The organism is Lactobacillus sp. ESL0681 (genome assembly GCF_029392835.1).
GTDB lineage: Bacteria > Bacillota > Bacilli > Lactobacillales > Lactobacillaceae > Lactobacillus.
Map to the genome: position 1 here is coordinate 344,570 of NZ_CP113943.1, position 230,686 is coordinate 575,255.

A 230,686-nucleotide genomic window follows, 5' to 3' on the forward strand; every position below is an offset into this window, starting at 1 on the left:
ATTGAGCAATTTGATAAAAGTGGTGCCTTTATTCTAAAAACACGCCAAAATAAACGGAAAATCTTTCCGTATTTACCCTATCATTTGGATTTAGTTAAAGAGAGTTATGATACTGATCTAAATCATGCACTTGATGAATTTTATCAATATCAAGCTAACCAGGATTGGGTCAGGCAGAAAGCACGCCAAATTGAGCGGATTATCAAAAATGAACAAAAAAAGTTAACTAAGAAAATTGCTAAACTGCAAAAGCAACTTGATCAAGCTGAAAATTCTGAGGGTTATCGCATTAGAGGCGAAATTTTAAATGCTAATTTATCGAAAGTGAAACCGGGAATGACCAAAATCGAATTGCCGAATTATTATGATAATAGTCATTTACTTGAAATCAAGTTAGATGCCGCTCTCTCCCCTGCTAGAAATGGTCAAAAGTATTTTAAGCGTTACAAAAAGTTACGTGATTCAATTAAGCATGTTAAAGAGCAGATTCAGATTGCGCAAACTAATTTAAATTACTTTGAGTCAATTCAAACAGCAATTGACAATGCAGAGCCACAAGATATCGATCAAATTACTGATGAGCTAACTAATCAAGGCTACATCCGCAAGCAGCCTAAGCAAAAGCGTGCCAAAAAAATGACCGAACGCAATCTTAATAAGTTTCAACTATCTTCTGGAAAAACTGTTTTAGTTGGTAAAAACAATTATCAAAATGATTGGCTTACTTTTAAAAAGGCTGATAAGCAAGATTGGTGGTTTCATGTCAAAAATATTCCTGGTTCACATGTAATTGTACAAGCAAATGAAATAAGTGATCAAGATGTTATTGAAGCAGCTGAGATTGCAGCTTATTTTTCTAAAGCAAAAGATTCAGCTCATGTAACGGTTGATTATGTTAAAGATAAACGAGTCAAAAAGCCTAACGGTGCTAAGCCCGGGTTTGTTATTTATACTGGACAGAATTCAATTGATGTAACTCCTGAACAAGAACAGGTTTTAAGTAGAAGAATTAACTAAAAAAACCGAGGACGAATATCCTCGGTTTTTGCTTAAGCAAAAAATTAAATTGGTTGTGTAGTTAAAGCTAGTGATTCTAAGACATTTAAAATTAATTCTGTAGTCTCAATACTAGAAAAAACTGGAATATGAGTGTTTAATGCCTCATCTCTAATCTTTATAGCGTCACCACTGGCAATATCCGAAAAGCTAGGAACGTTAATTACCATCTTTATTCTATGTTGCCGGATTTTTTCCAATAAATTATTAGAATCTGTGTGAACTTTAGAAACTACCATAGTTGTCATTCCAGCTTCCGCAAAAGCATTAGCCGTACCCTCAGTTGCAATGATTTTAAAACCTAACCGGTAAAAGCGTTGTGCTAATTCGGTCATTTGTTTTTTATCACTATCACGCACAGAGATAAAAATCGTTCCAAAGCTAGGAATGGTAAGCCCGCTAGCTTCATATCCCTTATATAATGCCTTAGCTAATTTAGTATCACGTCCCATCACAGACCCTGAGGATTTCATCTTAGAATCAAAGGTGTTGCCGCTATTGTAATTTACATATGAGAATACAGGCATCTTGACATGGATAAAATTGTTAGAATTCCACAAATCATTGGGATATCCTAGTGATGGCAAATTTTGTCCCGTCAAGACTTGAGTTGCACAGTCGGTAATATCCTGTCCCAACGCTTGCGATAAAAAGGCAATATTATGTCCTGCATAAGGTTTGATTTGTAACAAATAAATATCTTGCTTAACTATTAAAAAGTGTAAGGTAAAAATTCCACGCAAATTTATTTGCTGAACTAATTTAATGGTGTATTGAATTAGTTTGGCTTGATTACGTGCTGATAAATTTTGCGGTTTAAATACTGCAATTGAATCAGAGGCATGAGTCCCAGTTTGTTCTAAATGTTCAATAATTCCTGGTATTGTCACGTCAGTTCCGTCTGAAATTGCAGTTATTTCATATTTATGCCCTTCAATAAAAGTCGATAAACTAATTTTAGATAGATGATTCTCCTGCAAGTATTTTTGCAATGCAGGTGAATCGTAAACTACAGCTGATTTTTGTTTTACTCCTTGATTGTTGAAACCGCCAATTAAAATGGGAAATTCATGTTGCTGAATGAACAGGTCGACTTGACTACTATCAGTTGTAGTCAAAACTGATGTTTGCTTTAAAGGTCCATTTAATGATGATAAAACATAATCTATCTTATCTTTTGGATTTTCTCCCTTAGTACCAAGAATGGTTATGCCACTTTCGGTTAAGCGTTTATTTAAAGCATTGACTTTCTTTCCTGAAAACTGTAATAAAACTTCCTTAATATTCTCTTTATGACAAATATCAAGAATCCGTTCAACAGTAATTGGATCAAAATAAACTCGATCTGCTACTTGATAGCTAGTGGCAACAGATTCGTCGTTATTTGAAAGCAAAATAGTTACATAACCATTATTATGTAAAGTTACTAGTGCATGACTAATCATGTAATCGAATTCACTAGTGACAGAAACTTGCGACGGCAACATACCGATTACCAATACTTTTTTTTGCCCAGCGAGGCTGTCAACTTCGTCTTGGACACCAAAAGCATTGTAGTACGCTTGAACTTTGGGAGAATAAAAACCAGCTGAACCATCAATTTGTAAATAGGCAGAAGTTATTTGCGCATTTTGACAAGCTGCTTGAATTAGCGCTGGATTTAAACCACTTAACTTAGCGATTAATTCATTACTGAAGCCACTCCTTTTTGCTGCAACTAATAATGGGTCACTTAGTTTACCTTTAGTTAAAGCAGTCCAAATTCGACTAATTCGCTGAAATTTTTGAAAATAAACTGGGTGTAGATGCAACACTTGTTGCAACTCTTGGTACTCTATCCCACTTGCAATCGCGGCTAGTAGTTTTACTAGGTGTAATTCATCAGGTTCCACTAGATCGTTAATAATTTCCTGATTATCTTTAATTACTTCTGTTTCAAAAATTGTAACCACTAATTTCAAATTACTAGTGGATGCTAATGCCTTTAAAAATGCCGCTTCAAAATTCTGGCCAACCCCAAGTGCTTCACCACTAGCCTGCATTTTTTTGCCTAAATGATAGTGATTGATTCCTGCTTGCGTAAGTGACCAATACGGCAACCTGATTGCTACCTGATCTTGAATAGGTTCAACTGCTGCATTTAGTCCAGATACAGGATCAAGGATTTCGTTCAAGTGATAACCTAATGCAACCTTACACACAACATAGCCAACACTATATAAACTGGTTCTTTGAGCCCAAATAGCACTGCGCGTCAATCGTGGTTTGATAGTCAAAACTTTTGCTGTAAATTTTGTGCCGTCATGTTTAACGGCAAAGTGAATATTTAAAATACCAACTATGTCCAATTTAGCAGCAATCTTTTGCGCGATCTGCTTTAGTAATTGAATTTGGTCATTATTTAGAGTTAAAGCAGGCATGACTAATGCAGAATCACCTGAATTAATTGCAACAGTTTCAATTGAATCAGCAAAATTGGTAAAAAGAACATTACCGCTTTTATCACGAATTACATTAACGATAACTTCACCAAAATCAGATAAATCTTCTACCAAACGATAATTTTGATAGGAAAAATCACCTTTTTTGCGTTCACTATTTAGATAATCAACTAGAGTCTCCACAGTCTTGAATACAATTTTTTCACTAGCTAAATAAGGATCTTCTTTTACCAATAGCGCAGGAAACGTAACGTTATTAGACAATTCAATTGCTAAATTTTCGGTATCAAGACTAACTAAATCTTGATAGTGACTGACGGGGAGTTGCTGTTGTTCAAGAAAATCAGCCATTTTTTGATGAGAAGTCAGCCGCAAAGTCTGTTCATTTAATGATAAGAGTCTGATCTGCATTTGCGTCAAAATTCCATCATTAAGCAACTGTCTAGTCGCCGTGAGCGCGGTAGTTGACCCATAAGCTGAAAGAATCGCGTCTGGTTCTTCCATTCGAATAATTCTTTTTAAGAAAGCTAATGTCATTGGTTCTAAGTAAACAGTAACTCCAGCTCTTTTGTCTGTCGAAATAGTTGCTGGATTAGGATTTACTAATACGACCTGAATATCCTCTTCTAAAAGTGCATTTATCGCATCTAAAGTTAAAATATCAGTTTCAGCAACACTACCAATTAAAGTAGGACCTGATCCAATGATTAGGACTTTATCTAAATCCTTTTCTAAAGGCATAATTTACACCATCATCTTTATAAAATCATCAAAAATTTCAATAGCATCACGACTTCCAGGCGCACCTTCTGCATTGAACGCAGTAGCAATAACTTTATTCTGCTGATCACTAAATCCAGCTACCAAGTTGCTATGTAGTTCCAAATATTGTTGGTCAAGCACCTTACTACTATCAAGTGAGATAAGTTGTTTGATGTTTACTGCTACCTGCCAAATTTTTCGAGAATGCAGTTCTATCACAGGATAATTAGTACCATTATACTCTTCGGATAAATCGGCTAACTCAAAATTTAAAAAATCACTTAATACCAGAAAGCCTAACCCAACTCCCCAAATAGGCAGTTGACGATAAAAATAGGTTAGTATTGGTGTCAACTCAGTTTTGACCTCAGCCACTTTGCCAGGTCCATTGGAAATAATAATTCCATCGGGTCGCAGATTCTCAATATCGGTTACTGAGGCATTCCAAGGTAATACAGTAACATTAATTTGCCTTAGCGATAATTCGCGTAATAAGGAATGCTTAAGTCCCAAATCCAAAACCGCTACAGTTTTACCAACATTTGGTGCAGCATATGCATTCTTAGTTGAAACCGCAGCAGATTTATTTTTGGGAAGAACCAGCGCCTTAATTTGATCAAAAGCATGCTCATCATCTGTATCCATAATAGAAGCCTTAAGACTGTTTTTTGCAATCAAGCGATGTACTAAAGCCCGAGTGTCAACATGATAAATTGCAGGTATCTTTTTTTCTTGCAAAAAAGAATCTAAATCTTGAAAATTATCGCTATCAGAAATATTTAGAGCAACATCATTAGCAATGATTCCTTTAACACTTGGATTGATGCTCTCATAATCAATTGCATTGATGCCATTACCACCAATCATCGGTGTAGTAAAAACCAAGATTTTACCTGCATTAGTCGGATCTGTTAAAGCTTCTTGATAACCAAAATTTCCTGTTTGAATTGCTAACTCTCCGGTTGAAATAATTGATGCGCCAATTGCTTCACCAGCATATGAACTACCATCTTCAAGAATTAAATATCGTTTCATTTTGTCACTTTTTTTTTCTTAATTCAGACAATCTTTGCTTAAAAATTGCTGGCGGATCAGCCTTAAATTCTAACCATTTACCCGAACTTGGTTGGTAAAATCCTAAAACTTGCGCATGCAAAAATTGTCCGTGACCACTTAAGGTATGATGAGGACCATATAATGGATCACCAGCTACTGGATGCCCAATGTAAGCTAGGTGTACCCGAATTTGGTGAGTTCTGCCTGTTTCTAGCCTGCAAGCTATCAAGCTATAATTGGCAAATTGCTCTAATACAGTAAAATGGGTGCGTGCTGCCTTACCCTGATCAACAACCGCCATTTTTTTACGATTAAACTGATTACGACCAATTGGTGCATCGATCAGACCGGTCTTTTCAGTAAAATTACCATGCACGATTGCTAAATATTGACGCTTATTCGTTTTATGTGCCAACTGCTTTTCTAAACTTTGCCGTGAATGAGTGTTTTTGGCAACCATCAATAATCCTGAAGTGTCCTTATCAATCCGATGAACTATTCCAGGTCTAGAGCCTTCATTACTAGCCGCAAGTTCTTTAGTATGATATAAAAGTGCATTTACTAGAGTGTGATGATGATGACCAGCTGCAGGATGAACAACCATTCCTTGTGGCTTATTAACTACAATAACATCTTTATCCTCATAAATAATGTCTAGTGTAATTGCCTCAGGCTCTAGCTCAAGTGGCTTCAATGCAGGAATAGTAACATCAATCACATCTTGGTTTTGAATTTGGTAAGCAGCTTTAGCTACCTGATCATTGACCAAAACCAACTTTTCCTTAATTAATTCTTTAATCCTAGTTCGTGAAAGATCGGTTATTTGGGTTGCAATAAAGGAATCTAACCGGCCCTGTTCTTGTTTCACTACCAGCTTATATTTATTTGTCATTCACTTTGTCACTCTCGTCAAAAAACAATAGGTAAATAAATACTAAAATAATACCAATAGTAATTGCTGAATCGGCAATGTTAAAAATGTTAAAATTAATAAAATCAAGCTGAAGCATATCAATCACATATTGTAAATGAATTCGATCAATCAAGTTACCAATAATTCCACCTAAAACAAGTGCAAGTCCCCAGTCAAAAAGCTTGCTGCGATAGTTCTTATTGAATAAATAATATAAGCAGACCAAGATGGCTACAGCACTAATTAAGTAAAATAACCACATCTGTCCAGTCAAAATATTCCAAGCCGCACCGTTATTCCGAACATAATTAAATGACAAGATATTAGGAATAATTTGCTGAACTTCGCCTACAGCAAATTGACTAGTAATCAGGAATTTAAGTCCCTGATCAACGATAATAACGATTAGCGAAATAAATAAATATAAAAATTGCATAAGTAACTTTAAAATAACCCACTAATTTTGCCATCATTATCCACATCAATATCCAAAGCTGCAGGATGCTTGGGTAAACCTGGCATATCTAAAACATGTCCGGTAGTAATTACAATAAACCCCGCACCATTCTTCAGGCTTGCTCCTTTAACATGCAGAGTAAAATCTTTAGGAGCCCCTAACAACTTTTGATTATCTGTGAAAGAATATTGTGTCTTAGCAATAATGACAGGTAATTGGTCTTTACCCAGCTTCTCTAATTCGTTAATATCAGCTTCAGCTTGGTCACTATATTCAACAGCAGTTGCATGATAAATTTGTTTAGCAACTTTTTCAATTTTTGTCTTAACTGAATCATTAGCTTGATAGGTTGTTTGTAAGTCAGCGCTATTTGAGTTGGCCAATTCAATAACTGCTCGAGCTGCTTCAACGCCGCCTTTTGAACCTTGTTCATGATAATCAACTACTTTTGAATCAATTCCCTGTTCTTTAATTAAATCTTGTAACAGGTCAAGTTCTTCTTGTGTATCAGTCGTAAATCGGTTGATTAAAACAATTACCGGTACGCCGTAATTACGCATATTATTCATATGCCGATTTAAATTTTCAAACCCGCTACGTAAAGCAGTGAGATTTTCTTCATTTAAATGTTCTGTTGAGCTTTCAGCTTGGTATTTTAAAGCACGCACAGTTGCTACTACTACACTGGCATCTGGCTTCTTATCCAATTTTCCTGAAACAAAATCCATGAACTTTTGACCGCCCAGATCACTACCAAAACCAGCTTCAGTTAAAGTATAGTCACTCAAATGTAAAGCCAAATTAGTAGCCATAACTGAGTTAGCACCATGAGCAATATTAGCAAATGGCCCACCATGTACTAAAGTTGGCGTATGTTCAATAGTTTGTACTAAATTGGGCTTTAGTGCATTAGACAATAATGCAGCAATCGCACCTTCAAAGCCTAACTCTTTAACATAAACAGGTTGATTATTTCGAGTGTAGCCAACTAGCATATCACCAATTCGCCGTTTAAGATCATTAATATCCGTTGCCAAGCATAAAATAGCCATTAGTTCATTAGCAACAGTAATTGCAAAACTTGATTGATGCTCGACACCGTCAAACTTAGAACCTTGTCCAACAGTAATTTGGCGCAAGCTACGATCGTTAACATCTATACCACGTTTTAACATAATCCGTTCTGGATCAATATCCAATTCATTATCTTGGTAGATATAATTATCAACCAGCGAAGCTAAAGTATCAATGGCAGAAGTTAAGGCATGCATATCACCAGTAAAATGTAAATTAATATCTTCCATCGGAATAATCTGCGCCTGACCACCGCCAGTTGCACCACCTTTTAGCCCAAATACAGGACCCATCGAAGGCTCACGCAAGGCAATCATAGTTTTTTGGTGTAATTGGTTATTGATTGCATCACCTAACCCAATTGTCATAGTAGATTTCCCTTCACCAGCAGGAGTTGGTGAAATTGAAGTTACTAAAATCAATTTACCCAAGTGACCATTATTACGCACTCTTTTGATTGCTTGCCAATTAATTTTAGCTTTGTCATTGCCATACGGCTCAAGATCTTCTTTAGTTAAACCGACTTTTTCGGCTATTTCATTAATTGGTAAAGTATGTGCTTCTTGTGCAATTTGAATATCAGTTTTCATTGCGCATGCCTCTTTCTATAAATTCAAAAATTTTAAATTGTGCTTTTGGTCCAATTTCGCTTCATTTTAGAATTTAGGTCCCACCTTTGTCATAGATTAGTTCCATTATAACAAACTTTGCCAAAGAATTAACGCAATCAAAATAAAAAACGAATGGTTTCAACCATTCGTCTAATACACAGAGCCTACTCCGGCTTATTAAAACGCAATAAGTAATAATTTTCTAAATCAGATAATTTAATTTGATAAAATTCTAATACAAACCAGCTACGAATTAATTTTGGCTGACTTGTAATAGTAGATTTGCTTTTAAAAGGAAGCTTAAAATAAGAATTATCCCAATATGACGTAAAATAGGTGTATAGCAAAAGCAAAATAAAAATCAGACCTAAAATTGCAGCAATTATAAAAGTCATTCTAGTTGCTTCATAAACCAAAATCAGACTAATAAATAGCATAACGAGTAACCAGCTAAAGTAAATCAGGCCTACTCGTCCCAAAATAATAAAATGCTTTTTGTTCAATTTAGTATCCCTTTTAATAAGTAATCTTAGCAATTAAATTACTATGGTCACTAGTATCAAATAATGATTTCAAATATTTATTCAGCTGCGGCTTTTGTTGGATCAAAGTTTGATATTCGGTTGAAGTAGTCAACTTTTTGAGCTCAGCTGAACTAATATGGTTATGACCCGTAAAATAATTATAATTTATCTCCAAAAAAGTTTGTTTAATTTGTCTTTCTAGTGGAGATAATGGACCTTGTTCACTGGAATTACCAGCAAGATTTTTTAATTGAATATTTTTTAAATATTCATGAAAGTTTGCTACAGTTTGATTTTGCAATTCAGCTTCAGTCAAATATGGAGTCATATCAAAGATTTTTCGCTGATACAGTAAACCTTGATCATCGAGCTTTACGACACCATATGCTTGATCGTAAGAGCAAAAACTTGAGGTTACAACTTCAATAGTCGGCGTTTTTTCAACCGGGCCAATAATATTTTGGGCATGAATATGACCAGAAAATGCTATCTTAATTTGATACTTTTCGCATAGCTGCCTAAGTTGCGCTGCATTATTTAACACAAAACCTTGATTAACAGCAGGATTATGAACGTATAAATTGTGATGCATGAATAATAGTGGTCGCAAATCATGTTCTTGTGCATAATCTAACTGCTTTCTTAGCCAAATAATTTGCTCTTCGCTAATACTACCTTCTGTGATTGGTGCTTTAACACTATCTTTTTGACCATAAATATTAGAGTCAAGCATAAGTAACAAGTATTGCGGATTAAGCTGAACGCTGTATGCCAAGGAATTTTGATCCTGACTAAAAGCACATGCGTAAGATTGCTTAAAAATTTCTCGCCAATCATAAGGACTGATCTGCTTAGTAAAAAGTTGCTTTTCCCCTTTAAATCCGCGAGCCCAACCATCAAAAATATCATGATTACCAGGTAAAACTAAAACTTTAGTCTGCGTTAATTTACTAAAGATTTCCTGAAATTTTTGAGCCGAAATGAGTTCACCGTTAAATGTCAAATCACCAGTTACGATAATGGCTGCGGGCTTTTTTTCTTGTGCCATTTTACAAAAAGCAGTTAATGCAATTTCTTGATATACTAAGTCTTTTCCCTGACTAGTCTGCTGCATACGCTTAAATGCAGCACCATTATCATGGAGCTGATCCGCAATTAAATGAGTATCAGTCAGAATCCAAAATTCTGACTTTAAATTATTTGTAATCATTTTTTATTAGCCCAATATTGATAAAAGTCAACACGCAAATTACCATTAAATAATTTACGCTTTTTAGTAGCACGCTTGCCAAATTCTTTTTCAAAATCTGGATCTCCAACTAAATAATATTGACTAAAGTCAGGATACTTTTGAAAAACTGCTCCCATTTGGTGATAAAGCTCAGCTACACTTTCTTTATCCTTTAAGCGTTTACCATATGGAGGATTAGCAATAATTACACCGTTTTTCAAATCAGTCGTGAAGTCTTTAACAGCAACTTGTTTAAAATCAATATCCTGCAATACACCAGCATTATTAGCATTTAATTTGGCGATTTCCAAGATTGATTGATCAATATCACTAGCTAAAATTGGTGATTCAAGCGCCTTTTCTTTACTTTTGGCTTCTGCTAATGCTACGTCGTGTAATTTGGGATCAAACCAGTCAAACCCATCAAAGGCAAATTTACGCCAAGTACCAGGTGCAATATTTTTAGCAATTAGCGCGGCTTCGATTGCTAAAGTACCAGAACCTGTCATTGGGTCAATCAGAGGATGGCTACCATCATAAGGGGTTAATTTTAGCAAACTAGCCGCAAAATTTTCTTTGAGTGGCGCTCCACCGTGTTCAATTCGATAGCCACGCTTAAATAAACTTGCACCAGTGGTATCAAGGGAAATTCGAGCAGTATCCTTGTACAAGTGAATATCAAGCGGATATTCATTACCGCTTTCGGGCAAAAAACCCCGACGATGATATTGCTGTGCCATCTTATTAACAATCGCCTTTTTTACAATTGATTGAATCCCAGGTTCAGAGTGAAGCTTTGATCTAACGGAACGTCCTTGAACTGGAAACTTAGCATCTACTGGTAACAAGGCAGCCCAATCGAGTTCGTAGACTTCATTATATAGTGTATCAAAGTCTGTTGCTTTAAACTCTTTGAGTAAAATTTTAACTCGATCGGCGGTTCTAAGCCATAAGTTAGTTTTGACGATATCTGTTTGCCCGCCTTGAAAAAACACTCGTCCGTTTTCAGTTCGTGTTTCATAACCTAAAGTATTTAGTTCCTTGGCAACTACGCTTTCAAATCCAGCACCCATTGTGGTATAAAGTTGATATTGCTTCATAATTTAGCTCTTTTCATTTTTAAAAAAGCGTTGAGCCCTTTGAAAAGCTCAACGCTGCCTGTGTAAATTTTTATAAGCCACGTTCTGTTCCAGCAGCCTTGGCCAAGCCGCTTTCAGCAGCCATCTATCTTTACTTTTAATTAAAAAGTAATCCAACCTTTAGTTCAATTCCCTAGGTTGAGACGCCCCTACCAAATTTGGGTTGCACACTCGCAGGGTTTACCTCGTTCCACCAGTAATGTTTCCATCACTGCTCCGTCACTGTGGCACTTTTCAGGATAATCGTGCATATCGTTGAATAGACTTAGCACTTTTTCCGCCGTAATTTAACATTCTTTAGCTTGTTGGGCTAAATACGATCACTACAAGCATCGCAGCTTGTGTGTGCGTGGACTTTCCTCAGTTCAGCAAATTTGCCAAACAGCGACTACTCAAAATTAACACCGATACATATTATAGCAAAATTTACTGTTTTTGTAACCCTGAAACTAATTGTTCTAAATTATAGACTTTGCGCTCAAGAGTTGAAATTCGCTGAATAATAGCCATATTAGTTGACCTTTCAGTCTGTGGCTCTTGCTTACTATTAGCAGAGGCAAAGTTTAAAGAACTGTTCCTACTGGTTGGAATATACGTCCTTACATCTTCGGACTGGTTAAGTCGTTGTCTACTTGATTGATCCTGATTTTTTTGCTGCAAATCTTGAGTCTTTCTTTGGTCAGTCATCAATTCGCCTTGTAGTTTCCCAATTTGACCATAAAGATCTTCAATAATCTGTTCAAAAGTATCATAATCAGCAATTATTTGATCCAAAAAAGCATCAACTTCATCTGGATCGATGCCCTTTACTTTGGTTTTAAATTGCTTTTTGAGAATATCTTGTGTTGATAAACTAATATCATTTAAATCCGCCATTACGCTGCAACTCCTTTATTTTTCCTCTCTATTTTAACAAAAACTGCAATTGCTTAAAACCTAAAAGTTAACTTTAGACAAACTTTAAGTTATTCATTAAAATTGTTTTCTGATTGTTCAGCTTGATATTCTTCAGCAGCATCTTGTAAATCATAAAAATCAATTAATTCAAGCGGATATTGCTTGGTTTCCTGGTACTTTTTGATTAAACTATAATCAAATTTAGGCTTGCCTTCTTGTTCTGGGTCATAAATCATTAGGGCTCGATCAGTATGAAGCAACATAAAGTTTTGATAATTCCGCAATTGAACTGGATTTTGATAAGGCTGACTAGAAGTGCTAGCAAAAAAATCAACTTGCTGCTGCAGTTGTAAAAGCTTAGCCTGATTACTTTCATTCCAACGTTTAGCAAAGTCTTCGTACGGAGTAATAATTGAAACTCTCAATGGGTATTGCTTACGCAACTGCAAGGCAACCTCGCAACTCCATTGCTCGATACCTAAATTAGCACCGGTAATTACCCAATCAAGTTGTCCACATTCAAGTAAATTAACCATCTGCTTTTTTAATACAGCTTTAATTACTGCTATCTTGGGATCTTTGTCACCAAAAGTATTTAATTCGTAATTACGATAACCCGTGACCCACAGTCGTTGCATAATAAAACAGCTAGCTCCTTATTCAAAAACTTTTTCTTTATTGTTATAATGCTAGCAGGAGTGAAGATAATGGTCAAATATCCTAGCGGCTTTTCAGCAGCTTTTCATGATTCTAAGATAGCAAAAACTAACTTAAGAAGTCAGCACCGCAAAAATAGTAATTTTTCTGATCGCGGGATGACTTTGGAACAGATGATTAATGAGTCAAATCAATATTATCGGACAAAAGAAATCGCAATTGTTCATAAAAAACCGACTCCAATCCAAATAGTTAAAGTCGACTATCCTAAGCGTTCACGAGCAGTAATTAAAGAAGCATACTTTCGTCAAGAGTCTACAACAGATTATAATGGCGTTTATCAAGGTTATTATTTGGACTTTGAAGCCAAAGAAACTAAAAACAAAACTAATTTTCCGTTGAAAAATTTTCATGAACACCAAGTTGTTCATTTGGATCAATGTTTAAAACAACGTGGAATTTGCTTTACTATTATTGGTTTTACCTCCTTAAAGAGGTATTTTGTGACACCAGCCGATTTTATTATTAAGGCTTGGTGGACTAAAAATAAGAGTTCAGTAACTTTAGCAGAAGTTGTGCAACAATCAGTTGAAATTAAAACAGGATTTCAGCCTACGCTACCGTACCTAATTGCGGTCGATCATTTTATTGCAGATAGGAAATCAAACAATGATAAGTAATGATAATAATTCAAATAATCAACGGCAATCACGTAAAGAATACCGTCAAAAGCAGCCTAAACCACTATGGCGTAGAATTTTGAAATGGTTTTTTCTAGCCGTTTTATTATTAGTAATTTCTGGAGTAGGTCTTTTTGCCTATTATGCTAAAGATGCGCCTAATATTAGTCAGGCACAGCTAGAAAGCGGTGGTTCTTCCGGACTTTATACGACTGATGGCAAGTTTTTATTATCTTTAGGTTCTGAAAAAAGAATTTATGTTAAGGATGATCCGCAATTACGCTTATTAAAAGATGCGATTGTTTCTGTTGAAGATAAGCGATTTTATCAAGATAAGTTAGGTGTTGATCCTATTAGAATCGTCAGTTCGATGCTGACTAATGCTAAGAACAAGGATATTTCTGCCGGAGGATCAACTATTACTCAACAATTGGTCAAGTTAACCGTTTTTTCAACTAAAGACTCCCAACGTACTTTGCGGCGTAAAGCTCAAGAAGCATGGTTAGCCATGCGCGTTCAGCGAGAATATTCTCACGACCAAATATTAGAATTTTATATCAATAAGGTCTATATGAATTATGGCAATTACGGTATTGGCACTGCCGCAAACTACTATTATGGTAAGAAAATCGGTCAGCTTGACTTAGCTCAAACAGCACTCTTAGCAGGAATGCCGAATCGCCCCACTGCCTACAATCCATATACTTATCCTAAATACGCTAAATATCGGCGTAACATAGTTTTAAAAGCCATGCTTGATAATAAAAAAATCACTCAAAAGCAATATGACCAAGCCAGAAAGCAAAGTATTAAAAAAGGGCTAAAGTATCATAGCCAAAAGGCGCAATCTGATTTACGCAAAATTGATGATCCATACATTAAAGAAACGGTTGCCGAAGTTCAGGAAAAAGGCTTTGATCCATATCGTGACAATTTAAAAATTACGGTTAATATCAACCAAGCTGCTCAAAACAAACTGCATGATTTAGCCAATAATGGACAGGTTCCTTTTACCAGTGACAAAATGCAAATTGGGGCAACTGTTGTCGATCCAAGTAATGGCCATGTGATTGCAATTTTAGGTGGGCGCAAACTCCCCTCGTCTGTTCAGTTAGGGCTTAACCGTGCCGTACAAACTAGTCGTTCGACAGGATCTTCGATCAAGCCAGTGCTAGATTATGGTCCAGCAATTCAATATCTAAATTGGTCAACTGCCAAGACTTTAGATGATAGTAAGTACCACTATCCTGGTACTAATGTGCAACTCTATGACTGGGATAACAAGTATGACGGTCTAATGACCATGCGTCATGCATTAGAACAATCCCGTAACGTGCCAGCCGTCAAGACATTACAAGAAGTTGGTATTAAAAAAGCATCTAAATTTGCTCGTAACCTAGGAATTGATGTACCTAAACATTCTGGTCTATCTGTTGCAATTGGAGCCAATGCTTCTAGTACTCAAATGGCTGGTGCATTTAGTGCTTTTGCAGCAATGGGAGTTTATCATAAGCCACAATTTGTGTCTAAAATTGAAACACCTGATGGCTTAACCCGAAATTATGATTCAGCAGGTGTTCGAGTAATGAAAAAGTCGACTGCCTATATGATTACCGACATGCTTAAAGGAGTTATTAAGACTGGCTCTGGAACTAATGCTAAGATACCCGGTCTGCACCAAGCGGGCAAAACTGGCTCAGTTAAATATTCAGATCAAGATCTTGCTCGTTATCCAGGATATGCTTCAACACCCAAGGATTCTTGGTTTGTAGGTTACACGCGAAGCTACTCAATGGGAGTTTGGACTGGTTATGATAATCTCAAGGATGGAACCATCTCTGGTATTGGTCAGCAATCTGCGCAATTAATTTATAAAAGCATGATGACATATTTAATGCAAAACAAAGAAAATACTGATTGGGAGAAACCTGACTCAGTTATTAGGGCACGTATCGTTAAGAACTCTAATCCGCCTGAAGTTTCTAACACTGGGCAATGGCAATTATTTGTTCGTGGTCATGCACCGGCTGGTATAGTAGATGATACTGGCTATGACGAAGACGATGAGGAAGTTAATTCTAATAACACTACCTCGACGACTAACACGCAAGCCAATTATGCTAATAATCGTAATAATGCTGGGCAAGATGGTTCAAACTCACAAGCAAGTCATAATCAACGCCATTCTGACCAACATAATGATAATGATGATCATCGCGATCAAAACCAATCTTCTGATCAACAGCACTCTAATTCTGGTAACAATTCACGTCCTAATTCAAATTCAACTAATCAGAATAATAATCGACCCGAATCTAACAATACCAATAACGAAAATAATACTCATGATCATCATTAAACATAACAAAAAAACGGCAACATCAAAGTTGTCGTTTTTTGTTTTTCCATAAATTAATTTTCTCTTTTTAAATAAGTGTAAGGATCATTTTTATCTCGAGCAGTCATTGAATATCTCCCAAATAAAATCAGTGCGTGATGGGTATGAATCCACTCGTCCTCTGGTAGAATTTGTTCTAATCGATGTTCAATCTCAAGTGGTTTAGCATCCTGCGGTACAATCTTAAATCGTTTAGCAATTCGTGAGACATGTGTATCAACTGCAATAGCTGGTATACCAAAACCATCTGCTAAGACCACATTAGCAGTCTTAACTCCAACTCCAGGTAAAGTCACCAAAATTTGTTTATCTTTTGGAACCTGGCTATCATATTGATCGACTAATATTTGCGCCGCTGCTTTTAAATGCTTGGCTTTAGAACGATAAAGTCCGATCTGCGCAATGTGATTTTCAATTTCTGTTAGTGGAGCTTCAGCCAACTTTTGAGGGTTAGGATAATCCTTAATAAATTTCGGCATGACACGATTGACCATCTTATCGGTTGTCTGTGCACTCATCAGAACCGCACAGAGCAGATGAAAATTATTATCCCAAATTAACTCACTTTGTGCATCAGGATACATCTGATTAATGGTTCGCAACACTTTGCGTGCTGCAGTTGTGCTTAATAATTTTTCTTCAGTCATTAGCGATTCCTTTGTAAAAACTTCTCGACTTCTGCGCTAGTTTTTAAGTTATGCCTTTGCCAATTAAGCAAAACTCGATCAACATACTTTAGACTATATGCTTGAGCTAAAACTGCCTCTCTTAACGCTAGCTTGATAATTTCTGGTTGATAATGGTCTTCATTTAACCAAGAAGCAATCTCTTGGCGCTCTAACGGGCTAAGATAGCGACCAAACTCAATTTCAAATTGTCTTGCTAATTGAGTTTGTGGACTATTGTCAATCTCTGCAGCTTCATTTGCTGCTGCAGTAGGTTCAGAGCGGCGATTAACATTTTTAGCTAAATAATCGTCTAGTTTCAAGTACAACGGGTTCAGGTTATACCGATTTCCAATGCGGCCCTGGCTATCAGTAATTTGATCAATCGTTAAGTATTTTTGGTCAATTAATTTTTGTAACAAGCCGGTCACTTCTGCTGGTGATAAATTAGTATTGGCAGCTAACTTCTCATCAGCTGGGAAATTGTCTCCACGTTGACTAAATGCTTCTAATTGGATGATTAAAATTAATTCTGCATCACTAATATTTAGTTGTGAATAATACGCAATTAACCCATTTTGTAAGGTAGTAAAACCTAAAGTGCGAAAGTCGTTATAATGCAATCTAATTTTCTCCTTTAAAAAAGTTGAACTAATCTCTTAGTTCAACTTTTGTTTTATTCTTTGATTAAAATCTATGGCTCAATCCGATTAATTGTTCTTGGAAATGGAATAGCTTCTCTTACATGATCCAATTTACAGATCCAAGCAATGACACGTTCAAAGCCCATTCCAAAGCCTGAATGTGGTACGCTACCATACTTACGTAAATCTAAATACCAGCTATAATCTTTTTCATTTAAGCCAGCTTCTGCTAATTGAGCACATAAAGTGTCATAATCACTTTCGCGCTCAGAGCCACCCATAATTTCGCCATAACCTTCAGGTGCTAAAACATCTGCACATAAATATTCTTCTGGTTTATCAGGGTTCTTCTTCATGTAAAACGGCTTAATTGCAGTTGGATAATTAACAATGAAAAATGGTCGATCAAATTGTTCAGAAATATAAGCTTCATCAGGCGACCCAAAATCATCGCCCCATTTAAAGTCACGACCAGCATCTTGCAACATTTTAACAGCATCATCATAGGATAAACGGGTGTAATTTCCTTGTGCTGCTGGAGCTAACTTATCAATGTCACGACCCAAAATTCCTAGTTCATATTCACAATTTTCAATAACTTGCTTAACAACATATGAAAGAAATCTTTCTTGTAAGTCTAATGACTCATCTTGGTGCATCCAGGCCATTTCAGGCTCCATCATCCAAAATTCAGTCAAATGACGTCTAGTTTTGGACTCTTCTGCTCTAAAGGTTGGACCAAAAGTGAAAATTTTACCAAATGCTTCTGCACCAACTTCACCGTATAATTGACCAGATTGAGACAAATAAGCGTCACCACCAAAATACTCAGTATGGAATAATTCAGTGGTTCCTTCTGGTGCCGAATGCATGAAAATTGGAGCATCAAACTTAATAAAGCCTTCGTTTTCAAAGAAATCAACCGTAGCCTTATAAATAGCATTACGGATACGCATAATGGCAAATGGTCGCTTACCACGTAGCCACAAATGCCGATGATCTAATAAGAAATCAACTCCGTGTTCTTTATTACCAATCGGATAGTCTTCATTATTGGTAATAATCTTCAAGTCGGTGATTTGAATCTCATAACCAAAATGAGATCGCTCGTCTTGGTGAATTGTCCCCTTAATATAAAAACTAGCCTCTTGATGCAATGACTTAGCTGCTGCAAAAACCTCTTCACTAACATCATTTTTACGCATTACTCCTTGGAAAAAGGCCGTCCCATCACGTAATTGCAAAAAGACAATTTTTCCACTTGAGCGTTTATCTGTTAACCAAACATGCATTTCGACTTCTTGATCAACATATTTAGCACTATCTTTAATTGAAATTAATTCTGTCATAAACTTTTATTCCACTTTCCTTATTGTATCAAGTTAATGATACCAAAATTTTAGCGAGTTGGCGACTTAAGATATTAAACTACCATTTTTAAATTCATATAATTGATAACGATAGCTACCAGTTTTACTTTTGGCGGTAACTTCCCAAACTGCTCTGTTCTTGTACCATCCTAAGTTAATTTGAGTAATCTGATTAGCAGTCTTTTTTGCCTGATAAGCTCGTTTGATTTTGGTTTCACTTACCCCTTCAGTAGCTGCTAGCAGATAGCCTTTTTTAGAACCTGGTAAATAAACAAAATAATAAGTTTGATGCTTTTTCCCTATTCCCTTAACGGCATAGCTATTAACTCCCCTGTCTAAATGATAATAGTCATGGACTTCTTTTATAGGGGTTTTTTTAAGAGCAATTTGAGCAGTTGCGTGATTGTTATTTGCTTCAGGTTGCCCAGCTTTATAAAAAATTAGTACTGCTACCACATAGGCTAGCACCAAAAATACTATCAACCAAGCACAGAATTTAATTGTTTGTCTTGTATCATCTTTAATCATAATTGTCTAACTTACCTTTTAATTTTTGTAAACTAATTTTTTGAGTTTTAACTGGAATGGCATTTAAAAACTGCTTACCATAATCACGTTGCCAAATTCGTGAATCTAAAATCAAAAATTGGCCATGATCCTTTTCGCCGCGAATTAGCCGACCAATTCCTTGCTTAAATCTAATTAGTGCTCGTGGCATCGTATCTACTTTGAAGACGTTCAATCCACGATCTGCTAACTGTTTTTGCCGCAGTTTTACTTCAGGCTGATCAGGAGAAGAAAACGGTAATTTGGCAGCTATGACCAAATCAATACTACATTGATGAAAATCAATGCCTTCCCAAAAACTATCTGCTCCAATAATAATTGCCTTATTGGCAATTGCAAATCTTTTGGCAATTCGATTATTTGAACCTGAAATTCCCTGAGCTAAAATTTCAAAGTCACGCAATTCCGGACTATTCAAAATAGCGCTGAAAATATCCTTAATTTTCGATAAATTAGTCATTAGAACCAAAACATGACTCTTTTTACTTAAGTCATGCTCTAAAATTTGGACTAAAGCTTCATCATACTCACTGCTAGCAAAATCAGGCATATCACTAACTGCTAAAACCTCTAAATGCTGCTGCAAATTAAAGGTACTGTGACCCAGATACTTTTGTGGATGTAACTCGCTTAATGCTAACTGCTTGATTTCAAAATTAAAGTCATGATTGCTAGTTAAGGTTGCACTTACAAATAATAAATGGTCAAAGTGGTCATAAATATTAGTTAACTCTGTTGAAGCATCCAATGCAAGCCAATTTAAATTAACACTTAAAGCGTCTTGCGGATTAGTTAACGAAACAATAAAGCCCTCACTCTCAAGCTGAGAATCGTTATTTAATAAGTCCGCTAATTGATAACCTTTTTCCGCATAAAAATCTAGGCGATCAATTTGGTCAGTAATTTCACTTAGTAGCGCATCACGATCATTACTTGAATTATCACTTTCTCGATATAATTTAAATAAAATCTGATTAGTTTGTTGTCTAACTTGTTCTAACTTTCGTTGAAACTCACTAAGTTTAGCTATAAAATTTTGCTTTTGAGCAAATAAAACTGGACCTTGAAAACTTAACAGCAGATGACCATTAGCCAAAAGATTTTTGTTAATTGCCTGACCTCTTTTTGCATACAGCATCTTTTGTAAGGAATTAATTATCTCAATTAATGCTAAAATTTTAGGATCTAGTTGTTTTAATAAAAATTGTAGTTGTCGATCACTTGCATATTGATTGAGGACACTATCATCAGCGTAATATAGTAAATTGCGTAAATGACTCAGCACACCCCATAGCGATTCAAATTGAAATGAATCATTACGAGAAGTAATTACATTATCCAGCAAGCGATGAGCCTCATCAATTACCAGATAAGGATTTTGACCCCAAATCGAATCATGGTAGTTATTTGCCAAATAGGCATGATTCGTAACTAAAATGTCAGCTTGCTCTTGGCGCTCACGTGCTAAGTTCCAAAAATCAACCTTGGCAAAGTTACTACCTACACGTGCATCCCCTGGATGAGCAATTTGACTAAATAATGGAGCTCGATAATTAGTTAATTGTAACTCGTCTAAATCTCCCGTCTTAGTTTCAGTTAGCCAAACCAAAACCCTCATTTGTAAGATTAAAGTTAATTTGTTACTACTTCCTTGATACAAACTCTGATAAAAACCGTCTAAATCTAAATAGTGACTACTTGACTTAACGACTTCAGCTGTTAAATCAAGCCCCGTTACGGCTAATAGTTGGGGAATCTCTTGAGTAACAATTTGTGTTTGCAAAACTTCAGTTGGCGTTGCAATCACCAACTTACGACTAGAATACAAATTATAGGCATAAGCAAACAGGTAAGAAAAAGTCTTACCCGTACCATTAGGTGCCTCAACTAGTAGACCTCGTTGTGTCGGATCTGTTACAAAACGTCTTATGCGATTAATTAAATCCACTTGCGGTTGACGGTAGTTTAATTTATTGCCAAACAGTTTGCGTTTATCCTGATCGCTTTCCGGAAAAGTTCTATTTTCACTTGGTTTATCAGCTGCTAAAGATAACCGTTGCTTTTGTAAAACCAGATTACGTACCTGCATCTGTTGCTTAGCAAGTGGGCGCTTTTGCTTACGAGAATCTTCAGCAATGGTAGTAAAGATCCAAGAAGTATCACGAATCAGTTCATGTGACAGCGAACTAAGGGTATTTAAAGTCGCCTGAGGCAATTCTGATAAGCGATGGACAATCTTAATTAGCAAAATTGCAGTGCCATATGCGTCAGAGTCTGCTTTATGTGGATTCAGATGCTTAATCTGCAACTGCGCAGTTAGATCACTTAACTTGTATGATGGTAAAGTCGGAAAAGCGATTTTGGCCAGTTCAACCGTATCAATTGCCCGATTAGTTAATTCCGCTAAACCATGCTCAACTAATTCATAATTTAAAAAGGGTAAATCAAAATTAACATTATGAGCTACAAAAATGGTTCCCTGCAAAATTTTACGAATTTTAGGTCCATAATAGGAAAAGTCTTTTTGTATGGCAACATCTTCATTGTGAATATGAGTTAAATTTTGAATTGCTAGTGGAATTTCACGATGAGGGTTAATCATAAAAGAGTAAGTCTTTACTACCTTGAGATTTTTAACAATTGCACAGCCAAATTGAATAATATGATTATCAGCTTCTCGTTGTGTACCAGTAGTTTCTAAATCAACCACAGCAAAAGTTTCATTTGTAAATGAGGTCATCTTTCTGCCTCCCTTTATATTTTCTATTTAACTTCTACCACTTTCTTGGCGTCAAGTAAAATCAAGTATTTATGGGTGACTTTTGCTTGCGCAAAAGAATTAAGTGCACGTTCGTATAACCGTAATTGACCGGCATATTTTTGTTTGAGTTGTTCAATTACTTGTGGTAGGTTTTGTTGATTAATGTGATCGGTCTTGTAGTCAAATAGGGTAATACCATTATCCCCGATAAAATAACCATCAATTGTTCCGTGAACTAAAATCTTGGCACTTGGATCACTAAAGTTAGCAAATAAGCTATTAGCTGGCAGTAAACTGGCAAAGTCAACTTCTCGTTTTAGTTTATCAGGAAACTGCCAAAATCGCTTAGCAAAATCGCTATGCACAAACCAGCTAATCTGGTCTTGCTGCAAAGATGACACAATTTGCGGATTAAGTTTCTGCTCAGCCACTAAAGTTTGAATTTCATTGGCAAGTTGCTGCTCATCTCCAACGCCACGATAATCATAGTATTGCAAGATTAGATGAGTTGCCGTACCAATCTCAGCCCCCGTAAATTTAGTTGCATATAAAAAATTCGGTTTAGTTTCAATTGGCTGCAAATAACGATTATTAGATGGTACATAGTGCGCGTTGGCAAGATCCGTCTCAATTGGATCATTGAAAGCACGCTTAATTTCAGACACAGCCTGATAGGCAGTCGTTTGAGTCGCGTCTTTAAAAGGATATGAAAAATCATATAATGCTTTAGTCGTCTGATTCAGTAATTTAGTCTTAGGTATTGGCTGCGGAATTGTTGCTGAAGTTGGACTAGCTTGTTGTTTATTTTCATATCTGATAAATAGTAGCGACTCACTGCGATCTAAGCCGTTAGTTATCTCAGATAGTTGGGTATTATCTATAGTAGTTTTGTCCCACAAAATTGAACCAACTAGATCAAGTGGATTTTTGGCAGCCAACTTATCAGTCAAAGACAAACTTTCTTGATTTTGCCAAACAGAAACCTTTTTAGCATAGTCTTTAATATCAGCTACTAGAATTAATTTTTGTTTAGCCCTGGTAAAACCAACGTATAAAATTCGCGCTTCTTCTTCCAGCAACTGCTTTTGCTGCTCAAAATTAACAGCAACTTTAACTAGCGAATCAGCTCGATATTGCGGACACCGGATAGTAAGTCCAACTGCATCACGTCCAAGATTATAGTTTCCTTGTAAATCGTTTTTTTGAAAATTGTGTTGTAATCCTAGATAAAAGACAATCGGAAACTCGAGGCCTTTTGAGCCATGAACGGTCATTAATCTAACCGCATCTCCAGCTTCCTTGGTTAAAAGTGGCTGCGCTAAATCTTTCTGACTGCGACGCATCCGCTCAATAAAGTTGATAAATGAATATAGCCCTTTAAAACCAGCACTTTCGTAAGAAGTTGCTCGTTCATACAACGATTCAAGATTAACCCGGCGCTGCTCACCATTAGGCAAAGCAGTCATGATTTCTAATAGGTTAGTTTGCTCATAAATACTCCAAATTAATTCTGAAATTCGGTGATTAGTTGCAAATTGTCGCAGTTGCTCCAATTGATTTAAGAAGGACTTAACTCGCTGGCTCAGTTCATCGCTAACTACAACGTAAGCTGTCAAGGCATTATAAAAACTCGTATTTTTACTATGAATTCTAATCTTAGCAAAATCTGGTTCTTTAAAATTAAAGATCGGCGAACGCAAAACTGTTACCAATGGAATATCCTGATCTGGATTATCAATAATTTTCAGGTAATTCATGATTAATGTTAACTCAAACGTCTGAAAATAATTTTTGGCATCAGTCACAAAGATCGGAATATCATTTTCATTAAAAGCCTGCATAATCTTTAAATTATTACTACGGCTTCTAGTTAAAATGGCAATATCGCTATATTTAAATGGGCGAAGCTCAGGCTTTTCACCATTGGTATCATAAACTTGAAAGTGCTCACGCTTTAGTTGCTTAATTCGTTCAATTACCATCGTAATTTCAGTCGGATCAGTTTCTTCGCCGTCTTCGTCACTACGCTTGTCACTATTATCAGAATAAAGAATTTCACTGGCACTAGGCAAATTGTCAGGATAATATCGTGCACCAAAAATCAAATTGCCCTCTTTTGCATAATCGATTCCACCAAAATCACTACTTAATACCTGACTGAAAACTTGATTGACTAGTTTAATTACTGGTTTGGTAGACCGAAAATTATCTGCCAATAAAATCTGCTCCTGATCATGATTTTCTGTTTTTGCAGTCTCATGATATTTTTCCAAAAACAAACTTGGTTCAGCTTGACGAAACCCGTAAATTGATTGTTTAACATCCCCTACCATAAACAAATTATTCTGGCCAGTTTGTTTAATAAGCTGTAAAAGTTTTTCCTGCAAGGGATTAATATCTTGATATTCATCGACCAGAATTTCTTTAAATTTATGCTGATAAAATTCACGGGCCATTTGGGATGCTGATGTCTGCTTACTCAAAATTTGATATGCTAGTTGCTCCATATCGCTGTAGTCTAATAAATTTTCCGATCGCTTTAATTGATTGAAACGATCAATTAAAGCAAGTTCAGCTTGGACAATTGCGCTCATAATCTGCTCACCGTTGGCTAGCAAAGTTACTTGATCACTTTGATCTGTAGCATAAAATGATGAAAATAGCTTAAAAATCACATTTTTGGCTTCTTTTTTTAAAGCTTGACATTCTTGATAACTGGCTTGTAAATCTTCATCCCATTTTGCTGATTTTCTATAACTACCTGTGAATACACAACTACGCAATAGACTACGCTGTTTATCGTAATCATCATCTTGCTTTACAGCTTGATAGAAGTTTTTTAAATTAGTCGCAAATAAGTTGAAACTCTCATTGACCTTACTTAACTCCTTAGTTGTCAATTGACTAGTACCTAATATCTGTTCAATCTTAGTTGCTAGATTTTCAACCATGGTAATTATTTGTGTCTTGATATTATGCTGCCATAAATTAGACGGTATTATTTCACTTATCTGGTATTGTTTTGGTAACTGCTTTAACCATTGCTGATAATCCGGCTTAGTTAGCGCCACATTATATAAGTCTAACAATAAATCTTGAGCAGTTTGATCATCACGGTCACCGGCAAAATTATCATAAAAAGCAATAAAGTCTGGATCAGCTTCGTCTAAATATTCGCCTTCAATTTCATGCAGAGCACGTTCTCTGAGTAAAGCAGCCTGAGTTTCGTCAGTCAAAACGCTGAAACTAGGATCAAGATCAATCACGTAATAAAACCGGTGAATCACATCTAAGCAAAAAGCATCAATTGTTGAGATATTAGCCGTATCAACTTGATTTAATTGTTTATGCAAATATCGTTTTTGCTCAGGGCCAGTGGCAAAAGCTAGACTTTGCTCTAAGCCTTGTTTAATCCGACTCTTCATTTCTTGGGCAGCAGCCTTAGTAAAAGTAACAATTAATAGTTGTTCAATATCTGTGCCAGCCAGCACTTCTGTTAGTACTCTCTTAGTTAATACCGAAGTTTTACCACTACCAGCTGAAGCTGAAACTAGAATATCAAGATTACGGTCATCAATTGCCTGCTGTTGCTTTTTAGTATATTTAGGCATTTTAGTCACTCTCCCCTAATTCTTCGCGGATCTTAGCAAGTAACGTTTTCTTGTCTAGCCTATCAATTTGGTGATACTGATTACCAAGCATTTTATCAAAAAAGAAAATTTCCCGATAATCTGAATATGTTAATGCATTATTATTTTCACCTACTTGATAAGGGTTGAGTTTAATTTTTCCCGTTAAGATTTGGCTAGCTGCAGCCTTAATTAACTCCTCATCATATTTAAGCAGGAGTTCGATTTCTTCGCGCGAGAAAGCAGTATCTTTTGGTAGTCTAAAACTACCATTCTTGTTGGCGGCAATACCCTTATATAAATCTGAAGAATTACCCGTTTGAGATAATAATGGTTCAGCCTGCAGCAATAGTTCTGGATCATTGTTAATTATCCCAGTATATTTCAGATTTTCTTTGCCTGCTAGTTTGTCCTGCTTAAGTTCAAGACTAGGAGTAATCAGATTATCACTATTTAAGCGGTCAACTTTCCTAGTTACAGTTTGGTAAAAAGCTCCAAGTAAAGACAGTGGCTTATCTCCTACAAAAAAGTCTTGATTTTGTGCTAGAACATCGAGATAGGAAATCATCTGCAAGGAAATTCCTTGGTAAAATAATCCTAAATCAAACTTTTTCGCCGATGACTTATAATCAATTACCTGTGCTAAAAAAGCATTCTTATCAGCCAGTGGTGCTAAATCAACGCGATCCATCTTGCCTCGCAAATTAACTTGATGCTGACCGACAACATTGGGTACATTAAAGCTAAGTCCTGTAACCCTTTCTCCTAAACCAAAGCTAAGCTCAGAATAATTAGCTCTAAGCGGCGTTTTTTGAAGCGCCTTACGCCAGCCGGTTGCTACATTACTAGTCGTCTTGTCTAAACACTTAAATAAATACTGGTTAAACGGATCCTGGGCTAATTGTTGATACTTGGCTTCGTTTTTGATTTTTGTCCGCACTAATTCCAGTAACTGCTGCAACTCTAGCTCACCAATATCTGCCAAATCAAGTTTTTGCCGTTCCAATTCCTTAACTAAACGATCAAAAGTTTCATGAAAATAATTTCCAGCTTGAATTACATCAAATTCATTTTCAAAACGCTTATGTAGGTGTAAACCATAATTCAAAAAGTATTCATAAGAATTTTCATAAAAAGTTTCCAATTGTGATACTGAAGCATTCAAGTCTGTACCATATAACTTAGTAGCTAACTCTGGACCTATATTCGTAGGCTGATTGTCAAATTGACTCGCTGTTAGAACCATTTCAGTTCTTTGAGGTTGATACAGTGCAGTTAAGTCAATCAAGGCTGCTGCATCAGCATCTGTAGCATGTTCTTGCTTAAAATAGGTTAAATAACCTAGGCTAGCTTGCGGATTAGTAATAAACGCAGCTAGATCTTGTTTACTCTGTGGCAAGCTATGCTGCTTAAACTCTGCTGGCGCTATATTCTTCAACCGTTCATAATAAACCGATGGTGTAAGTTCTTCATTAGCGGCATTAATAACTGGATATGACAAATAAACACGATCTTGCGCTAATGCCAATGAAATACCAAATTGATAATCTTGATCTAAGTTGTTTAGCTGTTGCTGATCTTCTATATAAGCATCTTCACTAAATGCTCCACTTAACTTGGCGAGATTTTCCTTATTTAAAAAGCCAGGATTATTTTGAATTGCTGGTAAATTGTTGCTAGTAGCACCAATAATGAATACCTGCTTATACCCGCTAGTCTGGATCATCCCCATCTCAGAAAGATTAACAGCGTCTAAAGTCGACGGTATTTGTGAAAAAGTTGCTTCTTTAAAGCCATTGGTCAAGACATAGAAAAAACTTTCCGTAACAAAATTGTCTGGATTGATTAACAAATAATCTTGCAATAATTTAATTAGTAAGTCCCAAACTTGTTCAGGTTGCGCGGCTTGTTGCAAGTCACCCTGCTCTTGAGCATCAGTCCGCCATTTTTCTAGCCTCTTTGCGACACCGTTTTGGGTTAAAAAATTAAAGAAAATGGTAATGGCCTTTTGACTGTCAGTTTGCTTTTGCAAATCAGCCAACAAAGTCGAAATTTGCTTAACAAAATATTGTTTAAGTTGCTCAAGCTTAGCAACTTCACTAGGATTTTTATCAAGTGTAGTTACTTCTGCTTTAACGTATTCGGTAAAGTCACGTTTCCATAACCCATGATTAATTCCGTGAGCTAATACAAAATTTTCCAGTTCATCAACATCATGCACATATTCTTCTTCAGTTTGGTATGTCTCAGGGATTAGTAAGCGAGTTTTCATAATAGCTAGTAAATTTTGGGTCTGCAAAGGTTTGGTCAATAACTGCGCGATGTTTTCAATCAAAACTACTAGTGGATGATACTTCATCTCTTGTTGTAAGTCATTAAAAAACGGAATTTCATTTTGCCGTAATATTGGAGTTAAGTACGTTTCATATTCCTGTAGATTAGGTGCCAAGACCAAAAAATCACGATAACGATAATTACTCAAAGCCACCTGCTGATAAATCGTATGTGCTACAAAATAAGCCTCAGCATAACGTGAATCTGCTCTAACTAATTGCACCTGTTTCAAGGTTTCAGGCTTAGTGATACTTTGCGTCCAATAAGCATTTAAGAGTTCACGTTCACTCTGTTTAGGGGCAATCGGTGTTTTTTCAACTTGATAGTCAAGCTGGCGTTCCTGCATAAAGTGAGTCAATTGACTAATCGTTTTTTGGATAACATAGTCATAGTCACCAGGTTCGGCTTGAGAATTAAGCTCGCCAACCTTAGTTTTAAACGCTAAGGTGACACTACCAGCATGCATTAATAATAATTTAATCGTTAAGCATTCTTGCAAGGAAAAGTGGGAGAAATCAGTAAAATAAAAATCAGTTTGCGCAAGATCTTGTTTTTGAGCTAAGAATTCGTTTAACTGTAATTGCAATTCATTTTTTGTAGCAAATTTATCTGCAATTTCTAAGTTAAAGGCGTCATAAATAATTTTTAAATCCGCAATTTTATTTTTGGTTTCTAAGTCTAAGTCATCATTCTCAATCTCATCCAAGTCGAGATTACCAGATTGTACCTGCAAGATCGTATTATATAGTTGTTTCACTAATCCGGAATTGACACTAACGTTTTTAAATAAATGTAGCTGCGAGCGATTTTGTTCAATAATTTTTGCGATTAGCATCGCCGCCGCGGCATCATCAAGTTGAGTAGGAATTGCGTGATCCTTTAAAAAGTACCAAGCTAATCTGGAAAACGATAAAACCTGCAAATTTTTAACTGACTGCTCAGTTTGATTTTGACTTACTGCTAGCTTATTTATCGCGTTAACTTCTGTGGTAAACTTAATATGATTAGGAACAATAATAAAAGTTTCATGTTCTGGCTGGCGCTGATAGTTTTCAACTGCTAGTTGCAGAATTTTTTCTTGTAAGGCATCCGTTTGGCGGCCAACGAGCATCTTGATCATTTGTTTTTCTCCTTAGCTATTATTTTAGCATAGGAGTAGTAGTTTTTTTCTAACATTAAGGATCTTAAATAAAATGAAATGTAGTTATTCAGCACATGGCAAAGTCATTCTGATTGGTGAGCATTCCGTAGTCTATGGCTATAACGCCTTAGCGTTGCCAATCACCTCACTACAAATTACAGCCACCGTTGAACCTAGCAAACAAGTTTGGTTATCAACTGGGAAATATCAGGGGCCATTTTTTGCTGCACCAGATGAATATAATGGCCTAAAGTTTGTGGTTAAAACGCTGCTAGCAAAGGCTATCAAGGAACCACCAGTCAAGATTACTTATACCGGAGAGATCCCGATTGAACGGGGATTGGGTTCCAGTGCAACAGTTGCCTTAGCCACTACGAAAGCTCTAGGAGAATATTTGGCACTTAATTTAACTGAGTCAGACGTGATGGCTATCACCAACCAAGCAGAAATGATTAATCACGGCAAAGCCTCAGGTATTGACGCTGCTACCGTTAATTCTGATTTGCCAGTCTTTTTTAATCCGCAAACTGGAGCGCATTCCCTGCCAGCTAAACTTAAGGCTACATTGTTAATCATGGATACAGGTGAACTGGGGAATACTAAACAAGCAGTAAGTCAAGTACGTCAGCAGACTAACAAGTCCCAAACAGCTCAAGATAATATTAAGCAATTAGGACAATTAACAGATGTTGCCAAAGTCGCTTGGCTTAGACAGGACCAAACCAAGTTAGGGCAAATCTTTAATGAGGCTCAGGCTATTTTGCATTCTTTTAATTTATCAACCAAAAAAATCGACAATTTAAATACCATTGCGTTAGACTCCCAAGCTCTAGGCTTTAAACTATCTGGCAGTGGACTTGGAGGCATCGTGATTGCTCTCTGCCCAAATTCCGCAATTGCCCAAACAATCGCCTTAAAGAGTCAAGGCTTAATTACCAATTATTGGATCGAGGAAATTTAATGACTAAAACTATTCGTGCTCATACTAATATCGCGCTCATCAAGTATTGGGGTAAAGCTGATAGCCAATTACGATTACCATTAATGTCTAGCTTATCAATGACTTTAGATAAGTTTTATACTGATACGCAGATTACCAATAGTTCTACTACCAACGAGTTCTATCTTAACGGCAGCAAACAAACCGGTAACAGTGCTCAGCGTGTCTTTGCCTACATAAAAAAATTACAAGCAAAATTCGGCGTTAGCGGAAATTTAATAGTTAAATCCACCAATCACGTTCCTACTGCGGCTGGTTTAGCCTCTTCTAGTTCTGCATTTGCGGCATTAGCCGGAGCTTTTTGTGAGCATTACCACATCAAAGTCAATCAAACAGAACTATCACGGCTAGCTCGTCTTGGTTCTGGATCTGCTAGTCGCTCAATTTTTGGTGGTTTTGCCATTTGGCAAAAAGGTACAGACGATGCGTCATCCTACGCTTATGCCCTAGCTGAAAAGCCAAAAATGGATTTACAGTTGTTAGCAATTGAGCTCAACCAATTGCCTAAAGACTTGCCATCAACTGCCGGGATGCAGCAAGCTCAGACGTCACCTTTTTTTAAGCCGTGGCTTGCTCGTAATGAAGCAGAACTAAATACGATGATCAACGCGATTAAAGCCAACGATTTTTCTAGCTTAGGTCAACAAGCAGAATTGAATGCAATGGAAATGCACGCCATTAATCTAACTGCCAATCCTGGTTTTACCTATTTTGAACCCAATACTCTGCGTGCAATTAAGCTAGTTCAACAATTGCGTAATTCGGGCATTGAATGTTACTGCACAATTGATGCTGGACCTAACGTAAAGGTGCTCTGTCAATTAAGAAATGTAAAAGAAATTACATCCCGGTTTATGTCTGAATTCCAGAATGTTAAGATAATACATGCGAGTTTTGGCACTGGTATTTCGTGCCTCAACTAATCAATATCGTTAAATTGGATTAGGAGATTAAATTCTTTTGATAACAGAACAAGCACCCGGAAAATTATATATCGCTGGTGAATATGCCGTCTTAGAACAAGACTGTCCCGCTATTTTAGTTGCGGTTAATCAATTTATTCGGGTTTCAATTACTAAAAGCAAGTCAACTACTGGAACCATTCATTCTAAGCAATACTCTCAAGACTCCATACATTGGGTCAGACGTGGCGCTAAGATGGTCATCGATAATCGTGATAATCCATTTGAATATATTCTAGCTGCCATTTCATATACCGAAAGTTTCTGCTTGGAGCAGAACATTAACATGGAAGTCTATGATTTGCACATTAATTCTGACCTGGATTCACCTGACGGTAAAAAGTACGGTCTAGGATCGAGTGCAGCTGTCACAGTAGCAACTGTTAAAGCAATTTTACGTTTTTATGGCGTCTCCTTTAGCAACGAATTGGTTTATAAACTTTCAGCAATTGCTCACTATTCAGTTCAGCAAAATGGTTCAGCTGGAGATATCGCCGCTAGCGTCTATGGGGGTTGGTTAGCTTACCAAACTTTTGATAGAGATTGGTTGGCTGAAGAACTGGCACATAAATCGTTATCCGCAGTATTGAGCGAAGCTTGGCCTGGCCTAAAAATCCAATTATTGACCCCACCACAAGGACTAAATTTAAAGATCGGTTGGAGTCATCAACCTGCATCTACTTCTCGTCTAGTTGACGCAACTAACGCTAATAAAGCTGATGTAAGTACCCAATATCAGCATTTCTTAACTGCTTCACGTGAGTGTGTTTTACAAATGATTGCTGGTTTTGAGCATAATAATATCAATTTAATCAAGCAACAAATTCGGATTAATCGACAACTATTACAAAATTTTGCACAAATGACGCAAATTGCTATTGAGATTCCACGTTTATCGAAATTAATTAACATTGCTGAAGAATTTGGGGGGGCGGCCAAAACTTCTGGCGCTGGTAATGGTGATTGCGGAATTGTAATTGCCGATCCAGATACTGATGTGAATGCCCTAGAAGCTGCCTGGCGTCAAAATGGAATCTTGCCACTAAATTTTCATGTACATCAAGTAAAACTGGTACATTAAGGAATTAACTATGTCAATTAGATCTAACCGTAAAGAAGAGCACTTAGCTTTGGCTCAAGAGTTTTTTGATGCAAATAAAAAAAACAACTTTGATCAAATGCATCTTCTACGTCCTGCTTTACCAGAAAGCAAAGCTGCCTTAGCTACTATTAAGACATCAATGTTTGGAAAATCAGTTAATGCTCCCTTTTTTATCAACGCAATGACGGGTGGTTCTCCTAAGTCACTAGCAATCAATCGTACTCTAGGTCAAATCGCTGGTAAAACTAAAATCGCTTTGGCACTTGGGTCTGCGAGTATCTTGGTTAAAGAACCAGATCAATTGGCTAGTTTTTACGTAGCTCGTGAAGCCAATCCTGATGGCGTAATAATCGTTAACGTTAATGCATTAACCAAACCACAGGATGCTCAAAAAATAGTTACTGAATTGTCCGCTGATGCACTGCAAATTCATCTTAATACCGTTCAAGAAATTGCTATGCCTGAAGGTGACCGTGATTTTTACTGGTTAGACAATCTTAAACAAATTAGACAAACGGTAACTGTGCCAATTATTATTAAAGAAGTTGGCTTTGGCCTAGACGCGGCTAGCATTCGGCTACTTAAGGAATCAGGCTTTAATTTGTTTGATTTAGCTGGTAGTGGTGGTACTAATTTTGCACAAATTGAAAATGCTCGAAATAATCATGATGTGTCTTATTTAGCAGATATTGGCTTACCGACTGTTGTAGCCGCCAAGATGGCAGTCCGTGAAAAGACTGACTTTATCGTTTCCGGTGGCATCCGTAACCCATTAGATATTTTTAAAGGACTTTGCCTAGGTGGAAAATACGTGGGAATTGCTAATACATTCTTACAATCACTGCAGGAACATGGCAGTCAATATTTGTTAGAATTGATTGAAAGTTGGCAAGAAGAATTAGCTAATCTCTTGGCAATCTATGGCCAACATGATCTTAATCATCTAACCGAACTTAAGCAATACTATGACTTACCTTTAAAAAGTTTAATTGAGCAATTATTATGAAGACTAATCATCCAAAAAACGCAAGGGAAATTATTCCTTTGCGTTTTTATGTGTTAATTGAGAATCATCATCAATACAGATAAAGGATAATGCGGAATTGTTTTCTGCTTAAAATAACCTTGACAGTCCCGCATTATCTTTAAATGCAGTAAATGCAGTTCATCAAACTAGTATCAACTTTCCATTGCCATTTTTTCGGCTTGCTCTACAACAGTAGACACCGCTTGGGGAGCAATATCAGGTGGATATCCATATTTTTTAAGAAGTCTTTTAACCGCCAATCGCATCTTTGCTTGAACACTCTTACGATAATTCCAATCAATCCCAGACGTTTCTTTAACTGTTTTTACAAGCTCTTTTGCAATTAAATGTAATTTTTCTTCTCCTAATACCTTAACTGCTTTATCATAGTTTGCTAAAGCATCATAAAAAGCAACTTCTTCTTTTGATAATCCTAAATTCTTACCCTTTTCTTGCTCAGAATTAATATCTTTAGCCATTTGAATTAATTGTCGAATCACAATTTCACTAGTAATTCCTCGCTGATTATATTTTTCAATTGCTTCTTCTAGCATATCTTCAAATTTTCCAGACTTAACAATATTAGTACGCTGCATTGCTTTAACCTTGCCTTTTAAAATCTTTTCAAGCAATGCAATAGCAACATCTTGTTCTGGCATTTCTTCAACTTGTTTCAAAAATTTATCAGATATCAAATCAAGATTTGGTCTATCTATCCCCATAGCCTTATATAAATCAACTTCTGGTTCAGAAATAATTGATTGATCCAATAATTGATTCATTCGATAGTCAATCACAGCCTTATCATTCTTATTACTTCCCGGATCACCACCATTATTTGACCTTAACTTCATAATAAAAACTTTTACTGCTTTGAAAAAAGAGATTTCAGGACCAAATACTTGTGATTCTTTTTCCATGGAAACTAAAGCATATAATTTTTGAATTTGGGTTACTACATCTAAAAATTTTTGTTGAGTATCTTGATCTTCTCGCAATAACTCATTAGCGACTTTAGAAACTACCTTTAGTCTAACTGCACTATTTTCAGAGTCATAGCCAGTACAATCAATACCATAGAGAAAATCATTTTTTATAATTTGGTATTTTTCTTTTAGCATGTACATTGCCTTATCAATATTAATACCAACTTGATTTTTATCTGAACTTGAATATTGATTTAAAGCTGTTTTTAGTGCTTCTGCAATTCCAATATAATCGACTACCAAACCACTATCTTTATCCTTAAAGACACGATTAACTCGCGCAATAGCTTGAATTAAATTATGACCTTTCATTGGTTTATCAATATACATTGTATTGAGTGATGGAACATCAAATCCTGTTAACCACATATCGACAACAATAACAATTTGCAGTTCATCATTATTATCTTTCATTCTTTTTTGTAAAACCAATCTATCTGCTTTACTAGTGTGATGTTTTGCCATATCTGGACCATCCGAAGCATTAGAAGTCATTATAATTTTGATTTTGCCTTTATATAAATCATCACTGCCCCAATTTGGACGAAGCTTAATAATTTCGTTATAGAGCTTTACAGCATTTTTCCGAGATATCTCCACAACCATCGCTTTTCCAAATTGTTGCTTTTCTCTTGCTTCAAAATGATTAACAAAATGTGCTGCTATTTGCTTTAAGCGCGGTTTTGCTCCTGCTAAAGCTTCTAATCTAGTATATTCTCTATTTCTGCGCTCATCATCGGGCAATGAAGTATCATCATCTAATCCAGCTTCAGTAATAATTTGTTTATATTTTTCCATTGCTTCTTGCTTTAATTTCAATGGAAAAACATGACTTTCATAATAAATTTTTACAGTAGCATGATCATTAACCGCCTGAGTAATATCATATACATCAATATAATTACCAAACACAGCAGTTGTCGAATGATCAGCTTTATCAATCGGTGTGCCAGTAAAACCAATAAATGAAGCATTAGGCAAAGCTTCACGCAAATATTCAGCAAAACCATAGCGAATACCGTTTTTAGTATACTTAGCAGTTAAACCATATTGTGTACGATGGGCTTCATCTGCAATAACAATAAGATTACTGCGATCAGACAGAATTGGCATCTCAGTTTCACCTTGTTCAAAATTAGGGGAAAACTTTTGAATTGTACTGAATACAATCCCACCGGAATTATTGTTTCTAAGAAGATATTCTCGAATATCTTCACTTGATATAGCATGTGCAGGATCTTGCTGCAGAAATTCATGTGCAGCATCAAAAGTACCAAATAATTGATCATCTAAATCATTACGATCATTAATCACTAGAATAGTTGGATTACCTAACTTACGCGAAACAATCCCTGAAAAGAAAACCATTGATAAAGATTTTCCTGATCCAGTAGTATGCCAAACAACACCTATACGCTTATTTTCAGGATCTTTAAGAGTAACACCAGCTCGTTGTACCGCTTTATTTACCATGTAATATTGATGATATGCAGCAAGAATTTCAATGGTTTGATCCGCATTAGTTTCGTAGATAATGAAATTCTGAATAATATTTAGTAAATCCTCAGGATTAAGCATATATTTAAGAAGTATTTCTAACTCTAAAGTTCCTTCTTCTCTAATATCCTTAGGAGCTCGCCAGCGCATAAATCTATCTATTTCAGCTGTCAAAGAACCAACGCGAGCATTAACTCCATCTGAAATAATCAAAATTTGACTATATTGCATATAATTAGAAATTTGGTTTTTATATGTCTGTAATTGAGCATATGCTTGCTGAAGGCCAACATGCTCATTAGCTGAATCCTTAAATTCAAAAGTAATTAACGGAAGTCCATTAATAAAAATTGTAGTGTCTGGTCTTCTTTCATGATCGCCTTGCTTAAAAGTATATTGCTCTGTAGCAATAAATTCATTGTTATTTATATTTTTAAAATCGATTGGATAAAGGGTAATAGTTCTAGATTCGCCTTTTACGCTTGTCTTAACTTTAGCTCCACCAATAATTAATTGATGTAAATAATGATTATTAATCATCATATCTGGACTATTAGCCAGCCTCCTAAACTGATTAATGGCGTTACGATATATATCTTCCCCGTATCCAGGATTAATTGTACGCAAAGCATTATTCAGTTTTGTTATTAAGATGGACTCGTTATGATCACCATCACGCATAAAATCGATGTCAGAATTAGGCTTTGTGGAATCTGGGCTACGATATATCTTGTAACCCTCCTTTTCTAATATATCTAAAGCAAGATCTTCTATATCCTGTTCAGTAAGATAACTATTTTTAGACATAATGTCACTCCCTTCTTAGATAGTAGATAAATGATAATTTAACTAAATTAATACATTATCAATTTTTACAGCTAATCAAAACATCAGATTATAAAGCTGTAAGTATATCTGATGTTTTTAATATAAAATATGGCAAAGTTATGCCCAAATCTAATCTGAAAAAGTACGGAACTGATGTGTTTGGAGCAAATGGTAAAATTGGTTCTACGAATTTACCACCTTTAGTCAAAGAAAGAACTGTTGCAATAACAAGTAGGGGAACTGGATCAGGCAAAGTTCAAGTTATCAAAGAAAATTCTTTTTTAACAAATAATTTACTTTACATCATAGATAAATATTCTTTAGGGATCCCTTTTATTTATGAATCTATAAAAAATGCCAATCCATCAAAAGTTGTTACTGGCTCAGCTCAACCACAATTAACTATTAAAAATTTTAGTAGTATTAATATCTTAATTCCACAGCATTTATATATGGATGGCTATAAAGTAAAAATGAATGTAATTGAAAACAAGATATACGAAAATAAGAAAGAAAATGCTAATTTAAAAAGAATTAAAAATATTTTACTTAAAAATTATTTCGATTAAGCTGCTAAATTATCATTTATTCGGTTATTTAACTCAATTTTATTATCAAGAATTTTTAAAGGCTTTACAATTTTTCTTTGAATTTTAAGTTCAGGGAAGCATAGCATTATTTTACTAAATTGTTTTTTATTTAAAATTGGCATTGTACTGCCTTGCCCACTACCTAAATTTTTCAAATAATGTTTCTTAGTTAATAAATTATAATATAAATAGTAAGGGTCTACACCATTAACTATTTTTGATATGGAATTAATTTGTTGATTAGTTATAATATCAAGCCTGTTAAAAATAGTTTTTCCCATATCCGATCCTATACAGGATACCGAAATACTAGGACTACTAACTTTCTTCGTATATAATTGTTTACTACCGTTTTTTGAAAGCATTCTCTCAGTTGAATCAGAAAATCTATCACCATTCATATCTCTAGGTGTTAAAAAGTTAATGTAATCTCCAAATGCACCTTTTTGTGATTTTTTAGGAGTACCTCCCGTAGTTATAATTCCTATATCATTAATTGATAATTCTCTCATATTTTCATCCTATATACTTTCTATGAGCCAACTTAACATTTTGCTGTTTTACCATCGCATAATGCAAAGTGGTATCAATTCTTTTATGACCTAATAATTTTTGTAGTTGCTCAATTGGCATTCCTTTATCTATGGCAATTGTAGCTAATGTTCTTCTAAATTTATGCGGATATACATTACCTATTTCAGCTTTATAACCTAATCGCTTTAAACAGGATTCCACCCCGCCAATTGTTAGTCTCATCTTAGGTTTTCTTAATCCTACGAATAATGCAGCATTAGAATCTTGCCTTGTTAACAAATAATTCTTTAAATGTAATTTTGCTCTTGCATCAAAATAAGTTACTCTTTCTTTATCCCCTTTTCCTAAAACTACACATTCTCTTTCACTAAAATCAATATCATTGCGATTCAACCCGACTAATTCACCAACACGCATTCCAGTAGATGCCAATAAATCAATCATTGCTAAATCACGAATTTTAGTACAATTATCTCTCAATTTTTCCAATTCTTCATCTGTATACGTTTCTTTAACTAATGTCGTAGTTTTTATTTTATGAATACGTCTAACCGGACTTTTTACGATATAGTCTTCATCTTCCAACCAATTAAAGAAGCTAGACAAAATCCTTCTAATATTATCAATAGTAATCTTGCTAGAATTATGTTCCATTTGATAATTAGTTAAATAGCTTCTTAAATCATCAGTAGTAATTTTAGTAGCTATTAATTCTATGCTGGTAAGCATTTTAACAATTGTCTTTCGATAATAAGTCAACGACTTTTCCGAACAGCCTTCTGTTCTTTTAGCAGAAAAATATTTTTTTAAAAGAACTTCATTCGTCACTTCATCTGCTTTATTCTCATATTCTGTAGATAAATTTCTATATAAACATTTTCTTAATATAATAAGTTGTTGATTATCTAATACCTTAAGCATCTCTTGTAAAATTTGATTTATTATATTCTTGCTCATTGAAGACCCTTCTTAAAAGAAGAATCCAAGCAACAGCGATTCTACAAATTTAATATTTTCTGCTGTTGAAGAAAGTATTTGATCATATAAATGATAATTTAGCAGCCTAATCAAAATATTTTTTAAGTAACTGATTTTTAATGTTAATTAATTTTGTATTTTCTTTATTAATAAGACCTATTTTTGAAAATAAAGGTGAAATTTTTTGATTAAACGCATTAACTTTTATTTCGCTAATATTGCCTATTAATAAATCACCTATATGTTTAGGATATATATGAGGCTGAGCTGAACCAGTTTGAGAATCAAAGATATCTTGCTGACGTTTTTTTAATAGAATATACCAAAAGTAAATATTATTTGTAATGCTTGAATCTATAAAAGACGAATCGGAAGACCATACATTTTCAAACCAAATTTTCACATATCCCGCATTTGCACCAGAAGCAGAAATAGTTATAACTGGAGAAAGGGTATTCGATTTATTATGGTAGGCAGCAGGTTTTAACCCACCAGCAATAACAGGTACACTTCCTTCTATTACATTTCTTTTTAACAAATTTTTACCTCTTTTAGGTAAAAAATAATTTGAAATAGGTACATCTGCATTATTTATTTTAGGAAATTTGTCATCGAAAATCACATTAGCTATCTCAAATAAATTATCATTTATCTTATTATTTATTTCGATTTTTGTTTCAAGTTTCGACATTTTTTCAATAATTTTCTTTTGATACTCCAAAGAAGGAATATCAATATTAATATTATTCAAAACTTTCACTGTTAGGCTCGGAACTGCACTTCCAACGTTTAAGGAAGATAAATTTATTTTTTTCAAGCAATAATACAAATATTTTGGAACAACAATATTACTATTTACTTTTGTCCAAAATAAGGTATCTACTGTCCAAAATTTCCCAGTTACATAAAATACATTATTTAATGATCCTTTTCGTGGAATTAAAACAGATTTGCCATTATAAAGATAATCATTAACATACTTCATTATTCCTCCTGATCCATAAACAGGAATAGAACCTGACTTCAATTTTTTATAGTTTTTACCATATTTAATTTCAACCAAGTCAGATAGTTTATATTTCATACCCCAACTCCTTTAAAACATCTTTAATCTGTCCTTGTAACTTATCACTTTCAGCAAATTGTTCCTTTAATTCACTTGTCAAGCGAGTCATCTTTTCATCATAAGATTCATCTTCTTCTTCTGATTCAGCTAACCCCACGTATCTACCAGGAGTCAAAGTATAATCATTTTTAGCAATTTCATCTAGCTTAGCAATCTTACAAAATCCCGCTATATCTTTGTATTCTTGATCATTTGTTCCTTGATAAGCATGATAAGTATCAGCTATCTTGGCAATATCATCTTTAGAAAAATCTCTATGAGTTCTATCTACCATTTCACCCAAATTACGAGCATCAATAAACAAAACTTCTCCGTTCCGTTCACGTTCTCCTTTTGAAGCTTTATCCATATCAATAAACCATAGAGAAACAGGTATAGTTACTGAATAAAACATTTTTGCTGGTAATGAAACAATTGCATCAATTTTATCATCTTCCAATATACCTTTTCTTATTGCAAGTTCAGCTTTATTAGAAGTTGACAAAGCACCGTTTGCTAAAACGAAACCTGCTTTTCCATTTAGAGTTAATTTACTGATAATATGCTGAATCCAGGCATAGTTACCATTATTCAAAGGTGGCATACCATATTTCCACCGAGCATCATCTTGGAGCTTATCAGCCCCCCACTCTTTTAAATTAAACGGTGGATTAGCCAATATATAATCAAAACGTATTCCCTTATGAAGATCATTAGTAAATGTATCTGCTTGATGTGCTCCAAGGTCATTATCAATTCCTCGAATTGCCAAATTCATCTTTGCTAATTTCCAAGTAGTTGGATTAGACTCTTGACCAAAAATATGAATATCATTAATAAGACCTTGATGTTCTTCAACAAATTGTTCTGATTGAACAAACATTCCTCCAGAGCCACAACATGGATCATATATTCTACCTTTAAAAGGTTGGATCATTTCTACTAAAGTCTTAACTATTGAACGAGGAGTGTAAAATTCACCACCATGCTTACCTTCTTGACTAGCAAATTGCTGTAAGAAATATTCATAAACTCGCCCCAAAACATCCTTTTCTTGTGAATCCTTAGTTCCAACTTGAATATTAGAAATAAGATCAACTACTTCACCTAATCTTGATTTATCTAAATCTGGTGACGCATAATTCTTGCTAAGAACACCACGAATTGATTCATTGGATTTTTCAATCTTATCCATTGCATTATCAATTACTTCACCAATTTGTGGTGTTTTTGCAGCTTTCAGAATATTTTCCCAACGCGCCTCTTTTGGAATCCAAAAGATATTATCCGCTAGGTAAACATCCTTGTCTTCAACTTCATCAGAGAACTCTGAGTTTAACACCTCTTGTCGCTTTTCCTCAAAGGCATCAGATACATACTTAAGAAAAATCAATCCTAAAACGACATTACGATATTCAGAGGCATCCATACTACCTCGAAGCTTATTAGCTGTTTCCCATAATTGATCTTCAATGTTTAATTCTTTTGATTTACTTGCCATACTATTATCCTGCTACTTCTATAAACTTATCAAAATTAGCCTAAAATAATGCCTTTAACTTAAAAGATACTTCTTTTCTCTTGTTTTAAAAGCATTGAGGCCTCCCTCAAGAATATTTGTTATATCTTCCCTTATACCCTTTGAAGACGACTTTTTATTATCACTTTAAAATCCACATGAATCTTCCAATGATTCAGTTATATATTCAAACTGATATTTTTGGTTTTCACTTTTTTCATAATCTTGATTTGCCACAATTACTTCATCGGCATCTGATAGTACCATCAAATTAGCATTATGCGTATTGTACAGAATATTTATCAAATAATAGATATTTTTATATTGCTTCATTTACTCCTCCCAGTTTACTTACAGACTTGGGCAAAGATTGCAAAAAAAGAAGCTTTTCAACTAATTTACTCTATACAAAGTCAAGTGACTTCTTTACTTTACAATCTATCAATCCTTTAATAATTTCCAAATTTCTTTTTGCACAGCACTATCATTACTAGAACCGATAATTTGATCAGCTGCCTGCTTAGCACTAGGCAATGCCGTACTGGTGGCAAAACTCCTGCCAGCATATTTCAGCATCCCAACATCATTGCCACTATCACCAAAAGCAACCATCTCTTTAGGGTTAATACCCAGCTTTTTACTCAAATATTCCAACCCAACCGCTTTATTCATTCCTTTAGTCGACATATCAATTGACTCGGCAGAACCGGCCACAAACCCTAATTCAGGATGCTTTTGTTTTAGTTCCGCAAGCATATCTGGCAATTTGTTTGCTGCTACATCAAAAGTGACTTTAAAGATTTTATCTTCCAAATGATCAAAATCAGAAACAACTGTTAATTTTTCATAATATTTAGCCAATTCTTTAGCATATTCTGGACCATCTTTTGCTAATATATAAGCCCCTAATAAGCCAGAAACCGTTGCTTTTTCATCATATTCATGTGTTAAGCCTAGTAAAGTCTGCCAATCAGTAGTAGAAAGATTATCAACATGAATAACTTGCTTACCTTTGGCAACTAATGCGCCGTTTTCAGCTATAAAATATAGCTGATCGACTACTTGGGGAAACCGAGTAACTAAATTTTCATATTGGTTACCACTGGCAACGACAAACTTAATATCACGCTCTTGCATAATCTTGAACTCCCGCAAAAAGAGTTCTTCATCATAGGTTTTCTCATCAGTTAGCCACGTGCCATCCATATCTGTTGCAATTAGTTTAATCATGTTAATTTAAATATCCTTTCTTAATCGTTCGCAGTCCTTTGGGATAAAAATTCTTTAAGATACCATTACCAGTCATTTTGCCAAAACTAAAAATTAATCCATGATAACTAATCAAAACAAAGCCACGTAATTTACTCTTACTTGCTATCGTTTCTCCATGTAAATAGCTGGCATATTCATCTTGATTCAAGTCAATTACCCGCTCTTGAGGCACCCCATTTAACACTTGGGCTAATTGTTGGCCTGGTTCGAAGCGCTTTTTCTTGAGAACACCTAATTCTAAGCCATTCTTTAAAATCCTTAAACCTAAATTTTGGCCTTTGTATGCTGGCAGAAAAACGTGATCATTGCTGACCTGACATAAATTTTGCCAATTAGTCAAACATACTGGCAAGTTGAATTGCTCAAGTATCTCAGCTACTAACTTATTGTCACCTTTAGACAATTCAGTTGGTTTATGTTTGTGTTGGCGCTTTTTAGGTTTATTTTCAGTTGTTGGCGTAACGTCGACCAGAGGTGCCCTGAGTTTGGCCACATATTGTCCTTCCCCTAAATTATCTTGTGGCCAAAACCGTAACGTACCCGCTAAGTCTGGTAATTGCTGACCCCACTCAGGTCGACCTGCCCGAGAACCTGCAACTATTTCAAGGGGCATAATCTTAAAATCAAATTGCTCAACTAACCAAGATACAACCTGTTCGTCTTCTTCCGGCGAAAAAGTGCACGTAGAATATATTAGTTGACCACCTGGCCTAAGCATTTTTACTGCTGCAGTCAAAATCTCTTGTTGCCGTTTTTGACAAGTTAAGACATATTCCGGTGACCAATAGTCCATTGCTGCTGAATTCTTGCGAAACATGCCTTCCCCACTGCACGGGGCATCAACCACTATTTTATCAAAAAAGTGTGTAAATTTGCTAGCTAATTTTGCCGGACTTTCATTAGTAACTAATACATTTACTAAGCCCCAACGCTCGATATTTTCCCGCAAGGTTTTAGCTCTAGCTGTTGAAATTTCATTAGCAACTAACAATCCTTGATCTTGTAATTTTTCGCCTAAGAATAAGCTCTTACCACCTGGTGCAGCACACAGATCGAGCACGCGTTCTCCAGCTTTAACATCAGCAATTTGACCAGGAAACATAGCCGCTGGTTCTTGTGAATAAACTAGACCGCTAATCCATTCAGGATCCTGACCACTAACTTGTCCATAGTATGCTTCTGTAATCCCTGGTACCGGTACCACTTGCGAATCAGCATATTGTTTTGCAGTACTTTTTAAAGGATTAACCCGAAAAGCTTTTTTACTGGGACTTGCTATTGCAGTAAATAAAGCTGCTGCATCGTTTTTCCCCAGCAATGCTTGATATTTACTAACGAACTTACTTGGTAATTCCCGCACGATGTTGGTCCTTTCTTAAAAGATAAACTAAACTTACGGCATAAATGGCAATAATAAACACCCAGCTAATCATAAGTAGCCAAACTAAAGCATGCGGACGTGAATAAAAGGCTCGCCAATTAAGGAATAGGTTTGCTGCCAAGGTCACCAGTAATTCCAGTAACATATTTCTGATACCACGATTTAATAGCCAGTTACGTAAGAGTTTTCCTGATAGACTTGTCTTTTTAACTAATTGCCAATCAAGTAGTGCTAGTAATAAATTACAACAAGCAGCAGCCAAACTAAAGAGCATAATCACCACTAACTCTTTTAAAATTGAAAATTGGTGAATTTGATGTTTGCGTACAAAGACTGGTGTTTTAGCCTTAACTTGATAATGGTTAGCAATTTGCTTGATAACCTTAGGCGAACTGTCAATCATAATTTGATAGTTTTTTAATTTAAACTGTCCAGTTGGCTGATTTGAGCCTGTTGTTAAATAATAACCATCTTGCTTCATTTGCCGATAGTGCTTTAAAGTGCCTATTACTGAATAATATTGCTTGTGTAAGATAACGTATTGATTGCCCTGTGTTTTTAAAGTTGCAATTGGGCAATTTAACCCTAAAACAGCAAACGAAACCTGGCCTTTAAAATTATCGAGTGTAAAATAACGCCCTGATTCAGTTGGTAAACTAACCACATTATGATTAGCCCAAACTAGTGTTTGATTTGACTGCTTATCTTGTTCAACCAGATGAACCTGGATTGCACTTCGCGGATGTTTCTTTTGTAAATAATCGATTAAATCACTAACTCTTTGCGAATTATTGATTTTAATAGTTCTTGTATTATTGCTTAGACCATAAGCTTCAAGCAATTGATCAGCTTCACGCGATTGAATATTAGACAGCATGCTGCCAATGCCTAAAAAAGACAAAAAAATGATAATAATTAATCCTGTTTTTTTAAATTTCATGTTCTATCTCAAATATTTGTTCATTAATAAAATCGTAGCTTAGAAAGGTTTGATTGATCAGCTTTAATTCTTGCGTTGAATTAAAGTTTTGCTTCTGCCAAAATTGCTTTGAATTAGTGACGCCGTTTTTTTCGCCAATAAAAAGCAAATGAGCGGATGGATTATACCTTTCCCATGCACGAACAGCCGCCAAATCTGCTTGATTAAAATTAGGTGCCCAAGAGCACAGAATCAAATCGACTCGATTAAACTGCTTAATTGCGTCTGAAGCATCTAATTGTAGCACCTTACTAAATGGCTGACTGCCAGTCGACGATGTCTTAGACCATTCTAAAGAATCAGTCGCAACTGTCGCTATACCTACCCCAGTTAAAGCTTTGGTCCAACATGCATTGCCGGCCATAATTTCTAAAGCTGAATGCACATTCAATTGCTGTTTAATTGCTGTAGCTGTTATTTTATTGGGCAGTGACCACAGCCCATAATTGATTGATAAGAATTGGCGCAAACTGTTTAACAGTTGGTTAATTATCTTTAATTGATCTGCTGGTGCTCCCTGCTCGCTTAAAACAGCTAATTCATCTGGTAAAAAACCTAAGGGTCGCGGAGCTACTGGCAAAATTGCTCTTTGCTTAACTGTAGCAACTATCTTATTAAGTTCTTGAACTTGCGCATGTACCTCTTTTTGCTCAAGCACTGCATCTAGTTGGTTAATTTTGTTTAAAAAATTTGTCATACATATCTACCTGCATTAATTTTACCATTCAATTGGCAATATTTCAGTTATAATAGAGATAACATGATAAAGGAGATTTTTTTATGGCAAAAAAAGTAACAAATAAAAACAACGACGAAGAAGAAAGTCTAGGTAAATTTCTTCTAGATGTTGTTGTGATGATGGCTGTTATCTTAGGGATCTTTTACTTATTGTTTAATTTTGTGTTATCAAATGACAATGTTTCAGGACCATCAATGCAACCGACTTTTGAAAATAACGACCGTTTAATTTCTGTGCGACATTTTGAACCTAAACGTAACGATGTAGTCGTCTTACTCGCCCCCAAAGCTGCCCAAGACGTTCCTGGTGCATTGTATATTAAACGAATCATTGGTCTACCTGGTGATAAGATTGTCTCTAAAAATGACAAAATGTATGTTAATGGCAAGCGCTTCTCAGAACCTTATTTAAACAACAAATATCAAAAAGCGGCCAATGATGCAGGTCACACCTATACAACGAACTTCACCTATAAAGTTCCTAAAGGTTATTATTGGGTAATGGGTGATCATCGCGACATCTCAAAGGATTCACATATTTTTGGCCCAGTTAAGCGCAAGGAACTAGTTGCTAAAGTAGTAGTAAGATACTGGCCATTCAATAAGATTCAAACATTTTAATTAATTGTTTTACTTTGAATTTAAATAATTTTTCGCTAAAATAAAATTGTAAAGGAGAATTAACATGAAGCAGCAATTACAAGAATTATCCGATGCAATTATTGACTATCAGGTAAAGCATCATGCTAGTGATACTGATCTAGCTTTTGCTAGCCACCTTTCAGTCGAAAAAATTCACGCAATGAAAACCGGTGATGGAGAATTTACTCCTGAAGAGATTAATCAACTTTATGATTACTTTGCGGCCAACCATTAATTGAATTATTGCATAAAAAAGCCTTCAAGTTTGAGCTTGAAGGCTTTTAGTTTAGCTGAAACTAGTTGTTCGTTTTAGCTTCAACAAATCTGTTAAGCAAAAATAAATTAATACCAAAGGTAATCACATCAAAAATTGTTACCACAAACAAAACCTCTGTTAATTTGTTACCTTGGTTACCTGCCCAAGTATAAAATGGTATATAAAATAGTTGCAAGATTGTATTTATAAATTGGCTCGCTACTAAGCAAACAATTAATACTAATACGAACCTAATAAAATTCAATAAAAATTGACCAGAAATATTCGACAATTGGTTATAGATTGTTTGACTAACAAAATTTAAAAAACTAACTAATAAAGAAACAGCTACTCCAAGCGCAAGAATTGTTAAGCCAAGTTCAAAGACAGTCATGCCTCTAGTTTTAAGGATAGTAAAGATTCCTTGTAAGTCAGAATATTTCTTTTGAATGTTATTGGATATGATTACAAAGATAAAAGCTAGGGTTGCTTCACTAACTACCAGGCACACAAATGATGCGATGGAGCTCAATAAATTGCTAATATATGCTGAAAAATTATTAGTTGGTACTAGCCGCAAGGTTTGCGAGTTATTAAGTTTTTCAGTTTGCCAGCTGTTAATTATCAATAAGACTGGAACAAAGATAAAACTCAATAGTAAAAATGCTAGCCAAAAAGACATAAAGAAACTATTTATTCTAGCAGACTCATAGGCAAAATTAGTTTTAATTGCATCTGATAGCTCAATCAATAATGTCAATAAAAATTGCAATATTAGCAATATTTCAGCAACTTTACTTTTGCGTTTGAATAATTCCTTAAATAAATTGTTAAAAGATACCATAACATTCTCCTCCTTCGCTCTACTTATTTTGTTTGGCTTCAAAAAACTTACTAAAGATAAAGGTATTTACCATTAAAAAAACAATATCAATTATGAATAATAGCAAAATACCCAAAAATTCATCTAAACCAACGTTATTCATAAAGGTTAGTGGAGAAATTAAGTTCCAGGCTTTAGCCAAAGCCCAGATTAAAGCAACAATCAAAATTAGCCGAATTAAATTAATTGAAAACTTACTGGATATTCCTGGTAAAAAATCTAAGACAGCTTGGCTAACAAAATTCAAAAAGTTAGTTACTAAATAAACTAGCAAGCCTAGTAAAATAATCATAGCTAATATACATAAAAAACGATAAATTGATGGAACAAATTGATAAGCATTATTCTGAATTTCAGGAATTAGTTTCTTAAAAGCTGCTAAGAATTCAGGGTTAAATAATAAGGTGGCAAGGAAGAAAATACCTGTCCCAATGAGCTGCAAAATACCAAGATAAATGTAAGATACAAAAGAACTTAATGTATTATCTAGATAAAAGCTGATATCACTAACTGGTGCTAAACGCCAAGTTTGACTGCGATTAAGCCTTTCAGTTTCTGAACAAGAAATAATTAAATAAATTGGCAGAAAAAGAAAACTAATGGTGAAAAAGCACAGTGTTAATGTGAGCCAATCATCACCAAACTTACTTGGGTCAGTAGCATAAAACCAGCCAGAATCAATCACTAACATGAAGACAGTCAACGCAATTGCCGACACTAGTTGCAAGATAATTAATAAGTGTATTTTGCGACTTTTTTTCTTAAACAATTCCGCAAATAAACGATTGAATGCTGACATCATTCTTCTCCCTCATATAGTTTTTCATAATAATCTTCAATGCTTTCATGTTGCGAGCGAATTTCATCCGCCGACTTATGAGTGAAGACCGTTTTATCCTTGATAATAACTACTTCATCAAGAATTGAGGCGATCTCATTTACAAAATGATCAGAAATTAAAATCGTAGCTTGGTCAGCTTTCCAAAGAATAATTGAATTGATAATTTTCTTGCGAGCCATTGCATCAATTCCGGAAAACGGTTCGTCAAGTAAATATAAATCGGCTTTACGGGCAAAAGTTAAGGCGATAATTAGCTTTTCGCGCATACCGCGTGACAGCTGGCTCAAATGCATTTCTAAGTCCAATTTCATAAAAGTACGCAGCTGCTCAAACTGTTCTTTATCAAAGTCAGGATAAACTACTTCATAAAATTTGACTATTGCTTTAATCTTGGTTGTATCGCTAAAGCCAGTTAAGCCATCGGTAAAAGAGAGATGCGCCTTTTTTTCAGCATCATCTTCATACCCCATAATACTTACATCACCCCGATAGTTCTTAGCCATTGTGGCAATAATTCGCATTAACGTTGTTTTGCCAGCACCGTTTTCTCCTAATAAAGCAACAATTTTCCCCGGTTGCAAAGTCAAATTAACATCCTTGAGAATGGTTTTTTGATTCTTTTTATACGTTAAATTTTTAATTTCTAAAATATCTTCCATGTTTATTCTCCCTTTGCTAGATATTTAGCCAAAATTGAGCCAATCTGCTCATTAGCAACCCCTAACTCATTCATGTTTTGGACAAACTTTTTTAATTCTGCGTTAAGTAAGTTTTGCTTGGTTTGTGCCAGTAATTCAGTATCTTCAGTCACGAAGTTGCCTTCACCTCGCTTGGTATAGAGAATTCCCTCATCATTCATCTGTTGTAGGGCCCTTTGAACAGTATTAACGTTAACAGTCAGTTGCAATGCTAGATTGCGCACTGACGGAATCCGTGCGCCTGGTTTTAACTTACCGATAATAATTTGTCGGTATAGATATTGTTTGATTTGCAAATAAATTGGAATATTATCCTTAAATTTCACTAGATCGCCTTCCATTCTTGGTGTATTATTTTCCTAGTACAATATAATAATAACTTATTTGAATGCTGTATGCAAATTTTTTAAAAATATTCAAATGTTACACATTTTGCTACTAGAAACTTTTTCAAATTAAAAAAGCCCATACATCCTGTTAATATCAGGAATTTTATGAGCTTTTTGTTTAACCGGGCTAGGTGTGCATAACTTTTGTAAGTTGTAAATTTTATCACTATTATTGCTAGAACAGTAATCTGATTCAACATAAACTTTTAATTAAGCTAAGTTTTTACACCAATTTTGTTTCACTATGACTATTTAGCAGCATTGAGTTCAGCCATAGTCACCATCACATCAACCGCTTTGTACATTGATTCTAAAACTGTATATTCATATCGGCCGTGCATGTTTTCTTCTCCAGCAAATAAATTGGGACAAGGCAAACCCATATATGTTAATTGCGAACCATCAGTTCCGCCTCTGACTGGATCTTCATTAATTTCAAGTCCCTGTTTCTTATAGGCTTCACGGGCTAAATCAACAATTTCCATATGTTTGGCCAATTCATCCGCCATATTATAATATTGGTCGCTCATTTGTAATTTGATGCGATCACTACCAAATTGTTCGTTCATTTGTGCAACAATCGCTTTAACTAGGTTTTTACGCTCTTCTAACCCCTCACGTTCAAAATCCCGAATGATATAGTCTAAACGAGCATGATCTACTGTTCCTGTAAAGTTGGTTAAATGAAAGAATCCTGCTTTACCATCAGTTTTTTCTGGTACTTCAGCACCTGGTAATTGATTTTGAAAATCGATTCCGACTTGGATTGCATTAATCATCTGTCCCTTAGCAACGGCTGGATGCACGTTCACACCTTGGATTTCAAGACTAAATTGTGCAGCTGAAAATGTTCCCCAGTCAAGTTTGCCGGGAGCTTCACCATCAACAGTAAAGGCAAAGTCAGCTCCAAATTCAGCAACATCAAAGTGCTCTGCTCCAGTACCAATCTCTTCGTCCGGTGTAAATGCCAAACGAATTTTACCATGTTTAATTTCAGGATGAGCTAGTAAATATTCTGCTAGAGTAACTAGTTCGGCTACACCACATTTATCATCGCCACCTAGCAAAGTATCTCCTGAGGCCGTAATAATAGTTTGTCCTTGATAATTTTGTAAATTTGGAAAGACAGCTGGATTCAAGAAAAATTCTGAGTCACCTAGCTGAATTTTAGACTTACCATCATAATTTTCATGAACTTGTGGCCTAATATTTTCTGCATTAAAATCAGCAGTATCACAATGCGCTAAAAAGCCCATCACTGGGACATCATAATCAACAGTAGCCGGTATTTCCGCAATTACACAACCAGATTGTTGATTATAATGCACATCTCTTAGACCTAAATCCTCTAGATCCGGCATGATTACTTTTTTCTGGAAATTTTCAACTTTTTCAGTTGAGGGAAATCGGTCACTATATTCATCTGAACGAGAATTAACCTGTACATATTTTAAAAAACGTGGTAATAAATTTTGATATTCCATTTTAACTCCTTAATTAAAATAAATCTTGAAATGGGTTAGTTGAAACTTGTGAGACACATAATTCAACCTGCCAATTATTTTCTTGAATCCATCGTGCTAATAGTTCGGCTACTTTAACCTTAAACAATTGTTCCGTGTAATGCCCTGGGTCTACTACCGTCAATCCTGCTGAAATCATATCATGACCCGTATGATAATAAACATCACCAGTAATAAAGGCGTCAAGGTTATCTACTACAGCTTGCTGCCAATATTTTCCTCCATCACCGCAAATAAAACCAACAGTAGTAATTGGTTTTTGGTTATCGGCAGTAATTAAACGCACCATTTTTAAATCAAGTTTGTCTTTAACATAATAAGCGAATTCTTTTGCCGTCATCGTTTGCGGCAGCCTGCCTTTGCGACCGATAGCAATGCCATCGTCATCTAAGCAAAACGGTTCAACTTTAGTTAACCCTAATTCAGTAGCTTGCCAATCACTGGAGCCATTAGCAGCTTTATCAGAATTAGTATGAATTGAATAAACCGTAATCCCATGCGCGATAATTTCGCCGTACATTGCATTTTGCGGATCAGCAAAATTTAAGTTGCGTGCTGGATGGAACATTAAGGGATGGTGACTAATAATCAAATCAACTCCAGCCCTAATTGCTTCTTCTACAACCTGCGGACGCACATCCAGTGTAGTCATGATTTTATTAACTGGACTGTCGCTTGAGCCAATCTGAATTCCTACTGGATCGCCCGAACTGGCAATTTCTTCTGGGAAAACAGCTTGCAATTTTTGAATAATATCTTTAACCTTCGTCATTTAGTTCACCTTTAATTAATGCAATTTCTTGTTCAATCTGCTCGATATGTCCTAAATCTTTATTGCGTGCTTTGTTTAAATTAACTAGTAGCTTTTGTTGATAGTCTAGTTGTGAACGCCATTTTTGATAAAAGACTTCATTCTTAGCTTGCAAAATTAGGGGACCAAATAGCAACTGACGTGGAGTTAATTTAACCTGCTGCATAACTTTCTTAGCTTTAATCAGCTCATAAGTATGACCAGCTTCTGCCAATATTTCCTCAGCAACTATCTGATAACTGTGCTGAACCAGCCATTCACGCATACCCGGTTCCCCAATATTGGGTTCCAAAAGCAAAGTCGGAAATTGATAATGATGCCGCCAAGCCTCTGTTAGAATTTGCGTAATTAGTTTTCCACCCATTCCAGCAATTACTACAGTGTCTATTCTGTCTTGCAGCGTAATCGTAGATAGACCTGAACCCAATCTAGTAGTAATTTTAGTCTGTAAACCAGCTTGGGTAATATTATCCTGGGCATTTTTAAGTGGACCTTGAGCAATATCGCTGGCAATAGCATAATCTACTTTATCCTCTAGTACCAGTTTAATTGGTAAATATGCATGATCTGTTCCAATATCTGCTATTCTAGCACCGCGATCGACCATTTCTGCCAAAGTATTCAATCGTAAGTTCATTTTTCCTAACCTCTCTTGTATTAAAATTTTAGCATATTCTGACCTAAAATTATGGAATTGATAAATTATTGTTTTCTTGTCAAACCTTGCTTATAATTTAAATATCAGCAAAGAAGGAATTTCAATATGGATAGAACAGAACGAGTAACTTTAACTAATATGTGCATGATTACCAATAACGAGCAAATCTTGGTTATTAACCGCAAGGATCCCGGTTGGCCGGGGATGACCTTTCCCGGTGGTCATGTTGAAGCTCACGAGTCATTTTATGAATCTGTCATTCGTGAAGTCAAAGAGGAAACTAACCTAACCATCACTAACCCACAATTAACTGGTATAAAACAGTTTTATGATAAAAATGACCATCGTTATATAGTCTTCTTTTATACTGCTACCGAATTTTGTGGTGACCTCAAAGCATCAGATGAAGGCGAACTAACCTGGATGACCAAGCAGGAATTACAAAGTCAGCAATTAGCCTATAATTTTGATCGTGATCTAAACGTTTATTTCAATAATCAAATTAGCGAACATATTCTAGACGGTAAGCGTGACGAACTTTTTTAGACAAAAAATAAAGGGGCTTTTGGCCCCTATTATTTTTAATTAATCCAAAAAGTCACGTAATTGATTAGAACGACTAGGATGACGCAACTTGCGTAAAGCCTTCGCTTCAATTTGACGAATTCGCTCACGAGTCACTCCAAAGACCTTACCAACCTCTTCTAATGTTCTAGTTCGACCATCATCAAGGCCAAAACGCAACCGTAGAACATTCTCCTCCCGATCAGTTAAAGTATCTAAGACCTCTTCAAGCTGTTCTTTAAGCATTTCATACGAAGCATGTTGTTCAGGACTAGTTGCATCTTTATCCTTGATAAAATCACCTAAGTGAGAATCATCTTCTTCACCAATCGGCGTTTCCAGTGAAACTGGTTCTTGGGCAATCTTCAAAATATCCCGAACTTTAGTCGTAGACATATCCATTTCTGCGCCAATTTCTTCAGGTGTTGCTTCACGTCCTAAATCTTGTAATAATTGCCGCTGAATTCGGATTAACTTGTTAATTGTTTCAACCATATGCACTGGAATTCGAATCGTGCGCGCTTGATCAGCAATTGCACGCGTAATTGCTTGCCTAATCCACCAAGTTGCATAAGTCGAAAACTTAAATCCTAGGCTGTAATCAAACTTATCAACTGCCTTCATTAGTCCCATGTTGCCTTCTTGAATCAAATCTAAGAAGGACATTCCACGACCAACATATCTTTTTGCAATTGAAACTACTAAACGCAGGTTAGCTTCCGCTAGTTCTTGTTTAGCCTCTTCATCGCCCTTTTCGATTCGCTTAGCCAAAGAAATCTCTTGCTCTGCATTAAGTAACGGAACTCGCCCAATTTCTTTCAGATACATCCGTACTGGATCATTCATCTTCACATTTGAAGGTGCCGACATATCCTTTAACTCAGCTTTTTCAACGTCCTTTTGCTTTCTTAAGGCTAATTTTGATGGCTCGCCCTTTTCATCAACAATACTAATGCCATTATCTTCAAACTCTTGAATTAACTGATCTACAGCTTTATTTTCCAACTTATAAGGTTTAATCAAGCGTTTAGTAAACTCGTCTTCAGTAATTGCTTTATCTTTTTTTACTTCTTTAACAATTTGCTTGACTACCTTATCTAAAGATGGTTTTTCTGATTTATCAGCTTTTGTTTGTTTTGCCACTAAAAAGTCCCCCTTTGTCCCTGAATTCTTTTTAATTGTAAAATTTTTTGAGTAATTGCGATGATTTCATCAGTATCAGCTTTTCTCTTAGCTTCTTGTAAATCATTTTCTAAACTAGTTAGCTTCGAAGTTACTTTACGCATTTCGAGTGCATGCAACTGCTCATCAATCTCACGATCGGAAAAATCCTGAGGCATATCTGTCATTTCAGTACTTATTATTATACCCTGAAGTTCATCAGGAATAAAATCTAAGAAACTATTAATTGTTGGATTTTCACGTTCCTCCATAAATTTTAGCCATAAATCTTCTAATTTAGCATATTCTGCATCTGGAAATAGAAAATTTTTTCCTATTAAATAATCGCGAGCATGCTCAGAATGCATAAATAAATATAGCAAGCGGGTTTGCACAGGATCCATTTGCAATTGTTGATTAGACTCTGATACCGGTGTTGAATCATCCTCTAGCAATGGATCTGTTATTTCTGGCATGCCCTTATGCCGTTTAGCTGCATTATTTTTACGCCGCTGACGTGATAAGTTCGCATTAAGTGAATCTTTAGATACGTGTTGCTTTTGAGCAATTTTTTCTATATATAAATCTTGTTCAACGGGATTGGACAACTGCGCAATTTCATTAACTGCTTCATCTAAATAGGCGATTTTTTCACGATCATTATTAAGATTATACTTTTGCGATAACCGCCTTAGAAAAAAGTCAGTAGGCGTTAACGCGCCGTTTATTTCATCTTGGTACTTGCTGGTGCCATATTTTTTAACATATTCATCTGGATCCAATTTTTCAGGTAAAACCACTATTCCTAAGTTAAAGCCACCTGCCTGATCAAATAATTTAGCAGCACGCTCTGCCGCATGAATTCCGGGATCATCACCATCATAATTAATAATTACATTTTTGCTGACTCGCCTCAATAAATAAACTTGCTGGTCAGTCAAGCTAGTACCCATCGAAGCAATTCCTGACTTAATTCCTGATTTATAAGCAGCAATTACATCCATATAACCTTCATACAAAATCAAGTGATCCTCACTGCGTGCAGCCTTTTTAGCTTCCGCAAAATGAAATAAGACATTGGATTTAGTAAAAATCTTGGTTTCTGGACTATTAATATACTTAGCTTCAGTTTTATCCGCAGATAATCTTCGTCCAGAAAAACCAATAACACTGCCACTTTCGTTAGTTAATGGAAACATTAGCCGATCGCGAAATCGATCAAACATCTGACCCGCTTTAGTCTGAACAAATAAACCGCTAGCAAGTAAATCGTCTTCTTGATAATGGCGCTCACGCAAATAGGTCAATAACAAATTATCTTGTTTAGGAGCATAACCGATTTGAAAATGCTTCAGCGTATCATCATCAAGTTGGCGCTGATGAGCATACTCCAATCCACGTTTGCCAGCATTAGTTGATACTAAAACGCGATAATAAAAATCAGCAGCATCCTGATGCAGTTTAATCAATGGATTAGCAGGTTGAGCATTACCTCGGCCAACTTCGCCTATATCAATTTGAGCAATTTCAGCCACTTTTTGGACACTCTCAGGAAAAGTTAGATCATCTTTTTCCATTAAAAATTTAAAAACATTACCGCCCTTACCACAACCAAAACATTTAAAAAACTGTTTCTGTTCACTAACGGTAAAAGAAGGGGTCTTTTCCTGGTGAAAAGGACATAAACCAATATAATCTTTGCCCTTTTTTTCAAGCGAAACATACTGACTGATAACATTAACGATATTGACGTTATCGCGTACTTTGGCAATAGTTTGCTCAGGTATTAATCCAGCCATCGCATCACCTATTCTATAAAAATTACTTAATTACTAACTTAGTTAGATCACCCAAACGAGCTGCCAATCCCCGAATCGTTTGCAATTGCGTCAAGCGGTTATTTTTAACAGCATTATCCTTATCCAAAATCATATTAGTTTCAAAATAGCGATCAATTATTGGCTCAAGACTCACAAAACCGGCATATAATTCAGTTAAATCACTAGCTGTTTGCAATTGCGAAATGCCATCATACAGGTCTTGTTCACTATTATCAGTAAACAAAGCAGTATTTACTGAATCCTGTCCTGCAAATTTAGCTTTTTTCAGAATATTATTAATTCTGGTCAAACTTTCGACTACTAGCTTAAACTCTTCATCATCATGATGAGTCTGCAAAACCTTAGCAGCACTTAAAATTTGTAACGGATCCTGCTGATTAGAAGCAAGAGCTGCATCAATTACGTCATACTTGTAATTATTTTTTTGCAAATACTGCTTAATTCGATCACGAATAAAGTCAGCAATTTCTTTATCTTCATCAGCAGTCCTAGGTAGCTTGGCTGCAGTTTTATCAGTTAATAATTCAACAATTTCTGGTAAAACCTTATTAAAAGGCAATGACCATTTTTGATCAAGCAAAATTCGTACGATACCATATGCATACCGACGCAACGCATATGGATCGTTAGAAGATGTTGGGATCATACCTGCTGCAAAGAAGGTAATAATCGTGTCTAATTTATCAGCAACTGACAAGAGTGCACCCACAGTAGTTTGTGGCAAATCACCCTCGGCAGTATTGGGTAAGTAATGCTCTTTAATTGCTGCTGAAACTTGCTCATTTTCTCCAGCAAGCTCTGCATAATGCATTCCCATTACACCTTGCAATTCAGCAAACTCACCAACCATTTGGGTAACAAGATCAAATTTATATAGTTCACTTGCTCGATCAAAATCACTGACTGTCTGATCATCTAATTGCCATTTTTTAGCTAAAAAGTCACCAATAATTTTGACACGCTTAGTTTTTTCAGCCATCGAGCCAATCTTGTCATGAAAAGATACGTTCTCAAGACGCTTAACAAAGTGACTTAGTGGATATTTACGATCTTCATCATAGAAGAATTGGGCATCATCAAGTCGAGCAACTAATACTTTTTCGTTACCAGCAATTACGTTAGAAAGATAGTCTTTATTACCATTACGAACTGCGATAAAGTGATTGATTAATTTTCCTGCTTGATCGTAAACTTCAAAGTATCGTTGATTATCTTTCATGGAAGTAATCAAAACTTCTTGTGGCATTTCTAAGTACTTTTTAGCAAACGAACCAGCAAAAATAGTTGGATATTCAACTAAATTAGTTACTTCTTCTAATAATCCCTGGTCTAACTTAATCTGCCAGCCATTTTGCTCAACCAAGTCATTCATTTGGCGAACAATCATTTCTTTACGCTCTTCGGCATCAGCAATTACAAATTGATCTTTTAGAGCATCTTCATAGTCATCAGCATTAGCTAATACGACTGAATCACCTAAGAAACGATGACCTTGAGTTTTACGACCAGCTGTAATATTCAAAATTTCTACTGGTACAACTTCACTGCCAAATAATGAAACTAGCCAATGAATCGGACGAACAAATTCAAAGTCATGTGAATCCCAACGCATTTTAGTTGGGAAAGTCATTGCCTTGACCACGTCGCTCATCCCTAGCAGAATATCACTAGCCTTTTCCCCTACTTTTTGAACATGGACATAGGCATATTCAGTACCCTTTAATTCGTCAAAATAGATATCGTCTGTCGACATTCCTTGCCCGCGAACAAATCCTTGTGCAGCTTTAGACCAATTACCATCGCTATCTTTAGCAATTTTCTTAGCTGGCCCCTTTTTGATTTCATCAATATCAGCTTGCTTTTCTGCTAGCTCCTCTACCAAAATAGTTAACCTGCGAGGTGTTGAATAAGTTTTGATTTCCTTAAATTTTAAGCCGTTCTCAGTTAGAAATTTTTCGGTCCGATTAGCCAATTGTTGCACACTGCGCGTAACCACATGTGCTGGCATTTCTTCCGTACCAATTTCAAATAAATAATTTTTAGTCATTTTCAATCCCCGCCTTCTTTTCTTGAGCATTTTTTAGCAGTGGAAAGCCTCGTTTTTCTCGTTCATTGACAAAAGTAACCGCCACTTCATGAGCTAAATTTCTAATTCTGGACAAATATCCAGCACGCTCAGTAACCGAAACTGCACCACGAGCATCAAGCAAATTAAATGTATGTGAACACTTTAGAATATAATCATAAGCTGGTTGCACCAGATTTTGGCTAAGTAAGCGCTTAGCTGTTTTTTCATTTAAATCAAACGAATTTAATAGATTTTCTTGATTGGATTCTTCAAAAGCATATTTGGAATTTTCATATTCGGCTTCTTTAAAGATATCGCGATAAAGTACACCATTACCCCATTCCAAATCAAAAACGGAGTTAACATCTTGGATATACGAAGCCAGGCGCTCTACACCATAAGTAATTTCACTCATTGTAGGCTTGACATCTAATTCACCAACTACCTGGAAGTAAGTAAATTGGCTAACTTCCATGCCATCTAACCAAACTTCCCAACCAACACCGGCACAACCCATCGACGGATTCTCCCAATTGTCTTCAACAAATCGAATATCATGCTCTAAGGGATTAATTCCTAGGACTTGCAAACTATCCAAATAATATTGCTGAATATCTTCAGGAGCTGGTTTAATAACTACTTGAAATTGATGGTGTTGAAATAAGCGATTAGGATTATCCCCATAGCGGCCATCTGCTGGTCTTCTTGACGGTTCAACATAGCATGCTGCCCATGGTTCTGGTCCTACTGCCCGTAAAAAAGTATATGGACTCATTGTACCCGCACCTTTTTCTACGTCATATGAGGGCATTACCATACAACCCTTAGAGGACCAAAATTCTTCCAATTTAAAAATCATTTCTTGAATTGTCAATTTATCTTTTGTCATCATAATACCTCCCTGCATTAGGCCATAAAAAAAGCCTATGCAAAACTTGCATAGGGACGAAAAATATTCGCGGTTCCACCCTAATTCAGAGAATATCTTCTCTGCTCTTAATTAATTGACTAGAGGTGCCGTTTCCCAGATGACCTTACACTATCTGCCATTCGCTTAACTGGTACTTTTATAATTCCTCATGTTCATCAAATTCTCTTGTTATTTTAACATAATAAAGCAAACCAGACCAAAGGATTAGTCAAGCAAATTTATTTCATCTAAAAACTTTTTGCTTTTTAAATTTAAATCAATGGTCTCTTGATATATCCGATCAATTGCTCTACGGGTTACTTGTTTAATTGCGCGATTGACCTTAATCGTTCCTAAACGATTAAAGGGCACTAATCCGATTGTACGCAGTACAGCTGTTGCCTTAGCTGTTAAGTGTAAACGGCTGTTATCTCGATAAAAATGCTTACTACACAATATGCCACCCAACTTGATTGAGTAATCGAATTCTCCTTGCTGGCTACCACAGATCACACAATGCTTTAGTTCTGGTTCAACACCATAAGCAGCTAAAAGCTGCATTTGCACCACCTGAGAAATCATTTCAGGATCAATTCCTTGATCGATCTTTTTTAAGGCAAATAGGGTTAAATCATAATACTTTCCTAAATTTTGATATTCGACAAAAGCATGATCAACTAGATCTAAAATAAAAGATGCATAGGCATTCTTGGTCAAATCAGCAAATATACCAGAAAATTGTTTTACTTCCTTATACGTTCGCAAGTTACTCAATCCTTGACCGCTAGTATAAATTATATAATGCCCAATAGAGAAATTAACCGTAGCCGCACCAAGCTTAGATTTTGGCTTCAAAGCACCACGAGCAATTAACGTAACAATGCCAAGTTCTTTGGTCATAATCTTAGCTAGTAAATCAGCTTCTTTATATTTTTGTCGTTTAAAAATAATTCCTTGAACTTCTTTAAGTTCACGTGGCATTAAGAAAGTTCCTTTTTATCGTAGCCAACCTGCTTTAAAAAGCTAGGATCAGAACGCCAATTGCGTTGTACCTTTACCCACAAATGCAAATTGACTTTTTCACCTAACAAATTTTCAATTTGTTTACGGGCATTTATGCCAATTTGCTTGAGCATTTGGCCGCCTTTACCAATAATTATGCCTTTTTGACCACTTTTTTCAACATAAATAGTAGCTTCAATCTGCAATTTACCCTTTTGGTGTTCATTCATTCGCTCGACCCAAACGGCCGCAGCGTGCGGTACTTCCTCAGATGTCAACCGCAAAATTTGTTCACGAATCAATTCAGCTACTAAAAAGTATTCAGGCCGATCAGTAATTTCGTCAGAATTATAATATTCAGGTCCTTCCGGTAAATATTGTCGCAATGTTGCTACTAAATCACTAATCCCAATTCCTTTAGTAGCAGAAATTGGTAATAATTCTTTAAAGAGATCCAATTTTTGATAGCTATCAATAATTGGTAGTAACTCGTCAGGATTTACTTGATCAACCTTATTAATTACTAAAAAAACTGGTACATTAACTTGCTTGAGCAAGTTAACAATATAATTATCTCCACTACTGATTGCTTCCGGTTCAACTAAAAAAAGAACCAAATCAACATCGTTCAAACTCGAAAGACTAGCCTTATCCATATAATCATCTAATTTTAGATGTGGCTTAAAAATTCCTGGTGTATCAACGAAAACTACTTGTAAATGGTCAGTAGTATAAATACCAGAAATTTTATCACGTGTAGTTTGTGGCTTGCTGGAAGTAATTGCCACTTTTTGGCCAACCAGGTTATTCATTAGTGTTGACTTACCAACGTTTGGCCTTCCAACTAATGCAACAAAACCAGACTTATTTTTCTTATGTTCGGACATTATTTTCCTCTGCCTTTATCTAATTGTTCAAGATGCAATGGCAATCCATAATCTTCCAAAACCTTGCCTTGGATGCCAAACATTTCTTTAGCTTCAACTGGATCAATATGATCATACCCATTCAAATGTAAAAAGCCATGAACTAAGGTATAACCAAATTCGCGTTTCCAGCCAGTGCCATATTCCTGACTATGACGCTTAATTACGCTCGGACACATAAAAAGATCACCAATATCTTCTTGAAAATCTGGATCACTGACAAACGTGGACAAATCAAGACCATTTTCACCATCTTCAATCGCAAACGAAATTACATCAGTTGGATGATCTTGGTCGCGATATTTATAATTAAGTTCTTGACTATGCTCCTCATTAACAAAATTGATACTCATTTCCAGATTATTGGATTTCGCAATCTCTTGTTTAGCTAATAACAGTAACCGAGTAATCCAATCTTGCCAATTAAGTTCCTGATTATCTAAAAAGCCTACTTCATCATGATAAGTTATCTCAAGTGACTGCATTAATTTTGTGTTCCTTCTTTTTCATATGCATCGATAATTTTAGCAACAACGGGATGGCGCACCACATCATTAGCAGAAAATTGCACGAATTTGATTTGATCAATTTGCTTTAGAATATGACGTGCATCAAGCAAACCACTACGCTGACGTCCTGGTAAATCAACTTGAGTCATGTCGCCATTAACAATCATTTTGGAATTAAATCCTAAACGCGTCAAAAACATTTTCATTTGCGCATCAGTGGTATTCTGCGCTTCATCTAAAATTACAAACGCATCATCCAAAGTTCGACCTCGCATATAAGCTAGCGGTGCAACTTCAATTACACCACGTTCCATCAAACGATCAGTTGTATTAGTCCCTAAAATAGCATAAAGCGAATCATAAATTGGTCGTAAATATGGATCTACTTTTTCCTTCAAATCTCCTGGCAAAAATCCTAGTGATTCTCCGGCTTCGATTGCTGGCCTTGTCAAAACAATTCGAGAAACTTCGCCTTTTTTAAAAGCAGCAACTGCACAAACAACAGCCAAGAATGTCTTACCAGTACCAGCAGGTCCGATACCAAATACCACATCACTTTTTTGGATAGCTTCAACATACTTTTTCTGACCCATGTTCTTGACCCTAATCGGTTTGCCTTTAGCATCCCGAATTAAAATCTTCTTATATAAATCAGCAAAGTACTCAGTCGTTCCCTTATCAGCCATCTTCATTGCGCTAACTACATCTGGGGCACTGATAGTAACTCCAGTCTCTAGCACCTGATCTAGCGCCTTTAAAACATCAAGAACTTTCTTTACACTATTTGTTTCACCATCAATCACAATTTGATTGCCAATATCAACAACGTTAGTGTCATAGCCTTCTGCCAGCAGAGTCAGATTACGGTCATTGATACCAACTAATTTTTGGATGTTTTCCGGATTTTTAGGTATAAAATTTGTTTGAACCAAATGACTTCTCTTCGCTTTCTTAACTTGTTCTTAAATAAATTTCAGCTATCCAATAGGAAAGCCGCAATTAATCAATCAGCAAGCATTCACCACAGATACTTTAACTAAACCGGCTTTAAAATTAACTTCAACTAAAAAGCCTAACTAAATTATACCAAAAGAATAAAATTCTATCTCAGATATGTCTATTAAATTAACAATAAATTTACTATCTACAAAAAACGACCCCTATCAGCAGATAGAAGTCGTTTCCTAAGCTATTAATAATGTTTGCGTTTCCGTGCTGCTTCAGATTTAAGCTTTCTACGTACACTAGGTTTTTCGTAGAATTCGCGTTTACGGTATTCTTGTAAGGTACCACTTCTTGAAACGGAACGTTTGAAACGACGAAGAGCATCATCAATAGACTCGTTTTCGTGAACGACTGTCTTGGCCATGTGTGATCCCTCCTTCCATTTCTTGACGTCACCGCCACACTTAATAAGTAAATTATATCAAACCAGCGTGAGTGGTCAATACATTAACGCAATATTTTTTAAAAAGATTCATTTTCACATTATTATTTGAACAAAATCTTTTAATGCACTTTAGCAAATTGTATAATTATTACCAAAAAGGAGTACTCAATGGAAACAAACAATACTAAACAAGAAGTTAATATTATCATCATCTCAGACTCGGCTGGCGACACCGCTTTTAGTAATGCGACAGCTGCTGCTGCTCAATTTCCTACCGCCCAAATTAATTATCGGCGCTACCCGTTTATTGTAGATCATGAAAAATTAACAGCAACGTTAACTGAAATTGAACAATTTAGTAACTTAATAATTATTTATAGTTTAGTTAAAGATGAATTGCAAATCCCAGTAATTCGTTTTGGCCGCGAGCACCACGCAAAAATCATCGACATTCTTTCACCAACAATTGAAGCACTTCAAAATACTACTGGTCTGCAACCAGTGAAAAAAATTGGTGCCCAACATAAAATGAATCAAAGATACTTTGATCGAATTTCAGCAATGGAATTTGCCGTAATGTATGATGATGGAAAAGATCCTAAAGGTTTCTTGGAAGCTGATGTGGTATTATTAGGCGTATCAAGGACTTCTAAAACACCACTCTCTTTATTTTTAGCAAATAAAAATTTAAAAGTTGCTAACCTACCTCTAGTTCCAGATACCCATATTCCTAAGGAAATTTACAAAGTTGATCCCAATAAGATTATTGGCTTAACTAACGACTTATCTGTTTTAAATGAAATAAGACGTCAAAGAATGATTTCTTATGGTCTAAATCCAGACACAACTTACTCTAACACAGATGCTATCAAGGTTGAACTTGATTCTGCACAAAAGCTTTATCAAGAATTAGGATGCTACGTCGTTAACGTTGCCCACCGCTCAATTGAAGAAACAGCAGCTCTCATCATGCATCATCTTGGTTTTGAAGAGCAATAAGTCATATTCTAAGGACTGGGCTGACTTATCCGCTATAATTTATGGTATAAGGAGGCTAAAAATATGACTACTCAACAAAACAAACATTTTGATACCGCTATTTTTGCTGGCGGCTGCTTTTGGTGTATGGTTGAACCATTCGACACCTTGCCTGGGGTTGAAAAAGTCGTCTCAGGTTACACTGGTGGGCACGTTGCTAATCCAACTTATGAACAAGTTTCAGCTGGAACAACTGGACATACAGAAGCAGTTAAAATCACCTATGATCCTTCATTAATGTCTTATGAGCAACTTTTGCAATATTACTGGCAAGTAACCGATCCCACCGATGCAGCTGGCCAATTCCAAGACCGCGGTGACAATTATCGACCAGTAATCTTCTACAATTCTCCTACACAAAAAGCAGCGGCAGAAAAGTCTAAGGCTGCTTTAGCTCAAAGTGGAAAATTTAATAAACCAATCGTTACTAAAATTGAACCTGCTCAGCCTTTTTACCCAGCTGAGAATTACCATCAAGACTTTTATCGTAAGGATCCTAATCGGTATGCCTTAGAAGAAGCTGGTGGTCGAGCAGACTTTATTAAGCAACATTGGCAAAAATAAAAAAACGGCTTAAGCCGTTTTTTATTTACACAAAATTTTCTGAATTTGTTATTGGTTATTGACCTATCTTTTGTTACACTAATCTAGATTTATTTATTACTTTTTTCATAAAGGGACCTAACATAAAAATGGATCAGCTCGACACATTTAATCGGCGATATAACTTGCTTTCAAAAATTTCGGCTTCATTTTTCTATTCTTTAGCAGTTGCAGTTGCACTAAATTTCTTTTGGACTCCAGGTCATATGTACTCATCTGGTATGACCGGATTTGCACAATTGCTTAATACATTGAGTCAACGTTTTTTTCCGTTTACTCTTAGCACATCAATTTTATATTTTGTGTTAAATGTACCGTTGTTTTTATTAGCCTGGTTTAAAATAGGTCATAAATTCACCTTATTTACCATTATTACAGTCGTGCTAGGTTCAATCATGATGCATGTAATTCAACCAATCAATATGCACGTAGACCCACTAATTTGTGCATTATTTGGTGGTATAGTAAATGGTGTTGGCACTGGCTTCGCTTTAAAAAACGGCATTTCAACTGGTGGGATTGATATTATCGGGATAGTTATCAGACAAAAAACTGGTACCAGCTATGGTAAAGTCAGCATTTCGATTAACTTATTAATTATCCTAGCTGCAGGATTTGCTTTCGGTTGGACTCGAGCTCTTTATTCCGCATTAACTATCTTTGTTAACGGTCGTATGATTGATGCCGTTTATACCCAACATCAAAAATTGCAGGTAATTATCGTTACAGAATATCCCCAAGCCATCATTGATGGTATTCAAGAAAGAATGCATCGCGGGATTACTATCTTTCACGATGTTGAAGGTGCTTACAGCCATATTGAAAAAACGGCACTGCTAACTGTCATTGATCGCTATGATATGTATGATATTGTAGCAATTATTAAAAAATATGATCCATATGCTTTTATGAGCGTCAGTGAAATTGAAAAAGTTTATGGACGCTTTAAAGAACAAGAAATCGTTTAAAAAGCACTGCTTAATTCGGCAGTACTTTTTTACTTTACATAAATAAAATTATTTAAACAAGCTTTGGTATTCACCATAGCCTTGTTGCGCTAACTCATTAGCAGGAATAAACTTGAGCGCTGAAGAATTAATACAATACCTTAGCCCGCCCTGCTCCTTGGGTCCATCATTAAAGACATGTCCTAAATGGGACTCAGCATCTGGACTTTTTACTTCTGTTCGCTCCATGTGATGTGATTGATCACGTCGATAAGTCAACTTTTTAATTGGTTTAGTAAAACTCGGCCACCCACAATTAGCATCATACTTATCCAAACTAGAAAATAGCGGCTCACCTGAGACAATGTCTACATAGATTCCTGGCTGATCAAAGTCATCATATTTACCAGAAAAGGGTGCGTCAGTTGCCGCATTTTGAGTTACTTCATATTGTTTTCGATTAAGTTCTTTTAATCTAGCAGCTTTTTTTGATTGATCCATGATAATCTGCCTCCTTACCCTAACTATAGCAAACTTTTCTTAAATAAATCGGTTAAGAGCTTATTAAATTTATTAAGTGAATGATTTACTATATTCTACAATAGTTTATACTTAATAAATATTACAAAATATTAGAAAGGATTTTATCATGCCACGTTTAGCAAAAAATCTCTCAGACAAAACCAATACTAGAATTAAAAGTTTACCTCAATCTAAAATCGATGCTTTCGCTAATGAAATTGCCCAAATACCAGATATCGTCAAATTAACGATTGGTGAACCTGATCTAGAAACTCCAGAACATATTAAGCAAGCTGCAATTGCAGATATCAAACGAAATGATTCACACTATGCTCCAGAAGCAGGTAAACCGGAACTGTTAGACGCAATCAGTAACTATCTGAATAACAAATTAGGTGTACGTTACGATCCGCAAAGCGAAATTTGTGCAACAGTAGGCGTATCAGAGGCCCTCAATTTAACTTTTATGACTCTGCTGAATCCTGGAGATAAGGTTCTAGTACCAACCCCAGTTTGGGGCGTTTATTTTGGCATTATTGAGCTAGCAGGTGGAATTCCGATTGAAATTGATACTTCAGATGACCATTTTTTGTTAACTGCTAGCAAGCTAGAGCAAACATTGGCTGGTGAAGGCGATGGTGCCAAAGCATTGATTTTAACAGATCCTTCTAATCCGACTGGACGAGTTTACACGAAAACTGAACTAATAGAAATAGCACAAGTAATTAGCGACCATGACCTATTCGCTATCACCGATGAAATTTACGCGGAACTGATTTATGGTCATAAAAAGCACTATTCTTTAACCCAAATTATTCCCGAGCGAACTATTTTACTGTCTGGCCTATCTAAAAGCGTGGCAATGACTGGCTGGCGTATCGGCTATATTGCTGGTCCACAAGAAATTATGCAAATGATCATTAAGATTAATCTGTATCTTGTTTGTTCGGTTACCGACAACGTACAAGCTGCAGCTACTGAAGCTTTAACCAATGGCGAGCAGGACTACATTGCAGCACGTGCAATTTATGAGAAACGCTTAAATATTTTACATACTGCATTAGTAGAAAGTGGCTTTACTTTAGCCGCACCTGAAGGTGCCTTTTACATTTTTGCTAAAATTCCTAAGAAATTTGGGACAGATGACGTCAAATTTGCTACTGACCTAGCTCATAAAGCCAAAGTTGGTGTAATGCCCGGTAGCTATTTTGGTGCTGGTGGTGCTGGTTTTGTAAGATTATCTTATGCAGCATCTGATGCAGATATCCAAAAAGCAGCTAAGAGAATTAAAAATTACGTTAAACAGCTTCAATAATGGCTTAACCGAGCTTTTAATTTGGTTTTAGTCCGGGTTTTAGTTAAACTCAAGAGTGTAACTAAATATTTACCATAGAATTTATTTGAAGGGATGATAAATTATGCAAATTACAATGAAAAATGCTCCTTTATCAACAAATGGTCAACCACCAGTAGTCGGAAATAAGTTGCCAGACTTTAAGGTGGAAAAAGCTGATGGTACTATCGTAAACATGGTTGAATTAATTACTAGACCAACCTTGATTAGCGTCGTGCCAAATATTAATACCAGTGTCTGCAGCATTTCAACTAAACGTTTTAATAGTGAAGTAGATAATTACTCAGGCATTAACTTTTACACTATCTCAACTAACACTAATACTGAACAAAAGAATTGGTGTGCAGCTGAAGGTGTTAAGCAGATGGAATTATTGTCGGATGCTCACCATGACTTTGGTGAGCAAATGGGCTTATTTGTTGAAGATGCTGGAATTGATGCCAGAAGTATTTGGATTGTTGATACTGACAAGAAAGTAATTTATCAAGAATTAATTCAAGAAATGACTGACGAACCTAATTATAATGCGGCATTAGAATTTTTAAATGAAATTACTAAATAGTCAAAATAATGAGATACAAAAAAACAATTGCAAGTTTTGCAATTGTTTTTTTATATCTCACTAAAGTAATAAAGAATACTTATTCATCCCAACTAGTATTCTTAGCAGCATCTGCTTCAGCTTGCTTAGCCAAACTGGCTTCTGTATTAGCCACGCTATCATGATACTGTTCTTCCACTTCAATACCTAAATCAGCTAATTGTTGATCAGAAACTGGCGCCGGCGCATGCATCATTGGTTCTGAAGCGTTAGCGTTCTTTGGAAATGCTAAAACGTCACGAATGTTATCTTTTTCAGCTAATAACATCGCAAAGCGATCTAAACCAATTGCTAACCCAGCATGTGGTGGAAAGCCCATGTCTAACGCATCTAACAAGTAGCCAAACTGTTCATAAGCGCGCTTTTTGGTAAAACCAAGTGCCTTTAGCATCTTTTCTTGAATTGAGCGTTGATGGATTCTGATGGAACCACCACCTAATTCATCACCATTCATTACAATGTCATAACTGCGAGCATGTGCCTTATGTGGATCGGTTTCAAGCAGTTTAATTCCCTCATCATCTGGCATTGTAAACGGATGGTGCGCAGCAATCCATCTGCCAAAACCTTCATCATATTCAAATAGTGGCCAATCAACTACCCAAACAAAGTCAAAAACGTGCTTAGGAATAATATCTGTCTCCTTGGCAAATTCACGGCGTAAATGATCAAGCGAATCGCAGCAGACTTTCCATTTATCAGCAACTAAGACTACCAGTTCTCCACCCTCAAGGCCGAACTCTCTTATCAGAGCAGCTTGATCTGTATCCGTCAAGAAACGACTGATAGGTCCAGAAAATGCCCCATCTTCATATTTAACCCAAGCTAGACCTTTAGCATGGTAGCGCTTAATGTAATCTTGTTTCTTTTCAATTTGTTTACGTGAATACTTTTGCGCGCCATTCTTAACAGCAATTCCCTTAACAAAGCCACCATCTTTAATTGCACTTGAGAAAACCTTAAAATCGCTATTCTTAAAAACATCACTCAGATCATGAATAAACATCTCAAATCTGGTGTCAGGTTTATCAGTTCCATATTTATTCATTGCTTCATCCCAAGAAATTCGTTTGATCGGGGTTTTCAGATCAATCCCCATCACGTCTTTCATGATTTTCTTCAATAAACCTTCAGTGTATTCTTGAACCTGCTGCTCATCAGTAAATGAAGTTTCCATGTCTATTTGTGTAAATTCTGGTTGCCGATCTCCACGCAAATCTTCATCACGAAAACATCTAGCCAATTGGTAATATTTATCAAAGCCAGCGCCCATTAATAATTGCTTGAATAGTTGTGGTGACTGTGGCAGTGCGTAAAAACTACCTGGATAAATTCGCGAAGGAACCAAATAATCCCGTGCTCCTTCAGGAGAAGATTTACCCATAATCGGTGTTTCAATATTAACAAAGCCGTTTTGATCAAAATATTCATGCGTTGCTTGTAAAATTTGCGAACGTAACCTGATTGCCTTTTGCAAGCTTGGTCTACGCAAATCAAGATATCGATATTTTAAACGAGTTTGTTCGCCAACTTCAACATCATCCTTAATTTCAAACGGAGGATTTTGCGACTTATTTAAAATAGAGATACTGCTTGCATCAACCTCAACCTGACCAGTTTTCATATCTGGGTTAGCACTTGTACGTTTAACAACTTTGCCCTTGACTTGAATAACATATTCGTTGCCTAAAGCAGCAACGGTATCCATTAAAGATTCACCCGAATCATGATTGACAACTATTTGGACAATCCCTTCACGATCCCGCAAATCAATAAAAACAAGATTACCTAAATTACGAACACGCTGCACCCAGCCGTATAAGTTCACTTCTTGTTCAAGATAATTCTCAGTAATATTCCCACAATAATCTGTTCTTTTTTCCATTAAATTAGTCCTTTAATTGTTCAATAATGTTCTGCATATTATCAACATCACTCAGCTGAAGATCGAGTGTCTTTGCATCCGATAATCGCTTAACATTAAGTGTACCTGCTTCTAGTTCTTTAGCACCTAACGTAATTACGAATTTTGCATTTACTCGATCTGCCTTTTTGAATTGCGCCTTCAGCTTCTTCTGATCAACATCGTATTGTACCTTGAAACCCTGCTCGCGCAAACTACGCGCAATTTCAACAGCTTTAAGAGCGGTGCCCTCACCAATATTAGTAATAAAGAAGTCAATCCCTTGATCAGCAAATAGCTGCGGATTTTGCTTTTGTAAAACTAACATCAACCGTTCTTCGCCAATCCCAAAACCAACTGCTGGTGTTTGGGGACCAGAAAATTCTTCAACTAGATGGTCATAGCGGCCACCGCCAAGAATGGTTGTGGCAGATTCCCATAGACTCTGATCTTCGACCATAAATTCAAAAATAATCCCGGTATAGTAATCAAGTCCGCGTACTAGGTCATTATCAATTACATATTCAATCCCCAATTGGTCAAGCATACTGGTAATTTGGTCAAAATTTGCTTTTGATTCTTGATCCAAGTAATCAATAATCTTCGGTGCATTAGGCAAAAATTGCTTATCCTGTTCATCCTTAGAATCTAAAATTCTAAGTGGATTATTAACTAGCCGACGTTTAGAATCATCTGATAGTTGCTCTTTTAGCGGTGTAAAGTAATTCACCAAAGCATCATGATAGTCTTGCCGCACCTGGGTATTGCCCAATGTGTTGATGTGCAGCTCATAATTCTTCACACCCAACTTTGCTAATAAATCATGAGCTAAAATAATTGTCTCAACATCAGCTAGTGAATTGCTAGAGCCAAAACTTTCTACTCCAATCTGATGAAATTCGCGCTGCCGTCCTGCTTGTGGTCTTTCATAACGGAACGTTGATTCAAGATAGTAAACATTAAATGGTTTGACGACTTCTGGAGCATACATTTTATCTTCAACATAGGCCCGCACTACACCAGCAGTACCTTCCGGACGCAAAGCAATATGACGTCCACCTTTATCGTTAAAATCGTACATTTCTTTTTCAACAACATCAGAAGTTTCACCACTTGACCGAGAAAAAACTTCATAATTTTCAAAACTGGGAGTTCTAATTTCACGATAATTTGCCTGCTTGAAAAAGTCACGCACAATTTGCTCTACTCTTTCCCATGAACCTGACTGCTCAGGCAAAATATCCACTGTTCCCTTAGGTCTTTGTACTTTCATTTACTCATCCTTTTAATAAAAAAAGCGCCCTTGAATAAATCAAGGGCGCTAAGTGCACGGTACCACCTTTTGCTTGTGCTGCGAAATAACGCTCGCCACGCGTTTATTATCTGCTAAAGTGGTCACAGTTAGCTGTCCTATCCGTTCTTTCAGCTAATTGAACGGTCTCTGTTAATAGAACTGGCTAAACCTCAATCTTTGTCATTGATAATTCTTTTAAAGTATAACTCATGTAGGTCAAAAACTCAAAATCATTTTCTAGTTTCACTAAGCTACACAATTACCAATTGAGCTAGCTCAACTTATAAATCGAAAACTACAGTAAAAGGTCCGTCATTTTCTAAGCTAACTTGCATATCTGCACCAAATTCTCCAGTAGCCACCTGCAAACCAGCATTAACTAATTCATCGTTAAATTTCTGCCACAATTCTTTTGATTTAGGCGGACGCATTGCTTTGGTAAAACTAGGACGATTGCCCTTTTTGGTATCGGCCAATAAGGTAAATTGGCTGACACTTAAAACTTGCCCGCCAACATCTTTAATTGCCAAATTTGTTTTACCATTTTCATCTTCAAAAATTCGCATTTTAGCAATTTTACTAGCTGCTTTTTGCACCATTGCCAAGTCATCGCCTTCTTTGATGCCAACTAGCAATAATAATCCTCGATCAATCCGGCCAATAACTTGTCCAGCAACCGCTACTTGTGCTTGATTAACTCTTTGAATTACGACCCGCATTAACTATCCGCCCTTCTGGTTTGATATACATCCGGAATATCCCTTAGTTTACTCAAAATATCATTTAACTGCTTAGAATTATTAACTGCTACTGTTGCATAAATATGCGCAATATTGTCATCGTTCACTTTACCAGAAATATTATTAATATTTTTGGTTAACGAATTTAACTTAGTCAAAACATCACTTAACAAACTATTGCGATTATAGCCAAAGACCTCTAGATTTGCATTAAAAGCTTGTTGGCTGCCTTCTTCAATATTCTCCCATTCAACTTCAATTAGTCGTCCTTGACTAGCTTTGTTATTAACAATATTGCGGCAATCAGCCCGATGGATAGTTACTCCGCGTCCTTTAGTAACATAACCAACAATTTGATCACCAGGAACAGGATTACAACACTTAGCCAAATGCAGCATGAGGTCACTCATGCCTTGAATCATGACCCCATTTTTGTGTCTAATCTTCATCGGTGTGGTCGAATTCTTGTTAGTAGTTTGCTCTTGCGGTGTCTTCTTTTGCCCAGAACTTAAGATTTCGGCTTCAAGTTCTTTTTGCTTTTGTTTTTCATTTTCACGGCGAACCGCAATAGTTAAGCGATTAGCTACACTAACAGCAGATAAGTCACCAAAACCTATTGAAGCAAATAATTCGTCAGCCGTCTTATAATTAAATTGCTCTAAAGCTTCTTCAAGATGATTTTTATCCATAAAGTCTTTTGGTACTAGACCTTGCTCGCTTATTTTATCAGCAACTAGCTGGCGCCCTTGTTCAACACTATGATTCCTGTCAATATCACGAAAGTAGCGGCGAATTTTATTTCGTGCTCGTGACGTCTTGACGATATCAACCCAATCACGCGATGGTTTGGAATTAGACTGGGTCATAATCTCAACTACATCACCATTTTTTAATTTGTAATCAAGTGGCACTAGCTTACCATTGACCTTAGCTCCAACCGCATGACTACCGACTTGAGTATGGATTTCATAAGCAAAGTCTAAAGTTACCGACCCTTTCGGTAATTCATATACCTCACCTTTTGGAGTGAACACATAGACCCGATCAGAAAAAATATCGCTTTTGACACTTTTCATAAATTCGTCAGCATCTTGGGTTTCGTCTTTTAACTCCAAAATTTCTCTGACCATATCCAATTTTTTATTAGAATTGGTTTGTTCAACCCCATTAAATTCACCGCGCTTATAAGCCCAGTGAGCAGCCACACCGTATTCAGCCACTTCATGCATCTGTTCAGTTCGAATCTGAATTTCCAATGGCTTACCACCAGGTCCAATAATAGTGGTATGCAGAGACTGATAGCCATTTGCTTTAGGTACAGCAATATAATCTTTAAAACGCCCTGGCATTGGCTTCCACTTGGTATGGACTGCGCCTAAGACTGCATAACAATCTTTAACCGTTTTAACTAACACTCGTACTGCCGACAAATCATATATCTCATCGAAGTCTTTATGCTTATTAACCATTTTTTTATAGATAGAATAGATATGCTTAGGTCGACCATAGATGTCATACTTGATACCTAAACTATCTAAACTAGTTTCTAAGGTTTTAATTGCATCATTAATATATTCTTCCCTTTGGCTACGTTTTAAGTCCATTAAGTTAACAATTTGATAATATGCTTCGGGATTTAAATAATGAAAACTGATGTCTTCTAATTCCCACTTAATTGACCCAATACCTAACCGATCAGCTAGTGGGGCATAAATATCCATGGTCTCTGAAGCAATTCGGCGTTGTTTGTCAGGACGTAAATGTTGCAAAGTATGCATGTTGTGCAACCGATCAGCTAGTTTAACCATAATAACTCGAATATCTTTAGCCATCGCAATTAGCATTTTACGGTGATTCTCTGCCAAAAATTCCTGATGAGATTTGTATTTATATTTATTAAGTTTAGTAACGCCATCAACAATAAATGCTACATCTTTACCAAACTTTTCCTTAATATCATCATTAGTAACCGGAGTATCCTCGACTGTATCATGCAAAAAACCAGCTGCTACTGTATCAGGATCCAATTTTAAGTTAGCCAGTGTACCAGCAACTTGCGTAGGATGTACAATATAGGGTTGCCCTGATGCTCTTTTTTGTTCTTTGTGCGCTTCATTAGCAAACTGATAAGCTTCTTCAACAAACGCAACTTGCTCCTGATTCATATACGCTTTACACGTGTTAATAACTTTATCGTGTGTCATTTCAATATATTTTGACATCTACTCACCCTTTCTGATTGTAAACATGCTTATCCATTAGCCCAAAAATTTCAAAAATCAAATAAATTAACCCAAATAGTAAATTATATTTAGCATATTTAAGTAAGATTATTATACAAAAAATACCAGGCAAAAAAAGTAACCAATAATGATTTAGCCGACGATGCTCAATTAATCTACCTAAATGATAACTAACTAAGGGATTCGCTAGCATAAATAATAAGCCTACACGCCAGACAATTGGAATTTGTATTAAGCTAAACACTAATGGCAAAATACTAACTAGTATGCTCCACCAAATAACTGGCATCCAGCTATATTGATTCAACTTTTGAATCAATGAAATTCGTTTAATTCGATCAAAAACTTTATTAATCAATTTGGTATCCTTCTAAGTTAGTCTACTCTTGTCGCTCAATAATCAAGCCAACCCAACGTTCTTTTTTCAAACTTAATACTACCTTAAAACCGGCTTGGTCAAGAGCATCATGAACTTTTGATAACTGTAAATAATCAATTCCTGAAAAAATCACTTGCCCGCCAATATTCAAGTGTTCATCCAGTTGCGGAATAAGCTCAAGTAAAATATCTGCTAGAATATTGGCAACAATTACATCAAACTTTCCAGTAACCCCTGTTAACAAACTAGTTTTTTGAACGTTAATCTCAGACAACTTATTCAGTTTCATATTCTGATGAGTTGCACTGATTGCTTCATCTGAAATATCCGTAGCCGAAACTTGTTTTGCACCTAATAGTGTCGCCGCAATTGCTAAAATTCCCGAACCAGTTCCTACATCAATCACACTCTTGGGTTTAGCCATCACCAATTCAAGCCCAGTTAGTACCAATTGTGTGGTAATATGATTACCTGTTCCAAAGGCTAGTCCTGGATCAAGCTTAATTAACTTCTGATCTGCAAACGCTGGTTGATAATCTTCCCATTCCGGAACAATGGCTAAATGTCGTGAAAAATCGATCGGATGATAAAATTTTTGCCAAGCAGTATTCCAATCTTGATCAACCACATAGGAGGTAGTTAATTTCGCTTGTCCAATTGCCAGTCCGTAGCTTTGCAATTCTTGTAACTTGCTCTGATAGCTTTTAGTTAAGGCAGTAGCATCGGCTTCTTCATCAAAATATGCTATAAATTGCATATCTTTTGGTAAATCTTGAATTTCATCTAACTCAACCAAAGTTGAATCATGTCTGCGACTTGCATCTTGAAAGTCGGAACGCTTACGAGCTTGTGTCCCCAAAGCATGCAGATCATCCATACTGTATATGGTTAACGCATCTTCTACTTCGTGGCTAGTTTCAATTTTAATCATTAATAATTTCAATTTATACTACTCCCTTTTTACTTTTGGTTCTAGAATGCTATCATATTAACAAGGTGATAATTATGGCAAAGCAGAAAAATAAACTTGAAAAAACTTTAGTCGAAAAAATCTTAGATCGTAATAAAATTCCTTATCGACCAACTAAATTCGCAACCCACCAAGATTCGGGTGGCGTCGCAAAAATGGATACTTCTATTCTAAACGAGAATGAACATTTGGTCTACAAAACGCTGGTCTGTACTGGCAATAAAACTGGTCCTTTAGTCGGAGTAATTCCTGTAACAGAGCATCTAAGTCTCAAAAAACTAGCTAAAGTCTCTGGTAATAAAAAATGCGAAATGCTACCGCTTAAAGATTTAGAAAAAACCACTGGCTACGTCCATGGTGCTAATACGCCCATTGGAATTTATTTTAAACATCATTTTCCAATTTATCTGGACAAAAATATGACACGCGAAACAGAGATTGCTGTTTCCAGTGGTCAAGTCGGACGTAGCGTATTTTTAGCTCCACAAGATTTACAAAACTATTGTCAAGCAAGTTTTAGTGATTTACTAGAATAACTTTTTGATTTTACTAAGTTGAGCAGCGATTTAGCTGCTCTTTTTTACTGATTTTGGTAATATTACTACACAATTAAAAAATTAGAAGCTAATACTAACTTAAAAAATAATTTTGTAATATAATTTATTGCAACATCAAAAAATTAAGGAAGAAAAAATGACATTATTAACTGATGAAGAACTGGCAAATATTGCTCACGATTACTTTTTGAGTAAATTAAATATTGCCGACATCTCCAAAAAATATGATTTATCCCGCTATCTGATAACTAAGGCAATTGAGGAAGCTGAAGACAAGGGAATAGTCAAAATCAACATTTACCAAAGTCCTAAACGAGTAGAAAAACTTGAACGTGAATTTCAACGTCTCTTTCATTTAAAGGAAGTCTATATCCTTGAAGACTTAGAAACCAAAAATCAAGACAATGAAATGATCGTCAACTATGCTGCCAAGCAAATTCAAAACTATATTAAATCTTCTCACGTAGTCGGTCTAACCTGGGGAACCTTAATCCGGGACATTGTCAATAACTTTACTGAAGTTAACCGAGATGATTTAACCTTTATTCAACTGGTTGGTCAGGTGGTTAATACAAGCAAACGCAAAAACCAAGTGATTCAACAAGCAGCCAAAAAATTTAATGCAAAGTCACTTACTTTTCCTGCTCCATTATATGCACTTAATCCGCAATTAATTCAAGAAGTTAAACAAGAACCTTTCTATGAACAAATTGATAATTTTTATCCACGACTTGACTTAGTCTTTGCCAGTATTGGCACTGCTCAAGCAATCGAATCTGGACGGTTCTTTATGGAATATTATGCAGATAGTTTATTTACTGGAATTGATCGTAGTAAAATTGCTGGGACGGTCTTTGGTCGACCTTACGATATCGAAGGAAACTTCTTTGAAACAATTGAACCTCATATATGCGGGATTAGTCTATCAGAACTAATGCGAATTCCCAATCGCTTTGTAATCGTCAAAAACCGGTTTAAGGAAGAAGCCTTACTTGGAGCACTAAGAAGTGGTGTTGTTACTCATTTAGTTACCAGCAGCGGAATTGCAGAACGTGTCTTGCAAAAGCTAAACAATTAAGTTAGATTGTTTTCATAAACTTGGCTGAGATAAGCTTGTAATTGGTTGACAGAATGCCTTCTTGAACGTGCACACTCTTTAGCTGGTCTTTGACATAAAAAACAGGAACGTGCTTTTAATCCCATTTCAGTTCTTGATAAAGCAGCTTTGCTTGCTGAAGTTAACACATCAGCATCAAACAAACGACCTAATTCTGTTTGGTCCTCAAAATAAATCGCAGCTTGCTTAACTTTAAAAGCTTCATTATTACTCAGATAAAAGTTTTCACAACCAGTTGGTCTATCCCAGCTTGTTTCTAATGACCATTGTAAGTGGTTATTGGTTAAAATTCGTTCCAAATCCTTAACACCAGCCATAAATAATTTACGTAAGTATTGATTATTCTTGATTGGTCCTGGTATATTAAGTTTAACATCTAATAAAGTTTCCGATGAAGCAGCTTGTAATAGTTTAGTTTGCAATCTCACTCGTCTATCCTTATCAGCTAAAACTTGAACAATATCTTGCGGCTGACCTTCTTTAAAAATTGATTTAGTCATTTAATCATCCTTTTTATTTATTATAGCAAAAAAGCATGGAAATAAGTTACATCTTCTTTCCATGCTTTTTGTCAATATAATTACTTTAGTCTTTAACTTGCTTAATGGTATCAATGATCGTGCCATCACGATATTCTACCAAAGCAACAGTACGATCAGTATATTCCAGCGGTTTCGCTTGTCCCACTTGGTCTTGAGCTAGTTGTTGCAAATCTTTAATGTCAACAATCTTTAACCCTGGAACTTTGCTCAAAGCAGCAATCAAGTCTTGACGCTTAGGATTAATGGCAATTCCGCGCTCAGTTACTAGAACATCAATTGAATCGCCCGGTGTAACAACCGTTTCAACTTTTGGCACTACCGTAGCATTACGCCCGCGAACAAGTGGAGCTGTAATGATAGTCATCTTGGCATTAGCAGCATCTTGATGTCCACCAATTGCCCCGCGGATAACTCCATCTGAGCCAGTCATCACATTAACATTAAAATCTGTATCAATTTGCAATGCAGATAAGATGGCTACATCAAGATTATTTACGACTGCACCTTTGTTATGCGGATCAGCATACCATGAAGCATCTATTTCTTGTTGATCACGATTCTTGGCCATTGATGCAGCTGCACCTTTATCAAAATCCTGGACATCCATGACTTTTTTTACTAAGCCCTCTTCAAGCAAATCAGTAGTTGGCTTAGTAATGCCACCTAAAGCAAATGAGGCTGTAATCTGATCATCAATCATTGATTGACGTAAATATCGCGTTACTGCTAAAGCAGCACCACCAGAACCTGTTTGGAATGAAAAACCTTGTTTATAATATGGTGAGTTAGTAATCACCTGATTAACATTTTGGGCGATTTTTAATTCTTTAGGATCTTTAGTAAATCGAGTAGCACCAGAACCAATCTTATCAGGGTCACCAATCTTATCAACTTTAACGACATAATCAACTTGATCCTGCTTAATTGAGGCTGGTGTATTCGGGTAATCAACCACGTTATCTGTTAGCAATACAACTTTATCGGCATATTGGGCATCGATTAAAGCATATCCTAATGAACCAAAAACTGCATTACCATCTTGGCCATTAGCATTACCTGCTGGATCAGAAACCGGAACACCTAAGAAAGCTACATCAATTTTAATGTCGCCCTCTTCAATTGCTCGTGCCCGATTACCATGTGAACGAAAAATTACCGGATTTTTAAGACCGCCATGTGAAACAAATTCACCAAGGCTGCCACGCATTCCTGAGGAAGCAATATTAGTAATTACCCCCTTTTTAATTGCTTCAATTACCTTGTCGTTCATGACACCAGTCAGTGAAGATGGAGCCAGAGTTAAATCTTGATACCCCATTTTAATAATTTGATCCATGACTTTATTGAAAGCAAAATCACCATTTCTAAAGTGGTGGTGGAACGATATGGTCATCCCATCTTTAAGATTATTTTTAATAACCTCTTCTAAAGAATCAACTACTTTGTCTTCTCCGGCGCTTACCCTAACTTTAGGAGCAACCCGTTGAACTTCAGGATGACCGATTTTAGTTGATTCAAAGCCCTTTAAATTCATTTTAGTCATTAATTCATCTGGTAATTCGCGGTTAACTTTATTCTCCAATGTAATTACCCTCCTTATCAATCAAATTAGAAGCTTTCGCAGTTTCGAGTACTCGATTCGCTTTTTCAACAACTGGTTTATCAACCATCTTACCATTCATGGAGATAACACCTGAACCCTTGGCTTTAGCCTCACGAATTGCATTTTGCACATTCTTTGCATTTTCAATTTCTGCTTTAGTTGGGTTAAAGACTTCATTAACCATTGAAATTTGACGTGGGTTAACTAGTGATTTCCCGTCAAAGCCTAATTCATAAATATAATTCGTTTCTCGATAAAAACCTTCAGTATCCTGCATATTTGAAAAGACGGTATCAAATGCATAAACTCCAGCTGCCCGAGCAGATTGCAAGACCATATTGCGAGCAAATTCTAATTCCCGGCCATCTGGATAACGGTGCGTATGCATGTCAGCAGTGTAATCTTCACCTGAAACAGCTAAGCCCATCATTAAAGGTGTTGCCGTAGCAATTGTTGGTGAATTCAGCACGCCTTTAGCACTTTCAATCGCTGCCATCACACCAATTGAGCCCTTTGCAATGCCATATTCTTCTTCAGCTTTTTCCATATCCTTAACTAATTTTTGAATCATTTCTGCTGATTCAGTCTTAGGTAAACGAATAACATCTACACCGGCTAACACCATGGCCTTAACATCTTCATCATAAAAGGGCGTATCTTGACCGTTAATTCTAACTACGATTTCAGCGCCACCAAAGTCGACAGCTTTAATCGCATTAAAAACTAGCATTCTAGCTGCATCTTTTTCAGTCAATGAAACAGCATCCTCTAAATCAAGCATGATTGAATCTGCACCGTAAATCCCAGCATCCTTAATCATTGCTGGATTATTACCGGGAACGAACATCATAGTTCGACGCAGACGATTTTTCACATAAGTCATTTTATTGCAATACCTCCAATTCTGGTTTATCTGAAGTTTCAGTTGCTCTTTGAGCTGCAGCTAATGTCCGAGCGACGATTACACAATCAAGTGCCCCCTTATCGGTCGCCTTAACCTTAGCATCGGTAATTCCATATTTTTGTAAAGTGTTAGTAATTGCTTGTTTAATTTGGTCACCATACGCCTTAATTACTTCAGAATCCAAATCAATTTGAATTCCATCTGTTCCTTTAGAAATCATGATTTGGATATCGGAAGACTCTAAAGTCCCTGCTACACCAATTGTTTTAATTTCCATTAATTTTCATTCCTTTCATAATTCTTGTTTGTAAAGCTTGATAATTATCTTGAATAAATTCCATCGTAGTTGCTGGCACAAGCTGCTTAATCGCTACCAAATTTCCGGTCTTAATTAACTGCCGGACTTGCGTTGCCGTGATTATTTTTTGATTACTACAAAAGCGTTGGACAATCTTAACGTCAATATTTGGACTAAGTATTTTAATTAAACTCTGGTTGTAGAAATTAGTTGTTCGAGAAAAGGGTTCTGTCCCAAGATAACGATATTTGATTGCAAGAGCTGGTGCAATAATATTTCGAAAAACTACAGCATCAATTTCAGTTTGAGTAGTGATTAAGTCATCCGGTGATTCTAAAAAATAAGCCGGAAAAGTTGCTGCTGAAACTAAATAATCACCACCGCTAACTACAATTACATTCTTTAAATCTGCAGTGCCTGCTTTGACCAATTGCATTCTTTCACTTGTTGTAAATAAAGAAGCATCTGTTGCAACCACGAAGACATAGACTAAATCATTTTCCCGACTTGCCAGTTCAACTAGTTTCCTATGTCCTAAGGTAAAAGGATTGGCATTCATGACAATGGCTGCCACCTTTGGTTGATTCTGCGCTCCTGTGCGAGGTATTTGTGCAATAAAGTCATTAATATCAGGTGTGCCACTTTCTAAAAAAGCTGCTGTGTCAGTCTTAGCTAATTCATTAAATCCTAAGTGCTGAAAACTCGCTGAATATTTTGCCTTAGTAAAAACAAAACTGTGAAAAATTTTTTGACTGAATAAATATTGTTGCAAGGCTGACACAATTTGGTTAAACCGAGCTCCAGGAACAACACCTTTATTGCAGACTGCGATGTATTTTAAAACATTACCAGCAATACTGCCTGTCCCAACCAATTTACCAGCATCATCAATTAGTCCAATCGTGTGATCAATCACAGCAACTTCGCGTGTACTAAAATTCTTCAAGTCTAATTTGCTTAAAAAATTCTTCCATCTTTCAAATGTCGCATGGTCATTTAAATACAGGTCAACTACTTTGTCCATTTAGTCACTTCCTTTATAACTATTTAAAAATCGCATAACTTCATCATACATCTCTCGTGGTTGCTCCGCCTGAATTAAATGACCACAATTAGCAATAATTTTTGCTTCAATCAACGGGTTCAATTCCTGCATTGCCAAGGCAAAGTGATAATCAAATAGCGGTGAGTTTTCGCCAGCTAAGACTAATAACGGGATATCGATGTCAATTAAGACATCCCGCCAATCTTGGTGTGCATGATCAATTAGACACAAGTAATTATCACTAGGTTGATATGGAAAATCCCTAGCTTCTTGGCGTGCTAAATCAAACATTTCTTCATCAATTCGAGCAAAAAAAGGATTCCCAAAATCAACTTTTAAATATTCCGGATAATTTTGCCAAGTTAAATCTCTAAAACCGTAAGGCCACGTTTCATCACGAATCATTTTAGGAGGCTGATCTAAATCAACCATCGCGCAAAAGCGCTTACTACCAAATAGCGATAAATATGACCACAAATTGGCAGCTCCCATTGAATTGCCAATTCCAATTACCTGTTGTAAATCTAACTTTTGCAATAACTCTGCTAAATCTAATGCATGACGGCTAATTCTTTGACCCTGATAGGTTCTCTCAGATTGACCTTGATTACGCGGATCAATTAAAATGAAGCGAAAATCTTTTTTAAAGAGTTGGGCAACTTTTAGCCACATTCGGCTATAACCGCCAATTCCAGGAATCGCAACAATTGGCTGCCCAGCAGTTTGTGTATCATAATAATGAATTTTTACACCGTCATTAGTGCGAAATTCCATTGGTAATTACCACATTCCAATTACTTTCATCCATAACGTACCAACACCGCCAAAGATTACCAAGTAAACCAAACCCAATACAAAGTTCAGTTTCCACCACTCGCCTTGTTTGACATAACCAGTCGTTGCCAAGATTGAAGCTGGTCCATTAGCATAATGAGTAGTTGAAGCATTAATCGCACCAGTAAAAGCAAGTAGCATTGCTGCTAATGGCAGAGGTGCACCTGTTGCAACGGCAACAGATAGAAAAGGCAGATATAGTGCTGTCATGTGGGCAGTTCCGCTAGCAAAGAAGTAGTGCGTATAGAACATTAACAGTACTAAAACTATTAAGACAATGCCCCAATTAATGCCACTCAGACTAGATTGAATAGTCTTTGAGAACCAATCAATAAAGCCAAAAGCAATTAACTTGCTAGCCATAAAAACCAAGATCGAGAGCCAAATTAAGATATTCCAAGCACCTGTTTGCTTTAACACATCACTCATAGTTAAAACTCCAGTTACCAGTAATAATGCGACTGCTAAGAAGGCCACAAAAGTTGAATCTAACTGTGGAATATCAAATACCCCTGACAAAACCCATAATACAATTGCCAAAACAAAAACGGTAGCCATAATCTTTTCTGGCTTGGTTATCTTACCCATTTCAGTTAAGTGATCATTAGCCCATTTTTCGGCATTAGGGGTCTCTTTAATCTCAGGAGGATAAATCTTGTAAATTACAATTGGAATAATAATCGTTGCTACTAATACTGGAACAATCGCAGCTACAAACCAACTAATCCAGGTCATTGAATAGCCCTTTTGTGCCGCCATTTGAACTGCGACCATATTAGGCGCAGCACCAGTAATAAACAATGCAGTCGATAAAACATTGGCATGAAAAGCTGTAAAGTCCAAATAAGCACCGATTTTTTTACGAGATGGATCGTTAGGATACGAATCATAGTCTTTAGAGATCGACTCAGTTACTGGCCAAACTACTCCACCAGTTCTCGCACTATTAGAAGGAATTAAGGCTCCTAAAATCAGTTCCAAACCAGTAATCGCATAACCAATACCAATTGACTTTTTCCCAAAACGCCTAATCATCCAGTAGGCGATTCGATTACCTAAGCCCGTTTTACTAATACCATATGCCATGATAAAGGCCATAGCAATCAGCCATGAAGCAGAATTACTAAAAGCACTCAAAATTCCTGTACTGGCAATAGCACCAGTCTTAGGATCAACCACATCTTTAATTGGAGCTAGACCAACTAAAACAGTGGCAACTAAACCAACAATGGTAGTCCCACCAATTGGTAAGGGTTTAGTGATACAGCCAACAATAGTAGCAACAAAAATCGCAAACATTTGCCAAGCCTGTGCAGATAAACCCGCTGGCCGCCATGGTGTAATACACCACAGTACTACTCCAATTATTAAAGGCCAAACAAAGCCTTTATAATTCACTTTTTCTAGAGTTTTCATCTTAACCTCTTATTATTCAAGGGCGATAAACATCGTCGATAATCTTATATCCTTTTTCATCCAGTTCCTGGTCTAGCCAGTCTAAATTACTAGATCCGTCATGATAATGCGCCGCTTTTGCATCATCTTGCCTATGAAAGGCCTGCACTCTAGGTAATAGTTCTGCTGCGTTTTCATGAGCGACCTTCACTACTCCATCGCTATCACCTAAAATAATGTCACCAGGATTTACGCTGAGATTCCCACAAGAAACTGGCACATTTACTTCGCCAGGTCCTTCTTGATAAGGACCGTCTGGGGTGGTACTTACTGCGTAAATTGGTAGATCCCAGTCACGCAAACTATCAATATCCCTAATTGAACCATCGATTACCACTCCGGCAACGTGACGCTGATCACGCAACCAAGTCATCATTACCTCACCAATTACTGCACGAGTATTGTCTTCTTCGTTATCAATCACGATGACATCACCAGGATGACAATATTTCAATGCTGCATAAATCGTTAAATTATCGCCAGGTCGATTATGAACGGTAAATGCTGGACCACACATTTCCTGATGCGGCTTAGACATTAACTTAATTCTAGGTGACATCGCACCAGTCCGGTTCATGCAATCCGCTACATTTGAGGAAGGTAGTTTAGCATATGCTGCAATTAAATCTGCATCTGGCAAATCTCTTTTTAAAAATATTCGCTTGCCAACTTGCATTAACTTTCGCCTCTTTTTAATCAATCTAAAGTTACACCTGCTAAGACTTCTTGCATCTTATCCGCAGAGTTGCGCATTTTTTCTTGCTCAGCACTAGATAATTTTGTTTCAATGACTTGGCTAATTCCAGTACCGTCAACTACTGTTGGTGTACCTAAGTACAAGTCATGTTTAATACCATATTCACCATTAATTGGTGCTGAAAGTGGTAAGACAATTGCTTGATTATCCAGAATTGCGCTAACCACTTTGGTCAACATCATAGCAATTCCATAAAAAGTAGCACCCTTATTTTCAATAATTTTGCCACCTTTTTCACGAATATCACTTTCAATTTCAGTTAAAGCTTGCTCACTTAGCTCTGAATATTCGTCCAGTGGCTTATTGGCTACACTTGATTCGTCGAAGTTTTCAAACGAAGTATCACCATGTTCACCTAAAACCATTGAGTTAACACTAGCTACTGGCACATCCAACTTCTTTGCTAATTCAACTTGCAATCTTGCAGAATCAAGAGAGGTTCCAGTACCAATCACTCTGTTTTTAGGAAAACCAGACAACTTTTGCGTTAGCGTAGTTAAAATATCTACTGGGTTAGCAGAAACCACAAAGATACCATTAAACCCTGAATCAACTACTGGTTGAATGATACTCTTTAAAATTCCCACATTTTTGTTTACCAAATCAAGTCTAGTTTCACCAGGCTTACGCGGAATCCCAGCAGTAATCACTACTACATCAGCATCTTTAGCATCCTCGTATTCACCAGGGTGAATGTTGCATTCACCAGCAAAAGGTAAGATATCTTCAAGATCCATTGAATCGCCAACAGGGCGTTTTTTAACTACGTCAGCAATTACCAATTCATCAACTCTAGTATGTTGCAGAAGATCATTGGCAAAAGTTGAGCCTACTGAACCATCGCCAACAAGTAATACTTTTCTAGTCATATAATTTTGTTCCTTTCAAAAAATGAAAAACTTTGTACTTCTTTACACAAATTATTATATAGTCTACCGTTATTATTTTCAATATTTAAAATAAAATATTTTATTTTTTAATTTTTAAAAATATGCTAAAACATATCGTCCAGCCTACTTAGAGCAGACAAAAGGCACTTAGTTTTTACTAAGTGCCTTAAATATTTCATTTTAAATTAATTATTTGCACGAACAAATTCTGTCATTTGAATTCCAGCTTGCCGACCAAACACAACTGTTTCAGCAATTGAATTGCCGCCAATTCGATTATTACCATGTAATCCACCAGAAACTTCACCTGCAGCGTACAAACCTTTAATTACTTTGCCATTTGTATCCAAAACCTCGGTTTTTGGATTAATATGAATTCCGCCCATAGTATAGTGAATTGCTGGGTGAATGTGAATCGCATAATAAGGACCTTGATCAATACTGCGATCCATACCTGTGGTTCGACCAAATTCTGTATCATCTTTAGCTGCCACTGCCTTATTCCAAGTTGCGACTGTGATTGCTAAATTGTCAGCATCAGCGCCAATTTCATCAGCAAGTTCTGCTAAAGTAGCACCATGCTTCACTAGGCCAACATGATCATAAAAATCAACTGCAGCAAAATGATCGCGGATTCCCTGGTCTAGGATTAGGTACGCACCATCTTCATGCAAATTGGTAATGGCATCGGAAACAATTTTACGGGTATCAAGTTCATTAACAAATCGTTTACCCGACTTATTAACCAAAATTGCCCCTTCACCGCGGACACCTTCACCAATTAAATAAACATGGTCAGTATCTGTTTGGGCTGTCGGGTGGACCTGAATAAATTCCATTTGCTCAAGTTGCGCATTGACATCACTAGCTAGTTTTAACCCATCGCCGGTTGCGCCCGGTTGATTAGTAGTCTTATATTCTGTTAAATCAGGGCGATACTTCTTGATTAATTCTTTTGAAGCTCCAAAACCACCTGAGGCTAGCATAACTACCTTAGCTCCAACTTTTTTGATGCCACTAGTGGTCTCAACCTCAACACCATTAACCTTGCCAGTATTATCTTGTAATAACTTGCTAACTTTGGATTGATTAAAAACAGGTACTTGTTCTTTTTGAATTTCTTTTAAAGCTCCAGTAACCAAATAACTACCAACTGGTGCCATTGAAGCAGGCCGGTGCGCCCGCTTTTTGCTCATCCCGCCAGTAATTGTCAAATTAGTAAGTTCAATTCCGTGTTCCATTAACCAGCTAACAGCAATTGCTGAATGATCCACAAAATATTGCAATAAGTCTCGATCGTTTAACAAACCACCGCCTTGCAACGTTTCTTGATAAAAGCTCGCCTTATCATCAATGATACCTTCGTTAAGTTGAACTAAACTTTCAGAAGCATTCATTCCTGACGAAGCGCGATTAGTATTACCACCAAGCTTTTCATCTTTTTCAAAAATTGCTACCTTGAGTCCCAATTCATGTGCTTGAATAGCAGCCGTCAGACCTGCTCCACCTGCTCCAACAATTACTGCATCGTAATTATCCGCGATTTGCGCACTATCATTTGGCGTAAAAACAAATTTTGCCATGTAATCTCCCTTTTTTTATTCTTCTGGACTTGTTTGATCAATATTAGTCATCTTCATATAATCCATCCACTCGTCGTATTGAGCTTCAGTCACTTCACCACTCTTTAAAGCAGCCTCCTTTAGAGTAGTCCCCTCTTTATCAGCTGTTTGAGCAATTGTAGCAGCAGCATGATAACCAATATGTGGCGAAAGTGCAGTAACTGTCATCAAGGAATCTTCTAGCAAATCATCCATTCTGGCTGAGTTAACACTTAGACCTGCAATCATTTTATCAGCAAAACCAGTGATTGTACCAGTTAAAATATCACAAGAATCTAGAAAGGCACTAATCATAACTGTCTTGAAGACATTCATTTCAAAATTCCCTTGCGAAGCCGCAAAGGTAATTGTGGTATCATTACCAAAAACCTTGGCAGCGGCCATTGTTACTGCTTCAGACTGGGTAGGATTAACTTTACCAGGCATGATTGATGAACCTGGTTCATTAGCTGGAATATTCAATTCATGATAACCAGCTCTAGGACCAGATGCTAAGAAACGCACGTCTTGAGCAATCTTAAACATATCTGCTGCCAAAGTTTTCAATGCTCCATGAATAACATTAATACCTGAGTGATGCGCCAAACCCCAAAATTTGTTGGTTTTAACTTTAAATTCATGACCATAAACTTCAGACAACTTACCAGCAATCTTTTCTGTCATACCAGGAGCTGCATTTAAGCCTGTACCAACAGCTGTTCCTCCGATCGCTAATTCATAAAGAGTCGGCTTTAATTCTTGTAAATAAGCCAAATCATGCTTTAGCGCAGAAATATAGCCTGAAAGTTCTTGCCCAAAAGTAACTGGTGTTGCATCTTGTAGATGAGTCCGACCAACTTTGACCGTCTTCCAATATTTATTCTGCTTAACCTTTAATTCAGCAATTAAATGCTCAATAGCTGGCTCCAATTTATCTAACGCTTCAACTGCCACAATATTCATTGCAGTTGGATAGGTATCGTTAGATGATTGTCCACGATTAACGTCATCGTTAGGTAAAATATCCAATCCATGATGAAGCTGATTAGCTAAGTTAGCTACCACTTCATTAACGTTCATGTTACTTTGCGTACCAGAACCTGTTTGCAGCACGCGCAACGGAAAGTCCTTACGTAGTTCTTCATCAGACAAACTAAGTAACTGATCTACCGCGTCCTCAATTGCGGCTCCTTTTTCCTTTGGTTCATCACCAACTTCAACATTGGACTGGGCTGCTGCCTTTTTCAAATTAAGAAAAGCCCGAATAACTGCTAGAGGCATTAATTCACCACTAGGAAAATTGTTGCGGCTTCTTTCCGTTTGCGGACCCCACAAGGCATCTTTGGGAATTTTAACTGGACCAATCGTATCACTTTCAATTCGATATTCTTCTTCGCTCATTGTTTTCTCCTTACTATTATTTTACTAATTAACAATTATTTCTTATTTACGGCAACTATCCATATCATACATTTTCAGCTGTATTATTTCAATAATTTTAAAAATAAAGGATTAAATTATATTTTTTAAAAAATAGTCAACGAAATATTTGCTTAAAGATAAATTATCCTTGAAAATTGTCAAAAAATAAACCAGCATCTTTAAGATAATGATACTGGTTTATTGTTAAAGTTTTAAAGTTTCGGCATTCAAGGCCACAATTACTGTTGACAGCGACATTAAAATTGCACCTACAGCTGGATCAAGAATAATACCTAATGGTGCCAAAATCCCTGCGGCTAGCGGAATTGCCAGAATATTATAGCCAGCACCCCACCAAAGATTTTGGATAGTTTTCGCATGGGTTTTTTGCGCCAAGTTTAGAAAACTAATAATATCAGTTGGCTCACTATTGACTAATACCACATCTGCAGAATCCACTGCCACATCAGTCCCAGCACCGATAGCCACTCCGATGTCTGCCTTAGCAAGGCTAGGAGCATCATTAATGCCATCGCCAACCATCATTACATGATTACCTTTTGCCTGTAATTTAGCAACGATATCTGCTTTATCTTCTGGCAGCAATTCAGCGTATACCTGCGTAATTCCCAACTCACTAGCAATACCTTTAGCAGCTTTTTGATTATCACCAGTCAACATCACAGGGATAATATTAAATTGTTTAATTCGCATAATTAGTTTTTTTGCCGTCGACTTTATCTGATCACCAACGCTGATATAGCCAAGAACTTGATCGCCCTGAATTAAGTAACTCACTGTATCGTTACTAGTATCAACTTGTGGTAATGTGGTTACTTGTTCACGTGCTGCATGCTCACTGAATAATTGATATTTTTTACCATTTAAAGTGCCACTAACACCCTTACCATTAAGATTGTTACTCTCAGTCACATCCTGCAATTTCACTTGCTTAGCCTTAGCAAATTGCAAAATACTTTGCGCAATTGGATGCGTGGAATTCTGCTCTATTGAAGCAATCAAAGTTAGCAATTCTTGTTTATCAAGCTGCTTATCGATTGGCTCGTATTTGCGAACAGTAAATTTTCCTTCAGTCAATGTACCGGTTTTATCCATTAACAGATAATTTACTTTTGAACTGATATCAATTACATTTCGATTGCGAATTAACAAACCATTTTTTGCACCTAATGACATGCTCTTAGCATTCACCAGCGGAATCGCTAAGCCGAGAGCATGGGGACAAGCGATGACTAAAACTGTGACCATCCGCTGCAGCCCGTCAGCAATACCACTGATGCTTGTCCAAACAATAAGAGCAATAATTCCAAAAATTAGTGCTGCATAAAATAACCAGCCTGAAACTCGGTCAGCCAAGTTTTGTAGCTTTGACTTATCTTGCTGCGATGATTTGACCAATTTATTAACATTCGCCAAAAAACCAGAATTTACCGCATTGGTAACTTTGATAGTCAATGTACCAGCACCGTTGATTGAGCCGCCAATCACTTTATCACCTTGTTTACGAGTAACAGACCGTGACTCCCCTGTTACTAGCGATTCATTGACATCACTAGTACCTGACAAAACCACACCATCAAGTGGCACACTTTCGCCTGCTTTAACAAGCACATGTTCATCTTTATCAACTTGGTTAAGCGGACGATCTTTAACCTGATCACCTGATTTAACGTGAACTTGATCTGGTAATAGTTTGGCCAAATCATTAACTGAACTGCTAGCTTGCATCATCGAATTCATCTCAATCCAATGACCCAAAAGCATAATTAAAATTAATGTAGCCAGTTCCCAAAAGAAATCCATTACTTGTTCCTGGCTATGTAAGAGTTCGTTTTGTACAAAAGCATAGAGACTATAGAGATAGGCAGTTGAAATTCCAAGTGAAATTAGCGTCATCATTTCTGGCTGTTTGGCTTTGAGCTCTGAATACGCTCCTTTAAGAAAAGGCTGTCCACCATAAATGAATAGTATAGTTGCAAAAATAAGCACTACCCATTGCGAGCCAGGAAAAGAAAATTGGAACGGTAATTTGACCCCCATTGCTGGAGCCAAAAATAAAATCGGTAGCGCCAAGACTAGTGACACCCAAAATTTTTGCTTCAAATTGCCCATGTGCATCATCTGTCCGCCATGCATCATCATATCGTTGTCACTCATATCCATGTTCATTTGATGATCATGGTCATTTTTTGAATGATCCATCTGGTGATTATGACTCATATCCATTTTGTCCATAACAGCACCTCCAGAAAACTTAACTAATTCATTGCCTATATTCAAAGTTTGCATTTGTAAACCAAAACTGTCAAACAAACTGCATTAAAAAACCAGGACTAACCGTCCTAGTTACTTTATTTATGCTTTAGCTATTTTAGTTCTACGATAAAAATGACAACATAAACCAATGATTAAACCGATAAAAGTTGGTACAACCCAATCCATCCCAATTGCAGCAAATGGTAGTATTTTTAATTGAAAAGTTCTAATCTGCATTGCCCAAGCTGTTTGACTAATAACCGGAGGAAATGCAGCAATCATATCTAGAATTGCCGGAATCAATGTAAAGATTACCGTCCAAAAATAAACAATTGGATCATGATCAAATTTGGCCGCTGCAATTGATAAAATGATTAAAGCAATCGCGATTGGATAGACAAACATTAACATCGGTGTTGACCATGAAATAATAGTATCAAGGCCAAAATTAGCAGTTATAAATGAAGCAAAAGTCATAATCGCTAACCAAGTATGGTAGCTAACTTTACTAAAACTGCGATGAAAATCCTGCGCAAAAGCGGCAATTAAGCCAACTGCAGTTGTCAAACAAGTCAGCGTAACAATCGTTGCTAGCAATGCATGCCCAAAATCACCAAGATAATAGGTAACAATTTGATTAAAGGCTGTTCCACCTTCAGGCGAAATTTTAAAATGTTTAAGAGTGGTTGCTCCAAGCCAAATAAGTCCAATATAAATAATTCCAATCCCACTCGTAGCGATGACTCCGGCACGTGCTGTAACCTTGGCATTACTCTTAGCAGATGTCTTCCCCAGTTGTTTAACTGCAGAAACAATGGTATAACCAAAAGCCAGACCAGCTAATGCATCCATCGTATTATAGCCTTCTAAAAAGCCATTAAAAAATGGTGCTTGCTGATAAGCTGTTGTTACCTTTTGTGCATTTGCCTGACCCATCGGTGAAATAAAGCCAAATAAGAAAATTATGAATAGTAATAGTAAAAATAGTGGGTTTAAGATTTTGCCAATTCGTTCTAAAATGGCAGATTGATTGTACGAAATGATAAATGCCAATATAAAAAAGATTGCCGAAAAAATTAATAATCCTGGCCTGGCCCAGTTAGTTGGTAAAACTGGCTGCAGACCAACTGAAAAAGAAATACTCGCTGTTCTGGGAGTCGCAAATAATGGACCAAGCGTTAAATGAATCAGAACCATAAAGATGATGCCAAAATGTTTACCTAACGGTTTACCAATATCATACACTCCTTTAGCATGACTAGCACTAATAGCCAAAACAGCTAGCAGCGGTAATAAAACAGCTGTCACTAGAAAGCCAATTGTCGCAATCCCCCAATTTGCACCAGCAATTTGACCTAGGTGAATTGGAAAAATCATATTCCCAGCACCAAAAAATAGCCCAAATAATAATGATGCCACCATCAGATACTGTTTCCACGTTAGCGGCTTAGTATTTAAATCTTGCTCAATTTCTTTCATATTTTTTACCTCCATTGCTTCAACTTTTTTAGTTACTTAATTCATTAAACTATGACACTTTCTTCCAACAGTTATCGCTCCTTACTGCATTTGAAAAGAAATTTTGGGTAAATAAAAACGCACCCCTGATCTATCATCAAGGGTGCGTTTAACACGGTACCACCTATCTTACTAATAATTACTCTAAATGAATAACTATTCAGTCACTTCACGTACGACATAACTGCGATACGCTAACACGATAATGGGTGTCACCAATATAAGCTACTAAAATTTCACTATATAGCTCAAAGTTACTTTCAGATTACGCTCATGGTTCATTTTCAGCAGTAGAACTCTCTATTAACACTACCTGTAATCTTACTATTCTTTTCATTGCTTTAAATATTAATAATATTCTAATTAAGACAAAATTTTTTGTCAAGCTAAATTTCAAAGTTTGTTAGCATCTTTGTGATTAATAAGCGATAATGTCTTAAGTGTTATTAAGCAATAATTCCAGGCACTGAGAGATAAAAATTAAGTAGTCGATAACATCAAACGTCATTAAGTTAAGTAAAAATAGACCATACTATTATAATTATAATACTGATTTTCTGGTTTTTGGTTGACCCTGAATCGTGCAAACTAATTGCTGACAATTATAGACTTTCTTGACCGTAAAACATAATTAGAAACCATTAAAACTATAGTTAAAGTTATCGTAAGTAATAAAGCATTATCAATATTTGAATTAATACCTAATGTTTCATATAAATTATTGGTATTTGTCATGCCAACATTAATGTCCTTAACAAGTTCATACCGTGTTATTTCTGCAACCTTAAAACCAGGCCAGAAATTCAATACATTTTGCATTGCTTTAGGTAAATCACCATAAGTGATATAGGATGCTGAAAAAAATCCTGTCAGAGTACCTACTATTGCCGAAATCGACGAAAAACTAGAAGTTGTTTTAACAAATATCATTAGTAAATTAAAAAATTCACTTGAGAATACTATTAATACGAAATTTACCAATATAATTATAACAAAATTAGTATTAAAAAAATTATGGTTGTATTTAATCGTTAAAAAAGTATTGCACACCAACATAAATAACACGGTTGATATAGTTCCACTTACAATAGAATTTAAAATATATAAAATATTAATCTTTTTTTTATCTATTTTGGAATTAATCATTAAATCATTAATTGCTTCATTCTCTTTATCTTCAAGCATTTGATTAAACGGACTTAGTGTTGCTGTGATCGCTACAATAGAAATAAGTCCTCCTATCATCCAACAGTCAATAAATTTACTTATATTTAAATAATGCGTTATTGAAGCCACTAATTCATTTCTTAAAAAAAACAAGTAAATCAGTAGGCTAATAAACATACCCAAAAAAGAAAAAAATAGCCCTAGCTTATCTTTTAAATAAATGGATATGTTTCGTTTTATAAATTTTATGTACATTTAATTTCCTTTTATGTTCGCAAATAAATCTGAATACGTTGTTTTCTTTATTTCAAAGTCATTGTTCAATTTATTTTCCTTCTTTAAAAACTCAACTGCCTCTTTGGAAGTCTTAAAATACTTGCTTTGCTCAGCAAGTACCAATTTATATCTCGGCATTCCCTCATAAAACTTTTCTACAGTATCAAAAAAAGTCACTTTTCCGCTTTTTATTACTATTACTTTATTAGCGTGGCTTATTTCTTCCAAAATATGAGTTGTATAAACTACACCGCAGGCAGATTTTTTAATATAAGAACTTATATCACTCCAGATACTTTTTCTCATGTCAAAGTCTATTCCTGCTGTAAGCTCATCTAATATTAAACAGTTAGGCTTAGTCGCAACGACTCTAAAATAATTAACTATACGTTTTTGACCACCAGATAAATTTTCGTAGTTAAGATTTATATTAATCCCTGAGTTTTCTATTTTATTGAGGGCTCTTTCTAGGTCATTTTTATTCTTAATTCTATAAAGCAAATTTTTATAAACGGACAATTTGTTGTCCAAAACATTATCTTGAAAAACTGTCCCTAAATTTACCTTATCGTACATAACCGATCCACTAGTAGGTTTACATAAGCCTAAAATAATATTTAATATTGTTGATTTACCTGCCCCATTCGATCCCAAAAGTGCAATTACATCTCTTTCTCTTATAGAAAAGCTTACCTTATCTAGTATCTTATTTAATGAAACTTTATTAACTAATATCTTCATTCTTGTTGCCTATAAAAATAAACGAAAGTGTTAAATAAAAAATGACATATTATTGAAATCAAAATACCGTATTTTAAAAAAAGTATTGCAAATATAATCCCTTGAATCACCTTGTACACACTCCTATAGCCTAAATACGGTAGATGTGATATTCCAAATGCCAAACCCGAAATTAAAACATAACTTACTAAAGTAATTCCAATAGTCTTTCCGATTAAAAAGATCATCCAACGAAAATGAAATTCTTCTAGTATAGGAAAGATAAATATTGACTTTTGCTCTTGAATTATCTGAAAAGTTCGTAACATAATCCTTGGATTCTTCCAAGCACTTAGTTCTATTGCTAAAGATAGAATAACACTACATACAGTAAATAATATTATATATATGTATTCTGTACTTTGATATACTAAACTTAATATTAAATCAAAAAAGAACAAAACGTATAAATACAGTGTTCCTAAACTCTTAAACCTAAAATAAGGAAGCATTTTTAAGATATATATAAAAGCTCCTGGCATCATAAGCAATATAAACATCAAAAAATTAAGCCATTGGATGTTCAACATTGTTGATTATACCTCCTGTATGTTGATATCTTGGATGCAACTTAGGTGGATAACTCGGCATACACATTGGTAACATTTGAGGAGCAATTACTCTAGAAACGTTAAGATTCATATCTGCAAATTCATGGGGCGTTATATTAGTTACTCCTGCCCATTTAAGCAAATTAGAATTTTTAAAAATTAAATCTTGTAGACTTTCGGCTTTTCCTTCATCACTTATACTTAATTTAACCCTATTCTCTTTTAACCTTGGTTTATCATGAATAGTATAATATGCAACATTTTTATCTAAATTATCCATATGATTAAGCTCGTCTACTGCTGTTCTTAATAGCTTAGAATTCATCCAACCTAGGTTGATGCTATACGCCATAACGGTTAAAGCCTCTAATAATCCTCGATATAAAGCCTTATCCAAGCTATAAGCTCCTTGCATCCCCACTGAATAACATGGTCTTTTTAATTTACCAAAAATTTCACAAACAACTATCCACAAGTGTTTGTCAAAAGAAATATCTGTAAATTGCACATCATAATCATCTAGAAAAGAATTAGAAAAATTAGGAAAATACCTTTTGAACAATTCTTTTACATCTACATCAAGCTTCTTTCCCACGTGTCCTCCATACCACCACAAGTTATATGAATCAATTTGAAGATATTCTATTAAAGCATTCTCTACTGATTTCTCGATGCTTTCTTGTGAAGCAGTACCTGTTGATACAGCACTTACATTATATCTTTTAACTTTTTTTATGGGATCAGTAAACATTACCAATCCAGCAGGCTCATAAATAGTTTGCTCAGGATTCACTAAGGAAATCATTTTTATCCAATTAATCTTATCCGTTTCACTAATTATTTCAACCGGAGCTGTTTTATCAAAAACGTTTATATATTCTAGTGGCAAAACAGATTCTTGACCATATTTCTTACATAAATTTTTATAAGAATCAAAAATCAAATCGTTTCTCAATGTCATTGGCATAATTGAAAAAGCGTACCTTTCTGAACTTTCTCCCAAGAAACTTAGCCTAGCCTCTTTATATGTACTTCCATAACCACTCAAATGCGGTATGATCTTTAAAGAATTTCCATAAATCAATGAACTAATATTACTTAAATTTGCAGTTACATAGTTTAATGGAGGTAAGGGGTATGGGCTATCTCCAATAAAAAAATTATTATGATCCCAAATTCCTGTTAAATTTCCGCCAAGAAGCTGTTGTCTAGCATTTAAAGAATTTGAATTATTTTTAATTTTCATTATTGTTCTCCACTTTCTATTGTTTTTAGCAACTCAACAATATGCATATTCTGTTCCTCATGAAAAACATTATTTTGAGTTGAACATATCGTGCAAGTGGTCTGTATTCTATTTGAATCGAAATAATATTCTTTAGTTTCAGTATCTAATTCAATAACATTTCCAACAGTGTTTGTTCCCCCTTTACTTTCCAAATCGCTAACTATTAACATGTTTAATCCAAATTTAGTAGCCTTTTCACCATAATTAACATTGTCTTGTCTATTAGAATAACTAGAATCTAAAACTTCTATATTATTTAATTTAGCTTTTATTTGATTCTCTAAACACTGGAAGCAACCACTTTCATCATGATGAACTGTAGTCACAAACAAAAAAGAATAATCGGATATAGAAAAAGTTCCTAAAATTCCTAAGTACTTTAATATTATATTAAAAGTTCTTATCCTGTTAGCATGAAAGTATGTATCAACCCAAAAAATATGATCATAACTTTTCAAGTTATACCCTGAAATAATATTATCAATTAGCGTTTTATTAGTCACTACGTCGTGTATCTCGTTCAACTTTATAAAACTTTCATCATTAGAGATTTGGTCAGCAGACAAAATACTTATATCTTTAGGTAAATTTTTCTTATAGAACTTGCCTTCTTGTTCATTTACAATGAACAAAATTTTAGAAGGTTGAATTGCAAATTCAATTTTGTTCATATATCCCATTTGCGACAGGACATTCAAATCTTTTTCTACTTCTCTTCTTTTAACATCAATTACTTTCCTAGTTTCAAGTTGTTTTAAAGTATTAACAAGTAAAGGAGTGCTTGCCTTTTCATCTATATCTAAGCTTTGATAAGTAATTACACCTCTATTAAGAGTAATTGTATTTCCATCCATACTAATTTTAACATCTTTTGGTAACTGAAATTTTCCCATTATCTTTCCCCTATAACTTGTGAATGAACAACCTGCTCCGTAACTCCATCGAGTAATAGCCTTCTTTGTATTTTATTTTTATTAAACCCACCTACTTGACAAGAGCCAAGAGAAAGATCTGAGGCGCCTAAATCGATTAACTCCGAAATTTCACCAGTTTCTATTAAAGCAAAATTTAACGATGATTCTCCATATTTAGGGTATGACTTAGAAAAATTAAATACGTAAAACAAGGCAAATGCTACTTCAGGTAAATTAATATCTACCCCAATAATGTCTTTATCAATTGTATTTATTTTCGAGATTTGTTTTAACGAGAAACTATGAGGCTGCAGTTTATACCAGCCTCTATCAACCTTAGATACATTAACTGCTAACAAGTAAATATCTATTGGATATAGACCTCCTCCAGAGGCATAACCTCTTGTAGGAACAATTAGATCTCCATATTTTGCAGTTCTTTTTGTATCACAAACAAGCGACATTAGTTCTGAAAACTTTTCAAAACTTAATTTAATGGGAATATATTTTCTTGTACTTTTACGGTTATTTAATAATCCTTGAATAGTAGATTTAAAGCTATTTCTTTTAAGTCTCAGTTTAATAGTTTCATCGGTATTTACTTCAGCATATTTTCCAACAGCCATTTCTTTAGCTGCAGTTTGCTCATTATTAAAGTAATCTATAGTTTTATAATCTGATATATTCATATGTCCTATATTACTTAGATATGTAAATGCTGGACTTTCAATACTACCTTCAATAACCTGCCTGTATCTATGTGTATTAAAATGACTACCAATATTCTGTTTATCATTATTTAATACTTCAGAAAATACGAGTTGCTTTTTTATCTTTTTTAACTCATCATTTGCATCTTTCATAATTGATTTATTTCCTTTCTGGAAGCTTAACAACAGAAACTAAAATAATACAGACTAGAATTGTTAAAAGCTTTATAAAAAAATAGTAATTAACTCCAAAGATATTTTTAATTATTATATTACCTTTTACAAAAAAAGTTATCAAGTTTCCAAGTAATAACCCCACTATTACCCCAAGCATAATTTTATATTTCATACTGCTTTACCTCGTTATAAAATAAGCAGTTACTATAGTCCTTTAATAGTAACTGCTTACTTTTTGAAAATTACTTTTACTTAACTTTCAGCCCCGCTACTGCTACAACAACAGCAGCAGCAACAACATGATGCACCAGAATAACTTAAATCAGAATTAACAGTTTCTTTATCCCTAATACTAGAGCAGCTATTACTTTTAATTACCATAATTAAACCCAACCCCCTTTCTCTAATTTTCTTACGTTAAGCATATCACTAGCCCCCCTTATATGCAAGCGATTTCATAAAAACAATTAATTATTTGTGATTAATAAGCATTTACTTGGCTGTCTTGTTACGTTTAACAAAATGACAAACCAATCCAATTACTAAACCAACCAATGCTGGAATAATCCAATCCATCCCAATTTCTGCAAATGGTAAAAATTTTAACTGAAATGATCTTAACGCTAATGCCCAAGAACTTTGGCTGACTACGGGTGGGAATGTAGCTACCATATCTAAAAGTGCGGGTAATAAAGTAAATAGAACTACCCAAAAGTAAACTACTGGATCACGATCAAATAATGAGGCCGAGATTGACAATAAGATTAGCACCATTGCAAACGGATAAATAAACATTAGCATTGGTGTTGACCATGAAATCAGTGTATCTAAACCGAAGTTAGCAGTTAAAAATGATACCAAGGTCATTAATCCTAACCAAGTATGATAACTAACTTTAGAAAAACTACGATGAAAATCCTGCGCAAAAGCGGCGATTAAACCAACTGCTGTTGTTAAACAGGTAACTGTGATTAAGGTAGCAAGCAAGACATGACCAAAACCACCTAAATAGTGAGTAACAATTTGATTGAAAGCTACACCGCCATCAGCAGATAACTTAAAATGACTTAAAGTCGTTGCACCTAACCAGATCAACCCAACATAAATTACACCAATAGCAGCCGTTGCCAAAACTCCTGCTTTAGCTGTTACTTTAGCATTGCTTTTAGCAGTAGTCTTACCCATTTGCCGTACTGCAGTAACCACAGTGACTCCAAATGCTAACCCAGCTGGTGCGTCAATTGTGTTATAGCCTTCAATAAAGCCGTGTAGTAAAGGCGCTTGCTGATAAGCCGTTGTCGCCTTTTGCGCATTTGCCTGACCCATTGGCGAAAAGAAAGCTAATAAAAAAATTGCAAACAATAATAATAAAAATGCGGGATTAAGAATTTTGCCAATACTAGTTAAAATATTCGATTCCTTATAAGCAATTACAAATGCCAGTAAGAAAAATACAGCTGAGAAAAGCAACAGTCCTGTGTGCCAAAGGTTCTTAGGAAGAACTGGTTGCAGTCCAACAGTAAAAGAAACACTTGCTGTGCGCGGCGTTCCAAACAATGGTCCAATTATGAGATGGATCAGTACCATAAAGGTCAAGGCAAAAGTTTTACCTAATGGCAGGCCGACATCATAAACCCCTTTAGCATGCGTCGCGCTAATTGCTAGCACTGAAAGCAATGGCAATAAAACGGCCGTAATCAAGAAGCCGACTGTGGCAGGTATCCAATTTGCGCCCGACATTTGTCCTAAGTGAATCGGAAAAATTAGATTTCCCGCTCCAAAAAACAAACCAAATAATAATGATGCAATTACTAGATATTGCTTCCAAGTCAATGGTTTTTGATTAAGATCTTGTTCTAATTCATTCATTTTTTAACCTTCTTTACAATAATAAGTTAAAGATAGCAGCCGATATCACTCCAACAATAACAACGACAGATAAGTTTTTAGAAATTAATGCGGCAATTAGTGTCGGAATTGAGGCAAGTAAATTTAGGTAGTTAATCGTTGGCAACTTACCGAGATTAGCAGTAAACAAGTTTTGAACCCACATCGCTGCCAAAATAGTAACTGGTACAAAACTTAAAAAATCAGCTACTACCTGTGGCAAAGAAATTTTTTTCAATAACACAAATGGTAAGGTTCGTGACAGCCAAGTTACCAGTCCACAACACACAATTGTCAATAAAATAAAATTATTGGTTGGCATTTTTAATTAAAACTCCTAACATGCAGCCTAAAACAGTTATTACTAAAACCAAAATATTAGCCGGTATAAAAATTAAGCCTAAATACGTACCTACCAACACAAAAATTACTAAGCCCAATTGTAATCCGAGTTTGATCGACTTATCAGAAGTGATTTGGGAATACAATAAGCCGATAAACATGGCCGTAATTGCAAAGTCAAGTCCAAACTTAGCTGGATCCGTAATTAAAGATCCGAGGCCCGCTCCTAGCGCACTACTCAATATCCAAGTTAAATATGAAACCACATTAACCGTGTTAAACCAAGTAAAATTCAACTTTTGTTCAGTATAATTTAGTTTATTAACAGCTAGCGCAAAACTCTCATCAGTCAATAAGGTACCTAACCAGATATTCTTCCTCATTGACTCATCTTTTAAAAATGGCGTTAGTGTGGTACTCATCAAAGTCATACGAGCATTGACCAAAAAAACGGAAAACACAATTGCTGGTAGCGAGCTATGCGCCAAGAGCATTGATACTAAAACAAACTGCGCTGAACCTGCATAAACAAAAATCGAAATCAACGTTACCAGCCAGATTGACAAGCCAGACGCTCGTCCGACAACGCCAAAGGCAATACCAATTCCTAAATAACCAAAAACAGTTGGTAAAGTTTCAACTAGAGCTGATTTACTAGTTAAATTATTATCCATCACACCACTTCCCTTATCTTCTTTAACAATAAAAAGCACCCTTGAAAATTAATTCAAGGGTGCTTAACTTGGCACGGTACCACCTATTTTACTGAAAAATTATACTAATAAATAATAATCCAGTCACTTCACGTACGGCATAATACGATACGCTAACGCGATAATGGGCGTTACCAATATTGGTTACTTAAATTCACCAAATAGCTCCAAGGGATTTTCTGCTGACACTTGTGCTTCCATCTCAATCACCGGAAGTCCCTGTACAACTTTGTGCAAGCATACTTTTCTTTTCATTGCTTTTTTAGATATTAAAAGTATTCTAATTATTAACTTATTTTTTGTCAAGCGATTTTTGTGAAAAAATCGTATTTACCACATGCCGATTACTTTGGTCCAGAGTAATCCTCCTCCAAGCCAAATTACATTTAGTACCAACCCAATAATTGCGCTTAGCTTCCACCAATCCTTATTAGAAACATAACCAGTTGATGAAAGTAAGGCAGCTGGTCCGGCAGAATAACTAGACGTCGATAAATATAGTGAACCATCAAAGGCCAACATTAAAGCAGCCATAACTGGCGGTACTCCCGCACCAATTGCAATTGATAGAAATCCGGCATATAAGGCGGAAATTTGCGTAGAAACACTCGGGAATAAATAGTGTAAATAAAAGTAAGCAAGGTATAAAATCACTAAAACTAGTACCCAATTCATACCCTGAAGCGTGCTACCTAAAGTTTTCGAAAACCACGGAAAGAATCCAAGCGTCATCAACTTCTGTGACATTAACATAATAATTGATAACCAAGTCAAAATATTCCAAGCAAAACTCTGGCCTAGCATATCTTTAACATTAATTACTCCTGTAATTAGAAGTAAAGCTACTGCAATAAAACTAACTTCGGTTGCATCAATTCCAAATTTAGAGCCAATTAACCATAAAACGACAGCCAACACAAAAATAATTGCCATAATTTTTTCTGCAGCAGTCATTTTTCCTAGCTCTGTTAATTTATTGTCTGCCCAAGCATGAGCATTAGGTGTTTCTTTAACTTTAGGCGGGTAAATTTTGTATAAAATGAACGGCACGACAAGTAAAGAAATTAGTCCTGGCACGATGGCGGCAGCGAACCACTGCATCCATGAAATTGAAATATTTTGGGTTTTAGCAATTCCTAAAGCCACCATATTACCAGCTAAACCTGTCAAAAACATCGTCGAAGTAACAATGTTAATTTCATATTCATTAAATACTAGAAAAGAGCCCATATTTCTTTGAGTTCCCTTTTCTGGATCTGAACCCATTTCTTTTGAAAGGTTATCAATAATCGGATACATAATTCCATTGACTCGTGCATTATTACTGGGAATCCCGATTGCTAAAATAGTTTCAACAAAAGATAACGCGTAAGCCAATCCTAGAGTTTTTTTACCAAAAATTTTAACAAAAAAGTAAGCAATCCGCTTCCCAAGACCTGATTTGATAAAACCAGCAGCAATGAACATGCACATGGCAACCATCCAAGCGGTTGAATTACCAAAACCTGCAGCAACCTCATCCATCTTAAAAATTCCTGTCATTGTGGCAATTACCACTGCAATGATAGTTGTAGCCATCATTGGTAGTGGCTTAGTAACGCATGCGATAATTGTTGCAATAAATATCGCAAATAGGTGCCAAGCAGTAACATTGATCGCATTCGGCTTTAACGGCATTAATAGCCACAAAACAATGCCAATTCCAAGTGGCCAAATCCACTTTTTCCATTCAAATTTATCTAACATTTTTTCTCCCTTCCAAGTTTTTAGCTTTTTGAATTGCTGAATTTACAGCTTCTTGTATTGCATTAGTTGTTGTCGAAGCTCCAGAAATAGCATCAACTTTTGTAGAATTATGTTTGACAATCTCTTGCGGAATTTGCTTAATTGCCACTGCACCAATTCCTTCAGTTTCATGATTTTCAATAACTTCTACATTTTTAATTATTCCATCTTGGTAAGTTACCCGAACTAGAATCTTGCCACCAATCCCCTTTTCAGAAGAGCCCAAATACTGATTTTTGGCTAAGTATATTTGTTCATCATCTCCAGACAATAAATCATTAATGCGTGGCAGCTGATTAGCAATACCACTACTCTTTTTAGCTGGCATTTTTACAACATTTTCGCCGGCTATCTTACCAAAAATTAGACACTCTGCTAAATTGCCGCCACCTTGATAACGATTGGAACATATTCCACCTAATTCACCAGCACTGTATAATCTAGCAATTGGTTGACCATTAGTATCTAAAACTCTTGCTTGATCATCTCGTTGTGGCCCACCTTGCGTATTTAACACTGCTGGCGTTAATTTTATACCGTAAATTGAATTAGATGAGTCAAACTCTTCAAGGCTAGCTGGAGAACGGCCAAATTCAGAGTCTTTACCGAAACGAGCGTAATCATTAAAGTTCTTAATCGTTTCTAGGAGGTTTTGACTTGGAATTGACATTTGCTCAGCTAATTGACTAACAGTTTGACCACTAATTATTTTGGAAAATAAATTTTGATATTTTAATTTACCTTCACGTTGTTCTTGTACAAATTTTTCATATTGTTTCTGATCAAATACTAGCCAAGCGTTATCATATGCATGCGGTAATATGTAATCACCATGTTGATAGATATGACCATGCCGAAATTGAGCATCTTCGCGCATAAAGCGGGTTCCATCATTAGCAACCGCAAAGATTGAGCCAGATTTAATATTTTTCCAACCACTGATCTGATGACCACGCTGATTTGAACCTTCAGCAATTACATAGCCAGGAACGATTCCTAAGGACTCATAATTAGACAGATGCCACATCTGTGCGCCAACTTCAGCAGCCATATTGATGCCATCACCTTTGTTATACAAGGTACCCAACGGCGTTAAATGATCAACATGCAAATAATCTTGTTGCATCCTATGATTATTTTCAAAACCACCGGTCGCTAAAACAATTCCTTTAGCTGCGTGTACAAAATATTCTTTATGATTACGTTCAATTTTTACACCTACTACTTCACCATTTTCATTTTGTAGCAAGTGTTTAGCGCGGGAGTTCAGCCAAACATCGATCTTTTCTTTACGCTTTAAAACTTCTTCACGTAATACACGCCACTAACTGGCATCAAAGTCACGATTATGTACTAATGCAAAATCAAAAGTAGTCGATCCTTGATATTCAGGATATTCACATAATTTTTGCTTATTTGCCAAATGATCTTCCGGCTGATAATCACGCGACCATATAAAGGGCTTCAGGCCAAAATACTTTTCAAAATATTTGGGCATTTCTACAAAACCATCTAAATAAGTAGATAAGAGGTTTTCATCAACCTGAAAAGGAGCCGCTAACTGCTGATAATATTCAGTAATTTGCTTTTTATCATGAGCCATTGCAACATGTTGTGCAGAATATCGAGTATTGCCTCCTTCATGACCATGCGGTGCAGCGTCTACTATTAGAACTTGCGCACCGTTATCGGCTGCAAATCTTGCAGCTGTAGCTCCTGCTCCACCAAAGCCTAAAACGATGACATCATATTCGGCACACCAACGCATATCTTTAGCTACCTTCATTTTTTACTCCCGTCTTTTTTAATATTTGCTAAGGCTTGCTGCACTGCTTGCATAAAAGCTGCACTCGTTGTACTAGCACCACTAACTGCATCTACTTCTGGTGATTGTTCTTCAAGCATCCTTTTGGTCAAAATTGGCATAGCCTTACCACCCAAATTCGGCGTTTCTTTTTGCTGAAGAGTTTCAATCTTAACAATTTTTGATCCAGTAACTGTAACTCGTACAACAATTGGAACATCATTAATCCCATTTTCACTAATGCCTATACCCTGGTTAGCACCTGCTACAAAATCGGTTAACGAATTATGAGCATCAGTTTTTAACTCAGCTTTTTGAGATGCTCCACTAATAACATCGAAGTCCATTACCTTTCGCTTAGACCAAGCCGCATTTTCGCCAGCAATTTTGCCAGAAATAAGCAAATCAGCAATACTATTAGCTCCAACATATTTACTAGCAAATATGTCGCCTAATTCACCTGCTTCATACAGATGCGGAATGACATTATTCTCTAAATCAAGCACTTCACACTTTTCATTACGACGACCGCCGCCATGAGTATGCAAAATATTGTGACGAATTGGGATTGCATAGTAAGGACCAGCAGCAAATGAACGCATAGTTTTTAACTCACGATTTAATATCAAATCACGCTTTTTCACATCAGTCAGATAGTTAAAATCTTCAACTGCTTGGACTAATTTAGGAGCAGCAATTTTAGCTGCTAATTCAGGAAGCGAATCTGCCTTAATTGCATAAGAAATAAGTTCTTTAATTTGCTCGGACTTATCCGTTTGATCATGTGCCAATTGATTATATTGCTTTTGGTCCATTACAATATGAGGATGATTTTGATTTGGTTGCATAATCCAATTTCCATGATTATATTTATAGCCATGCCGATCTTCCTCGTCTTCACGGTAATAGCGCGTTCCATCATCCCCTGCAACAAAAATACTTCCGTTAAATAGACTCGACCAATTGATCATATAGGCAAACTTTTCACGCGATTTACCTTCATTTAGTGAAAAGCCATGTGAATCATAATTTGCCATATGCCATAATCTAGCACCAACCTCAACTGCTAAATCTATTCCTTTACCTTGGTTGTACAAAGTACCAATTGGGGCAAGTGAACCTTGACCTAAAAATGTTTGGACCATATCCGGATTATTCTCAAAACCACCACACGACATAACAATGCCATTTCTAGCGGCAACATTCCTAATTTGACCCTGATGCTTAATTTGGACACCTAGAACAGTCTTACTCTCGGGATCTTGAATTAAATGTTCCGCTGGACTAGAAAACCAAATATCAATTTTATCTAAGCGTTCATAAACTTTTTGTCGCAATAATTTCCAAAAACCGCCATTATACATTCCTTTGGTCATAGTCTGCGACCTCATTGTATCTGCATGTTGATATTCAGGATATTCGCCTTTTGGCCGTCTTCCAGTATATTGTGCCGTAATCCCAAAGTATTTCTGAGAATATTCCTTCATTTGCAAAACATTATCGACAAATGTATCCAAAGCCTTTGGATCATATTTAAACGGATAATACGTCTGTTTGTAATATTCACGTAAATCGTCAAAATTATCACTCCAGGCAAAAGCACCGCCTGCATAACGAGTATTGCCCCCCTCTTGTCCTTCTGGCGCCGCATCAATCAACAAAACTTTAGCATTTTTATCAGCCGCAAACCTAGCAGCTCCTGCTCCTGCTCCGCCAAAACCAATGACCACTACATCGTATATGGCGTCCCATTTGAGCGTTGAATCGTAAAGCAATTTTTTACCTCAACTTTCTTTTATAATTCTTACCAAAAAGAATATATCGCTTCCATAAATATAAATCTAATTTATTTTAGTCTTGAAAATTGCTCCACTAATTAACCTTTAGGCTTGATATATAAACAATTTTTGCTATTATTTAGCTGTTTTTATATAATGGAGAAGTATTCACTTATAAATAATTTTTATTATTTCGAGGTTCAGCTATGAATGAAAAAGACTTACTATATTTCTGTAAATTGATTGAAATTGGTAACTATACTTCAACTGCAGAGTTTTTTGATGTTACCCAGCCAACTATATCAATGGCTGTTAAAAGACTAGCAACCAAATTCGCAGATCCACTTATTATGCAAAAAAACCGCAAAAGTAAACTAAGTTTAACTAATGCGGGTGAACTACTTTACCAGAAAGCAAAAATATTATTGCAAGACATCGCTAGTATTGATTACGACGTTAAACATGCTAGTGACAAAAAAATTCGCCTAGCTTTTTCAGGAGAGGCAGGTAGTATTTATATACCAGACATTATCCAAGAATTTTATCAGGCTAATCTAACTCATTTACTGAATACCAATGTTGAGAGGTCCGCTGATGCGTTTGGTGATTTAACTGAGGGACAAGTTGATGTTGCTATCTATTCTTGGATGGTGCCAATTAACGATCCAGAATATTTCATTCATAATTTACAAAAAACCGAATTGGTAATTATTACCGGAATGAATGATCCATTAATTAATGCTCATGAAGTAAGCGCAGCCGAATTAAGAGAAAGAAATTTTATCGCAAGGTCGCGTGGTTTTTTAACTAGAGAATGCTTAGAACAGATCGGTAAGCTAGGTGACTTTACTCCACAAATCACCTACACAGCAACCACCATGAAGCTAATGTTTGATTTAGTCAAACGTAATGTTGGAATTAGTTTAGCAATGGAGAGTAGTTTGCAAGATGTCCAAGGAATCCATGTAGTTCGTCTTAAACCAGGACAAAAGCAATGGGCTTATATGCAAATTGCGATGCGCAAGAGCTTTATCCCTAATAAATACCAACGCGAAGGCATTGAAATTCTGCGCAATTTCAAACCAAAAAATATCTGATACTTTTAACAGTTAAGTATTAGCTATGATCTATTTATCATAAACTGTAATAACAGTTGATTAATTCAAATAATCAATTTAACAATTATAATCTACTACTCATTGAGCTCTTTATAATATGCAAAGTATAGCTATTTTAGCCATAATTATATCAGAGGTTTCAAACATGCTTTTACAAGAAAAAATGAAAAGTATTTCCTTTTCACAGTCAGAAAAAACTATTATCGATTTCATCCTAAATAAACAAGAAGCCATTGAATCATATTCTATAAATGATATTGCTCATCAAACTTACACGTCTGCTTCTACCCTAATAAGAATTGCCCACAAGCTTGGTTTTAAAGGATGGACTCAAATGAAGCAAGCTTTCTTGAACGAAGTTAAATACTTACAAAAAAACTTTAAAAATATTAACGCAAACCAACCTTTTTCAGCAACTGACTCAATTCACGATATTGCTTCTAAGATATTTCAAACAAAGAATGAAAGTCTATTGGATACATTGAGTTTATTGCAACAAGAACAGATTAAAAAAGCTATCAAAATTATGCAAGCAAAAACAAATATCAAGTTTTTCGCATTGGCTAATATCGTCTTTTTAGGTGAAGAATTTGTTTATAAGTTGAGACACATTAACAAAAATGCATCAACTTATCCCATTCAGAATACAATGTATCAAGAAGCATTACTATCTTCTAATAACGACTGCGCCATAATTCTATCCTATTCAGGAGAATCACCAGAATTATTACACATTGCTAAACTTTTATCTCAAAAACAAGTACCGGTAATTGCAATAACCAGTATTGGCAATAATCGACTTGAGAAATTGGCTGATATCACTTTACATATAACTACAAGAGAAAATTCATATACTAAAATTGCCGGATTCTCTTCTTTGGAATCAGCATCTTTTATACTAGATATTCTGTATTCAACGTACTTTTCATTAGACTATCAGAACAATTTTGCCACTAAAGTAAACTTATCAAAATTAACTGAAAAAAGAAGACTTGATAATACTATTTTGAATGATGATAATAACTTTACCTTATAACTATCACACCCCTATCTAAATAACTTTGGATACTTAATTTAATAGTATCTAATACAGAAAATTCTGGTGTATAATCAAGCAGTTCTCTAGCATTTTTGATACTATATTGTCCACTACGTGCGATATGGAGGTACGTTTTCTCTACTTTATCAGAATCATTAATTAATTTAGTCCATTGGTCCCAAGGTAAAAAATTAATCTTAGATTGCTTATCAAAATATCGATAAACAAATTTAGCATATCCATATAATGTAATCGATTCAGTTGAAACAGCATGAAAACTTTCGCCAATAGCCATATTACGATGCATAATTGCATCAACAAATAATTGTGCAACGTCAGAAGCATGTACATGATGTAATGTTTCCATTCCAAAATTTGGCAAATAAATTTCCGAACCATCTGCAATCTTTTGAAAAAGGGTATCATCTAGGTTACCTTGTGGATTAATAATCGACCATCCTGGTCCAGAAATCTGACCAGGCATAATAATTGTAGCTGGAAAATTATTATCTTTTATTTCTTGTTTTAAAAAATTTTCACACTCATATTTTTGTTTACCATATTCATCAATTGGACTTTTACCGCTATTAGGAGTAACTGGTAAAATTTCTGCTCTACCATATGACCAAATAGATGAACAAAATAAATAAAGTTTTAAGCTTGTTTTCTTAAGTTCTCTGACTATTTTTTTCATATCATTGAGATCAAAACAAATCAAATCAATGACAATATCTGCATTTAGTTTGGCGATTTTTTCATTAAAATTAATATCTTTACTTCTATCCATAAAAATTTGTTCAATATGATTCCAAACAGGATCCTGATAATATGGCTTATGTGAACCTCGACTTACTGAAATAACTTCAAAGCCTTTTTTAACCAGCTTTGGAATTAAATACGAACCAATATGGCCACTACCACCAATAACTACAACCTTCATAAAACATTTCCTCCTTTTTTATATTAGTTTATATGTTTATTGGGTATTGGCAATATGATGGACATATATTGAAATACTTTTCAGATAAAACTGTTGTTTTTTATTAAAAAATGTAAATTTTTTTTACAAATCAAGGAGGTATTGAAAATCTGCGCAATTTTAGACCAAAAAAGTCCTATGATTAACAACAAATCATAGGACTTTAATAATTTTTAGATTTTAATTACTTAATTTTATTTGGGCAAGACAATTTTACTGCCATGAAGTTGCTCAACTTTAAGTGTAGCTGCTATTTCTTGCGCATTAGTGCTAGTAATGCCCCCACCAGGTAAAATTTCAATTTTTTCGGTTGCCCAAGTAATAATTTCATGTAAATGAGCAACAGTAACAGTAATGGGTATATTCAACCTACCACCATGAGTTAATATTCGTTTAACTCCCTGGTCAGCAAGCCAATTTAGTGACTGCTCTTGTAAATTCTCTGGAATCTCATCAAAAGCCATATGCATTACTACTTCCAGACCTGAGGTTCGTGCCAACTCAATCATGCGTTTCATAATCGGTTTAGCGATTGTTTTTTCTGCATTTAAACAGCCAAAAGTAACCGCGTCTGCCCCAATCAAGGCTGCTAGTTGAATATCAGTTACCATCATCGCAATCTCATGCTCGTTATAATTGAAATCACCACCACGTGGTCTGATCATCACTACCACTGGAATATTAAAATTATGGGCGTACAAAACCGCTTGTTGCAATACACCAAATGAAGGGGTTGTACCACCTACAGCCAGATTATTATTTAATTCAATTCGGTCAGCTCCTGCAGCAATCATGCGCGGAATATCAGTAAAGTTTTCTACACAAACTTCTTTAATCATGCTTATTAAATGGCTCCTATTAATCTTTATTACTAAAATACTAGCATAACATGTTACTTGCCAAACGTAAAAAGTCCTATCTTTATTTAAAAGATCGGACTTTTTCTTTATATTAACACATTAAAGAGTAACGCTGCTAAACTTCCGCCAGCAAGCGGGCCTAAAATTGGTACCCAACTATATGCCCAATCAGAACCACCTTTATTAGCGATCGGCAATAATTGATGCGCTAATCTTGGTCCAAAATCACGGGCTGGATTAATTGCATATCCAGTTGGACCACCTAATGATAAACCAATTGCAGTGATTAACAAACCAGCAATTAATGGATTAAGCCCTGCTGTAAAGTCTCCTTTAGTAAAAGCAAGTAAACCATAGACTAGCACAAAAGTACCCATTAATTCTGTAAAAAAGTTCCAAAAATAATTTCTAATAGCTGGTTCAGTTGCAAAAACCGACAAAATTGTATCTGAATCTGTAGTTTCTTGCCAATGCGGATAATAAGTTAACCAAACCAAAATCCCACCAACAAACGCACCTGCAATCTGAGATGCAAAATATGGTAAGACAGAAGACCATGGCAATTTACCAGCAATTGCCATACCAAGAGTAACAGCAGGATTAAAGTGTCCTGGACTTAACCAACTGACACAATATACGCCAAAGGTTACAGCAAAACCCCAACCTAATGCAATTACTACCCAATCAGCACCGCTAGCCTTAGATTTCTTCAGATTAACGCCAGCACAGACACCATCACCCAATAAAATCAAAATAATTGTACCCAAAAACTCGCCGACCATCTGCATTGTTAAGCTATCATGCATTTTTGTTTCTCCTTATGTTAAGTTAATGAACAAATTTTAATCTTTAACTTTTAATGGTTGCAATTGGTTTTCAATTTCTGTCAAACCAACTCCTGCTTGAATTAAACTAGCAGCAGTATATGCACCCTCAATAAAGGCAGAATTATAAAGATGAACTACTTTATCAGTTAATTCTACTGCCATGTCTAAATTCATCTTAGCGCTACCTAAATCATAAAAAGCTAAAATTTCATCAGCCTGATTTTCTTTAAAAGCTGTCAAAATTTTTTCCATGTTAGTGCCAATATCATTTTCTTGTGTACCTGCAGCAATGGTAATTGGCACATCACTAGCCACCTGAACTAATAATTGATTTAGCCCAGTTGCAATTTCAGGAACATGTGATACTAACGTAATTCCTAAACTCATAACAACCCTTTCGTTTCTAATAATGCTTCAAATAAATATCCACTTGATTGTGACCCTGGATCAACATGCCCCTTAGAACGTTCTCCTAAGTAGGATGCGCGACCTTTCTTAGCAACTAAGTCCTTAGTTGCCTCAACAGCAGCTGTAATTTTATCTTCAGTAAGATCATGAGACTTTACTGCGGGAACTAGAGCCGCCCAGACATCAACCATTGTCTTGTCTCCTGGTTTAGCACCACCACGCTTTTCAAGACCAGCTAGTCCAGCTTCCAATAACTCACCCAAGTCATTAGTTGTATCACTCTTTTTTGCCATTTCCAAAAAAGCCGTGCCATACAATGGGCCAGAGGCACCACCAACGGTAGAGATTAAAGTCATTGCAACTTGTTTCAAGGCAGCCGTCAAGCTAGCTGGTTTTTCAGTTAACTTTTGGGTAACTGCCTGCATACCACGATTCATATTGAAGCCATGATCACCATCGCCGATTGGCGTATCTAGATCACTCAATAATTGTTGGTTAAGCTCAATTTTGGCCGTAAAATTATTCATCCACTGCGTTAAAGTATCAACTATCAGTGTCATATTTTTTCCTTTCTGATTACCAAGCAATAGTTTCTGTAGGTGCTTGTAAATAATCCAACCATTGCTCGTCTTGCAATTCAAACAAGGTTAACGAAATTCCTGCCATATCAAGAGAGGTCATATAGTTACCAATTTTCATAAATACAGGTTTAACTTGGTACTCTTGCAACTTATCCAATAAATCATTACTAAAAATATATTGCTCCATTAAGGGTGTTGCTCCCATACCATTAACTAAAACTGCATATTTTTTCTGTGCCGATAATTGCATTTGCTTATCCAATTGCTTAACTAATTCCGCAACCAGTTCTTTAGCAGGTTTGATAGTTTCCCTGCGATAACCAGGTTCAGAATGAATACCAACGCCAAATTCAATCTCATCATCTGAAAGAACAAATCCTGGCTTACCAGTTTCTGGATTAGTTGCTGCAGACAATGCTACCGCAATTGTCTTAATGCAAGGCAAAACTTTCTGAGCTAAAGTGGCAACTTCATCAAGACTAGCACCAGATTGCGCAGCAGCACCCAAAACTTTATGCATAAAGACTGTTCCAGCAACCCCACGTCTTCCTTGAGTAAAAGTACTGTTTTCAACTGCAATATCATCGTCAACTACAATTGACTTAACCTTGATGCCATCCATTTGCGCTAAATCCTTAGCCATATCAAAGTTCATCACATCGCCAGAATAGTTTTTAACTACTAAAAAAACGCCTTGCCCTTGATCAACTACTTTGATGGCAGCATAAATCTGATCTGGAGTTGGTGAAGTAAATACTTCACCGCACACCGCTGCACTTAGCATACCTTGCCCGACAAAACCCGCATGTGTCGGTTCATGACCAGAACCACCACCGCTAACAATTCCTACTTTACCCGCCAAGGAATTCCGATCTGCTCGCATTACAGCATTAGTTTCTGGAATTTTAGTCAAATATTGCGGATATGATCGCACCATTCCAGCAACCATTTCGCTAACAACATTAACCGGATCATTAATAATTTTTTTCATTGCTTATTTCTCTTCCAATCATTAAAACTAACTGTTTATTCTAAAGTCATTATACCAAAAAGCGTTTTCATAAGCTATCAAAAAGAAAAGCCGCAGATTTTCTCTACGACTTTTAATCAGTTTTAGTCTATTTACGAATTACATGATAGCGATGACTGCGATCTTCAGTTGGAAATTCAGCAGAATGTCCGACTGCCACAATCACACAAGTTTCATAGCCAGGAGAACTTATCTGTTCTTGTAATTCAGGAACAGCATTAAGACCTGTGGCACCACTCATAGTATATATGGACCCTAAATCTAAACTAGTAGCTTCAATCATAATGTTTTCAGCTGCACACGAAGCATCACGTTGTCCGAAGCGGCGATCTTTTTTAACATTAATAACAAACAACAATGGTGCATCATAGCAAGCATTATCTGTTGCCCGCTCTATCTGCTGCAATAATTGGTCATCCTCAACCACGGTCAATTGCATAACATCAGTTTCGTGCATCCCACAAGGTGCAGCCTGGAAAGCAGCAATCATGCGATCTACTGCCTCTGAATCAACTTTTTCAGAAGTATATTTTCTGACTGCGACTCTTTTCAAAATTGGATTGGTCATTTAGCGACGCTCCTTTACTACTGACTGATAACTTTACCACTCTTGTGATTCAAATTTGCCCACTTAATATATTGAGTTTCAGTAATTCCAACATACTTTTTGCCTTTAATTGTTTTTACTTTGATTACTGGTACAAATTTACCTTTGGCAACATAGAGTCCCTTTTGTTGTACACCCTTACTGTTGTAGACATAAGATTTCTTCTTAACCTTGTATCCAGCTGCTTTAAATGTCTTTACATTATTAGCCTTAATAAATTGATTCTTCTTATTGTTTATTTGTAGAAATTCTTTACCCTTAACATTAGTATAGCCAGTAACTGTTACAATGGTATTTTTCTTTAAGGCTTTTTTATTAGTCTTCTTACCCTTTTTATTATAAATATAAGAATTTTGCTTTAACTTTACATTTCGATTAAGATATTCAATCGCACTATTTGACGATGAATTAGCGTTAGTATTATCGCTACTTGCAGGTTTATTTTCATCAGTAATTGGTGAAGTCACTGCTGCATTATTATCAGCTGTTGTCTGACTGGTCGTATCAGCTGATTCATCAGCTGCGCTTACTTGTAATGGTAAATTTAAACTTGCAGAAAGCGAGAATACACCAATTAATCCAAGCAAAAATTTTTTGTTCATTAATGACACCTCTTAATAAGATTTAAATATAATGTATGTTATATTATACTACTTTGACTTAATAATTTCGTTGGTTAACAGAATTGTAACCTATTTTAAATTTTATTGCACTATTTGCAATCGTTTTTATACCAATATGTGAAATTATTATGCGATAATTAAGTGAAGAAATAATAATTACGCTGTTTAAACATAGAAAGATTAACATGGAAGAGCAAAGCAATCGTCCAATTGACATATTAGTTACCATTGACCAAAATTATATTAAGCCATTAGAAGTGATGCTGTATTCTCTAAGACTCAACAATTTACAAGCAAAATTACGGGTCTGGGTAATTTACGACAAAATCGAAACAACTATGCTTAAGTCATTGGAAAACTTTGCTACTAAAATTGAAATCAAAATTGAGGCTCTAGCCATGAACGCCGATTTTGACTTTCCAGATTCCTTACTTAACTTACACGACTATCCTCAGGAAATGTACTTTAGATTGCTATCTGGTAAAATTTTACCCAAAAATTTGCACCGAATAATTTACCTCGATCCAGATATCTTAGTAATTAACTCAATCGAGCCACTTTGGCAATTGGATCTACAAAATAAAATGTTTGCAGCAGCAGTGCATGAGGGCCTAACCGATATCATGAGTTCAATCAATAATCTTCGCCTTGGAACCAACAACGGATATTTTAATTCTGGGATTATGTTGATGGATTTAGACCAGATGCGTCAAAAAGTTAACCTTAAAGACATCACTGATGCAATTAATGAACACCACGAAACTTTGATTTTACCGGATCAAGATATTCTTAATTATCTTTACGGTGATCATATTATGAAAATTCCAGAAACCCACTGGAACTATGATGCTCGTGCTTATCACATATACTTCACTAGAAGTACTGGAGAGATTAATCTTGAATGGATTATGAAAAATACCGCCATCTTGCATTTTTGCGGTAAGCCTAAACCCTGGCAAAAGGAAAACCATTCGAAATTTAAGACCCTGTATCTAAACTATCAACAAATGGCAAGTAAGCTAATAGAATAAATAAATTATTGCTGCATTATGACTTTTTCTATTGAAGCTCAGCTGTTCTGTGCTAAAATAATTAAAGTCGGTAATGGTAAGCGGCACAACGAGTTAGATTAAACATGAGTAGTTTAGTTTACAAATTATGCCAATTACTTTAAGTTTTTAAAGAAGAGAGAAGATATATATGGCTTCAATTAATAAATCTGAACTTGCCAAGGAAGTTGCGGCAAAGAGTGACCTCAAAGCTAGCGAAGCAGAAGAGGTTATTGATATTGTAACTAGTTCAATTCAAGCTGATCTAGCTAAAGGTGAAAAAGTTCAAGTTATTGGTTTCGGTTCTTTTGAGGTTCGTCAACGTGCGCAAAGAAAGGGTCGCAATCCTCAGACTGGTGAAACTTTGACAATTCCTGCAACTCATGTACCTGCCTTTAAACCTGGTAAAGTTTTGAAAGATGCTATTAAATAGCTTTTCAATCATCTAAAAAAGGACCAACAAGCAATTTACTTGTTGGTTCTTTTTTAGTTCAAAATATGATTAACGACTTTGATGATTTAATTTTTTAGCAAAGAAATCACCAATAATCTGAACAATAAAAATCAAAATAATTACCAAGACAGTGGCGACTAACGTAACATCATTGTTAAAACGATTATAGCCATATGAAATAGCACTGTTACCCAGACCACCTGCACCGATAGCGCCTGCCATGGCCGTTAGGCCAATTAGACTAATAATTGTCACGGTTGACACTCTGCATAGTTCAGAACGTGCTTCATTAAGATAAACACTAAAAATCAAATCCCAAATAGTAGCACCTATACTTTGCGCCGCCTCAATTTTTCCTTGATCGACACTTTCAAGTGCGACCTGAACTTGCCTAGCATAAAATGGAAAGGTTCCCAAAGTCAGTGGTACTAGTGCAGCTTTCATCCCAATTTGAGTGCCAACAATTTTTTGAGTAACTGGGGCAATGAAAGCCAATAAGATAATAAACGGAATGGCGCGAAAGACTGAAACTAACTTATCACAAAGATTAAACCAAAATTTGTTAGGTCTAATACCATCATCTTTAGTTAAAACCAAAATTAGACCAAAAATAATCCCCAAAATTCCACCAAAAATTGCAGCCCAAAAAGTCATAAATAATGTCTGCATTATACTCGTACCCCAACCGGCATCACCACCCCAGCCTAATTGCACCACATTTGGAAAAACTTTACTAAACCAACTAATCATATGAATTCCCCTTTTCATCTAAACGTGTAACTGCTACCTGTTCTTTATGTAAAAAATCCTGTGTCTGCTTTTGTTGGGTCGCATTTCCTTTGACTAATACTAACAAAGTACCAATAGGTTCATCAGCTAATGATTCTACGTTACCGTAAAGCATACTGACTTCAACCCCAATTTCACGATATAGATCAATAATAATTGACTTGGTTACATTTGCTACACTATATACCAGTTGATAAATTGCTTCGTCTGCATTTAACTTCTCTAAATGCAATGAATTAAGTGTATTAATCACATCAAGCGACCCACCAACGAAACTCTTGGTCAGTTCTTTTTTCGGATGCAGAACAATTTCGCGTAAGCTACCCTGTTCAATGATTTGACCCTGCTCCATGACAGCTACCTTATTACAAATCTTTTTAACGGCTTCCATTTCGTGTGTAATTAAGACAATCGTTAAATTTAGCTCCCGCTGCAATTTTTTCAGTAAAGCCAAAATTTGCTGAGTATTTTGCGGATCAAGTGCACTAGTAGCTTCATCTGAAATTAGAATATCGGGATCATTGGCAAGTGCCCGCGCAATTGCAACTCGTTGCTGCTGCCCTCCGGATAATTGCACTGGATAAAAATCAGCTTTGTCCTTTAAGTCTACTAATTCAAGCAACTTGAGAGACTTGTCTTCAATTTCCTGATCCTTTAAGCCAGAATGCTTAAGGGCAAAGGCCACATTTTCGACTACTGAAATTTCATTTAACAAATTAAAGTTCTGAAAGATCATGCCAATTTTACGTCGCGCTAGTTGCAGCTTTTTATTAGAAATCACCTGCTTACCTGCTTTAACAAACTCAGTTCCATTAACTGAAATATCACCAGCAGTTGGTTTTTGCAATAAATTAATAGTACGCACCAGTGTTGATTTACCTGCACCAGAGAAGCCAACTACTCCATAAATATCGCCTTTTTCAACATTTAGACTAACATTGCGTACAGCTTGCACTAGTCGACCTTTTTTGTCAGGAAAATTAACATTAACCTGGTTTAACTCAATAATACTCATTATTATCATGTTCTTTCTACTTAAATTTGACATCCCAAACCGGAATTTGATCGTTACCGTAATATTTTTTATCTAGCTGTTTAGTTTTTGCAGTTTGGTAAGCCTTAACCACTGCCTGATAATCTTTGTTCTTAGCATCAGCTTTACGAGCACAGATTACATTGATCCATTGCCGAGTATCCTTATTAAATGGCTCAGTAAATATTTTCTCTTTATCACCTAATCCGGCAGGTCTAGCAAAATTACTGTTAACTACTGCCGCATCAACTGAATCAATCATCCGACCACACTGCTCTGCGCTAACTTCTTTAATTTTAAAATTATGCGGATTCTCAGTGATATCTGCTACTGTTACCAAATCCTTATCTTTGCCTAACCTAATTAGACCAGCATTTTTCAGAACAATTAATGAACGCGATCCATTAGTCGCATCATTGGGAATGGCAATTGTAGCACCTTTAGGCAGCTGACTTAATTTTTTATACTTCTTAGAATAGAGGCTAATCGGCTTGACCTCGGTACGGCCAATCGGAACAATTCCACCGTGATTAGCCTTATTCCATGACTTTAAAAATGCTAAATGTTGAAAAGAATTAAGATCAATATCGCCACTTTTTAAGGCTTTATTAGGCTGATTATAATCAGTGAAATTTTTCACCTTAACAACAATATTATTATCTCGCTTAGCTTTACTGGCAACTTCTTTCCAAATTGCCTCACTACCTTTATCTTCAGAAACTAAACCAACTGTCACTGTATGAGTTTTCGGCTTGGCCTTGTTAAGTCCCGGACCTAAGCTAAACCAAGCTGCAACAATTACAACAAGTAAAGCAATAATGATAATAATGTTTCTACGCAGTTTTTTAGTCATCGCCTGTTACCTCATTTTAAAATTTAATATCCCATGCAGCCAATTCCTTATTACCATAATATTTCTTGATCAGTTTTTTAGTCGTAGCAGTTTGATAAGCATCGACTACATGTTGATAGTCTTTGTTCTTGGCATCAGCTTTGCGAGCACAAATGATATTAACCCACTGCAATGATTCTTTGTTCATCGGTTCAACATAAATAGTTTCTTTATCTCCCAAACCGGCAGGTGTGGCAAAATCATTATTAACCACTGCCGCATCGACTGAATCAATTACACGTCCGCATTGGTCACCACTAATCTCTTTAATCTTAATGTTTCGTGGATTTTTAACAACATCGGCAGCTGTCACTAAAGTCTTGCCCTTGCGTAAGGTAATCAAACCAGCGTTCTTTAATACCAGCAAAGCTCGCGACTCATTAGAAGCATCATTGGGAACCGCAATCGTCGCCCCCTTAGGCAACTCACTTAATTTGTGATATTTCTTTGAATATAGCCTAATTGGAGCAATCATAGTCCGACCAATCGCAACTACTCCGCCCTTATTAGCCTTATTCCAGGCTTTTAAAAATGCATAATGTTGAAAAGCATTTAAATCTAGGTCACCATTTTTTAACGCTTTATTTGGTTGATTATAATCAGTAAAATTCTTAATTTTGATGGTTAAACCGTATTTTTTCTTAGCCACTTTTGCGGCTTCATCCCAAATCGCCTGCTTGTGCTTGGTTTGACTAACTACTCCAACTGTTACTGTTCTAGTCTGGGGCTTAGTCTTGTTAATGCCTGGGCCCAGTCCAAACCAAGCAGCTGCAACTACAACAATTGCAATGATTCCCCAAATTAAAAACTTCTTTTGTTTTTTCTTACTCATAACTCTACCTCCAAAAATTTCCAACAAAAAAAGCACTCATCCTAATACAAGGACGAGTGCTCGCGTTACCACCTTTAAATTTGCTTATTACTCACGTAATAAGCCTCACTAGCTATCAATCAATAGCTTGTAATTATAACGGATACAACTCCGCCGCTAGCTGAATATCACTAACAGTTATCATTTCAAGCCCATGTTCACCAGTTCCCTTCTGCTAACTCTCACCTACATGTTAGCTCTCTTTATCGAAGAAAATAATGGTTACTCTGCTTTTCAAGATATATTAATTATTTAATTGTAGACTAATTTATCACGCTCAATACCGTATGTCAACAGTTAATTTTGCAAATAACAAAAAATCACTCTAGCCAACCTGCTAAAGTGATTCAAATAATTATATCAAAGTAATAGTCAAAAATACTGCTAACATTTCTATTATCATTTAAACGTTATAATTACTTTTTTCGTAAAAAAGTTAAAAAATCATACGAAAAGTGATTATAGTCATCTGCTTGATTTGATATTTTCTTCACTAAAGTAAAATTTCGATAATCGATAGAAGTCATCATTGTATCGGCTTCAAAGGTTGCCTTTATCTTGGTCTGCTCAAGACAATCAACTTGATTCTTTAACGCTTGAAAAACTGAATTGCCACCAATAACATAAATATTTTCATGTCTATGAGCAGATACCCAATTTTGCAAATCGGAAATGGAGAAAACAAACTCAGCTTGTGGATAGTCAGCATATTGCCTGGATAAGTCATGATTTCTTGTTAAAACCAGATGTGGTCGTCCAGATAAAATTTGTGGCAACCCATTAAAGGTTTTCCTCCCCATAATAATTGGATGTCCATTAGTCAATTCCTTAAAATGATGGAGATCTCCAGGTAAATTCCAAGGCAAATGACCATTTAAGCCAATTTGGTGACGTTCGTCTTCAGCCCAAATAAAAGTAAGCATTGTGTTTTCCCTCCAAATTAGTTATTACAAATAAATTTTACTGTTATACATTATGAGCAATTGCCCTAAATGTGCTATAGTTAATTCAATTAAATATTAAGGAGTAAATAGTAATGACGCAAGCACAAACCGATGCAGAAGAACAAAATTATAATAAACTCAAGCAAACTGAAGCTAATCTAATTCGAAATTTACAAGCTGCAGTTAAAGATCCAAGTAAGATTTCTAAACTAAGTAATGCAATTTTCCAAAATCATCAGGATTGGTTAAAAGTGATCATGCCCAATTATTCAGAAAAGATTCATTTAGGGATAATTAATGGTTATGAAACTGATGAACGATACCAATCATATTATGATGATAAAGCTGGTAAAGGCGCAACTAAAATACTAATTAAAGTAGTTAAAGATCATTTAGCAAAATAAAAAAGATGGGGTACTTCTCTTAATTGTTGAGGAACCTCATCTTTTTTGTTTACAGCTAAATTATTAATGGAACCAATGAGTATGCTTATCAGTAAACGCTAATAAATCATTACTTAAATATAAGATATAAGTAAAGAATAAAGTTAAATTAGCGTCACCTTGCATTGCAGTTATGCCCCATAAAATAATCGACATAACCCCTTGAATTGTCCAGAAATAATATTGTTCACGAAACCGCAAAGTACATAGTAATGAACCCGTAATACCAATAGAACCAGAAATTGCATCGATCCATGGACGCGGACTAATAAATACTTTCGTATCCATCAAGTAAAGCAATCCCGTAACTACAATAAAAAATGCCATAGTTAACAGCCATTTAGGAGCAGTTAAACCATGGATATGACTTTCTGCATCCTTTGACCAAGCTGGCATCAATAATACCGGCAAATCTAGCAAAAAGATATATGACGTTTGTAAAACCACATCCGCATAATTTCTAGCATTAATGGCCACCACAATATATATCAATGCTGACAATAATCCAAGTACACCATTTAACGGCTTAGCATTCGTGATAGCCAGAGTACAAGTGAAGCCCAGCACTGCAGCTAGCATCGTTACAAAAGTCATTAACGTAATTGGTGCGGAAATTGTTGTCCCCACAATTACGCCGATACCAAACATTAACAATATATATGTTTTGAAGCTCCAGCCTCGCATTTGGTGAACATACCATGCAGGCTTGAAAACATCAGTATTTGGTTGTATTTTCATTTATTCTCCCCTATCTATGTTAACGATTTAAAAACCATTCACTATGATACCATTTGTTTTAGTTAATTTAAATTGCTTCTAATAAATTATTTTTGGAAAGAATAAATTAGCCTCATATCCGTGGGGAATACAGAATCCTCGCCAACCGCTTTTTTACCCTTATTGGATCACCCCACATACGTGGGGAATACACCAGATACCAAAAGACAGATACTGATATTACAGGATCACCCCCACATACGTGGGGAATAACAACGGCGTGCTTTCAAACGCCCAAGGGATCACGGGATCACCCCCACATACGTGGGGAATAACAACGGCGTGCTTTCAAACGCCCAAGGGATCACGGGATCACCCCCACATACGTGGGGAATACTTAATTGCTTCAATATATTTTTTATAAGATTTAGGATCACCCCCACATACGTGGGGAATACATAGTCCTTTAACAGTGCGCTATCATCAATCAAAGGATCACCCCCACATACGTGGGGAATACTCTTTTGCTACATCTACTTATGGAGATAGCAAGGGATCACCCCCACATACGTGGGGAATACAATAAGGCGCACCATTATAAATAGTGTTTACAAGGATCACCCCCACATACGTGGGGAATACTTAAGGTTTGCTAAGTCCTTATCATCGCTTGTAGGATCACCCCCACATACGTGGGGAATACACACCTTTAAGGCTTTATCTAAAATATAATATAGGATCACCCCCACATACGTGGGGAATACAGTAAAAGATTACCGTCATATCAACATTGCTAATCAAAGAGATACACAAAATTCATTAGTTTATACTTCACTGCTTATATTTTGCAAGATATTATCTATTTAAGCAAGTTAAACAAGCTTTTATTTTTAAATATAATATACAATTCTTTTTAGCTACTTTAACATCCTTTAACAAATTTCATTTTTACTTGACTATACTTTCAATTTCAGCCTTGGTTACTTCAAATGGCAACTGAAAAGCTTCATCGTATTCTGAACTGTTAAAATCAATATGCTTTTTGAATTCAGTTGGCTTAGGAAAGTTTTTTCTACCATCTAAAGCCAATATTAGTACATCTTTGCCATATTTGTATGCCTCAACAGGAGTTTCACCAAAAGTCATTGCTTCAGGAAAGTCATCAAATTTTACTTCCCAAACTTTATCTTCAACGTTATGTAATAGTGTGCCAAAATATTTATACGACATTTTAATACCTCTCCTGTTTTAAGAATATATCAAACAAAGCTGCTTTTTCAAAGCCCCTCAGGAATTCTCACAAGTGCATGAAACTATTACTTTGATGTGTTTAAAATAATTTGCGCTCTTTTGATATGTGCATTTTTATAATACTATTTTTCTAATTCTTTTCGTCTTGTAGCAATTAATTCTTCTAAATTATCTAAGTCAGCAACATTGGAATAATTTTAATAAAGCTTTTAGTTGTTGACCTATACGATACTGTTTTTGCTACTTTAGGATGTGTTTTCTTATATTTTGCATCTGCTTTTTGACGTGCCTTGCTTAAAACCACCCCCAAAAATCCTTCCCTATAACTAAAACAGCTAAAACAATTATTATCAAATTTAGAATAAAATTTACGATAGTCAAAATATTATTCAATTTTTTCATTTTGAAACCTCTCATAAATCTGCTATACTTATGACAAAAGGACAAGACTCAGCTTATCCCTTTGTCTATTACTACAAACCGAACAAATGAAGCAATAGACTTGCGATTCCCGCAAGGGTGAGCTTTTTTGCCTTGCGGTACTCTCGGCGAGTCATGAGGTTTCTCCTCCCCGTTTGTAGATTGCTGGTCTCTCAATCAATAAATATATCATACATGTTTAATCATGTATATTCGAAATTTAAATGAAAAATAATTTGATTTTTGTGATTAATAAGCAATAATATCCCAGATTTGGTGTAAAAATACTATTCTTATATTGCAAAAATATTAGGCCAAATCTTAGCCACTACCCAGGAAGCAAATATACTAATAGTGGCGGCAAAATTGATCTGTTGAACGATGTGTCGATTAATTGAGAGTTTCCCAATCTTTCGACAATACCATAATATACCTCCACCTGTTCTCTACTAAATCTCTAGCTTTTCTCAACCAAAAATCTACCTAAATCAAAAAGTGTCTGGGAAAAAACTAGACCCTTAAAAGCAAAAAATCCGTTAGAACCTTTGCGTTCTAGCGGATTTTTCATATACATTCTAGCCTAACCTTGTTATTATTAAATTACTACAAAAAACAAAAAAGGTGGGCTTTTCATGTATCAAAATTATATCACAGGTCAAACTGCTTTAACACTCAACTTTGACTTTTCTATTCCTAAAAATCATCTTGCTCAGGTTATCAGTGATTTTGTCGACTCGATTCCTGCCGATGTGCTGCTGGAAGACAATTCAAATACTGGTCGACCTGCCTATCACCCAGCAATGATGCTCAAAATACTACTCTTTGCCTACTCTAGACGCGTTTTCTCTGGTAGAAAAATTGAGCGGATGCTCACAGAAAACCTCCCGATGATGGTCATAGCTAGTGGTAAACATATTTCATATCATACGATCAATAACTTTAGAGCTAGTAGCCATACCAATCAGCTGATTAAACAAGCTTTTGTCTATTTTACTAATCTTTTGCAAGCAGAAGGGTTGCTTAGAGAAGATGCCATCTTTATTGATGGGACCAAAATTGAAGCTGATGCTAACAAGTATACTTTCGTTTGGAAAAGAGCTGTCGAAAAGTTTCATACTAAGTTAAAGGCTAATGCAGTTGAGCTTTATGACGAATTGATTCAAAAAGAAGTAATCCAAGCGATTACTGAAGAAGAAGCACAAACTAGTCAGGGTCTGGCAATCATGGCAGAACAAACAGAAACTGCCATCAAGCAACTAGATGAAGCAATCGCGGCTGAGCCGAAAGTAATTCCTGGAGGTTCAACTAAAAAACGTCAAAGGCGAGGCCTTAAAAAAGTCTTGCATAAGTTGCGTAAGGATTTTATCCCCAGAGCAGAAAAGTATGAACAGGCGCAAGCAACTTTTGGTGAGCGTAATAGCTACTCAAAGACCGATCATGATGCCACTTTTATGCATATGAAAGAAGATCATATGAGGAATGGTCAGCTTAAACCCGGATATAATATTCAAGTGGCAACTACCAACCAATATGTAGTAGATTATGCACTTTACCCTAATCCAACAGACTTCAAGACTTTAGAACCTTTCTTAAAGCAAATGACAAATTTAGACAAGTTCCAGAACATCGTTGCCGATGCCGGCTATGGCAGCGAATATAATTATTCTATGCTTGAAAATGAGTATGAAGATAAACAATATTTTATTCCTTACAGCCTTTACGATAAGGAGCAGACTAGAAAGTACAAGAAAGATCCCACTAAGCTAGCTAATTGGACCTATAACGAACAAGCAGATTATTATCTTGACTGGCAAGGTGTGCAGTTCAATTTCAAACGTTATGGTAAGCGAAGGAATAAGAGTACGGGGTTAATCTCTGATCTAAAAATATATGAAGCAGATGAGTTTCAATTAACCGCTGAATTGACTGAGCTAGCCAAAACTAAGAGCGGACGCCAAAGGCAGGTGCAATACAACCCCAATTGGCAATATTTAAAGGCAAAAGCTAAACAAACTCTTCAAAGTAGCGAAGGCAGACGGATCTATGGCTGTAGAAAAACGGACGTAGAGCCAGTCTTTGGACATATGAAGAACGTTTTTGGTGTGCGCAGAACTCATTTGCGAGGGAAGAAAAAGGTCGAAACCGATGTAGGCTTGATGTTCATGATGATGAATTTGAGCAAATATTGGAGTAGAAGAGGTGGCGGAAAACTTCTTTTACAGGAAATAAGCAACAAAAAACAGATCAAGATTTTCTATTACGAAAACTTGGTCTGTTTTTAAGTCTGAAGAGTTAGTTTTTTCCCAGACACTTATTCTTTTACTTTGCTAATAACTGCTTTTCTAATGCTTCTGTCAAAGTCTTTGAAAAGTTAATCTGTTGTTCTTTACCTAGTTCAACCAGATACTCTGGTATCGAAATAGTCTTACGAATAGTTTTTTCGTTTAGCTTGCGATACTTATTCATATCAACTGAAGCAATTGTTTTAACTTCATTTTCCGATACATCAACTTCTTTGATAGGCGCTGGAGTAGGATAACTAGTTTCACTAACTAGCATGGCACCAAGAGCCTAGGTTCCTCCGCCAATATCTGGAATTTCTACGCTATAACCGACTTGCTCTTCTGGATACAAAATAATTGGATATGCTAAAACATTTTTATCTTTCAATATAATCCACCTTTAATCAAAAATTACATATAGAACATTGAGTATTGTCTAAATTTACATCTATCAAACGAATTAAAGCACAATTTAGATAATCACATTGTGAAAGGTTTATACTTACTTCAAAATCAACCCAGCTGTTAATTTAGCTGGGTTGTTTAGTCAAAATTTAGTCCATATATCATCAAAAACGTTGATAGCTTGGCGTGCGGTCTAGTCATAAAATGCTGCTACATAAGCATTTATCAGGATATATTTAAGGAGAGTACAGGATTTGAACCTGCGCGCCAAGGAAAACTTGGTTCGCCGGATTTCGAGTCCGGTGCATTACCACTCTGCCAACTCTCCAGAACATAAGAAATTATACTATAACTTAATCTTTTTTTCCAGCTAACTTTATAAAAAATCTAACTATCTATATAAAATTATTGCTATATAAATTATTTTAGTCTAATCCCAACATACAGAAAACAAATCATTCATGTTTTATCAATAGTGTCTGTTCTACTCGTAATAAATTCTCCACATCCGTGGGAAATACGAGAGAAAATTTTGATTCAAGTATCAATCGAAAGGATCACCCCCACTTGCGTGGGGAATACATTTTGTCAAAGAACCCTTTAAGAACCTTTATAGGATCACCCCCACTTGCGTGGGGAATACCATGACGATGAATCGACCTGTGCTTAAAAAGCTAGGATCACCCCCACTTGCGTGGGGAATACCACCTCCTGAGACTACTGTGTACGAGGATAAAGGGATCACCCCCACTTGCGTGGGGAATACTCGACGGGGATTGCTGGTTTAAATTAATTGTAAGGATCACCCCCACTTGCGTGGGGAATACAAATTGAAGTAAAAACAGCTCAAGCTAAATCCGGGATCACCCCCACTTGCGTGGGGAATACAGTAAAAAATCCTTGTTATAACAAGATTCTTAAAAAGAAAAACACTAATTTTTTATGAGTTCATATTTCAACGACTACATTATTCCGTATAATCAACGAAAAATCAAGCTTCTTTTTCTACCTCAGCGCCTTAAAAAATTCACTGTTTCTACTTGCAGGTCTATCCTAAAATATATTTTCCAAAAACTAGCTAAACTCCTGCCGTTCTTTTTATTGGTTAAGTACTATACAGCTAATATTCCTGATAAAACGCCACAATTCCAAGTTTATCAATATTTGTTAGTCCCTGCTTTTCATAAAACGCGCGTGTCTTAATCGTATTATCAGTTAGTAAAACAACCTGTCTAATTCCACTATTCCTTTTTAGAACTTGCTGAATTAGCTCTGTCCCCAAACCTTGATGTTGATACTCAGGCTTTACTAATAAATCTTGAATATACAAAATGGTTTCTTGATCGCCAATTGTTCGAATTAACCCTACCAATTCGGCTCGCAGCCAAACCGTGATCACTGCCTGTGAATTTGCAACAGCTCGCTGCAGTTTTGCCAAATCCTTAGTATAAGAGGTCCACCCAACTGAGTTATATAACATAAATAAATCAGCCTGTGTCAACTGTTTTTCTTGCTTAAATTGAAATTTCATTGCTATTTTCTTCCAATCCATCATTTAATTGATCCCAGTAATTTCTTAAATTTTGCTCAAGACCAGCTTTAAGCGATAACCGTATTTGCCTACATGCTGGTAAAATTAACTTAAATATTTATTTCTAGGTAGTGATTTGATTTTGTATGAAAATATTTGGCTAACCATAATATCGGCCACTATTTTATTTGTCTTGATTGTTAATATTAGAAATTCCCGACGCTTTAATCTACTAGACCATTGGCTACACCACAAACTTATCGGAAGTTTAGATAGTTTCAATTGGAAGGTAGTCGCCTTTATCAATGATCCAAAACTAATTGTCATCTGGGATATCTTACTAGCCAGCTTCTTAATTAATGAAGAAAGAAACCTTGCTGCCCTATGGGTCATTTTTACCCTAGGAATCACCGACTTTATTGGCATCTTCCTTAAAAAATGGATGCATCGTAAACGTCCAATTAGTCATTCTCATTTGGAAAATGGCTACAGTTTCCCCAGCGGCCATGTCTTAGGTACTACTAGCCTAAGCCTAATTACTTGGCGTTTGTTTGGTCACAAATTCGGTAGTGGGTTTGCGATCATGCTAGCCATAATGTGGCTAATGGTAGTTATCTCACGCCTTAGATTGAAAGCACATTATCCGTCCGACATCATCGGAGCAACTAGTTTAGCAATCTTTTGTTTTACTATTTCGCAACAAATCTTTTTGGCAATTGTTTAATTATCTGCAAAACCAATCATGATGCCACCCTTTTCTGCATAAAAGGTGCACAAACCACAAGTTGTCCGAATTTTAATATCTGCTTGAGGATATAGTGTCAAAATTTGCTCCTTTAAAGCATTTGCATCTGCCTCATTTTCGCAATGATCAATAATAACTTGACCACCATGGTAATTTCTTTGTGCCATCTGCTTTAAAATTTCTTTTAAAGCTCGCTTCATGCCGCGCATTTTAGTGATTGGCTCAAGAGTCCCTTCTTGACTTACAGTTCCAACTAAATCAATCTTGAGCATTCCCGCAATTTTAGCAACTGCCGGGTTTACTCGACCATTTAAAGATAAATTATGTAGTGATTGTAATACAAACAATAAATGTGTGTGAGTCCTATATTGCACAATTTTTTGTTCTAAATCAACAAAGCGTGTTGGACTAGCGACTAGTCGCTGAATTTCTTGCAAAATCAGCGTCATTTCAGGACCAGCTGAAAGCGAATCAATCACAATCACTTGACTTTGTGGATGGTCTTTTTCATAAATTTCCTTAGCCTGAAAAGCCGAAGAAAAGCTACCACTTAGTCCGCTGGTAATCGTTAAGATAATTGCACGCTCACTGCCTTCAAGTGCTTCAAGCCATTCATTGATACTTGGACACGACGTCTTGCCTGCTTCAGAATTTTGTGCCATGCTAGTAATTAATTTACTGATGTTAAGTTGATCATCATCAATAAAATCATGACCAGCAATCGTAATTTTTAATGGTACAACTTCGATATTAGTTGTAGAGCTTAGATTGGCACTGGAGTCTACAATTAACTTTACTTTTTCCATTGGTTAAATACATCCTTATTTAAATCATAAATCTATCCACACTTTAAATTGTATAGTTAATGATAATCCAAAATCAACAAAAAAGCGATTAAATATTTTTTAATATTAGAAATCGTTTTCAAATGTTTACAGAATCACAAACTTCAGCTAAAATTATCTTGTAGAGCTGGGGGCAGTAATCCCCGCTAATGTATGTACAAACGTTTTTGTACAACATTTATTATTTAGGAGGTTTTTAGATGTTAAAATCAGTCATTGAAAATGTTCATGCATTGGAAATCTATGATTCACGTGGTAATCCAACCGTTGAAGCATTCGTTACCCTTTCAAATGGTGTCGTAGGAAAAGCTGAAGTTCCATCAGGTGCTTCAACTGGTGAAAACGAAGCTGTTGAATTACGTGATGGTGGCAACCGTGTTGGTGGTAAAGGTGTTGCTAAAGCCGTTAACAACGTTAACGATCAAATCGCTAAAGCCTTAAAGGGCTTAGATCCACACAACCAAGCTAATATCGACCAAGTAATGATCGACTTAGATGGTACCCCTAACAAAGCCAAGCTTGGTGCTAACGCAATCTTGGGCGTATCAATGGCTACTGCTGACGCAGCTGCTAAAGATAGTCACCAACCTTTGTACAGATATCTTGGTGGTACTGATCTTGAAATGCCACAAACTTTCCATAATGTTATCAATGGTGGTGAACACGCTGATAACGGAATCGATGTACAAGAATTCATGATTACCCCTGTTAAGAAGACTTCATTCCGTGATGGCTTTGAAAAGATCGTTAACACTTACCATACTTTGAAGAAAGTTTTGGAAGACATGGGTTACGAAACCGGCCTTGGCGACGAAGGTGGTTTTGCACCTAACATGAAGAGTTCAGAAGAAGCCTTGAAGGCTTTGCATGAAGCAATTATCAAGGCTGGTTACAAGCCAGGTGAAGATATCGCTATTGCTTGTGACTGTGCAGCTTCATACTTCTACAACAAGGAAGATCACAAATACCACTTTGAGGGTAAAGTCTTCAATGATGATGAATTATCAGATTACTACGACAAGTTACTTGCCGAATTCCCTGAATTAATTTCAATCGAAGACCCATATGATGAAAATGACGTTGACGGTATGATTAAGTTTACTGAAACTCACAAGGATAGAATTCAAATTGTATTAGATGACTTTATTTGTACTAACCCTAAGCTTTTAACTAAGGCTATCAAGGAAGGTGCTGGTAATGCTTCATTAATCAAATTGAACCAAATCGGTACTGTAACTGAAACTTTGGAAACTATTCGTCTTTCACGTAAGAATGGTTACAACACTATGATTTCTCACCGTTCAGGCGAAACTGGTGACACATTTATTGCTGACTTTGCTGTAGCAATCAACGGTGGTCAACTTAAGACTGGTGCTCCTGCCCGTTCAGAGCGTGTTGAAAAGTACAACCGCTTGCTTGAAATCGAAGAAGACCTTGGTGACGGTGAACGTCTTGCCTTCTTCCCAGACAATGTTGACAAGGACTAATTTTTAGGAAATGTTAACTAATAGATAAGCTTGCATTATTGTGCAAGCTTATTTTATTTGCTAGAAAAAAATCGCTAGTTATGCTAGTTTATTTATGATAGCAATTAGTCAAAGGAAGGAAAAATATGTCTGAAAAATTAAGTGGACTTTCGCAAGCAGAAGCTGATAAGCTGCTTAAACAAAAAGGGTTAAATGAGGTACCCGAACCTAAATTTAACTTTTTTAAAGAATTTTTATCTAAATTATGGAACTTATCAGCGTGGATTTTAGAAGCTGCCCTAGTTTTAGAATGTCTATTAGGCAAGTGGGTCCAATCATTATTTGTATTATTAATGCTATTATTTGCAGCATGGAATGGTGCTTCTAAGAAAAAGCAATCGCGCCGCGTCTTAAATAATATTTCTCATAAGCTGACCCCAACTGTTTCTGTTGAACGTGATGGAGCTTGGCAAAATATTGATTCCAAATACTTAGTTCCAGGCGACTTAATCAGCCTGCAACCTGGTGATGTTTTAGCTGCCGATGCCGAACTAGTTCAAGGACAGCTCGCTCTTGACGAAAGTTCGATTACCGGAGAAGCTAACGCTGTCAAAAAAAGGATCAAAGATGATGCTTATGCCGGCACTACAGTAGTCGAAGGCAATGGATTAGCAAAAGTTACAGCGACTGGGGCCAATTCTCGTTCTGGTAAAACTATTAACTTAATTAACAATTCCGCTGCACCAGGACATCTGCAACAATTGTTAACTAAGATTATTTACTATTTATGTTTGCTTGATGGAATTTTAACCTTAGTAATTATTATCGCTTCATTCTTCAAAGGTGGCGACTTTCAAAACCTAATCAATATGCTGCCATTTTTAGCGATGATGTTTATTGCTTCAATTCCAGTCGCCATGCCCTCCACTTTTGCCCTATCTAATTCATTTGAAGCAACCAGATTGAGCAAGGAAGGCGTCTTAACATCTGATCTGACTGGGATTCAGGATGCGGCCAATTTAAATTTAATTTTATTAGACAAAACTGGTACCATCACTGAAAACAAAACTGCGGTGGTCAGCTGGACTAACTTTAGCCAATTAGATGATCAGAGTGTGTTGCAATTAGCTAGCGCTGCAATCGATCAACGCAATACCAAGATTATTGATAGCGCCATTATTGACTATTTAACTAAACAAAATATCAAAATCCAAAGTAGTTCGGACTTTACTCCCTTTACTTCTGCTACTGGCTATTCAATGGCTAATTATGCAAATCATAACATTAAGTTGGGTTCATTTAAGCAATTAGCTAAGATTGATCAAGCAGCCAATGATCAAGTCAAGAATATTGACTTCGGTGCTGGTCGCTCCTGTGCCTTATTGATTGACGACAAACTTGCTGGTGTCTTCATTTTGCAAGACCAAGTCCGCTCTGACTCTCAAGCTGCTCTAGCTGAACTTAAAAAACGTGGTGTTAAACCAATCATGTTAACTGGTGATAACCAGAAAACAGCTCTTGCAGTGGCTAAACAAGTTAAGCTAGATGGCAGAGTAATCTCTATCCATGACTTTGACGAAAATATTAATATCAATGAATTGGCCGGTATTGCCGATGTTTTACCTGAAGATAAATTAAAAATGGTAAAATTTTTCCAAGAAAAAGGATTTATTGTTGGTATGACTGGTGACGGCGTTAATGATTCACCTGCTTTAAAACAAGCAGAAGTCGGAATTGCCGTTGCTAATGCCGCTGACGTGGCCAAGCGTTCAGGTAAGATGGTTCTTCTGAATGATGGCTTGACTTCAATTGTTAAAATTTTGGATGCAGGGCATCGCGTTTATCAAAGAATGACAACTTGGTCATTAACTAAATTAGCAAGAACTGCTGAATTGACCATGCTACTAACCTTTGGTTACTTATTCTTTAATTACATTCCGATGGCGCTCAATGCGATGGTAATCTATACAATTATGAATAACATGGTTACGATGATGATTGGAACAGATCGCACTCATATTACTTACCAACCAGAAAATTGGAATATGGCTAAATTAGCTAAAATTGCTTTTTCACTAGCCTTTGGTTGGACATTAATTGGTATTTTAGGTATTAGTTATCTTAATACTCATGGCTTTGGTCATGGAACAATTTCAACCATGGTATATGTGTTCTTAGTATTAAGTGCAATGTTCATTATTTTAATTACCAGAACTAAACGTTATTTCTGGCAAGATTATCCTTCTAAGTCTGTTGGTTTAACTCAGCTAGCGGATGTATTGATAACCATTATTTTGGCAATCTTCGGAATTGCTATGACTAAAATTAGTTGGCTTAACCTATTAATTACTTTTGTTGCTGCTTTATTTGCCGCAATAGTAATCGATCTAGTCTACCAACCAATCATGAAAAACAGATAATTATCATCAAAAAAGACCACATTCTACAAATGGAATGTGGTCTTTTACTATTATTAAAATCTTTATTTGACTAATTCATAAACATAAGAAGTTTCATCTTGACGGTAGACACCATGCAGACTGCCAACTCGCTTAAAGCCCATCTTACCAATTAAATGTTGCATCGCTAAATTATCCTCGTGAGTATCAATTCTAATTGAATCAATATCGGGACGATTGCGTTTGATACCATCAATCACAGCACTCAATAGCTTAGTTGCATAACCTTTACCAGCGTGATTTGAATGAATTGCAACACGATGAATAACTACATAGCGATCACTTGGATTTAGCCAGTGCCCGTCTAAGTTATCATAATCATGATCCGGAGCGCTAACAATTGAAATTGCGCCAACAGTTTCTTGGTCATCTGACATTGCTAAAAAAGCCCAACCTTGCTTGATATCTTCCTTAATTTGATCTGGTGATGGATATTCTCCCTGCCATTGGTTAACACCACTTTCAGCTAATTGATTAGCACCATCTCGCAAAATCGTCATAATCTGGTCAAAGTCAGCCATAGTTGCTTTTCTTAATTCCAAACTACTCACCTTTCCTTTTATAAAAACACATCGAATATTATAACGATCTGTCATATCAATGTAAAAAGATAACACTTATCTTTATAACTAAAAAGACGGTTTTTCCTTTAACAAAGAAAAATCGTTTTTTTATTAATCTTATTTAAGCACCGTGATATTGAACTAATGAAAAGACATCTAGTCCTGGTAACTTTTCTTTACCCTTTAAATCAGGTAATTCGATATAAAAACCAGCACCAACTAATTCGCCGCCTAAATTTTCAATCAATTCTTTACATGCTCTTAGCGTTCCAGCAGTGGCTAACAAATCATCACAAACAACAACTCGCTGTCCGGGCTTAATCGCATCTTGATGCATTTCTAAGCTGTTTGAACCATATTCCAAATCATAAGAAGCACGTTCAACAGCCCGTGGCAACTTATGGGGCTTTCTAGCAGGTACAAAACCTAAATTTAATTCAGTTGCTACTGGACAACCAACAATAAATCCTCGTGCTTCTGGCCCAACGATTACATCTGCCTTTCTACTCTTAGCATACTCAGCAAGTTCATAGGTTGCTAACTTAAATAGTTTACCATCTTGCAAAATAGGAGTAATATCCCGAAAAGTAATTCCTTTATTGGGAAAGTCTTTCACATTTGCGATGTGTTCTTCAAAAATGTTTGCCATAAATAGCAAAACCTCCAAAACTTAATTGGTTATCTAAATATAATCTAACCAATCTATTTTAACAGATTTTTAGCGAAAAACCAGTCTATCTAGCTAATTAATGTTATTTTAGACGTTGATTTACGTACATTAATAGTTCGGAACTTGGCATTTGGCGTAAAGTTTGAACAAATTCAATTTGTGATTGCGTAGCAGCCAGATATTTTGACGAACTTAACGGTTTTTGCGGTGGATTTTTAATACCAGTAATTTTTCCCTGATCAAATTTAACAAACTTAAGTTCAAAAAAGACCCGTAAAATAAATAAAATACTAGCATAATCTAACCCCAAAAATGGCGCCACTTGTTCATAGTCATTGGTAGTCAAATTAGGATGCGCATAAACGTACTTTAAAACCTGTCCAAAACTAGCTTTATTCGGAATTTTTTTAACTGGCAATTGATCAAGTAAGAATCGTAAATACAATTGCTGGTAACTATTAGTTAGTGCCTGATCAAATTCAGCTTGATTGTGGGGGACATCAAGTAAAACTGCCACTTCGCCACTTGCATGATAATCATTGACTAATGTAATCTTATCCGAAGCAATAGCAAAAGTATTGGCTGCCACAGTCAGATTTTTTTCATCAAACAATAAATATCTATCGGCAAAACCCATAATATATTCTTCTTGGCGTAAATCCACTACTGGTGCGGGAACCGTCAACTGAGGTGTATCAAAAGTGATGCCAGCCATAATTCCCTGCAGCGTAGTCCGTCCGCGATAAGTATTTAACCCTAACTTAACAAAAACCTGCTTAATATAAGGCAACAGTGATTTCGTTAAAAATTCCTTGTTAAAGCCAACAACTGCTAACTTACCACCTGATTGATTAGCCTGAAAGCGGACGTGCTGCTTTTGATTGCCCATAACAGTAAAGTTAGTGATTTTTGCCTGAGTAATACTAAATACTGGCTGTACATTATCTGTGCCAAATGGGCCTACCTGTGCGATATCGGTCATTAAAGCTGGAGTTAAATCTGTGAATGGCAACTCACAATCGTAATATTCTACTGCCAAGCTACTTTCTACTTGAAAACTGTCCTCAAAAGCTGCTCTCAAGTCGGCAATCTTATCTACACTCATCGACAAGCCGCAAGCAAAGTCGTGTCCACCAAATTTTTGCAGTAAATCTTCTTTTAAGGGATTAAGTGCGTTAAATAGGTTAAAACCAGTAATTGAGCGTCCTGAACCTTTAATGATACCAGCATCATTTTTGGTTAAAACAATTGTTGGTTTATGATATTTTTCAACTATTTTATTAGCAACCAAGCCCAAAACGCCTTCATGAAAGTCAGAATCATAAATAACCAAAGTGTTCTTAGTTTGCCAATTATGCCGCTCGACTTGATTAATACATGCTGCAAACACATCATCAGTTAAAGCTTTGCGCTCATCATTTAGCTCTTCGACTTGAATTGCCAATTCTTCTGCCTCAGTCTCATCATCACATAGCAACAATTCCACTGCCAAGCTAGCATTTGCCAAACGCCCTACCGCATTTAATCGTGGTGCCAGATTAAAGCCAACATCGGTCTCATCAATTTGTCCCATTGTCAAACTCGCTTGCTTAATTAAAGCCCGCAAACCTGGTCTTTGGGTCTGATTAAGGATAGCTAAGCCCTGCTTAACCAGAATATGACCTTCACCTGAAACTTTGACCATATCACCAATTGTACCGATCATTGCTAAATCAAGTAGCTCAGATATCGAATCTTGCATTAACTCACGACAAATAGTATAGGCAACGCCAGCTCCGCAAAAGTCATCAAAGGGATATGCTTGTCCAGGATAATTACAATGCACAATTGCATAACTATTTGGAACAACTTCTTGAATGGTATGGTGATCAGTAATAATCGTATCAACACCTTGGCTGTTGGCGTAAGCCACTTCTTCAACCCCAGTTATTCCGTTATCAACTGTAATAATTAGCTTAGTTCCATCAGCAACAATTTTTTGATAAGCTGCTAAATTAGGACCATAGCCGTCACGAAATCGATCGGGGATAAAGTAATGTACATCTGCACCTAAAATTTGCAGAGTTTCCATCATAATTGTTGTAGCGGTTATTCCATCGGCATCGTAATCACCATAGATCATGATTTTTTCGCCGTTGTCTACTGCTTGAGTGATCCGCTCAACCGCTTTAGTCATATCATGCATCAACTTTGGATCCGCCAAATCATCTTCCGTAGCATTAAACCAAAATTCCAGCTGCTCATCAGTATTAATTCCACGCAAAGAAAACAACTTAGCCGTTAACGGGCTAAGTTGATACTTTTCAACTAAATCTGCAGGTAATTCTGCACCACTACGTTTTTTCCATTCTATCATTCGGTTAAATTAACCTTCCATCAACTCTTACTTACTATTTAAGTCGTCATCATTCATTTTCAAGACTGCCATAAACGCATCTTGAGGCACTTCTACTCGACCAACGGCTTTCATCCGTTTTTTACCCCGCTTTTGCTTAGCCAACAGTTTGGCACGTCTATCTGGATCACCAGTATGAATCTTCCAAGTAACATCTTTGCGATAAGGTTTGACTGTTGCCCGCGAGATAATTTTAGCACCAATTGCTCCTTGAATATCAACTTCGAAGTTTTGCCTTGGAATTAGCTTTTTAAGCATAGAAGTCATTTGACGTGCCCGCTTTTGTGCTTCATCACGATGTGCGATAAAACTTAAAGCATCAACTGCTTCTTTATTTAACAGAATGTCAATCTTAACTAAATCAGTTGCCCTGTAACCAGTAATCTCATAGTCTAATGAAGCATAACCTTTAGTTGATGACTTCAATTCATCAAAGAAATCATAGATAATTTCTGCTAATGGCATATTATAAATAACATTGACTCTGTACTTATCGAGGTAGTCCATAGTGACAAATTCTCCCCGCTTTTTCTGACAAAGCTCCATCACGGGACCCACAAAATCGTTAGGTACCATTACTTCTGCCTTAACATAAGGCTCTTGAACTTCTTTATATTCGCCAGCAGTTGGCAAATCAGCAGGATTATCAATTACCTTAGTTAAACCATCATTCATAATTGCATGATAATCAACGGACGGCGCCGTCATAATTAGATCCAGATCAAATTCTTGCTCGATCCGTTCCTGAACCACGTCCATATGTAGTAAGCCCAAAAAACCACAACGAAACCCGAAGCCCAAAGCAGTCGAAGTTTCTGGCTCAAATTCTAAGGCAGCATCATTTAACTGCAACTTTTGCAAAGCTTCTTTTAAATCATCATATTTGGAATTATCGACTGGATACATTCCTGAATAAACCATTGGTGGAATTTGTCGATAACCTGGTAGCGGCTCAGAAGTGGGATTAGCTGCTGAAGTTATCGTGTCACCAACACGCGTTTCTCGGACAGATTTAATATTAGCCGTTAAATAGCCAACATCACCGGCAATTAAAATATCTTTTTGAACTGGAGCAGGGCTTAAAACGCCAACCTCAGTTACCTCATATTTTTTACCAGTATTCATAATTTCGATTTCATCACCAGCCTTAACTGTTCCCTCTTCAATGCGAACAGACAAGACAACTCCGCGATAATCATCATATTTGGAATCAAAAATTAAACTCTTGAGTGGTGCCGTTAAATCCCCAGCGGGAGCGGGAACTTTCTGGACAATTTGCTCTAGCATTTCAGCAATCCCCTGCCCCGTTTTACCTGAGACCTCAACTGCATCGCTAGCATCAAGACCAAGCATTTCCTCAATCTCTTCCTTAGCACGTTCTGGATCTGCAGAAGGCAAATCAATCTTGTTAATCACCGGCAAGATTTCTAAATCGTCGTCAATCGCTAGGTAGGTGTTGGCCAACGTTTGTGCTTGTACCCCTTGAGAAGCATCAACTACTAGTAATGCTCCCTCACAAGCAGCCAGCGACCGTGACACTTCATAAGAAAAATCCACATGTCCTGGTGTATCAATTAAGTGGAAAATATAATCTTCACCATCTTGGGCATGGTACTTAATTTGTACCGAGTTCATCTTAATCGTAATTCCGCGTTGCCGCTCAAGTGGCATATCATCTAGCATTTGATTTTTTAATTGCCGCTGCGATACTGTATCCGTTAATTCCAAAATACGATCAGCAATCGTTGACTTACCATGATCAATATGCGCCACAATCGAAAAATTACGAATGTGTCTTTGATAATCTTGTAATTCTTTAATATCCATAAATTATTTGCACCCTTTATTCTATTACCTTTATTATAGCAAATTCATTGAAGCAGATAAAACCTATTAAGAATTTAATCATACAAAAAGCATTAAGGATTCACCCTAATGCTTTTAGATTATTTAATTTTGTCTTTTAGTCTTTCAAAGAACCCTTTTTCTTGGGGAGTAATCGAACCACCACCAGCTTTAACAAAATCAACCAATGCCTGTTTTTGATCATCATTAATTGAAGTTGGTATCTGCACTTGAATAGTAGTGATTTGATCGCCTTTGCCATTACCACGCAAATATGGCACTCCATCGCCCTTCAACGTAAACTTCTTATTTGGCTGAGTTCCAGCCGGGATTTTAAGTTTACTATCGCCATGCACAGTCTTGACCGTAATTTCATCGCCTAAAGTCGCTTGAGCAAAAGAGATTGGAACGGTAGTATAAATTGTATTGCCTTTTCGTTCAAAGTCTTTAGACGGTTTAATACGGTAACTAATATACAAATCACCGTAAGGTCCGCCATTAGTACCAGCTTCTCCTTGACCTTCATAGCGTAACTGTTGACCATTGTCGATGCCAGCTGGGATGTTAACTTCAATGGTATTTTTGCCATCAATCGTTCCTTGACCCTTACAAGTTTGACATGGATGTTCAATAATCACACCACGACCGCTACATTTATCACAGACTGTCTGACGCCGCACTACGCCTAACATTGAGTTTTGAGTAACGGTCATATAACCAGAGCCGTTACACTTATCACAGGTAATTGGGTGAGTACCTTTTTCTGCGCCGTTACCCTTGCAAGTTGGACAAACTTCACTACGAGTATAGGAAACCTGCGTCTTTTTACCATTAATTGCATCCATAAAATCAATAGTCAAGGTATAATCAAGGTCTTGACCACGAGTTGGAGCAGTTGGATCAGCGCGCCTCTGGCTGCCGCCACCTCCGAAGAAATCATTAAAGATGTCGCCAAAGTCTCCGAAACCGCCAAAACCTTGACCAGCTCCCGCTCCTGCTCCACCAAAGCCGCCTTGACCGTTAACACCAGCAGAACCAAACTGATCATATTGTGCACGCTTATCCTTATCATGCAGAACTTCGTACGCTTCATTAACTTCTTTATACTTTTCTTCTGCCCCAGCCTCATGATTAAGATCTGGATGATACTTCTTTGCTAATTTCCGGTAAGCAGCATCAATTTCTTTGTCGCTGGCATTGCGATCAACACCTAGCACACCATAATAATCTTCTTGTGCCATTTAAAAACTCCTTACTTTCCAAAAGAAAAGAACTACTATTGCGGCAGTTCTTTTCTAATTTATTCAATTATAAACTCTTTACTTATCTGAGTCTACTTTGTGAAAGTCGCCATCACCAGCAGAACCATTATCTGAATTACCACCATTTGGATCTTGTGGTCCTTGGTTTGGATCAGCTTGGCCTTGAGCGGCTTGATCGCCGCCATTAGCCTGATATAGTTTTACAGCTAAATCTTGAGCAGCCTTAGATAAGTCATCCTTCTTAGACTTCATTGCATCTAAGTCGTTATCTTTTTGGGCTTTCTTCAAATCATCTAAAGCAGTTTGGACTTTCTTAGTATCATCTTCGGTGATCTTGTCATTGTCCTTAACATCTTTCAAAGTCTTTTCAGTTGAGAAGATTAATTGATCAACTTCATTGCGAAGGTCGACTTCTTCCTTCTTCTTTTTATCTTCTTCAGCATGTTCTTCGGCTTCTTTTTGCATCTTTTGAATTTCTTCATCGGATAAACCAGACGAACTCTTGATGGTAATCTTTTGTTCTTTACCAGTACCAGTATCCTTAGCAGAAACATTAACGATACCGTTCTTATCGATATCAAAAGTAACTTGGATTTGAGGTACACCACGAGGAGCTGCTGGAATATCAGTTAATTCAAATCGACCTAAAGTCTTGTCATCAGCTGCCATTGGACGTTCACCTTGCAAAACATGAACATCAACGGCTGGTTGATTATCAGCTGCAGTTGAGAAAATTTGACTCTTAGAAGTTGGGATTGTCGTATTCTTATCAATCAACTTAGTGAAGACACCACCCATGGTTTCGATACCAAGTGAAAGTGGCGTAACATCAAGCAAAACAACATCCTTAACGTCACCTGAGATAACCCCACCTTGAACAGCAGCACCTAAAGCTACGGCTTCATCAGGGTTAATTGAGTGATCAGGTTCTTTTCCAGACCATTTCTTAACTGCATCTTGAACAGCAGGAATTCTAGTTGAACCACCATTTAAAATAACCTTGTCAATATCGTTAACAGTTAAATCAGCATCCTTTAAAGCATTGTCAAACGGAACCTTAGTCCGATCAACTAAATCAGAAGTTAACTCATCAAACTTGGCACGAGTCAAATCAGCTTCAAGGTGTAATGGACCTGCATCACCAGCAGAAATGAATGGTAATGAGATGTGAGTTGAAGATACGCCTGACAAATCTTTCTTAGCCTTTTCAGCAGCATCCTTTAACCGTTGCAATGCCATCTTATCCTTAGAAAGATCAACATTGTTTTCTGATTTGAAGTTAGCAACTAACCAATCAATAATAGCATTATCAAAGTCATCCCCACCAAGATTAGTATCACCGTTAGTGGACAGTACTTGGAAGACGCCATCACCTAATTGCAAAACAGAAACATCAAAGGTACCACCACCAAGGTCGTAAACTAATACTTTTTCATCTTCTGAGTCTTTATCAAGACCATAAGCAAGTGATGAAGCAGTTGGTTCATTAATGATCCGTTTAACATCTAGACCAGCAATTTTACCAGCATCTTTAGTAGCTTGACGTTGTGCATCGTTGAAGTATGCAGGAACAGTAACAACTGCTTCAGTAACTTCTTCTCCTAAATAGTCTTCAGAGAATTTTTTGATGTATTGCAAAATCATTGCAGAAATTTCTTGTGGAGTATAAGCCTTATCACCAATTTTAACCTTGTAGCCATCTTCACCCATGTGACGCTTAATTGAGGAAATGGTATTTGGATTAGTAATCGCTTGACGCTTGGCAACTTCACCGACTTGTGTTTCACCATCTTTAAAGGCAACAACTGATGGTGTAGTCCGATTACCTTCCGGATTAGTTATAATCTTTGGTTCTTTACCTTCTAAAACAGCAACTGCAGAGTTAGTAGTTCCTAAATCAATCCCAATAACTTTTGACATTTATATTCTTCCTTTCAATTACTGTGCAACAACAACCATTGCTGGTCTAAGTGTACGGTCTTTATATTGATATCCTTTTTGCAAAACCTGCACGACATGATCTTTTTGATCATCGTTTTCAGCTGTAACTGTTTGAACAGCTTGATGCAACGTCGGATCAAATGGGCTATTCTCAGCTTCAATCTCACTAATACCATGATCTTTTAAGGCTTTAACTAGAGAATCCAAAGTCATTTGTACTCCCTTTTTAAGCTGCTGAGAAGCGTCATCATCTACCTTCGTAGCCAGAGCACGCTCTAGATTATCAACTGCTGGCAAAACATCCTTAGCCAGCGATTGCGATTCATACTTAATTAGTTGCGTCCGTTCATTATTATAGCGCGTCTGCATATTTTGCATTTCTGCTTGACTACGCAAAAACTTATCTTCAAGTTCTTTATTTTGCGCCTGTAAATCTGTAATCTGTTTTTCTACCTTAGCAGTAGCATTGGTTTTTTTATCTGAGTTTTTACCCTCAGAATCGGCTTTAGCTGCAGATTTAGCTTTCGACTTGCTTTTAGCAGTAGTCGCTTCTTTTTGTTTTAAATCCTCTTCACTAGGAAACTTTTCCTTGCTCACAGCTAACCTCCTTTATTGAAATCTACCATAATAGTCAAGTAGTTTCTTGGCTAATTCATTTCTAAAATATTCTAACAATCCCAACACCTGAGAATATGGCATATTGGTGGGACCTAATAAAGCAATCATTCCTTTACCATGCGAACCAACGTTATATTCTGCAGTTAACAAACTATAATCCTTTAACAAATCACCGGGTAATTCAGATCCAAGCCTGACACGAACTGAACGACCACCAAGCTGTCGATCATCAGAAGTGTCTAATAATCTAGAAAGTAAGTCGTTACGATCAACTAGGTCATACAGCGACCTGATATGCGATGCATCACCAACTGAGCTATTACTCAACAAGTTAATCTGTCCATCAACATACATTTGGTCGCTTGCAGCATCCTTAAGAACGTCCTCAACCAATGCAATCAGTTCATTTGCTTGCTGACTACTGGTATGCTTTCCTAAAGACTTAGCAAGTAAACTAGGTGTCACTTCATCTAAACTCTTACCTACCAGTTTGTCATTGAGCAAACGCACAGCCCGCTCAATCTCATCACCACTAATGTGACGTGGCAAGTTATAGACCTGATTTTGGACATTACCATCGCTGGTAACTAGAATTGCCATAATTTGTCTATTAAATAGTGGTACGATTCTGAAACCCGTAATAGTTACGTTGCGACTCTCGGGACCTTCTGCAAAAGCGGTATAATTGGTCAAATCTGACAAAATCTTAGCTGCTTCCTGCACAATTTCATTAACCTGATGAAATGGTTGATCAAGCTGCTGCATAATATGCTGGTAAACATTCTCAGGCAACTGCAATGGTTCAACCAAATTATCTAGATAATAACGATAACCTGCAGTTGACGGAATTCGTCCACTAGATGAATGAGTCTTTTCGATTAAGCCCTTTTCTTCAAGCGCAGCCATTTCATTACGAATAGTAGCACTTGACACCTTAATCGGCAACTGACTCATTACGGTTTTTGAACCCACTGGATCATGAGTTTGTGTAAAATCATTGATGATTGTTTTTAAAATTAATTCTTGACGTTCGGTCAACATAAATATCGCCCTCACTTTTAGCACTCTTACATCTTTGGTGCTAACAATTATTATGATACTAGCTTTTAGCAGAATGTCAAGCCGAGTGCTAAAAATAATCCAATTTTTTTAATTAGCAAGCAAAAAAATAGTTTGAGTGCAATCTCAAACTATTTTTAGCATTAGTTAAACTAACTAAAGATTAGCAGCCTTTACATATCTGCCTTTACCAATGATCCAATATCTCGTACCTTGAAGAGAAACCCAATCACCATAAACCGTAATGGTTGAACCGCGTTTTAGTACCTTTTGATTAGCACGCTTACCATACTTGTTATAAACATAAGCATTATGGTTCAAAACAACTTCATCACCAGTAATATTACGTTTAGCAATGTAATAACCATTATCTAACTGGTAAAACTTCCGCGCACCGACGCGATGGATAGTCTTATCGACCTTTACCCGTGAACCTGCTTTTAATGTTACTTCATTTACTCGCTGTCCTTTTTCATCATATAAATAGGAACTATGCATTATTTGATCTTTTTGTGGATCAGCCTTTATCTGCTGTGCTGGCTTAATATTATGCTTAGCTTTCTTAAAGTTAGCTGCTTTAACATAGCGATTAGCACCGACAATATAATATTTTTGACCACTAATTTTGACTGGCTCACCATAAGTAGCTAGAACCTTACCTTTTTTGGTGGTAGTCTTACCTAGTCTCTTACCAAACTCATTATAAGTGTAAGCATTGTGAATTAATTTACGTTTCACGCTTTGAACATTGCCAGTAGCCAGATAATAATTATTATTTAAGATATAGAAATCACGGTCAGCAATTTGCTTCACGCCATAAGTATTAACAATTGAGCCAGTTTTTAGGATCAATTCATTAATCCGTTGCCCATTTGCATTATAAAGATAGGCGTTATGCCTTAGCGTCACCTGTTCGCTTTGCTTAGCCGTAATATTAAGAGTTACCGTAACCGCAATTGCATCGCCATTTGGATTAGTAACAATTACTGTACCAGTAATTGTCCCAACTTGTGAAGTATCAGGAACTTTCGCCCACTTATAAGTCGTACCAGCAGGCAATTGCGCATGATTGCTGATTGCCTGTTGGGCATAATCCGTGTCGTTGCTTAAATTGGTATCCTTGTCAACTGCAATTACTCCACCAATTGGAGTAACTTCGGTTGTTCCAGCTACTGAACTACCAGAATCCTTCGAATTTACTGTCAACGGCACCGCAACTATCTGATTAGTGCCATCCCCATAGTCAACTACAACATAGGCTGTCTTAGCACCTGTCTTACTAGTATCAACTTGACCGCTACCATCAGCCTGTGCTGCCCAACTAAACTCAGCTTTTGGATATTTAGCCTTAATCGCTGTTATACTCTCTGTTGTTAAGGCATTCTGTGCCTGCTCAGGTGTCAAATCAGTGCCTACTACAACCGTTGTCGGATCTGCTTGTGCTTGACCGCCTATAACATTTACTGGCAACGATAAGGACTTAGTCGAGGTACTGCCATCTTTATAGACAATCTTAATTCTACCATGAACTTGCTGTCCGATATCACTAGCCGAAATGTCTGGTGCTTCAGTTTTCCAAATTACTTTCTTAATTTTCTTGCTAGAATCTGCTTCATTATCAAGCTTGATATTATCCTTAATCCAGTTTAAATCAGTAAATTCCTTAACTGGGACTGTGGCGTCTTCGTCACTAGCAACATGCATAGTCACTGCAGCAGTATCTACTAGGCTAAGCTCATTATCATAACTAGCAGCCTGACTAACAACCTGCAAATCTACCTTAACCGTTTGAAGAGTGTGATCCGGATAATTGACTACGACATAAGCATCCGGACTACCCTCTTGCCCAGTCTTAATTCGCCCTGTGCCATTAGGCTGGCTTGCCCAATCGTAAGTAACTCCTGGATACTTGGCTTCAATTTCTGCGACACTTTCTGGTGTTAGAGCAGCTTTTGCCTGCTCAGTCGTCAACTTTGAGCTAACGGCAATTTTCGTCGACTTGTCAGCACTTTGCGCTCCAATGACATTGACCTTAATCTTAAATGGATAACTAGCTGAACCGTCTTCAAAGTGCGCCATTACTTTAGCTGTTTTATTATCACCAATCGCATCAGGTGCACCATCAACCCAATCAAGACCAGTTACCAAATCAGCAACTGTTGTTCCAGCTGGCAAATTTGGTATCTCAATAAGACCACTGAATTTACTACTATCAGTAAATTCCGGTACTGCAACTTTGCCCTTATCAGCCTTGTGAATGGTAATTGACTCAGTGCCAGTTTCTGGATGATATTTACCACCATCAGTTTCAGCTTCATTTACTTTCAAATCAACTTGCACGACTTGTTTGGTACCATCTGGATAAGTAATGACTACATACGGACTTTGCTCGCCAGCTTCGCTGATAGAAACTGCGCCAGTGCCATCGGCATTAGCAGCCCAACTATACTTGATTCCTGGATATTGGGCATCTAGAGTATGAACGTCATCGGCATTCAGCGCAGCTTTAGCATGAGCCTGATCTAATTTCGCATTTTGCGTAATTGGAACTGGCTTAGTTGCTTTTTTAGCACCTAAAACTTTCACCTCAACTGGCACTTGCTTGCTAGTACCATCATTAAAGGTAAGCTTAATGGTACCAGTAGCCTGATCATTTGCCTGACTAACCTCTGGCTGACCACCTTCAGCCCATTCTACCGTTGCTACATCGCCAGCACCTGGATCTGCCAAAAAAGTACTTGGATCAGTAAATTCAGTAACTGGTTGCGTTGACGTTCCTGATTCAACATGCAGCACAATTGGCGTAGTTTGCGTAATATCTTGATCCGCTTCATTACGGTCAACAGTTAGTACACCCGTCAAGAGCTTAGTTGAGCCATCATGGAAGTTAACCTTAATAATTTCTGGATATGTTCCTGCAGCAACCGTCTCACCATTTTCAATATTAATCGGTGACACAAAACTAGCAGTTGCATCCTTTGGCAAATTATCGACCATATCGGCTGCAGTAACTGCATCGCCGATTTTTTTATTCGTGGTCTTGCCAGTAGCCGTATTAACTCGCTTTTCACCATCAGGCATAACCCGCAAATATCCAGTCACAATCTTAGTGGAACCATCGTCATAAGTCAATTTTACTTGTGATTGTTTTAATCCCGGAGTCTTGGTTGCTTGCGTAGGGAAATTAGGATCGACCCACTCAGCTTTCGGATTACCACGCAAATCATTGAAGTTGTCGATAATCTTTCTTGCAGCTGGCTTACTGCCTAATCCAACACGTAAAGTTTTAACATGTGGCCGACTCTTGTCAGCCTTGGAATCATCCGCACTATTTTTGGCATCAATAATTACTTGTACTGGAACCTCTTCATAAGAACCATCGTTATAAGTAACTTTAATAACATTAGCAGTTACGCCACTTTTATCAGTCGAAATCTGTTGTTCAACCTCATAACTTTTTACATTATGCAAATCAGCAACATTAGTAATCGCTGCTTGGGCTACATCTTCTGGCACAGTGCTGCCCTGTTCCAGACAGATATTCTGTGCACGCGGCCGCACGTTTTCTTTAGCATTGCTAGTGACATTAACAATAACTGGAACATCCTGAGTTGAATTATCGGGATAAGTTACGGTCACAATCGCAGGTTGCTGGCCTAATTGATTTAAATCATTAACCACCGGTGCTTGCTTCCAAGCATAGCTGCTACCCTTAGGCATTGTATCTGCATTGGCAATTGCAGCTTCTGCATCATCAGCAGTAGCTGCTCCATTTGACGTGTATTTTAAGTTTAGCAACTTTCCTTTTGGATCATGTTCACCTGTAATCTTGCCATCACCAACCTGAATCGGTACTACTACTGTATCGACAGAGCCATCCGCATAAGTTATTTTTACGGCATCAACCGTAATACCAGATTGAGACAGATCAGGTTCATAAAGCCACTCATATTGGGCATCCGCTGGTAATTTATCAATCTGCTTATTATTATCAGTAATTGATTTTTCAGCATTAGCAATTGCGGTTTTGGCATCTGGTGCAGCACCATTTTGTTCAGCAGTAGTCAGTTGCCCAACTGGAGTTGCTTTTTCAGCAGTATCATACACATTAACTAAGACTGGAACTAATTCAGAAGTACCATCGGGATAAGTAACTTTAACCGTAGCTTCCTTGTTACCAGTTGTAGTTGTATCTGCCGTTGTTCCCCAAGTATAAGTAGTGCCTTCTGGTAATTCTTCTGCTGAAAAGATTGCCGCTTTTGCCTGCTCATCAGTTAACTCAGTGCCTTTAGCTACACTGGTTCCCTGACCATTAGCACCAGACCCGGCTAAGTCATCATGATAAAGGTTGCTCTGCTTTTTGGTTAAGGTTAAATCAACCGGAACCGCTTGCTTGGCAACGACATTTTCTGGCGTATGCTCCTTGCCTTTAGCATAATAGGTTACCAATACCCATGCGTCTTTGGTTTGTTGACCCGCATTACCTGTTCCAGAAAACCTCGTATAATCACTGGTCATCGGGGTTCCTTGCGCATCCTTTGCCCAAGCATAATCGGCTTCGTAACCAGCATCAGCGAGAGGCGACGTAAACTCAACGGCTTCTTCAGCTTGCGCTGTCGTTGGCACTGTGCCAACTGGCGTTTTAGTCGCATCCCCAGCTGCCTTTTGCGCACCAACTACATCAAACTTGACACCAGGTACCTGCGCTGTCGAACCATCATGGAAGGTAACTCTTAGAGTAGCGGTTTTATCCTGACCGATACTGTCAACTACTTCGTTGCCAGCTGTTTGATCAGCCCAATCAATTTGGGTTACATTATCCGAATCTCCATTTAAGAAACTCTTCCATTGCTTTTGATCAGAAAAAGCTACTGGTTTAGTCGCTGGGTCACCTACATTATTAACAGGAACTGTTATCTTCCCAGTGCCAGCAGTTAAGCCTGCTTGATGTGCTTCATCCGGATCGATTGCCAATTTTACTGGAACAAATTGCTCGCCATCACTAGAACCATCTGCGTTATGATACGAAACTTTAACATAAGCGTTCTTTACTGTATTCGCCTGATCAAGCTCAGCAGCCGTTAGTGGTTGCTTATCCTGATCGTACCATTCGTAAGTAACCTGCCAATCACCCTGGTCAGGTGAACCAGCAAAGGCAACTGCGGCTTGCGCTTGCGCTGTCGTTGGTAATTGCCCAGGATTAACATGCTGAATATCATCTGAAGGAATTGCAGAAACTTGTTTAACCTCGACTGGCACATCATCATAGGTGCCATCACCATAGGTTACCCTCATGACAGCATTACCTAGCAGATCCGCTTTAGTATCAGCGCCAGTAGCAATCGTACCATCACTATCGCTAACAACACCATTATCCACCAATTGACCACTAGCATCCATCGCTTTATTTGGTAGCCATTCAATGCTTTTAATGGTACCATTTGCCTGCAAATCTGTAATAGTCAGCACTTGCTGGTTGCTACTATCAATTATCGCTGAAGTCGTACCATTTGCAGCTAGTAACTGACTTGGTGAACCTAGTTTACTAATTTGCCCTTCATGAACAGCTATTGGCTTACTGCTGGCATTATAGCGACCAGCATTAGTTCTTTCCCAGCTATCGTACAAAGTAGTTCCTAATTTGAAGCTGGCTGAACTATTAAAACCACCCTTATTTTCAATTACATCAAGAAAGTCGGCTTCATCACTTAAGTCTTTAAAGTTCTGATTAGCCTTACCTTTAGTTGGTATATCTTCCGGCAGGGATGGATTTTTCAGCAAAGTCATCGCGTCTGGATTAAAGACCTTGTCCATAATATTGGCACCATCAGAAGTTTCAATAATCCACTTGTAATGGTCACTGTACAGCCCCATTTTATCCCCAGAAATATCGGTAGTTGGAAAATTGAAGTTGGCACTGTCGTTATAATTAGTAACATTTATTTCAAATAGCTTTGGCGTGTCAGCAATTAGATGTAACTGATTATCCTTACCTTCAACAACTCCTTGATCATTAGCACTATTATTGATATGAGTCTCTGAACCTGGATCCACAATAAAGTCAATTGGTGGAATATCAGGATCAACCCGATATAAGAAGTTAACCGTGTCAGCAATATTTAACGTAAATTTAGAATTTTCACCAACTTCAACATAACCATTATCGCCATAAGTTCCTCTTAGCGCCGTTCTAGTATTCGAGATGTTAGCTTCAACCTCAGCATCTTGACCGATAGAAAAGACATCACAGATAAAATTAGTCGAATCACTTGACGGATTAAAATCAATCTTGACGTTAGCATTATCTTGAACAAATGCTTCGCTGTAATCGCTAAAAATATTACCTTTGGTATCATAGCTAACAGTAGTGTTACCTGCAAAAGTAATAATAGTGTCAAAACTAACATTTTCAACGTGAACATCCTGCAAAGTAACTGACGGGGCGTTATTAAAACCGAAGAAATTAAAACTATTTGGGTCATCATTAGGCTTACTGCCCTTGAGGGTACCCCCAATGACAGTTAGCGACCATTGATAATAATCATCCTGAATGGTATTAGACCCAATGTCTAAAGTATGTCCATTAGTATTAATCGTTATATCAGTCAATGTGGTGTAAACCTGATTTTCAGTGTCCGCTGTAATGTCGGTTGCTAAATTAATAGTCTTAGATTCTTGGTTTCTATCAGTGGTAATTGCATCAGTAAAGCCCTGCCAATCGCTAACCTCTACTGTTTCATTATCAGCCTTAGCATTCGCTTGAGCACCAGTAGTACCTAGCTGGTCAGCACTAGTTGGCTGATCGTTATTATTGGCGGTTGCAGTACTTGGCTTTGCCGTATTTGGAGATGAAGTTGGTGCCGCTTGGTTAGTTTGAGTTGCCTGATTTGGAGTCTTATCCTTAGCTGGCTGCTGCGGTTGAGGTTTAGCCGATTGAGCTTTTTCCGTAGTACTACCGCGTAAAAAGTCAGATAAGCCAGCATAAGTTTCCAAGTTAACTTTTGGCTTTGACTCATTAGTGGTTGAAGATTCAGTGGTAGTAGTTTTTGCCGTTGTTTGATCAGATTCACTAGTTGCAGCTTGCACTTCATGACTATTTACACCCATAAAGGTAAAGCCTAACAAAACAGAAGCCGCTCCAATTGTTAATTTACGAATTGAAAAACGGTCTCTTTTCGACTGTAAGGTCATCTTCCTTAGCTTTTCGTCAAAGTTGTTTTTTCCAAGCATAATTTTATCCTTTCATATCCAAAAACTTAAATAGCATTTATGCCATATTTAAGTTTATGGTAGTGCCAATCAGGTTTCATGTAAACGGTTACGCTTGAAAGATAACAGCATTGACAATATTGACCTTGATAAATAAGTAATTTAGGTAATTAAATAACATATATTTGCATATCAATAATAAACCCGATGCAAACAAAAAATTCTCAAATTTAGTAACCCTAAATCTGAGAATTTTTATTAATGTATTTACTTTCTTTGAGCAAAATAGGTCTTAATCTGAACCTCATCCTGTGCCATTTGCTTTTTTAAGCCAGCTAAATCAGCAAATTTAATTTCTCCTCGAGTATATTTATACCATTTAATGACAATTTCTTGTCCATAAATTTCTTGGTCGAAATTAAAGAGATTTGACTCGATAAAAATTTGCTTTGAATCATTGATGGTTACATTATAACCGACACTGGTCATTGAATCATACCATTTACCAGCAACTTTAGTTTTGGTAGCATACACACCAACTTTAGGTATTACCTTGGAATCCTGCCATACCAAATTAACCGTGGGATAACCTAATTTATGACCATTGCGCAAGCCATGCCCAACAACTCCGCTCATAATATAATGCCAACCAAGCAATTTAGTGGCTAGCTCCATTTGCCCACTTGTAATAGCTCTTTTGATTTCCGTGGAGCCAATCTTTTCACCATCATATGACTGTTTGGGGATTTCAATAATCTTAAACCGTCCTTTAGCATACTTGGGAAAATTTGCCATATTGGCAGTCTTTTTGGGGCCATAAGTATAATCAAAACCTGCTACTACGGTTGTTGCCTGCAGCTTAACAATTATTTGATCAACAAATTCTTGCGCAGACAAGTTGCTAAAGCCAGCATTAAAATGAATTACTAGTAAGTAATCGACACCTAAATGAGCCATTTTATAAGCTTTTTCCGCCAAATTATCAATATATGCGACACTTGCATGTTGATAAACTTCTTTAGGATGACGGTCAAATGTCATTACGGCTAATGGCAAGTCTTGTGCTGCAGCAGCTTGCTTAGCAGTTTTAATCAATTGTTGGTGACCTCGATGAACACCATCAAAAAATCCCAGAGCCAAAACTATTTTACCAGGAATTAAATTTTCTGCGAGCGGATAAGTTAAATGGATAATTTGCAAAATAAGACCTTCATTCACTTATTTATTCTGTAAGAGCATCAAATATGGACGATACTCATTGGACTTTCTTTGATAAATCGCCTTAACCCTATTATTGTATCGTAATGCAACTTGATTTGCATCAATTTCCAAACTAATCGCTGCACCATTTTGGACTTTAAGCCACTGAGATTGCGTTAAATCAACTTGTTGGTAATCTTGGAAAAAATGCTCAATTGGTTGGATCAAGTCATTAGCTAAACTGGGATCAGCAATAATATCAGCTAACTTGACAGCCTGACTAAGCTCAAAGCCTGAACTAGCGCTGCGCCGCAAACTACTCATGACCGCTGGTACCCCTAGTTTAGTTCCTAAATCATTAACTAAAGACCGCACATAAGTGCCCTTACTACATTCGATTGCAAATTCGAAGCTTTCCTGACCGCTATTTTCGTCAAACTTTGGCTGTCCCAGCAAATCATATGAGACAACCTTAACGACTCGTTTAGGCCGCTCAACTTCAATTCCTGCTCGAGCATATTCATAAAGATGTTTGCCATTGACTCGAACCGCAGAATAAATTGGCGGTACTTGCTCAATTTCACCCACAAAGGTTTGCATTTGCTGCTGAATTTTTGCTGCTGAAATCGGTTCAGCTAATTGTTTAGTAGCCAATGTTTTACCACTAATATCGTAACTATCAGTCGCAAAGCCGAAGATCCCAGTTCCTACGTACTGTTTATTTCGTTGATGCATCAACTCAATTAACTTGGTTGCTTGGCCGATCGCAATTGGCAATACTCCTGTAACATCAGGGTCTAGTGTACCTGCATGACCGATTTTTTTAATATGTAATACCTTGCGCAATTGATAGACTACATCGGCACTAGTCATTCCTTTAGGCTTGTCAATTACCAATATTCCGTTAAGCATTTTTTACCTTTTCCATTAAAAAAGCGCCAACCGGCGCCTTTGTTAATCATTACGATCTGTGTCTTGTTTTTTTACCTCTGCAATTAAGCGATCGATCTTACTGCCATATTTAACAGAATTATCCCGCTTAAAGATAAGTTCAGGTACCTTATAGACAGTCAGTACTTGGCCTAACAGATGCCGCATCATTCCCTTAGCTTTATCAAGGCCTGCCATAACTTCAGCTTCTTTTGTTTGATTATCAGAAAGAATACTGTAGTAGACAGTCGCATATGACAAATCATTGGTACATTCAACTGCGGTAATGGTAACATCACTAACGCGTGGATCGCGAATATTTTTCCGCAGAATTTTGGTTAATTCGCGTAGGATTTCGCCTTCAACTCGACCGATTCTATGCTTCATCTTTTACCTCTAGTAAAACTACTTATTAGGCTTAACCTCTTGCTGTTCAACAGCCTCAAGCTGATCACCTATCTTAATATCATTATAACCCTCAATAGTTAAACCACAATCAAAACCTTGTTTAACTACCTTAGCATCATCCTTAAATCGCTTAAGTGAAGCTACCTTACCTGAGTAGATTACCACACCATCACGAATTAAGTTAATATCAGAATCACGAGTGACATAACCAGAATCAACGAATGCTCCAGCAATTGTACCAACTTTGGAAACCTTCCAGGTTTCGCGAACTGTCAAACTACCAATTACCTTATCTTCATAAGTTGGTTCAAGCATCCCTTGCATAGCGGCTTCAACATCATCAATTGCTTTATAAATAATACTGTATAGCCTAATATCAACGCCATCTGCTTCAGCCTGTGACTTAGCAGTAGCAGTTGGACGAACATTAAAGCCAATAATAAAGCCATTAGATGCACCTGCTAAAGTAACATCAGAGTCATTTACAGCACCAACACCTGCGTGAACGATATTAACCCGTACGCCTTCAACTTCAATCTTTTCAAGTGATTGTTGCAAAGCTTCAACAGATCCTTGCACATCTGCCTTTAAAACAACATCTACTTCCTTCATATTCTCTTTCTTCATAGTGTCAAAGAGATTATCTAAAGTGACATGTTGTGTATTTTCTCGTGATTGTTGTAAAGCTTGTTGAGCACGTTGCTCACCGACTGCTCTAGCAGTCTTTTCATCATCAAAGACAACTAACTTATCAGCAGATTCAGGTACGTCATTTAGACCCGTAATTTCTACCGGCATTGAAGGGGTAGCAGTTTTAACCTGGCGACCGCGATCATTGGTCATTACCCGAACTCGACCAAAGCGATTACCAACTACAATTGGATCACCAGTATGCAATGTTCCTTGTTGTACTAACAAGTCGGCTACCGGGCCACGACCTCTTGATAAACGAGCTTCAATTACAGTACCAATAGCTTTTTGATCAGAATTAGCCCGTAATTCCATCATATCAGCCTGTAATAGGATCATTTGCAATAAGTCATCAACATTTTCACCAGTTTTAGCAGATATCTTAACGAAAATTGTATCGCCACCATAATCTTCAGGAATCAAATTGTACTTCATCAATTGCTCAGTAACATGTTCCGGATTTGCTCCTGGTGCATCCATCTTGTTAATTGCCACAATTATTGGAACATTGGCACTTTTAGCATGATCAATTGCCTCGATCGTTTGCGGCATAACACCATCATCTGCTGCTACAACTAACACAACAATATCAGTTATTTCTGCTCCTCGTTCACGCATATTGGAGAAGGCAGCATGTCCTGGAGTATCTAAAAAGGTGATTGGCTTCTTATTAATCGATACTTGATAAGCACCAATCTTTTGCGTAATTCCTCCTGCTTCATGATCAGAAACATGAGTATGGCGCAAACGATCAAGCAAAGTCGTTTTACCATGATCAACGTGCCCCATAATAGTTACTACAGGTGGGCGCTTAACTAAATTACCTGATTCCTTGGCTGCGTCCATTCGCTTAGTATACAAAGTATCAATGTCAGAAATATCTTCATGAATTTTTTCTTCAGCATTAATCCCGTATTCTGCAGCAATTAATTCAATTGCATCCTTGTCAAGTGACTGATTTTGATTCGTCATAACGCCAAGCATGAATAACTTTTTCACGATTTCTGCAGGCTCACGGTGCAAAATTTTACCTAAATCTTGCGCATTCATCCCAACTTCATAAGTTAAAGTTTCTGGCAATGGCCGTTCTTTTCTTTGAGTTGGCTGCTTTTTAGGGATTTGTTCAAATTGACGCTTCTTACCCTTACGTTTACGTTTACCTGGACGATCAGTGTGACTACCAAATACCTGATTACGCCCCTTACGTCCTGGCTTACCAGTATTACGACTGTGACCATTACCTCGGCGTTTTTCATCCTTGTCAGGCTCTGCTGTATTTGCTGTAGGCTGACTTGAACTGGCCTTAACTATTTTAACCGTAGCCGCTGATTGATTTTGCTTCATTCTAGCTGGCGAAGGTTTAATAATTTTAGGTCCGCTAACCTTGGTTGTAGCAACTTTCTTTACTGAATCAGCCTTTTTTTCACTAGTCTGCTTTTCATCAGCCGCATTAGGATTTTTCAGGTGCTCATTATAAGCTGCCCTAGCTTGATCAGCCTGCTTATTAAGTGAAGATTGTTCTACACGTTGCTTCTCTTTTAGCTGTTTAAGCAGGTCCTGTGCTGCAGGCTTAGTTGGTTTAGTAGCTGAATTTGAATTGTTCCGCTGACTTCTGCGATCTTGATTGCGATCATTATTGTTGCCACGTCGATTATTGCGCCGTTTTTTATTATTACGATTGCTATTATTGCCTTCATCCGCCTTTTTTTCATTTTTACGGATTGATTTAACTGAAACTTTAATTTTACTGCCTTTCTGCTCAGGCTTCTCTTGCTTTTTAGCGGGAGCGGAGTTATGGAAACTGCCCTTTAATTGATTCACTTGTGAATTTTCTAGTGATGACATATGATTCTTGACATCAAAGCCGAGGTCCTTTGCTTTATTGACCACAACTTTATTATCGATGCCTAATTCTTTTGCGATTTCATAAATTCTTTTTTTAGCCATCCAATCACACTCCTTCATTAATCTTTTGTACTAATGCCCGACTAAAACCGCGATCAGTAAGACCTAATACCTTACGGTTTTTGCCAATTGCCTGTGATAGCTCCATGCTAGTAAAACTTGAAATAACATCCACCTGATTTTGGACAGCATTCCGCGTAATCTTTTCTCGAGTATCATCATGACTATCATTAGCCAAAATAACTATCTTTACCTGCTTTGCTGTTAAACCCGCACTGACCAAGTCAAATCCAGAAATAATTTTCCCAGCCTTTTGAGCAAGTCCTAGCAAGTTTAATGCTTGTTGTTTATTTTGCAAATTTATTGATCACCAAACAATTCTTTTCTAGCTTTTTGATGATCAACATAGGCATAAAGCTCTTCATAAAAAGCATCAGGTACCTTACTACCTAAACTTCGCTGCAAGATGCCTTTTTCTTGGGCAAACTTGATTTTTTCTGGATCAAGCGATACATATGCACCACGTCCCGGTTTTTTGCCAGTTGGATCAACAGAAATATTCTGTTCTTTGTCAATGACGACACGCACTAACGATTTTTTTGGTTGCATAGTGTCAGTCAACAGATCTTTACGCATCGGAATTTTTCTTTTTTTCAAAAGAATTCACCCCCAACTTATTCTTCGTTGATATCTTCACCTTCATCATTAGCAGACTCAGCCGTTTCTGCTTCTGAATCTCCCTGAACTGCTTCATCGTCAGTTGATTCAACATCCTGCTCTTCAGGTTCAATAACTTCTGTCAGTTCAGTTGCTTCAGATTCTACTTCAGTACCACTGTCTGCATCATCCGGCTTAGTACCTTCATCAACAAATTCAACCTCTGACTCAGGTCTAATATCAATCTTATAATTTGTCAATCGAGCAGCTAAACGAACATTTTGACCTTTTTTACCGATTGCTAGTGATAATTGATAATCTGGCACAATTACCAAGGCATTCTTCTCATCTTCGTCATCACTAAATTGAACGGCAATGACTTCAGCAGGATTTAACGCATTAGCAATAAAATCAGAAGGATCTTCTTCATACTTAACTACATCGATATTTTCACCATCAAGTTCATTAACCACATTTTGTACTCGAGCACCGCGTTGACCGACACAAGTTCCAACTGGATCAATGTTAGGATCATTGGATTTAACCGCAATCTTAGTCCGATCACCTGCTTCACGCGCAATCGAAACAATTTCAACTGTACCATCAAAAATTTCAGGCACTTCTTGTTCAAATAGCCGCCTTACCATGTTGGGAGCACTACGAGAAACAGTTATTTGTGCACCTTTAGCGTCTGAGCCAACATGAGTTACCAACACGCGAATTTGATCCTGGGGATTATAAGTTTCATTTGGCATTTGATCATTGTGTGGCATGACAGCTTCAACATTACCAATTTTAACATAAACAAAGCGATTATCGCTTCGTTCAACTGTTCCAGTGATCAATTCATCCTCATATTGGGAATATTCATCAATAATATGATTACGTTCAGCCTCACGCAAATGTTGCATAATTACTTGTTTGGCGGTTTGGGCAGCAATTCGACCAAAGTTTTTTGGTGCAACCTCGAATTTGATTTCATCGCCAATTTCGTAAGCTTTATTAATCTCTAATGCATCTTTGAGACTGTATTCAAGGCGGTCATCATGAACCTCTTCAACAACAGTTTTAACTGCCAACAGTTTAAAATTGCCTCGACGTTCATCAAATTCAACATCCACATTTTGTGCTTGATTATAATTCTTTTTATATGCAGCAACTAGTGCTGCTTCAATAGCTTCAACAATAACGTCTTGTTTGATGCCCTTGGTTTTTTCTAAAGTAGCAAACGCTTCTAGCATTTCTTTAGACATTAGTTTCATCAGCCTTTCTAAAATTCGATTGCAAAACGAATATTTGCAATCAACTTGCGAGGAATAGTCAACAGTTTTTTTCTTGTTTTAATCTTAATTTCCAACTCTATTTCATCATCATTATAAGATTTTAAAGTGCCTTCATAATTTTTTTCGCCAGCAATTTTTTGGTAAAGACCAACGTGAATATAATCGTCAAGTGCCTTATGCCAGTCTTGCGCGCTCTTTATTGGCCGCTCAACTCCTGGTGAGGAAATCTCTAAAACATAAGGATCAGGTAAAGGATCTGGATCAAGTTGATCAAGCTTAGCAGATATTAACTCACTAAGTGCCACAATTTCATCCATATCAATACCGTTCTCATGGTCAACATATATTCTTAAATAATGCTGACCTTTTTCTTCTACATATTCAATCTCAACAAATTCATCATTGCGAGCTTCAATGATCGGTTTGATTTCAATCAGAACAAGATCTGTAACTTTTGCCAAATATTTTCCTCCGTAATAAAAAGAGTGAGCATGATAGCTCACTCGAATTACATATTCGAACTTCTTAATAATTGTACCACAATTATATGAATACTGCCAAATTTAAAATAAGGAAAGTTGGTTTTGGTCAGGCATCCCTTCCAAAACACCATTTTCATCCAAGTAATCCATAATTGTCTGTGAAACCTTGCCCCGAGTTGCTAAATCCTCTTTAGATAAGAAAGCTTGCTCGGCTCTGGCCGCAACAATTTGCTTGGCTGCGTTATTCCCTAATCCAGGAACCGCATTGAATGGCGCTAAAATAGTATGCTGATCAATAATCTTGAAATTAGTAGCTTCCGATTGATTAAGATCAACCATTTTTATTTTGATGCCCCGTTCCAAACATTCATTAGCAATTTCCAAAACTGTCAATAAGCCCTTATCCTTAGCAGAAGCATCATTGCCTAACTTTTGCAAATCAGCCATTGCCTTTTTGACGGTATTTTTACCATGACTCATTGCTACTAAGTCAAATAAGCTTGCCCGCACAGAAAAATAGGCAGTGTAATAAATTTCTGGATAGTAAACTTTAAACCAAGCAATTCTTAGTGCCATCAAAATATAGGCTGTCGCGTGAGCCTTAGGAAACATATATTTAATCTTCAAACATGAATCAATATACCAATCAGGAATTTGATCATTTTTAGCTAAAACAGCCATGTCATCATCACTAATTCCGCGGCCATGACGCACAGATTCCATTGTTGAAAAAGCCACCTCTGGCTTAACACCCCAGTGAATTAAGTCCATCATAATATTATCACGACAACCAATTACATCTTTTAATTTGCAAGTTCCATTATCAATTAATTCTTCCGCATTTCCTAGCCAGACGTCGGTTCCATGTGATAGTCCAGAAATCTGTAACAATTCAGAAAAAGTAGTTGGCTTAGTTTCCTCAAGCATCCCCCTAACAAACCTAGTTCCAAATTCCGGCACACCAAGTGTACCAGTCTTAGATTGAATCTGTTCAGGAGTGACTCCTAAAATTTTAGGACTAGAAAATAAGGACATTACTCCTGGATCATCTGGCGGGATCGTTAAAGGATCAACTCCAGATAGGTCTTGCAGCATACGAATCATGGTCGGATCATCATGCCCCAAAATATCAAACTTAAGAATATTATCATGAATCGAATGGAAATCAAAGTGGGTCGTTTGCCAAGCTGCATTCACATCATCAGCTGGATATTGGACAGGCGTAAAGTCGTAAATATCCATATCATCAGGAACCACCACAATTCCAGCAGGATGCTGTCCCGTGGTGCGTTTTACCCCACTAACTCCAGCTGCTAACCGGTCAAGCTCAGCACCACGCAAATTTAATTCTTTTTCCTCATCATAATGCTTAGCGTAACCATATGCAGTCTTGTCGGCAACAGTCGCAATTGTTCCTGCTCGATAGGAATTGTCTGGACCAAACATTACACGGATAAAGTTATGAGCAACAGGTTGATAGTCCCCTGAAAAGTTCAAATCAATATCTGGAACTTTATCCCCATGAAACCCTAAAAAAGTTGCAAAAGGAATATCTTGACCATCTTTAACTAGCTCAGTACCACATTCAGGACACTTTTGATCAGGTAAATCATATCCAGAACCATACTCACCATTTTCAAAGAACTTAGAATACTTACATTTTGGACAGCGATAATGTGGAGCCAGTGGATTTACCTCAGTAATCCCTGACATTGTAGCCACTAAACTTGAACCAACTGAACCACGCGAACCGACTAAATAACCATCTTTATTCGACTTAGCAACTAATCTTTGTGAAATCAGATAAATGACAGCATAGCCATTGGAAATAATCGAATTCAATTCCATTTCCAGTCGATCTTGCACAATTTTAGGTAGCGGATTGCCATATAGCGCGTAAGCCTCATCATAAGTCAGCTGTTTCATTTCTTCATCGGCATTGTCAATATGCGGTGGATAAAGGCCATCCTTAATCGGCGCAAGTTCCTCTACACTAGCAGCAATTTTATTTGGATTAGTAATGACAATTTCTTTAGCAATTTCTTCTCCTAAAAAGCTAAATTCGTCCAGCATCTCTTGTGTACTATAAAAATGTTGATCAGGTTGCGGATCATTACGGGCTGGATTACTTCTTTGAGCTGAAATTAAGATTTTCCGATAAATTGCGTCATGCTCTTCAACATAATGAGCATCCCCGGTCGCTACTACTGGCTTATGCAACTCTTGACCTAATTTATAAATATTAGTCAAAATCTCTTGCAGTTCTGCCTCATCGGTAATTAAATGATCTTCAATAAGTTGAGCATAGCTCTTAGGAGGTTGGACTTCCAAATAATCATAAAAACGAGCTTTCTTGCGAGCTTCGTCGTAGCCCTTTTGCATCATAGCTACAAAAACGTCGCCCTCGCTGCAACCTGAACCATACAATAATCCTTCATGATACTTAACTAGCTCAGATTTAGGCGTACGAGGAATCCGATAAAAGTTAGTCGTGTTCGCAATTGATACCAAACGATACATATTTTTAAGTCCAGCTTGCGTTTTAGCTAAAATTGTCATATGAGTTGGTCTTGCACGCTTATAGACTTGTCCTTGAACAGCGTAATCATTCATTTTGCCCAAATCATCTTCATTGAATCTTTTGGTAAAGGCTTCTAGCAACTTAAACATTAAATAACCCGTTGCCTCAGCATCTTGGTTAGCACGGTGATGATGTTCCAGCACAACATTGTATTTTTTAGCTAAGGAATCCAAAGTATGCCTCGTTTGCTCCGGATGTAATAAACGTGAAACTTCTAGCGTATCGACCACTGGTTGGGTAATTTCAGATAAACTTGCCCGCCTAAGCGCAGCATTAACAAAGCCAACATCAAATTGAACGTTATGACCGCATAAAGGACGATCGCCATAAAAATCTTGAAATTGTTTAATTACTACAGCCTCATCGTCAGCAGCTGTGACCATTTCATCAGTAATAGAAGTCAGATTAATAGTCTGTTCACTCAAGGGATGGTGCGGATTAATAAACTTGTCAAAGCGCTCAAGCACTTCACCGTTCTTCATTTTAACCGCACCAATTTCGATCATAGTATCGTACACAGAGGATAGTCCTGTTGTTTCCACATCAAAAATTACAAATTCTTGATCACGATATGTCATTGAAGCAGGATTGAGCACTAATAATGCGTGATCATCAATCATATTTGCCTCAACACCATAAACGATTTTAATATCGTTCTTTTTACCGGCTTCATAGGCTTCTGGGAAGGCTTGAACATCGGCATGATCCGTAATTGCAATTGCTTTTTGACCAAATTTTTTAGCAGTCAGAATAAAATCAGTTGCGGTATTAGTTGCGTCTAACTGACTCATATTAGTATGCAAATGTAGCTCCGCACGTTTTTCTTCGCCAGTGTATTCTTCCTTACGTCCAACATGCTCAACAATTTCAAAACTACTGATATTAAAAACCAAATCATGGCTCCACTGATCATCAGCTACTGAGCCTTGCATCTTTGCCCAAGTTCCTGACTTTAAGTCACTGATACTAGCAATCTGATCTTTATTAGCAACAAACTTCTTAAATGCAACAGAATTGGTATAGTCAGTGATTTCTCCTGTGAAAATAATCGCTCCAGACTTCAATTCACGCATATCTGTATTAAAGATATTTCCTTCAATAACCACGTTTCTAGCGCCATCTGCGATATCATCAATTTGGGTAATCGGCAAACTTTGATCTAATTTTCGACTGCCATAACGCGTCTTTTTGGTTGGATAAGACTGTGCCTGTGGTTTTTTTGGAGGGGTAGCATTATAAGCCTCCTGCATGGTTTGCTCATGTGCTTCTTGCAACTGCTGCAAACTCTCCAAATTACTTTGAGAATTATTTTCATCCATCTGAGTAACAAACTTCAGGTTAAAAAAGCCAAAATCACGCATTTTCTCAGCTAGCTGATCAAGCATCTTCTGCTCAATCAGACCGTCAACTACTAAATTATCTACCGGAATAATCCAACGTTCCTGCTCTTTTTTAGGTTGATGTGAAGCAATAAATTCGCGAGCAACGGTTTGTAAAAATTCAGCATTTTGCACAGCATAATGCCAGTAAGAAGTTAAATAATCATCCGCACCATCTTGAGACCGGACAAAAAGCTGAGTATCAACAAATGAAGCAAAACTAGTCGTAATTGCTTCATTTAAAGCTTGATAGGTTTCAAATTTTAAGGGTGTAGCAAAAAGAACATGGATATCCCACCTATGTTCTTTAGCATATACATCCACGTTCTCGATTTCGCCTTGTTGCAAGATTTCATTATCGGCAAACTGCTTAGGAAAATGAATCTGTTCTAAAAGACGTAAAAAAAGCTTATTTTTATTAGTCACAAAAAATTATCCTAACTCTTTAGTTACTAAACTATCCAAATCTGCGATTGACATTTCAACAGCACGATCATCAGTTGACCGTTTAACCTCAACAATTCCAGCATCAGCTTTTTTACCAATCGTAATCCTTATAGGCGCACCAACTAGATCCGCGTCTGCAAATTTAACTCCTGCACGTTCGTTTCGATCATCGTAGAGAACGTCATACTTACCACTGTATTTCTGTTCAAGCTGTTCAGCTAATACAGTTTGTGCCGCATCTTTCATCTTCATTTGTACAATATGCACAGCAAAAGGCGCAATTTCTTTAGGCCAAGCAATACCATTATCAGTATAATGCTGTTCGACAACCGCTGATAACATTCTAGTAACCCCAATACCGTAAGAACCCATGATTACTGGCTGGGCCTTACCATTTTGATCTAAAAAGCTCGCTCCCATATTTTCTGTGTAATAGGTTCCTAATTTAAAAATGTGTCCAACTTCAATTGATTTGGTAAATTTAAGGGGCAAATGATCAATTGGATCTGGCTCACCCTCGTTAGCAACACGCAAATCACCAAACTGGTCAACTTTAAAATCACGACCAAGATTGGCATTTTTAAATTGAAAACCAGTTTTGTTAGCACCAACAATAACATTGAACAGGTCTTTAACGGTGTCATCTGCAACGATTTTATCTGCCCAAGTAGCATTAATTGGGCCAATCCCACCTTTTTGCGAACCTGTCAGAGTTTCTAGTTCAGCATCTGTTAAAAGACGCAGTGAATCAGCATTCAACAAATGGGTAAGTTTAACTTCATTAATTTCCTTATCGCCGCGAATTAAAACTAAAACATAATCTTTTTCATCGACTAGGTAAAGAACGCTTTTAACTATTCGTGTTGCTGGTACTTGTAAAAAGTCAACTAGATCAGCAATTGTTTCTTGATTGGGAGTAGCAACTTCAGTCAATTCATCAGCTGGCTCCTCATCCTGCTTAAAAGTGTCGACACTAACGGCCATTTCTAAATTGGCAGAATAAGTTCCAGTCTCATTGGTAGCAATTACATCTTCACCAATTGCGGCTGGAGCTTGAAATTCAGTTGAATTTTTACCACCCATAGTTCCCGAATCGGCAATTACTGGACTAACTTGCACACCACAGCGTTGATAAATTGCTTCAAAAGCCCGCTTTTCATCTTCAAATTGCTCATCCAATTGCTGCTTAGTAGCAGCAAAACTATATGCATCAAGCATCACAAATTCACGACCACGTAACAAACCAAACCGAGGACGATTTTCATCACGAAATTTAGTCTGAATTTGATATAGTGCGATCGGCATTTGCTTGTAGCTTTTTAAGTTTTTAGCGACAATTTCGGTAAAAGTTTCTTCATGAGTTGGCCCTAGTAAGCTATCTCGGCCATGGCGATCCTTTAAACTGAACATTTCAGGACCATATTTATGCAAACGACCAGAATCTTCCCACAATGAAGCAGGCAATAAATGTGGCATAGTTACTTCTGGCACATTTATTTTGTCCATTTCTTCTTCCATAATTTTTTCCGCCTTGCGCAACACACGATAACCCAAAGGCAGGTATGCGTAAACACCAGCTGTTACTTGGCGGATATAACCTCCACGCAACATTAACTTATGACTCTGTGCAACCGCATCAGCTGGCGCTTCCTTTAGCGTTGGCATGAAAAATTTTGATTGACGCATAAACTTCTCCCTAGAATTTTTTCTAATTCTTACTTAATAAAGTAACGATAAATGTCATTACCAGTAACTGCAATGATTAAAACTAATAATAACCCAAAGCCAATTAGTTCTATCATTTCTTCATGATTCTCAGCAATTGGCTTACCACGGAAAATTTCAATTATATTTAAGAAAAACTTCCCACCATCTAAACCTGGTACCGGAATTAAATTGACAATTCCCAAATTAATCGAGATCATTGCTAAAAACGATAAAATATAAGAAAAACCCATTTGTGAAACTTGAGACGTCTCCGAATAGATTCCAACTGGCCCAGATAACTTATTTAAACTAAAATTCTTAAACAAACCCCCAACAGCAGTGAAAATCATTCCTGTAGTTGAAACTGCAGTATCCCATCCACGCTTTAATTTTGCGCCGTAACTGTTATCACTTTTAGCTTGTATACCAATTTGATAAACTGTTTTGCCTTGAACCTTTTTAGCCTTAGGCTGTAATTTAACTTTTCTTTGTTGACCATGTTCTGCTAGAACAACATCTAAAGACTTTCCTTTGCTAGCATCAATTTGCTGTGCTACATCATCAAAGTTTTTTATCTGGTGATCAGCAATTGACACAAACCTTTCGCCAGTCTTAATCTGTGCAGCAGCTGCTGGTGAATTGTTTGCAACATGACCAACCGTAGTAGTAGCAGGACCAGCAACCGTAAAAGTCCAAATTAAAAAAACCACAAAACCTAAAATAATATTCATCAGTGGTCCTGCAATATTAGTAGCTAGCTTTTGCCAGACATTAGCATTTTGAAACTGAGTATCGCGCGGTGCAATAACTAATTCGGTCTTTGAATCATCGATGACAGTTGCATCATGATTTACGCGAAAAGTAACTAATTGGTCCTCATCAGCATTTTCATAACCAGTAATTGTTAGTTTATCAACTAAATCAGCCTTAGTGACTTGAACTGGAATTCCTTCAATTGGAATATCAGAGCCTGAAGCATCAATTCTAGTTACTTCATTTTGCTCATTCAACTGTAAAATTACTGTCATTCCAGCTGGTAACTCTGCAATTTCATCTTTGCTGGCTAAGCGAACGTAGCCACCAAGTGGCAACCAGCGAATTGTATATGTAGTTGGGTTACGCCTAACTTGAAAAAGTTTTGGACCCATACCAATTGAAAATTCGCGTACTAAAATACCACATTTTTTAGCTACAACGAAATGACCAAATTCATGCACAAAGACTAAAATACCAAAGACTACTAAAAAGATTAGTATACCTTTCAATCGAGCTCCTCCTAATGGATCACGCCTAATAAAGCCGTAACAACAGGCAATACAAACAGCATACTATCAAAACGATCCAATATTCCGCCATGTCCAGGTAAAATCTTACCTGAATCCTTAACTCCATAGTATCGCTTATAGGCTGATTCAACTAGATCTCCTAATTGACCTACAATTGACAATACAATCGCCAACATAATTAGCTCAGTTTGTGAGTAGCCTGTCGCCACACAATAAACATATACCGCAGCACAAGCAACTGCGCAAACAGTACCACCGATTGAGCCTTCCCAAGTTTTATTAGGACTAATTACTGGCCAAAGTTTATGTTTACCAATCACGCGGCCTATCATGTATGCACCGGTATCGGTCAACCAAACAACCACGAATACATAGCCCAGCAACGCTAAACCGTTGCTACTGTTTCTAATTGCTGCCATACAATGAAAACCGATGCCAATATAAAGTGACGCTAGTGTATACACCCCAACATCATCAAAATTAGTTTTATTTTTTGATAAAACTGTCCAAGTAAGCATTAGCAATACTAATGCAAAGTAAATACCATATCTCGACCAGTTAGCAGGCAAGCCACTAAAGAAATTATCAGGTGCAGCCAATGTCATTGTTGCCAGCAACGCTAACACAAAGTTAATCGAAATCAAGATTTGCTTCTTCATTAAAAAGACTTCGCTGATTCCGACCGCCGCCAGAGCAATGACCAACCAATCAATCCACAAACCACCCATTAAAACTATGGGAATAAATAAAATTAAGGCAATAATTGCCGTAGTAACTCGTTGTTTCATATAATTAACCTAACTATCCGATTCATCCACTTTGCCATAACGGCGATTTCGCCCAGCAAAATCAGTTACAAATGCTTTTAAATCATCTTCATTAAAATCTGGCCAATTTTTAGGGCTAAAAGCTAACTCAGAATAAGCTAGCTGCCACAATAAAAAATTAGAAATTCGCTGTTCTCCAGAAGTTCTAATTAGTAAGTCTGGATCACGATATTCACCAAATTTAGCTGTCATTAAATGTTTGGAGAGCATTTCCTCATCAATTTGTTCACTAGTTAATTGACCAGCTTCAATCTGAGTCCCAATTTCCTTAACCGCCGTAATAATTTCACTTCTGGAACCATAATTAAAGGCAAAATTTAAGACTAAGCCGGTATTATTAGCGGTTTCAGTCATTGCCCTTTCAACAACATCATGCGTTTTCCGTGGTAACTCATCTAGATAACCCATGATATTAACTTTGACATTATTCTTTTGCAGAGTGGGCATAAACTTACTAAAAAAGCGAACCGGCAAGTTCATCAAATAGGCAACTTCTTCTTTTGGACGAGCCCAATTTTCTGTTGAAAAAGCATATAGTGATAAGACTTTGATCCCTAACTTATCAGCTGCTAAGGTGATCCGTTCAACATTGTTCATGCCTTCGTAGTGTCCAGCAATCCGCGGCTTACCCTGTTTTGTCGCCCATCGACCGTTACCATCCATAATAATTGCAAGGTGATTTAATTCATTATTTTTAGGCATTGTCTAACCTTTAGTAATTTCAGAACGCTTTTGATCAGCAAGTTCATCAATCTTTTTAGTGGCATTATCAGTAATTTTTTGAACTTGCTTTTCTAAACTCCGTTGCTCATCTTCAGTAATTTCATCATCTTTAGCCTGTTTTTTAAGCCCATTCATGGCATCGCGGCGAACATTACGCACAGCTATCTTAGCCTCTTCAGCAGTCTTATTAACTTGCTTGGCGATTTCTTGACGGCGCTCCCCGGTTAGCTGTGGGATAACTAATCTAATAACTTTACCATCATTAGCTGGAGTTAAGCCTAAGTTCGAGGCTAACAATGCGTGCTCGATATTGTCAAGACTGTTTTGATCATAAGGAGTAATCATTAACACTCGAGGTTCCGGAATCGTAACACTTGATAATTGTGTCAGCGGAGTTGGTGCACCATAATAATCAACTTGAACACCATTAAGTAAAGCAGCGTTAGCTACACCAGCTCGAATTGCAGACAAATTTTTTTGAAAAACAGTAATCGATTTGTCCATATTGTCTTGTGCTTTTTTGACGATTTCGTTATTCATTATTTACCACCCTCGATAACAGTACCAATTTTTTCACCTTGGACTACGCGTTTAATATTGCCTTCAGTATTTACGTTAAAGACAATCAATGGAATGTTAGTATCCATTGACAGTGAACTAGCAGTGCGATCCATTACTTGCAAGTTTTGTGAGATTAGATCAAGTTGAGTCAATTCATTATACTTAGTTGCTTTGGGATCAACTTTTGGATCAGCAGAATAGACACCATCAACGCCATTTTTAGCCATTAAAATAACATCTGCATTAATCTCAGCAGCTCTCAAAGCTGCAGTTGTATCGGTTGAAAAGTAAGGATTACCAGTACCTCCACCCATGATAACTACACGACCTTTTTCTAAATGGCGAATTGCCTTTCGCCTGATATAAGGTTCAGCAACTTGTCTCATTTCAATTGAAGTTTGTAATCTAGTAGGAACGCCAATATGCTCCAAACCATCTTGTAATGCAAGACCATTCATAATAGTTGCCAGCATTCCCATATAGTCAGCTTGTGAACGTTCCATTCCTAGCTTAGCACCAGTTTCGCCACGCCACATATTGCCACCACCACAAACGATGCCAATATCAACACCTAAGTCATGCACGGATTTAATTTCTTGAGCTAAATGACTAATAACGGTCGGATTAATTCCACTACCTTCATCACCAGCAAGTGCTTCACCGGAAATTTTTAAAACAATTCGCTTATATTTAACTTTAGTCATGACGACCTCCCTATTAGCTTTAACCATTTTACCATATAAATTAATTGATTGTGTGCCCAACTAAATAAAACAGTGCAATTTTATCTAGAAAAAAAGAGAGGTATAACCCTCTCTTCTAAGCGATCAACAAATTACTTCATTTGTTCCTGTACTTCAGCAGCAAAATCTTCTTGTTTCTTCTCGATACCTTCTCCAACTTCGTAACGAGTAAAACCAACGACTTCACTACCAGTTGATTTTGCATATTCAGCAACTGTTTGATCAGAATCTTTAACGTAAGGTTGATCAACTAAACAAATTTCACTTAAGTATTTGTTTACTCGACCCTGAACAATCTTAGGTACAATCTTTGCAGGTTTACCCTCATTTTCAGTCTCTTTAGTAAAGATTTCTTTTTGACGTTCCAAATCTGCTTCTGGAACAGATTCTCTATTCAAGTATTCTGGATTAATTGCGGCTACGTGCATTGCTACATTCTTAGCAGCTTCTTCACTATCGCCCTTTAAAGTTGCAACAGCAGCAATAGCACCACCATTATGCTTATAAGCACCAAAAACTTCATCATCATTCTTAGTAATAAGATCAAACCGTCTTAAAGTGATCTTTTCACCAATAACAGCAGTCAAATTAGTAATTTCCTTACCAATCGTTGATTCACCCATTGGAGCTTCCAAGGCTTCTTCAACATTAGCTGGCTTTGCAGCTAAAATTGCCTTAGTAACATCATCAACTAATTTTACAAACTTATCATTAGATGAAACAAAGTCAGTTTCTGAATTAATCTCAACTAAGACTGCATCATTGCCTGCAAAAGCAAACTCAGCTAAACCTTCAGCAGCAATTCGACCACTCTTCTTAGCGGCTTTAGCAACCCCTTTTTCTTTTAAGATGTCAATTGCCTTCTCAATGTCACCATCTGATTCAACTAAAGCCTTCTTGGAGTCCATCATACCTGCACCGGTACGATCACGTAACTCCTTAACTTGTTTAGCAGTAATCTGTGCCATAACGTGTCCTCCTAATCAAAAACTATCTGTAAAAACTAATCTTCGTTTGATTCTGTAACAGTTTCAGTAACTTCTACATCCTCGGTTTCGCCTTCAGCGTTAGTCATTTCTGCTTCTACGCTTTCGGTATCATCTTGACCCTGCTTGCCTTCAATAACAGCATCAGCCATCGCACCAGAAATCAAGCGAATAGCCCGGATTGCGTCATCATTAGATGGAATCACAACATCAACTGGATCTGGATCAGTATTGGTGTCAACCATAGCAACGACTGGAATACCGAGAATGTTAGCTTCGTGAACTGCAATCTTTTCTTTCTTAGGGTCAACTACGAACAAAACATCTGGAATTCTAGGCATATCTTCGATACCACCTAAAAATCTTTCAAGTTTATCCTTTTCTTTAGTTAGCAGTGAAGCTTCCTTCTTTGGTAGCACATCAAAAGTACCATCTTCTGCCATCTTCTTTAAATCTTTTAATCTTTGCACTCTGCTTTGGATTGTCTTCCAGTTAGTCAAAGTACCACCTAACCAACGTTGATTAATGTAGTATTGACCTGCACGAGTTGCTTCTTCAGCAATAGAATCTTGGGCCTGTTTTTTAGTACCAACAAAGAGAATAACGCCACCATCTTGAGCGATTGCTCTCATGAATGAATATGCGTCATCGAGCATCTTGATGGTCTTTTGCAAATCAATAATGTAAATGCCGTTTCTTTGAGTGAAAATGTAAGGAGCCATCTTAGGATCCCATCTTCTAGTTTGGTGACCAAAATGAACACCGGCTTCAAGTAATTGTTTCATTGAAACTACTGACATAATAACTTCCTCCTATGGTTTTAATCTTCTCAGACGATCATTTCAATACTTCGCCAAAATATTGGCACCAAAATATTGATTACGACTGATGTCTTCTAAGCTATGCTACTTTTGCAGCATACTATAAAATGATACTAAACTTTTGCTTGCGATGCAAGATTAAAATTCAACATGATGATCACGTAAAAACTGCTCCTTCCAAGCTCTTGAATGGTGTTTAAACCAATATTCCCTTTTTAAAGCTAAACTTTTATCAGCAAATTTTTCATGATAAATCATTTTAACCGGTCTACGAGCCTTAGTATACTTTGCTCCCTTGCCTGCATTATGAGCATTAAGCCGTTTTTGCAAATTATCGGTAAAGCCGCCATAAAAGCTACCATCATGACACAAAAGTACATAAAAGTAATAATCTTTAGTTGAATTAAGTTTGCTAGTAGGCTGCTCATGAATAATTTGCTCAATTGCCGGTAAATAATTGCCTGCTTGATCATGGACCTCAACAGCATCTTTTAATACTAAGCCGTCACTTGCCGTATGCTTCACCGCTTCAACAATAATTAAATTACTATCTTCACCGCGATGAGCAACATAGGGCTGAACCATTTTGATGCTTAAGTCATGCTTAAGACAAAAATAGGCAATCTCATTAAGTCGCTCAGGTCGATGTACCATGAATAACTTACCTTTCATCTTAAGTAAACCACTAGCAACACTGATAATTTCTTCTAGATTAATCAAGATTTCATGGCGAGCAATTGCCTTTTTGGGATCAGGATTAACTTCATGGCCAGTAGGAACCTTAAAATAAGGAGGATTAACGACCACAAGATCGTAGGAGTCCTTACGCAAAAAGTTAGTGGCATCTTTAACATCAGCTTCGTAAACAGTAATTCGGTTTTCTAAATGATTAAGTTCTACTGAACGTTTGGCTTGAGAAGCTGCTGCTGGTTGAATCTCAATTGCATCGTAGTTTGCCCGATTAAACTGAGACATGTATAGACTAGCTGCACAATTACCTGCACATAAATCTACCACTTTAAAACGATCGCGAATTGCTACTTTGGCACTTGCAGCCAATAATAGTGTATCTAATGAAAAACTAAACGCAGTTTTATCTTGAATTATTTTCAGATTATCGCTGTACATATAATCGATCCGTTCATTTTCTTTTAAAATTGCCATAAAAATTTTGTCCTTCCCACCTGCTTTGCTATAATATTTTACAACAAATGGAGGAAAATATTTTGTTTTATCGTTTTATTCGTCCAGTAGCTCGATTTGTTGTCTGGATTCTAAATGGCCACTTACACGTTTTCCATCAGGATAGAATTCCTGATGGAAATTATATCTTAGCTGCACCACATCGAACCTGGTGGGAGCCAATCTTATTTGCACTTGCAGCTAGTCCTAAGGAATTTATGTTTATGGCTAAAATTGAATTATTCAAAAATCCAATTTTGCGTTTTATTCTAAATCATGCTCATGCTTTTGCTGTTGATCGCAAACATCCTGGTCCTTCAACGCTCAAAATTCCAATTAAGGGCCTAAAGCAAGGTAATTACTCCTTGATCATTTTTCCCTCTGGAACTCGGCATTCAAATGATCTAAAAGGTGGTACTTTAGCCATTGCCAAATTATCTGGTAAGCCAATCGTACCAGTCGTTTATCAAGGTCCTCTCACATTTAGTGGTCTGCTTAAAAGACAATCACTTAATGTTTGTTTTGGTAACCCAATCCATGTTGACCACAAAATGAAACTAAATCATGATAATGAAGCCAAATTTGGTCAACAGTTACAAGACGCTTGGGACCAAATTGACCACGAGCAAAATCCAAATTTTCATTACGAAGCTAAATAAAAAAGATGGGTACCACTTATCATAGTACTCATCTTTTTATTTGGCTTTACATTTTAAAAATCTTACCAGGATTCAAAATATGGTTTGGATCAAACAGATTCTTAACTTTACGTAATAGCTCAGTATATTCATGACCATAAAAGTCTTCAAAGTTATCTGCTCGTGCATAACCGATACCATGCTCACCAGACATATTACCATCAAGTGCTTTAGCAGTGCGATACAACTCTTTAATTACTTGATCTTTGACTTCAGCATATTCAGCTTCGGACATTTTGTCTGAACAAAGATAAATATGCAAATTACCATCACCAGCATGACCAAAGTTAGGAATGCGGATTTTTAATTCTTGTTCAAGCTGTTCGATCCGATTCAGCACATCAGGAATATGATTAATTGGCACACAAATATCAATTTCATCCATTTGTGGTGTTGATTTTTGAATAGCTAACAATAGCTCTTCACGACATTGCCAAATCTTTTTTGCTTCGTCTGAATCTGCATCCAAAACAACCGCACTTTGTGCCTTAAAACGTTTAACAGTTTCTAAAGTTTGGTTTAGTTCCGCTTGTAATTCTCCATCAGTAAAAGCGTCAAGTCCAACAATGATAAAGCCGTTTCCATGTTCAAGTGGGAACTTATCTCCAGAATATTTTTCCCATAAGTCGATTACTTTGCGTCCCATAAATTCAACTGTAGTCGGTACTACGCCTGACTCTAAAATCGCTGGTACCGACTTAATCGCATCCGTCAAAGTTGGGTACGGGATAATCGCGTTGATCGATTTACGTGGCTTTGGATACAAACGTACAGTTACTTCAGTTACTACTCCCAAAGTTCCTTCAGCACCGACAATTAAATCTCTAAGCGAATAACCAGACGAGGACTTCACAGCTTTAGAACCAAACTTATAAAGTTTCCCGTTAGGTAAAACAACTTTAAGTTCACGGATATGTTCTCTAGTTACTCCGTATTTAATTGCTTTTAAACCACCAGCATTAGTTGAAACATTTCCACCAATTGTAGCCCAATGCATTGCTGGTGCTGGCATATAAGTAAATGGCTTATCACTTAAATATTCTTCAATATCTTTTAACCTAGTCCCAGCTTGAACTGTCATTGTCAAACTTTCATTATCGTAATCCAGAATTCGATTCATTTTGACCATATCAAGTGAAATACCACCATCAACGGTTAGGTTGGCTCCCATTAATCCAGTTGAGTTTCCGCGAGGAACTAGTGGAATATGATGCTCATCAGCATACTGCACAACCCGCATAACTTCATCATTGTCAACAGGCTGGATAACTACATCTGGCATAGCTTTAACAGTGCCAAATTGGTCATGATCCCAATGTTTAGTCGGCTTGTCGATAAAGCGCTCTGGTTCTGCAACCAATTTACTAAGATTTTCACGGTCTGTTTGATCGATTTTATGATATTCCATTATCAATTCTTCTTTCACATCTAAAATAATAAAATAGGGTTTAATTATATTATCAAACTTAGCATCTATTTGCAAACGCTGTCAAGATTTTTAAGAAACAAAAGTGTCTGGGAAAAAACTAGCTTTTCAGACTTAAAAACAGACCAAGTTTTCGTAATAAGAAAATCTTGATCTGTTTTTTATTGCTTATTTCCTGTAAAAGAAGTTTTCCGCCACCTCTTCTACTCCAATATTTGCTCAAATTCATCATCATGAACATCAAGCCTACATCGGTTTCGACCTTTTTCTTCCCTCGCAAGTGTGTTCTGCGCATGCCAAAAACGTTCTTCATATGTCCAAAGACTGGCTCTACGTCAGTTTTTCTATAGCCATAGATCCGTTTGCCTTCGCTACTTTGAAGAGTTTGTTTAGCTTTTTCCTTTAAATATTGCCAATTGGGATTGTATTGCACCTGCCTTTGGCGTCCGCTTTTAGTTTTGGCTAGCTCAGTTAATTCAGCTGTTAACTGAAACTCATCTGCTTCATATATTTTTAGATCAGAGATTAACCCCGTACTCTTATTCCTCCGCTTACCATACCGTTTGAAATTAAAACGCACACCTTGCCAGTCAAGGTAATAATCTTCTTGCTCATTATAAGTCCAATTCGCCAGCTTGGTGGGATCATTTTGATACTTTCTAGTCTGCTCCTTATCGTAAAGGCTGTAAGGAATAAAATATTGTTTATCTTCATACTCATTTTCAAGCATAGAATAATTATATTCGCTGCCATAGCCGGCATCGGCAACGATGTTCTGGAACTTGTCTAAATTTGTCATTTGCTTTAAGAAAGGTTCTAAAGTCTTGAAGTCTGTTGGATTAGGGTAAAGTGCATAATCTACTACATATTGGTTGGTAGTTGCCACTTGAATATTATATCCGGGTTTAAGCTGACCATTCCTCATATGATCTTCTTTCATATGCATAAAAGTGGCATCATGATCGGTCTTTGAGTAGCTATTACGCTCACCAAAAGTTGCTTGCGCCTGTTCATACTTTTCTGCTCTGGGGATAAAATCCTTACGCAACTTATGCAAGACTTTTTTAAGGCCTCGCCTTTGGCGTTTTTTAGTTGAACCTCCAGGAATTACTTTCGGCTCAGCCGCGATTGCTTCATCTAGTTGCTTGATGGCAGTTTCTGTTTGTTCTGCCATGATTGCCAGACCCTGACTAGTTTGTGCTTCTTCTTCAGTAATCGCTTGGATTACTTCTTTTTGAATCAATTCGTCATAAAGCTCAACTGCATTAGCCTTTAACTTAGTATGAAACTTTTCGACAGCTCTTTTCCAAACGAAAGTATACTTGTTAGCATCAGCTTCAATTTTGGTCCCATCAATAAAGATGGCATCTTCTCTAAGCAACCCTTCTGCTTGCAAAAGATTAGTAAAATAGACAAAAGCTTGTTTAATCAGCTGATTGGTATGGCTACTAGCTCTAAAGTTATTGATCGTATGATATGAAATATGTTTACCACTAGCTATGACCATCATCGGGAGGTTTTCTGTGAGCATCCGCTCAATTTTTCTACCAGAGAAAACGCGTCTAGAATAGGCAAAGAGTAGTATTTTGAGCATCATTGCTGGGTGATAGGCAGGCCGACCAGTATTTGAATTGTCTTCCAGCAACACATCGGCAGGAATCGAGTCGACAAAATCACTGATAACCTGAGCAAGATGATTTTTAGGAATAGAAAAGTCAAAGTTAAGTGTTAAAGCAGTTTGACCTGTGATATAATTTTGATACATGAAAAGCCCACCTTTTTTGTTTTTTGTAGTAATTTAATAATAACAAGGTTAGGCTAGAATGTATATGAAAAATCCGCTAGAACGCAAAGGTTCTAACGGATTTTTTGCTTTTAAGGGTCTAGTTTTTTCCCAGACACTTACTTACTTATTTACCACTATTTTGCATATTATACAGATTATAATAGTATCCCTTTTGTTTAAGCAATTCTTCATGATTGCCGCGTTCAATAATTCGACCACCATCTAAAACAATAATTTGATCGGCATCAACGATCGTCGACAAACGGTGTGCAATCGCTAAAGTGGTTCTGCCTTGACGCAAACGTGCTAAGCCTTGCTGAATTAGCGTTTCAGTTTCAGTATCGACATTAGCTGTTGCTTCATCTAAAACCAAAATTTTGGGATCCGTTACTAGTGTCCGTGCAAAAGAGATTAACTGCCGCTGCCCTTGGCTAAATTCACTACCGCCTTCACCAACCTTGGCCTCATATTTTCCTGGTAGTTTTTCAATGAAATCATCAGCTTGTACAGTTTTTGCCGCGGCGACAATCTGCTCATCAGTAATTTGTTGATTATATAATCTGATATTAGAATTAATATCACCATAAAACATAAATGGATCTTGCAATACCAGTCCCAACTTGCGCCGCAATTCCTCTTTAGGATATTTTTTAATATCTACACCATCAATTAGAATTTCTCCCTTATGAAAATCATAAAAGCGCATCATCACGTTAATAATTGAGCTTTTGCCAGAACCAGTATGCCCAACGATTCCCAAAGTCTGCCCCGGATTAACCGTAAAGGAAATATCATGCAAAATTTCATTTTCACCATCATAAGAAAAACTGACGTGTCTAAACTCTATTTTACCTTCAGTAATCGTTAATCCAGTTTCTGCATCTTGCTCGGGCTCATAATTAGTATCATCCAGGATACGAAAAATTCGCTTACCAGCAACTATCCCGTCTTGAAAGAAGGTCATTTGATCCATCATATTAGAAATCGGATTAAAAAATTGCGAAATATATTGTGAAAATGCATAAACAATTCCGGCAGGCACAAAAGTCTGTCGCATTGGAAAGCCAAAGTACATCAAAGTAGCAGCTACTGCTAATGAATATAGCAAATTGGTTAATGGCGATAGCAAAAACGAATTGAGATTGATCATACTAAATCTAGTTTTAAGCAAGGTTTCATTTTCATGCTCGAAATTATTGGTCATCCGCTCTTCTTGCTTAAACTGTTGAATCAAGGAAACCCCCTCGATTGATTCGTTCAAATTAGTATTAATCCGACTAAGACGTTCACGGTAATTGCGATACAACTTGGAACTTCGCTTAGAATATTGCCAAATAACTACTAGCAAAATTGGTAAAAATGCAAGCACTATCCAAGCTGCAACTTGATTAGTAGAAAACATTGCTACCAATGCCGAAACAATTGAAAAAAATGAAATAACCACACTCGACAAAACCGTTAAGAAATTACTTAATGTCATCGTATCATTGGTCACCCGTGACACGATTGAGCCGGCTGGCGTCTGATCGAAATACCGCATTCCTAAGGTATGCAATTTTTGATACAGTTCTTTTCTTAATCCCTCAAGTGTTTTTTCCGAACCTAGAGCAAAAAAATACTCATAAATAAACTGTAAAGTGCCTTTAACTACAGTTCCAACTGCATACAATAATCCGGCATATAAAATTACTTGGGTAGGAACGTTGAGCTTCACCAGGTAATTATCCAAGAAATATTGCAAGCCATACGGTAACAGCATATTGATAACACTAACTAAGAATGCACCAATTCCCGCAATAATCATTTCATTCTTAAAATGTAGTACAAACTTAACTAATCGTTTAAAAATACTAAGCTGTTCTTTGACTGGAATCTCTTTTGACCAGACTGATTCATTATTATTTTGAGAATCCAAATTAATCACCTACCTTTTGCGCAAATTCCTGTCTGCGCCACATTTCTGCATACCAACCATCTGCAGCTAATAGTTGTTCATGGGTGCCACGCTCAACAATCTGACCATCTTTTAAGACCAAAATTAAATCGGCATTCATAACCGAGGTTAATCTGTGTGTGGCAATTAATGTCGTTTTACCCTGTCGTTCTTTACTTAAGGACTTCAAAATCGCTTGTTCAGTTCTAGCATCAACCGCTGATAATGCATCATCCAATACCAAAATTTGGCTTTGTTTAAGCAATGCACGAGCTATTGCCATCCGCTGCTTTTGTCCACCAGATAAGGAAATTCCATTTTCACCAACTAAAGTTTGATAGCCGTGAGGCATTTGCAAAATATCCTCGTTCAAATCACTTTTTTGGGCAGCTAAAATAACTTCAGAATCAGCGGCCTCAGCTTCAGCAAAAGCAATATTTTTTTGAATGCTAGTTGAAAATAAATAATTATCTTGTGGGACATAAGCAATTTGTCTTAATAAAGTATTCAATGGAATTTGCCGAATATCATGACCATTTAGAGTGATTTGACCATCATAATGATCAAACTCACGCAACAGTAACTGAATAATCGTCGTTTTACCTGCTCCGACCTTACCAACTAACCCCAAAGTTTGTCCAGTCTTCAGCGTAAAATCGATATTATGTAACACAGATAATTCGGGTTCATTAGGATAAGCAAATGATTTAATTTGATATTTTAAATCACCAACAATTGCTGTTTCATCTAAATCCTGATCAGCATGTTGATCCGTAATTTGCGGCTGCTCATCCAGTAACTTTTCTATGCGATCATAACTAGCACTGCCACGTTCTAAAATGTTAAATAGATAGCCAATCGCAAACATTGGCCAAACCATGTTGCCAATGTAAGCAATAAAGGAAACCAATTGACCGATTGACAGAACTTTATTGGTTACTAATAGACCACCATAAATAATCGTAATGGTGTAAGTTAGCCCGATAATAATTGTACCTAAAGGGTCAAACAATGAATCCCACTTAAAAACCTTTTTATTAATCTTGATAGTATCGTCAACCAATTGTCCAAATGCGGCAGTATCTTCCTTACCCTGACCAAAGGTCTTCAGTACTTTCATTCCCGAAACTGACTCTTGAGTCTTATTATTTAGCCGTGAAAAAGCCGCCTGTGATTCATCAAACGCATCATGCAGATGAAGCCCTAATTTCCAAGCACCCCAAGCCAAAAATGGTAGTGGCAAGATCGCTACTAACGTCAAGCGCCAATCAACAAATACGACCATTGCTACTATTGTCGACAATCCCATGATCAGCGAATCTACCAAAGTTAAAACGCCTTCACCAGCTACATCTTGAACTGCCGAAACATCATTAGTAGCATGCGCCATTAAATCACCTGTGCGATGACGTTGGTAAAAAGTGCGATCCATCACCATAAAGTGCTGGAATAATTTTGACCGTAATTGGCGTTCAAGCTCTGCTGCGCCGCCCCAAATTTGCTTACGCCAAAAATAGCGGAAAACATATAACAAAATTGATGCGACAATAATTGCCAAAATCAATCCTGCATATTTTGACCAAGTAATAAAGCCCCGATTCAATTGATCAGACATCAATCCTAAAATACGGGGCGGTACTAAATTGGCCACAGACGTCAAAGCTAAAAAAGTAATCCCGACTATGTAGCGTCTTTTTTCCTTCTTAAAAAACCAACCTAATTTAAAAAATATACCCATTTTTATCCCAAAATTCTAAATAAAAAAGACGGAGATAACCCCCGTCTTTTGCCCACATCCAGCAAGTTTAGTTATTTTGATGCTTCATCATGTTCATCACCTGGTTAACCTTCTTAGCTGAAGGTTTTTGTCCCATTTGCGACATCATAGCAACAATCATGTCCTCACTGATTGGCGGATTATCTTTAAAATACTTCTTCATATATGATCGCGCACCATAAAAGCCACCAATTAGTCCTACTAATAAGGCAACGATAATTAATACGATTGCTAATGCCAAATTCATAAAAATATACACCTCAATTTTTCTCAATATCTCTATTCTACCTAAACTCTGTGCAAAGTTAAAGACAAAATTAATCTTTTCTTAAACCTTTTGCCCGTTGCGCTTTTTTCGCCTTCTCAGAAGTAACTTCATGACCATCTTTATCAACGATAACTAGATTTTCAACTTCTTGCTTAAATCCTGCCCGAAAGTTTTTAATAAATTGCTGGTGTAAACTTTGGCGTTCCTGCTCTTCTGCTTGAGTCAATCCTTGAGTCTTTTTCTTATGATATAATTCGTTGATACGTGCAGTTATTGCCTGTTCGTTTTGCTTAGTCATCTTAATCGCATCCTTTCTTAAAAAGTCTACCGTATTTACTTACAGAAAAAAAGGTAAAACACTCAGAACATTCGTTTGTGCTAGCATTCTTTTTTTGTTAAAATAAATTTAGTAAATGTTCCATTTAGATATTGGAGGTTAACAAATGCCAAACGCAAACGAAACGGACCATCAACATGATCGCAGGTACAAAGATTACCGCCAACTAGAAATCTTACAGTATATTTATCAAACCATTCAGGATCGCGGTTTTGCCCCAACAGTGCGTGAAATTTGCGCAGCAATGAGCCTTTCTTCAACCTCAACGGTTCATGCTCACCTATCTCATCTTGAACAAAAGGGCTTAATTACTAAGGATGCTAGTAAACCGCGAACCCTTGAAGTTACGACCTTAGGGAAAGAAAAATTGGGCATTAAGCCAACTGAAATTCCAGTTGTTGGTGAAGTGACTGCTGGGCAACCAATTCTAGCGGTCGAAACCATCGATGATTACTTTCCTTTGCCGCCCGATTTAGAAAGTGATGCTGGCGATTTATTCATGCTTAGGGTCAAAGGCGAAAGTATGATTAATGTTGGTATATTAGACGGCGACAATATCATTGTTCGTAAACAAAGTACTGCCATTAATGGTGAAATTGTCGTCGCAATGACTGAAGATGAAGAAGCAACAGTCAAACGATTTTATAAAGAAAAAGATCATTACCGCTTGCAACCAGAAAATGATAATATGGCGCCAATTATTTTGCCAAAGGTTAAAATTCTCGGTAAGGTTGTCGGCTTATATCGCAACAAAATTAATTAGATTTCATCATAAAATGACTAGAATAAAAAAATATTCTAGTCATTTTTAGTATATTAAGATAATAAACTTGATTAACTTTAACTTGATTACTAATTGGGTTCTCAGTTAATTTTTCTTTCCACATTTATTAAGCTTATGCAGTTCACAAACTTTTCTATGTTATTTTGTGATAAAAGCTGACTTAGCAACAATAATATTTAATTTTGTGAATTATACTATCGTTTCACGTAGGTTTCACAGCCATATTTTTCACAAGATTTAATTTACAATTCACGTAAGATGTTAGCTGCTAGTGTTAGCGAATCTCCATGTGCCATTCGTCCCCAATTACGATCATCGTGTTGCTCAAGATTGGCTAGCGAATCAGCGGTAAATAAGATTTGTGCAAAATCAACTTCTCGAAAGCGCGCACAAGCCGCTAATGCAGCGCACTCCATTTCTACGCACGCCGCACCAAGCTTTTTTACTTGCTGTACTTTATCCTTAGTTTCCCGAAAGAAACCATCAGTTGTCCAAGTTATGACTTCTTTTACTTTTAAACCATTTTGAATCATTAATTGTTCAACTCGCGTTAGATACTTGGAGCGCAAATCAATCATGTTAGCTGCTGGTTGATAGTGAAAAGAAGTTCCCTCATCTCTAATGGCTTTAACTGGCACCATAAAATAGTTTTCGGGCAAATTAGTTAACGCTCCTGCTGAACCAATTGCCAAAACTTGCTTGACACCGTAACTAATTAGCCAGTCAAGCATTTCTACAGCCGCCGACGCACCAATCTTTGCCTGACAAAAGGTAACTTTTTCATTCTCAAGTTGCACTTCATAAATTGGAGTTTCCCCTTCAAAACAGTCAAAATGTCCGATTTTTTGATGCGAATAATTATTTAAAAATTGCGCAATTGCTTCATTAGTAATAAAAGCGAATAGTAATTTAGCAGGAAACTGGTAATTTTGTTCTGCCACTTCGTGATCCGGTTCAAGAATTGCACTCTGACTAGCATCAAAATCTAGTAAAAAAAGTTTATCCATATTATTGACCTCATATAATTTTGTATTGCCAATAAGTTTACCATAAACCACAAAAAAAGAACCATCCGCTTACGGATGATTCTTTTTCATACTTCGAATTAACGACGTCTTTCTGCAATTCTAGCAGATTTACCATGACGATCACGCAAGTAGTATAGCTTAGCACGACGTACACGACCGTGACGTACGACTTCAACCTTGGCTACTCGTGGGTCGTTTACCGGGAAGGTACGTTCAACACCAACACCAGAAGCAATCTTACGTACTGTATAAGTTGCAGCAATTCCTGCACCCTTACGCTTGATTACTACTCCCTCAAACAACTGAATACGTTCATGGGTACCTTCAAGAACACGCACGTGAACTCTAACAGTATCACCTGCACGAAAATCAGGAATGTCATCACGAATTTGATCTTTAGTCAACTCTTGAATTAATGGATTCATTATAGCTTCTCCTTCTGCGGTGTTCATTAACGCAACCTGCACCAGCGGAACACCCCTTATTCATTGTGCGATGAAAATCACACTTTAAGTATTTTAGCAAATTAACTAAAGTAAATCAAGAACATCAACTATCCGTAAATAATCAAATTTTTAGCTAATTCGTTTCCTCTTCTTTAATTTCTGCAAGCATTGTTGTTTCTTCTTTATTTAGCTGATAATTCGCTAGCATGTCTGGTCGTCGCAAATAAGTGGCACGCAGAGCCTCTTTATGTCGCCAACGATCAATTTTTTGATGATTACCAGAAGTCAGCACGCTTGGTACCTTCATTCCATTAAATTCTTCTGGTCGGGTATATTGCGGATATTCCAACAATCCTTGGGCAAAACTCTCATCAACTGGAGAAGCCGCATTGCCCAGAATCCCTGGTAATAGACGAACTGTTGCATCAATCATGCTCATTGTCGGCAATTCACCACCAGTTAACACATAATCACCAATTGACACTACTTCATCGGCCAACTGATAAATACGCTCATCAAAGCCTTCATAATGGCCACAAATAAACGTTAAAGTTTCTTCTTTAGACCAAGATTGCGCAGTTTGCTGAGTAAACGTTTTTCCCTGGGGAGCCGTAATAATTACTTTCCCCTTATTTTTTAGTGAATCCAATGCCTTTTGGATCGGCATAATTTGCAAGACCATCCCAGCACCACCACCATATGGTGTATCGTCGACGTGATGATGAAAATCAGTGGTAAAATCGCGAAAATTGATCAAGTTCAAATCCCACTTACCATCTTCAAGGCCGCGTCCCAGCATTGAGGTCTGCAAAGGGGTAAACATATCAGGAAAGAGCGTTAAGACATTAATTTTCATCTCGCAACCCCTCCATTAATTCTACGTAGACGCGTTTATTTGCAACATCAACTTTTTTTACCACGTCAGCAATATATGGAATCAAGTATTCCTTGCCTGATTCTTCAGTTACCTGCCAAACATCGTTGGCTCCTGGGGACTCAATTTCTGTGATGCTCCCTAACAGTTCTCCGGTCTGATTATCTAAAACCTGACAACCTAGAATATCACGATAATAGTAAGTGCCAGCTGGCAATTCATGTTGATCTGCTTGGCTAACAACCAAAGTTTGACCCTTGAGAGCCTCAGCTGCCGAAATTTCAGTAATTTCAACAAATTTTACCAACCAAAATTGCTTAAAAGGCCGACTACTTTCAACCGTTAAAACTTGAGCTCCATCGTCTTTTAAGGCCAACTTACTACCCTGTGCAAAACGCAACTGCGGAAAGTCTGTAATCAGCACTACCTTTACTTCGCCTTGTAAGCCATGCGTTGTCAGGACTTTAGCTACATCATAAAACTGCATTGCTACTCCTAAATTTAAGTATGAAAAAAGTTTGAAGCAATCAACTTCAAACTTTTACTAACAAATCAATTATTTGTTGTTTTTTGAATCGTGCAACTTCTTCATCAAGCCAGCACCTGAAAGAAGTGATCTAACAGTGTCTGAAGGTTGTGCACCCTTTTGTAGCCAATCAAAAATCTTGTCTTCATCTAATTTCAATTCCTTAGGATTTGAAACTGGATTGTAGTAGCCAACTTCTTCAATCACACGACCATCACGTGGCATTCTTGAATCTGCAACTACTATTCTGTAGAAAGGTTTTCTCTTAGCACCCATGCGGCGCATCCGAATTTTTACTGCCATAAATTTATCCTCCTAAATTTTTACAATAACTAATATAGCATTAATTTTTTCTGGTGTAAAGTGTTTTTACTTAACAGCAATTATGAATGATAACGTTTGACCTTCATTCGCTTCTTCTTGTTTTTCTTAAATTTCTTCCCCATATGGCGCATAGCAATTCGGCCCATTTTGGAATCCATCCCTGGCAAATTATCTAAACCTTTCAAATTGCCTTTAGTTACCTTACTCATCATGTCGCGAGCTTGCTTAAACTGCTTAATCATGCGGTTAACTTCAACAACTGGACGACCAGATCCTGCCGCAATTCTTCTACGCCGACTTGGATTGAGTAGCTCGGGATCTTCTCGTTCGGCTTCAGTCATTGAAGAGACAATCGCCTTAATATGCAAAATTTGTTTTTTATCTATATTAATATCTTTAAGTTGAGGATTATTAGCCATACCTGGGATCATCTTCATGACCTGGTCAAGTGGCCCCATCTTTTCAACCTGATCTAATTGATCAATAAAATCGTTGAAATCGAAGGTATTTTCCTTCATTTTTTCTGCAACTTCTTCGGCCTTTTTAGCATCATAGTCAGTCTGCGCTTTTTCAATCAGCGTTAACATGTCGCCCATGCCTAGGATTCTTGAAGCCATACGATCAGGATGGAATTGTTCAAGATCAGTTAACTTTTCGCCTTGACCAGTATAAATAATTGGCTTACCAGTTACTGCTCTAATCGATAACGCAGCACCACCACGGGTATCACCATCAAGCTTAGTTAGAATAACTCCAGTAACATCTAAACGACTATCAAAGCCTTTAGCAACATCTGTTGCAGCCTGACCAGTCATTGCATCAACTACGAGCAAGATATTATCAGGCTTGGCAACTTCTTTAACCTGTTCTAACTCTTGCATCAGTGGTTCATCAATTTCAAGCCGACCAGCAGTATCGATAATTACATAATCATTTTTATTTTCAGTTGCTTGGTCTAGCCCATTTTGCACAATCTTCGCAACATTTTTTTCACCCTGTTCACTATAAACTGGCACAGCTAGATCTTGGCCAATCTGCTGCAACTGTTCAATGGCTGCTGGACGATAAATATCGCCGGCAATTAATAGTGGTCTAGCCTTTTCTTGGTCCATGAGCCGCTTTGCTAATTTGCCAACAGTAGTCGTCTTACCAGTCCCTTGCAGTCCAACCATCATAATAATTGTTGGAATATGCTTGGACTTATTCAAGCCAACGGCACTTTGGCCCATCATCTTAGTTAATTCATCATTAACAATTTTGATAACCTGCTGACCAGGATTCAGACTCTCTTGAACTTCTTTGCCAAGAGCCTGCTCCTTAATTTTTTTGATGAAATCTTTAACAACCTTAAAGTTAACATCAGCTTCTAATAAAGCTAACCGAATTTCACGACTGGCAGTATTAATATCTTCTTCAGAAATTTTCCCTTTACCAGTTAAATTGCGTAATGCCTTTTGGAGTCTTTCACTCAAATTTTCAAAAGCCATGAATTATTCCCCTCTAATTTTACTTAATATCTCGTTAATTTCTTGTAATGCTTGCTTAGCTTGTTGCTGCTCAATTGCACTAGCAGCGACAGTCAACTTATGTTCTATTTGTTGATAATCTTTATTTAAATGCAGTTTAGCTTCATAATTATTTAGCAACTTGCGACAACGGCGCAAATTATCATAAACAGCTTGGCGTGACACATGATAATTAGTCGCAATCTCACCTAAAGACAAATCATTATAATAATAGTCTTCAAAATAAGCTTGCTGTCCTTTAGTTAGTAGTTGGCCATAATAGGCATAAAGATCACCTAAAAATTCATTTTTATCGAGTTCATCCATTACTTTCACCTTGAATCAGTATAGCAAAAAAGCCAGCAATTGACGATCTGAAAAATTAGTATTTAACAAATAAAATAAAAATTACATTTTTGAATAAGTAAACCTTCTAGCCTTTTATTATCAATAAAATACTTTATAATAGGCTGTTGTATCTATTTAACAAAGGAGAATTCAAATTGAATTTTTGGCAAAAGATAAATCGCAAAGAAGATCCACATGTCTATGAACAAAAAGATGGTCAATTAGTACGTTCATTGACTGTGAAAGACTTTTTGGCGCTAGGAGTTGGAACAATCGTTTCCACCTCAATTTTCACTTTACCAGGAGAGGTGGCCGCCTTGCATACTGGACCAGCTGTAGCTATTGCCTGCATTTTAGCTGCCATCGTAGCCGGTGTCGTAGCCTTTGCCTATGCTGAAATGGCGGCTGCTATGCCGTTTGCAGGGTCTGCATATTCATGGATTAACGTTGTCTTCGGTGAAATCTGGGGCTGGATTGCTGGTTGGGCATTGCTTGCTGAATACTTTATTGCAATGTCATTTATTGGCTCAGGAATTTCGGCTAACTTTCGGGCATTAATAGCACCCTTAGGATTGAAACTCCCTGCCGAACTAGCCAATCCTTTCGGAATTAACGGGGGCGTTGTCGACATTATCTCAATTGTGTCAATTTTATTGGTTACTCTTTTAATCAGTCACGGTGTTTCAGAGGCTTCACGGGTTGAAAACGCACTAGTTATTCTAAAGGTAATCGCCATTCTCTTATTTGTGATAGTTGGCTTAACAGCAATTAAAAAAGCCAATTTTACGCCGTTTATTCCACCATATAAAGAAACTGCTCACGGTCCATTTGGTGGCTGGCAAGGAATCTATGCTGGAATTTCAATGATTTTTGTTTCTTATTTAGGATTCGATGCGATTGCTGCTAATTCTGCTGAAGCCGTTAATCCAGAAAAAACCATGCCGCGTGGAATTGTCGGTTCCTTGCTAATAGCCGTTATCTTATTTGTTTCCGTTAGTTTGGTGTTAATCGGTGACGTTCCTTACCAAAAATACCTAAATTCTGCTGAACCTGTTGGCTTGGCTTTAAGGTCAATTGGTCATGGGACCATTGCAACTCTCGTTCAAACTATCGCCGTCTTTGGAATGTTCACAGCTTTAATCGGTCTATGTATGTCAAGTTCAAGGTTAGTCTACTCTTTTGGTCGTGACGGCATGTTGCCCAAAAAATTAGGCAAACTAAATACTGACAAACGTCCTAACAATGCACTGTGGGCCATCAGTATTGTGGCTATTTTAATCAGTGCGTTTTTACCATTTTCATTTTTGACTCAACTGGTATCAGCTGGAACATTGATTGCCTTCATGTTTGTTTCTCTAGGGATTTACCGACTGCGACCTAGAGAGGGAGTTGACATCAGCAATCCAGGCTTCAAGATGCCATTTTATCCAGTATTACCGTTTTTGGCCTTCCTTGGTTCCTTAATTGTCTTTCTGGGACTGGATCAGCAAGCTAAAATTTACGCGGGTATTTGGTTTATTATTGGCCTAATCATCTATTTCTGTTATGGTCTAAAACATTCGACCATGAACACCAAATAGTTCATTTAACTAAAAAGGTGACTAGCATTACAGCTAGTCACCTTTTTGCTTGTTAATTATAGATTAGCATCCATATTAAAAGTTAATTTAGACATATTAATCGCATCAATCATCATTTGACCCCAGAACTTTTCAGACCTTTCTCGTGTATGAGCTACTGTTGCTTGATTAGCACCAGTCAAATATTCAGTTAAATCAGTACCAGTTTTTTCACCAGCATTTGTAGTCACTTCAGTAACTCTAGCACGGTAATATTGATTCAAATCTTTTAAATAATCCGTATCAAGTTGGACAAATTGTGCATAATGACTCTCAACTAGCGCTGCCACTGATTTATAATACCACCAGGCATCACTTAGATTGTAGTCCATTGAAGTATTATTATACGATGGATCGGTATCGTTCATATTAGCAAAAAATGGCACAAATGGTGTAAAAGTAGGTCCACCAATACATAGCCACATAATTGCTGCTTTATCAGCTGGAACATCGTTACGAATTTGTAAAATATGCGCATTCTGCGTTCTATTTAAGCCAATTGGCCGAAAACGATGCTTTTCTTCCTCAGTTCCCTTACCAAATGGATCATAAGGTGTGTCTTGATAATGACTTCCTAACACAAATTCAATATCTTCAGGCGCAATCTTGCGTGTAGCACGCCGCGTAAACGGTAAATCACCATCAGTTGGATCCTGCTCAATTTCAGGATTGAAGTACTTTTGTCCATACCAAACTCTGCAAGTATTATAGTGACGATCCTGCTCGGTATAAGTGCCAAAAATATGCCGAAAGTTCCAACCATCATAATCTGGATTCAAATGGTGCTGGGCCACAAATTCTCGGATTCCCTCACTCCATTTAAAATTAGCTGGATCAGTAAAATTAACTTGTGCAATCGAAACGCGGTTCGCCGCAATTGCATAAGCATCATCTGGAATTCTTTGCGCTACCCAATGGTGACCGGTCACAATTTCCATGTACCAAATTTCATTTTGATCGCTAAATAGAACTGAATTGCCAGCAGGTGACCCGTATTGGGCAATCAATTTACCCAAATAATCCACGCCATCTTTAGCCGAATGAATATAAGGTAACACAACCGACTCCATGCAATCTTCATCCAAACCATCTTTAACCAATGGATCAAAGGCCAAAGCTCGCTCATTACCATAGGTTGATTCCGTGCAGGACATTGCAACATTTTCTTGATTAATACCACTTTCGTCATAATAGCCGAGATGTTGATAATCAACATTGGGCACAGCTGAAACAGCTTGCGCATTTTCGGGTAGATCAAGTTCAAACTTATTCAACCAAGACTTAATCTTACGTCCCTTTTCATTCTTAACAGCAGGTTTAACAATGAACTTTTGCGGCGTAATTGGACTAAATGTATCATCATTACGCGCAATCATTGTTGAACCATCAATTGAGGCCTTTTTACCAACTAAAATAGTAGTACAAGCAGAATATTCTTTCATTTTTGCTCCTTTATTAAATTAAATCATGAAACAAACCAACAGCATAATTAGCAGCGTCAAAGTCAGCTAGGTCTTCAGCAGCCTCTCCTAGACCCACTAATTTTACTGGCAACTTCATTTCATTGCGAATTGCTAAGACGACACCACCTTTGGAAGAACCATCTAATTTAGTCAAAACCAGGCCAGTTAATTTAGTAGTTTTATCAAAGTCTTTAGCTTGCAACAATGCGTTTTGACCAGTTGAACCATCCAAGACCAACAAAGTTTCTGTAGGTTCATCTGGCGCCAATTTTTTAATGGTACGTTCAATTTTTTCTAGTTCGGCCATTAAGTTCTTTTTATTTTGCAGACGGCCTGCAGTATCAACTAGCAAATAGTCCGCGTGTTCACTTATCGCTTGTTTAGTGGCATCAAAAACCACGGAAGCCGGATCGGCCTGCTCTTTACCCGTTACAACTGGGACATCAACCCGCTTACCCCACTCAACTAACTGTTCAACCGCACCAGCTCTAAAGGTATCAGCTGCGGCCATGATTACCTTTTTACCTTGATCATGATACCGCTTGGCCAATTTTCCAATTGTAGTTGTCTTCCCCGCACCATTAACACCTACAAATAAATAAATATTTGGCTGGTCATCAGCATGGAAGGCTAACTTTTCACTTTTTGCGTCTGCATTTTGATCGTATAAATCAACTAATTTTTCAACAATCAATTCCTTGAGTTCATCACGCGATTTGGCTTTTTGCAACTTAGCTTCATCCCGTAATTGGGTTGTTAATTCTTCAGCCGTTTCATAACCAACATCTGATTCAATCAACAATTCTTCCAGATCATCAAAAAAGTCTTCATCAACTGATCTGAACTGTGCGAAAAATTGATTCAGCCTAGCTCCAAAGCCCTTATTAGTTTTCTCTAAGCCCTTTTCATATAATTGCGTTTGCTTCTCAGATTCTGATTCCGGTGACTCTGAGCCTGCAACAGGCTTATCAGTACTAATTTTTTCAGTTGGAGTTGCTAAATCTGCTACCTGATTATCCTCATCCGTCTGTTCAGCAGAGCCAGTCAATTCTGCTTTAACAACTGGCTCTGACTCACGCTGTTGGTTATCAGCTTTTGCAGACTGGTCTTCAGCTTTAACTGGTTCCTGTGTTTTATCTTGGTTAGCAGCTTCAGTCTCTTTTTGCTCGTCTTCTTGTTTACCAAATAATGACTTTTTTATTTTATCAAATAAACCCAATCTTAATTCTCCTTACTTTTTAATTCTTTTAGCGAAACTGATAATACTTGCGAAACACCAGATTCTTGCATTACTACACCATATAATTGATCGGCTTTCTCCATCGTACCTCGGCGGTGAGTGATAACAATGAATTGGGTATGCAAGTCATACTTTTCCAAAAATTGGGCAAATCGGGTGACATTGGCATCATCAAGCGCCGCCTCAACCTCATCTAGCACACAAAATGGCACAGGTTTAACTTGTAACATCGCAAACAACAAGGTAATTGCTGTCAATGCCCGCTCACCACCAGAAAGTAGACTCAAGCGTTGCTGTTTTTTACCCGGTGGCTGCGCCACAATTTCAATTCCAGTTGCTAGTAAATCATTGGGATCAGTCAAGACTAATTTAGCATTACCACCACCAAAAACCACTGGAAAAAGCGATTTAAAGCTATAGGCTACCTGCTTAAAAGTTTTACTAAATCTGCTGCTAACTTCTTGATCCAGTTCAGTCATCGATTCATGAAGATTATCACGTGCTTTTAATAAATCACTCTGCTGATTAGACAAGAAGTCATAGCGCTGCTTAACATTCTCGTATTCTTCAATCGATTTCAAATTAACAGGCCCAATATCTTCTAGTGACATTCGGTGCAGTTTAACACTTTTTTGTAATTCTTGTCGCGCCTGTTCATCGTTATCTCCAGTAGTTTGCTTCAATGCTGCTTCGTAAGTTAAACCATAATCCTCACGTAAACTAGTTAAACGCTGGTCAATCTGACCGTTCAACTTCGCTAGCTGCACTGAAAAAGTTTCTTGCTCACTAGCCGCATCTTTACGTAAATCATAATTACGGCTAGCAACCTGATCTAATTGATTAATCTGTGCATCGGCTTGCCCTAGGTCACTGCTCAACTGATTTAACTTCTGCTCCAGCTCAGTCTTTTGCTTAGTTTTCAACTCACTCTGACTAAGCAATTGCGTTTTTTTGTGTTGATCTAATTCACCAGCTTGAGATAACTGAGATAACTTTTCCTGCAAAGTTTGAATTTGCGTTTTAGCAGTTGTTAACTCATGCTCTTTGCCCTTTTCCTGACTTGCTAAATTTTCCAATTTATTGGTAAAAACCGCTATCTGTGGATCAAGTTCAGCTAGCTGTTCCTGTACTTGCTGATTAAGGGACGTAAAATTAGCTATTCTTTCTTGCATATCAGCAATTGTCTGTTTTTGCACAGTAATCTTCTGCAACAATGCTTGTTTTTGGTCATTTGCTGACTCTATTTTTTGATTTAACTCCGCAATTTGCTTAGTTTTTTCCTGTTCACGCGATTCAAATAGCTGATTGGCTTCCTTAAGACGATTTACTTCCTTAGACTGATTTTGAAAAGATAGCGTTGCCTCACCTAAATCACGATTAATGTGCTGCAGCTTTTCCTGATTATCAGTCAACTGTTTATCTAGCTCTGCATCAGCTTCCAGCAACTCGTCGAATTGAGCTTGATCCTGATGGAGTTGACTTTGCAATTGCTTAATTTGTTGCTTAAGTTTGGTTAATTCCGCCGTTGTCTGTAATGGTGAGCTATTCTTATGGGCACGTTGTCCGCCGCTCATTGACCCACCTGGTGAAATTACATCCCCATCAAGAGTAACTATTCGATAGCGTCCAACTCGCTTAGCTATTTGCAAAGCATGATCAATATCATCAACAATGATTGTACTACCTAACAAATAATTAATTGCCGCACTAATATCCTCATCTGTAGTACTTTTTACTAATTCACTTGCAATTCCTTGAAAACCAGCAAATGATTGCAAAATGCGCACCGTAGACTGCGGAATTGCATATTGCCTTAATGCGTCCAGCGGCAAAAACGTCGCCCGACCAGCATGACTTCGTTTAAGCTGATTAATGGCATCACGGGCACTAGTCCGATTAACTGCAACTAGATCCTGCACTCCAGAACCTAAAGCAGTAGAAATCGCTGCTTCCAGATCGCTTGGAAATGAAATCAATTCACCAATTACCCCAATAATTCCCGGATAATTAGCTAAATTATTTAAGACGTTCTTAACACCATAATAGTAGCCCTCATGGCGCTGCTGAATATTCGCCAGCGCTTCATAACGTGCTTTTAGCTGATTCAAATGCTGACTATTATCATTAACTAGTTGACGTAAATTAGTCAATTGTTCTTGCTGTTGCTCTTTTTGCTCAGTTAAAGTCTGCACACTTGCGGTTATAGTCTGCCTTTTTTTAGTTAACTTTTTGCCTTGCTGACGCAAATCCTCTAATTCAGCGGTAGCTACCTGTAACTGCTTAGCAACATCGTTATTTTGATAGCTATGATCATCACGAGTCCGCTTCAATTCAGAATTCAAATAAACAATTTCATTATTATTGGAAGTTTGATCCTGCAATAATTGAATATAATCATTGCGTAAGTCTTCTAATTTTTGATTTAATTGGTCCGGATCTTCATCAAGCTTAGTAGTTAATGCTTGTCTTTTAACTTGTAATTGCTGCTGCTGCTTAGTTAACTGTGCATGTTGCTGCTTAAGCAATTCGCAATCCTTAGTTAGTGTTTCAGCTTGTTTTTTTAAATCAGCTAATTCAGCTTGATATTCTTTTTTAGTTGCAGCACTATACTGTTGACTTTGGCCCGCAACTTGCAAGTCGGTATTCAAATCAGATAGTTTCTTTGTCAAAGCCAGCAATTCAGCCTGAGTTTGCTCACGTTGCTTCCTTATTTGTTGGTACTCATCACGCTTAGTCGCGACTGCTTGTTGTGATTCTTTTACTTCACGGTCAAGCTTTGACAAAAGAACTTGATTTTGATCAGCTTTAGTCTGGGTCTGCTCCTTTTGTTTAGCTAAATCCTCAATTTCAAAGGCCAATAAAGATTTCAAATCTTGATCTAGACCTGCTTTCTGAAATTGGTATTCTTTAGCAAGCGAGCTTTGTTCATGTAATGGCTCAATTCGCTGTGCCAATTCTTTAACCAAATCATTAATTCGGATTAAATTATCCGTTGTTTGTTCAAGCTGCAAACTCGCTGCTTCTTTTTGCTTTTTAAAATGCAGTACTCCTGCAGCTTCTTCAAATAGTACTCGGCGATCCTGCGGTCTTGAATTTAAAATTTGATCTACGCGTCCCTGGGAAATAATTGCTAAACTATCTTGAGAAATACCCGAATCCATAAACAAGGTCCGTACATCACGTTGACGCACCGAACGCTTGTTAATGAAGTATTCATTATCACCAGAGCGTAAAATTCGCCGTGTTACACTGACCTCATCCGCATTAAAATCCAATTCGCGCTTGTGATTATCAAAAACAATGGTAACTTCTGCATGACTAGCAGCCTTACGAAAGTCACTTCCAGCAAAGATAACATCCTTCATGTTCGAGCCACGCAGCGATTTAGCACTGGACTCACCCATTACCCAGCGGATTGCTTCGGTAATGTTACTCTTACCACTACCATTAGGACCAACTATCCCTGTAATTCCATGATCAAATTCAATCTTAGTTTTTTGTGCAAAAGATTTAAATCCATCAATAATAAGTTCAGTTAATGGCACATTAGTCTCCTAGTCTAGCTTAGCCAAAGCAGTTTTAGCAGCTTCTTGCTCAGCTGCCTTTTTATTATGACCTTCGCCTTGCGACAGCACTTGATCATTAACTTGTAATTGTACCAAGAAATGTGATGGCAACTGCGATTCTTCTAATACTTGATACTCAATCTTCACCGGACCATCTTGCTGCAATAATTCTTGCAAATCAGTTTTATAATCACGTGAGGCACTAAATTGACCAGCATCAATCAGTGGATAAACGGTCGCTTGTAAAAAACGCTCGACCGCTTCTAAACCTTGATCTAAAAACACAGCTCCGTTAAAAGCTTCAAAGACATCTTCTAATAATGTTTTACGCGAGCGTGCTCCCGCCTTTTCTTCACCATTGCCTAATTGAATTTCACTAGAAAAATCAAACTTCTCTGCAAATTCTGAAAAGCCTTCAGTATCAACGATATTGGACCGCATTCGGGTTAATTCACCTTCATTTAAATTAGTAAAATGACGATATAAATAATCCGAAATAGTAAACTCGAGCACCGCATCACCTAAAAATTCTAACTTTTCATAATTACGCAAATGCTGATGAGGATGCTCATTGACATATGAGGAATGCGTGAATGCTTCCTCTAATAACTTAGGATTGTTAAATTCAATCCCATACTTAGTCTTTAATTGTGTCGTGAATTTAGTACTAACCATTAATCTGCCTCCTTACTCTGTCTTGATTATACCAGTTTTTTAGTTATAAAATGAAAAATTACAGTCGGTATTTTTGCCTAGCAAAAAAACTTGAGAACTTAATCCCAAGTTTTTTTAAGATCAACTATTTAGCATAACCAACTTGATACCATAATTGGTGTCCGTTGTTATTCTTTGATGGCTTAGTTGAGTAGCCGGTAATCTTATCATTAACTGCATCAACTTGATAAGAGTTATCAATCGGAATTACAAAGGCTTCATCATTCATGTACTTTTGCCATTCATGGAATTTTTGAACCCGATATTTATGATCAAAGGCTTTTTGTGAATCCATTTCTGCCAATAATTTGTTGTTCTTTGGCGTAACAAAACGCTCATAGTTGGACATCGTACCTTCGCTGTACATCTGGACTTGTGAAGGTTCACTTGATAATGTCCAACCAGCATCAAACATATCGATATTTGGATCGTCATGTTGAACTTTATCATAGAATGAATTGAGTTCTGTTAAACGATCACCAACCAACTTAACATTTAAGCCAATCTTCTTCCATTGCTGAATGTAATTTTGAGTAATCGATTCTTTAGTCGCACCCTTATTAGCATCAGTCTTAGACAAGTAGTTAATTACTAACGGCTTACCATTAGGTTGTGTGCGCCACTTGCCCTTCTTTTTATAGCCTGCTTTATCAAGAATTTCATTGGCCTTTTTAAGGTTGTAAGTGTAACCCTTAACGTCCTTGTTATGATAATCGCCAAATTCTTTTGGAATTAAAGTTGGAATTTGGAAACTCAAGCCATCAGTATAGCGCTTGTCAACTGCCTGAGTATTCATCGCATAACCAATTGCTTGCCGCAGTGGCTTGGTCATCTTCGGGTTCTTGTCCATAACGTTCTTAGATTGCTTGCTATCCCATTTACCAACTTTAAATCCAAGATAGTAATATGCTAGTGGGACTTCAGCAACAAAGTTAACACCCTTAGTATCTTTAACTTGTTTCCATTGTGAATTAATAACTCGAGTAACATCAAACTTCTTGTTTTTGATAGCTTGTGAAGCAGAATTTGGTGAAACCACTTGATAAATAATCTTATCTAATTTTGGTTTACCACGCCAATAATACTTGTTTGGTACCCAAGTAACAGATTGACCACGAACGAGCTTATCTAACTTATATGGACCAAAATACAGTGGCTTCTTTCTAACCTGATCAGAAGATTGCAGCTTCTTAAATGGGATATCTTTGAGATAGTGATATGGCGCTGCCATTTCCCAAATATAGCCATTACCACTGTTGGTCATGCCTGGTTTAAGCTCTGAACAATGCAATACAGCTACTCGACCATTCTCACCATCAGGCATTTCAATTCCTGAAATGGTCTTTGCCTTGCCTTCATGATATTCCTTCATACCATTGATAATATTAAATTGACTGGAATATCTTTGCGACTTAGTTTCCTTATTGGCAATAATCTCATAAGCATATTCCACATCTTTAGCAGTTACCTGCTTACCGTCAGACCACTTAACACCTTTTTTGATAGTAATGGTAGCTGTCTTAGCTTTGCGGTCAAGCTTTAATGTGGCTGGACCTTTGTCATTAATCTTGTAGTTATCATCAGTGTCAAACAAAGATTCTTGACCAGGACCAGCAATATCGCTGTCCACTTGACTCATTTGCAGTTCTTCATTAAAGATTCCCGTAAATGGCGTATCAGTTTCTTCAGCAACTTTTAAAGTTCCACCTTGCTTGGCCGTCTTAACTGGTGAAGCACTTGGAAATTTAGTACTTGGCTTAGTATCCTTGGTATTGTTGCTCTTACCACAGGCTACTAAAGTTAAAGCAGCAGCAGAAACAAGTCCTACTGAACTTAAAAATTTTCCTTTTTTCATAATTGGGTTTCTCCTCCTAGGTAATAAAGCGCGTGATTTTTGAAACAAGTTAGTAAACTAATAATAGCATATTATAAACGATATAGAAAATACTTTATTGCTAATAATAACCTAATTTAAATATATCATTGGGCAAAAAATAAAAAGCATTTAGCAGCAAAAAACTTGAGAACTAAGTCTCAAGTTTTGATAATTAACTATTTTTTAAAACCAACTTTGTACCATAATTGGTGACCATTGTTATTTTGTGATGGCTTAAGTGAGTAATTTGTCAATTTATTATTCACAGAATATACTTTATAAGCATTATCTTCAGGGATGACGAATGCTTCATCATTCATGTACTTTTGCCACTCATGGAATTTTTGTGTCCGATATTTATCATCAAACGCCTTTTCAGAATCAATTTCTGAAAGTAGCTTGTTATTCTTATCAGTAACAAAGCGGCTATAATTCATCGGTGTTGATTCACCATATAGACTATTTGGTGATGGCTCACTCGCTAATGACCAGCCAGCTTCAAACATATCTACACCTGGATCATCATTATGTAGTTTATCAAGAAACGAATTAAACTCAGACAACCGACCACCAACTAATTTGACATTTAAACCAATCTTATGCCATTGTTGAAGATAATTTTGTTCAATTGATTCATTAACAGAGCTTCCTTGTCTAGCCAGATAATTAATAACTAATGGTTTACCATTAGGTTGTCTACGCCATTTACCTTTTTTCTTATAACCTGCCTTATCAAGAATTTCATTGGCTTTCTTAATGTTATAAGTATAACCCTTGGCGTCCTTATTATGATAGTTGCCAAATTGTTCTGGAATCAAGGTAGGCACTCTAAAGCTTAGGCCATGCGTATAACGTTTATCAGCCTGCTCAACGTTCATTGCGTAACCAATTGCTTGTCTTAATGCCTTATCATTCATCTTGGCATTCTTATTCATGACATTTTTGCCTTTTTTGGCATCCCATTTTCCAACTTTAAAACCGATAAAGTTATATTGAAGAGGTACTTTGGCGATAAAGTTAACATGCTTTGTATCCTTAACTTGTTCCCATTGTGAATTAATAACTTCAGTGACATCAAACTTGTTATCTTTTATTGCCTGTGAAGTCGAATTAGATGAAAGAACTGAAATAACAATTTTATCCAGCTTCGGTGTACCACGCCAGTAATACTTATTAGGTATCCAAGTTGCAGATTGACCACGAACCAATTTATCCAATTTGAATGGACCAAAGTACAGAGGCTTCTTCCTGATCTGATCTGAGGACATAAGTTTTTCAAATGGCACATTCTTTAAATAATGATATGGAGCTGCACTTTCCCAGAAATAGCCATTACCAGAGTTATACATACCAGGCTTCATTTGTTTAAAGTGTAATATAACTTTACGACCATTCTCACCATCTGGCATTTCAATACCAGAAATTTTATCAGATTTATTATTATGGTATTCTTTCATACCAATAATATTTTCAAATTGGCTACTATAACGTTGAGATTTTGACTTTTTATTAGCGATAATTTCATACGAGTATTCCACGTCCTTAGCAGTGACTTGTTTGCCATCAGACCACTTAACACCCTTTTTAACATTAATAGTAGCTGTCTTAGCCTTACGATCAAGTTTTAAAGTAGCTGGACCTTCATCATTAATTTTATAATTATCATCAGTTTCAAATAATGATTCCTCACCTGGCTCTGCAACCTGACTATCAGGTACTGTAGTTGATAATTCATCAGAGAAGATACCAGTAAATGGCGAATCGCTTCTTAAGGCAAGCTTTACAGTTCCACCCTGTTTTACCGCTTTTTTAGGTGTTTCCTCAGGAAACTTGCTCGCACTTTTTGCGTTGTCTGTATTATCGTTGTTGTTATCACTTTTACCACAAGCAGCTAAAGTCAAAACGGCGGCAGTAATGATTCCTAATGAACCGAATAATTTTGTTTTACCCATTGCTTTTACTCCTATCCATAAAATACGTATTACTATCTTTGAAACAAGCTATAGTTAAATAGTATCATACAAAATTAATTTTTTAAATAATATAATCACCTATTGTATAATATACAAACTTATGTCAAATTAAAAAGGCTTTATCTCGCGATAAAACCTTTAAATTTAATTTTCTCGTTGTCTAGCGTCGCCTGCCCGTTGCAGTGCTCGACCAACATAATTAATACTCAATGAAATAGCCAACAGCAAAATAGTTGCTGGTAACCATAACCATGGCCGGTTAACCACATTAACTGGGTCGTTGGCAAAACCGATTAAGGTACCAAGCGACGGTGTCGTCGGCGGTAAGCCGTAGCCGATAAAGGACAAGGTTGTCTCAATACCGATATTTGACGCAATGTTTAACACTACATCAATAATAATCATCGAGGTAATATTAGGCAGCACTTCACGGAACATGATTTTTAAGTCTGATGACCCCGACGTCTTAGACGCCAGCACATAGTCCCGCTCTCGCTGCGACAGAATAAACGCCCGATAATATCGCACTTCACTAGTCCAGCCAAATAGCGAAATAATCATCACTAATGTTGCTGGCGTATAGTTAGGAATAACTGAAACCAGAACAATTTCAATCGGCAATACTGGTAGCACTTGCACAAAGTCCACGATTCGCATGATAATCATGTCGACAGTACCACCGTAGTAACCAGCAACTAGCCCAATGACTAAACCAACAACTAAACAAATGACGGTTACAGCTAGCCCAATAGAAATTGAATTACGACCACCCATGATGAGTAGCTTCAAAATATCACGACCACCATCATCGGTACCAAGCAAGTGACCATTTTCACCCCAGCCATAATAGGCATCCATGATATTAATTTCAGTAACTTGCTCACGATTCAAAAACATTGAGCCCACAAAGGTAATCAATAAGAGCAAAATAATTAACAAGACAGCAGTTCGAGCTACCTTATCACGCCAAATCTCGTGCACGACTACTCTAAAACCCGAAGGACGAGAAGAAACTTTTACTTCTTCATCAGCAGTATTTTCTTTTTTATTAGACAATTTCTTCCCCTCCTCTATTTAACTCTAATTCGTGGATCAACAATACTCATGATAATATCTGATAGCAAGTTACCTAATAAAGTTAAAATACCAAAGATCAAAATCAAAGCTGTTAAAGTCGTGTAATCACGTTGACCAATTGAATCTAGGAATAGTTTACCCATTCCTGGATAACTGAAGACCGATTCAACCACCATGGAACCACTAAGCAATCCGGTAATTGTCGTTCCAAATGACGACGCAATTGGCAATAATGAGTTACGCAAGATATGTTTATTGAAGACAACACTTTCTGGAACGCCCTTACTATGAGCGGTTCGGACATAATCTTCAACTTTATTATCGACAATCCCCGTTCTTAGATACTGAACAATACCTGTTGTTGAAATTAGCGCCATTAAGATTGCCGGCAATAACATGTGATAGAACTGACTGCCAATGGTGCCCCAAAAGCCTGATGCATTGGCAGCAACAGAACCAGAGATTGGGAACCAGCCTAAAGTAAAACCAAATAACCAAATTGCCAAAATATAGAAGACAAATGGTGGGATGGCTAAAGTCAAATAGTTAAAAATTTGTACAGTTTGATCTTGCCATTCATCCTGGTGACGGCCAGCAGTAATACCCATTGGAATAGCAATTATGTAAGTTAAGATAGTAGTCAATAGAGATAACCAGAAAGTATTAACAGCACGATCGGCAATTAATGAAACAACTGGCACGTGTTGAATATAGCTAGTCCCTAAATCGCCATGGAACAGGTTATTAACCCAGCGACCGTACTGAACAGGTATAGGATCATATAGCCCAGCTGCACGCTTCAGCGCCTCTAATTGTTTAGGGTCAGTATTAGGGTTAATTTGTCCAGTAAATGGATCACCTGGCATCATTTTAGCCAAAACAAAGACTAAAAAACTCAAGATAATAATTTGCGGAATCATAACCAAAAAACGTCTAAGAATTGTTTTCCACATTTTTAGTCACTCTCCTTTGCTTGATTTACTTGTTCTGGCGGCAGCGCAACATAGTGCTTACCTGAAACTAATTGCAGCGGATAAACGCGACCATCCTGGTCATACCACTTACTTTGATCATTACGAAACTCTTGTTCAACGCGATTACGCTCTTTTTTATGTACTTCTCGTTCTTCAACATTCACCTTGGGGATTGCTGACAAGAGCCTTTTAGTATAAATATGCATTGGGTGATTATAAATATCTTCCCTTGTACCAATTTCGACTAAACGACCACGGTGCATAATGGCTAAGTTTTCAGACATATGCTTAACCACACCTAAATCATGTGAAATGAACAGATAAGCAATATTATATTGCTGCTGAATATGCTTCATAAAGTTTAGAACCTGTGCTTGAACTGATAAGTCTAACGCACTAGTCGGTTCATCAGCCACAATCAACTTAGGATTAGTTGCAACAGCACGCGCAACCCCAATTCTTTGTCTTTGACCACCTGAAAACTCATGAGGATATTTGTAAATTGCATCACTTGGCATCCCAACAATATCAAGTAGTTCTTGTACTCGATCGCGTTCTTGGTCAGTGGTTAAATTTTCAAAATTGCGGATTGGCTCCGCAATAATATCTTCAATTCGCTTACGCGGATTCATACTGGACATCGAATCCTGGAAAATCATTTGGACGTCCTTATTGTAATTAAGTCGTCTTCTATTCTTGGACTTAGTAATATCAACGCCCTTGTAAATAATTTCACCACTAGTTACAGGTTCAACACCTACGATAGCTTTACCTGTAGTTGATTTACCAGAACCAGACTCACCAATTAAGCCGTAAGTTTCACCCTCGTTGATCGTAATGCTGACATCGTCAACTGCGCGCACAGCACCAGTTACCCGATTCCAAAAACCAGACCTAATTGGGTAATGAACCTTCAGATTCTTAATTTGAATTATTTCTTTCGTCATAAATTCTACTCCCCACTTGCTACTGCATCTTGGTCTTGAAAGTGGAACGTCTTCCAGCAAGTACATCTTACCCAATGACCAGGTTCGACTTCGTGCATGACTGGATCTTTTTCGTGACTACTTTCAGGAATCCACGGAATTCTAGATGCAAACCGATCACCTTCACGCGGCATCTTTTGCAATGATGGCACAGTCCCTTGAATTACGTGCAAATCTTCGTCTTCATCATCAGACTGCGGCATGGAATTGAGCAGAGAACGCGTATATGGATGCAGCGGATTTGCAAAAATAGTCTTAACATCAGCCTTTTCAACTACTTGTCCTGCATACATAACTGCAACTTCGTCAGCTGTTTCAGCTACTACGCCTAAATCGTGAGTAATTAAAATAATTCCAGAGTGTGTTTGCTGCTGAATATCTTCTAATAGGTCTAAAATCTGAGCTTGAATCGTAACGTCTAAGGCAGTAGTTGGCTCATCTGCAATAATAATTTCTGGTTTACATGCAATTGCCATCGCAATAACGACCCGCTGCCGCAATCCACCGGATAATTCATGAGGATACATCGCAAACATTTCTTCTGGTTGCGGCATTCCAACTTGATTAAATAATTCAATTACACGACTGTGACGCTCTTTTTCATTCATATCTGTATGATAATAGAGTGTTTCAGCAACTTGATCACCAACTCGCATTAATGGGTTTAAACTTGCAAGAGGATCTTGGAAGATCATACCAATCTTATTACCGCGAATTTTATCAAACAAAGACTCATTCAAGCCTACCAAGTTCAATTCATTATATAAAATATCACCGGTTACTTTTGTATTTTTATGGTCGTACAAGCCAATAATGCTTGCAGCAATTGTACTCTTACCACAGCCAGATTCACCTACAATTGATAAAATCTCATCACGCTTCAGAGTAATATTGATATCATCTGCGGCATCATAAAACTTACCTTGTAAACGATATGCAGTATGCATATGCTGGATATCTAGTAAGAGATCACTTTGTTTTTCCAAAGTTCATTTCCCCTCTCAAATTTTCCAATAATTCATTAAAGATATTTAATAAATTTATTTAAATTATAATTATAAACATCTATTAGGCTCCATGCAAACCTTAAAATGATTTTTTGGCAAAATTACTGTTGGTGTGCGGTAACATAACTGACTGCATCACCAACGGTTTTAATCTTTTCAGCATCCTCATCTGGAATTTCAGCACCAAATTCATCTTCTAATTGCAAAATAAATTCTACCAAGTCAATTGAATCAGCATCCAAATCGCTGGTAAAGTTAGTTTCATTGGTAATCTTGCTTGCATCAACTTCAAAATTATCTGCTAAGATATCCCTAATTTTTGTAAAAATTTCTGTTTCACTCATTGTATATTTCTCCTCTATTTATTTTTTTGTTGCAAATTCTGCTTTAAAATCATCAATAATCTTTTCTGATAAAATCTTATCAACTTGTTTAAGCGTGTAATAGATTGCCCGCTGATCAGAGCGGCCATGCGTTTTCACAATTGGCGCATTAACTCCCAATAATACAGCACCGCCATATTTAGAAGTATCAAATTTTGAAATTAAACCTTTGAGCGCCTTCTTGATTAGCAGAGCACCTAATTTAGTAAACAAACCATTATTTAGCAAACTATCTTTAAGCATATGGATTAAAACACTGGAAGTACCTTCAATATTCTTTAAAATTGCATTCCCAGTAAAGCCGTCTGTGGCAACCACATCGGCTTTTCCCTCCAGCAATTCATTACCCTCGATATTGCCAATAAAATTCAAATCACTATCTAGCAGCAATTGATAAGCTTGTTGGTGAACATCATCACCCTTATCACTTTCAGCACCGTTATTAAGTAAGGCAACTCGCGGATTTGACACACCCCGAATTTTTTCAGCATAGTAGACTGCCATTTGTGCCCAATTAAGAATATACTCAGGTTTACTCTTGGCATTAGCCCCAACATCAATCATATTGAAGCCATCATCTGAGTTTTTAACTGGCAACGTCGGCATTAGGCCTGGGCGAGCTACCCCCTTAATGCGACCAATAATAAAAATTCCGCAAGACAACAATGCCCCGGTATTACCTAGTGACAACAATGCATCAGCCTTACCCGCTTTAACATATTGAGCTGCAACCACCAAGGATGAATCCTTCTTATTGCGAATCGCTTTAACTGGTTCATCTTCGTCATTGATAACCTCAGTAGTCCCTACTACTTCTACTCGCTCCGTATCCGAATCTAGCAACCGCTTGATTTTAGTTTCATCACCAAACAAAATAAAGTTGGTTTGCGTTAATTCTGTTTTGACTTGCAAAACCGCCTTAACGATTGCTTCTGGTGCATTTTCGCCGCCCATGGCATCGATCGCAATTGTTCTCATTTTAATTATCCAATTCCTCCTAAGTCCTGCCTTGTTGCAACTTTTTATATTCTAACACTTCTTTTAAAACTTGATGATCATTTCGTGTAAGAGTCGGGTCTTGGGCAATTAAATTCTGTGCAACCTTTTGAGCAACTACCAGAGTTTCATAATCATTAACCACATTACCAACTTGAAATTCTGGCAATCCTGATTGCGCCTTGCCAAATAGATCGCCCTCGCCACGCAGTTTAAGATCTTCCTTAGCCAATTTAAAACCATCAGTTGTGTCTGCAACAACTTTCATCCGACTTTTACCAGCCTGCGTTTTCGGATCAGCAACAAAGACACAATAACTTTGCGTTGTACCACGTCCAATTCGTCCGCGCAATTGATGCAGTTGACTTAGACCAAAGCGATCCGCATCATAGATCACCATCATATTAGCATTAGCTACATCAACTCCGACTTCAATGACACTAGTTGCCACTAAAATATCAATCTCACCAGCTGCAAAGGACGTCATTATCTCATCTTTTTTAATACCTGGCATTTGCCCATGCAGTAATACAACTTTTTGCTGCGGAAAATCATGACTAAGTTTAGTCAAGAGTTCTTCAGCATTTTTTAAATCAATTGCCTCGGATTCTGAAATTAACGGAGTAACTGCATAAATCTGAAATCCTTGATCAAGCTGATGCTGCATTAGCTGATAGACCTCATCTAACTGGCTACTTGTTTTCCAAGCTGATTTAATTTGCTTGCGCCCAGCAGGCAAATGACGAATTTCAGAAACAGTCGTCTGACCATAAACCGTTAGCGCTAGTGTCCGCGGAATCGGCGTGGCTGTCATCGTCAAAACGTCAGGATGATTCCCTTTATTAATTAAAGCCTGCCGCTGATTTACGCCAAAGCGATGTTGCTCATCAATAATCACTAAGCCCAGCTGCTTAAAAATCACTTTATCCTGAATTAGCGCATGTGTGCCAATCACCACATTAATTGTACCATCCGTTAATTCTTGGTAAATTTCTCGACGCTCTAAAGTTTTGGTTGTTCCGGTAAGCAAAGCAACTCTTACCCCGAGTGGCCGCAACAATTCATCAATTTTTCTAAAGTGCTGAGTAGCCAAGATTTCAGTTGGTACCATTAACGCAACTTGAAAACCAGCTGTAATTGCCGCAAAAATCGCATAGACTGCTACAACAGTTTTACCTGAACCAACATCACCCTGCAAAAGCCGCTGCATTTGCTTATCAGAATGCAAATCAGCAAAAATTTCATTGATCACCTGTTTTTGATCTTTCGACAATTCAAATGGCAATGAAGCAGTTAATTTAGCCACCTGAGCCAAATCATACTTTTTTGCACTACCTTGCTTTTGCTGGTTTCCATGTGTTAGCTGAGCCAGCTCTGTTTGAAAAATAAAAAATTCCCGAAAAGTAGCACTGCGCTTAGCCTGTTTTACTTCATGTCCATTTTTGGGATGGTGCATCTTCGAAATGATTTCTTGCTCAGGCAGTAAACGATACTTTTGCCGAACTTCAACTGGTACAATATCTTCCACTTGCTCCAAAAAATCCGTTAAAGCCAAATTAATCAGATCAACTAACTTTTTTTGTTTAATATGCTGATTAACCGGATAAATTGGCGCCATCCCACTATCATTTTCTTTAGCAGCGACAAATTTAAAGGCCGATAGACTCTGTTTGGCTGCATTATACTTGCCATATATCGCAACTTCTTGAGCAACTTCTACCTTATCTTTAAGCCATGGCTGATTAAAAAAATTGACCATGACAACATCATGGTCAATTCTTAATTTAAAACTGAGCCGACTCTTTTTGTAGCCAAAACGACTAACAAAAGGTGCAGTTGCAACAATTCCTTTAAGCATTACTTTTTGACCATCCATGATCTGATCAAGCGGCATCGTCTGCAATTCATCATAGCGAAAAGGGAAATAAAATAATAAATCATAAATACTATAAATTCCTAGATTACCCAAAGCTGCAGCTGTCTTAGTACCAACACCCTTTAAATCAGTCACAGGAGCAAATAATGTTGTATTCATTAGCTATTCAACGGAAACCAAGAAATCGTAAACTGGTTGGCCGCCATCATGAACTTCGAATTCGAAATCAGCATACTGCTGTTTAAGAGCAGCTATTACTTGTTCTGCCTGCTTCTGATTAGCGTCTCGACCATAAATAATGGTAATGATTTCCGAATCCTCATCTACCATCTTTTCAACCATTTTAACAGTTGCTGGAATTAACTCAGATTCTGCAACTTGAATATCACCATCAACAATTCCAAGGTAATCGTTTTGATGAATTTCAACCTCGTTGATAACTGTATCCCGGTTAGCTTTAGTTACTTCCCCCGAAACAACCATCTCAAGCTCAGCAGTCATGTTTTCAACATTTTCATCTAAAGAAGCATCTGCATCAAAAGATAACATTGCCGTCAAGCCTTGTGAAATTGTCTTAGATGGAACAATACCAACAGGAATATCGCTAACCTCAGCCGCCTGCTTAGCCGCCATCACAATATTACCGTTATTAGGCAGAACGATTGCTTTTTGTGCGCCAGACTTCTTAATTGCATCGATAATGTCCTGAGTCGATGGGTTCATCGTTTGCCCACCAGAAATGATACGATTGACGCCTTCACTTTCAAAGAGTTTCCGAACACCATTACCTGAAGCAACCGCAATTACAGCAAAATCAACATCTGCTTGCTTATGCTCACTATCATTGACAATTGTTTCATGCTGAATTCGCATATTGTCAATCTTGATTTTACCTAATTGTCCAAACTGGCTACCATAAGCGAAAACTTGACCTGGATACTCTGTATGAACATGAACTTTAGCAACTTCATTATCAGAAACCGCCAAAAGCGAATCACCAAGCTCTGATAAATGGCTGCGAAATTCTTCTAAATCAAATGGCTTTTTATTAGGAACATCGGCAGTTAAATCAACCATAATTTCTGTACAATAACCATTAGCAATATCTTGCGTAGCTAACTGAGATTGCACTGATTGGTGATGCATGGCATTGATCATTTCATCCATTTCACCTTTATCAGGTTGATATTTATCAGCAAAATTCTCGCCAAGCAGCCCTTCTAAGAAGCCCTCATATATAAAGAGCAAGCCCTGACCACCTGAGTCAACGACGCCAACTTGTTTAAGAACAGGCAATAAATCTGGCGTTGTCTTTAAAGATTCTTTGGCACCATTAACAATGGCAGCCATTACTTCTTCAACATCATCAGTTTCATTAGCCTTGTTAGCACCTTCTTGGGCAGCAACTCTAGCAACTGTCAGGATTGTTCCTTCAACAGGTTTCATCACTGCCTTATAAGCGGTAGCCACTCCATTAGAAAAAGCATTAGCTAGCTCTTGTGCGTTCAAAGTCTGCATACCTTGGGTAGCTTTATAAATTCCACGGAAAAGTTGCGAGGAGATAACACCACTATTGCCGCGAGCGCCCATTAACATGCCCTTAGCCAAACTTTCAGTTAAATCACCAACACTTGCACTAGTATTCTGGGCAACAGCTTTAGCACCACTTTCAATAGTTAAATTCATGTTAGTCCCTGTATCACCGTCTGGAACCGGAAAAACATTCAATGAATCAACGAATTCAGCGTTTTGACTCATTCTATGAGTCGCTACCCGCACCATATCTCGAAATTTTTTGCTATCTATTTCCTTTAAAACCAATATTCTTAACCTCCGACTTGATTATTCATCAAGTACTTTAACACTCTGAACAATCACATTAACAGCCTTGGTATCAATCCCCAGCTGATTCTTCAAGTTGAATTTAACGCTGTCTTGAACATTACGACTAACTTCAGAAATCTTCAAGCCATAACCTACGACAATATAGACATCAACTGTAATTTCATTATCTTCTGATTGGACAACAACACCACGCCGATAATTTGCTCGATTAAGAATACCGTCGAAACCATCGCGAATGGCATTTTTTGAGGCCATGCCAACTACACCATAATTTGAAGTAGCTGCACTACCCACGACGGTTGCAATTACACCGTTTGAAATATCAATCAAACCTGTTTTTGTTTTGATTTTAACAGCCATTGTTTATCCTCCATCTCATTAATTTTGATATATAAATCTATTTTATCATAGTAATCGCCGATAAACTTAAAAATCCTTTGATGTAAAAAAATACTTTTGCGGTTGCAATGCCTTTTGAGTTATGCTATCTTAGATTAGTATGAAAACACAATAAAGGAGGTTTAGCAAATGGCAAAAGATTATATTACAGGTAAGAAGACTGCTTTTGGTAACACCCGTTCTCACTCATTGAATTCAAGTCGGCGTACTTGGAAGCCAAACCTTCAAAAAGTTCGTATTCTTGTTGACGGTAAGCCAAAGCGTGTATGGGTTTCAACTAAAACTTTGAAATCTGGTAAAGTTACCCGCGCATAATTAAAAAAGCTAACAGTATTTTCTGTTAGCTTTTTTGTTAATAATAGTTTAACTAAAAAGCTGATGAAGTAACATACTCTTCATCAGCTTTTTAATTGTTAAATATTTTGAAAGCGATCTAGGTCTTTGGCCTGAATGACTGCCACCACTCCCTTAGCAAAGGAAAGCTCAAAATCATTACTAACTGGCAAAAACTCGTTGGAACTAAATGAGACCGGATAATCACGACAATAATGTTCTAAATCATATCTAGCATGTTTAATGTTCAAATCGGTCACTGCCGTTAATGTGGCAACGCCAAAATAAGAGTACCCCGCTATTCGTTGCACTCGGTGTTGACCAGGATTATAAAAACTAATTGCATTTTGTTCATCAATTAACACCATCTTTTCAGCAAAGGGTCTCATTTGCGGATGCAAACACATCAAAAAATTATTTAAAAAATGGTCAATTCTGCCACCAGTTGCGCCATACATTGTTAATGAATCAACCTGATAATCTTCAAAAGCATATCTAATCATTAATTCGGTATCCGTAAAATCCTTAGCAGCTGCCGAATACCGAATATCGCTAACATTAGCCTCAATTTGAGCCAATTCTTTTGGTTTGAGCGAATCAAAGTCACCAACTGCTAAGTCGGGAACAAACCCTAGTTCTTCTAACAAGATACTGCCTCGATCAACTCCGATTAATAAAACCTGCTTTTTTCGAGCTAGCAATAACTGCTGCTTAAGGTCTGCTGGCCACTTATTCTCTGGACCACCTAATAAAGCGATTGCCTTCATTGCAATATCTCCGTTAACTTAGCTATCTGATCAGTAATAGTTCCAGTTTGAAAAATATAAGACCCAGCGACAAAAATGTCGGCACCTGCTTGTTTAGCAATTTGTGCAGTTTGTGCATTAATCCCACCATCTACTTCAATTGAAACTTTATCTGGAACAATTTGCCTAACAGCTTGAATTCTGTCACTGGATTTAGGTAAAAACTTTTGTCCACCAAAACCAGGATAAACTGTCATCACTAGTACTTGATCAATTTTGTCAACAAATTTAGTTAAGACTTCCACCGGGGTATCTGGACTAAGCACAATTCCCGTCTTAACGCCATGGTCAAGCAGATAATTTAGCCAATGATCAAGCTCTTCTTCACTCATAGCTTCATAATGTAATTCAACCAAATCGGCTTTGGCTTGCACAAAAGCAGGTACTAAAGTTTGCGGTTGATCACTCATTAAGTGAATTTCAGCATTAATTTGCGGAAATTTTTCCTTAAAATCGCTAACCAGTTGCGGACCAAAAGACAAGTTAGGCACAAAGTGACCATCCATAATATCAATATGAAATCGGCTAACTCCAGCTTTGATAGCAGTTGTTAATTCTGACTGCAAATTTAAATTATCGGCATTTAAGATTGATGGTGCAATTAACATTTTGTCTCCTTTACTTTAAATATTCAGGTAATTTATCGTGTTCAATTTCAGAACGAATCGTGAGGTAATCATCATATCGGCTTTGCTTAATCTGACCACTTTCAACTAATTTCTTAACTTCACAACCTGGTTCTTTTAAATGTTGGCAGCTACGAAACTTACACTTAGAACTAGCTTTTTTAAACTCTAAAAAATATTTTCCTACTTCATTAACCTTAATCGGTGTTAAGTCAATCGCAGAAAATCCTGGTGTATCAGCTAAAAAGCCTTGGCCCAAACTAAATAATTGGACAGTCCTCGTTGTGTGCTTACCCCGATTTAAACTAGTAGAAATGGCAGCTGTTTCCTGTTGCAATCCTTGCTTAAGATGATTAATCAAAGTAGATTTACCTGCTCCAGACTGACCTGCTAACGTCCAAATCTGCTCAGGAGCAATCATAGTTGGTAACTTTTGTTCCAAAGTCTGCCAATCAGTAAAAACTGGATACCCAATTTGTTCATAATAGGTTAAATCTGCCTTAATTTTCGTTAGCAGTTGCTCATTAGCCAAATCACTTTTTGATAAATATAAACTAACAGTCACATCTTGCCAAGCAAAAAAGGTTAGAAAGCGATCTAACAAAACCAATGAAAAATCAGGTTCTATTGCAGAAATGACTAGCAAGACATGATTAACATTAGCAACAGCAGGCCGGCCAATTAAATTTAATCGCGGCAAAATTTCAACTAAATAGCTCATCCCATGCTCGTCAACCTGAATTTTAACTCGGTCGCCAACAGTAGGTTTCTGCTTTTTCTGTCGAAAAACTCCACGCGCCCTTGTCCGTACTAATCCACTATCAGTTTGCACATCATAAAAGCCAGCAATCAATCCAACAACTATGCCTTCAGCCTGCCTAATCATTTATTCACCTTTTCATTTAAAATTGTTTGTCCATCGCGCACAACTCGCAACTGGCCGGCACCATCTTTAAGTGAAAATGGAATTGAAAAATTGGTATCACGTTTAATATAAAGATCACGATAAATATTACTTGATGAATGGTTGTCGTCAGCAATGTAAATTTGGACATGATTTCCTCGTTTATTGTCGTCGTCATCATCATTTTTTTCTTCATAATTAACAGTAAACGTCTTAATTGCCGCGGCGCCTTTATCCTCTTTAGGTCCCTGTGATACACTAACCGTTATTGTATTACCACGCTGAACTTCAGTTCCTGCAGCAGGACTCATCGAAATAATTAATCCTTTTTTAACCTTGTCAGAATAAGTAGATGTTACCTGCAATGTTAAACCATGTTGACTAGCATACGCTTGTGCGGATTTAAGTGTATAATTTTTCAAGTTTTTCAGCTTGATAGTATTATGAACTTCTTCGCTTCGACCTTTAGAAACACTGAGTGTAATCGTCGTTTGCGCTGGTTTAACTTCTACATCAGCCGCAATACTCTGTGCGATGACATGGTCGTCTGGTACGCTAGCAGAATATTGATTTTCGCGAATAACTTCAAAACCCAGTTTTTCTAATTTTGCAACTGCATCATCATAGTCCATACCAGTAACATCAGGCACCCGCGCCATCCCGGCACCATCAGACACGTACAAATCAATATAGCGACCACGTTTTATTTCGGCACCAGCTGGCGGAGAGGTTTTTATTATTTTGCCCTTAGTAATTGTGTCAGAATTTTTATGCTTAATTTGACCGATCTTTAAACCTGACTTTTCAATTCGTTTACGCGCCATTTTAGTAGTTAGGTTAGTCACGTCAGGAATGCGCACCACACGCGGCTGGTTATTATTGAGTGCAAACACCATCATCACAACAACCACGATTGCCGCTAACCCAACAAATAGCCACCACCATTTATGATTGCGCAAATTTTGTAAAAATCCTGGTTTAGGAACTTTTGTCTGATCAGATTTAGATTCTGTGGTTTCATCTTGAGTGTCAGTTTGCCTTTGTTTAAAATTAGGCAGAACAATAGTTTCGTCATTGCTAAATCCATGAGTCGGGATAAAAACAGCTTCATGCGCACGCGTAGGACTTAAACTTGTATCTAAATCTGCTTGCATTTCTTGTGCTGTATGGTATCGGTCTCTCGGATCCTTAGCTGTTGCCCTTAGAACAACATTTTCCAACGCTTGGGGCACGCTACCAGTACCCTGGGCCTTAATTTCTGGTATCGGTTCTTGAGCATGCTTAAGCGCAATCGCTACCGCAGTATCCCCATTAAAGGGAACAGAACCAGTAATCAATTCATAAAGGATAATCCCTAGTGAATAAATATCGGACTGTTTGGTAACTAATCCGCCACGAGTTTGCTCGGGAGACATATAATGCACCGAACCAATTGCAGAATTAGTCTGAGTAATTGAATTTTGATTTAGCGCAACCGCAATGCCAAAATCAGCAATTTTAATGTTGCCATGTTGATCCATTAAAATATTCTGTGGCTTAAGGTCACGGTGAATCACATCATGTTTATGCGCCAAGATCATTGCGCTCAAAATTTGGTCCATAATACTAATGACATCATGCAAATCCAGTGGTGAGTTACGACGAATATAATCTTTTAGATCTGGACCATCAACATATTCCATCACCATATAAGGCAACCCTTGATCACTGCCCACATCCAGTACCATGACAATATTAGGATGACTGAGCTCACTAGTAGCCAATGCCTCACGTTGAAATCGAGCAATTGTCTGTGGCTCTTTTTGTAAGTCAAGACGTAAAATTTTTACTGCAACTTTGCGCTGCAATATAATATCTTCAGCTAAATAAACATTAGCCATTCCGCCTTCGCCTAAGGTATCCAGAATGCGATAACGATCTCCAAGCATGTAGCCCTTATTGATCACGCTTCATCACCACCTTCGCTGGCAATGAGGCAAACAGTAATGTTATCACCACCACCCAAACGATTTGCTTCATTAATTAACTTATAACAACGTTCTTTTAAAGACAAATCCTTAGTTGCCAGAATTTGTTGAATTTGGGGATCATCCAGCGAATTAGTCAAACCGTCAGTACATAGCAAAATAATATCACCATCATGTAATTTGAGTTGACGATATTCTGGATCAATGGTACTAGAAACTCCTAATGCCTGCGTAATAATATTTTTTTGAGGATGATCTTTTGCCTGTTGCTTGGTAATTTGACCAATCTTAACTAATTCATTAACTAACGAATGGTCTTCAACTAATTGAGTAAAATTCCCCGCTACATAGCTATAAGCGCGCGAATCACCCAGATGAGCAATAAGTACTTCGTCATCAAAAAATGCCGCTAAAACAATCGTCGTTCCCATGCCATTTAAATCGGGAAAACGATCCGCAGTTTTTAAAATAGTTTCATTTTCATAGTTTAGTTGCACTTCCAACCATTTACGACTTTTGGCACAATCATTAAAATCGGTGGTAGTAAAACTGTGTCCTAAATGGCGCACAGCCATTGTAGAAGCAACATCCCCGCCTTGATGTCCCCCCATGCCATCACATACGATAGCCAAGGTAGCACCACTTTTATTTTTAAAAACTTGTACAAAATCTTGATTGCTTTTTCGTATCCGTCCGATACTTGAAGCGAAAGCTGTTTTGATCAAAACTTAACCTCGCATTACAAACTTAGCGATGAAAAAACCATCACTATTATAACTATCTGGCAGAATCTTTAATTCTCCCGTAGGTGCCGCAATTTTTCCTGTATTAAAAGGCTGCAGTCTAAATTGGAAATGCTGCGCTAAAAAAGCTGCAACTACCTGCTCATCTTCTTCTAACGCAATGCTACAAGTTGAGTAGACCAATTCGCCACCTATTTTTAATAAGGAACTAACCTGGTCAAGAATATCTAACTGGATCTTTTGCAAATTTGTCAAATCAGCTAACTTTTTAGTATAACGGATTTCCGGTTTACGCCGCAGTAGTCCTAGGCCAGAACAAGGCGCATCAACTAAAATTTTATCAAATTGTCCATATTGAAATTCTTCTTGTGCTTTGCGAGCATCAATTGCCTTGACAGTTACTTTATCTGCAACATGCATTCTAGCAGCAGTTTCTTGAACCAAACGTAATTTTTTAGCATGAATATCAAGAGCCGTTACGTTGCCAGTTGTTAATTGCTGCGCGATTTGGACAGTCTTACCACCTGGAGCACTGCAACTATCCAGTACTGCTTCTTTGCCAGTAAAATTGAAAGCACTTACTGCCAAACTAGCAGCTTCGTCTTGAATTGTCAATTTTCCGTCTTTAAATAAGCTAGTTTCACTAACTCCACCATGACTCAAAATTAGCTCAGAAGCACTCAGATCAGATTCTACTGGTGCAAAACCTAATTTTTGCAGCTCAATTGTTGTAGCCGCGCCAGCATTAGGCGATAGACGCACCGTATTTTTAGCCGGTAAATTAATACTAGCGAGCATACCACTAGTACGCTCTATTCCCCAATTCTTAATGAAATATTTAACCAGCCATTCCGGTACGCTTTCCTTGATACTTAGATAAGCAATATGGTCAGTTTTAGCTGGTAGCACTTCTCCGCGACGAATTAAAGATCTTAAAATGCCATTAACAATTTTAAAACCTGCCGAATGCAATTTTCCAAACTGCTTAGCCAGGATATTAGCTTCATTTAAAGTTGCTCGATTGGGAACCTTATCAAGTAACATGATTTGGTAAGCAGACATCAGCAATAATGGCCAGAGATAATCTTCTCTAAGTTTAGTTTTAACTAAATCATGCAATTGATATTCCAAATAAATTTTGTTTTGAATCGTCCCATAAACTAGCCGAGTTACCAAATTACGATCCGCTTGTGATAGCTGTGCTTCATGCAAGCTGTTATTTAAGCTAATGTTGGAATATGAATTTGTTTTAAAAACCCGTATCAAAGTCTCTAAAGCAACTGCTCGCGCCGTCTTAGTCATCAATAATCTGCATCCCTACTTTAAACTTACTACCTTGACCATTTAAAAAGGCAGCAATTGGCATTTTTTTCTTACCTGCTGGTTGTACTTCTAGCAAATCTAACACAGTCTGATTAGCAAAACTAAGCGCAAACCGACCATTGTTAGCCACTAAACTGCCTTGAGGCAGATCAGTTTTTTCTGCACTAACTGCCCCACGCCAAACTTTAACCCGTTTGCCCGCTAGCATGAGATATGCACCGGGATTAGGATTAAGAGCGCGGATTAAGTTATTAGCTTGTGCAGCTGTCATCTCGGACTTAATCTGTTCCTGCTGCTTACTGATATTAGGTGAAAAAATCACTTCATCACTATTCTGGGGTTGCTTCTTTTTAGGGTCAGCGATAATCTGCGGTAGAGTTTTGAGGAGTAAATCACGCCCAATCAGTGAAAGCTTGTTAAAAATGCTACCAGTAGTATCATCTTCAGCAATCTCAATTTCTGCTTGAGAATAAATATCACCCGCATCCATCTGCTTGACCATTTCCATAATTGTGATGCCAGTCTTTTGATCACCATTCATGATTGCATACTGCACTGGCGCGCCACCGCGATACTTAGGCAGCAGTGAGCCATGGACATTAACAGCTGCAATCTTGACTGAAGCCAAAAACTTGCTAGGCAAAAATTGGCCATACGCTGCTGTCACAATTAAATCAGCGTTCATTGCAATTAATTCTGCAACCTCGGGTGAACCAGATAATTTTACTGGTTGATAAACTGGTAATTTTAATTCTTCAGCTAATCGTTTAACTGGTGTCTTAGTGACTTTTTGCTTGCGACCAACCTTTTTATCTGGCTGAGTAACAACTGCCTTAACTTGGTAATCATTATCAACCAATCCTTTTAAAATTGGTACGGAAAATTCCGGTGTTCCCATAAAAATAACTGATGTCATTAACATTACTCCTTTACATAATTCGTTCTGGCTCATTGTCAATATAGATGTTTAAGCCATATTTTTTTACTTCTTGCGCAGAATCTTGAATCTGATGCAAAAGTACATTTAGGTTATCTGCTCTTTTATATTTTACCAGTATTTGGTAATAATATTGATTTTTTAGACGAGAAATTGCACTCGGAGTTGGTCCTAAAATAATTACTTCCTGTGATAACTGATTTTGTAATTTGCGCTTGATTTTAAAAGCCTCCCGAGCAGCATTTTGCTCTTTTTTGGCAGCAATCGAAATTAAAATTGTATAAAAATACGGTGGATAGTTGCCTGCATGCCGCATACGCATCTCATAAGCATAAAAGCGTTCATAATCTTGAGTTTGTGCCAATTTTATTGCGTAATGATCAGGATTAAAAGTCTGCACAATAACTTCTCCTGGCTTTTCTGCACGACCAGATCGCCCAGCTACCTGAGTTAATAATTCAAATGTCCGCTCTGCAGCATTATAATCTGGTACCCACAGCCCCGTATCAGCATTAATCACACCAACCAAGGTCACATCAGGAAAGTCTAATCCCTTAGCAATCATCTGCGTTCCTAGTAAAATATCTGCTTCGTGATTGCCAAAAGCATCTAGAATTTTTTTAAACGAACCCTTACGTCTAGTAGTATCAACATCCATGCGTAAGATGCGACTTTGAGGCAATAGCGACATTAGTTCTTCTTGGACCTTCTGAGTCCCAGTACCCATAAACCGAATTTTTTTACTTTGACAATTGGGACATTGGTTTGGAATGGCCGTCTGATAGCCACAATAATGACACTGCATTTGATTAGTATCTTTATGCATTGTTAGCGAAAGGTCACAGTTCGGGCACTGCATCACATAGCCACATTCTCGGCACAGCATGAAATTAGCAAATCCTCGCCGATTGAGCAACAAAATTACCTGTTCTTTGTTAGCTATGCGAGTCTTAATCGCCTCAAGCAATTCAAGTGATAAATCAAATTGATTATCAGTAAAGGCTGCTTTTCGCAAATCTAGCACTTTAACCTCTGGAAGTTGCTTTTGATTAGCTCGTTTGTTCAATTTCAACAAGTGATAAACCCCTTTTTGAGCACGGGCACGACTGGCAAGTGAAGGCGTTGCACTGCCTAACAGCATGGGACAATGATGGTATTGACTGCGCCAAAGTGCAACATCCCGAGCATGGTAACGCGGATTGTCCTCTTGCTTATAGGAAGCCTCATGTTCTTCATCAATCACAATCAGTCCAATATTGGTTAGCGGGGCAAAAACCGCACTACGAGCACCAACCACTACCCGAACACTGCCGCGGCGAATTCTACGCCATTCATCGTATGATTCGCCATCTGATAAGCCACTATGTAAAACAGCTACTTGATTGCCAAACCGCGCCTTTACCTGTGCCACCATTTGCGGTGTTAAGGAGATTTCCGGTACAAGCATTAATGCATTGCGTCCATTATCTAGCGTCTCACTAATTGCATGTAGATAAACTTCAGTCTTACCGCTACCCGTGATCCCCTCTAACAAAAAAGTTTGTGCTTGTTGCTGCCTAATTACTGGATTAATTTGTTTAAGTGCAGCCGTTTGGTCTGCATTTAATTCGATTTGAGTTTTTTTACTATCTTCTTGAGTAAAAGCAGCCAAAGGATCACGAAAAACTTCAATTGCAGATCGCTTCAACCAACCTTTTTTAACCGCAGTCGTTACAGTTGTAGTATCAACTTGCGCAGTAGCTGCAATTTGAGCTTGAGTTTTGGGGTAATCTCCATAATTAGTAATAATATCCATTAACAGCTGCTGCTGCTTCACCGCATTTTTACGCAATTGTTCGTAGAGCTCAACATATTCTGCTTTAGACAATGCTAAAGAATACTGATTTTGAGTTTTAACCTTAGCCTTATTTTCAACTAAATATTCAATTTTAACATCATCCGTACGCAATAATTGGCGAATAGTCGCAATTTCTTGAGGATCGCTGACCTGCGACAAGTCCAGTACCTGGTCATGAAAAAGCGGCAATTCTTTGGCTGCTTGCGAAATTGGTATTAGAATTTTGCGGTAATTAGCCCGCATAACCCGTGGTAACATGGCCTTAAGGATTGTGATTCGATATGTAAAGATTTGCTTAGCCAATGTTTGTGACAATTCTACTAGCTCAGGTGTTAGCGGAGGCATTTCATCAACCACTAGTAATAAATCCTTCAGCTTTCCTTGAAAATTACTCGTCTTACTTAACCCAACGACGAAACCTTGCAGCTTTCGCTTACCAAATGGCACAACAACCCGTGAACCAATTTCAACTTCACCAATTGCAGCAGGTACTTGATATTCAAAAATACGATCAGTTTGTTTGGCTGCAATGTCTACAATAACTTGAGCAATCATTTAATCACCTTGCAAAAAATGACCTCCATCACTCGTGGATGGAAGTCATCAACTTTGATCACTTACTGATCAACATCACTATTTTTTGAAGAAACTTTAACTTTACCAGCTTCAATTTCTTCCAGTGCTTTGCCAACTGGCTTCTGCGACTTGTAGTGCTTTAAAGCTTCTGGATCACCAGCCTCTAATTCGTGTGCTCGTTTAGCAGCTAAAACTGATAATGAATAGCGCGAATCAACCTGTGCTAATAATTTATCAATTGATGGATATGTAACTCTCATCTTTAGTCCTCCCTTACCATTTTGCGGTAAGTATCAATTACTCGCTTGACACTAACGTGTTCTGCTTCAACAATACATTTAATATGATCAACCGCATTAGCCACTGTGTCATTAACTACTGCATAATCATAATCTTGCATGACCAAAATTTCCTGCCGTGCCTGCTTAATACGGCCATTAATCACATCTTCAGGTTCAGTGCCTCGATTTTCCAAACGGAGATGTAAAGTATGTAAATCCGGTGGGGTTAAAAAAATGTAAACCCCATCAGGCATTTTTTCACGTACTTTACGCGCCCCATTAACATCAATCTCTAGTAAAACATCTTTACCTTGATCCAGCATCTTATTAACTGGCTTTAAAGGTGTTCCATAATAGTGGTCAACATACTTATTATACTCCAGCAACTCGCCTTGGTGAATTGCCTTTTCAAAACGCTCATTACTTACAAAATAATAGTCTTTACCATCAACTTCACCTGGTCGCGGCTTACGAGTAGTCATCGAAACCGAATATTCAAATGGAAAAACCTTATTTTCAACAATTGCACTTTTAACAGTTCCCTTACCAACTCCCGAAGGACCTGAAAGGACAAGTAATAAACCTTTATCTGCCATGCCATACTCCCCTATAAAAAGCTAATAAGTCTAGTTTGCACTAAATGCACCATATTTTCAAGTTCAGACAATTTTTTAGGAAATATCGACCGGTGAATTTCAAATAAGCTTAATATTTTTTTCAGTAATAAGGCCATTTTCTAACGTTACCCGTAATTTAGCTGTCTTCGAATCTGGCAATTCAAGAATAATTAAGGCATGACCATGATAAGTGCGGCTCTTTTCCTGATTAAAAGATATATCAGGTTTAGGATCACCGCTGCCGACAACCATGATTTGCACATTGTCTTCAATTGCTTGGACAGTAAAGGCATGATCATCGTCAGTTATAATTCGATTGTCTTTATCACACAAATCAACATCAATATAAGCTAAGTTATGACTTTCATGAAAATCTTTGCAATTATACTTTGTTTCCGCTGTTAAAGCTATTTTAGCAACTTTACTTGCAGAAACTAACTCAGTTTGACTAATAACTGCTCCATGCTCGTAAGTTATGGCAGTTAGGGTTCCAGGCACATAGCCAACTTCAAATAGCGTCCGATAATTAACTGCTGAACCAGCCGGCTTTTTCCCTTGGCTTCGACCATTTAACAGCAATTCAACTTCATCGCCCCCGCTATATACCTCAACAATGGTCTTGGCATTTTCAGGCAAGTTCCATGACCAACTACTAACAGTATCGCTCATCACCCACGGCGTTAAATCAACCTGCTGACCATAATGATGTGGATTTTGGACTGCTAAATATGGCTGTTTACGTAGTCCAAACACAATCTCACGATAATACGACAATGGTCTTCTAAATCCGGTAATATCAATATCTCCCACATCGCTGGTTAATGCTGGATACTGGGCACCAAATCCGCCATCACCTGGTTGATAGCTAGGAATTCCTACTCCACTTTCTCCTAAGTAATCCCAGCCAGTCCAAGTAAAATCACCAATAACTTGCGGTAACTTTTCAACTAGCTGCCAATTGCGAGCAATTTCTGGCGGATAAGTTTCTGAGCCAACAATTATTCGTTCTGGATGTTCTTTAGTATCTTTTAGATATCGCGCAGTCATATAGTTATAACCAATTAAATCAGTCTGAGCTGCCACCTTGGTTAGCTGCTCAGAAATCGCCGAATTGGTCACAATTTGATCTAAATATTTATCCATATAGGTCATCAGTTCGTTAATATTTTGCTGACCGACATCTTTAGCTTCATTTGCCTTAGTTACTTCAGCAATAATCTTGGTTAAATCACTACCAACAGTATAAAGTCCATTAACTGCAGCTAGCGAAAACCGTGTATCATCTAATTCACCAATCAGAGTGCAAATTTGATTACAGAGTTGCAACCCTTGATCCGTTGCAATTTCTGGGATTTCATTACCAATCGAATACAGAATTACAGATGGATGATTATAGTCTTTCCTAACCATTGCGCTAACAACTTCACGCCAATTAGTCTTAAACGTTAAGCTGTAATCATAATCTGACTTACTCCTATTCCACATATCAAAAGTTTCATCCAAAACGTACATTCCTAATTCATCACATGCATGCAGTAGTGCCGGGGCAGCTGGTTGATGAGCCATTCTAATAGCATTAAAACCAGCCTGTTTTAATAAATCAATTTGGCGGTAAGCATTTTTTTCAGTTGTCATTGCTCCAAGTAAGCCGCTATCATGATGAATGCCGGCACCACGCAATTTAATAGCTTGGCCGTTAACCATCAAGCCATTAACTGGATCTAAACTTAATTTTCTAATACCAATCTTTGTTTTACTACTGTCAACCAAGGTTTTATTTTGGAATAATTCAAACGTTACCAAATATTGGTGAGGATGTTCGGCATCCCAAAGCTGGGGGTGCTTCAAGTAGATTCTTTGCTTAACCTTTCTGGTTTCATTAGCAAATAGAGTAATCGGCGCTTGCGTTTTGGCAAGTAATTTCTGTTGGTCATCAAACAAATTAATTCGCAAATTGTAGTCACTTTTAGCGATACTATTAACTAGTTCTACTTCGGCTTGTAAGGTAGCTAGATCACGATTACACTCAACTGTCTTGACTGATACTCTATCAGGACTAATATACGCGCAGCCACCAACTAGCAAGTAGACATCGCGATAAATCCCCGAACCGGAATACCACCGACTATTAGGAACCGCATCATTCTTAACCTGCACCCGAATTTCATTTTCATCATCATATTTAAGAAAGTCATTTAATGGAACATAAAAGGTTGAATAGCCATCGTCGTTTCCTCCAGCCAATTGACCATTAACAAAGACGCGCGCATTTTTATAGACGCCTTCAAATTCAAGCTGGATATTTTGCTCAGCTTGTGAACTAGCCACATACAAGGACTTGGTATAAACAAAACTACCTCCATCATAAAAACCGGTATTACTACCATTCTTGCTATGTGGGTTACGTTGCTGTTCAATCATGGCGTCATGCGGCAAAGTCACCTCACGAGCATTTTTGGGTGTTGTCCAAATTAATTGAAAAGAATTTTCTTCAATCCAAAAACGCCAATTTTTATTCCAATTTTCTTTTTTCATAATTATCCATTCTTTGATTTTAATTAACAAAAAAGTGCGCTAAACAGCGCGCTTTATTATTTTTCTACTAAGTTTAAAGGAAATCGCTTGGTTAGCCATTTGGCACATAAATGCGTCCACTCACTAACTGCTGGTTCGATTTGACTCTTTACCTGACTAGTTGCCTGCATAGCCAAACTTAAACCATGTTCACCTTCACCAAAAATATGAATTTCGTAAGGTATGTTGGCTTTGGCTAAAGCACTAGCCAAATTTAAAGAATGACCTGCCGAAACAAGCTGATCAGTTGATGTTGTCCAAATAAAAAATGGCGGAGTTTGTGAGTCAACATGATCAATAGGACTAACCGAGGCTTCTAATTCGTAATCAGGAAATTCTTTACCTAAATATGCTACATTTGAAGCCTTCATAAATGCTGCATCCATACCAGATGTTTGTTTTGCCAGATCGCGATCTAGTAAGTGGTAATCAGTTAATGCATAACCAGTAATAGCAAAAGCAGGTCGCAGTTGTTGCACAGTGACTTGAAGATAATCTGTCAAAACTGCTTCATTATAACGAGTAGCATATAATGCTGCCACATTACCACCAGCCGAAAATCCGCAGACCCCAATTTGATCAGGATCAACTTGCCAATCACTTGCATTTTGCTTAATTAATAACATCGCTTGGCCTAATTCGCGAATTTGCCTAGGATATAGTGATGCCTCTTTTACTGGCAGTGGCTTAGATAAATCAGGCATCGTTAGTTCGCCCGTTTGATAAGTAGAATAACGCAGAACAAAGGCATGATAACCCTGACTTGCAAAATACATTGCTACTGGTTCAGCTTCACGATCAGAACAATTAAAATAGCCACCACCAGGACAAATAATAATTGCCGGACGAGCTTTACCAGCAAGCATTTCCGGTGAATCAGCTAGCAAATATGTTGTTAGCGTGACCTCAGGATTATCTTTTACTAAGTTTATTTTTTTGATTTTCATAATTAGACTCCATGTGTGTTTACCAATTTAAATTGATCATAAAAACATATTACATTATTTTCTTAACTATTCCTTGCCCTTTTACAGAAGTTTAATTAAAAAAATTGTTAATTGTGATATATATGCAGGAATGAGACTTTATATGAAAGTTAATCTTACCATTAGTTATTTTAACTTTTTCACTTTGTAATTCAGAAGCGGCATGTAATTCTTTTATTTGATTGAAGTTAACATATTCTGGACTACCAAGATCTATCCAGCTTTTTTTCGCATTGGCATGGGTTTCGTCGATTATTTTTACAAAGCATTCTTTGTTTAAGTTAGCATTATTTAAATCAATTGTAACGTTATATTCTGAAATTGGCTCACCAGGAACATTATGATTATAAAGTACTAATTGTAAGTTACTGTCCTTTTTAACAGCCAGTAATTCAACCGTTGAATCAGATGCAGAGCTTTCAACCATTAGTCTTTCATTACCAAGCTCATGAAAAATTTCAAAAATTCGGTAAACCGGTTTTTCAATACCTTGATAAGTCTGTAATCCAAACCCACCATGAAAAACACCTGGCTTTTGATACTGTTCTTCAAAAATATCTGAAAAGGTCCAGTAAGAATAGCCATCAACTAAACCATCATTATCTACTAAAGTTTTAGCTACCATTGCTGCTGCATAGGGCCCATCATGGATACCATCGCCTAATTCAGCGGACACATTCCATTCCGTATAATATAATGGATAATTCTTAGCTTGTTTTTTAGTCTCAAGTGTCATTTTTTTCAAAACACCACGCGGATATTTAGTATCAATTCCTTGATTTTGCTTGAAATATTCTTCAATATCCATTCCGCTTTTCCATAAAGGATCATCAGTTGGGTAATGATGTGTTGAAACAAAGTCAAGTGGAACACTGTTATTTTCACAAAATTCAATAAATTCAGGAATCCAAGAATTGAAGGAGGTGGCTGGACCACCAACTTTTAGCTCTGGACTAACTTTTTTAATGGAATTCACAGTTATTTCATATAAATGAAAATAGTCTTCCTGACTACCTGAGAAAAATAATGGCAAATTAGGTTCATTCCAAACCTCAAAGAACCAGGATTTAACCTCCGATAATCCGTATCTTTCAACCAAATGCTTAGTAAATTGGAGAATTAATTCCTGCCATTGTGAATCTGATTTAGGCATTGAATTGTTTCCACCATATGGGAAAACTTGTCCTTTTCCCGAAGCCAAACAATTTGGCATAAAACCTAATTCTAAGAATGGCTTCATATTTATTTCTAATAAAAAGTCAATAATGTTATCAATATTAGTAAAATTATAAATTATTCCTTGAGAATTACCGTCAAAATCAAATGTTTCAGTACAAACGCTCATCTCATCATCAAACAGCCCATGAAAACGTACATACTTAAATCCTAATTCATCATGAACTTTTTTTAATTGCTCACGGTAATCTGCCCGCAAAGCCGTGTATGCATGGCTACTTCCAACACACATCTGCCAATAATGTTTAAATTCATGCGTCTCTTTAAAATTAATTTCAAAATTAATCATTACTTAACAACCTCACTTGTTTTTCTATTTTGTTCTGCTTCCACTTTTGTTCCAAATCTAGTAACTAATAATAAAGCTGCCGCAATAACAGTAATTATAATTCCAGCGATGAATGAACTATATCCTGGTGCAATTTGTAATGCAGCCAAAATCATTGGAACAACCATTCCAGCTAGTGATCCTAACAATGTATTAATTGAAACAGCTAGCGTAAACTGTTTCTCATCAGTTAGAATAGACATTTCATAAGGTGCAGTAGCATTAATTAAAACAATTCCTACTCCATTAAACGCATTACCAATCACATGCAATACAATATTAGAAGAAAACGCGATACAAGAAAATGACAAAGCAAAAGCAATAAAGCCCCAAGCAATTGTATTACTTTTGGTAAACTTTCTTACATAGGTAAGAAATGCTGCCGTTAAAATTCCTCCAACGTTACCTAATGCAGTTACACCTGCTACATAAGCAGTCCCTTTACCCTGAGTGGCAAGTACGATTGATTGGTTTGATGTAAAGGCCATTAAAGCAAAAGAAAGTATAAAATTAATTATATATAAAACATAAACATAAGGATTCAACCCTTTAAATAAAGTCCAATAATTTGTCTTTTCTTTTTTGGTACCTATATCCTTAAGTTTTTTATCTTGTGGAATAAGGAAAAACGCTAATAAAAACACAATAAATGCTAAACCATAAACCCAAAACAAGTTTCTCCAGTTAGATCCGCCTAGGAATCCACCCAATGCTGTAAAAATCATCATTCCTACATTAGTAACTCCACTTGCCCAGCCCATAACAGTTGCACGTTCTTCTCCTTCAAAGTTTTCTTGTAGCAAAACAGGTACAACATTGGTAATGGTTCCAGTTCCAAATCCTACCAAAACCATGCAGGCTAAGATGATATTTAAACTATTATTGGTAATCGCCGGCATAATTCCAGCTATAGCAACAAAGGATACAGCTAGAAGACCTAAGTTTTTTCTAGTCATTTTGAAAGTAAGATACGTAAATAGAGCAGTGGCAATAATCTGTCCCAATTGTGGAATTGATCCAATTAACTGAACCTTGGAAACTGGTTCTTGTGGGAAAGATTTAGCAATTGCGGCAATTGCTGAACTTGCTAGCGTAGCTAACATTAATAATAAATTCATGCTTAAAATTCCCACTGCCATGGATAACTGTTTTTTCTTCATAAAATTTTCTCCTTTTTGTTTTCGCTTTCACTTGATAGATTTAGTTTATTATTCAACTTTGGTCAAAACTATACTCAAAAAGCAGAGAAATTCTATCCATTTCACAGATTATTTATTTACTTAAAACAAAAAAGATCAGAAACAATACTGTTGTAGTATTATTTCTAACCTTTCAATTTGAGCCTACTTACTGTTTTCTTTACGATACTGAGCTGGAGAAATTCCTATATATTTTTTAAATATCTTATAAAAATACGATGGATTTTCATATCCTATTTTATTTGAAATTTTTTCGATTGATGCTTTCGTATACGTCAAATATTTCGCTGCAACATTAACCCTCTGTAAATGAACTAACTGAATAAAAGTTTTTCCAGTATGTTTTTGTAAATAGTCTGACAAGTAATTAGGATTAAATCCAAACTGTTTAGCCATGTCTTTTAACGTAATATTACTGTAATGTCGTTCAATATATAATAATAAAGACAGTAAATTATTTTTGTTTTTACGATAATCATGTACAGATAAATCTGAATGATTAACTTGCCGAATTAATCTAGAGAACAAAGTTAACATCTCTAGTCTAATTAACTGCTCAGACTGAATATCCGGAAAATAATATTCCGAAATAATATCATAAACTAGTGAAATTATTTTAGTATTTCTTTTAGTCTCAAACAGACTATATCTACCCTCTCCATATTCTTCATCAGATAATAATGAAAAAAGTAGATTAGAAATATTTGAAGCGCTTTCTTTATTTTGTAAAAAATCTAATTCATTTAAAGAAAAAGCTGAACTTCTTAATGCAATATTAACTACAATACCATTCTTACTTATTGGCTTAACTTTATGAATAGTCCTATTACCCATAAAGATAATATTTTCTTGTTTAACTTTGACTTTCGTATGCTCTAAAACAACCACACAATCTTCTACCAGCGGAATCATTATTTCAACATAATTATGCATGTGATAAGGAATAAATGATTCTATTGGTTGAACCGAAATTGTAATTGAACTGCTATTAAGAATTAAATTATCAGAATAAGTTTCAAAAAAACGATAAACTGCTTCACCATCTATTAATGAAACTTTCTTAGCTATATTTCCTTTATTTTTGGTAGTAGCATAAACTTTTGCCCACTCTCTACGGGTATTATTCTTTCTTAAAACTTGCAGAACCTTTTTATTCAATTTAAATTTCCTAAAATAATAAAATCTGTGAAATAAACATAATATTAATGTTTTTTAACGATAGTTTGCTTTTTAACAATAAGTTAAAATGAAACTAAAATCAATAAAAATTATCTATTTTAAAGGAGACTACATGACAGATTTAACTAAAAAGCCCTATAACTTATCATCAGAACAAATTACCTTTGTGCGGCAAAAGGTTGCAAGTATGAATATCAATGAAAAGATTGGGCAACTCTTTTTTGTGATTGGACAAGATGAAGACGAAACTGATTTAAAGGAATTTATTCAAAAATATCAGCCTGGTGGTATGATGTATCGCCCAGATAAATCAAGCAAACTGCAACATGAAATCCATAATGTCCAAACAGAAAGTAAAATTCCTCTCTTCATCTCAGCTAACTTAGAAGCCGGGGGCAACGGCCTACTTAGCGATGGAACTTGGTTAGCTCGTCCAATGCAAATTGCCGCTACCGGTAATTCTGAGAATGCCTATGAACTTGGTAATGTGTCTGGATATGAAGCTAAACAAGTTGGGGCTAATATGGCCTTTTCGCCAATTGTTGATCTAGACCTTAATTTTCGTAATCCAATTATGAATACCAGAACTTTTGGTAGTGACCAAAAGACGGTAATTGAAATGGCTGACGCAGAAATTGCTGGTCTGATAGCTAACCAAATTATTCCTGTTGCCAAACACTTTCCTGGTGATGGTGTTGACGAACGTGACCAACACTTATTAAGTTCAATCAACTCGCTTTCTGCAGATGAGTGGATGAACTCTTATGGTCAAATTTATCAACATTTAATTGCTAATGGCCTGCCTAGCATCATGATTGCCCATATCATGCAACCAGCTTGGGAAAGAAAACTGCAACCAGGAATTGCAGACGAAGATTTACGCCCGGCTACAACTTCGAAATTATTAATTGAAGGTCTATTACGAGACAAGCTAAACTTCAATGGTTTGACTATTACCGATGCTACTCCAATGATTGGCTATAATGCAATTTTGCCACGTGAAGAAGCATTGCCAACAACTATCAATGCTGGTATCGATATGATCCTTTTCAATAAAAACATCGATGAAGATTATCAATACATCACCAATGCAGTTAATGCTGGCACTATTTCTAGCCAGCGACTTGATGAAGCCGTTACTAGAATTATCGCAACTAAAGTTGCACAAGGTGTTATGAATATCAATAATCAATCAGCAACTCACCGTCTGCCAAAGCTTGATTTAAAACTAGCTGAACACGAAAAAATAGCAACTAGAATTGCCAAACAATCAGTTACCTTAGTTAAAGACCGTGATCAATTATTGCCAATTACTCCAAAAAAGTACCCGAAAATTCGCCTAGTTGTCTTAGGCGATACAGATGATGGCGGCTTTAAAGAGGGTGGCCACGTTAGTGATAAGTTCAAGGGCAAACTAACAGAAATGGGTTTCAAAGTAAGTGTCTATGATCACCAAAATCTAGATTTTTATGAAGTTTTTGAAGGTGGTCTGCAATACGAAAAAGAGCAGTTCGATCTTGCCCTTTACGTAGCCAATATTGAAACGGCAAGTAATCAAACCACTACGAGAATTGATTGGCTCCATTTAATGGCTGCTGATGCACCCTGGTTTATGCGCAGTATTCCAACTATTTTTGTATCAACTTGCAATCCGTACCATCTATTTGACGTCCCAACGGTTTCAACTTATATCAACGCCTATACTGGTAACGAAGCTACCATTGACGCTACTTTAAGAAAAATGGCTGGTCAAGAAGAGTTCTTGGGCCAGAGTCCGGTGGATCCATTTTGCGGTCATTTTGAAACTAAGTTATAGAAGAGATAATTTATGAAGATTACTAATATTTTAATTAATCAAATGGTTGAACCCATCGGGTTTGACTTAGGCGATAGCATTCGTATTGAATTCAGTGTCCAAACTAAAGCTGATTTTGCAGATGTGCAAAAACGGCTAACAATTACTGGTTCCGAACTAGATTTTGATTCTAATTGGCGTGAATATGACAACAATGTTTTTGATGAACACGTACCATTGTTACCACGGACTCGTTATACTGTTAGGGTGCAATTGCGTAATCAGAAACAACAAACCGAACAAACATCATTTTTTGAAACTGGAAAAATGACAGAACCATATACAGCAGAATGGATTGGCAATCCCAACCAGGATTTGCAAAATACACTGTTACGCAAAGAATTTGCTTTACCCCAAAAAGTTAAAACAGCACGTTTATATATTACAGGGCTTGGGCTTTATGAAGCATATCTTAACAAGCGAAAAATTGGTACAGAATTTCTTAGTCCTGGGGTCACGGCTTATGATAAGTTAGTCCAAGTACAAACTTATGATGTTAGCCAAATGTTTACTGACCAACAACAGCAGGAATTAGTTATTTCACTAGCAGATGGCTGGTATAAAGGTAATTTTGGTTTCGAAGGCGGTCAAGAAAATATTTATGGTAATCGGCAAATCGCTTTAGCCGAACTACATCTGGAATTTATTGACAGCTCACAGATGGTTATCAAAACGGATAATACTTGGCAAACTACTAGCGGCAAAGTTACCAAATCCGCTATTTACTATGGTGAAGACTATGACGACACGATCAAGGTCACTAACTGGCAACCAGCCGAGCTAGTCAACCACCCTACGAATATTTTACGTGATCGCTTAAGCCTACCCATTAAAATCAAAGAGCAATTGCCAGTCCAACAAATAATCCAAACACCAAACGGTGAAACAGTGTTAGATTTCGGACAAAATCATGCTGGTTGGCCAGAATTTTATAATCAAGAAAAACTAGGCAATACCATCAAGTTAGAAATGGGCGAACTCTTGCAAGATGGTAACTTTTACCGTGATAACTTGCGTGAAGCTAGAGCAGCCTTTGAATATACTTCCGATGGGCAAAATAAGTGGATCCGCCCGCATTTCACCTATTATGGTTATCGCTATATTAGAGTATCTGGATTCAAACAACAAATTAATGCAGCTAATTTTCATTCGTGTGTGTTATATTCTGATTTAAAAACAATCGGAAAAATTGAAACAGAAAATTCCAAAGTTAATCGCCTCTTGCAAAATGTTTTGTGGGGCCAAAAAAGTAATTTCGTTGACGTGCCAACGGATTGTCCGCAGCGTGATGAGCGACTTGGCTGGTCTGGTGATGCTGATATATTCTCCGAAACCGCATTGTTAAACATGAATTCATATCCTTTTTTCAAAAAATACGCCAATGACATGTTAATTGAACAAAAACAACATCATGGTATGCTAACAATGTATGCACCCGCAATGGGTAATGAAGAAGGTGGCGCTGCTATCTGGGGAGACGCAGCCACAATTATTCCATGGAATGCTTATCAAGCAACTGGTGATCCAGCAATTTTACGACAAAATTTCCAAGGAATGCAGGCATGGGTTGATTGGATCAGTCAAAACACGACGACACCTAATCTCTGGACCGGCCGCTTTCAGTTTGGCGATTGGTTAGCACTGGATGGCGAAAATCCTGCCTTGCCAACTGGTAAAACCGATGAAGATTTTATTGCTTCTACCTATTACTATTATTCTAGTACCATTGTTGCTAAAACAGCAACTGTTTTAGGTAAAGATAAAGATGCTCAAAAGTATACTAAGCAAGCTAATGCAATCAAACAAGCCATCAAAAATGAATATATCACTAATAATGGTCGCCTGGCACTTGATACCCAAACAGGTTATGCTTTAGCGCTTTATTTTGACTTAGTACCGCCATCACAAAAAGAACGCGTTGTCAGTGACTTAGTTAGCCGCCTAGCTAAAGACCAAAATCATCTCAAAACTGGTTTTGTTGGCACTCCCCTAATCTGTCAGGTATTGTCTGACAATGGCCATCATGAATTAGCAATGCAATTATTCCTAAACGAAGATTTTCCTAGTTGGTTATATGCGGTTAACCTTGGTGCAACAACTATCTGGGAAAGATGGGATTCAATCCTAGCCGATGGCACTATTAATCCTGAGGGGATGAATTCGTTAAATCATTACTCAGTTGGAGCAATCATGAGTTGGGTTTATCAGCATATCCTTGGTCTTAAGCACCTGGATAGTGGCTATCAAGAAGTGCTATTTGCCCCACAGTTTGACTATCGACTAAAGCAAGTTAATGGTCATTATGAGAGTTCCTATGGCGATTTAAAATTAGCATACCAATTAGAAACAGATGAACAGCATACTATTAAATTAGCCATCACAGTACCATTTGGTCAAGTTGTCCATGTTAGTTTACCTCGTTCAAGCGGTACCAAGATTTTCGTCAACGGTCAATTTGCTGACCAACCACTCACTTTGACCAACGGTAAGTTTTCAATCAGCTATCAACCAAACAAAAGCTACATTGAATATTATCAATTGGAAACACCTGTCAAAATAATTATGGCAGATCAATTCTTAGTTAAGCAATTGCAGAAGGTTAATCCAGTGTTTGACTTCTTATCAGCAGATGATAATCTTCAAAATTTTGGTGCTTTGTCGTTAACTAAGCTCAATGAAACCTTACCGTTTGTCAATATTTCTAATTCAGAACTCAATCAAATTGAAAAAATTTTACGGAAAACTCCATTAGCAAGTGAAAGGAAATTTTTAAATGAACGGCGTACTATTTGATCTAGACGGTGTCATTGCCGACACCTCAGTATTTCATTTTAAGGCGTGGCGCAAACTCATCCAAGACCATTTTAAACAAGATTTACCACCTGAACTAGAAAGCCAAACTAAGGGCGTTAGTCGGCAAGATTCCTTAACCGCAATACTAAATTATTTACAAATTACCGTCAGTCAGGCTGACTTTGCTAATTTATGTAACGAGAAAAATACCTATTATCGTAAATTACTAACTGATTTAACATCTGCTGACATCTTACCGGGAATCAGTGAGTTGATTAACCAGCTTAAAAAGCATCATTTTAAATTAGCACTAGCATCTGCCAGTTTGAATGGACCATTAA

At 36.9% G+C, this 230,686-nt stretch carries 197 protein-coding genes, 1 tRNA gene, 1 other RNA gene, 1 pseudogene, 2 CRISPR repeat arrays and 2 other annotated features (2 of these 204 cut by a window edge); of the genes and pseudogenes, 34 read left to right on the plus strand and 166 right to left on the minus strand.

The genetic code is table 11. The annotated features are described in order from the left end of the window. Window positions 1-1,017: the 3' portion of an NFACT RNA binding domain-containing protein gene (locus OZX59_RS01805; protein WP_277126436.1), read on the plus strand. It extends 672 nt beyond the left edge of the window; only the last 1,017 of its 1,689 coding nucleotides appear in the window; its start codon lies off the left edge, out of view; it ends in the stop codon at window positions 1,015-1,017. 44 nt (window positions 1,018-1,061) lie between these two features. Here OZX59_RS01805 and OZX59_RS01810 read toward each other — a convergent pair whose 3' ends face one another. From OZX59_RS01810 to OZX59_RS01860, 11 genes are all read right to left on the minus strand, one after another. After that, on the minus strand, window positions 1,062-4,238 hold the full coding sequence (locus OZX59_RS01810) for a carbamoyl phosphate synthase large subunit (RefSeq protein ID WP_277126437.1): 3,177 nt from the start codon (window positions 4,236-4,238) through the stop codon (window positions 1,062-1,064). Between the two features lie 3 nt (window positions 4,239-4,241). Next, window positions 4,242-5,294 (minus strand): carbamoyl phosphate synthase small subunit, encoded by a 1,053-nt coding sequence (locus OZX59_RS01815; protein ID WP_277126438.1) that lies wholly within the window; start codon window positions 5,292-5,294, stop codon window positions 4,242-4,244. 4 nt (window positions 5,295-5,298) lie between these two features. Beyond that, window positions 5,299-6,207: an RluA family pseudouridine synthase gene (locus OZX59_RS01820; protein ID WP_277126439.1), complete on the minus strand. Its 909-nt coding sequence runs from the start codon at window positions 6,205-6,207 to the stop codon at window positions 5,299-5,301. After that, entirely contained in the window at window positions 6,197-6,664 is a 468-nt protein-coding gene (gene lspA / locus OZX59_RS01825) for a signal peptidase II (RefSeq protein ID WP_277126440.1), read from the minus strand. Before lspA ends, OZX59_RS01820 begins: the two co-directional genes overlap by 11 nt. 8 nt (window positions 6,665-6,672) lie before the next feature. After that, entirely contained in the window at window positions 6,673-8,349 is a 1,677-nt protein-coding gene (locus tag OZX59_RS01830; protein WP_277126441.1) for a formate--tetrahydrofolate ligase, read from the minus strand. 185 nt (window positions 8,350-8,534) lie between these two features. Further along, window positions 8,535-8,873 carry an acyltransferase gene (locus OZX59_RS01835; RefSeq protein ID WP_277126442.1) on the minus strand — a complete coding sequence of 113 codons (339 nt, stop codon included), beginning with the start codon at window positions 8,871-8,873 and terminating at the stop codon, window positions 8,535-8,537. Window positions 8,874-8,886: 13 nt separating this feature from the next. Then, window positions 8,887-10,104 carry a metallophosphoesterase gene (locus OZX59_RS01840; RefSeq protein ID WP_277126443.1) on the minus strand — a complete coding sequence of 406 codons (1,218 nt, stop codon included), beginning with the start codon at window positions 10,102-10,104 and terminating at the stop codon, window positions 8,887-8,889. After that, window positions 10,101-11,225: a class I SAM-dependent RNA methyltransferase gene (locus tag OZX59_RS01845; RefSeq protein WP_277126444.1), complete on the minus strand. Its 1,125-nt coding sequence runs from the start codon at window positions 11,223-11,225 to the stop codon at window positions 10,101-10,103. The genes OZX59_RS01840 and OZX59_RS01845 overlap by 4 nt, the downstream gene beginning before the upstream one ends. Before the next feature lie 68 nt (window positions 11,226-11,293). Continuing rightward, an RNA gene (gene rnpB / locus OZX59_RS01850) (RNase P RNA component class B) lies at window positions 11,294-11,664 on the minus strand. 26 nt (window positions 11,665-11,690) lie between these two features. After that, window positions 11,691-12,140, minus strand: a complete 450-nt coding sequence (locus OZX59_RS01855) for a DivIVA domain-containing protein (RefSeq protein WP_277126445.1) — start codon at window positions 12,138-12,140, stop codon at window positions 11,691-11,693. Window positions 12,141-12,229: 89 nt separating this feature from the next. After that, window positions 12,230-12,799 (minus strand): DUF1273 domain-containing protein, encoded by a 570-nt coding sequence (locus OZX59_RS01860; RefSeq protein WP_277126446.1) that lies wholly within the window; start codon window positions 12,797-12,799, stop codon window positions 12,230-12,232. 69 nt (window positions 12,800-12,868) lie between these two features. Between OZX59_RS01860 and recU the strand changes: the two genes are divergently transcribed. Both recU and OZX59_RS01870 read left to right on the plus strand, forming a co-directional pair. Next, window positions 12,869-13,498: a Holliday junction resolvase RecU gene (recU, locus tag OZX59_RS01865; protein ID WP_277126447.1), complete on the plus strand. Its 630-nt coding sequence runs from the start codon at window positions 12,869-12,871 to the stop codon at window positions 13,496-13,498. Continuing rightward, entirely contained in the window at window positions 13,488-15,857 is a 2,370-nt protein-coding gene (locus tag OZX59_RS01870) for a transglycosylase domain-containing protein (RefSeq protein ID WP_277126448.1), read from the plus strand. The genes recU and OZX59_RS01870 overlap by 11 nt, the downstream gene beginning before the upstream one ends. Window positions 15,858-15,910: 53 nt before the next feature. Here the strand turns inward: OZX59_RS01870 and nth are convergent, their stop codons facing one another. From nth to OZX59_RS01905, 7 genes are all read right to left on the minus strand, one after another. Then, on the minus strand, window positions 15,911-16,543 hold the full coding sequence (gene nth, locus OZX59_RS01875) for an endonuclease III (RefSeq protein ID WP_277126449.1): 633 nt from the start codon (window positions 16,541-16,543) through the stop codon (window positions 15,911-15,913). After that, window positions 16,543-17,184: a DnaD domain protein gene (locus tag OZX59_RS01880; protein WP_277126450.1), complete on the minus strand. Its 642-nt coding sequence runs from the start codon at window positions 17,182-17,184 to the stop codon at window positions 16,543-16,545. Before OZX59_RS01880 ends, nth begins: the two co-directional genes overlap by 1 nt. Window positions 17,185-17,255: 71 nt before the next feature. Then, window positions 17,256-18,554 carry an asparagine--tRNA ligase gene (gene asnS / locus OZX59_RS01885; RefSeq protein WP_277126451.1) on the minus strand — a complete coding sequence of 433 codons (1,299 nt, stop codon included), beginning with the start codon at window positions 18,552-18,554 and terminating at the stop codon, window positions 17,256-17,258. 66 nt (window positions 18,555-18,620) lie between these two features. Next, on the minus strand, window positions 18,621-19,103 hold the full coding sequence (locus OZX59_RS01890; RefSeq protein WP_277126452.1) for a hypothetical protein: 483 nt from the start codon (window positions 19,101-19,103) through the stop codon (window positions 18,621-18,623). Continuing rightward, a complete protein-coding gene (locus tag OZX59_RS01895; protein ID WP_277126453.1) occupies window positions 19,096-21,882 on the minus strand; it encodes a helicase C-terminal domain-containing protein in 2,787 nt (928 codons plus the stop codon). The genes OZX59_RS01890 and OZX59_RS01895 overlap by 8 nt, the downstream gene beginning before the upstream one ends. A 23-nt stretch (window positions 21,883-21,905) precedes the next feature. Then, a complete protein-coding gene (addA, locus tag OZX59_RS01900; protein WP_277126454.1) occupies window positions 21,906-25,514 on the minus strand; it encodes a helicase-exonuclease AddAB subunit AddA in 3,609 nt (1,202 codons plus the stop codon). Between the two features lies 1 nt (window position 25,515). Beyond that, window positions 25,516-28,986 carry a PD-(D/E)XK nuclease family protein gene (locus OZX59_RS01905; RefSeq protein WP_277126455.1) on the minus strand — a complete coding sequence of 1,157 codons (3,471 nt, stop codon included), beginning with the start codon at window positions 28,984-28,986 and terminating at the stop codon, window positions 25,516-25,518. 73 nt (window positions 28,987-29,059) lie between these two features. Here OZX59_RS01905 and mvk point away from each other — a divergent pair, with 73 nt between their 5' ends. From mvk to fni, 4 genes are read left to right on the plus strand one after another with little or no spacing between them, the layout of a single operon-like run. Next, window positions 29,060-29,968 carry a mevalonate kinase gene (mvk, locus tag OZX59_RS01910; RefSeq protein ID WP_277126456.1) on the plus strand — a complete coding sequence of 303 codons (909 nt, stop codon included), beginning with the start codon at window positions 29,060-29,062 and terminating at the stop codon, window positions 29,966-29,968. Further along, complete coding sequence (gene mvaD / locus OZX59_RS01915; RefSeq protein ID WP_277126457.1) at window positions 29,968-30,930, plus strand: diphosphomevalonate decarboxylase; 963 nt, start codon at window positions 29,968-29,970, stop codon at window positions 30,928-30,930. Before mvk ends, mvaD begins: the two co-directional genes overlap by 1 nt. A 37-nt stretch (window positions 30,931-30,967) precedes the next feature. After that, complete coding sequence (locus OZX59_RS01920; protein ID WP_277126458.1) at window positions 30,968-32,050, plus strand: phosphomevalonate kinase; 1,083 nt, start codon at window positions 30,968-30,970, stop codon at window positions 32,048-32,050. Between the two features lie 10 nt (window positions 32,051-32,060). Continuing rightward, complete coding sequence (gene fni / locus OZX59_RS01925; RefSeq protein WP_277126459.1) at window positions 32,061-33,077, plus strand: type 2 isopentenyl-diphosphate Delta-isomerase; 1,017 nt, start codon at window positions 32,061-32,063, stop codon at window positions 33,075-33,077. Between the two features lie 173 nt (window positions 33,078-33,250). On the opposite strand, the gene OZX59_RS01930 is transcribed toward fni, so the two are convergent. Beyond that, window positions 33,251-36,388 carry a type I restriction endonuclease subunit R gene (locus OZX59_RS01930; protein ID WP_277126460.1) on the minus strand — a complete coding sequence of 1,046 codons (3,138 nt, stop codon included), beginning with the start codon at window positions 36,386-36,388 and terminating at the stop codon, window positions 33,251-33,253. A 74-nt stretch (window positions 36,389-36,462) separates the two neighbouring features. Between OZX59_RS01930 and OZX59_RS01935 the strand changes: the two genes are divergently transcribed. Further along, complete coding sequence (locus OZX59_RS01935; protein ID WP_277126973.1) at window positions 36,463-36,978, plus strand: restriction endonuclease subunit S; 516 nt, start codon at window positions 36,463-36,465, stop codon at window positions 36,976-36,978. On the opposite strand, the gene OZX59_RS01940 is transcribed toward OZX59_RS01935, so the two are convergent. From OZX59_RS01940 to OZX59_RS01980, 9 genes are all read right to left on the minus strand, one after another. Beyond that, window positions 36,975-37,511: a restriction endonuclease subunit S gene (locus OZX59_RS01940; protein ID WP_277126461.1), complete on the minus strand. Its 537-nt coding sequence runs from the start codon at window positions 37,509-37,511 to the stop codon at window positions 36,975-36,977. The genes OZX59_RS01935 and OZX59_RS01940 overlap by 4 nt on opposite strands. A 4-nt stretch (window positions 37,512-37,515) precedes the next feature. After that, on the minus strand, window positions 37,516-38,490 hold the full coding sequence (gene xerA / locus OZX59_RS01945; protein ID WP_277126462.1) for a site-specific tyrosine recombinase/integron integrase: 975 nt from the start codon (window positions 38,488-38,490) through the stop codon (window positions 37,516-37,518). Between the two features lie 106 nt (window positions 38,491-38,596). Next, on the minus strand, window positions 38,597-39,595 hold the full coding sequence (locus tag OZX59_RS01950) for a restriction endonuclease subunit S (protein WP_277126463.1): 999 nt from the start codon (window positions 39,593-39,595) through the stop codon (window positions 38,597-38,599). Continuing rightward, entirely contained in the window at window positions 39,585-41,117 is a 1,533-nt protein-coding gene (locus OZX59_RS01955; protein WP_277126464.1) for a class I SAM-dependent DNA methyltransferase, read from the minus strand. The genes OZX59_RS01950 and OZX59_RS01955 overlap by 11 nt, the downstream gene beginning before the upstream one ends. Before the next feature lie 165 nt (window positions 41,118-41,282). Continuing rightward, window positions 41,283-41,468 (minus strand): hypothetical protein, encoded by a 186-nt coding sequence (locus OZX59_RS01960; protein ID WP_277126465.1) that lies wholly within the window; start codon window positions 41,466-41,468, stop codon window positions 41,283-41,285. A 108-nt stretch (window positions 41,469-41,576) separates the two neighbouring features. Beyond that, entirely contained in the window at window positions 41,577-42,365 is a 789-nt protein-coding gene (locus tag OZX59_RS01965; protein WP_277126466.1) for an HAD family hydrolase, read from the minus strand. 1 nt (window position 42,366) lies between these two features. After that, window positions 42,367-43,767: an RsmB/NOP family class I SAM-dependent RNA methyltransferase gene (locus OZX59_RS01970; RefSeq protein ID WP_277126467.1), complete on the minus strand. Its 1,401-nt coding sequence runs from the start codon at window positions 43,765-43,767 to the stop codon at window positions 42,367-42,369. Then, window positions 43,748-44,728 (minus strand): hypothetical protein, encoded by a 981-nt coding sequence (locus OZX59_RS01975; protein ID WP_277126468.1) that lies wholly within the window; start codon window positions 44,726-44,728, stop codon window positions 43,748-43,750. Before OZX59_RS01975 ends, OZX59_RS01970 begins: the two co-directional genes overlap by 20 nt. Further along, window positions 44,718-45,464 (minus strand): SAM-dependent methyltransferase, encoded by a 747-nt coding sequence (locus OZX59_RS01980; protein WP_277126469.1) that lies wholly within the window; start codon window positions 45,462-45,464, stop codon window positions 44,718-44,720. The genes OZX59_RS01975 and OZX59_RS01980 overlap by 11 nt, the downstream gene beginning before the upstream one ends. A gap of 83 nt (window positions 45,465-45,547) precedes the next feature. On the opposite strand from OZX59_RS01980, the gene lepB reads away from it, so the two are divergent. Further along, a complete protein-coding gene (gene lepB / locus OZX59_RS01985) occupies window positions 45,548-46,126 on the plus strand; it encodes a signal peptidase I (protein ID WP_277126470.1) in 579 nt (192 codons plus the stop codon). A gap of 64 nt (window positions 46,127-46,190) precedes the next feature. After that, on the plus strand, window positions 46,191-46,382 hold the full coding sequence (locus tag OZX59_RS01990; protein ID WP_277126471.1) for an LBP_cg2779 family protein: 192 nt from the start codon (window positions 46,191-46,193) through the stop codon (window positions 46,380-46,382). 61 nt (window positions 46,383-46,443) lie between these two features. On the opposite strand, the gene OZX59_RS01995 is transcribed toward OZX59_RS01990, so the two are convergent. From OZX59_RS01995 to OZX59_RS02025, 7 genes are all read right to left on the minus strand, one after another. Continuing rightward, the gene (locus tag OZX59_RS01995) at window positions 46,444-47,247 is read right to left on the minus strand and encodes a hypothetical protein (RefSeq protein WP_277126472.1); all 804 of its coding nucleotides are present in this window, start codon (window positions 47,245-47,247) and stop codon (window positions 46,444-46,446) included. A 19-nt stretch (window positions 47,248-47,266) separates the two neighbouring features. Beyond that, entirely contained in the window at window positions 47,267-48,088 is an 822-nt protein-coding gene (locus OZX59_RS02000; RefSeq protein ID WP_277126473.1) for a hypothetical protein, read from the minus strand. Then, window positions 48,085-48,786 carry an ABC transporter ATP-binding protein gene (locus OZX59_RS02005; RefSeq protein ID WP_277126474.1) on the minus strand — a complete coding sequence of 234 codons (702 nt, stop codon included), beginning with the start codon at window positions 48,784-48,786 and terminating at the stop codon, window positions 48,085-48,087. Before OZX59_RS02005 ends, OZX59_RS02000 begins: the two co-directional genes overlap by 4 nt. Before the next feature lie 2 nt (window positions 48,787-48,788). Further along, window positions 48,789-49,151: a GntR family transcriptional regulator gene (locus OZX59_RS02010; protein WP_277126475.1), complete on the minus strand. Its 363-nt coding sequence runs from the start codon at window positions 49,149-49,151 to the stop codon at window positions 48,789-48,791. 311 nt (window positions 49,152-49,462) lie between these two features. Continuing rightward, window positions 49,463-50,698 carry a peptidase T gene (pepT, locus tag OZX59_RS02015; RefSeq protein ID WP_277126476.1) on the minus strand — a complete coding sequence of 412 codons (1,236 nt, stop codon included), beginning with the start codon at window positions 50,696-50,698 and terminating at the stop codon, window positions 49,463-49,465. A 13-nt stretch (window positions 50,699-50,711) separates the two neighbouring features. After that, window positions 50,712-51,509 carry a Nif3-like dinuclear metal center hexameric protein gene (locus OZX59_RS02020; protein ID WP_277126477.1) on the minus strand — a complete coding sequence of 266 codons (798 nt, stop codon included), beginning with the start codon at window positions 51,507-51,509 and terminating at the stop codon, window positions 50,712-50,714. Beyond that, window positions 51,496-52,185, minus strand: a complete 690-nt coding sequence (locus OZX59_RS02025; protein WP_277126478.1) for a class I SAM-dependent methyltransferase — start codon at window positions 52,183-52,185, stop codon at window positions 51,496-51,498. The genes OZX59_RS02020 and OZX59_RS02025 overlap by 14 nt, the downstream gene beginning before the upstream one ends. 126 nt (window positions 52,186-52,311) lie before the next feature. Here OZX59_RS02025 and OZX59_RS02030 point away from each other — a divergent pair, with 126 nt between their 5' ends. Continuing rightward, window positions 52,312-52,752, plus strand: coding sequence for an 8-oxo-dGTP diphosphatase (locus OZX59_RS02030; RefSeq protein WP_277126479.1), 441 nt, complete (start codon window positions 52,312-52,314; stop codon window positions 52,750-52,752). A 39-nt stretch (window positions 52,753-52,791) separates the two neighbouring features. Here the strand turns inward: OZX59_RS02030 and rpoD are convergent, their stop codons facing one another. The 9 genes from rpoD to rpsU all read right to left on the minus strand — a co-directional run bounded on the left by rpoD (window position 52,792) and on the right by rpsU (window position 62,556). Further along, on the minus strand, window positions 52,792-53,913 hold the full coding sequence (gene rpoD / locus OZX59_RS02035; RefSeq protein ID WP_277126480.1) for an RNA polymerase sigma factor RpoD: 1,122 nt from the start codon (window positions 53,911-53,913) through the stop codon (window positions 52,792-52,794). Then, window positions 53,913-55,730: a DNA primase gene (gene dnaG, locus OZX59_RS02040; protein WP_277126481.1), complete on the minus strand. Its 1,818-nt coding sequence runs from the start codon at window positions 55,728-55,730 to the stop codon at window positions 53,913-53,915. The genes rpoD and dnaG overlap by 1 nt, the downstream gene beginning before the upstream one ends. 22 nt (window positions 55,731-55,752) lie before the next feature. Beyond that, complete coding sequence (gene glyS, locus OZX59_RS02045) at window positions 55,753-57,819, minus strand: glycine--tRNA ligase subunit beta (RefSeq protein WP_277126482.1); 2,067 nt, start codon at window positions 57,817-57,819, stop codon at window positions 55,753-55,755. Next, window positions 57,812-58,729 (minus strand): glycine--tRNA ligase subunit alpha, encoded by a 918-nt coding sequence (gene glyQ, locus OZX59_RS02050; protein WP_277126483.1) that lies wholly within the window; start codon window positions 58,727-58,729, stop codon window positions 57,812-57,814. Before glyQ ends, glyS begins: the two co-directional genes overlap by 8 nt. Window positions 58,730-58,975: 246 nt before the next feature. Further along, on the minus strand, window positions 58,976-59,731 hold the full coding sequence (gene recO, locus OZX59_RS02055) for a DNA repair protein RecO (RefSeq protein WP_277126484.1): 756 nt from the start codon (window positions 59,729-59,731) through the stop codon (window positions 58,976-58,978). Beyond that, window positions 59,731-60,639: a GTPase Era gene (gene era / locus OZX59_RS02060; protein ID WP_277126485.1), complete on the minus strand. Its 909-nt coding sequence runs from the start codon at window positions 60,637-60,639 to the stop codon at window positions 59,731-59,733. Before era ends, recO begins: the two co-directional genes overlap by 1 nt. After that, entirely contained in the window at window positions 60,639-61,163 is a 525-nt protein-coding gene (gene ybeY, locus OZX59_RS02065; RefSeq protein WP_277126486.1) for an rRNA maturation RNase YbeY, read from the minus strand. The genes era and ybeY overlap by 1 nt, the downstream gene beginning before the upstream one ends. Further along, window positions 61,163-62,119 carry a PhoH family protein gene (locus OZX59_RS02070; protein ID WP_277126487.1) on the minus strand — a complete coding sequence of 319 codons (957 nt, stop codon included), beginning with the start codon at window positions 62,117-62,119 and terminating at the stop codon, window positions 61,163-61,165. The genes ybeY and OZX59_RS02070 overlap by 1 nt, the downstream gene beginning before the upstream one ends. Window positions 62,120-62,379: 260 nt before the next feature. Continuing rightward, entirely contained in the window at window positions 62,380-62,556 is a 177-nt protein-coding gene (gene rpsU, locus OZX59_RS02075) for a 30S ribosomal protein S21 (protein ID WP_046306945.1), read from the minus strand. Between the two features lie 189 nt (window positions 62,557-62,745). Here rpsU and OZX59_RS02080 point away from each other — a divergent pair, with 189 nt between their 5' ends. The 3 genes from OZX59_RS02080 (at window position 62,746) to OZX59_RS02090 (ending at window position 65,186) form a co-directional block, all read left to right on the plus strand. Next, the gene (locus tag OZX59_RS02080; protein WP_277126488.1) at window positions 62,746-63,576 is read left to right on the plus strand and encodes a pyruvate, water dikinase regulatory protein; all 831 of its coding nucleotides are present in this window, start codon (window positions 62,746-62,748) and stop codon (window positions 63,574-63,576) included. A gap of 63 nt (window positions 63,577-63,639) precedes the next feature. Then, window positions 63,640-64,179, plus strand: coding sequence for a peptide-methionine (S)-S-oxide reductase MsrA (msrA, locus tag OZX59_RS02085; protein WP_277126489.1), 540 nt, complete (start codon window positions 63,640-63,642; stop codon window positions 64,177-64,179). Between the two features lie 128 nt (window positions 64,180-64,307). Next, entirely contained in the window at window positions 64,308-65,186 is an 879-nt protein-coding gene (locus OZX59_RS02090) for a YitT family protein (RefSeq protein ID WP_277126490.1), read from the plus strand. Window positions 65,187-65,234: 48 nt separating this feature from the next. Here OZX59_RS02090 and msrB read toward each other — a convergent pair whose 3' ends face one another. Next, window positions 65,235-65,666, minus strand: a complete 432-nt coding sequence (gene msrB, locus OZX59_RS02095; RefSeq protein WP_277126491.1) for a peptide-methionine (R)-S-oxide reductase MsrB — start codon at window positions 65,664-65,666, stop codon at window positions 65,235-65,237. 148 nt (window positions 65,667-65,814) lie between these two features. On the opposite strand from msrB, the gene OZX59_RS02100 reads away from it, so the two are divergent. Both OZX59_RS02100 and tpx read left to right on the plus strand, forming a co-directional pair. Next, entirely contained in the window at window positions 65,815-67,002 is a 1,188-nt protein-coding gene (locus OZX59_RS02100; RefSeq protein ID WP_277126492.1) for an aminotransferase class I/II-fold pyridoxal phosphate-dependent enzyme, read from the plus strand. A 103-nt stretch (window positions 67,003-67,105) separates the two neighbouring features. Beyond that, window positions 67,106-67,603 carry a thiol peroxidase gene (gene tpx, locus OZX59_RS02105; RefSeq protein WP_277126493.1) on the plus strand — a complete coding sequence of 166 codons (498 nt, stop codon included), beginning with the start codon at window positions 67,106-67,108 and terminating at the stop codon, window positions 67,601-67,603. 79 nt (window positions 67,604-67,682) lie between these two features. On the opposite strand, the gene aspS is transcribed toward tpx, so the two are convergent. The 6 genes from aspS to prmA form a co-directional block, all read right to left on the minus strand. Next, a complete protein-coding gene (gene aspS, locus OZX59_RS02110) occupies window positions 67,683-69,527 on the minus strand; it encodes an aspartate--tRNA ligase (protein WP_277126494.1) in 1,845 nt (614 codons plus the stop codon). 4 nt (window positions 69,528-69,531) lie between these two features. Beyond that, window positions 69,532-70,818, minus strand: a complete 1,287-nt coding sequence (gene hisS / locus OZX59_RS02115; protein ID WP_277126495.1) for a histidine--tRNA ligase — start codon at window positions 70,816-70,818, stop codon at window positions 69,532-69,534. 302 nt (window positions 70,819-71,120) lie between these two features. Then, window positions 71,121-71,558, minus strand: coding sequence for a D-aminoacyl-tRNA deacylase (gene dtd / locus OZX59_RS02120; RefSeq protein ID WP_277126496.1), 438 nt, complete (start codon window positions 71,556-71,558; stop codon window positions 71,121-71,123). After that, window positions 71,558-73,801, minus strand: coding sequence for a bifunctional (p)ppGpp synthetase/guanosine-3',5'-bis(diphosphate) 3'-pyrophosphohydrolase (locus OZX59_RS02125; RefSeq protein ID WP_277126497.1), 2,244 nt, complete (start codon window positions 73,799-73,801; stop codon window positions 71,558-71,560). The genes dtd and OZX59_RS02125 overlap by 1 nt, the downstream gene beginning before the upstream one ends. A gap of 4 nt (window positions 73,802-73,805) precedes the next feature. Then, a complete protein-coding gene (locus OZX59_RS02130) occupies window positions 73,806-74,180 on the minus strand; it encodes a hypothetical protein (RefSeq protein WP_348636460.1) in 375 nt (124 codons plus the stop codon). A gap of 22 nt (window positions 74,181-74,202) precedes the next feature. Beyond that, window positions 74,203-75,144: a 50S ribosomal protein L11 methyltransferase gene (prmA, locus tag OZX59_RS02135; protein WP_277126498.1), complete on the minus strand. Its 942-nt coding sequence runs from the start codon at window positions 75,142-75,144 to the stop codon at window positions 74,203-74,205. Between the two features lie 62 nt (window positions 75,145-75,206). On the opposite strand from prmA, the gene ybaK reads away from it, so the two are divergent. Together ybaK and OZX59_RS02145 are read left to right on the plus strand one after the other, a co-directional pair. Next, the gene (gene ybaK / locus OZX59_RS02140) at window positions 75,207-75,707 is read left to right on the plus strand and encodes a Cys-tRNA(Pro) deacylase (protein WP_277126499.1); all 501 of its coding nucleotides are present in this window, start codon (window positions 75,207-75,209) and stop codon (window positions 75,705-75,707) included. A 157-nt stretch (window positions 75,708-75,864) separates the two neighbouring features. Further along, window positions 75,865-76,806, plus strand: a complete 942-nt coding sequence (locus OZX59_RS02145) for a sugar-binding domain-containing protein (protein WP_277126500.1) — start codon at window positions 75,865-75,867, stop codon at window positions 76,804-76,806. Here the strand turns inward: OZX59_RS02145 and citX are convergent. From citX to OZX59_RS02275, 26 genes and pseudogenes are all read right to left on the minus strand, one after another. Then, window positions 76,803-77,345 (minus strand): citrate lyase holo-[acyl-carrier protein] synthase, encoded by a 543-nt coding sequence (gene citX / locus OZX59_RS02150; RefSeq protein ID WP_277126501.1) that lies wholly within the window; start codon window positions 77,343-77,345, stop codon window positions 76,803-76,805. The two genes, OZX59_RS02145 and citX, sit on opposite strands and share 4 nt — an antisense overlap. Before the next feature lie 85 nt (window positions 77,346-77,430). Continuing rightward, window positions 77,431-78,969: a citrate lyase subunit alpha gene (citF, locus tag OZX59_RS02155; protein ID WP_277126502.1), complete on the minus strand. Its 1,539-nt coding sequence runs from the start codon at window positions 78,967-78,969 to the stop codon at window positions 77,431-77,433. Continuing rightward, window positions 78,959-79,873 carry an aldolase/citrate lyase family protein gene (locus OZX59_RS02160; RefSeq protein ID WP_277126503.1) on the minus strand — a complete coding sequence of 305 codons (915 nt, stop codon included), beginning with the start codon at window positions 79,871-79,873 and terminating at the stop codon, window positions 78,959-78,961. The genes citF and OZX59_RS02160 overlap by 11 nt, the downstream gene beginning before the upstream one ends. 1 nt (window position 79,874) lies before the next feature. Continuing rightward, entirely contained in the window at window positions 79,875-80,171 is a 297-nt protein-coding gene (gene citD, locus OZX59_RS02165; protein ID WP_277126504.1) for a citrate lyase acyl carrier protein, read from the minus strand. Then, complete coding sequence (gene citC / locus OZX59_RS02170; RefSeq protein ID WP_277126505.1) at window positions 80,161-81,216, minus strand: [citrate (pro-3S)-lyase] ligase; 1,056 nt, start codon at window positions 81,214-81,216, stop codon at window positions 80,161-80,163. Before citC ends, citD begins: the two co-directional genes overlap by 11 nt. Then, window positions 81,217-82,011 (minus strand): alpha/beta hydrolase, encoded by a 795-nt coding sequence (locus OZX59_RS02175; RefSeq protein WP_277126506.1) that lies wholly within the window; start codon window positions 82,009-82,011, stop codon window positions 81,217-81,219. A gap of 6 nt (window positions 82,012-82,017) precedes the next feature. Next, complete coding sequence (locus OZX59_RS02180; protein ID WP_277126507.1) at window positions 82,018-83,487, minus strand: DASS family sodium-coupled anion symporter; 1,470 nt, start codon at window positions 83,485-83,487, stop codon at window positions 82,018-82,020. Window positions 83,488-83,503: 16 nt separating this feature from the next. After that, window positions 83,504-84,202 (minus strand): RraA family protein, encoded by a 699-nt coding sequence (locus tag OZX59_RS02185; protein WP_277126508.1) that lies wholly within the window; start codon window positions 84,200-84,202, stop codon window positions 83,504-83,506. 20 nt (window positions 84,203-84,222) lie between these two features. Beyond that, entirely contained in the window at window positions 84,223-85,152 is a 930-nt protein-coding gene (locus tag OZX59_RS02190) for an L-lactate dehydrogenase (protein WP_277126509.1), read from the minus strand. A gap of 206 nt (window positions 85,153-85,358) precedes the next feature. Next, complete coding sequence (locus OZX59_RS02195; RefSeq protein WP_277126510.1) at window positions 85,359-86,756, minus strand: flavocytochrome c; 1,398 nt, start codon at window positions 86,754-86,756, stop codon at window positions 85,359-85,361. Window positions 86,757-86,771: 15 nt separating this feature from the next. Beyond that, window positions 86,772-88,175: a class II fumarate hydratase gene (locus tag OZX59_RS02200; protein ID WP_277126511.1), complete on the minus strand. Its 1,404-nt coding sequence runs from the start codon at window positions 88,173-88,175 to the stop codon at window positions 86,772-86,774. Window positions 88,176-88,400: 225 nt separating this feature from the next. Continuing rightward, window positions 88,401-90,452, minus strand: coding sequence for a copper-translocating P-type ATPase (locus OZX59_RS02205; protein WP_277126512.1), 2,052 nt, complete (start codon window positions 90,450-90,452; stop codon window positions 88,401-88,403). Window positions 90,453-90,572: 120 nt separating this feature from the next. Continuing rightward, window positions 90,573-91,952 carry a branched-chain amino acid transport system II carrier protein gene (gene brnQ, locus OZX59_RS02210; protein ID WP_277126513.1) on the minus strand — a complete coding sequence of 460 codons (1,380 nt, stop codon included), beginning with the start codon at window positions 91,950-91,952 and terminating at the stop codon, window positions 90,573-90,575. A 627-nt stretch (window positions 91,953-92,579) separates the two neighbouring features. Next, window positions 92,580-93,413, minus strand: coding sequence for a hypothetical protein (locus OZX59_RS02215; protein WP_277126514.1), 834 nt, complete (start codon window positions 93,411-93,413; stop codon window positions 92,580-92,582). Further along, complete coding sequence (locus OZX59_RS02220) at window positions 93,414-94,175, minus strand: ABC transporter ATP-binding protein (protein ID WP_277126515.1); 762 nt, start codon at window positions 94,173-94,175, stop codon at window positions 93,414-93,416. It lies immediately after the preceding gene. Window positions 94,176-94,721: 546 nt separating this feature from the next. Continuing rightward, window positions 94,722-96,011: a YcaO-like family protein gene (locus tag OZX59_RS02225; RefSeq protein ID WP_277126516.1), complete on the minus strand. Its 1,290-nt coding sequence runs from the start codon at window positions 96,009-96,011 to the stop codon at window positions 94,722-94,724. Next, the gene (locus OZX59_RS02230) at window positions 96,011-96,946 is read right to left on the minus strand and encodes a hypothetical protein (RefSeq protein ID WP_277126517.1); all 936 of its coding nucleotides are present in this window, start codon (window positions 96,944-96,946) and stop codon (window positions 96,011-96,013) included. The genes OZX59_RS02225 and OZX59_RS02230 overlap by 1 nt, the downstream gene beginning before the upstream one ends. Then, a complete protein-coding gene (locus tag OZX59_RS02235; RefSeq protein ID WP_277126518.1) occupies window positions 96,946-97,830 on the minus strand; it encodes a SagB/ThcOx family dehydrogenase in 885 nt (294 codons plus the stop codon). The genes OZX59_RS02230 and OZX59_RS02235 overlap by 1 nt, the downstream gene beginning before the upstream one ends. Before the next feature lie 516 nt (window positions 97,831-98,346). Next, entirely contained in the window at window positions 98,347-99,723 is a 1,377-nt protein-coding gene (gene brnQ, locus OZX59_RS02240) for a branched-chain amino acid transport system II carrier protein (RefSeq protein WP_277126519.1), read from the minus strand. A 13-nt stretch (window positions 99,724-99,736) separates the two neighbouring features. Further along, complete coding sequence (locus tag OZX59_RS02245) at window positions 99,737-100,063, minus strand: AzlD domain-containing protein (protein ID WP_277126520.1); 327 nt, start codon at window positions 100,061-100,063, stop codon at window positions 99,737-99,739. Further along, window positions 100,050-100,757, minus strand: coding sequence for an AzlC family ABC transporter permease (locus OZX59_RS02250; protein ID WP_277126521.1), 708 nt, complete (start codon window positions 100,755-100,757; stop codon window positions 100,050-100,052). The genes OZX59_RS02245 and OZX59_RS02250 overlap by 14 nt, the downstream gene beginning before the upstream one ends. 52 nt (window positions 100,758-100,809) lie before the next feature. Further along, window positions 100,810-101,060, minus strand: a binding site (T-box leader). Between the two features lie 66 nt (window positions 101,061-101,126). Next, the gene (locus tag OZX59_RS02255; protein ID WP_277126522.1) at window positions 101,127-102,542 is read right to left on the minus strand and encodes a DASS family sodium-coupled anion symporter; all 1,416 of its coding nucleotides are present in this window, start codon (window positions 102,540-102,542) and stop codon (window positions 101,127-101,129) included. Further along, window positions 102,532-102,909 carry an FMN-binding protein gene (locus OZX59_RS02260; protein WP_277126975.1) on the minus strand — a complete coding sequence of 126 codons (378 nt, stop codon included), beginning with the start codon at window positions 102,907-102,909 and terminating at the stop codon, window positions 102,532-102,534. The genes OZX59_RS02255 and OZX59_RS02260 overlap by 11 nt, the downstream gene beginning before the upstream one ends. A gap of 63 nt (window positions 102,910-102,972) precedes the next feature. Next, window positions 102,973-103,884: pseudogene (locus OZX59_RS02265) on the minus strand (FAD-binding protein); the annotation flags it as partial. 21 nt (window positions 103,885-103,905) lie between these two features. Then, on the minus strand, window positions 103,906-104,367 hold the full coding sequence (locus OZX59_RS02270; RefSeq protein WP_277126523.1) for an FAD-binding protein: 462 nt from the start codon (window positions 104,365-104,367) through the stop codon (window positions 103,906-103,908). Next, a complete protein-coding gene (locus OZX59_RS02275; RefSeq protein WP_277126524.1) occupies window positions 104,364-106,160 on the minus strand; it encodes an FAD-binding protein in 1,797 nt (598 codons plus the stop codon). The genes OZX59_RS02270 and OZX59_RS02275 overlap by 4 nt, the downstream gene beginning before the upstream one ends. A gap of 209 nt (window positions 106,161-106,369) precedes the next feature. Between OZX59_RS02275 and OZX59_RS02280 the strand changes: the two genes are divergently transcribed. Together OZX59_RS02280 and OZX59_RS02285 are read left to right on the plus strand one after the other, a co-directional pair. Next, window positions 106,370-107,260 carry a LysR family transcriptional regulator gene (locus tag OZX59_RS02280; protein WP_277126525.1) on the plus strand — a complete coding sequence of 297 codons (891 nt, stop codon included), beginning with the start codon at window positions 106,370-106,372 and terminating at the stop codon, window positions 107,258-107,260. Between the two features lie 166 nt (window positions 107,261-107,426). Beyond that, a complete protein-coding gene (locus OZX59_RS02285; protein WP_277126526.1) occupies window positions 107,427-108,317 on the plus strand; it encodes a MurR/RpiR family transcriptional regulator in 891 nt (296 codons plus the stop codon). Here the strand turns inward: OZX59_RS02285 and OZX59_RS02290 are convergent. The 8 genes from OZX59_RS02290 to OZX59_RS02325 all read right to left on the minus strand — a co-directional run bounded on the left by OZX59_RS02290 (window position 108,307) and on the right by OZX59_RS02325 (window position 114,214). Continuing rightward, window positions 108,307-109,260, minus strand: a complete 954-nt coding sequence (locus tag OZX59_RS02290) for an NAD-dependent epimerase/dehydratase family protein (protein ID WP_277126527.1) — start codon at window positions 109,258-109,260, stop codon at window positions 108,307-108,309. The two genes, OZX59_RS02285 and OZX59_RS02290, sit on opposite strands and share 11 nt — an antisense overlap. Window positions 109,261-109,493: 233 nt before the next feature. Beyond that, window positions 109,494-110,138, minus strand: coding sequence for a copper homeostasis protein CutC (locus OZX59_RS02295; RefSeq protein WP_277126528.1), 645 nt, complete (start codon window positions 110,136-110,138; stop codon window positions 109,494-109,496). Between the two features lie 107 nt (window positions 110,139-110,245). After that, window positions 110,246-110,965, minus strand: a complete 720-nt coding sequence (locus tag OZX59_RS02300) for an MIP/aquaporin family protein (protein WP_277126529.1) — start codon at window positions 110,963-110,965, stop codon at window positions 110,246-110,248. A gap of 36 nt (window positions 110,966-111,001) precedes the next feature. Next, entirely contained in the window at window positions 111,002-111,373 is a 372-nt protein-coding gene (gene dhaM / locus OZX59_RS02305) for a dihydroxyacetone kinase phosphoryl donor subunit DhaM (protein ID WP_277126530.1), read from the minus strand. Then, the gene (gene dhaL / locus OZX59_RS02310) at window positions 111,370-111,954 is read right to left on the minus strand and encodes a dihydroxyacetone kinase subunit DhaL (RefSeq protein ID WP_277126531.1); all 585 of its coding nucleotides are present in this window, start codon (window positions 111,952-111,954) and stop codon (window positions 111,370-111,372) included. Before dhaL ends, dhaM begins: the two co-directional genes overlap by 4 nt. Before the next feature lie 16 nt (window positions 111,955-111,970). Then, complete coding sequence (gene dhaK / locus OZX59_RS02315; RefSeq protein ID WP_277126532.1) at window positions 111,971-112,966, minus strand: dihydroxyacetone kinase subunit DhaK; 996 nt, start codon at window positions 112,964-112,966, stop codon at window positions 111,971-111,973. A gap of 127 nt (window positions 112,967-113,093) precedes the next feature. Next, entirely contained in the window at window positions 113,094-113,573 is a 480-nt protein-coding gene (locus OZX59_RS02320) for a nitroreductase family protein (RefSeq protein WP_277126533.1), read from the minus strand. Window positions 113,574-113,590: 17 nt separating this feature from the next. After that, a complete protein-coding gene (locus tag OZX59_RS02325; protein WP_277126534.1) occupies window positions 113,591-114,214 on the minus strand; it encodes an SLAP domain-containing protein in 624 nt (207 codons plus the stop codon). 206 nt (window positions 114,215-114,420) lie between these two features. On the opposite strand from OZX59_RS02325, the gene OZX59_RS02330 reads away from it, so the two are divergent. Next, window positions 114,421-115,266 carry a glycosyltransferase family 8 protein gene (locus OZX59_RS02330; protein WP_277126535.1) on the plus strand — a complete coding sequence of 282 codons (846 nt, stop codon included), beginning with the start codon at window positions 114,421-114,423 and terminating at the stop codon, window positions 115,264-115,266. Window positions 115,267-115,435: 169 nt separating this feature from the next. Further along, window positions 115,436-115,717 (plus strand): HU family DNA-binding protein, encoded by a 282-nt coding sequence (locus OZX59_RS02335; protein WP_277126536.1) that lies wholly within the window; start codon window positions 115,436-115,438, stop codon window positions 115,715-115,717. A gap of 69 nt (window positions 115,718-115,786) precedes the next feature. Here the strand turns inward: OZX59_RS02335 and OZX59_RS02340 are convergent, their stop codons facing one another. From OZX59_RS02340 to OZX59_RS02360, 5 genes are all read right to left on the minus strand, one after another. Further along, complete coding sequence (locus OZX59_RS02340; protein ID WP_277126537.1) at window positions 115,787-116,488, minus strand: methionine ABC transporter permease; 702 nt, start codon at window positions 116,486-116,488, stop codon at window positions 115,787-115,789. After that, window positions 116,481-117,542 (minus strand): methionine ABC transporter ATP-binding protein, encoded by a 1,062-nt coding sequence (locus OZX59_RS02345; protein WP_277126538.1) that lies wholly within the window; start codon window positions 117,540-117,542, stop codon window positions 116,481-116,483. Before OZX59_RS02345 ends, OZX59_RS02340 begins: the two co-directional genes overlap by 8 nt. Window positions 117,543-117,558: 16 nt before the next feature. After that, on the minus strand, window positions 117,559-118,413 hold the full coding sequence (locus OZX59_RS02350; RefSeq protein ID WP_277126539.1) for a MetQ/NlpA family ABC transporter substrate-binding protein: 855 nt from the start codon (window positions 118,411-118,413) through the stop codon (window positions 117,559-117,561). A 16-nt stretch (window positions 118,414-118,429) separates the two neighbouring features. Then, window positions 118,430-119,284 carry a MetQ/NlpA family ABC transporter substrate-binding protein gene (locus OZX59_RS02355; RefSeq protein WP_277126540.1) on the minus strand — a complete coding sequence of 285 codons (855 nt, stop codon included), beginning with the start codon at window positions 119,282-119,284 and terminating at the stop codon, window positions 118,430-118,432. A gap of 45 nt (window positions 119,285-119,329) precedes the next feature. Continuing rightward, window positions 119,330-119,570, minus strand: a binding site (T-box leader). 169 nt (window positions 119,571-119,739) lie between these two features. After that, the gene (locus tag OZX59_RS02360) at window positions 119,740-120,246 is read right to left on the minus strand and encodes a dihydrofolate reductase (RefSeq protein ID WP_277126541.1); all 507 of its coding nucleotides are present in this window, start codon (window positions 120,244-120,246) and stop codon (window positions 119,740-119,742) included. A gap of 113 nt (window positions 120,247-120,359) precedes the next feature. On the opposite strand from OZX59_RS02360, the gene OZX59_RS02365 reads away from it, so the two are divergent. Next, window positions 120,360-120,671, plus strand: coding sequence for a TipAS antibiotic-recognition domain-containing protein (locus OZX59_RS02365; protein WP_277126542.1), 312 nt, complete (start codon window positions 120,360-120,362; stop codon window positions 120,669-120,671). A 63-nt stretch (window positions 120,672-120,734) separates the two neighbouring features. On the opposite strand, the gene pnuC is transcribed toward OZX59_RS02365, so the two are convergent. Next, the gene (gene pnuC, locus OZX59_RS02370; RefSeq protein ID WP_277126543.1) at window positions 120,735-121,448 is read right to left on the minus strand and encodes a nicotinamide riboside transporter PnuC; all 714 of its coding nucleotides are present in this window, start codon (window positions 121,446-121,448) and stop codon (window positions 120,735-120,737) included. A 103-nt stretch (window positions 121,449-121,551) separates the two neighbouring features. Beyond that, window positions 121,552-122,191: a CRISPR direct-repeat array (repeat unit 27 nt; unit sequence GGATCACCCCCACATACGTGGGGAATA). Between the two features lie 184 nt (window positions 122,192-122,375). Next, window positions 122,376-122,657, minus strand: coding sequence for a hypothetical protein (locus OZX59_RS02375; RefSeq protein ID WP_277126544.1), 282 nt, complete (start codon window positions 122,655-122,657; stop codon window positions 122,376-122,378). 1,073 nt (window positions 122,658-123,730) lie between these two features. On the opposite strand from OZX59_RS02375, the gene OZX59_RS02380 reads away from it, so the two are divergent. Then, entirely contained in the window at window positions 123,731-125,380 is a 1,650-nt protein-coding gene (locus OZX59_RS02380; RefSeq protein ID WP_277126545.1) for an IS1182 family transposase, read from the plus strand. Window positions 125,381-125,417: 37 nt separating this feature from the next. On the opposite strand, the gene OZX59_RS02385 is transcribed toward OZX59_RS02380, so the two are convergent. The 3 genes from OZX59_RS02385 to OZX59_RS02395 form a co-directional block, all read right to left on the minus strand. Continuing rightward, the gene (locus OZX59_RS02385; protein ID WP_277126546.1) at window positions 125,418-125,657 is read right to left on the minus strand and encodes an antitoxin HicB; all 240 of its coding nucleotides are present in this window, start codon (window positions 125,655-125,657) and stop codon (window positions 125,418-125,420) included. A gap of 367 nt (window positions 125,658-126,024) precedes the next feature. After that, window positions 126,025-126,113, minus strand: a tRNA-Ser gene (locus tag OZX59_RS02390). 226 nt (window positions 126,114-126,339) lie between these two features. Next, window positions 126,340-126,673: a CRISPR direct-repeat array (repeat unit 28 nt; unit sequence GGATCACCCCCACTTGCGTGGGGAATAC). Between the two features lie 232 nt (window positions 126,674-126,905). Further along, complete coding sequence (locus OZX59_RS02395) at window positions 126,906-127,316, minus strand: GNAT family N-acetyltransferase (RefSeq protein WP_277126547.1); 411 nt, start codon at window positions 127,314-127,316, stop codon at window positions 126,906-126,908. A 142-nt stretch (window positions 127,317-127,458) separates the two neighbouring features. Here OZX59_RS02395 and OZX59_RS02400 point away from each other — a divergent pair, with 142 nt between their 5' ends. After that, complete coding sequence (locus OZX59_RS02400) at window positions 127,459-128,040, plus strand: phosphatase PAP2 family protein (RefSeq protein ID WP_277126548.1); 582 nt, start codon at window positions 127,459-127,461, stop codon at window positions 128,038-128,040. Here OZX59_RS02400 and OZX59_RS02405 read toward each other — a convergent pair. Continuing rightward, window positions 128,037-128,867 (minus strand): DegV family protein, encoded by an 831-nt coding sequence (locus OZX59_RS02405; RefSeq protein WP_277126549.1) that lies wholly within the window; start codon window positions 128,865-128,867, stop codon window positions 128,037-128,039. The genes OZX59_RS02400 and OZX59_RS02405 overlap by 4 nt on opposite strands. A 239-nt stretch (window positions 128,868-129,106) precedes the next feature. Between OZX59_RS02405 and eno the strand changes: the two genes are divergently transcribed. Then, complete coding sequence (gene eno / locus OZX59_RS02410; RefSeq protein WP_277126550.1) at window positions 129,107-130,393, plus strand: phosphopyruvate hydratase; 1,287 nt, start codon at window positions 129,107-129,109, stop codon at window positions 130,391-130,393. Between the two features lie 125 nt (window positions 130,394-130,518). Beyond that, window positions 130,519-132,792 carry an HAD-IC family P-type ATPase gene (locus OZX59_RS02415; RefSeq protein WP_277126551.1) on the plus strand — a complete coding sequence of 758 codons (2,274 nt, stop codon included), beginning with the start codon at window positions 130,519-130,521 and terminating at the stop codon, window positions 132,790-132,792. A 62-nt stretch (window positions 132,793-132,854) separates the two neighbouring features. On the opposite strand, the gene OZX59_RS02420 is transcribed toward OZX59_RS02415, so the two are convergent. From OZX59_RS02420 to OZX59_RS02550, 27 genes are all read right to left on the minus strand, one after another. Beyond that, window positions 132,855-133,373 carry a GNAT family N-acetyltransferase gene (locus tag OZX59_RS02420; protein ID WP_277126552.1) on the minus strand — a complete coding sequence of 173 codons (519 nt, stop codon included), beginning with the start codon at window positions 133,371-133,373 and terminating at the stop codon, window positions 132,855-132,857. 142 nt (window positions 133,374-133,515) lie between these two features. Continuing rightward, the gene (locus OZX59_RS02425; protein WP_277126553.1) at window positions 133,516-134,043 is read right to left on the minus strand and encodes an adenine phosphoribosyltransferase; all 528 of its coding nucleotides are present in this window, start codon (window positions 134,041-134,043) and stop codon (window positions 133,516-133,518) included. Between the two features lie 103 nt (window positions 134,044-134,146). After that, window positions 134,147-136,417 (minus strand): single-stranded-DNA-specific exonuclease RecJ, encoded by a 2,271-nt coding sequence (gene recJ / locus OZX59_RS02430; protein ID WP_277126976.1) that lies wholly within the window; start codon window positions 136,415-136,417, stop codon window positions 134,147-134,149. Window positions 136,418-136,447: 30 nt separating this feature from the next. Next, window positions 136,448-138,286, minus strand: coding sequence for a translation elongation factor 4 (gene lepA / locus OZX59_RS02435; RefSeq protein ID WP_277126554.1), 1,839 nt, complete (start codon window positions 138,284-138,286; stop codon window positions 136,448-136,450). A gap of 119 nt (window positions 138,287-138,405) precedes the next feature. Beyond that, window positions 138,406-139,545 carry a molecular chaperone DnaJ gene (dnaJ, locus tag OZX59_RS02440; protein WP_277126555.1) on the minus strand — a complete coding sequence of 380 codons (1,140 nt, stop codon included), beginning with the start codon at window positions 139,543-139,545 and terminating at the stop codon, window positions 138,406-138,408. A 78-nt stretch (window positions 139,546-139,623) separates the two neighbouring features. Further along, complete coding sequence (gene dnaK, locus OZX59_RS02445) at window positions 139,624-141,486, minus strand: molecular chaperone DnaK (protein WP_277126556.1); 1,863 nt, start codon at window positions 141,484-141,486, stop codon at window positions 139,624-139,626. Window positions 141,487-141,504: 18 nt separating this feature from the next. Beyond that, a complete protein-coding gene (gene grpE / locus OZX59_RS02450) occupies window positions 141,505-142,104 on the minus strand; it encodes a nucleotide exchange factor GrpE (protein WP_277126557.1) in 600 nt (199 codons plus the stop codon). A gap of 12 nt (window positions 142,105-142,116) precedes the next feature. Continuing rightward, window positions 142,117-143,166, minus strand: coding sequence for a heat-inducible transcriptional repressor HrcA (hrcA, locus tag OZX59_RS02455; RefSeq protein ID WP_277126558.1), 1,050 nt, complete (start codon window positions 143,164-143,166; stop codon window positions 142,117-142,119). Between the two features lie 174 nt (window positions 143,167-143,340). Next, window positions 143,341-150,414, minus strand: coding sequence for a Rib/alpha-like domain-containing protein (locus tag OZX59_RS02460; protein ID WP_277126559.1), 7,074 nt, complete (start codon window positions 150,412-150,414; stop codon window positions 143,341-143,343). A gap of 246 nt (window positions 150,415-150,660) precedes the next feature. Then, on the minus strand, window positions 150,661-151,593 hold the full coding sequence (gene ribF, locus OZX59_RS02465; RefSeq protein WP_277126560.1) for a riboflavin biosynthesis protein RibF: 933 nt from the start codon (window positions 151,591-151,593) through the stop codon (window positions 150,661-150,663). Between the two features lie 18 nt (window positions 151,594-151,611). After that, window positions 151,612-152,505, minus strand: coding sequence for a tRNA pseudouridine(55) synthase TruB (gene truB, locus OZX59_RS02470; protein ID WP_277126561.1), 894 nt, complete (start codon window positions 152,503-152,505; stop codon window positions 151,612-151,614). Between the two features lie 42 nt (window positions 152,506-152,547). Then, entirely contained in the window at window positions 152,548-152,910 is a 363-nt protein-coding gene (locus tag OZX59_RS02475; RefSeq protein WP_277126562.1) for a ribosome-binding factor A, read from the minus strand. An 18-nt stretch (window positions 152,911-152,928) separates the two neighbouring features. Continuing rightward, window positions 152,929-155,568: a translation initiation factor IF-2 gene (gene infB, locus OZX59_RS02480; RefSeq protein WP_277126563.1), complete on the minus strand. Its 2,640-nt coding sequence runs from the start codon at window positions 155,566-155,568 to the stop codon at window positions 152,929-152,931. 4 nt (window positions 155,569-155,572) lie between these two features. Continuing rightward, window positions 155,573-155,884, minus strand: coding sequence for a ribosomal L7Ae/L30e/S12e/Gadd45 family protein (locus OZX59_RS02485; protein ID WP_277126564.1), 312 nt, complete (start codon window positions 155,882-155,884; stop codon window positions 155,573-155,575). Between the two features lie 2 nt (window positions 155,885-155,886). Next, a complete protein-coding gene (locus tag OZX59_RS02490) occupies window positions 155,887-156,183 on the minus strand; it encodes a YlxR family protein (protein WP_277126565.1) in 297 nt (98 codons plus the stop codon). A 17-nt stretch (window positions 156,184-156,200) separates the two neighbouring features. Beyond that, complete coding sequence (gene nusA, locus OZX59_RS02495; RefSeq protein WP_277126977.1) at window positions 156,201-157,436, minus strand: transcription termination factor NusA; 1,236 nt, start codon at window positions 157,434-157,436, stop codon at window positions 156,201-156,203. Window positions 157,437-157,453: 17 nt separating this feature from the next. Beyond that, a complete protein-coding gene (gene rimP / locus OZX59_RS02500; protein WP_277126566.1) occupies window positions 157,454-157,927 on the minus strand; it encodes a ribosome maturation factor RimP in 474 nt (157 codons plus the stop codon). Between the two features lie 102 nt (window positions 157,928-158,029). Beyond that, window positions 158,030-162,334, minus strand: coding sequence for a PolC-type DNA polymerase III (locus tag OZX59_RS02505; protein WP_277126567.1), 4,305 nt, complete (start codon window positions 162,332-162,334; stop codon window positions 158,030-158,032). A 6-nt stretch (window positions 162,335-162,340) separates the two neighbouring features. Then, window positions 162,341-164,041 carry a proline--tRNA ligase gene (locus OZX59_RS02510; RefSeq protein WP_277126568.1) on the minus strand — a complete coding sequence of 567 codons (1,701 nt, stop codon included), beginning with the start codon at window positions 164,039-164,041 and terminating at the stop codon, window positions 162,341-162,343. A gap of 29 nt (window positions 164,042-164,070) precedes the next feature. Beyond that, window positions 164,071-165,327 carry an RIP metalloprotease RseP gene (gene rseP / locus OZX59_RS02515; RefSeq protein WP_277126569.1) on the minus strand — a complete coding sequence of 419 codons (1,257 nt, stop codon included), beginning with the start codon at window positions 165,325-165,327 and terminating at the stop codon, window positions 164,071-164,073. An 11-nt stretch (window positions 165,328-165,338) separates the two neighbouring features. After that, window positions 165,339-166,136, minus strand: a complete 798-nt coding sequence (locus tag OZX59_RS02520; protein ID WP_277126570.1) for a phosphatidate cytidylyltransferase — start codon at window positions 166,134-166,136, stop codon at window positions 165,339-165,341. Between the two features lie 9 nt (window positions 166,137-166,145). Then, entirely contained in the window at window positions 166,146-166,877 is a 732-nt protein-coding gene (locus tag OZX59_RS02525; protein ID WP_277126571.1) for an isoprenyl transferase, read from the minus strand. A 3-nt stretch (window positions 166,878-166,880) separates the two neighbouring features. After that, a complete protein-coding gene (frr, locus tag OZX59_RS02530; protein ID WP_277126572.1) occupies window positions 166,881-167,438 on the minus strand; it encodes a ribosome recycling factor in 558 nt (185 codons plus the stop codon). Next, window positions 167,438-168,163, minus strand: coding sequence for a UMP kinase (pyrH, locus tag OZX59_RS02535; RefSeq protein ID WP_277126573.1), 726 nt, complete (start codon window positions 168,161-168,163; stop codon window positions 167,438-167,440). The genes frr and pyrH overlap by 1 nt, the downstream gene beginning before the upstream one ends. 131 nt (window positions 168,164-168,294) lie before the next feature. Continuing rightward, window positions 168,295-169,170, minus strand: coding sequence for a translation elongation factor Ts (gene tsf, locus OZX59_RS02540; protein ID WP_277126574.1), 876 nt, complete (start codon window positions 169,168-169,170; stop codon window positions 168,295-168,297). A gap of 35 nt (window positions 169,171-169,205) precedes the next feature. Beyond that, a complete protein-coding gene (gene rpsB / locus OZX59_RS02545; protein ID WP_277126575.1) occupies window positions 169,206-169,988 on the minus strand; it encodes a 30S ribosomal protein S2 in 783 nt (260 codons plus the stop codon). 159 nt (window positions 169,989-170,147) lie between these two features. Beyond that, window positions 170,148-171,173, minus strand: a complete 1,026-nt coding sequence (locus tag OZX59_RS02550) for a GIY-YIG nuclease family protein (protein WP_277126576.1) — start codon at window positions 171,171-171,173, stop codon at window positions 170,148-170,150. A 62-nt stretch (window positions 171,174-171,235) separates the two neighbouring features. On the opposite strand from OZX59_RS02550, the gene OZX59_RS02555 reads away from it, so the two are divergent. Then, the gene (locus tag OZX59_RS02555; protein ID WP_277126577.1) at window positions 171,236-171,850 is read left to right on the plus strand and encodes a 1-acyl-sn-glycerol-3-phosphate acyltransferase; all 615 of its coding nucleotides are present in this window, start codon (window positions 171,236-171,238) and stop codon (window positions 171,848-171,850) included. 46 nt (window positions 171,851-171,896) lie between these two features. Here the strand turns inward: OZX59_RS02555 and OZX59_RS02560 are convergent, their stop codons facing one another. From OZX59_RS02560 to OZX59_RS02585, 6 genes are all read right to left on the minus strand, one after another. After that, window positions 171,897-173,297, minus strand: coding sequence for an FAD-binding oxidoreductase (locus OZX59_RS02560; RefSeq protein ID WP_277126578.1), 1,401 nt, complete (start codon window positions 173,295-173,297; stop codon window positions 171,897-171,899). A gap of 118 nt (window positions 173,298-173,415) precedes the next feature. After that, window positions 173,416-175,080, minus strand: a complete 1,665-nt coding sequence (locus OZX59_RS02565; protein WP_277126579.1) for an IS1182 family transposase — start codon at window positions 175,078-175,080, stop codon at window positions 173,416-173,418. 145 nt (window positions 175,081-175,225) lie between these two features. Then, a complete protein-coding gene (locus tag OZX59_RS02570) occupies window positions 175,226-177,016 on the minus strand; it encodes an ABC transporter ATP-binding protein (RefSeq protein ID WP_277126580.1) in 1,791 nt (596 codons plus the stop codon). 1 nt (window position 177,017) lies between these two features. Further along, window positions 177,018-178,772, minus strand: a complete 1,755-nt coding sequence (locus OZX59_RS02575) for an ABC transporter transmembrane domain-containing protein (protein WP_277126581.1) — start codon at window positions 178,770-178,772, stop codon at window positions 177,018-177,020. A 67-nt stretch (window positions 178,773-178,839) separates the two neighbouring features. Then, the gene (locus OZX59_RS02580) at window positions 178,840-179,058 is read right to left on the minus strand and encodes a YneF family protein (RefSeq protein WP_277126582.1); all 219 of its coding nucleotides are present in this window, start codon (window positions 179,056-179,058) and stop codon (window positions 178,840-178,842) included. A gap of 70 nt (window positions 179,059-179,128) precedes the next feature. Then, window positions 179,129-179,377 carry a DUF896 domain-containing protein gene (locus OZX59_RS02585; RefSeq protein WP_277126583.1) on the minus strand — a complete coding sequence of 83 codons (249 nt, stop codon included), beginning with the start codon at window positions 179,375-179,377 and terminating at the stop codon, window positions 179,129-179,131. A 145-nt stretch (window positions 179,378-179,522) separates the two neighbouring features. Here OZX59_RS02585 and lexA point away from each other — a divergent pair, with 145 nt between their 5' ends. Beyond that, on the plus strand, window positions 179,523-180,179 hold the full coding sequence (gene lexA, locus OZX59_RS02590) for a transcriptional repressor LexA (protein WP_277126584.1): 657 nt from the start codon (window positions 179,523-179,525) through the stop codon (window positions 180,177-180,179). 263 nt (window positions 180,180-180,442) lie between these two features. Here lexA and OZX59_RS02595 read toward each other — a convergent pair whose 3' ends face one another. The 7 genes from OZX59_RS02595 to ylxM all read right to left on the minus strand — a co-directional run bounded on the left by OZX59_RS02595 (window position 180,443) and on the right by ylxM (window position 185,230). Then, complete coding sequence (locus OZX59_RS02595) at window positions 180,443-181,207, minus strand: nucleoside phosphorylase (RefSeq protein WP_277126585.1); 765 nt, start codon at window positions 181,205-181,207, stop codon at window positions 180,443-180,445. Window positions 181,208-181,305: 98 nt separating this feature from the next. Next, window positions 181,306-181,653: a 50S ribosomal protein L19 gene (rplS, locus tag OZX59_RS02600; RefSeq protein WP_277126586.1), complete on the minus strand. Its 348-nt coding sequence runs from the start codon at window positions 181,651-181,653 to the stop codon at window positions 181,306-181,308. Window positions 181,654-181,807: 154 nt separating this feature from the next. After that, window positions 181,808-182,530, minus strand: coding sequence for a tRNA (guanosine(37)-N1)-methyltransferase TrmD (trmD, locus tag OZX59_RS02605; RefSeq protein ID WP_277126587.1), 723 nt, complete (start codon window positions 182,528-182,530; stop codon window positions 181,808-181,810). Beyond that, window positions 182,520-183,035, minus strand: coding sequence for a ribosome maturation factor RimM (rimM, locus tag OZX59_RS02610; RefSeq protein WP_277126588.1), 516 nt, complete (start codon window positions 183,033-183,035; stop codon window positions 182,520-182,522). The genes trmD and rimM overlap by 11 nt, the downstream gene beginning before the upstream one ends. A 69-nt stretch (window positions 183,036-183,104) precedes the next feature. Continuing rightward, the gene (rpsP, locus tag OZX59_RS02615; RefSeq protein ID WP_277126589.1) at window positions 183,105-183,377 is read right to left on the minus strand and encodes a 30S ribosomal protein S16; all 273 of its coding nucleotides are present in this window, start codon (window positions 183,375-183,377) and stop codon (window positions 183,105-183,107) included. A gap of 80 nt (window positions 183,378-183,457) precedes the next feature. Then, window positions 183,458-184,885, minus strand: a complete 1,428-nt coding sequence (gene ffh, locus OZX59_RS02620) for a signal recognition particle protein (RefSeq protein ID WP_277126590.1) — start codon at window positions 184,883-184,885, stop codon at window positions 183,458-183,460. A 3-nt stretch (window positions 184,886-184,888) separates the two neighbouring features. Next, window positions 184,889-185,230 (minus strand): YlxM family DNA-binding protein, encoded by a 342-nt coding sequence (ylxM, locus tag OZX59_RS02625; RefSeq protein ID WP_277126591.1) that lies wholly within the window; start codon window positions 185,228-185,230, stop codon window positions 184,889-184,891. A gap of 176 nt (window positions 185,231-185,406) precedes the next feature. On the opposite strand from ylxM, the gene OZX59_RS02630 reads away from it, so the two are divergent. Next, the gene (locus tag OZX59_RS02630) at window positions 185,407-186,831 is read left to right on the plus strand and encodes an amino acid permease (RefSeq protein ID WP_277126592.1); all 1,425 of its coding nucleotides are present in this window, start codon (window positions 185,407-185,409) and stop codon (window positions 186,829-186,831) included. A 56-nt stretch (window positions 186,832-186,887) separates the two neighbouring features. Here the strand turns inward: OZX59_RS02630 and OZX59_RS02635 are convergent, their stop codons facing one another. The 15 genes from OZX59_RS02635 to OZX59_RS02705 all read right to left on the minus strand — a co-directional run bounded on the left by OZX59_RS02635 (window position 186,888) and on the right by OZX59_RS02705 (window position 207,206). Continuing rightward, complete coding sequence (locus OZX59_RS02635) at window positions 186,888-188,312, minus strand: C69 family dipeptidase (RefSeq protein WP_277126593.1); 1,425 nt, start codon at window positions 188,310-188,312, stop codon at window positions 186,888-186,890. A 13-nt stretch (window positions 188,313-188,325) separates the two neighbouring features. Further along, entirely contained in the window at window positions 188,326-189,552 is a 1,227-nt protein-coding gene (gene ftsY / locus OZX59_RS02640; protein ID WP_277126594.1) for a signal recognition particle-docking protein FtsY, read from the minus strand. Between the two features lie 2 nt (window positions 189,553-189,554). Beyond that, on the minus strand, window positions 189,555-193,118 hold the full coding sequence (gene smc / locus OZX59_RS02645; RefSeq protein WP_277126595.1) for a chromosome segregation protein SMC: 3,564 nt from the start codon (window positions 193,116-193,118) through the stop codon (window positions 189,555-189,557). 9 nt (window positions 193,119-193,127) lie between these two features. Next, entirely contained in the window at window positions 193,128-193,814 is a 687-nt protein-coding gene (rnc, locus tag OZX59_RS02650) for a ribonuclease III (RefSeq protein ID WP_277126596.1), read from the minus strand. Window positions 193,815-193,938: 124 nt separating this feature from the next. Continuing rightward, window positions 193,939-195,708: an oligopeptide ABC transporter substrate-binding protein gene (locus OZX59_RS02655; RefSeq protein WP_277126597.1), complete on the minus strand. Its 1,770-nt coding sequence runs from the start codon at window positions 195,706-195,708 to the stop codon at window positions 193,939-193,941. Window positions 195,709-195,905: 197 nt separating this feature from the next. Then, window positions 195,906-197,681: an oligopeptide ABC transporter substrate-binding protein gene (locus OZX59_RS02660; protein WP_277126598.1), complete on the minus strand. Its 1,776-nt coding sequence runs from the start codon at window positions 197,679-197,681 to the stop codon at window positions 195,906-195,908. 165 nt (window positions 197,682-197,846) lie between these two features. Then, window positions 197,847-198,758, minus strand: a complete 912-nt coding sequence (locus OZX59_RS02665) for an ABC transporter permease (RefSeq protein ID WP_277126599.1) — start codon at window positions 198,756-198,758, stop codon at window positions 197,847-197,849. A 14-nt stretch (window positions 198,759-198,772) separates the two neighbouring features. Further along, window positions 198,773-199,732, minus strand: a complete 960-nt coding sequence (gene opp4B, locus OZX59_RS02670) for an oligopeptide ABC transporter permease (protein ID WP_277126600.1) — start codon at window positions 199,730-199,732, stop codon at window positions 198,773-198,775. Window positions 199,733-199,734: 2 nt separating this feature from the next. After that, window positions 199,735-200,700, minus strand: coding sequence for an ATP-binding cassette domain-containing protein (locus OZX59_RS02675; protein WP_277126601.1), 966 nt, complete (start codon window positions 200,698-200,700; stop codon window positions 199,735-199,737). Between the two features lie 5 nt (window positions 200,701-200,705). Beyond that, window positions 200,706-201,725 (minus strand): ABC transporter ATP-binding protein, encoded by a 1,020-nt coding sequence (locus tag OZX59_RS02680; protein ID WP_277126602.1) that lies wholly within the window; start codon window positions 201,723-201,725, stop codon window positions 200,706-200,708. Window positions 201,726-201,847: 122 nt separating this feature from the next. After that, complete coding sequence (gene acpP / locus OZX59_RS02685) at window positions 201,848-202,090, minus strand: acyl carrier protein (protein ID WP_277126603.1); 243 nt, start codon at window positions 202,088-202,090, stop codon at window positions 201,848-201,850. 18 nt (window positions 202,091-202,108) lie between these two features. Further along, window positions 202,109-203,107 carry a phosphate acyltransferase PlsX gene (plsX, locus tag OZX59_RS02690; protein WP_277126604.1) on the minus strand — a complete coding sequence of 333 codons (999 nt, stop codon included), beginning with the start codon at window positions 203,105-203,107 and terminating at the stop codon, window positions 202,109-202,111. Between the two features lie 19 nt (window positions 203,108-203,126). Continuing rightward, window positions 203,127-205,160, minus strand: coding sequence for an ATP-dependent DNA helicase RecG (gene recG, locus OZX59_RS02695; protein ID WP_277126605.1), 2,034 nt, complete (start codon window positions 205,158-205,160; stop codon window positions 203,127-203,129). 3 nt (window positions 205,161-205,163) lie between these two features. Continuing rightward, on the minus strand, window positions 205,164-206,822 hold the full coding sequence (locus OZX59_RS02700; protein WP_277126606.1) for a DAK2 domain-containing protein: 1,659 nt from the start codon (window positions 206,820-206,822) through the stop codon (window positions 205,164-205,166). 21 nt (window positions 206,823-206,843) lie between these two features. Beyond that, complete coding sequence (locus OZX59_RS02705) at window positions 206,844-207,206, minus strand: Asp23/Gls24 family envelope stress response protein (protein WP_277126607.1); 363 nt, start codon at window positions 207,204-207,206, stop codon at window positions 206,844-206,846. A 168-nt stretch (window positions 207,207-207,374) separates the two neighbouring features. Between OZX59_RS02705 and rpmB the strand changes: the two genes are divergently transcribed. Continuing rightward, window positions 207,375-207,560: a 50S ribosomal protein L28 gene (gene rpmB / locus OZX59_RS02710; RefSeq protein WP_277126608.1), complete on the plus strand. Its 186-nt coding sequence runs from the start codon at window positions 207,375-207,377 to the stop codon at window positions 207,558-207,560. A gap of 98 nt (window positions 207,561-207,658) precedes the next feature. On the opposite strand, the gene OZX59_RS02715 is transcribed toward rpmB, so the two are convergent. The 15 genes from OZX59_RS02715 to OZX59_RS02785 all read right to left on the minus strand — a co-directional run bounded on the left by OZX59_RS02715 (window position 207,659) and on the right by OZX59_RS02785 (window position 225,676). Then, window positions 207,659-208,345, minus strand: a complete 687-nt coding sequence (locus tag OZX59_RS02715) for a thiamine diphosphokinase (RefSeq protein WP_277126609.1) — start codon at window positions 208,343-208,345, stop codon at window positions 207,659-207,661. Further along, the gene (gene rpe, locus OZX59_RS02720; protein ID WP_277126610.1) at window positions 208,342-208,992 is read right to left on the minus strand and encodes a ribulose-phosphate 3-epimerase; all 651 of its coding nucleotides are present in this window, start codon (window positions 208,990-208,992) and stop codon (window positions 208,342-208,344) included. Before rpe ends, OZX59_RS02715 begins: the two co-directional genes overlap by 4 nt. A 10-nt stretch (window positions 208,993-209,002) precedes the next feature. After that, window positions 209,003-209,893: a ribosome small subunit-dependent GTPase A gene (gene rsgA / locus OZX59_RS02725; RefSeq protein ID WP_277126978.1), complete on the minus strand. Its 891-nt coding sequence runs from the start codon at window positions 209,891-209,893 to the stop codon at window positions 209,003-209,005. After that, window positions 209,893-211,860: a Stk1 family PASTA domain-containing Ser/Thr kinase gene (gene pknB, locus OZX59_RS02730; protein WP_277126611.1), complete on the minus strand. Its 1,968-nt coding sequence runs from the start codon at window positions 211,858-211,860 to the stop codon at window positions 209,893-209,895. Before pknB ends, rsgA begins: the two co-directional genes overlap by 1 nt. Then, window positions 211,857-212,606 (minus strand): Stp1/IreP family PP2C-type Ser/Thr phosphatase, encoded by a 750-nt coding sequence (locus OZX59_RS02735; protein ID WP_277126612.1) that lies wholly within the window; start codon window positions 212,604-212,606, stop codon window positions 211,857-211,859. Before OZX59_RS02735 ends, pknB begins: the two co-directional genes overlap by 4 nt. A 3-nt stretch (window positions 212,607-212,609) precedes the next feature. Next, the gene (gene rsmB, locus OZX59_RS02740; RefSeq protein WP_277126613.1) at window positions 212,610-213,926 is read right to left on the minus strand and encodes a 16S rRNA (cytosine(967)-C(5))-methyltransferase RsmB; all 1,317 of its coding nucleotides are present in this window, start codon (window positions 213,924-213,926) and stop codon (window positions 212,610-212,612) included. Then, window positions 213,919-214,863 carry a methionyl-tRNA formyltransferase gene (fmt, locus tag OZX59_RS02745; RefSeq protein WP_277126614.1) on the minus strand — a complete coding sequence of 315 codons (945 nt, stop codon included), beginning with the start codon at window positions 214,861-214,863 and terminating at the stop codon, window positions 213,919-213,921. The genes rsmB and fmt overlap by 8 nt, the downstream gene beginning before the upstream one ends. Before the next feature lie 13 nt (window positions 214,864-214,876). Then, the gene (priA, locus tag OZX59_RS02750; protein ID WP_277126615.1) at window positions 214,877-217,276 is read right to left on the minus strand and encodes a primosomal protein N'; all 2,400 of its coding nucleotides are present in this window, start codon (window positions 217,274-217,276) and stop codon (window positions 214,877-214,879) included. Between the two features lie 62 nt (window positions 217,277-217,338). Continuing rightward, complete coding sequence (gene rpoZ / locus OZX59_RS02755; RefSeq protein ID WP_277126616.1) at window positions 217,339-217,557, minus strand: DNA-directed RNA polymerase subunit omega; 219 nt, start codon at window positions 217,555-217,557, stop codon at window positions 217,339-217,341. Between the two features lie 2 nt (window positions 217,558-217,559). Beyond that, entirely contained in the window at window positions 217,560-218,174 is a 615-nt protein-coding gene (gene gmk, locus OZX59_RS02760; protein ID WP_277126617.1) for a guanylate kinase, read from the minus strand. A gap of 99 nt (window positions 218,175-218,273) precedes the next feature. Continuing rightward, window positions 218,274-220,730: a glycoside hydrolase family 2 TIM barrel-domain containing protein gene (locus tag OZX59_RS02765; RefSeq protein ID WP_277126618.1), complete on the minus strand. Its 2,457-nt coding sequence runs from the start codon at window positions 220,728-220,730 to the stop codon at window positions 218,274-218,276. Window positions 220,731-220,786: 56 nt separating this feature from the next. After that, the gene (locus OZX59_RS02770) at window positions 220,787-221,716 is read right to left on the minus strand and encodes an alpha/beta hydrolase (protein ID WP_277126619.1); all 930 of its coding nucleotides are present in this window, start codon (window positions 221,714-221,716) and stop codon (window positions 220,787-220,789) included. Window positions 221,717-221,807: 91 nt separating this feature from the next. After that, on the minus strand, window positions 221,808-223,280 hold the full coding sequence (locus OZX59_RS02775) for a hypothetical protein (RefSeq protein ID WP_277126620.1): 1,473 nt from the start codon (window positions 223,278-223,280) through the stop codon (window positions 221,808-221,810). After that, the gene (locus OZX59_RS02780; protein WP_277126621.1) at window positions 223,280-224,479 is read right to left on the minus strand and encodes an MFS transporter; all 1,200 of its coding nucleotides are present in this window, start codon (window positions 224,477-224,479) and stop codon (window positions 223,280-223,282) included. Before OZX59_RS02780 ends, OZX59_RS02775 begins: the two co-directional genes overlap by 1 nt. A gap of 183 nt (window positions 224,480-224,662) precedes the next feature. Next, window positions 224,663-225,676: a helix-turn-helix domain-containing protein gene (locus tag OZX59_RS02785; protein ID WP_277126622.1), complete on the minus strand. Its 1,014-nt coding sequence runs from the start codon at window positions 225,674-225,676 to the stop codon at window positions 224,663-224,665. A gap of 133 nt (window positions 225,677-225,809) precedes the next feature. Here OZX59_RS02785 and OZX59_RS02790 point away from each other — a divergent pair, with 133 nt between their 5' ends. The 3 genes in view from OZX59_RS02790 to pgmB are tightly spaced (at most 12 nt apart) and all read left to right on the plus strand, a layout consistent with a single transcriptional unit that may run on beyond the window. Further along, the gene (locus tag OZX59_RS02790; protein WP_277126623.1) at window positions 225,810-227,513 is read left to right on the plus strand and encodes a glycoside hydrolase family 3 N-terminal domain-containing protein; all 1,704 of its coding nucleotides are present in this window, start codon (window positions 225,810-225,812) and stop codon (window positions 227,511-227,513) included. Window positions 227,514-227,525: 12 nt separating this feature from the next. Beyond that, the gene (locus OZX59_RS02795; RefSeq protein WP_277126624.1) at window positions 227,526-230,345 is read left to right on the plus strand and encodes an alpha-L-rhamnosidase; all 2,820 of its coding nucleotides are present in this window, start codon (window positions 227,526-227,528) and stop codon (window positions 230,343-230,345) included. Continuing rightward, window positions 230,326-230,686, plus strand: the 5' portion of a protein-coding gene (gene pgmB / locus OZX59_RS02800) for a beta-phosphoglucomutase (RefSeq protein ID WP_277126625.1). It continues 296 nt past the right edge of the window; 361 of the gene's 657 nt are visible here — the first part of the coding sequence; it begins with the start codon at window positions 230,326-230,328; its stop codon lies beyond the right edge, outside the window. Before OZX59_RS02795 ends, pgmB begins: the two co-directional genes overlap by 20 nt.

What these genes read in the sequence shown, in the direction of transcription:
- rpmB (WP_277126608.1), top strand. Translation starts at nt 207,375, where the DNA reads ATGGCAAAAGATTATATTACAGGTAAGAAGACTGCTTTTGGTAACACC.
- OZX59_RS02350 (WP_277126539.1), bottom strand. Translation starts at nt 118,413, where the DNA reads ATGACTAAAAAACTGCGTAGAAACATTATTATCATTATTGCTTTACTT.
- OZX59_RS01870 (WP_277126448.1), top strand. Translation starts at nt 13,488, where the DNA reads ATGATAAGTAATGATAATAATTCAAATAATCAACGGCAATCACGTAAA.
- dhaL (WP_277126531.1), bottom strand. Translation starts at nt 111,954, where the DNA reads ATGACACTGATAGTTGATACTTTAACGCAGTGGATGAATAATTTTACG.
- rimM (WP_277126588.1), bottom strand. Translation starts at nt 183,035, where the DNA reads ATGCAGTTTTATGATGTAGCTAAAGTCCTGACAACGCATGGCTTACAA.
- OZX59_RS01940 (WP_277126461.1), bottom strand. Translation starts at nt 37,511, where the DNA reads ATGAGAGAATTATCAATTAATGATATAGGAATTATAACTACGGGAGGT.
- pyrH (WP_277126573.1), bottom strand. Translation starts at nt 168,163, where the DNA reads ATGACTAAAGTTAAATATAAGCGAATTGTTTTAAAAATTTCCGGTGAA.
- OZX59_RS02160 (WP_277126503.1), bottom strand. Translation starts at nt 79,873, where the DNA reads ATGACTTATGTGAAAAATCGTCTGCGTCGAACTATGATGTTCGTTCCC.
- OZX59_RS02790 (WP_277126623.1), top strand. Translation starts at nt 225,810, where the DNA reads ATGACAGATTTAACTAAAAAGCCCTATAACTTATCATCAGAACAAATT.
- OZX59_RS02565 (WP_277126579.1), bottom strand. Translation starts at nt 175,080, where the DNA reads ATGTATCAAAATTATATCACAGGTCAAACTGCTTTAACACTTAACTTT.
- glyS (WP_277126482.1), bottom strand. Translation starts at nt 57,819, where the DNA reads ATGACTAAAAATTATTTATTTGAAATTGGTACGGAAGAAATGCCAGCA.
- nusA (WP_277126977.1), bottom strand. Translation starts at nt 157,436, where the DNA reads ATGTCTAAAGAAATGCTAGAAGCGTTTGCTACTTTAGAAAAAACCAAG.
- OZX59_RS02255 (WP_277126522.1), bottom strand. Translation starts at nt 102,542, where the DNA reads ATGTTAGATAAATTTGAATGGAAAAAGTGGATTTGGCCACTTGGAATT.
- dtd (WP_277126496.1), bottom strand. Translation starts at nt 71,558, where the DNA reads ATGCGGGTCGTAATTCAAAGAGTTAATCAAGCACAAGTAGCGGTTGCT.
- dhaK (WP_277126532.1), bottom strand. Translation starts at nt 112,966, where the DNA reads ATGAAAAAAATTATTAATGATCCGGTTAATGTTGTTAGCGAAATGGTT.
- fni (WP_277126459.1), top strand. Translation starts at nt 32,061, where the DNA reads ATGTCAATTAGATCTAACCGTAAAGAAGAGCACTTAGCTTTGGCTCAA.
- OZX59_RS02415 (WP_277126551.1), top strand. Translation starts at nt 130,519, where the DNA reads ATGTCTGAAAAATTAAGTGGACTTTCGCAAGCAGAAGCTGATAAGCTG.
- nth (WP_277126449.1), bottom strand. Translation starts at nt 16,543, where the DNA reads ATGACTGAAGAAAAATTATTAAGCACAACTGCAGCACGCAAAGTGTTG.
- rpsU (WP_046306945.1), bottom strand. Translation starts at nt 62,556, where the DNA reads ATGGCCAAGACAGTCGTTCACGAAAACGAGTCTATTGATGATGCTCTT.
- OZX59_RS02365 (WP_277126542.1), top strand. Translation starts at nt 120,360, where the DNA reads ATGACGCAAGCACAAACCGATGCAGAAGAACAAAATTATAATAAACTC.
- brnQ (WP_277126513.1), bottom strand. Translation starts at nt 91,952, where the DNA reads ATGAAAGAAATTGAGCAAGATTTAAATACTAAGCCGCTAACGTGGAAA.
- lspA (WP_277126440.1), bottom strand. Translation starts at nt 6,664, where the DNA reads ATGCAATTTTTATATTTATTTATTTCGCTAATCGTTATTATCGTTGAT.
- OZX59_RS02215 (WP_277126514.1), bottom strand. Translation starts at nt 93,413, where the DNA reads ATGTACATAAAATTTATAAAACGAAACATATCCATTTATTTAAAAGAT.
- dhaM (WP_277126530.1), bottom strand. Translation starts at nt 111,373, where the DNA reads ATGAGTTTAGGAATTACGTTAGTATCACATGTTCCTGAAATTGCAACT.
- OZX59_RS02100 (WP_277126492.1), top strand. Translation starts at nt 65,815, where the DNA reads ATGCCACGTTTAGCAAAAAATCTCTCAGACAAAACCAATACTAGAATT.
- rnc (WP_277126596.1), bottom strand. Translation starts at nt 193,814, where the DNA reads ATGGTTAGTACTAAATTCACGACACAATTAAAGACTAAGTATGGGATT.
- OZX59_RS02715 (WP_277126609.1), bottom strand. Translation starts at nt 208,345, where the DNA reads ATGAAGGCAATCGCTTTATTAGGTGGTCCAGAGAATAAGTGGCCAGCA.
- ylxM (WP_277126591.1), bottom strand. Translation starts at nt 185,230, where the DNA reads ATGGATGAACTCGATAAAAATGAATTTTTAGGTGATCTTTATGCCTAT.
- OZX59_RS02180 (WP_277126507.1), bottom strand. Translation starts at nt 83,487, where the DNA reads ATGAAAACTCTAGAAAAAGTGAATTATAAAGGCTTTGTTTGGCCTTTA.
- aspS (WP_277126494.1), bottom strand. Translation starts at nt 69,527, where the DNA reads ATGGAAAAAAGAACAGATTATTGTGGGAATATTACTGAGAATTATCTT.
- OZX59_RS02190 (WP_277126509.1), bottom strand. Translation starts at nt 85,152, where the DNA reads ATGACTAGAAAAGTATTACTTGTTGGCGATGGTTCAGTAGGCTCAACT.
- OZX59_RS02660 (WP_277126598.1), bottom strand. Translation starts at nt 197,681, where the DNA reads ATGGGTAAAACAAAATTATTCGGTTCATTAGGAATCATTACTGCCGCC.
- OZX59_RS02595 (WP_277126585.1), bottom strand. Translation starts at nt 181,207, where the DNA reads ATGGATAAACTTTTTTTACTAGATTTTGATGCTAGTCAGAGTGCAATT.
- lepA (WP_277126554.1), bottom strand. Translation starts at nt 138,286, where the DNA reads ATGGATATTAAAGAATTACAAGATTATCAAAGACACATTCGTAATTTT.
- OZX59_RS01965 (WP_277126466.1), bottom strand. Translation starts at nt 42,365, where the DNA reads ATGATTAAACTAATTGCAACAGATATGGATGGCACGTGGCTAACTGAT.
- OZX59_RS02475 (WP_277126562.1), bottom strand. Translation starts at nt 152,910, where the DNA reads ATGAAGCATAGAATCGGTCGAGTTGAAGGCGAAATCCTACGCGAATTA.
- OZX59_RS02285 (WP_277126526.1), top strand. Translation starts at nt 107,427, where the DNA reads ATGCTTTTACAAGAAAAAATGAAAAGTATTTCCTTTTCACAGTCAGAA.
- OZX59_RS02525 (WP_277126571.1), bottom strand. Translation starts at nt 166,877, where the DNA reads ATGCCTAAAAATAATGAATTAAATCACCTTGCAATTATTATGGATGGT.
- OZX59_RS02360 (WP_277126541.1), bottom strand. Translation starts at nt 120,246, where the DNA reads ATGCTTACTTTTATTTGGGCTGAAGACGAACGTCACCAAATTGGCTTA.
- OZX59_RS02080 (WP_277126488.1), top strand. Translation starts at nt 62,746, where the DNA reads ATGGAAACAAACAATACTAAACAAGAAGTTAATATTATCATCATCTCA.
- OZX59_RS01890 (WP_277126452.1), bottom strand. Translation starts at nt 19,103, where the DNA reads ATGATTAAAGATGATACAAGACAAACAATTAAATTCTGTGCTTGGTTG.
- pnuC (WP_277126543.1), bottom strand. Translation starts at nt 121,448, where the DNA reads ATGAAAATACAACCAAATACTGATGTTTTCAAGCCTGCATGGTATGTT.
- xerA (WP_277126462.1), bottom strand. Translation starts at nt 38,490, where the DNA reads ATGAGCAAGAATATAATAAATCAAATTTTACAAGAGATGCTTAAGGTA.
- rpsP (WP_277126589.1), bottom strand. Translation starts at nt 183,377, where the DNA reads ATGGCAGTAAAAATTCGGATGCGCCGCATGGGTGCTAAGAGAAAACCT.
- addA (WP_277126454.1), bottom strand. Translation starts at nt 25,514, where the DNA reads ATGCCTAAATATACTAAAAAGCAACAGCAGGCAATTGATGACCGTAAT.
- OZX59_RS02385 (WP_277126546.1), bottom strand. Translation starts at nt 125,657, where the DNA reads ATGCTAGTTAGTGAAACTAGTTATCCTACTCCAGCGCCTATCAAAGAA.
- OZX59_RS01930 (WP_277126460.1), bottom strand. Translation starts at nt 36,388, where the DNA reads ATGTCTAAAAATAGTTATCTTACTGAACAGGATATAGAAGATCTTGCT.
- tsf (WP_277126574.1), bottom strand. Translation starts at nt 169,170, where the DNA reads ATGGCACAGATTACTGCTAAACAAGTTAAGGAGTTACGTGATCGTACC.
- OZX59_RS01895 (WP_277126453.1), bottom strand. Translation starts at nt 21,882, where the DNA reads ATGACCTCATTTACAAATGAAACTTTTGCTGTGGTTGATTTAGAAACT.
- OZX59_RS02005 (WP_277126474.1), bottom strand. Translation starts at nt 48,786, where the DNA reads ATGGAAGATATTTTAGAAATTAAAAATTTAACGTATAAAAAGAATCAA.
- OZX59_RS02405 (WP_277126549.1), bottom strand. Translation starts at nt 128,867, where the DNA reads ATGGAAAAAGTAAAGTTAATTGTAGACTCCAGTGCCAATCTAAGCTCT.
- citX (WP_277126501.1), bottom strand. Translation starts at nt 77,345, where the DNA reads ATGACTAAATCAATTTTTAAAGAAGGTCAGCCGCAAGATATTGTTCAA.
- OZX59_RS01950 (WP_277126463.1), bottom strand. Translation starts at nt 39,595, where the DNA reads ATGAAATATAAACTATCTGACTTGGTTGAAATTAAATATGGTAAAAAC.
- OZX59_RS02585 (WP_277126583.1), bottom strand. Translation starts at nt 179,377, where the DNA reads ATGACTAAGCAAAACGAACAGGCAATAACTGCACGTATCAACGAATTA.
- fmt (WP_277126614.1), bottom strand. Translation starts at nt 214,863, where the DNA reads ATGACATCAGTTATTTTTATGGGAACACCGGAATTTTCCGTACCAATT.
- OZX59_RS02325 (WP_277126534.1), bottom strand. Translation starts at nt 114,214, where the DNA reads ATGAACAAAAAATTTTTGCTTGGATTAATTGGTGTATTCTCGCTTTCT.
- OZX59_RS02335 (WP_277126536.1), top strand. Translation starts at nt 115,436, where the DNA reads ATGGCTTCAATTAATAAATCTGAACTTGCCAAGGAAGTTGCGGCAAAG.
- OZX59_RS01955 (WP_277126464.1), bottom strand. Translation starts at nt 41,117, where the DNA reads ATGGCAAGTAAATCAAAAGAATTAAACATTGAAGATCAATTATGGGAA.
- rpe (WP_277126610.1), bottom strand. Translation starts at nt 208,992, where the DNA reads ATGTTAATTGCACCATCAATCTTAAATGCCGATAATTTAAATTTGCAG.
- OZX59_RS01855 (WP_277126445.1), bottom strand. Translation starts at nt 12,140, where the DNA reads ATGGCGGATTTAAATGATATTAGTTTATCAACACAAGATATTCTCAAA.
- OZX59_RS01810 (WP_277126437.1), bottom strand. Translation starts at nt 4,238, where the DNA reads ATGCCTTTAGAAAAGGATTTAGATAAAGTCCTAATCATTGGATCAGGT.
- OZX59_RS02280 (WP_277126525.1), top strand. Translation starts at nt 106,370, where the DNA reads ATGAATGAAAAAGACTTACTATATTTCTGTAAATTGATTGAAATTGGT.
- OZX59_RS02425 (WP_277126553.1), bottom strand. Translation starts at nt 134,043, where the DNA reads ATGGCAAACATTTTTGAAGAACACATCGCAAATGTGAAAGACTTTCCC.
- OZX59_RS01995 (WP_277126472.1), bottom strand. Translation starts at nt 47,247, where the DNA reads ATGGTATCTTTTAACAATTTATTTAAGGAATTATTCAAACGCAAAAGT.
- OZX59_RS01975 (WP_277126468.1), bottom strand. Translation starts at nt 44,728, where the DNA reads ATGAAATTTAAAAAAACAGGATTAATTATTATCATTTTTTTGTCTTTT.
- OZX59_RS02395 (WP_277126547.1), bottom strand. Translation starts at nt 127,316, where the DNA reads ATGAAATTTCAATTTAAGCAAGAAAAACAGTTGACACAGGCTGATTTA.
- OZX59_RS02220 (WP_277126515.1), bottom strand. Translation starts at nt 94,175, where the DNA reads ATGAAGATATTAGTTAATAAAGTTTCATTAAATAAGATACTAGATAAG.
- dnaK (WP_277126556.1), bottom strand. Translation starts at nt 141,486, where the DNA reads ATGTCAAAAGTTATTGGGATTGATTTAGGAACTACTAACTCTGCAGTT.
- OZX59_RS02705 (WP_277126607.1), bottom strand. Translation starts at nt 207,206, where the DNA reads ATGGCTGTTAAAATCAAAACAAAAACAGGTTTGATTGATATTTCAAAC.
- gmk (WP_277126617.1), bottom strand. Translation starts at nt 218,174, where the DNA reads ATGGCAGATAAAGGTTTATTACTTGTCCTTTCAGGTCCTTCGGGAGTT.
- priA (WP_277126615.1), bottom strand. Translation starts at nt 217,276, where the DNA reads ATGATTGCTCAAGTTATTGTAGACATTGCAGCCAAACAAACTGATCGT.
- dnaG (WP_277126481.1), bottom strand. Translation starts at nt 55,730, where the DNA reads ATGGCTGGATTAATACCTGAGCAAACTATTGCCAAAGTACGCGATAAC.
- citC (WP_277126505.1), bottom strand. Translation starts at nt 81,216, where the DNA reads ATGGACAAAGTAGTTGACCTGTATTTAAATGACCATGCGACATTTGAA.
- OZX59_RS02000 (WP_277126473.1), bottom strand. Translation starts at nt 48,088, where the DNA reads ATGATGTCAGCATTCAATCGTTTATTTGCGGAATTGTTTAAGAAAAAA.
- OZX59_RS02090 (WP_277126490.1), top strand. Translation starts at nt 64,308, where the DNA reads ATGGATCAGCTCGACACATTTAATCGGCGATATAACTTGCTTTCAAAA.
- hisS (WP_277126495.1), bottom strand. Translation starts at nt 70,818, where the DNA reads ATGAAAGTACAAAGACCTAAGGGAACAGTGGATATTTTGCCTGAGCAG.
- OZX59_RS02770 (WP_277126619.1), bottom strand. Translation starts at nt 221,716, where the DNA reads ATGAAAATCAAAAAAATAAACTTAGTAAAAGATAATCCTGAGGTCACG.
- OZX59_RS02460 (WP_277126559.1), bottom strand. Translation starts at nt 150,414, where the DNA reads ATGCTTGGAAAAAACAACTTTGACGAAAAGCTAAGGAAGATGACCTTA.
- OZX59_RS01815 (WP_277126438.1), bottom strand. Translation starts at nt 5,294, where the DNA reads ATGAAACGATATTTAATTCTTGAAGATGGTAGTTCATATGCTGGTGAA.
- tpx (WP_277126493.1), top strand. Translation starts at nt 67,106, where the DNA reads ATGCAAATTACAATGAAAAATGCTCCTTTATCAACAAATGGTCAACCA.
- rplS (WP_277126586.1), bottom strand. Translation starts at nt 181,653, where the DNA reads ATGAATCCATTAATTCAAGAGTTGACTAAAGATCAAATTCGTGATGAC.
- brnQ (WP_277126519.1), bottom strand. Translation starts at nt 99,723, where the DNA reads ATGAATGAATTAGAACAAGATCTTAATCAAAAACCATTGACTTGGAAG.
- dnaJ (WP_277126555.1), bottom strand. Translation starts at nt 139,545, where the DNA reads ATGGCACAAGAAGATTATTATGGTGTGCTAGGTGTTGATCGCAATGCC.
- asnS (WP_277126451.1), bottom strand. Translation starts at nt 18,554, where the DNA reads ATGACAGAATTAATTTCAATTAAAGATAGTGCTAAATATGTTGATCAA.
- OZX59_RS02655 (WP_277126597.1), bottom strand. Translation starts at nt 195,708, where the DNA reads ATGAAAAAAGGAAAATTTTTAAGTTCAGTAGGACTTGTTTCTGCTGCT.
- OZX59_RS02580 (WP_277126582.1), bottom strand. Translation starts at nt 179,058, where the DNA reads ATGAATTTGGCATTAGCAATCGTATTAATTATCGTTGCCTTATTAGTA.
- recG (WP_277126605.1), bottom strand. Translation starts at nt 205,160, where the DNA reads ATGAATACAACATTATTTGCTCCTGTGACTGATTTAAAGGGTGTTGGT.
- OZX59_RS02300 (WP_277126529.1), bottom strand. Translation starts at nt 110,965, where the DNA reads ATGCATGATAGCTTAACAATGCAGATGGTCGGCGAGTTTTTGGGTACA.
- OZX59_RS02030 (WP_277126479.1), top strand. Translation starts at nt 52,312, where the DNA reads ATGGATAGAACAGAACGAGTAACTTTAACTAATATGTGCATGATTACC.
- glyQ (WP_277126483.1), bottom strand. Translation starts at nt 58,729, where the DNA reads ATGACAAAAGATAAATTGACAATTCAAGAAATGATTTTTAAATTGGAA.
- mvaD (WP_277126457.1), top strand. Translation starts at nt 29,968, where the DNA reads ATGACTAAAACTATTCGTGCTCATACTAATATCGCGCTCATCAAGTAT.
- hrcA (WP_277126558.1), bottom strand. Translation starts at nt 143,166, where the DNA reads ATGTTGACCGAACGTCAAGAATTAATTTTAAAAACAATCATCAATGAT.
- OZX59_RS01990 (WP_277126471.1), top strand. Translation starts at nt 46,191, where the DNA reads ATGAAGCAGCAATTACAAGAATTATCCGATGCAATTATTGACTATCAG.
- OZX59_RS01905 (WP_277126455.1), bottom strand. Translation starts at nt 28,986, where the DNA reads ATGATCAAGATGCTCGTTGGCCGCCAAACGGATGCCTTACAAGAAAAA.
- pepT (WP_277126476.1), bottom strand. Translation starts at nt 50,698, where the DNA reads ATGGAATATCAAAATTTATTACCACGTTTTTTAAAATATGTACAGGTT.
- OZX59_RS02550 (WP_277126576.1), bottom strand. Translation starts at nt 171,173, where the DNA reads ATGGCAATTTTAAAAGAAAATGAACGGATCGATTATATGTACAGCGAT.
- OZX59_RS02175 (WP_277126506.1), bottom strand. Translation starts at nt 82,011, where the DNA reads ATGGAATTTCGCACTAATGACGGTGTAAAAATTCATTATTATGATACA.
- rsmB (WP_277126613.1), bottom strand. Translation starts at nt 213,926, where the DNA reads ATGACTAAGACGGCGCGAGCAGTTGCTTTAGAGACTTTGATACGGGTT.
- OZX59_RS02345 (WP_277126538.1), bottom strand. Translation starts at nt 117,542, where the DNA reads ATGAGTATTATTGAGTTAAACCAGGTTAATGTTAATTTTCCTGACAAA.
- rpoZ (WP_277126616.1), bottom strand. Translation starts at nt 217,557, where the DNA reads ATGAGAGTTACATATCCATCAATTGATAAATTATTAGCACAGGTTGAT.
- OZX59_RS02225 (WP_277126516.1), bottom strand. Translation starts at nt 96,011, where the DNA reads ATGAAAATTAAAAATAATTCAAATTCTTTAAATGCTAGACAACAGCTT.
- OZX59_RS02320 (WP_277126533.1), bottom strand. Translation starts at nt 113,573, where the DNA reads ATGACCAATCCAATTTTGAAAAGAGTCGCAGTCAGAAAATATACTTCT.
- OZX59_RS02330 (WP_277126535.1), top strand. Translation starts at nt 114,421, where the DNA reads ATGGAAGAGCAAAGCAATCGTCCAATTGACATATTAGTTACCATTGAC.
- OZX59_RS01960 (WP_277126465.1), bottom strand. Translation starts at nt 41,468, where the DNA reads ATGAAGCAATATAAAAATATCTATTATTTGATAAATATTCTGTACAAT.
- msrB (WP_277126491.1), bottom strand. Translation starts at nt 65,666, where the DNA reads ATGGATCAATCAAAAAAAGCTGCTAGATTAAAAGAACTTAATCGAAAA.
- OZX59_RS02355 (WP_277126540.1), bottom strand. Translation starts at nt 119,284, where the DNA reads ATGAGTAAGAAAAAACAAAAGAAGTTTTTAATTTGGGGAATCATTGCA.
- OZX59_RS02780 (WP_277126621.1), bottom strand. Translation starts at nt 224,479, where the DNA reads ATGAAGAAAAAACAGTTATCCATGGCAGTGGGAATTTTAAGCATGAAT.
- recO (WP_277126484.1), bottom strand. Translation starts at nt 59,731, where the DNA reads ATGCCACGTGAACTTAAAGAAGTTCAAGGAATTATTTTTAAACGACAA.
- OZX59_RS02195 (WP_277126510.1), bottom strand. Translation starts at nt 86,756, where the DNA reads ATGGCAAAATTTGTTTTTACGCCAAATGATAGTGCGCAAATCGCGGAT.
- acpP (WP_277126603.1), bottom strand. Translation starts at nt 202,090, where the DNA reads ATGAGTGAAACAGAAATTTTTACAAAAATTAGGGATATCTTAGCAGAT.
- OZX59_RS02250 (WP_277126521.1), bottom strand. Translation starts at nt 100,757, where the DNA reads ATGGATAATAATTTAACTAGTAAATCAGCTCTAGTTGAAACTTTACCA.
- OZX59_RS02675 (WP_277126601.1), bottom strand. Translation starts at nt 200,700, where the DNA reads ATGACGAAAGAAATAATTCAAATTAAGAATCTGAAGGTTCATTACCCA.
- OZX59_RS02200 (WP_277126511.1), bottom strand. Translation starts at nt 88,175, where the DNA reads ATGAGCGAAGAAGAATATCGAATTGAAAGTGATACGATTGGTCCAGTT.
- frr (WP_277126572.1), bottom strand. Translation starts at nt 167,438, where the DNA reads ATGAATAACGAAATCGTCAAAAAAGCACAAGACAATATGGACAAATCG.
- opp4B (WP_277126600.1), bottom strand. Translation starts at nt 199,732, where the DNA reads ATGTGGAAAACAATTCTTAGACGTTTTTTGGTTATGATTCCGCAAATT.
- OZX59_RS02205 (WP_277126512.1), bottom strand. Translation starts at nt 90,452, where the DNA reads ATGGACAAAATGGATATGAGTCATAATCACCAGATGGATCATTCAAAA.
- OZX59_RS01860 (WP_277126446.1), bottom strand. Translation starts at nt 12,799, where the DNA reads ATGCAACGACTGTGGGTCACGGGTTATCGTAATTACGAATTAAATACT.
- OZX59_RS02635 (WP_277126593.1), bottom strand. Translation starts at nt 188,312, where the DNA reads ATGAAAGAATATTCTGCTTGTACTACTATTTTAGTTGGTAAAAAGGCC.
- OZX59_RS02380 (WP_277126545.1), top strand. Translation starts at nt 123,731, where the DNA reads ATGTATCAAAATTATATCACAGGTCAAACTGCTTTAACACTCAACTTT.
- OZX59_RS01980 (WP_277126469.1), bottom strand. Translation starts at nt 45,464, where the DNA reads ATGACAAATTTTTTAAACAAAATTAACCAACTAGATGCAGTGCTTGAG.
- OZX59_RS02375 (WP_277126544.1), bottom strand. Translation starts at nt 122,657, where the DNA reads ATGTCGTATAAATATTTTGGCACACTATTACATAACGTTGAAGATAAA.
- ffh (WP_277126590.1), bottom strand. Translation starts at nt 184,885, where the DNA reads ATGGCTTTTGAAAATTTGAGTGAAAGACTCCAAAAGGCATTACGCAAT.
- lexA (WP_277126584.1), top strand. Translation starts at nt 179,523, where the DNA reads ATGCCAAACGCAAACGAAACGGACCATCAACATGATCGCAGGTACAAA.
- OZX59_RS02125 (WP_277126497.1), bottom strand. Translation starts at nt 73,801, where the DNA reads ATGTCAAAATATATTGAAATGACACACGATAAAGTTATTAACACGTGT.
- OZX59_RS02270 (WP_277126523.1), bottom strand. Translation starts at nt 104,367, where the DNA reads ATGAAGGTAGCTAAAGATATGCGTTGGTGTGCCGAATATGATGTCATC.
- OZX59_RS02230 (WP_277126517.1), bottom strand. Translation starts at nt 96,946, where the DNA reads ATGGGAAAATTTCAGTTACCAAAAGATGTTAAAATTAGTATGGATGGA.
- OZX59_RS02145 (WP_277126500.1), top strand. Translation starts at nt 75,865, where the DNA reads ATGACATTATTAACTGATGAAGAACTGGCAAATATTGCTCACGATTAC.
- lepB (WP_277126470.1), top strand. Translation starts at nt 45,548, where the DNA reads ATGGCAAAAAAAGTAACAAATAAAAACAACGACGAAGAAGAAAGTCTA.
- trmD (WP_277126587.1), bottom strand. Translation starts at nt 182,530, where the DNA reads ATGAAAATTAATGTCTTAACGCTCTTTCCTGATATGTTTACCCCTTTG.
- OZX59_RS02245 (WP_277126520.1), bottom strand. Translation starts at nt 100,063, where the DNA reads ATGCCAACCAATAATTTTATTTTATTGACAATTGTGTGTTGTGGACTG.
- OZX59_RS02290 (WP_277126527.1), bottom strand. Translation starts at nt 109,260, where the DNA reads ATGAAGGTTGTAGTTATTGGTGGTAGTGGCCATATTGGTTCGTATTTA.
- plsX (WP_277126604.1), bottom strand. Translation starts at nt 203,107, where the DNA reads ATGAGAACAATTGCGATCGATGCCATGGGCGGCGAAAATGCACCAGAA.
- OZX59_RS02775 (WP_277126620.1), bottom strand. Translation starts at nt 223,280, where the DNA reads ATGATTAATTTTGAAATTAATTTTAAAGAGACGCATGAATTTAAACAT.
- msrA (WP_277126489.1), top strand. Translation starts at nt 63,640, where the DNA reads ATGACTACTCAACAAAACAAACATTTTGATACCGCTATTTTTGCTGGC.
- truB (WP_277126561.1), bottom strand. Translation starts at nt 152,505, where the DNA reads ATGCTTAACGGAATATTGGTAATTGACAAGCCTAAAGGAATGACTAGT.
- ybaK (WP_277126499.1), top strand. Translation starts at nt 75,207, where the DNA reads ATGGCAAAGCAGAAAAATAAACTTGAAAAAACTTTAGTCGAAAAAATC.
- OZX59_RS02340 (WP_277126537.1), bottom strand. Translation starts at nt 116,488, where the DNA reads ATGATTAGTTGGTTTAGTAAAGTTTTTCCAAATGTGGTGCAATTAGGC.
- OZX59_RS02765 (WP_277126618.1), bottom strand. Translation starts at nt 220,730, where the DNA reads ATGAAAAAAGAAAATTGGAATAAAAATTGGCGTTTTTGGATTGAAGAA.
- OZX59_RS02575 (WP_277126581.1), bottom strand. Translation starts at nt 178,772, where the DNA reads ATGGGTATATTTTTTAAATTAGGTTGGTTTTTTAAGAAGGAAAAAAGA.
- OZX59_RS01830 (WP_277126441.1), bottom strand. Translation starts at nt 8,349, where the DNA reads ATGAAAACTGATATTCAAATTGCACAAGAAGCACATACTTTACCAATT.
- OZX59_RS02295 (WP_277126528.1), bottom strand. Translation starts at nt 110,138, where the DNA reads ATGATTAAAGAAGTTTGTGTAGAAAACTTTACTGATATTCCGCGCATG.
- citD (WP_277126504.1), bottom strand. Translation starts at nt 80,171, where the DNA reads ATGGAAATTAAAACAATTGGTGTAGCAGGGACTTTAGAGTCTTCCGAT.
- mvk (WP_277126456.1), top strand. Translation starts at nt 29,060, where the DNA reads ATGAAATGTAGTTATTCAGCACATGGCAAAGTCATTCTGATTGGTGAG.
- ybeY (WP_277126486.1), bottom strand. Translation starts at nt 61,163, where the DNA reads ATGCAGTCACTTGAGATAACTTATCATGATGAAGTAGGCTTTTTAGAT.
- OZX59_RS02560 (WP_277126578.1), bottom strand. Translation starts at nt 173,297, where the DNA reads ATGGAATATCATAAAATCGATCAAACAGACCGTGAAAATCTTAGTAAA.
- rpsB (WP_277126575.1), bottom strand. Translation starts at nt 169,988, where the DNA reads ATGTCAGTAGTTTCAATGAAACAATTACTTGAAGCCGGTGTTCATTTT.
- OZX59_RS02025 (WP_277126478.1), bottom strand. Translation starts at nt 52,185, where the DNA reads ATGAACTTACGATTGAATACTTTGGCAGAAATGGTCGATCGCGGTGCT.
- OZX59_RS02510 (WP_277126568.1), bottom strand. Translation starts at nt 164,041, where the DNA reads ATGCGTCAATCAAAATTTTTCATGCCAACGCTAAAGGAAGCGCCAGCT.
- OZX59_RS02520 (WP_277126570.1), bottom strand. Translation starts at nt 166,136, where the DNA reads ATGAAACAACGAGTTACTACGGCAATTATTGCCTTAATTTTATTTATT.
- OZX59_RS01845 (WP_277126444.1), bottom strand. Translation starts at nt 11,225, where the DNA reads ATGAAGCAATATCAACTTTATACCACAATGGGTGCTGGATTTGAAAGC.
- OZX59_RS02235 (WP_277126518.1), bottom strand. Translation starts at nt 97,830, where the DNA reads ATGAAAGATGCAAATGATGAGTTAAAAAAGATAAAAAAGCAACTCGTA.
- era (WP_277126485.1), bottom strand. Translation starts at nt 60,639, where the DNA reads ATGTCCGAACATAAGAAAAATAAGTCTGGTTTTGTTGCATTAGTTGGA.
- OZX59_RS01840 (WP_277126443.1), bottom strand. Translation starts at nt 10,104, where the DNA reads ATGATTACAAATAATTTAAAGTCAGAATTTTGGATTCTGACTGATACT.
- OZX59_RS02020 (WP_277126477.1), bottom strand. Translation starts at nt 51,509, where the DNA reads ATGACGAAGGTTAAAGATATTATTCAAAAATTGCAAGCTGTTTTCCCA.
- OZX59_RS02260 (WP_277126975.1), bottom strand. Translation starts at nt 102,909, where the DNA reads ATGCCAGCTAAAAAGAGTAGTGGTATTGCTAATCAGCTGCCACGCATT.
- OZX59_RS02185 (WP_277126508.1), bottom strand. Translation starts at nt 84,202, where the DNA reads ATGCAAGTTGGCAAGCGAATATTTTTAAAAAGAGATTTGCCAGATGCA.
- infB (WP_277126563.1), bottom strand. Translation starts at nt 155,568, where the DNA reads ATGGCTAAAAAAAGAATTTATGAAATCGCAAAAGAATTAGGCATCGAT.
- OZX59_RS02795 (WP_277126624.1), top strand. Translation starts at nt 227,526, where the DNA reads ATGAAGATTACTAATATTTTAATTAATCAAATGGTTGAACCCATCGGG.
- OZX59_RS01820 (WP_277126439.1), bottom strand. Translation starts at nt 6,207, where the DNA reads ATGACAAATAAATATAAGCTGGTAGTGAAACAAGAACAGGGCCGGTTA.
- recU (WP_277126447.1), top strand. Translation starts at nt 12,869, where the DNA reads ATGGTCAAATATCCTAGCGGCTTTTCAGCAGCTTTTCATGATTCTAAG.
- eno (WP_277126550.1), top strand. Translation starts at nt 129,107, where the DNA reads ATGTTAAAATCAGTCATTGAAAATGTTCATGCATTGGAAATCTATGAT.